Raw genomic sequence first — 216,779 nt, forward strand, 5'->3', positions numbered from 1 at the left:
GCGGTGATCTTCGTGGCCAACCTGCCGCTCCTGTTCGCCAGCACCGCCCTGGCCCCGATTTCCTTCATGCCCCCCTGGCTGGGCTGGCTGGCGGCCCTGAATCCCCTTACCTTCGCGATTGAACCGATCCGCGCCGCCTACGCGGGATCCTTCCACCTCACCGATGTGGTGCTGGTGGCCCCCTACGGATCCCTCTCGGCCCTCACCTGCCTGGCCATCCTGGCGGGGCTGGCCGCCGGTCTGTTCCTGCTGATCCGCCCGATGCTGGATCGCAAGCTCACCTGACGCCCCGCCCCGTGTCCCTGCCGTCCCCCCGTCCAGAGCTTTCCCAGCTGCTGCTCGAAGCCATCCGCCGCAGGGATGCCGCCACCGTCGCCCGCCTCACCGGCCAGTGGGCCCACCGCCATGGGGTGACCTCCCTGGAGAGCTTCCGCACCGGCAGCGTGGTGGCCGAGGCGGGCTGGGAGGCCGGCGACTGGCTGCTGCAGCACATGGACGCGGCCATGGCCCCAGCCAGCGTGACCATGGCCGAGGCTTTCGCCGCCCTGGAAGATTCCTTCGCCGGCCCGCCGCCGCCCACTCCGACCCCGCCCCTCCCCGCCGCGACCACTGCTGTCCCCACCACGATCACGCCCGTCCCCAGCCCGATGGTCCCCAGCCCGGTCACCCCCATCAGGGTCGTCGCCGTGGCGAAAGCCCCCCTCACGGACGCCATCGAGCCGCCCCTCCCCGCCCCCGTGGCCGAGGCCGAAGGGGCCGCCGGCCTGTCGGACGTCATCGCCCTGCACCCCCTCACCCCGAGCACCTCGCCGGCCCCGGCGCCCCCCACCCTGGCCGACCTGCGCTGCTGGCTCTCCGCGGCGCCGCAGCATCGACGCGCCAGCTGATCCCCGACACCCCTTCCCGCCCCGATGGCGTCTTCCCGTCCCCTGCCTGAACGGGCCGCCCTCGGCGGTCGACTGATCGTCTCGGTGCAGGCACCGGAGGGTTCCCCGATGCGCGATCCGGCCGTGATCGCGGCGATGGCGGAGGCCAGCCTGCTCCAGGGGGCCGCCGGCGTGCGGCTGGAAAGCCCCGAGCACATCGGCGCGGTGCGGCGCCGCTGCCCCGACGCCCTGATCGTCGGTCTCTGGAAGCGCACGTTTCCCGGTAGCCCTGTGTACATCACCCCCGGCTGGGAGGAGATCCGTGCCGTCTGGGCGGCCGGAGCCGATGTGGTGGCCATCGATGCCACCGAGCGCCCCAGGCCCGACGGCCAGGAGCTGGAGGCGCTGATCGTGCGGGCCAGCCAGGAGCTGGGGGCCCCGCTGATGGCGGATGTGGACAGCGTGGCGAACGGGCTGCGGGCGGCGACCCTGGGCTGCCAGTGGGTGGGTACCACCCTCTACGGCTACACCGAAGCCACCGCCGCGCAGCCGCCACCGGCCTGGGACCTGCTGGGCCCCCTGCGCCGCGAGCTGCCCGAAGCGGTGGCCCTGGTCTGCGAGGGGGGCATCGCCTCGAAGCAGGAGGCGACCCGCGCCCTCGCCTGTGGGGCCGATGCCGTGGTGGTGGGGACGGCGATCACGGGTGTGGACCTGCAGGTGGCCGCCTACGTAAAGGCCATGGCCGGCTGAGCCTCAGCCCAACCGGCCCGTGCGAGCCCCCCGGGGCTCACATCATGCCGGGCATGCCCATGCCGCCCATGCCACCCATCCCTCCCATGCCGCCCATTCCACCCATGCCGCCGTCACCGGCGGGGGGAGCGGGGGGTTCCGGCTTGTCGGCGATCACGGCCTCGGTGGTGATCAGCAGCGAGGCGATCGAGACCGCATCCTGCAGGGCCAGCCGCACCACCTTGGCCGCATCCAGGATGCCGACGGCGAGCAGGTCGTCGTAGCTGTCGGTGAGGGCGTTGTAGCCCTTGCCCTGGCTCAGCATCTGCTGCACCACCACGTCGCCGTTGGCGCCGGCGTTGATGGCGATCTGGCGGGCCGGGGCCGCCAGAGCCCGCTGCACGATCTCGACCCCGGTGCGGACGTCGCCCTCGCAGCGGCTGGCCAGGGCTCCGAGTTCCTCGGTGAGCTGCACCAGGGTGCTGCCGCCCCCGCCGACGATGCCCTCATCGATGGCGGCCCGGGTGGCGTTGAGGGCGTCTTCGATGCGCAGCTTGCGGTTGCGCAGTTCGGTCTCGGTGGGGGCCCCCACCTTGATCACCGCCACCCCGCCGGCCAGCTTGGCGATGCGCTCGTTGAGCTTCTCGCGGTCGTACTCGGAGTCGGTGGCCTCCAGCTCCCGCTTGATGGCGGCCACCCGGTCGGCCACGGCGGCGCGCTGGTCGTCGGCGGCCACGATCGTGGTCGTGTCCTTGGTGATGGTGATGCGGTGGGCATGGCCCAGGTCGGCCAGGGTGGCCTTGTCCAGGGTCATGGCCCGGTCCTCGCTGATCACCGTGGCGCCCGTGAGGATGGCGATGTCCTCGAGCATGGCCTTGCGGCGGTCGCCGAAGCCCGGCGCCCGCACGGCGGCCACCTGGAGCACGCCCCGGGTCTTGTTGACCACCAGGGTGGCCAGGGCCTCACCCTCCACCTCCTCGGCCAGGATCACCAGGGGCCGGCCGCTCTTGGAGACGGCCTCCAGCACCGGCACCAGGTCGACCACGGTGCTGATCTTGCGATCGGTGATCAGCAGCAGGGGATTGTCGAAGGCGCACTCGCGCCGGTCCTGGTCGGTGACGAAGTAGGGGGAGGAATAGCCGCGATCGAAGGCCATGCCCTCGGTCACCTCCAGCTCGGTGGCCAGGGACTTGGATTCCTCCACGGTGATCACGCCATCGGCGCTCACCTTCTCGACCGCTTCGGCGATCATGCGGCCGATCTCCTCGTCGTTGCCGGCGCTCACCGTGGCCACCTGGCGGATGGCGTCGCCCGCCACGGCGCGGGAACGGGCTGCGATGCCTGACACCACCACGGCCGTGGCCTGCTCCATGCCGCGCCGCAGGGCCACCGGGCTGGCGCCGGCGGCCACGTTGCGCAGGCCCTCATGCACCAGCGACTGGGCCAGGACGGCCGCGGTGGTGGTGCCATCGCCGGCGGTGTCCTTGGTTTTCGAGGCCACCTGCTGCATCAGCTTGGCGCCCAGGTTCTCGAAGGGATCCTCGAGTTCGATCTCCTTGGCGATGGTGACGCCGTCATTGATGATGTCGGGGGCGCCGTACTTCTTCTCCAGCACCACGTTGCGACCCTTCGGTCCGATGGTGACCTTCACCGCATCGACCAGGGCATTGACGCCCCGCTCGAGGGAATCGCGGGAGGCATCGGCGAACTGGATCAGTTTGGCCATCGACGGAGTCACATCAGGAGCATCCGTCGCAGCGTCCCACAGCGACCCCGCCACAGGCATCCGGCCCTCGGTGGGGAAAGCCGAATCGCCCGTTCCCAGGAGGCGGCAGGCCCCCGCCGCAGGAGGTACCTTCAAACCATGGAAGACCTGCTGCAGCAGACCCTCGACAGCGCCGCCACCGAATCGGCCCTCGTGCCGAGCAGCTCCGCCGATGGCATGGTGTTCCTGCTGATCGCCGCCCTGGGCCTGCTGATGGCCCTGGTCTATGTGCCGATCCGCCTGTTCCTCACCCTCACGGCCCGCAGTCGCCGGCTGCGGCTGCTGCAGCGGATCCGCAAGCTGCGCGAGGACCTCGCCCAGCCCCTGGCTCCCGAACCCTGAGCAGCGCTCAGCGCATCACCATGCCGCCATCCACCTGCAGCACCTGGCCGGTGATGTAGGCCGCCGCCGGATCGGCCGCCAGGAAGCGCACCGCCCCGGCCACCTCGCCGGGCTGGCCCATTCGGCCGAGGGGGATGGCGGCGAGGATCGGCTCCTTGTCGAGGTCCCGGGTCATGTCGCTGTCGATGAAGCCGGGGGCCACCGCGTTCACCGTGATGCCGCGGCTGGCGAATTCGGCGGCGGTGCTGCGGGTCAGGCCGATGACGCCGGCCTTGGCGGCGCTGTAGTTGGCCTGCCCGGGGTTGCCCATCAGGGCCACCACCGAGGTGATGTTGATGATGCGGCCGCGGCGGGCCTTGAGCATGCTGCGGCTGACGGCGCGGGTGCACAGGAACACCCCGGTCAGGTTGAGGTCGATCACGCTCTGCCAGTCGGCGGTCTTCATCCGCATCAGCAGGCCGTCGCGGGTGATGCCGGCGTTGTTGACCAGCACATCGAGGCGCCCCTCCGTGTCCAGCACCGCCTTCACCATCGCCTCGACGGCCGCTTCATCGGCCACATCCGCCTGGTGGCTCCAGGCCCGGCCGCCGGCCGCGGTGATCGCCGTCACCACCGCCTTGGCCGCCTCGGGCGAGCGGGCGTAGTTCACCACCACCGTGGCGCCCGCCTGAGCCAGTGACTCGGCGATGGCCCGGCCGATCCCACGGCTGGCGCCGGTCACCAGGGCGACCTGGCCGGAGAGGGGAGCGGCGCTGGACATGGCGGCGGGAGCAGGGTGAGGCGATCGTATGCCGTGCGCCGGCCCAGCCCGATCGGCACCCAGCTCCCGCTCAGTCGGCCATCTGGTCGGCACTCTCGAGGGCAGGGCCGAGCACATCGGCGAAGCGCTGCAGCTGCTCCTTGCTGCCCATCACCACCAGCAGCTGGCCCGCCTCCAGGCGGATGTCGCCGCCGGGGTTGGTGACCAGCGTGGCCTCCGGCGTGCCGTAGGTGGTGCCCCGGTAGGAGTACGGGTTGACCACCGCCGGCGCCGGGGTGCGGATGGCCAGCACCTGGGCGCCGCTGCGGCGGCCGAACTGCATCTCCGCCAGGCTGCGGCCCTGGAGCTCCCCCAGCCGGGACGGGTCGTCGCTGAGCTGGAATTCCTCCACCTCGCAGTCGGAGCCTGCCAGGAGCTCCATGAAGTCGACGGCGAGGGGCCGCAAGGCGGTGGCGGCCATCACCCGGCCCCCCGCCACGTAGGGGCTCACCACCTGGTCGGCGCCGGCCAGGCGCAGCTTGCGACCCGCCTCGGCGCTGTCGGAGCGGGCGATCAGCCGGCAGCGGGGGGCCAGCCCCCGGGCGCTGAGCACCACGTAGAGGTTGGCGGCATTGTTGGAGAGGGCCGCCACCAGGCTGCGGCACTGGTGGATGCCCGCCTCCACCAGGGTTTCGTCGAGGGTGGCGTCGGCGAACAGCACCGGCAGCCCCCGCTCCTCCGCCGCATCCCGGCAGCCTGGATCCATCTCCACCACCAGCAGGGGCACCTTCTCCCGGATCAGCTGGTCGGCGATCTCCTGACCGATGCGGCCGTAGCCGCAGAGAATCACGTGGTTGTTCATGCTTTGGACCCAGTTGCGGAAACGGCGCTGCCGCAGGCGCCGGAAGTAGCCGGTTTCGGAGAGCCCCACCAGGTTCTGGATCGTCAGCTGCACCACCACCAGCCCGCCGGCGAGGGAGAACACGGTGACGAGCCGGCCAGCGGTGGACAGGGGCTCCACCTCGCCGTAGCCGATGGTGGGGATGGTGATCGCCACCATCCAGTAGCAATCACCCCAGTCCCAGCCCTCGGTGATCCGATAGCCGATGGCGCTGGCGTTGACCACCACGATCAGGGCGATCAGGGGGGTGAGCCAGGGGCGGCGCACCCGGGCGGAGGGGGGACGCTTCCTGCGGGCGAACCACAGGCGACTCATCGGCGTGGCTCAGCCCAGGCCCAGGGCCCTGAGCACGTCGTTGCAGGGGAGGTCACGCAGGTGGCCATCGGAACCCAGTCCTTGTACTCCGTCGCGCACCGGAAGGCTGTCGCTGCTGCGACCCAGGGCCACCACCGGCGTGCCGCTGAGCAGGGCCAGTTCGATCGTCACCGGATCGCTGGCCAGCACCACGTCACTGGCGGCCACCAGGGCGGCCCGGCCGGGGATCTCGGCCGCCGTCGCCGGCGGCAACTGCTGGCTGCGCAGGCCGGGGAGGCTGGCGGCGATGCGGCCGGGGAGCTCCTGCCAGGCCGCCTCGGGCCAGTCGCCGGGGCGGCCGGAGGGGGCCAGCAGCAGCATGGGCCCGTCGCCAGCCGGCAGCGCGGCCATGGCTTCGTCGAGGGCGGTTCGGGGGAGGGCCAGGCGGAAAGCGGCGGCCTCCAGCCGCACCCCGATCGGCCGCAGGTAGGCCTCAAGGGCCTGGGCCGGCCAGAGACCCTGGGGCACCTGCACCTTCTCGGTGGCGGAGAAGCCCCCGGCCGCCATCCGGTTGGGGATGTGGCTCATCGAGAGCATCAGGTCGACCTGACGGCCGGCCGCCAGATTGATGCAGGCCTGGAAATCGGGCTCTCGCACCGACCCCAGCAGGTTGGCCCAGTCGGCCAGGGTGGCCTCGCCGAAGTTGAAGGGGATCACCTTCTCCACCGCCGGCAGCAGCTTCCAGAGAGCGGCCAGCGTCGGGTGGCAGACCACCTGCATCTGGAACCGGAGCTGTTCGGCGGTGGCCGCCACGGCCGGAAGCGCCTGCAGCTGGCTGGCGCCGTCGCCCGGGATCAGAAACAGTGCGCGCATCGGGCGTTCGGTCGGGCGGGCCTCGCGGCCTGATTGTATGGAGAGGACTCCAGTGTTCCGCCCGGGCGGCCCATCGCTTGTGCATTTGCTGATCGCCGCCGCCGGCAGCGGGCGCCGCATGGGTGCCGCCACCAACAAGCTGCTGCTGCCCCTGGCCGGACGCCCCGTTCTGGCCTGGACGCTGGACGCCGCCCTGGCCTGCGGGGCCATCCGCTGGATCGGGGTGATGGGCCGGCCGGAGGACGAGGCGGCGATCGGCGCCATCCTGGCCGCGGCGGAGCCCCGGCGGTCCCTGGCCCAGCCGGTGGCCTGGATCGTCGGCGGCGACACCCGCCAGGAGTCGGTGCGGCGGGGCCTGGCAGCCCTGCCGGCGGATGCCGAGGCGGTGCTGATCCATGACGGCGCCCGTTGCCTGGCGGAACCGGACCTGCTGGAGCGCTGCGCCACGGCCCTGAAGGAGGCGATGGCCGAGGGGGCCGGCATCATCGCCGCCACCCCCGTCACCGACACCATCAAGCAGGTGGATGGCCGCGGCGTGATCACCGCCACCCCCGAACGCAGCGGCCTGTGGGCGGCCCAGACCCCCCAGGGGTTCGGGGTGGCCCAGCTGCGGGAGGCCCACGGGCGGGCCGAGCGCGAGGGCTGGAGCGTCACCGATGACGCGGCGCTATATGAACGCCTGGGGCTGCCGGTGCGGGTGCTGGAGGCGCCCCCCTCCAACATTAAGCTCACCACCCGTTTCGATCTCACCATCGCCAGCGCCGTGCTGGCGGCCCGTGCTGCCTGAGGCCGCCGATGGACAACGCCGCCCAGCTCGAAACGCTCGCCACCCGCTGGCAGGGGTCCTTCCACAACCGACGCCAGGTGGCCGCGAACGTGGCCAGGGGCGGTCCGGCGGCGCCCGAGCTCACCCGGGAACTGCGCACCCTGGAGGTGGAGCGGCTGCAGGCGCCCCAACTGGGGGTGGTGGTGCTCTATTTCCAGGAATTCCGGGCCAGGGCCCCCCAGCTGGCCCACCGCCAGCGGGTGGTGGTGCTGCGTCAGGATCCGGACCGCGGCGCTGTCCGGGCCGAGCAGCTGTTCTTCCGCGGCGGACCCACCTACGACCGCCCGCCCCTGGCGGCCTCCCTGGTGCAGGAGCTGGGCCCGGAGGCCTTCGACCGCCATCCGGGCTGCGACCTCTTTTTCGAGGCGGAGCCGGCCCTCGACCGCTTCCGCGCCCGCATGGATCCGGGCGCCTGCCGCTATCGGCATCCCGAGGACGGGGAGGTCTGCGCCGAGTTCGAGATGCTGCTCCATCCCGACCAGCTCTGGTACCGGGACCGCAGCCTGCGGCTGGCCGACGGGTCGGTGCGGGGCGAGGTCGACGGCTTCAGCTGGCTGCTGTTCGACCGGGCGGCGGGAGCGGCCGAGCTGCCGGCCCTGGTGGGGCAGCAGGGGGTGTGGCGCGGCAGCTTCCGCCGCTACGACGCCGGCGGCGGCCTGCTCGACACCTTCCCCAGCCTGGTCACCATCCGGGTGTTCCAGGAGGCGGGCCACTGGCATTATCACCAGACCAACCTGCTGGGCCCCGAGAACGCTCCGCTGCGGCGCATCGAGGCCCGGGGCGAGATCCACTCCGGCCGGGTGTGGTTCGCCAGCGAGCGCTACCGGGGCTGGGCCATGGATCTGCCGGGGGAGCAGCCCGCCGCCGGCAGCCTGCTGGTGATGCACCCCCACGACCCCGCCGACCCCGAGGTGCACGAGATCATCAGCTGCAGCCCCGATGGCCGCCGCCGCTGGCGGGTGGCCCAGATGCTGAAGGAGGGCTGCCTGGTGGGGCGCACCGCCATCGACGAGGAGAGGCTCACGGGCGACTGACGCTCCCCCCGGCACCATCGATGAGGCTCAGCCGGCCGCGGTCGGCGTCGAGGCGGGCGCGCACCCCCAGGGGCAGGGCGGCATTGACGTCGCCGTGGCCCACCGGCAGGCCGGCCAGCACCGGGATCCCCAGATCGGCCGTGCGCTCCCGGAGCACCTGCTCCAGGCTGAAGCGGGTGCCGTCGCCTTCGGGGTCGGTGGGATCGTCACAGCCCTCGAAGCTGCCGAAGCCAAGGCCCCCCAGGCGCTGCAGGGCACCGCAGAGGCGCCAGTGGGTGAGCATCCGCTCGATCCGGTAGGGGGCCTCCCCCACGTCCTCGAGGATCAGGATCGCCCCGTCCAGGTCCGGCAGGTGCGGGGTGCCCAGCAGGTGGGTCGCCACCGTGAGGTTGGCGGCCAGCAGGGGTCCTTCGGCCTGGCCGCCCACCCAGCTCTCCCCCGCCAGATTGGCCAGGGGCTCGCCGAACAGCAGGGCCCGCAGCCGCTCCCGGCTCCAGGCCGGTTCGGCGGCCAGGGTGGTGAGCAGGGGCCCGTGGATGGCGCCCCCCTGGCCCGTCGCCAGCCGGTGCCACAGCAGGGACGTGACATCGGAGAAGCCCAGCAGCCAGCCCCCGGCCGTCTCCAGGGGGCGCTCCAGCAGCCGTGCCGATCCCCAGCCCCCCCGCACGCAGGCCAGCAGGGCCGCCGGCTGCCCCGGAGCGGCCTCCGGCTGCAGATCGCCGGCCCGTTCGGCGTCCCGACCCGCCAGGTAGCCCCAGCGGCGCGCGGGCAGCCGGGCGGGATCGTCATCCAGCGCCAGGCCCCAGCCGGCCAGCACCGCCAGGCCCGCCTGCAGCCGCTCCAGATCGGCCAGGGCGGAGCTGGCGGCCACCAGCCGCACCCGGTCGCCCGGACGCAGGGCCGGCGGCTGGTGGGGCGGTGGCGGCTGGGGCGCTGCGGCGGCCATGGCGGTCAGGCGGCGGTGGAGAGCACCACCGCCAGCAGCAGCAGGGCACCAAGCCACACCTGCACCGCGAAATGCCTGCCGTAGGCGCTGCGGGGCAGGTCGGGGCGGCGCAGCCGGGCCGCCTGCTGCTGCATGGCCAGGGCCGCGACGGCCCAGGGCAGCCAGAACGGCAGCCCCGCCCGCCCCTGCAGCAGCACCGCCAGGGCAAGGGCGGCGCAGGTGAGCCCGTAGCAGAGCGCCACCGCCAGGGGCGCCCTGGCCCCCAGGCTCAGGGCGCTGCTGCGCACCCCCAGGCGCCGGTCGTCCTCCCGGTCGCTCATCGCATACACGGTGTCGAAGCCGAAGGTCCAGCTCACCGCCGCCAGCCAGGTGAGCACCAGGGGCCACCCCCCCAGGTTGCCCTGCAGGCCCCCCTGGGCGGCCGCCCAGGGCAGCAGCACGGCGAAGCCCCAGCAGAGGGCCAGCACCAGCTGGGGATAGGCGAACCAGCGCTTGGCGGAGGGGTAGAGGAGCACCAGCGGCAGCGTCGCCAGGGCCAGGCCCACACACAGCACCCGGCTGGCGGCGGGCAGGGCCAGCAGGGCCGCCAGCGCCACCACCAGGCAGAGCAGCAGCAGCACCGTCGCCGTGCCCACCCCGAGGCGGCCATCGGCCAGGGGGCGGTGGCGGGTGCGCTCCACCAGGGGATCGATGCGCCGGTCCCAGAGGTCGTTGGCCACGCAGCCGGCGCCGCTCACCGCCAGGCCCCCCAGCACGATCCAGGCCACCAGCAGGGCCGGTGGCGGCACGGCCGGCCCCAGCCAGAGGGCCCAGCCGGCGGGGATCAGCAGGATCAGCCGGCCGCTGGGCTTGTGCCAGCGCAGCAGCTCGAGCCAGGCCGGAGCGCGGCCGGGGGCCATCGGGACGTTCACCGCGGGCAACGGTCGGGTGGCGGCACCCTATCCAACTCCTGACGGCGACGTTCCAGCGGCCGATCCGGAGCGTCGCCCGGTGGCAAAGTGGCGCCGCCGCCGCCCGGGCCGACCCCCATGCCCCCGATCCCCGATCCGGCGTCCGCCGCGTTGGCTTCGGTTCCCGCCACCACCCCCGGAGGGGAACGGCGGGTGGCGGCCATCGACATCGGCACCAATTCCATCCACCTGCTGGTGGCGGCGATCGATCCGGCCCTCGGCAGCTTCTCGGTGGTGGTGGCGGAGAAGTCCACCACCCGGCTGGGGGAGAGGGATCCGGAAACCGGGGACCTCACCCCGGAGGCGATCGAGCGCGCCTTCCTCACCCTGCGCCACTGCCGGGACCTGGCCACCAGCCACGGGGTGGAGCAGATCGTCACCGCCGCCACCAGCGCGGTGCGGGAGGCCCCGAACGGCCGTTCCTTCCTGCAGGGCCTCCAGGACCAGCTGGGACTGGCCGTGGATCTGGTCAGCGGGCCCGAAGAGGCCCGGCTGATCTACCTGGGGGTGCTCTCGGGCCTCTCCTTCGGCGACCAGCCCTATTTCATCCTCGACATCGGCGGCGGCTCCACCGAGCTGGTGCTCGCCGACGGCCGCGATGCCCGGGCCCTGACCAGCACCCGCATCGGCGCGGTGCGCCTGCAGCGGGAGTTCTGCCGGGAGGATCCCCTGACGCCGGCCCGACGGGGCTTCCTCGAGGCCTACATCCAGGGGGCGATGGATCCGGCCGTCGCCGAGGTGAAGCGGGAGCTGCGGCCGGGGGAGAAGCCCGTCCTGGTGGCCACCAGCGGCACCGCCATGGCGATGGCGGCCCTGGCCTCAGCCCAGGACCCCAATCCACCCCTGAAGCTTGACGGCTACCGCCTCGGCCGGGCCCGGCTGGACGAGATCGTCGAGCGGCTGGTGGCCATGACCCCGGACCAGCGCCGGGCCCTCACCGCCATCAACGAGCGCCGGGCCGAGATCATCGTCCCGGGCGCCCTGATCCTCCAGACCACCATGGAGATCCTCCAGGTCCGGGAGCTGGTGGTCTGCGAGCGGGCCCTGCGGGAGGGCCTGATCGTCGACTGGATGCTGCGCAACGGCCTACTGGTCGACCGGTTCACCTTCCAGAGCACGATCCGCCGCCGCACCGTGCTGCACCTGGCCCGCACCTACGGGGTGGACACGGACCGGGCCGCCCGGGTGGCCAGCCACGCCCTGAGCCTCTACGACCAGACCCGGGGGCTGCTGCACGACGACGACGGCGAGGGCCGCGCCCTGCTCTGGGCGGCGGCCCAGCTGCACGCCTGCGGCAAGCACGTCAACATCGCCGCTTACCACAAGCACACCTGGTACCTGATCCGCCATGGGGAGCTGCTGGGGTACTCCGAGACCGAGCACCTGATGGTGGCGGCGATCGCCCGCTACCACCGGCGCAGCCTCCCCAAGAAGCGTCATGAGTCGTGGCAGCTGATCGAAGCCGGCCAGCACCGCCACACCGTGTTCACGATGGCCCTGCTGCTGCGGCTGGCCGCCGCCCTCGATCGCCGGCCTGCCCCCGGCATCGCAGCGATCACCGTGTCTGCGGACACCGACCGGGCCCTTCAGCCCCGTGGCTTCACCATCGGTCTGCAGGCCGGGCCGCCGGCCGTCGGCGAGCCTCCCCTGGATCTCAGCCTGGAGGAGTGGAGCCTGCGCTCGTGCGCGGATCTGGTGCTGGAGGCCACGGGCCTGCGGCTCACGGTGCGGCAGGCGTCGCCCTGAAGGTTCGCCACACCACCTGATCGATCCTGCCGAGGGTCTGGGGGGGCAGGGTGCCGGCGCTGGCCGTCACCAGGTCGGGCCGGCCGGCCAGGACCCGCAGGCCGCTGTCCAGGGGGAAGCGCTTCGCGCCGGTGAAGGTGCCGCGGAAGAGGGTCTCGCCGGCGGCGGTGCGCACCTCCAACCAGCTGGGCTGGCGGCTCTCCAGCAGCAGCTGATCCGGGGCCGGCCGGGGTGTTGCTGGGGCAGGGGCCGGTGCAGCGGGCTGGCCGGAGGCGGTGGCCTGGCCGGGGGATGGCGCCGCTGTCGGGACTCCGGCGGCCATCGGGACAGGGAGCCGGCCCTGCAGGGCCGCCACCGCGACGGCACCGCCGCCCAGGAGGACCAGGACCGCCCACAGCCAGCCCGGGGGGCCGCTGCGGCGGGCGGGGGCGGGCGGGGTCCGGAGCTTTCGCTGCAGGGGGGGCCTGGCGGCAGGGCTGCGCCCCAGGCGCATCAGCCGGCTCTGCTGCAGGTCGCTGATCTGCTGGCTCACGTCGATGCCCAGGGTGCCCGCCACCCTCTTGGCCTGGGCCACCACGAACACCGCTTCCGGCAGGTGCCGGTGGTCGCCGGTCTCGAGGGCCGCCAGCTGTTCGGTTCCAAGCCGCAGGCGGTCGGCCAGGTCTTCCAGGCTCAGGCCCTGCTCACGTCGGGCGGCGGCGAGCCGTTCACCGAGCTGCACGAGTTCCGGGATCGGAGTGCTCCAGTCCTCTGCGGCCATGGTCGCGGCAGGAGATTCGGGCAAGGGCAGGGTCTCCTGAAGCGCTGCGTAGCCAGCAGTATGACGAGCGGGCCCGATGGCGACCAGCACCCGCTGGCGGGGACCTTACCGGTGGAGAAACCGGAAGAAAGACATGGGCGATACTGGATTCGAACCAGTGACCCCTTCCGTGTGAAGGAAGTGCGCTACCGCTGTGCTAATCGCCCGTCGTTGCGGCCGACACCCTTGCGACGCTGAAAGTGGTTCTTTCGGCGGCTGAGGGTTCCGACCCGGCTCTGTGGCCAGAACCCTCCTACACGGTCGCCGAACTCACTGTCAAATGCCGGTCAGCCGCTGCAGCCGGCAGTCACCCGTCCGACCGCCACCGGGTCGAATTCGATGCTCGCCGGCCCGGTGAACAGATCCGGCTGCAGGTCCCTCAGGGCCATGGCCTCCCGGTTGAGGCGGTCCTGGGCGGCGTCGATGCGGGCCTCACGCCGCTGGCGCCAGCGGGCCCGCTCGGCGGCCACCTGCTGCTCCCAGGCGCCGAGGGCCTCCTCGTAGCGTTCGCGGTCGAGCCGCTGGTCCTCGGGGCGGTAGCGGGATTCGCGGCCGGCATCCAGGGGCTGGGGGGGCGCCACGCTGGGGCGGAAGGGGCTGTTGCGGGCCGCCGCCAGCTCCTGTTCGGTGCGGCGCAGGGACTCCATCAGGGTGGTGACGGTTCGCTGGCGCCGGCGGCAGGCCTCGAGGGCCGCGCGCCGGGAGGCGGCCGCCTTCTCCGTCGCCGCCCGCTCCTTCGCCAGGCTGCGATCGCTGTCGGGCAGGCAGCGGACGTAGATCAGGGCCGCGCTGACCGGATTGCCCGCGGCGGCGCTGAGCCGGCGGCAGCGCTCCCGGCCGGCCTCACTCACCCCGGCCCCCTGACAGCCGCCGGCCAGCAGGGTCAGGCCCAGCAGCACCGGCAGCAGCGGCCGGCATCGGCTTCCATGGGAACTGGCCATCGCCCTCGAAACGCCCCTCGCGGACACCAACCCCCATTGTCGCCACCGCCCCGGCGCTCCGATGCCCGAGCCAGCCGCCCCCTACGGCGGCACCCGCATCGCCCGGAAGGTGAGGTTGACCCGTGGGGCGTCCACCTTCAGCCGCCGCGGCAGCTGGTGCTGCCAGTGCCGCTGGGTGGGCGGGTCCATCAGCAGCAGGTCCCCGTGGCCCAGGTCCACCGCCAGGGTCGGGGCCGTACCCCGTTGGCGGGGGCGGAAGCGGAGGGTGCGGCTGGCCCCCAGGCTGAGGGAAGCGATCGGGGCCTCCGGATCGAGCTCAGCCTCGTCATCGGCGTGCCAGCCCATGGCATCGCGGCCGTCGCGGTAGAGATTCAGCAGCAGGGAATGGAACGGCCGGTCCGCGGCCGCCGCCACACGGCGGCGGATGGCGGCGGTCAGGGGGGTCCAGGGCTCGATGGTGTTCTCCAGGCCCGCGTAGCGGTAGCCGCAGCCCGGATCCGCCATCCAGCAGGTGAGGCGGGGCATGGGGTGGCGGCGGCCGAAGACGGTGACGGACTCCTGCTTCCAGGGCACCTCCTGCAGCAGGGTCCGCAGCCAGCCATCGGCCTCGGCGGCGCCCACCCAGCCCCGCCAGTGGCGCAGGCAGGGGGCCGCTGGCGTCACTCCGCTCCGCCGCGGAACAGGTGGTTGTGGCTGGCGGAATAGAGCAGGGAGCGGGCCCCGCCGGCGTCCCGCAGGGCTGGACTGACCACGTAGAGGGTGGTGCGGATCAGGTTCCGCTCGCGGCTGACCCGGGCCATCGCCTCCAGGGGCACCACCGTGAGCCACTGGTCGGGCCAGCTGACCCGGTAGCCGATGGCCACGGGGGTGTCGGCCGGGTAGTGCTGCAGCAGTTCCCCCTGCACCTCCTCCACGTGGCGGGCGCTGAGATAGAGGCACAGGGAGGCCTGCAGGGCGGCGAGCCGGGCCAGGGATTCCCGCTCCGGCACGCCGGTGCGCCCGCCCGCCCGGCTCAGCACGATCGTCTGCACCCGGCCGGGAATGGTCAGCTCGGCCCCCAGGGCGGCGGCGGTGGCCTGGTAGGCGCTCAGGCCCGGCACCACCTCCACAGCGAGGCCGGCATCGGCCAGGCGGCAGATCTGCTCCTGCAGGGCGCCGTACAGGCAGGGATCACCGTCATGGAGGCGCACCACCCGCTGTCCCGCCCTGGCCCGCTCCAGCACCACGGCCATCACCTCCTCGAGGGTGAGGGTGCTGGTGCGGACGCTTTCGCAGTCCGGCGGCGCCAGGGCGGCGATCTGGGGATTCACCAGGGAATCGGTCCACACCAGCACCTGGGCCGCCTCGATCGCCCGGGCGGCCCGGAGGGTGAGCAGGTCCGGGGCGCCAGGGCCGGCTCCCACGATCTGGACAGTGGCGGTCATGCGGTCAGGCCGGAGGGGTCGGGGAGGGGACGCCGGAAGCGGTAGAGCCAGAGCAGTCCAGCCCCCCCCAGCAGGATCAGCAGCAGGCTCATCAGCTGGGCCATGCGCAGGCCGCCGCTGCAGAAGGGGGGCTGGGAGAACAGGCAGAGGGGATCGAGCCGCAGCCCCTCGATCCAGACGCGGCCGCTGCTGTAGGCCATCAGATAGATGCAGCTCAGGGCACCGGGCGGCAGCCGCAGGCGGCCGCTGCCGCCCAGGCGGAACAGGATCAGCAGCAGGGCGCAGACCCCCAGATTCCAGAGCGACTCGTACAGGAAGGTGGGGTGGAAGGAGGCCTGCTCCAGGAACTCAGGCGGCCGGTTGGCCATGGGAATGGTCAGGGCCCAGGGGAGGTTGGTGGGCAGGCCGAAGGCCTCGGAGTTGAAGAAATTGCCCCAGCGGCCGATCGCCTGGCCCAGGGCCACGGCGGGCACGAGCACATCCAGCAGGGGCCAGAACGCCTGCCGGCGCCAGCGGCAGAAGAGGACCGTCACCAGCGCTCCGCCGATCAGGGCGCCGTGGATGGCGATGCCGCCGCGCCAGATGGCGAAGGCATCGAGCCAGTCGTTGCGGTACTGGCGCCATTCCAGGGCAACGTAGTAAAGGCGGGCGCCGACGACGGCCCCCAGCACCATCAGGGGCAGCAGGTCGGCGATCAGGGCCGGGTCGATGCCCCGCTGGCGGCCCAGCCGGGTGGCCAGCAGCAGACCCAGCAGCACCGCCAGGGCGATGAGCAGGCCGTACCAGCGGACGGAAACGGGACCCAGCTGAAAGATCAGGGGTCCCGGGGACGTGAAGAGGCCGAGAGGAAGGCTCAGAAGCCCTCCGCCGCCTGGACCTTCTCCACCTGGCGCTTCTTGAGGACGAGCATGATCTGGGCCAGGGCCACGGCGGCGAAGAAGGCCAGCAGCCCGTAGATGCGCACGGGGTTCTGAAGCACCACTTCGGCGTCGATCTGGCCGAAGCCACCGACGTTGGGGTCGTTGGTGATCGGGGTGCCGGCCTCGACGGCGTCGCCGACGGCGACGGTGAGGGTGGGTCCGGCGGGAACCGTCTCGGTGACGGCGCCGCCGGCGCCGGTGATCTCCACCACGGTGGCACCGTTGGCATCGGTGCTGATGGCGCTCACCGTGCCGGCCGCCGGGGCGGTGTACACGGCGTTGTTGGTCTTCTCACCCTCGGGGGTCACCTGGCCGCGGCCCCGGTTGGCCCCCACGTGCACCTGGTACTTGCCGAAGTGGATGGCGCTGTCGGTGGCCGGGTCGGGGGAAAGGATCGGGAAGACGATCTCCTGGTGCTGGTCACCGGGGAGCGGGCCCACCAGGAGGATGTTGGGCTGGTCGTCGCTGTACTGGGTGTAGTAGACGCCGGCGGTCTCCTCCTTGAGCTCATCGCTGAGGCGGTCCTGCGGAGCCAGCGTGAACCCGTCGGGGAGCATCACCACCGCGCCGACGTTGAGACCGGTGGGGCTGCCGTTGCCCGAGACCTGCTGCACCGAAGTGTCGTAGGGGATCTCGACCACCGCCTTGAACACCGTGTCGGGGAACACCGCCTGGGGCACCTCCACCCGGGTGGGCTTCTTGGCCAGGTGGCAGTTGGCGCAGACGATCTTGCCCGTGGCCTCACGCGGATTGGCGTAGTTCTGCTGGGCCCAGAAGGGGTAGGCCCAGCTGGGGCTGGCCCCCAGGAGCACCACACCCAGCGAGAGGCTGAGGGTGAGCAGGGTGCCGAACAGGGGGGAGAGGAAGCGGCGCATGGGGGTGGAGGTGGCGGGCGTCGGGGGGGAAACGGGGAGAGAAATCAGGCGCCGATCAGGCCCACCAGGCCTTTTCGCCCGTGCGGAAGTCGGTCTCGGTCCACTGGCTGAGGAACACGTTGTCGTTCTCGACACTCACGTGGGCCAGGGCCAGGGAGAGGGGCGCCGGGCCGCGCACCACCTTGCCGGTGGCGTCGTATTGGCTGCCGTGGCAAGGGCAGATGAACTTGTTGGCGCCGCTGTTCCAGGGCACCACACAGCCCAGGTGGGTGCAGATGGCGTTGATGCCGTAGTCGCCGATGGCCTCGCCGCCCTCGACCAGCAGGTAGGTGGGGTCTCCCTTGAGGCCCTGCACCAGGCTGCGGTCACCCTCTTTATGGGTGGCCAGCCAGCCGGTGGCGGTGACGTTGTTGCCCAGCTCGTCCTTGGCGGTGACACCCCCGCCACTGCCCGCGGCCCTGGGGGGGATGAAGTAGTTGACGACCGGGTAGAGGGCACCCAGGGCCACCCCCGTGACGGAGCCGAAGGTCAGCAGGTTCATGAACTGGCGGCGGCCCATGCCGGGCACATCACCAGAGGCACCGCCGTTCGAGGAGGCCGCAGGGATCTGGGTCATAGGGAACGGCGCGGTGTGACCGATTGACGTGGCGCCCATTATGAACCTTGCCCTTCCCGCCCCGGGTCCGAGCCGCACCCGGCCGAGGCCGGCTGCAACATGCTGTTGTGGAGTGCCCCGCCCGCCATGACCTCACCGGAACCGCTGCGGCGGGAGGAGCTGCTGGAGCTGCTGCGCAGCCGCTGGCAGGCCTCCTATGACCTGCAGCTGGTCCAGCGCCGCGGCCGCCTCTATCTGCACGTGATGTGGGGCTACCTCGAGCAGCAGTCGTTTCCGCTCACCCCCGAGGCCTACGAGGAGCACCTGGAGGAGCTGGTGGGCTCCCTCAACGGCCTCGGGGTGGCGGCTCAGGTGCGCCAGTGGCTCCGCACCACCACCGACAAACCCCGGCTGGGCAAGGCCCTGTCCCTGCCCCTGGAGCTGCCGGCGGGGCGCGCCAGCGAGTTCATGCTCTGATCCCGGTGGGGCGCCGGCGGTTCAGGCGGAGGGGGACGGGGAGGGCCGCAGCCCCTCGGCCAGGGCCACCAGGGCCACCCCCAGCAGGTAGAGCGCCGTGATCGCGCCGGTGAGCAGCAGCATCGTGATCGGGTCGGTGGAGGGCGTCAGCACCGCCCCGGCCAGGGCCGCCACCAGCACCACCCAGCGCCAGGCGCCCAGCATGGTGCGCCAGTCGATCAGCCCCAGGGCGCCCAGCAGCAGCTGCAGCACCGGCAGCTGGAAGGCCAGGGCCGTGGCCACCATCAGCAGCAGCACGAAGTCGAGGTAGCGCTCGATCGACCAGATCGGCTCCACCACGTCGGCCCCGTAGGACACCAGGAAGCGCAGGGCCGCCGGCACCAGGGCCCACCAGGCGAAGGCCAGACCGGCGGCGAACAGCACGGTGGAGCCGGCGACGGCGGGAGCCACCAGCCGCCGCTCCCGCCGGGTCAGACCCGGCAGCACGAAGGCCAGGATCTCGAAGATCACGTAGGGCAGGGCCAGGGTGAGCCCCGCATAGCCGGCCACCTTCAGCGACACGAACAGGAATTCGCCCGGGGCCAGCTGCAGGAAGCGGATCCCCTCCGCCGGCACCTCCAGCAGCCGCACCAGGGGCCGCACCGCCAGCAGGCAGGCGGCGGCGCCGACCACCACCGCCAGCAGGCTGCGGAGCACGCGCCGGCGGAGCTCCTCAAGGTGCTCAACCAGGCTCATGTGCACCTCGCCGGGGAATGTGTCCTCGGGGATGGGGTCGCTCATGGCTGTTCCGTTCCCGGCAGCCTAGGGGGCGCGGTGAGGAGACCAGCGGCCCGCTCGGGCACCGCCCACAGCACCTCGCCCCCCCGATGGCGCACCGTGCCGGGGCCGGCGCCGGCGATGCGCTGCAGATCCGTGGTCGGCACCATCACCACCGGCACCCGGCCGTTGGCCCTCCCGCGGCTGAAGTGGGCCGCCAGGTCGGCCGCCTCCCGCAGGTCCGCCTCGCCAGGGGTGCCCTCCGAGCCCTTCAGCACCACGTGGCTGCCCGGACACTCCTGGGCATGGAACCAGAGGTCGCCGCGCCGGGCCTGCTGCAGGCTGATCCATTCGTTCTGGCGGTGGTTACGACCCACCTGCAGCCGCAGGCCGCCGCTGCTGCGCAGCTCCAGCGGGGCCGGCGCGGCGCCGGCCGCCCCCCGTCGCACCCGCCGGGACGGCCCCGGCCCCTGGCTGTCCCGGGCGGGCAGCAGGACGGGCAGGTCCTCCTCCACGGCGGCGAGCTGGGCCCCGTTCTCCGCCTGTTCCAGAAAGGTGAGGCTGGCTTCGATGGCGGCCAGCCGCTGCTGGTGCAGCTCCAGCCGCGGGGTGATCGCGGCGACGGAGCGGCGCAGCTTGCGTGCCCGGCGGTACAGCCGCTGGGCTTCGTCGATCTCCTCCCGCGACGGCGACGGCAGGCTGAGCAGGCCGTCCGCCCGGCGCTGCATCGCCTCGCTGCCGGGCACGGCCGCCAGCAGGCTCTGCTGCTGCTCGGCGTTGCGGCGCTCCCGGGCCGCGGCGTTCAGCAGCCGCTGCCGCAGGCTCGCCCGCCGCTGCTCCAGCTCCCGGTGCCCGAGGCGATCGGCGTAGTAGCCCGCCAGCCCCCGGTTGATCGTCCAGTCGTCGTCGGCCGGCGGACCTTCGGGGTCCCAGCAGCGGTAGTCGCTGGGGCCGCCCCAGCCCAGCTGGAAACGCTCCTCGGCCACCGTCTCCAGCCAGAGCCGCCAGCGTTGCCAGAGCCGCTGCCAGGCCTCCTCCTCCAGGCTCTGCACGGGCCGGGCCAGCGCGTCCTGCGCCAGCTGGCGGGCCAGGGCCGGGCCGATCCCCTGGTAGGCGCCCATCAGGGCCTCGCCGACCGTCTGGGGCAGCAGGCCCAGGCGCCGCCGCCAGGAGGCGACCTCCTCCTCCAGCCGGGGCGGTTCACCGGCCATGGGCGGTGGCGGCTGGTAGGGGTCGCCGGTGCCGATCGGCCGCAGCCGCGACCGGTCCTGGCGGACCTGGCGGGCCAGGGCGATCACCCGCTGTTCTTCGTCGATCAGGAACAGGTTGCTGTGGCGCCCCATCAGCTCCAGCACCAGCTGCCTCCGGATCGGTTCGCCGGGTCTGGGGGCGAAGCCCAGGGCCACCACCCGCTCCCAGCCCTGCTGCTCCAGGCTCACCAGGGCCAGACCGCGCAGGCCGTGCTGCAGCTGCTGGGCCAGGGTGCTGCCCTCGCCCTGCTTCAGGGGTGGTTCCACCACCAGCAGGCGCGGCGCCTCCGCCAGCCAGCTGAGCTCCAGCCAGAGGGTGCCCCGCAGGCTGCGCAGTCCCAGCTGCAGGCGGTGGGCGTCGGGCTGCTGGGCCTTCTCGAAACGGCTGGGCAGCAGGCTGCGGCGCATCTCGGCCAGTACAGCGCGCAGGCTGGTCACATCCATGGCCTGGATGGACGGGGTTGGGGCCATCGCCTCCTCTGTCGCTTCCCGATGCGGTCCACCCCTACTGTGCGCCCCAGCGCCAGCGATCCATGGACTCCCCCCCCTCCAGCGGCCGGCTCACGGTGATCACTGGCCCCAGCGGGGTGGGCAAGGGGACCCTGGTGGCCCTGCTGCTGCAGCGGCACCCCGCCCTGTGGCTGTCGGTGTCGGCCACCACCCGTTCGCCCCGGCCCGGGGAGAGCGACGGCCAGCACTACGTCTTCCTGACGCGTCCCGACTTCGAGGCCCAGGTGGCCGGCGGGGGCTTCCTGGAGTGGGCCGAGTTCGCCGGCCACCTCTACGGCACCCCCCGGGCCCCTGTGGAGGCCCAGCTGGTCCTGGGGCGGCCGGTGCTGCTGGAGATCGAGCTGGAGGGGGCCCGCCAGGTGCGTCGCACCTTCCCCGCGGCCTTCCAGGTGCTGATCAAGCCGCCCAGCTTCGAGGAGCTGGAGCGCCGCATCCGCGGCCGCGGCACCGACAGCGAGGAGGCCATCCAGCGGCGGCTGGCGCGGGCCCGCGAGGAACTCACCGCCGAAGCGGAATTCGATGCCGTGCTGGTGAACGCCGACCTCGACATGGCCCTGCAGGAGCTGGAGCGGCTGCTGGGGCTGGCCGACGCCGACTGACGACAGCCATGAAAAAAGCGGCCCGTTCAAGGGCCGCTGGCGGGGATGCATCCGACCGGATCCGGTCTTCAGGGGTGGATGATCAGATCCGGGAAGAAGCGGAAGATCTCAATCGTGATGCCGGCGGTCAGGGTGAACCAGACGGCGGCCACGACGGGAGCGGTGGAGAGGAATTTCTTCATGGCTCTTGCGTATCAGCGGGGGGAAACGGTGACTTTGGAGTCGGATTCCACCAGAGCTCCGCTGGTGAACTCCTTGAGGGCCGCCAGGGGCCAGACGGCCGCTGCCAGGGTGGTCTTGAAGGCCAGGGGCAGATCGATCTGGATTTCGCGCATGGTGGCGTCCTTGCTGCCGCGGACGGCGATCAGGTAGCCGCGACCGGCCCAGCCGATCGTGCCGGCGATGTACAGGAAGAGCAGGCCGGGGATGGTGAAGTCACCGGCGTGGCTCCAGCGGCCGTCGGTGATCAGGTGGGGCAGGCCATCGGTGCCGCAGAGGGCCTGGCCGTAGTAGGCGAAACGGGCCTTGGCCTGATCCGTGCTGGCAGCGGCGGCGCGCTGCTGGAAGCGGGGGGTCTCGCTGCAGGGGGTGAGTCCGCCGATGTCGGCCCGGGCCGAGGGGGCGAAGCCGAACAGCAGGAACACGGACGCCACCAGGGCGAAGGCCCGGATGGCGAAGGAACGACTGGAGAGAAGACGGCGCATGGAGAGGGGCCGCGGGGGAACTGCCGCGGGGCAGGATGGCTCGTGCGGACAGTAGGGGAGCTCTTCCGGGAGCATGCGCACGGTTCTGGCCCTCGAAACAAGTTGTGACGAGTCAGCGGCGGCGATCGTGGCCGGTCGGCGGGTCCTGGCGGGGGCCGTCGCCTCCCAGATGGAGGAGCACGCCCGCTGGGGCGGGGTGGTGCCGGAGATCGCCTCGCGCCGCCACGTGGAGGCGCTGCCGGCCCTGATCGCCCGGGTGCTGGAGGAAAGCGGCGTGGCCATGGCCGACCTCGACGCCGTCGCCGCCACGGTGGCCCCCGGCCTGGCCGGGGCCCTGCTGGTGGGGTCGGTCACGGCCCGCACCCTGGCCCGGTTGCATGGCAAGCCCTTCCTGGGGGTGCACCACCTGGAGGGGCACCTCTGCTCGGTGCACCTGGGCGATCCCCTGCCGGAGGGTCCGTACCTGGTGCTGCTGGTCAGCGGTGGCCACACCGAGCTGATCCGCGTCGATGGCCCCGGTGCCTACACCCGCCTGGGCCGCAGTCGCGACGATGCGGCCGGTGAATGCTTCGACAAGGTGGCCCGGCTGCTCGGGCTGGGCTACCCGGGCGGACCGGCGATCGAGGCGGCGGCGGCCGGCGGCGACCCCGGCCGTTTCCGCTTTCCCAAGGGGAGGGTCTCCCGTCCCGAGGGGGGCTTCCACCCCTACGACTTCAGCTTCAGCGGCCTCAAGACGGCGGTGCTGCGCCAGGTGCAGCGGCTTGCCGCCGCGGGCGCTCCCTTGCCTGTGGCCGACCTGGCGGCGAGCTTCGAGCAGGGGGTGGCGGAAGTGCTGGTGGAGCGCAGCTGCCGCTGCGCTGTCGACGCGGGCCTGGAGACGGTGGTGCTGGTGGGGGGCGTGGCCGCCAACCGACGCCTGCGCCGCCTGATGGCGGAGGCCACCGCCGCCCGCGGCCTGTGCTGGCGCGTCGCGCCCCTGGCTTACTGCACCGACAACGCCGCCATGGTGGGCCTGGCGGCGATCGAACGGCTCGAGGCCGGGGGGCACAGCGGGATCAGCCTGGGGGTGGCCCCCCGGCTCCCCCTGGAGCTGGCCGGAGGGCTCTATGCGCCACAGCCCCCCTTTTGATGCCCCTATGGTGAGAGGGTCGCCCTAGGTCTGGCCCGATGGCCCCCGCGAATCCCCTGCCCCTCGAGCAGGTCGAATCCTCCCTCAGCGACACGGAACCCGTGTCCCAGCAGGAGCTCAACGCCTGGCGGCGGGGGTTCACCCCCCAGGCCGAGATCTGGAATGGCCGTCTGGCCATGCTCGGGCTTTCCGTCGGGCTTGGTGTACTGCTGCTGGTGCGGCTGGTGGGAGGCTGAGGTCCTGCCCGGCCCCCGGCCAGGATTTGCCGGCTCAGGTTCGACCCCGCAGCGTCTGGGCCAGCTCGCCGGGTCTGAGGCTGGCGGCTAGGGCCTCCTCGGCATGAACCCTGCCGGAAGAGACCAGATTCGCCAGGTACTGGTTGGAGGTGATCATGCCGTCAAAGCCGCTGCGGGCCATGATCGCCTCGATCTCATCGAGATTGGCCCGCAAGATGTAGTCCTTGCAGGCATCGGTGTTGATGAAGACGTCGTGGTAGGAGGCCCTTTTGCCATCCACCGTCTTGATCAGGCCCTGGGAAATCACCCCCAGGAGCGAATCGGCCACCGAACGCCGGACGATCTCCTGTTCGTCGGGGGGGTACATGCCCAGCATCCGCTCGACGGAACGCACCGCCGAGTTGGTGTGCAGGGTTCCCAGCAGCAGGTGTCCGGTCTGGGAGGCTTCGATCGCGGTGGTGAGGGTGTCCTGGTCACGGATCTCCCCCACCAGGATCACGTCGGGATCTTCCCGCAGGGCGGCGCGGAGGGCGGTCTTGAAGTGGCGGGTGTGGCTGCCCAGTTCCCGCTGGCGGATCAGGGACTGGCGGCTCTGATGCACGAATTCCACCGGATCCTCGATGGTGAGGATGTGGCGCTTCATCGTGCGGTTGATGTGGTCGATCACCGCCGCCAGGGTGGTGCTCTTGCCTGACCCCGTCGGGCCGGTGACCAGCAGCATGCCCTTGGGACGCTGGGCCAGATCCTTGAGCACCGGCGGCAGATTGAGCTCGTCGATGGTGGGAATGGCCTGGGGAATCAACCGCAGGACCATCGCCGGGCCCTGAAGGGATTCGAGCAGGTTGATGCGCACCCGCACGAAGCCGAAGGCGAAGGAGCCGTCGTATTCCTTCTGCTGGAAGAAACGATCGATCTGGGCCGGCTCCAGGATCTCCCGCAGCCAGTCGCGGAAGGTGTTGCCATCGGTCACGCCCAGGCCGGCCAGGATCATGTCGCCGCGGCTGCGGAACCGGGGCTCCTCCCCGACGCCGAGGTGGATGTCGGAGAAGTTGCGCTCGAAGGCCACCCGAACGATCTGCTCCAGGGTCGGCGGGGATCCACCCTCCGCCGACATCGGCATCGCCTCGGCGAAAAGGGAGCCCCTGGGCTGAACGCCCACGGGGGGTGGTGGCGGTGGCGGGTGGGACTGGGACATCGAGGAACGCGGCTGGAGCGCGGGGCGATCCCGCTGGTGAAATCCGTTGAGCGAATCCGCGTCGGGCGGATCCGCTGAGACCTGGGCGAATGCGCCGAAGGCTGTGTCGCTCCGGGCCGGATCCTAGGGGCGGATTTCGATCTGTGGACACGGGGCCGAGCGGTGCCGCGCAGGGCGGGGGAAGCGCTGAACCCGGGCTGCCTAGGATCCTCCGACCCGCGTCGGCCCGTGTCCCCACAGCCTCTGGTCAGCATCGTTCTGGGCACACGCCCCGAGGCCATCAAGCTGGCTCCGGTGATCCTGGCCTTCCAGCGGTCGCCGGACTTCCGCACCCGCGTTGTCCTCACGGGACAGCACCGCGAGATGGTCACCCAGGTGATGCACCTGTTCGGCCTCGCCGCCGACCATGACCTGGCCCTGATGGCCCCGAAGCAGACCCTCACCCACGTCACCTGCGCGGCCCTGCAGGGACTGAAGCAGGAGTTCGAGTCGCACCGCCCCGATCTCGTGCTGGTGCAGGGCGACACCACCACCGCCTTCGCCAGCGCCCTGGCCGCCTTCTACGAGCAGATCCCGGTCGGCCATGTGGAGGCGGGCCTGCGCACCGACGACCTGCTCGACCCCTTCCCCGAGGAAGCCAACCGCCGCCTGATCTCCCAGCTGGCCCGCCTGCACTTCGCCCCCACGGCCCAGTCGGCGGCGAATCTGCGGGCCTCGGGGGTGGTGGGCGAGATCCTCACCACCGGCAACACGGTCATTGATGCCCTGCTGCTGATGGCCCGCTCTGCCCCCGACTGGGACCTGCCCGGCCTCGACTGGCAGAACCAGCGGGTGCTGCTGGCCACCGTGCACCGCCGCGAGAACTGGGGCGAGCGCCTCCAGGACATCGGCCGGGGCTTCCTGGCCCTGCTCGACCGCTTCCCCGACACCGCCCTGCTGCTGCCGCTGCACCGCAACCCCACGGTGCGGGAGCCCCTGCAGGCCCTGCTCGGCTCCCACCCCCGCGCCTTCCTGATCGAGCCGCTCGACTACGACCGGCTGGTGGCGGCGATGCGGGGCTGTACGCTGCTGCTCACCGATTCGGGCGGTCTGCAGGAGGAGGCCCCCGCCCTGGGCAAGCCCGTGCTGGTGCTGCGCCGCACCACCGAGCGACCCGAAGCGGTGGCGGCGGGCACGGCGAAACTGATCGGCACCGACAGCGACGCGATCCTCAGCGAGGCCAGCCGGCTCCTGGAGGACCCACAGGCCTACGGGGCCATGGCCCAGGCCCACAATCCCTTCGGTGACGGGGCGGCCAGCGGCCGGATCGTGGAGGCGGCCCGCCGCTTCCTGGGCCTGGCCCCCCTCAAGGCAAGCGGCTCCTAGGGGCGCTTCTTGGCCCAGGGGGGCAGATCGATGAACACCCGGGTGCCGCTCTCCAGGCCCGAGAGGATCTGGGTGTCCTTGCCGCTGCTGGCGCCGAGCTCCACGGGCTGGAAGGTGGGCTCCTGGCCCTTGCCCACCAGCAGCACCCCCGGCCGGCCGTCCTCCGTGACGATGGCGACGGTGGGCACCACGGTCCGGGCCTGAAGGGTGCCGGTCTGGAAGTCGATGTCGGCGGTCATGCCGATGCGCAGTTCCGGGGCCGGATCGGTCAGCTGCAGCTTCACTTCGAAGGAGGTGACGTTGTTGGTCTTCACCGCCCGCGGGGCGATCTGGCGCACGGTGGCCTGGAAGCGACGGTCGGGGAAGGCATCGACGCGCACGCTGGCGGGCAGTCCCACCCGCAGACGGCCGATGTCGCTCTCGGGCACCTTGGCGACCACCTCCAGCCCTTCCGAGAGCTCCACGATCGAGGAGCTGGTGGCGCCGGCGGTGGCCGACGCGGTGGTGGTGGGGGTGACGAAGGCGCCCGGTTCGGCGTAGCGCTGGCTGATCACCCCATCGAAGGGGGCCCGCACGATCAGTTCGTCCTTCTCCACCATGCGCTGCCTCAGCCGTTGCCGGGCGGCGGCGGTGGCCAGGCGCCGCACCTCCGCCTCCGAGCGGAAGCGGTTCATGGTGTCGAGGCTGATGGCCCCCTGGCGGAACAGGGGTTCGTTGCGGCGCAGCTCGCTGTCGCTGCGGCGCTGTTCCGACTCCGCCGACTGCACGTTGGCCTGCAGTTCCATCAGCCGGTCGCGCAGGTCGCCGTCATCCATCAGGGCCAGGGGCTGGCCCCGGCGCACCGTGTCGCCCTCGTCGACCATCAGCTCCAGCAGCACCCCCTGGCGCTTGGGGCTGACATTCACCCGCTTGACGGCATCGAGCTCGCCGCTGGCGGTGATCACCCCGGGCAGGGAGCCCTCGCGGGCCACCACGGTGAAGGGGGCCAGATCGCGGCCGGCCTGCTGGCGCTGGCGCTGCCAGAGGCCGGCCGTGGCGAGAAGGGCCAGGCCCACCGCCAGGCCGATCCAGAGGCGGCGGCGGCGGCCGCGGCGCCGGCCCTTCGGCGGCGCGGTCGGGGGCGGGGGCGCGTCCTGGGTGGGGGCGGGGGCCGGCGGCAGGGGGGTGATGGCGGGAATGGGCCGGCGAATCGCTGCCGTCAGTTTCGCCTGTCTGCGCGAGGGTTGTGGATGGCGGGTGACCGAAGGGCCCCGTCCGGGCGCCCCCTACATTTCCCCCATGCTCAAAGCCGGAATCGTCGGGCTGCCCAACGTGGGCAAGTCGACCCTCTTCAACGCCCTGGTGGCCAACGCCCAGGCCCAGGCGGCCAATTTCCCCTTCTGCACCATCGAGCCCAACGTGGGGGTGGTGGCGGTTCCCGACGAGCGCCTGCAGAAGCTCTCCGATCTCTCCAGTTCCAAGGAGATCGTGCCGACACGGGTGGAATTCGTGGACATCGCCGGGCTGGTGCAGGGGGCCAGCCAGGGAGAGGGACTCGGCAACAAGTTCCTGGCCAACATCCGCGAAGTCGATGCCATCGTCCACGTGGTGCGCTGCTTTGAGGACGATGACGTGATCCACGTCTCCGGCAGCGTCGACCCGGTGCGGGACGCCGAGATCATCAACCTGGAGCTGGGCCTGGCGGATCTGGCCCAGATCGAGAAGCGGCGCGAGCGGCTCAAGAAACAGATGCGCACCAGCAAGGAGGCCGCCGAGGAGGACGGTGCCCTGGCCCGGCTGCAGGCGGAGCTGGAGCAGGGCGGCGCCGTGCGGCGGGTGAGCCTGAGCGAGGAGGAGCAGGCCCTGGTGCGCAACCTGGGCCTGCTGACCGGCAAGCCGATCATCTACGCCACCAATGTGAGTGAGGACGACCTGGCGGACGGCAATGCCTGGGTGGCCGCCGTCGAGGCCCTGGCCGCCCGGGAGGGGGCTGAAGCGGTGCGCATCTCCGCCCAGGTGGAGGCCGAGCTGGTGGATCTGGCCGCCGAGGAGCGCGCCGACTACCTGGCCGGTCTGGGTGTCAGTGAGGGCGGGCTGCAGAGCCTGATTCGCGCCACCTATCGCCTGCTGGGCCTGCGCACCTACTTCACCACCGGCGAGAAGGAGACCCGGGCCTGGACGATCACCGCCGGCATGACCGCCCCCCAGGCGGCCGGTGTGATCCATACCGATTTCGAGCGCGGCTTCATCCGTGCCCAGACCATCGCCTACGCCCAGCTGCTCGAGGCCGGCACCCTGGCCGAGGCCCGCAACCGGGGCTGGCTGCGCAGCGAGGGCAAGGAGTATGTGGTGGCCGAGGGCGATGTGATGGAGTTCCTGTTCAACGTCTGACGACGCCCCGTGGCTACACCCGTCGGTTTCATCGGCCTCGGGGCCCTGGGCGCGCCGATGGCGGCCAACCTGCTGGCCCAGGGCTTCCCGCTCACGGTCCATAACCGCCATCGGGAGCGGGAGCTGCCCCTGGCCGTCGCCGGGGCCACACGGGCAGCCACGCCTGCGGCGGCGGCCCGGGGCGCCGCGGTGCTCGCCCTCTGCCTGAGCGACGACGCGGCGGTGGCGGCGGTGCTGCTGGGGGAGGGGGGCGACGCCGCCGCCGCCGCTGTGGAGGGCCTGGTCCCCGGCGCCCTGGTGGTCGATTTCTCCACCATCGCCCCCGCCACCTCCCGGGCCATGGCGGACGCCCTGGCCGCCCGCAGCGTGGCCTATCTGGATGCGCCGGTGACCGGCGGCACCGAGGGGGCCCGGGCCGGCACCCTCGCGGTGCTGGTGGGGGGAGCGGCCGCCGACCTGGAGCGGGCCCGGCCGGTGCTGGAGGCCGTGGGCCGGACGATCACGGCGATCGGTCCGGTGGGGGCGGGCCAGGCGGCGAAGGCCGTCAACCAGGTGCTGGTCGCGGGCAGCTACGCGGCGGTGGCCGAGGCCATGGCCCTCGGGCAGCGGCTCGGCCTGCCGATGGAGGAGGTGCGGCAGGCGCTGGTGGGTGGGGCCGCCGGCTCCTGGGCCCTGGAGCACCGCGCCGGCGCCATGCTCCGGGGTGAATTCCCGCTCGGGTTCCGGCTGCGGCTGCATCGCAAGGATCTGGCGATCGCCCTGGAGGCCGCCTCCGCCGGGGGCCTGGGGCTGCCGGTGGCCGAGCTGGTGGCGGCGATGGAGGACGACCTGATCGCGGCGGGCCATGGCGACGAGGACGTGTCGGCCCTGGCCCGCTGGTTCAGCGCCCGCTCCCGGTGAGCGACGCGGGCTCCCTACCTTGGTTCGGCTCCTGTGGTGGTGGCCGCCAGGCCGTTGACTGAATGCCTGATGCGCCCCTTGACGCGCCCCCGGCCTCCGCGATCGAACTGCGGGGGCTCAGCAAGCGGTTCCAGGAGGGGGAGAGCGAGCGGACGGTGCTGCAGGCCGTCGACCTGACCATCGCCCCCGGCCAGTTCGTCGTCCTGCTGGGCCAGAGCGGCAGCGGCAAGAGCACCCTTCTGCACCTGATCGGCGGCATCGACACCCCCTCCTCCGGCAGCGTGGGCATCGGCGGGGTGGACCTGACGGCCCTCGGCGAGCGCCACCGCACCCTGTTCCGCCGCGACCACATCGGCTTCATCTTCCAGTTCTTCAATCTCATCCCCACCCTCTCGGTGCTGGAGAACGTCACCCTGCCCGGTGAGCTGGCGGGTCGGCCCCGGCCGGCCCTGGAGACGGCCGCCCGCGATCTGCTCGCCCGGGTGGGCCTGGCCGACCGCGCTTCCACCAGGCCCGACAAGCTCTCCGGCGGCCAGCAGCAGCGGGTGGCCATCGCCCGCGCCCTGCTGCACCAGCCCCTGCTGATCCTGGCCGACGAGCCCACCGGCAACCTCGACGAACACACCGGCGAGCAGGTGCTGGAGCTGCTGATCGATCTCACCCGCCAGCAGGGCCGCACCCTGATCATGGCCACCCACAACGGGGCCATCGCCGGCCGGGCCGACCGGGTGCTGCGGGTGCAGGACGGCCACCTGCTCGAAGCGTCCGCCCCTGCGGCTGCGGTGGCGGCATGAGCCAGGGGGAGGCACCGCCCGTGGTCCGCAACGGGCCCCTGTGGCGTCTTGCGGCCCGGCGCTGGCGCCGCCGACCGCTCCAGTACCTGCTCTGCATCCTGGGCATCGCCCTGGGGGTGGCGATGCTGGTGTCGATCGATCTGGCCAGCGGCTCGGCCCAGCGGGCCTTCTCCCTCTCCACCGATGCCATCACCGGCCGCACCAGCCATCGGCTGGTGGCGATCGGTCCCGGTGGCGTCCCCGACGCCACCTTCGTGGCGCTGCGCCGCCGCTTTCCGGAGATCCCCGCCGCGCCGGTGATCGAGGCCTACGGCCGGGCCGAGGAGCTGGACGGGGAACTGCTGCGGCTGGTGGGGGTCGATCTGTTCAGCGAGGGTCCGTTCCGCGGCCTCCTGGGCGGCGACGGCGATGGCCAAGGCGGAGGCGGGAAACCCGGCGGCAGGGGCTTCGTTCCCTTCCTCACCGAGCCCGGCACGGCGGTGATCGCCGCCGAGACCGCCGAGCGCTACGGCCTCCACCCCGGCGCCGCCGACGCCTCCGGCACCCTGCATCTCGATCTGGGCGGGCGGACGTCGGCCCTGCGGCTGGTGGGCAGCGTCAGCAGTGATTCGGCCCTGGAGCGCCGTGGGCTGGAGACCCTGCTGCTGGTGGACATCGCCACCGCCCAGGACCTGCTCGCCCCCGCCGGCGCCGCTGCGGCCCCGGCCCTGGGCCACATCGATCTGATCCTGGAGGGTCCCGCCGAGGAGCAGGCCATCCGCACCTGGTTGCCCGCCGGGCTGAAGCTGGAGACGGCGGCGGCCCGTGGCAATGCCGTGCAGCAGATGACGGCCGCCTTCGAGCTCAACCTCACCGCCATGAGCCTGCTGGCCATGGTGGTGGGTATCTTTCTCATCTACAACACGGTGACCTTCAGCGTGGTGCAGCGCCGCAGCCTCTTCGGTGTGCTGCGCTGCCTGGGGGTGACCCGGGGCCAGCTGTTCACGCTGATCCTGGGGGAGGCGGCCCTGTTCAGCCTGGTGGGGTCCCTGCTGGGCCTGGTGCTGGGGGTGGTGCTGGGGCGCACTGTCGTCGGCCTGATCACCCAGACGATCAACGACTTCTACTTCGTGGTCTCGGTGCGGCAGATCAGCCTCTCGGGATTCACCCTGGCGAAGGGGCTGCTGGTGGGGGTGGCTTCGGCCCTGGTGGCCTCGGCCCTGCCCGCCTGGGAGGCGATGGCCACCCCGCCGCAGATGACCCTGCAGCGTTCCAGCCTCGAGGCCGGCTGGCAGCGGCTGCTGCCCTGGTTCCTGCCGGCCGCCGCCTTCAGCGGCGGCCTGGGGGTGCTGTTGCTGCGCTGGGACAGCCGCGGCCTGGTTCCCGCCTTCGCCGGCCTGTTCGCCCTGCTGATGGGGGCCGCCCTGCTGATGCCGCCCGTCCTGGCCGCCGTCATGGGGATTCTGGGCCGGGCGGGCGGGGGCTTCGGGGTGGTGGCCCGCCTCGCCCCCCGTGACATCCTGCGCTCCCTCAGCCGCACCGCGGTGGCCGTGGCGGCCCTGATGGTGGCGGTGTCGGTGATCGTGGGGCTCTCGATCATGATCGGCTCCTTCCGGGGCACGGTGGTCACCTGGCTCGACCAGACCCTCCAGGCCGACCTGTTCGTCTCTCCGCCCAGCACCACGGCCAACCGGGTGCTGGGCAAGGTGGATCCCGCCATCGTCCGGGCCGTCGCGGCGCGCCCCGACCTGCGGGCCCTGGTCACCTACAACAGCTTCGACGTGCACCTGGTCGACCAGGACCGGGACATCACCCTGATCGCCGCCGGTGGCGACGTCTCCGCCGGCCGGCGCCCCTACGCCTGGGTCCGCCCGGGCGTTGACGATCCCTTCGCCGCCCTGGCAGCCCGCGAGGGGGTGATTCTCTCCGAGGCCGTCTACCTGCGCGATGGCCAGGGCGCCATCCCCGAGCAGGTCAGGCTCGAAACCCCTGACGGCGAAAGGAGCTTCCCGGTGGTCGCCGTCTTCTACGACTATTCCTCCGACCGCGGCAGCTTGCTGATGGACCGCTCCCAGGTGGCGGAGCTCTGGCACGACGACAACGTCGCCTCTCTGGGGCTGTTCCTGGCCCCGGGCGTGGAGCCCGAGGCGGTGGCCGCCGACCTGCGGGAGGGTTTCCGCAGCCGCCAGAGCCTGCTGGTGCAGACCAACGGCGCCCTGCGGCAGGGATCGCTGGAGATCTTCGATCGCACCTTCGCCATCACCGGCGCCCTGCAGCTGCTGACGGTGCTGGTGGCCTTCATCGGCATCTTCAGCACCCTGATGAGCCTGCAGCTGGAGCGGGGCCGGGAGTTCGCCGTGCTGAGGGCCGGCGGCATGACGCCCCTCCAGCTGGGGCGCCTCACCCTGCTGGAGACCGGCCTGATGGGTCTGCTGGCCGGCACCTGCTCGATGCCCCTGGGCTACGGGCTGGCCTGGGTGCTGGTGCATGTGATCAACGTGCGCTCCTTCGGCTGGACCCTGCAGATCGCACTGGAGCCCCGCTTCTTCGTCCAGTCCCTGCTGGTGGCGGTGGGGGCGGCGCTGCTGGCGGGCCTCTACCCGGCCCTGCGCCTCGGCCGCATGAACATCAGCGAGGCGCTGCGGCAGGAATGAAGCACCCCCATCCCCTGCGCACCCTGCTGGCCCTGGTGGCCGTGCTGCTGCTGGGCCTGGCCGGAGCGGCACCGGCCGGGGCCAGCAGCGGCATCCGCTGGGGGGAGACGCCGGAACCCGTGGGGTTCGTCCGGGCCTTCAGCCCGCGTCGCTGGCAGTTCCCCGCCGACTTCGGCCCCCATCCCGAGTACCGGACCGAGTGGTGGTACTACACGGGCAATCTGGAGGGCGACGACGGTCGCCCGTTCGGCTACCAGCTGACGTTCTTCCGCCAGGCCCTGGCCCCCGACGGCCCAGCCGCACCCGACGGTTCAGCCACCTCTCAAGCCCCAGCTGCCCCCGCTGAGCCTGGGGCTACGGCCACGAGCGCCGGTTCCCCGTGGCGCACCCCCCAGGTCTTCTCTGCCCATTTCACCGTCAGCGACATCGCCGCCGGTTCCTTCCTCCAGGAGGAGCGCTTCGCCCGCGGCGCCCTGGGGCTGGCTGGGGCCAAGGCCGATCCCTATGCGGTCTGGCTCAACGACTGGCGCATCAGTACCGAGGGACCCGACCGGGTGCGCCTCCAGGCCGGCACCGACGCCATGGCCATCGACCTGAGCCTTCGCCAGAGCCGGCCCCCCGTGCTCCAGGGCCAGGACGGCCTCAGCCGCAAGGGGACCGAGCCGGGCAAAGCCTCCCACTACTACTCCCTGGTGCAGCAGCCCAGCGAGGGCACCATCACGGTGGCGGGCCGCACCTACGCCGTCCGCGGCGTCAGCTGGAAAGACCATGAGTTCTCCACCAGCGTTCTCAGCCCCGGCACCGTCGGCTGGGACTGGTTCTCCGCCCAGTTCGAGGACGGCTGCGCCCTGATGCTCTACGGCCTGCGCCGGGAGGACGGCGGCAAGGAGCCCTTCAGCGGCGGCCGCTGGATCGCCGGCGATGAGGCGGTGGAGCTCGGCGCCGACGACTATGTGCTCACGGTGAAGCGCACCTGGCGGAGCCCCCACAGCGGTGCCACCTACCCCGCCGCCTGGACGCTCACCATTCCACGGCTGGAGCTGGAGCTGGCGATCACGCCGCAGATGGCCGATCAGGAGCTGACCACGGCCTCGGCCACCTACTGGGAGGGTGCGCTCCGCTACGGGGGCCACCGCGGCGAGCGGCCGCTGCGGGGCCGCGGCTACGGCGAGCTCACCGGCTACGTCGACCGCCTCGATGGCCTGCGGGGTGGGTGATCGGCGAGGATGGGCCCAGCAGGAGCGAAGGGCCATGGCAGCAGCGGACCATCCCGGGACCCCATCCCCCCCCTCGGCGGAGTCCGGCGACGCCGCCGGCACGGCCGCCGAGCATCCCCATAACTTCGAGGTCCAGAAGGAGATCCACCGCCGCATCCGCAACGATCCCGATTACGACGACTGGGAGTACGGCACCGAGCCCCTGCCCCATGAGGCCTGGGTGGAGCGGCAGGCCGCCGCCTCAGGGGAGCGCCCGGCGGGGGCCTAGGCCCCGCACCAGCAGCAGTCCCCCCAGGCAGGCCACGGCCATCAGCAGCCAGAGTCCGGCCCCATGGCCCTGGCCATCCAGCAACCGGCCGGCGAGCAGGGGCGCGGTGAAGCCGCTGATGGCGAAGCACTGGGACAGCAGCGCCAGGGCCAGGCCCTGGTGCTCGATCGGGCTGCGTTCCACCACCGCTTCGGTGGCGGTGGGCAGGAAGCAGGCCATCCCGAGGGCCAGGGGCAGCTGGGCGAGCAGCAGCAGCCCCAGCCCCCGTTCGCTGTAGGCGGATCCCGCCAGCAGCAGGTTGCCGGCCGCGAAGCTGACCAGGCTGAGATTCAGGCCCGCCGCCACCGGCCGGCGGGCGAGGGCCTGCCCCACCGGCCACTGGAGCACCAGCAGCAGGGCCAGCTGCAGGCCGATGGTGAGGGCACCGAGGCTCACCGGCAGGGCGCGCCGCTGCAGGCTGCCCCGCACCAGCTCCAGGGGCAGGGCGCTCTGCATCAGGGCCGGCATCGCCGTGGCCAGCACGGCCACGGCCAGCAGCGGCAGCAGGCCGGGCAGCCAGGGTCCCCAGGGGCTGGGGTGGGCCAGCCGCTCCCTGGGCCTCGGATCCGGCAGCTGCCGGCGCGACAGCAGCAGCAGCAGCACCAGCATGCAGCCGATGTCCACGGCGTAGATGCCGCGCAGCCATCCCCGCCAGGCGAGCACCGCCCCCAGCAGGGCCCCGGCGGCGATGCCCAGGGCATCGGCGCTGCGCATCAGGGCGAAGGCCCGGCCCGAGGGCACCGGCGCGCAGCAGAGCGGCACCGCCAGCTCGATCGCGGGCCAGTAGAAGCCCACCGCCATGCCCAGCAGCACCTGCCCCTGCAGGTAGCCGCCGAAGGAGCCGGCGCCCATCAGCCGGGCGTCACCGGCGATGGCCATCAGGGCCGCCAGCAGCACCGGAACGGCGCAGTTCAGGCCCCGATCCAGCAGGAGACCGCTGAGGATCCGGCCCAGGGTGCCCGCCAGGGCGGCCAGGGCCAGCCCTTCGGTGACGCGGCCGGCGCTGAACTGGGCCTGGTGGAACACCATCGGCGTCAGATAGAGCACGCCGCCCGCCCCGAGCATCGCGATCAGGCGGATCAGGGCGACATGGCGCAGGGCTGCTGGAAACTGGGTGAACCAGGACCGCGCCCTGGCCCTCCCCTGTGCCTGTTCCACTCCGCCTTCGCCTGTTCAAGGGTCTGCTGGCCAGTCTGCTGATCGCCGGGCCGGCCCTGGCCGGGCCCGTTGCCGCGGCGGAGGTGCTGGAACTGCGCTTCGATGGCCTGGAGCTGCCGGTGAACCTCGAGCAGCTCGATGGCTGGACCCGCAGTCCGGCCGGCCGGTCCGGCGGCGGGGACCTGGCGGTCTGGCTGGATCTGCTCGACCCCCGCAGCCGCCAGGACCTGAAGATCCTGCTGCGCGCCCCCCTGCTGCGGGACACCAGCTTCGGCCAGCAGCTGCTCGACAGCTGGGCCGGCAGCCAGATGATGGCCCGCCTCGGGGACCTGCTGACCACGGCCGACGGCCGCAGCACCACGGCGGTGCTGCAGACGACGCTGCGCCGGCTGCTGGAGTCCCGCCAGGACGTCTCCACCATCGGCCTGCTGCGGGCCCTGCCGGTGCAACGGCTGAGCCTCCAGCTCGATGGGCTCTACGAGCTGGCCGTTCAGTGGCGCCAGCAGATCGACCTGCAGCGGCAGGCGCTGCGGCGCCTCCAGGCCCTGGCCCTGCCGGAGCGGCGCACCGTCCCCCTGGCCTTCGCCGATCGCACCCCCCTGAGGCCCCGGCGGCTGGGGCTGGCCGTGGGCCACCGCCAGCAGCCCCTGCCGCTGGAGGTGTGGCCGGCACCACCGGCGCCAGCGGCGGCCACCGGCCGGGGAAGCCCGACCCCGCAGCGGCCCTGGCTGCTGATGATGCCCGGCCTGGGGGGCAATGCCGACCAGTTCGGCTGGCTGGCCAGCGAGCTGGCCGAACGGGGCTGGCCGGTGGTGGTGGTGCAGCACCCCGGCAGTGACGGACCTGCCCTCAAGGCCGCCCTCGACGGCCAGCGGCCGCCGCCGGGCGCCGAGACCCTGGCCATCCGGCTGGCCGACGTCGAGGCGGTGCTGGCGGCCCAGCGCCGGGGCGAGCTGCCGGTGCGGGGCCACGGGGTGGTGCTGCTGGGCCATTCGATGGGGGCCCTCTCCGCCCTGCTGGCGGCGGGGGTGGTGCCGGAGGCGGGCCTCGCCGAGCGCTGTCGCAAGGCCCTCGACCGCCTGCCGATCGCCAACCCCTCCCGGCTGCTGCAGTGCCAGCTGCCCAGCACCGAGTTGCCCAAGCGCCCCTCCCCCCCCGCCGACCTGCGGGGGCTGGTGCTGCTCAACAGCTTCGGCAGCCTGCTCTGGCCCCGGCGGGGCCTGGCGTCCCTGGGGCTGCCGGTGCTGATGGTCGGCGGCAGCCTCGACCTGGTGACGCCGCCGCTGGAGGAGCAGCTGCGCCTGTTCCTCCAGGGCAGCGATCCCCGCAGCCGGCTGGTGATGGTGGAGGGGGGCAGCCACTTCTCCCCCGTGCGGCTGATGCCCACCGATGAGGTGCTCTTCCGCCTCGACGACGAGCTGGTGGGGGTGGACCCGGCCCGGGTGCAGTCGGCGCTGCTGCGCCTCACCACCGAATACCTCCAGACCCTGGAGCAGCCCCTGCTGCTGCCGGCCCAGCGGAGGGTGCAGCAGGGGGTGACCCTCGATGTGCTCGACGCCGCCGCCGCCCGGCGCTGGAAGGCCGGCCTGCAGCCCTGAGACTTCGGCACCGGCACCGGCCCGGCGCTCAGAAGCGGATGCGCGGATCCAGCAGGGCCACCAGCAGGTCCACCAGCACGGTCACCAACACCACCAGGGCCGCCACCACCACCACGATCCCCTGCACCACGGGATAGTCGCGCTGGGCGATCGCCTCCTGCAGCCGGAAGGCGATGCCCGGCCAGGAGTAGGTGACCTCGATCAGCAGGGCGCCGCCGATCAGGGAGGCCACCGTGATGCCCGTGATCGTCAGCACCGGCAGCAGGGCATTGGGCAGGGCGTGGTGCAGGACCACCCGCTGCTCGCTCAGGCCCCGGCTGCGGGCCGCCTCCACGTAGTCGGAGCCGAGGGCGCGGCGCAGGTTGAGCCGCAGGGCGTTGGTGAAGATGCCGCTGAGCAGCAGGCCCAGGGTGGCCGCCGGCAGCACCAGGTGGCGCAGGCTGCCGACCAGCTGGCTCCAGTCGCCTGCCCGGAGGCTGTCGAGCAGATAGAAGCCCGTGCCCTCCGGCGGCATCAGGGTGGCGGGAAAGCGTCCCCCCACCGGCAGCCAGCCGAGCCAGACGGAGAACACCAGCTGGACCACCATGGCGGCCCAGAAGGGGGGCAGGGCGTAGGTGCTGATGCCGTAGAGACGGCCGGCCAGATCGATCCGTCCCTCCGGACGGGCGATGCCGCTGAATCCCACCGCCAGCCCCGCCACGGCCGCCAGCAGCAGGGCCACCACGCCGAGTTCCAGGCTGGCGGGCAGGGAGGCCTGGATGATGCGGGTCACCGGCTCACCGTTGGTGAGCGACGTGCCCAGGTCGCCCCGCAGCAGATGGCCGAGGAAGCGGCCGTACTGGTCGGCCAGGGGCAGATCCAGGCCCAGCTGGGCCCGCAGGGCGGCGCGGGCCGCCTCCGGGGCGCGGGTGCCCAGCAGGGCGTCGATCGGATCCCCGGGGGCCACCCGCAGCAGCAGGAACACCAGGGTGGCGATCAGCCAGAGCATCACCGGAGCCAGGGCCAGGCGGGAGGCCAGGTAACGCGCCAGGTCGGAGCGGCGGCTCATGGCACCCGGGCCGCGGCAGCGGCGGGGAGACGGCGCAGCTCCCCCAGCACGACCCGGCCGGACCCGTCGAAGCGGGGCTGGCTGACCCCCGGCTGGCCCCAGGCCACCGGGGCGCTCAGCCACACCGGCAGGTAGGGGCTGGCGGCGGCGACCCGGCGCTGGATGGCCACCAGCAGGGCGGTCCGCTCGGGGCCGTCCAGCTGGCTGCTGCGCTGCAGCTCCTCCTCCAGCCCCGGGGCGGTCCAGAAGGTGCCGCCCAGGACGCTGTTGCCCTCCAGACAGCGGTTTCCCTCGGCCTTGCTGCAGGAGAGCAGCGGCATCAGGAAGTTCTCCGCATCGGGGTAATCGCCGATCCAGTCGTAGAAGAGCATCGTCAGGGCGCCTTTGTCGAGCTGGGAGTAGGCGGTGGTCGACTCCATGCCGCTCACCTCGAGCGTCACGCAGTCGCCCAGGTCCCGGCGCAGCTGGGCCTGCCAGGTGAGGGCGAAGAGGCGGTCGGTGGGGATGTCGGAGCGGTAGGTGAACGGCAGGGTGAGCACCTTGCCCCCGCAGTACCCGGCCTGGCGGTAGAGGGCGCGGGCCCCGGCGGGGTCGTAGGCCGGCCAGGCGGTGGGATCGGAGCCCGGCAGGTCGGGGGGCACCAGCTGCCGCTGGGGGGAGCGCAGCCCCAGGGTGACCCGCCGCACGATGGTGGCCCGATCGAGGCTTCGGGCCACGGCCTGCCGCAGGGCGGGCCGGTTCAGCGGTGGCTGGTCGGTCAGCAGGGACACCAGGCTGATCTCCTGGGAGGGGCCGACGGCCTGCCGCAGGCGGCCGGCCGCCGCGTCCCGCTTGAGGGCCTGCTGGTGGTCGATCTCCAGGCCGGTGCTGAGCAGCAGGTCCACCTCGCCGCTGCGCAGCGCCCCGAACAGGGCGGTGGAGTTGCTCAGGGTGACCAGGTCGATGCCCCCGTTGGCCGGCCGCCGGCCCCAGTAGCGGGACCAGGGCACCAGCCGCTGCTGCTGGCCGCCGAAGAAGGCCAGGGTGTAAGGGCCGGTGCCCACGAAGCGGTCGTTCAGGGGCCGGTCCCGGTGCTGCCGGTAGGCGGTGGGGGAGACCGGGGTCAGGAAGATGGCGCTGAGCAGCCGCGGCAGCGGGCTGAAGGGGCGCTTCAGCACCAGCTCGATCTCGTGGGGAGCGGTGACCCGCACGCTCGCGACCCGTTCGCTCAGCTGGTAGCCGAGGGTGCCGATCGCCATGAAGCGGCGCAGGGAGAAGGCCATGGCGGCGGCATCGAAGCGGGTGCCGTCGTGAAACAGCACCCCCCGCCGCAGGGGGATGCGGGCCCGCATCCCGTCCGGACTCAGCACCGGCAGGGCCGTGGCCAGCCGCGGCTCGATGCGGCCGCCGGCGTCGATGGCATAAAGGGGGTCCCCCAGGCCGCTGAGCACCTGCATCACGCCGATGCGGGAGGCCTGGACCGGATCAAGGGAATCGATGCGGCTCTTGGTCGCCACCACCAGGGAGCGGCGCGATCCCGATGGCTGACAGCCCGCCAGCGGCGGCAGGGCCAGCAGCAGGGTGGCAAGGGCCGTGGCCGCCGCGGCCGGCCCGCGTGCTGTTCTGCCCCTGGTCGTCGGCAAGACCCTGCGATCCGGTGGCGCCCATTCAAGCGGCCTGTCCAGCACGGTTCCGGCGGAGGCGCTCAGGGGGTCCGTCGCTGGCTCCTGGGCCGCCGCCCGCGCAGGATCTCCAGCTGCCGGACCAGCTGCTGGAGCAGGGTGAGGGACACCCCCGGCCGCTGGGCGCCGGCGGCGAAGGCGGCGGCGAACCCCACCGAGGCGATGCTCACCCGCGCCACCCCCTGGCCGAGGGCCCAGACGTCGGTGGGGGCTGGGCCGCTGATCCGGCCGGAGGCGCGGGTCTCCGTCTTCTGCAGCTCATCGAGCAGGCTGCGCTTCAGCTCGCTGAGGGGCAGGCTGAGGGCCGCCGGGGGCAGCTGGGGCCGGGGGGCCGGAAGCCGCGAGAAGCGGGCCTGCAGGTCCTCCGGGCTGGTGGCCGCTTCGATCGCCTGGCGGATTCCCGTCACCCGTGTGTCGAGCACGCTGCGCTGCATCGCCTGGGCGCCCTTCGCCTGGGAAAGGATCCGCCAGGTGGCGAAACCCTGCAGGGGCACCAGCAGCAGGAAGGCGAACACCACGACGATCGCCCACTGGCGGGCGATGGCCAGCTTCGCCCGCAGGAAGCCGTTGGTGGGTTCGATGTAGAGCGCGAGGTGCAGCAGCAGGAACCCCAGCAGGGCCAGCAGCGCGGTGTTGACCATGCGGTTGGTGAACCGCAGCTGCCAGGCGGGACTGAGGAGCGCGAGCGGCAGGGAGTCGACCAGGACGAACGCCAGGAACACCAGCAGCAGGCCGCCACCGCTCCAGGCGAGCAGGCGGCTGAAGCCGGCGATCGTCTCCTCGCGGCTGGCGGAGTGGTCAGGCATCCGAGGTCCGGGCTGGACAGGGTGGTGCGGACTGGCCAGCGGCCCAGACCTTAGGGGGCCCCACCCATGCCGTCAGGGGCGCGGCAGAGCGCCCCAGCCTGCCAACTGAAACGCAAACCAGGCAAGCCTGAAGGCTGGCTGATAAGATGGTGAAACATTCCTGGTTGTACATGGTGCGCTTCCCTGGGTTCGGTGCCCACGGCCTGAGGCGTTTCCGCCCGTCGGTCCATCTCTACCCTCCCCTGGTGCTGCTCAGCTGCCTGATTGCCAGCACCGCGGCCCCGGCCGTGGGCAGCTACGGGCATGACGCCCTGGCCGAGCTGGAGGACCTGCGGGAACTGCTGGTTCCCGGATTCGGGCGGGAGCCGGAGATCCGCATCGGCGTCGGTGGCATCGGCCTGGGCAACCCCGTCACGGGACTGGTCGTGCCCCCGTTCCTTCTCGGCTCCCCTTCAGTGTCCGGTTCCATCATCGATGGGTTCGTCGTTCCCTCGGGCTTCTTCCTGGCGCGCTCCGGCGACGTGCCCGGCCGCGGCGGCTTCCGCCTGACGAATCCCCTGGCCTTCCGCTGGACGGGGACGGCGACAAACGCGCCGCTGCAACTCACCTGGCAGGCCGGAACCCTCTTCGACAACGTCTTCGACGGCTCCACGGGCGCCTTCGTTCCCTTCCGGATCGTGCCGGCCGGCTCCCCCTCCATCGAGCCGGTGCTCGCCCTGGTGGCCGAGCCCGCCGACGGGACGGACGGTTCCGGGGATGGGGACGGCGTGTTCGAGACGGCTCTGCTTGCCCCGGCTCCGGAAAGCCCCGCCGGCGATCAGCCCGGCGGCGGCCCCGGCGAGCTGCCCGGTGATGGCGGCGACGGCCCCACCGGGCAGCCCGGTGGTGAGGGGGAGGCTCCTGACCCAGCTTCGGTGCCCGGACCCCTGCCCGTGGCCGGGGTGGCCCTGGCCTGGCGCTGCAGCCGCCGGTTGCGGCAGCGCCTGCGCCAGGGGCGCTGAATCAGGGGCGCCGTGATCGCCGTCGACGCCCACCGAACAGCGACTGGCTCCACACCGACATCCGGTCCAGGAGCGTCAGGGGGGAGCGGCCAAACTGGGCTCCGGCGGCGAAACCGAAGAAAAAACCAATCGAGGCCACGAGGGTCCGGGCTGCGCTCTGGAGAGCTGCCCAGATCTGGGTGGGTGCGGTGGTGCTGGCGATGCGGTCGGCGTAGAGATTCTGGGAGCGGACGAGATTGTCGATCAGAGATTTCTGCACCACCGCCAGAGGCCTGGAGAGATCCTCGGGTGCCAGCCGAAGTTGGACCCCCTGCAGCTGTGACAGTTTCTGCTGCAGGTCGGCGGTGCTTGTTGCGGATTCGATGACCCGCTTCAGGGGCGCCACCCGTCGGTTGGCCTGCTGGATGAGGGTCTGCTGGTTGGCCTTGGCCTCGGTGTAGGCCTTCCAGGTGGCAAAGCCCTGCAGGGGAATCAGCAACAGAAAGCCGATGGCGGCGGCCATCGCCCACTGGCGCGTCATCAGCAGCCGTTGGCGCATCCGGACGTTGGCCGGGTTGAGGATCGCCGCGAGGTGAACGCAGGCGAATCCCACCAGGGGAATCGACCCGAGGGACAGGATCCGCGTGACGAAGCGCAGTTGCCAGTTGGGATTGAGCAGCTGGAAGGGCAGGGAATCCACGATCGCGTAACCCAGGAAGACGAGAAAGAGTCCTGTCCCGACCGCCATGAGCAGGTCGCTCCCTGCGATCCGTGCCGCGGTTCTCTCGTCGATGGGTTCACCGTCCGGATCGGCGCCCGGGTCGATGGTCTGACCGGTCAGGGGATGAAGCATCGTTGGGTGGAATCCTTTCGGCAGATGGGGGGGATGGCGCAAAATTAGCCTCCCCGGGACGTCCGATCTTCTCCATCAGCTACAGGGTCCTCAGGCTGGCAGCCACCGCCTGCACCTCCGGTAGCGCTTCAATGGCGGTGAGGGCTTCGCGGAAACGGGATTCCAGCACCTCGTGGGTGATCGTTACGATTTCCGTAGCCCCCTCGTGGCCGGCGAACTGAACGATCGACTGGATCGAGACGCCCGCATCACCGAAACACATGCCGATCTTGCCGATCACGCCGGCCTCGTCGCGGGTGCGCAGGCGTACGTAGTTGCGGTGGCTGGTGTGGGAGCCGTCCACCAGGGTGCAGCGGCGCCAGCGGCTCGCGGCCAGCAGTGGATCCAGGCCTGCCTGAGGCCCACTCACCTTGCGGATGCCGGCGATGTTGAGGATGTCAGCCACCACCGCCGAGGCGGTGGGACCCTCGCCCGCCCCCGGTCCGTAGAACATCACCCTTCCCACCGGTTCACCTTCGACCAGGATGGCGTTGTTCACCCCGTGGACTCCGGCCAGGGGGTGGGACTTCGGCAGCAGAGTGGGATTCACCCGCACGTCCAGCAGCGCACCGCCGTCGGCGTCGTCCCCCATGTGTTCTGCCACCGCCAGCAGCTTCACCACAAAGCCCAACTGGGCGGCGTAGGCCACGTCACGGGCGTCCAGACGATCGATGCCCTCGGTGGCGATGCCGGCGCGGGACACGGTCCCTCCGTAAGCCAGCCCCGCCAGAATGGCGATCTTATCGGCCGCGTCGCCGCCCTCCACATCAGCCGCCGGGTCCGCTTCGGCGTAGCCGAGCGCCTGGGCTTCGGCCAGCACCTCCCCATAGCCGGCGCCATCGTCGGCCATTCGACTGAGGATGTAGTTGGTGGTGCCGTTGATGATCCCGCTCACGCGCCGGATGCGGTTCCCCCCAAGGGACTGCTTGAGGGGCTCGATGATCGGTATCCCCCCTCCCACGGCCGCCTCAATCAGCACGTAAACCCCACGCTCGGCGGCGGCGGCGGCGATCTCCTCGCCGTGTCGGGCGATCACCGCTTTGTTGGCGGTCACGACCGACTTGCCGGCGGCGATGGCCCTCAGGATCAGCGTGCGGGCCGGCTCCAGACCCCCCATCACTTCCACCACGATGTCCACCGACGGATCGTCCACCACCAGGAGGGGATCGGTGACGAGGCACCCTGGGGGCAGGATCACAGGCCGGGACCGCTGCGGATCGCGAACGGCCACCCGGCGCAGGGCGAGATCCGCCACCATCGGGTGGCGGCCCCCTGGACTGGTGAGGATGGAGGCCACACCGGCTCCCACCGTGCCCAATCCGAGCAGGCCAACGCCGATGGTCATGGGGTGAGATACGAACGACATCGATAGTAGAAAGGCCCCCCCACTGCCAGTCGCTGCAGGTCGGCGTCTCCGCCGCCAGCCCATTTCGTGGGAATCGGCCTGGCGGACCCGATGCAGGAGGACCCTTTCAGAACGCCCACGCGGAGCAATGCGCCCTTGTGTGCAGCCACCTCAGGGTCGACCGGCATCCAGGAGGGCCATCGTCGCCTTAGCTCCCTAAAACGGTAGCTAGGACTACGTTCTACCAGTTTGTTCTCGGAGAATTTCTAGCGGTTTTTTTCACTGGTTGATGAGATCCCCAGCGATAAATCTGGAAAGAGGCCTGAAGTCTTCTCTCTTTTTTGTCCGGGATTACCTCTAACACTGTGCATACCAGAAATCCTGCTGTTGGTGCCGGCAAGATGGGCCAAAATCCAGGTCTTTCTGTGGTGAACGTGAATCACCCCTGAGTGTGAAAGTGGCAGGAAAGTGAATCCGGAGAGAGCGTATGGGAGGATGAAGCTAAACGATTGCCCTCCCTGGGGCGCTGTCAATTTGTGCCAATGACAAAGCTGCACACTTGACGTTGCGTTCCATTGCAGGGACCATTGTTCGCATACTCCACGAGGATTGCTGATCAAATGATGCGCGGTAGCGGCATTTCCAAAAGACGAATTGGCTTCATCAATCAGCATTCCCCCTCCCACCCCATGACCTCCACGCTCTCGCGGCCGTCGGCTTCCTCCCCTTCTCGTTTCCCCTCTTCCCTGAGATTCCAGGCAACCAGGCAGCCGTCTTCAACCCGCTGCAGGATCGGGGACTTCCGGATTGTCGATCCTCCGTTCGCCATTCCCCAGGAGCAGCTGTTCACCTTTCTCGTGGGCATCTTCGCCCGGGCTGCCGTTGCCCAAGGGGAACACACTTCTTTTGAGTCCGCAAGGGCTCTCTACGCCAAGCTGTTCGATCGCTTCGGCTGCAGCCCCACGCAGCTGTCGAGCCGGTTCACCTACACAGAGGATTTCCTGCTTCCTCCCGAAGAATGGAAGGTGTTTGACCCTGAGGATCCTCTCAGCCTCGGGGGGTGGAGCCGCCGCCGTGAGGCGTTCAAGCGTTTCACTGAGAAGATCTTCAACGAGTTGTTCTCTGGTCAGCGGGTGAAACCTTCCAATCTCCTTCACGTCACCTGCACAGCCTACGAATCCCCCAGCGCTCCGCAGTTACTGGCCAGCTCCCAGGGCTGGAATTCCACCACGGTCACCCAGGTGTACCACCACGGTTGCCACGCATCGGTTCCTGCTCTGCGTGTCGCCTCCGGGCTGGTGGCCGGTGCCATGGCCCAGGGCCGACCGGAGGAAGCCATGGTGGATGTGGTGCACACGGAGTTGCACACCCTGCATGCTGATCCTGTCCGACGGACCCCTGACCAGATCGTTGGTCACAGCCTTTTCGGCGATGGGGTCGTTGCCTACAAAATGTGGTCACCCGAGGCTCCGAACAGAGGATCGCGCCGTTCTTTCGAACTGCTTGCCACCCATGAGTACATCATCCCCGAAACCAGCGATCTCATGCAGTGGAGCATTGTCAACAGTGGCATGCACATGATCCTGGATAAGGCCATCCCTGATCGGATCGCTGACCATGTCAACACCTTTGTCCACGACCTCTACGAACGGGCTGGACTGTTGAAGTCTCGTGACTTTCCTGATTCCCTGCTGGCCATTCATCCAGGCGGCCCCCGCATCCTGGATAAGGTCAGAGATGCCCTGAATGTTACCGAAGAGAGGATGGCCTGGTCGCGCAGGATCTTGTTCGATCGCGGGAATCTCTCCTCAGCGACCGCTCCCCACATGTGGGCTGACATCCTTTCGGATGACTCCATTCTCAGTGGAACCCTCGTTACGACGATCGTCTTCGGACCGGGATTGACGGCTGCGGGAGCCATCCTGCGCGTGATTTGACACTCGGTGTCACAAGGAAAAGTGGTTGGAGATTCTCCAACCACTTTTTTGGTGACCAAGTACCGGATCAGTTCCCCCTTTCTCCGATGAGTAGAACTTCATCACAGGGCAGGGGGATATCGCGGAAGGCTTTGAAGCCGCAGCCTGCAGCGATCTCCCGCAATTTCCTGGTGCTGTAGAAGCGCCCCTTCCCGCGGGCCAGGGCGAGAAAGTAGATGCCCATCAGGCTGTTGATCAGCGGTCCGCGGCCATGGTCGGCGGTGACGGGTGTGAACACCACCAGTTTTCCCTTCGGTGAGAGCGCTTTGCGCACCTTTCCAAGCAGGCCGCTGATTTCCTCAGGCGACAGGATATCGATGACGTGGGCACAGAGGATGATGTCGTAACCCCCGGGAAGGGGATCCTGCAGCAGATCCACTCCGACCGTCTGCAGTCGGGAGGCGTGCGGATGGGTGGAGAACGATTGGCTGGTCCGCTCAATCACCACAGGGAGATCCGCCACCGTCACCTGGGCTTCCGGATGGTGCGTGGCGATGGCCATGGCCAGGTCGCCGTCCCCACCACCGAGATCCAGGATCTTCACGTGGCCGGAGAAGACGCTGTGGCGGGCGACGGCCTCCCGGTTGATGTTGCTGTAGGCCCGCATGAACGTCGAGAAGATCGGACCGTTGACGGGATCGTTGGCCACGGCTGCATAGAAGTTCTGCCGATCATGGCCGTACAGCCTGCTGAGGCCTTCCGGCTTGCCATTCCGGACGCTGTCCTCCAAGGAAAGCAGGGCGGGGGCGATGACGGCGTCGGAGTAGTTAAGCCAGGAACGCAGGAAGGCCTCCTTTTTCAGCAGCGGTGTGTAGGCGCGCCGCACCCTCCAGCCGCGGCCGCAGCGGGATAGCAAGCCGGCCCCCGCTAGGGCTTGGAGCAGGATGTCCACCCCGTCAGGTGAGCAATGGCAGAGGCTGGCCAGTTCCTGGCTACCACTGCCAGGGTGATCGATCAGGGCATCGAGAATCCCGGTGTTGGCGGCTGCCACCAAGGATCGCTGGGCGAGTGTGCCGGAAATGGTTCGTTCCAGCGGCGCGGGATCCGCCACGAGGCGCTGCAGCAGTCGGCGAAGGCTGCCCGCCATCGTGCGAGCGGGTTGGGCGGTGGCTGGGGTGATCGGTAGGGAAATCATTGTTCTGAAGGGATCAGCAGCGGCTCCAGCCTTGTCGGTTCGGAAGACAGGCCGTAATGGACTGGAAAGCCCCTTGAATTGGATTCTTCCGAAGTTCTGTAAATTTCACGCTTTGTCAGATGCAATCTAGGCAAATCTTGTCCTTGGAGTATGAAAATTGTCGGGAAGGCTGCATCGACTTCTCCTGAATACGGATGAAATCAAGCAGTTGGCTGGCAGTTCGTTTCCCGGTTATCTCCCGGATCCGACCCCAAATCCGGGGGCGGGGGGCGGCAGCGGTGGCACTCACCCCGTGGATCCGGGGCGTGCCGTTGGCCCCTAGGAGGCTGCTGAAATAGCAGCCCAAGTGAGCGCCTCCCCGCTGCTTCCGCTTCCGTTGGCAAGGGTCCGCGCCATCTGGGATGTTCGCTCGGCAGATCGCACCATTCCTGCTGGTCTCCGCTCCCCTCGCTCAGGAGTGAATCGGCTCTGATCGCCCATCAACTCCCGTTTCATGCCAGCGCCTCCCGCGAGCTGAGCAGATCGGGCAGGCGGATCAGGTTGTAAGCCACCACATGCAGTCGGAACACTGCTCCCATCCTGGTTCGTCCTCTGGCCTTGAGTTGCCGCAGTCCGGCGGCCTGTTTGATCCAGCCAAACACCTGCTCAATCCGCTTCCTGGCATTGATTGACTTGCTGTAGCCCTGATGGCGGGCGGTGCGTCCGTCGATGGCGGAGCGACGGCGGGCCTGGATGTTCTGCGCCACATGGGGCGTGAGGCCTGCAAAGCGGATGTCGGCCACGAAATCTCTGGTGTCGTAGCCCTTGTCGGCGGCCAGTGTCTTCCGGTGAGCCCCGCGGAGCGTCCGGGCCATGCGCACCGCTGCGGCACGCTCCCCATAACCATCCGCTGGGGTGACCTCACTGGCCACCACCAGGCCGTGGCGGTTCTCCATAAGGCAATGGCCCAGGTAGCTGAGATAGGCCCCGGTGCTGTTCGACTTGCGGAACAGCCGCGCCTCGCCATCACTGTTGGAACGGTGGGACTGATTGGAGAGCAGCAAACCTCTGAAATCGCCTTTGGCTGGCTTCTTCCCCTTGGCGGGAGAGGAGCCAAAGCCATTGCCGCTACTGGGTGGTGGCGGATCGTCGTCGGTGCCATCGATCCGCTCCAGTGAGCTGTGGGAGGCCCAGGCCCGCAGCAGGGTGGCATCCACCGAGAAGTGCTCAGAACTCAGCAATGGCTTGACCTCCGCTGAGGCCAGCAGCAGCTCCAGGAACCAAGCCATGAGCTCCTCATTGAGCAACCGGTCACGGTTTTTTCGTGAAGGTGGTCGGATGCCAGATGGGGGCGTCAGGGTTCAGTCCAACGAACCAGCGGAACAAGAGGTTGTAGTCCAGCTGCTCCATCAACACCCGCTCCGAGCGGATTCCGTAGATCGCCTGCAGCAACAAGGCCAGCAGGAGTCGCTCCGGTGGGATTGATGGGCGCCCGCCCTCGGAGTAGAGCCTGCAGAAGGATGGCTTCAGCCGATCCAGCGCCTGATCCGCCAGCCGCCTCACCTGCCGCAGGGGATGGGCCCTGGGGATTCGCTCCTCGGTGGCGACGTAAGTGAATTAAGGACCGGTCCGCTCCTGCTGGCCGCGCATCCACTCAATGCCGTTGGGTAATCCTCGCGCGGCTGGATGGGTTTTTCAGCAGCCTCCTAGGACAGACGGGTGTCGTCATCCACGGCCATATGGACCCTCTCGTAGCGAGCGCCCAGGGAGCTGCTCTTGCGCGGATCGCCGGTGATCCGGTGGCCGATACGCTCAAACCTAGCCAGCTGCCGCTGCACCGGTGGTTTGGGATCATGTTTCCGCAGTCGGTTCAGCCCCAGGCGCCGCATCGCCCTGGCCAGGGCCCTGGTTCGGTACCAGCAGCAGCCAGGCGTTACTCCGGAGGGTGCAGGGCTGGTGCCTGAGGTCCACGGCCCGCTACAGGTGCTTCAAACTGAGCGTCCGTCGCTGGGCGCGGCGCACGCTGCGTTGATCCGCCAGAGCCGCTGGCCCGTCAGAACGAAAGTGCGCCAGCCACTTGCTAGGGGTGCGCTCACTTATCCCGTGGTCAGCGGCCAGCTGAGCGAGGCTCCTGCGCTCCTCCAGAAGCTGGCCGATCAGGCGTACCCCGATCGGTCTCAGCCGGGCATTGGGGTGTGTATGCATTTGTCGTGAGGCCGGGGGCTGTTGGGTCGCACCACAAGCCTGTCGACCTCACACCCCTTCGTCAGCCGGAACAACCTGGTGGCACTACACACCTAGCGGCCTGCCTACGGCCCCGGGGGGATTGCCGCTTCGTCCCTGGGGTGGCGCCGCAGCTCGCCCTAGGGGTTGTTGCGGTTTTCCAACAGGCTTCCACCGGATCGGTTAAGCTCCCATTCATGCCCTACTATTCGGTGGCCTAGTGCACCGTGACCTCCCCCCATGGCACCTACTCTCCAAGCTCTCCTTAAAGGAAGGGCTGTCCTGAACTTCATCCTGCCGGCGGCCGCCATTACCGGCGCCCTCACCATCGGCGCCCCTTCCGCCAAGGCCCTCACCGGTTCGGCGGCATTTTCGGGTATCACTGCCGACTTTGCCTCCCAAGTCAACGTCAATGACGGTACAGACACCTTCTCCGTTCTTTTCAATCCAGTTCCCTTTACCTCCACGGTTGTAGGTGCCACTGGCGTCTTTATCCCCCCATTCACAGGCGGAGCTGATTTCCTTGGGGTGACATCCCCTACTGTCCTGTTCACCTACGAAGCTCCTGTGGCGCCTGGTGCGGCTTTCTACACCATTGGCAGTAACGCTTCTTTCACATACTCCAACGGAGTTACCATCGGTCTCTTTGCCGGCGATCGTTTCTTGGTCAGCCAGGGAGCTCCAGTTGGCGGAATTTTCACGGTTAACGTCGATCTCCAGCAGAATCGTCCTCCGGCTGCCACTGCCTTCGTGAACGGGCTTTCGGTGCCAGTTGTTGTTACTGGCGGTGGTTTCACCTTCCAGGACACTTCTGCAAATACCACAGGTTCCTACTCCGGTCAGGTCGACGTTAGTACTGAGAATGTCCCCGGACCTCTCCCGATTCTCGGCGCCGGCATCGCCTTCGGCTACTCCCGTCGTCTGCGCAAGCGCGTCAAGTCGGCCGCCGTTTCCGCCTGATTCGGCACTCACCCTGGCCGGGATCCGCCCGGATTTCCCGACCCTGCTCGAAAGAGCAGGGTTTTTTTTTGCCCCCAGGGGCCTGGACGTCGTCCTGGGCAGGGGGGCTCCCTCTCCTCTGCCAGGCACTCTCCGTCGCGTTCAACTGGAGGGTTCGGCCGTCAGCGGGCCGGCCGCCAGCCGTGCCGCCTGGGCCTGCATGGTCCGGAAGATGTTCAGGAATCCATTGGCCCGGGACGGGGTGAGGCTGGCCTGCAGGCCCGTGGCGGCCAGGAACGAGGGATCAATCGCCGTCACCTGTTCCGGCGTCAGATTGTCCATCCCTTGGATCAGCAGGGCCAGCAGCCCCTTGGTGATCTGGGCATCGGAATCTCCCTGCCAGTGCAGGGTGCCGTTGGCCAGCTGCCCCACCACGTACACCTGGGAGACACAGCCCTTCACCTTGAAGGCGTCCTGCCGGAAGTCCTCGGGCAGGGGTGGGAGCTTTCTGGCCAGCCAGAGCACGAATTCATAGCGACGGCGTGGATCCTGGGTGCCGCTCAGGCGATCCACCAGATGATCAAGCGTCGGACTGCCGTAGCTCATGGCCCGATCTTATCGATTCAGGACCGCTTGCCATGACGTACGGCAAAGCCCAGCCCGCCGATCAGCGCGAGGCCGGTGAGGGCCCAGGGGAGCGGACCACTCCAGCGGTTCAGACGACGGACCGTCCCTGCTGCCTCACTGGTGAGGCCGGCGGGGGCTGGGAGTCGGCCAGCATCCTCTGGCGACAGATAGTCCCGGTGCCCCGGACCCGCATCCACCTGGATCTCCCAGTCGCTGCGGGCCCCCGGCGGAAGGGTGAAGGTGAGGCGCCCGTCGGGGCCTGTCCTGCCGATCGCGATGGCTTCACCCCCATCCGGCGGCAGCAGCTTGACGGTGGCATCACGGGCCGGATCCCCGCTGGAGAAGTGGCTCTCAAGCTCCAGTGTGCCGCCACCGGCGGAAGGGAAATACTCGAGGGTGCTCTGGATGCCGTGGGCCCGGACGACGGGGGTCATCAAGGCGGCGGCACCACCCAGGAGGGCCAGAAACACGAACCGACGCGCCATGGGAAACCTCAGGAGGCTTTCCAGCGACTATCCCGCATTTTCCCCGCCTGGACCATCCGGGCCATCGAGCTCACCATCATCGAGAGAGCATTGTTGTCGTCACTGCGGTTCTGAAGCTCGGCCGCCAGCACGCGTTCAGCGGCAGTGAGAGCCAGGCTGTTGTCGCTCCTGCCCGCGTGAGTCAGGGATCGGGAGCCTCTGGAGGTCAGGTCCAACAGCGCAATGAATGGCTAGGTGGATCTTGGCAAAGGGCGGCCGTGCCTGCTTCCACCGGTCCCGTTGGTTCATGGGTTGCAATGTTTCCTGCCGCCGGCTCGATCCAGTGCAGGCCCTCCTCATCCAGCCAGCCGGACAATGGAATGTCCCAGGGATCCGATGGCAGCGTGGCGGCGACGCAGGCCGCCGGCAGAACCGCCAGGGCCGGCACGGCCCGCCAGCGGGGATCGGCCCGCAGCCGGTCGTACCAGCCCCCGCCCGATCCGAGCCGCAGCCCTGCGGGTGACACCGCCAGCGCTGGCACCAGCAGGAGGCCGAGGGCCTCCGGCTCCAGCGGGGGGCCATCCAGCGGGGCGGCGATGCCACAGGCATCGGGGGCTAACGGATCCCCCGAGCTCCAGGGAAGATAGATCAGGCCCGCTCCGGGGCGGACGGCGGGCAGGGCCAGGGGCCCGGGCGCCCGCTCCGCCAGGATTCTCAGGTCGGGCTCCGCAGCCAGGGGCCAGTAGAGCCCCAGATGGTGGCCAGGCCGTACCCGGCCAGGCAGTTCCCTGCTGGCGACCGCCACGATGCCGGCGGCCGCCTCCGGAAGGCTCAGCCGGCGTGTCCGGCGAAATCGCCGCCGCAGCTGGGATTTCTCGGACCCCTCCATCCCAGGACGCATGACTGACGATCAGGATCGCCCATCGCCGGTCGTCAGCGCTGAAACCACCCCGTCAGCGCCACCGCCAGGGCATCGGCGGCGTCGTCGGGGCGGGGGGGATGTTCCAGATTCAGCTCCCGCATCACCGCCGCCAGCACCTCGTCCTTCTCAGCGTGGCCGGAGCCGGCCAGGGCCAGCTTGATCTGCATCGGCGGGAACTCCACCACCGGAACGGCGAAGCGGGCCAGGGTCATCATCACCACCCCCCGGGCCTGCACCACCGCGATGGTGGTGCTGGAGCGGTAGAAGAAGAATTTCTCCACCGCCGCCAGCTGGGGTCGCCAGCGGCGCACGATCACCCGCAGATCGCGGGCGATCTCCACCATCCGATCCCCGTCGCTGCGGCCGGGTTCGGTGCGGATCATGCCGCAGTCGAGCAGGCGCTGATGGCCGCCTCCCGCGGTGGAGCGACCTTCCACATCGATCACCCCGTAGCCGACGCGCGCCAGGCCGGGATCGATGCCCAGAATCCTCACCCCGCCAGGGCCAGCTGGAAGGCGGAGGGGTCGCCGGCGGGGCGGTCGAACACCTTGCAGAACGTCTTCACCACCCGCTCGCCGGAGTCGATCTGCTCGAGGGGGTCCTTGCGCAGTCGGTGGCGCAGGCAGCAGGCCACCACCCGGGCCACGTCGTCGTCGCTCACCTCGAGATGGCCCTCGAAGGCGGCCAGGGCCCGGGCGGCCCGGTTGGTGACGATGTCGCCCCGCAGGCCGTCCACGTCCAGCTCGCCGCAGACCGCCGAGATGCGGATGCGCAGCTCATCGTCGATGGCCACCTGGGGCAGCCGCTCCTGGGCCTCCACCACCCGGGCCTGCAGGGCCTCCTGGGTGCTCTGCAGCCGGTCGCTGAAGCTGTCGGGGTCGGCATCGAAGCTGGTGCGCTGATCCACCACCTGCACCCGCAGCTCCGGGTCGCGCACGGTGCGCACCTCCACGCTCATGCCGAAGCGATCCAGCAGCTGGGGCCTCAGCTCACCCTCCTCCGGGTTGCCGGAGCCGATCAGCACGAAGCGGGCCGGGTGCCGCACCGACACCCCCTCCCGTTCCACCGTGTTCCAGCCCGAGGCGGCCGAATCCAGCAGCACGTCCACCAGGTGGTCGTCGAGCAGGTTCACCTCGTCGACGTAGAGCAGGCCGCGGTTGGCCTTGGCCAGCAGCCCCGGCTCGAAGGCGCGCACGCCCTCGCTGAGGGCCTTCTCGATGTCGATGGTGCCGCAGAGGCGGTCTTCGGTGGCCCCCAGCGGCAGGTCGACCATCGGCACCTGGCGGGCCTCCACCGGCAGCTGTTCGCCCCGCTCGGCCCGCTGGCGCACCTCGCTGCTCTGCAGGTCGGGGTCGCTGGGCGAGCTGTTGTAGGGGTCGCCGGCCACCACGTCGATCGCCGGCAGCAGATCGGCCAGGGCCCGGATGGTGGTCGATTTGCCCGTGCCCCGGTCGCCCATGATCATCACCCCGCCGATGCGGGGATCGATCACGTTGAGCAGCAGCGCCAGCTTCATCTCCTCCTGGCCGACGATGGCGGTGAAGGGGAAGACCCTGCGCTTCCTGGTTGGCGTCACGGACGGCTTGCGGGCGGAGCCCCGGATTGTTTCACAGCCGCCCCTGGGGCCGCCACCGGAGCAGTCCCAGGGGCCACCGGCTTCACCACCGGAATCAGTGACAGCACCTGGGGCGGGGTGGCATCGGCCGGGTAGATGAGCCGCACCCGCAGCTGCCGTTCCTGGCCGGGGCGCAGGCTGACCGTGCCCAGGGGCGGGCCCTCCTGGCCGGCCCGCAGCACCAGGTGGAACCGCCGCCGTCCCCCCGGCCCGCCGGCGGCGTTGTCGAGGCCGCTGACCTCCACGGTGCCCCGGAACATCACCGCCCGCGCCGGGGTTGTGTTGAAGCGCAGGCCGCCCAGGGGCTGGTCGGTCTTGATGGGCGATTCCAGGGCCAGGGCCAGCTGCACCGGCCGGGGGGTGTCGTTGCGCAGCGGCAGGCTGAGGTCGTAGGTGACGCCGTAGTTGCCGTGGGCCGCCCAGGCGGTGCCCGGGTAGAAGGCGCGCAGGGGGGCCGTCTGCACCTGGCCGGTGCCCAGGGTGCCCCGCTCCAGGGACGCGATCGGCCAGGAGATCGGTGCCCGGCTCACCGACAGGGTCGGCCGGCCCGGATCGGTGATCCGCCCCACCCAGGCGCTGCCCTCCTGCACCCCGCTGACGCGGGAATAGATCATCGGACCGCTGGCCCCACGGGGGCTGGGGCTGTGCTCCTTCGGGCTGAGGCCGCCCTGCAGCAGGCGCTGCCAGACGGCCGGATCCGGCGGGCGATCCACGGGGCCGAAGGCGGCCAGGGTGGCCACATCCACCGGACCGTCGCTGTGGAGGCGCAGCTGCAGGTTGAGGCCGTTGAGCAGCGGATCGAGGCCGCGCACCGGCAGCGGCAGCACCATCAGGGTGCTGAGCTGCCCCGCTGGCAGCGTCCAGCCCTCCGGCACCAGGGGGCTGCGCTGCCGGGCCAGCAGCTCGGTGGCCACCCGGCTGCCGGGGCCGGCCCAGATCGGCGTGCTGCCCTGCTCCATCAGGGCCGGCAGGGGCAGGAAGGGGGCCGAGGGCTGGTCGGGGTCCACCGACTGGGACAGGGCGGTGGAGCCGGCCACGGTCCGCAGCTTCACCGGGCCGCTGCCCCGCGGGGCCGCCACCACCGCCAGCCAGAGGGTGGAGTCGAGGCTTTCGGGGGTGCCGGCGTAGATGTGATGGCTGAACAGCTCGAAGGGGCCGCTGACGGCCGCGTTCAGGTGCGCTGATGGCACGCCCAGGGGCCGCCCGGCGTAACCCCGCTGGCCATCGAAGGTGGACAGCAGGATGCCGGGACCCTTGATCACCTCGGGGTTGTTGTCGTTCACCATCGGCACGGCGTCCAGCCGGCCCGGCAGGGGGGCCACCGTCCCCGGGCGCAGCACCGGCGGCGTTGGGGCGGGTTGCGGCTGGGCCAGCAGCGGGCCGCCCAGGGCGGCCAGAGCGAGGGCGGGCAGCGCCAGGGCGCGGATGGGGGCGTTCATCAGCGTTTGACGAGGGTTTTGGTGACGGCCCCGGCCATCGACCGGATCAGCTCGGCGGAGCGGGGATCGTTGAACGGACCCTTCACCATCACGGCCAGGACGGCCCGCTGGCCGTTGGGCATCTGGATCAGGGCGGTGTCGGAGTAGGCGATGCCGATGTCGCCGGTCTTGTTGTAAACGGTGATGCCCTCCGGCAGCAGCTCGCTGTCGGGATCGGAGGAGTCCTTGCCCAGGCCCATCAGCAACCCGAGCGGGATCAGGGTGTTGGTGCGGGAGGTGCCCATGATCTCGCGGAACAGGTCACGGGCCCGGGGCGTGAGCTTGTCGCCGGTGTCCACCAGGGCGATGGATCGGGCCAGATCACGGGAGCTGGTGGTGTTGGTGCCGTCCAGGTCCGGGAGCCAGTTGTTGACCACCGTGGCCGTCAGGCCGAGGCTGCGGAAGCGGCTGTTGAGCTCGGTCTTGCCGCCGAGGCGGCGGATCAGCAGGTTGGTGGCGGTGTTGTCGCTCACCCGGATCATCTCGGTGGCCGCCTCGAAGAAGGGGAAGCGGGTTCCCAGGGGCTTGCTGGCCATCCAGCCGGCGCCGCCGCCCACCACCTCCTTGGTGAGCGGCATGGGCTCGTTCCAGCGCAGCTTGCCGCGGTCGAGATCCTCCAGGCCCGCCAGGAGGATCGGCACCTTGATCGAACTGGCCGCCGACAGGGGCAGATCCGGCTGCAGCTCGGCGTAGCGGCCGTCATCCAGCACCAGCAGGAAGGCACTGGCGGTCAGACCCTTCTGGGCCGCCGCCAGCCGGGCCCACTGCTGGCTGAGGCCGACGAGTTCCTGGCGCGGTTCGAACCGTCCCAGGGCCATGGGGCCGCTGCCGGGTTTCGTCGCCACCGGTGTCGCCGGTGCCGGCGTACCGAGCGCCCCCTGGACCAGGCGCGGCGCCATCAGCTTGAGGGCGGTGCCGACGATCACCCCCAGACCCACCCCGAGCACGATCAGTCGCAGCACCAGCCCCACCGGGCGGAGCCAGGGGTTGCTGCGGGGACGGGTTGGACGGCCAGCGCTCACGGAAGCAGGACGTTGGGGCGATGTCCGACGCTAGTTGTCCTGGGCAGAAGGGAAAGGGCGACGGCTCGCCCAGCGCAACTGGCACACCATGCCCCGCAGCAGGGCCACCTCCGGGCCACTGACCTGACCGCGCTGCAGCAGGGCCCGCAGCTTGGCCATCCGGGCGGCGGCCGTGTGGGGCAGCAGGAAGCCGACCTCCAGCAGCAGCTCCCGGGCGTCGTCGAGCATGGCCTCCAGCACCCCCCGGGGGCAGGGGCCTTCCCCGGCGGCAGCGGGCGGGGAAGGCGGGGGCACCCGCGCCGGGCCCCGGCGCCCGAGGCGGTGCAGGTCGTGCAGCACCACCGCCACGGCGTGGGAGAGGTTGAGGGAGCCGTGGGCGGTGGGGGTGGGAATCTGCAGCAGCCGGCCCGCCTGCAGTAACTCGTCGTTGCTCAGCCCCCGGTCCTCCCGGCCGAACACCAGGGCCGACGGCAGGGCCCGCTGCTCGCCCGCCAGCAGCCAGGCCAGGGCGTCCTCCGGGTCCTCCAGGGGCAGGGGCTCGCCCTCCGGTCGGCCGGAGGCGGCCACCACCCGCCCGCAGTCGGCCAGGGCGGCGGCCAGGGTGGGAAAGACGGTCGCCCGCTGCAGCAGGGGCAGCCCCTTGACGGCCATGAGTCGGGCCTCCTCGCCGAGGGGATCGCAGCGCGGAGCCACCAGGCGCAGATCCTCGATGCCGTAGTTGCGGCAGAGCCGGGCCACGCTGCCCACGTTCAGGGGGCCGGCCGGTTCCACCAGGACCAGCTTGGGGATCAAGGCAGGGAGTGCAGGAAGGCCAGCAGGTCGGCCATGGCCTGGGGTTCGGGCTGGAAGCTGGGCATCGGCGGGGTCCGGCCGCTGACCACCTGCTGGATCAGCTGGCGATCGTTCTTGCGCCGATCGACGCCGTGCAGATCGGGTCCCACCAGTCCCTGGGCGGCCAGCCCGTGGCAGCCGGCACAGTTCAGCCGGAACAGGCGGCCCCCGTCGGTGGCCGAGCCGGTGAGCTCCAGGGTCTGGCGGGTGTAGGGATCGCTGCGGGCCGCCGGCAGCACCACCACCGCCAGCAGCAGGATGCAGGCCACCGCCGCCAGCGTCGCCAGGGCCGCCACCAGGCTGCGGCGCTGGGCGGGAACCTGTTCACCTCCGATGGGGGCAGAGGGCGTCGCGGCGGCCGGGGTGGTGGAGGACGGACTGATCACAGTGCTGGAGTTGGGCTCGCGATGCCGGCGGTGGTCGTGGAAGAATTGTGCATCGCCAGAACTGACGGCCCCTCCATGATCGAACCCCTCCTCTGCGGCATCGTGCTTGGACTGATCCCCGTGACGCTCGTGGGTCTGTTCGTGGCGGCCTGGAATCAGTACCGCCGGGGAAGCGCCCTGGGGGGCTGAGCGTTCGTTTGAACACACCCTAGCCAGTCCGGCTGCCCCGGACAGGGCGGCGGGCTCCGGAACCCTCCTTCCGTTCGGGATGGCGGCCATCCCTCGAAGGGCACCCATCGACCCGCAACACCGCCCCACGGCAGGGCGGCCCGCTAGTCCCCACAGGCAGCGGTGAGCTCGGCCTTGCCGGCGGCGGCGGGCGCCTCCAGCAGCACCACCGTGGTTCCGCCGTAGCGGCGTTGATCGCGGCCCTGCCATCCCGGCGGCAGCTCCGGCACCGCGTCACTGGCGCACTCCCACACCAGAATGCCTCCGGGAACCAGCCAGCCGCCGCTGAGCACCGCCGCCGCGATCGGCCCGTACAGGCCGGCGGCGTAGGGCGGATCGGCGTAGATCAGATCGAAGGGGGCCTCGCCGCGGCGCGCCAGCCAGCGCAGCACCTCGTCGCCGTCCACGCGGCAGCGGGGGGAATCCTCCGGCGACGGTGGATGGTCGCGCCGCACCAGCTCCAGATTGGCCCGGGCCACGGCGGCGATGCGGCGATCCCGCTCCACGGCCACCACCTCGGAGGCGCCCCGCTGCAGGGCCTCGCAGGCCATCACGCCGCTGCCGCAGCAGAGATCCAGCCAGCGGCTGCCGGGGACCCGGGCGGCCAGCAGGTTCATCACCGCCAGCCGCACCCGCGAGGCGGTGGGTCGGGCCGTGCTGCCGGGGGGACTCTGCAGCCGGCGCCCGCCGCTCAGCCGCAGCGTCACAGGGAGCCGACCCAGTCGATCCAGCGCCGCAGCATCGCTTCGCCCACGGGGCCGGACTTCTCCGGGTGGAACTGGCAGGCGGCGATGGTCCCCTGCCAGACCGCCGCCGTCACCGGGGTGCCGCCGTAGTCGACAAGGGCCGTGCTGGCCGTGGCCTCGGCCGGCTCGGCGGCGAAGGAGTGCACGAAGTAGACCCAGGCCTCCGGGGTGGCGGCCGGCAGCAGCGGGCTGGCGGTGGCCGGAATCAGAGGGGCCCAGCCCATGTGGGGCAGGGGGTGGCCCGCCAGCCGCGGCAGGGAGCGGACGCGCCCGGCCAGCACACCCAGGCCATCCGTTTTGCCTTCCTCGCTGGCCTCGAACAGCAGCTGAAGGCCCAGGCAGATCCCCAGCAGCGGGCGGCCGCTGGCGCAGGAGCGACGCAGGGCCGGCTCCAGCCCGGCCGATCGCAGCCGCTCCATGGCGGGATCGAAGGCACCGACGCCCGGCAGCACCAGGGCCTCGCAGGCCTCCAGATCCGCCGGGCCGTGGACGCTCACCAGCTCGGCACCGAGCCGCCCGAAGGTGCGCTGCACCGAATGCAGGTTGCCCATGCCGTAGTCGATCAGGCCGATGCGGGTCATGGCTGGCTGACGCTCGGGACCCGCTCGGCCGGATGCTCCAGGGCCGGAGAGGCCGGCAGGTCGAGGCCGTTGAGGTGGTCGATGAACTGATAAAGCCGACCGACGCGGCGTTTGTCGAAGCGCAGCCACAGGCAGGGCCGCAGCAGACCGTTGTCGTCGACCCCCTCGCCGGTCTGGATGGCGCCCTCCTCCAGCAGATCGGCGAAGCGTCGGTTCAGCTCCGGCAGCAGGTCACGGGGCACCTCAGCGTTGAGCAGCAGCTCGATGCGGTCCTGCCCCAGCTGGGCGCTGTGGAACACCCGGTAGAACCGGCAGATGTGGGCCACCGCCGCCTCAGCGGTGGTGGCTTCCACCATCAGATCCACGTCCTCCGGGGAAATCAGGCCCCGGGTGGCGAGTTCCTGATGCACGTTGCGTTTCCAGACCTTCCAGAAATCGTCGCCCTCCGGGGAGAGCAGCACCAGGGGAATGGGGGAGGTGCGACCGGTCTGGATGAGGGTGAGGCACTCGAACAGTTCATCGAGGGTGCCGAATCCCCCGGGCATCACCACGAGCGCATCGCTCTCCATCAGGAAGAACAGCTTGCGGGTGAAGAAGTAGCGGAAGTAGAGGAGGCGCCCGTCGCAGGCACTCACGTAGGGATTGGGATGCTGCTCGAAGGGCAGATCCACGTTGAGACCGATGCTGTGATCGCACCCGGCGCCACTGTTGGCGCCCTCCATCACGCCCGCCCCGGCCCCCGTCATCACCTCGAAGCCGGCCTGCACCGCCTGGCGGGCGACCTCTTCGGCCAGCAGGTAGCAGGGATCGTCGCGGCGGGTGCGGGCGGAGCCGAAGACGCTGATCTTGCGGGCACTGCGCCTGGGGCGGAACACCTCGAGGGCCTCGCTGATGTCGGCCAGACAGCCGGCGATCAGACGCCACTCCTCCTCCTCCTTCTCCTGGCGCGCCACCTGCAGCAGGGACACCACGGCACGCTCGATCTGGCGGCGCTGGGGATGGCCGCGGAGGGCTTCGGCGAGGGCCTGAAGGGGGCTGATGCCCGCCGCCGGCGGGGGATTCGGGGAGAGGGGCGGCGTCAGCGGAGCTGGGTCAGAGGTACTTGGAGATGGTGCCAGAGAGGGTGTTCTTGGGAACGGCACCCACCACGGTGTCGACCTTCTGGCCACCCTTGAAGAGCATCAGGGTGGGAATGCTGCGGATGCCGTACTGGCTGGCGACGTTGGGATTCTCGTCGGTGTTCAGCTTGTAGACGCGGATCTTCCCCTCGTATTCCTTGGCGATCTCATCGACGATCGGCGCCACCATGCGGCAGGGGCCGCACCAGGGTGCCCAGAAATCAACCAGCACGGGCACATCACTCTTGAGCACGTCTTGCTCGAAGGAGGCGTCGGTGACGGCAGCGGCGCTGGACATTCCTTGCAGACTCGGGATGTAGTGAATCTAGCAACCGGGTTCGGCCGCCCTTCCCGGGAATGGGGCCAGCGTTGCAGGCCGTAGCGGAAGCCAGGGCCGCCGGCAGGCGGCGGCAGAAGACAAAAAGCCCGGACACGCCGGGCCGGGGGGTGTGAGGAGTGTGCGAGCCGGAGCCCCCACATCCAGAGGTTAGCCCCCATCTCGCCTTGAGGCCGTGGCGTCCAGACCTGGGACGACCTACTTGCCCATGCCCAGCTGCTGGGCCTTCTGGTACACCTTGCCCTCGGTGAGAAGGGACGGTGCCACCACCACCTCCACCTCACGCATCTCCTTGAGGGTGCGGGCTCCGAGGGTGCCCATGGAGGTGCGGATGCAGCCCAGCAGGTTCTGGGTGCCGTCGTCGAGGCCGGCCGGGCCGCGCAGGATCTTCTCGAGGCTGCCGGTGGTGCCCACCTTGATGCGGGTGCCCCGGGGCAGCACGGGGCTGGGGGTGGCCATCCCCCAGTGGAAACCGCGGCCGGGGGCTTCGGCGGCCCGGGCGATGGGGGAGCCGATCATCACCGCATCGGCCCCGCAGGCCAGGCACTTGCAGATGTCGCCGCCGGTGACGATGCCGCCGTCGGCCACCACCGGCACGTAGCGGCCACTCTCCCGCTCGTAGTCATCCCGGGCGGCGGCGCAGTCGGCCACGGCCGTGGCCTGGGGAATGCCGACGCCGAGCACCCCCCGGGAGGTGCAGGCGGCTCCGGGGCCGATGCCCACCATCACCCCGGCGGCCCCCGCCCGCATCAGCTGCAGGGTGACGTCGTAGGTGACGCAGTTGCCGATCACCACCGGGACCCCGAGGTCGCGGCAGAGGGCGGCCAGGTTGAGGGTCTGGCGGCCTTCGGGGCCGATGTGCTCGGTGGAGACCACCGTGGCCTGCACGAAGAACAGGTCGGCGCCCGATTCGGCCACCGCCGCCCCGAAGCGCAGGGCGGCCGCCGGGGTGGCGCTCACGGCGGCGATGCCGCCGCCGGCCTTGATCTCGCTGATCCGCTGCCGCACCAGGTCCTCGCGGACCGGCTGGCTGTAGAGCTCCTGCATCAGGCCCACGAACTCCTCACGGCCCACCGAGGCGATCTTTTCGAGCACCGGTTCGGGATCGTCGTAGCGGCACTGGACGCCTTCGAGGTTGAGCACCCCGAGTGCCCCCAGACGGGTGAGCTCGATGCACATGCCCACATCCACCACCCCGTCCATGGCGCTGGCGATGATCGGGATTTCCCGCTGGATCCCCCCCAGGCTCCAGCTGCTGTCGGTCACCTCGGGATCGACGGTGCGACCGCCCGGGACCAGAGCGATCTCATCGATGCCGTAGGCGCGGCGTACGGTCCGGGAGCGACCGAGCTGAATGTTCACCGTTGGACGGACACAGTGGGCACAAACTATCAACCGGTCCGCGACGGCCCCGGCCCGGGAGTGGGCGCAGGCTCACCCCTGGCCCCGGAAATCGTTCCAACGGCGGCTCCAGTCGGCGAAGACCTGATCCCGGTCGCTCTTGCGCACCAGCCGGGTGGCGGTGAACCGGACCGAGGCGATCAGGCCCACCAGCTCCAGCAGGCCACCCACCAGGGGCAGACTGTCGAGGGTGCCGATCAGGGAGGCGTAGACCCGCAGCAGCAGCACCACCCCGATCAGGATCGCCAGCCCCTTGAGGGGGCCGCGGAACCGTTGCCACTGGGCCTGCAGTTCGCCACTGCCGAGCCATTCCCTGATCTTCTGCAGCAGGAGATCAAACTCGCCGCCACCTTCGCCGCCTGGCTCGGCGGAGCCCTCCAGGGGCGGCACCTCCAGGGTGGCGGTGATGCCGGGTTCCGGCTCGCTGACCGGTGCCGGCACCGGCTCCGGGGCGGGCGACGGGATCTCGCTGTCGGCCTCGGCCAGCGGCTCGAAACCGGCCAGGATGGGTTCCTGGGCCGGTTCCGGTTCCGCTTCGGGCTCGGGGGCCGCATGCTCCGCCTCGTGGGCCAGGGGCTCCGGCTGATGGATCGCGACGTCCGGTGTGGTCACGGCCGGCTCCATCGCCCACGGCTGCGCCGAAGGTCCGTTCTCCTGAGGCTCGGGGCTGAAGGGGGTCTCGGCCATGGCAGGCGCCGGAAGCACACGGCGGAGCTTACGGCCGTTTTCCCCCGCCGCCCCGGAGCTGTGAAGGGAGTTCAGCTGTCGATGGGGATCAGCCCAGGGCGGCCGGAAAGGGGCCGGACCGGCAGGCGCAGCGGAAAGCGGTCCTCCAGCAGCCAGGTGACCAGCTCGGCGCCGATCGCCTCCGCCAGCCGCGGGCTGTGGGCCGGAGCGGCGGTGACGCGGCGCCCCTCCACCTGGATCCGGCCGGACCTGAGCCGGGCGTAGCTGACCGATCCAAGCCGTGGCCGCAGACGGCGCGGAATGGAGACATCCAGCACCGGCGCCTCCAGGTCCTCGTCACCGCAGGCGGCCTGGCGGGCCACCGCTTCGTTGATCAGGGGGATCGGAGCCGCCAGGCCCACCAGCAGGGCGGCGCCGTGGCCCTCGAAGAAGCAGGGCCGCAGCCATTCGGGCCGCAGGCCGTGCAGTTCCACGCTCACCGCCGCCACCGCCCCGGGGCTGAGGGCCTGGCCGCCGGCGGAGCGGGGCACGCCGGGCTGGTGGCCGCTGCCGCTGCCCACCACCCAGCCGATGGCCCCCGCCACCAGCACCGGCGAGCCCGGTCCCAGCAGGGCCAGCCCCGGCATGGTCAGGCCGATGCTGCCGGCGCCGCCGCAGCTGTGCAGGGCATTGCCGAACGGCCCCAGCACGGGCCCCCAGGGAGTGCGCAGCACCCCTTCGGTGCTGCTCACGGCCACCAGGCCGTTCTCGGTGATCCCCCGGTGCAGCAGCAGCCGGCCGGAGCCGATCCGCTCCAGATCCAGCTGGGTCTGCAGGTCCCGGCGGGGGTGCAGGGCGGTGACCTCCCCGCTGGCGGTGAGGGTCACGCTGCCGCCGCGGAGGAGCCGGTCGAGCAGGTGGGCTCCCCCCTGCCGCCGGGCTTCCCCGAGCCCGCCCCCGATGGGCAGCACCAGGTCACCGCCGCCGCCGCCGCTCTGGGCGCCGAGGGCCTCCAGCTGGGCGTCCCGGAAGCGGATCGGGGGATCGCTGGGGCCGATGTTGAGGTGCAGGCTGCCCTGGTCGGTGAATTCGGCATTGGCAGCCACCACCACGTCGGTGGCGTCGTAGGCCTCCGCCAGCCCCGCCTCGGCCACCAGCCGGCGGAAGTCGGCGGCCACCCTCACCCGCAGCACGCCCTTGCGCTGGCGCTGGCGCAGGGCCGATTCACTCCGGGCCGGCAGGGTCATCGATAGAGTGGGTTGTGCCCCATACGGTCTTGCATGGCGGATCCAACCGGACCCGGTGAATCCACCCCCGGCGACTCCGACGGACGGATCATCCAGACCGACCTGCGCAATGAGATGTCGCGCTCCTACCTGGAGTATGCGATGAGCGTGATCGTGGGCCGGGCCCTGCCCGACGCCCGCGACGGCCTCAAGCCGGTGCACCGGCGCATCCTCTACGCGATGTACGAGCTCGGCCTCACGAGCGATCGGCCCTACCGGAAATGTGCCCGTGTGGTGGGGGAGGTGCTCGGCAAGTACCACCCCCACGGCGACACGGCCGTGTACGACGCCCTGGTGCGCATGGCCCAGGACTTCTCGATGCGGATGCCCCTGATCGACGGGCACGGCAACTTCGGCTCGGTCGACAACGATCCGCCGGCCGCCATGCGGTACACGGAATCGCGCCTGCAGGCCCTGACCACCGACAGCCTGCTCGAGGACATCGAAGCCGAGACCGTCGACTACATCGACAACTTCGACGGCTCCCAGCAGGAACCCACCGTGATGCCGGCCCGGGTGCCGCACCTGCTGCTCAACGGCTCCTCCGGCATCGCCGTGGGGATGGCGACCAACATCCCCCCCCACAACCTCACCGAGCTGATCGACGGTCTGCTGGCCCTGATCGACGATCCGGAGATCGAGGACCGGGCCCTGATGGCCATCATCCCCGGGCCCGATTTCCCCACCGGCGGCCAGATCCTCGGCCGCCGCGGCATCCGCGAGACCTACACCACCGGCCGCGGTTCCATCACCATGCGCGGCGTGGCCTCGATCGAGACGGTGGAGGCCAAGGGCCGCCCCGATCGGGACGCGGTGATCATCACCGAACTCCCCTACCAGACCAACAAGGCCTCCCTGATCGAGCGGATCGCCGAGCTGGTCAACGACAAGAAGCTCGAGGGCATCGCCGACATCCGCGACGAAAGCGATCGCGACGGCATGCGCATCGTGATCGAGCTGCGCCGTGACGCCTACCCCCAGGTGGTGCTGAACAACCTGTTCAAGCTGACGCCGCTGCAGAACAACTTCAGCGCCTACATGCTGGCGCTGGTGAAGGGGGAACCGGTGCTGCTGACCCTCAGCAAGATGCTGCGGGTGTTCCTCGAGTTCCGCATCGAGACGATCGAGCGGCGCACCCGCTATTTCCTGCGCAAGGCCGAGGAGCGCGACCACATCCTCCAGGGTCTGCTGCTGGCCCTCGACCAGCTCGATCCGATCATCGCCCTGATCCGGGCCGCCCCCGACACCGCCACCGCCCGGGCCCAGCTGCAGGAGCGCCACGGCCTCAGCGAGATCCAGGCGGACGCCATCCTGCAGATGCAACTGCGGCGTCTCACGGCCCTGGAGGCCGACAAGATCCGCCTCGAGCACGACGACCTCGTCGCCAAGATCGCCGACTACAAGGACATCCTCGGCCGCAAGGAGCGGGTGCTCGGGCTGATCCGGGAGGAGCTCCAGGTGCTCCGCACCCGTTACGACTCCCCCCGCCGCACCGAGATCCTGGATCTCGAGGGTGGCCTGGAAGACATCGACCTGATCGCCAATGAGCGCTCGGTGGTGCTGCTCACCGAGAACGGCTACCTCAAGCGGATGCCGGTGAGCGAGTTCGAGGCCACCAGCCGCGGCACCCGCGGCAAGGCCGGCACCCGCAGCCAGGGGGAGGAGGCGGTGAAGCTGTTCATCAGCTGCAACGACCACGACGCCCTGCTGCTGTTCAGTGACAGGGGGGTGGTGTACTCCATTCCCGCCTACCGGGTGCCGATCTCCAGCCGTTCCGCCAAGGGCACGCCGATCGTGCAGCTGCTGCCGATTCCGCGGGAAGAGGCCATCACCTCCCTGCTGGCGGTGAGCGCCTTCGACGACGACGTCCAGCTGGTGATGCTCACCAGCGGCGGCTACATCAAGCGCACCCGTCTGTCGGCCTTCAGCAACATCCGCTCCAACGGACTGATCGCCATCTCCCTTGAGGACGGCGACGCCCTGCGCTGGGTGCGGCTGGCCCTGCCCGGCGACAGCGTGCTGATCGGCTCCCTCAAGGGGATGACGATCCACTTCCGCCTCAGCGACGAGGAACTGCGCCCCCTGGGCCGCAGTGCCCGCGGCGTGCGGGCCATGAACCTGCGACCCGGCGATGAGCTGGTGAGCATGGATGTGCTCACGGCGGAACTGGCCGACCGTGTCGCCAGCACGGCTGACGCCGGCGCCGACGAGGAGGAGGGGGACGAGGTCGCCCCCAGTGAGGGCCCCTGGGTGCTGGTGGCCAGCGCCAGCGGCCTGGGTAAACGGGTACCGGTGGATCAGTTCCGACTGCAGCGCCGCGCCGGCATGGGACTGCGGGCGATCAAGTTCCGCCGTGACGGCGATGTGCTGGTGGGCCTCAAGGTGCTCGGGGCCGGCGAGGAGCTGCTGCTGGTGAGCGAGCGGGGGGTGATCGTGCGCATGAAGGCCGACGCCATTCCCCAGCAGTCGCGGGCGGCCACCGGCGTGCGGCTGCAGAAGCTGGATGCCGGTGATCGCCTCACCGAGGTGGTCCTGGTGCCGCCGGCCGCCGAGGAGGAGGAGCCGGCCGATGCGGTGGAGGCCACGCCGGTGGCCAGCGAAGCCACCCCGGACAGGGGTCCTGAAGCCACGGCGGATGCGGTGGCCGGCGAGGAGCCCACCGAGGAGCCCACCGACGACTGAATGCCTGACGACTGAATGCCTCAGGCCGTCTCAGCGCTGGCCCAGGGCCCAGAGCAGCTGCATCCCGTAGCCGGCCAGGCTGGCCAGCTGCAGCCCCAGCTCCAGCCGTTCGATCCGGCGCTCGAGCCGTGGGTGCAGCGGGCCAGCGCCCTCGCTGGTGAGGCGATCGAGCCGGTTGGCGCACCAGATGAACTCGCAGAAGAACACCAGGGTCACCAGGTAGGAGAAGGCGTAGAGCCCATCCAGCACGGTGAGATAGGGCAGGGAGGGCAGGGAGTCGCGGTAGGCCTGCTGCATGAACACCAGCGTCAGCAGGATCACCGGTGGGATCGCCAGCCGCTCGGAGCTGAAGCCGGCCCGCAGGTTGGGGGTGAGCAGCATCACCACCATGGTGATCGTCAGGGGCAGCAGCCACTTGACCAGCGCCGCCCAGCCGATCGGGTCGTAGAGCAGCTCCATCTCCACGCCGCCCTGGCTGGGGAACAGGCGCCAGCTGCGCAGCCGGTAGCCGTTCATGTTGCTGCGACGGCTGACCCCGGAGCCGGCGCGGTCGGGCTCCAGCCGGATCCTGGGCGGTTCGGCGACTGTGGCGGGGAAGCTGGGGTCGGCCACCAGGCGGATCTGCAGGGGCAGGGTGCCGAACGGGTAACCCCGGTAGTCAATCTCGTCGGAATAGAAGTTGCCGTTGAAGCGGTAGTCGCGGCCCAGGTACGCCCCCAGCCGCAGCGGGCCGCTGCTGGCCTCCAGCAGGGAGTCCCAGGGCTCCACCAGGTTCTGGAAGCGCACCAGGGTGATGGGATCCACCCCCGCCGCCAGCCACGGCCCCAGCACCGCCGCCGGTGCCGACAGCCGCAGCGTCCCCTCGACGCTGAAGGTCTTCTCCCGCGAGGAGAAGCGGTAGACGTTGTCCACCGCCATGGCGACGCGGATGGTGACCTCGCGGGGTGTCACCCCGGGGGGCGTCGCCCCGGGGAGCGGCGCAGGCCCCCCTGCCCCAGTTGCCGCGGCAGAACCGCGGCCCGCCAGCAGGGCCAGAACCAGGAGCAGGCCCAGGCAGGCCAGCGTCGCCAGCCGCCGGCGGGCGAAGCCGCGCATGGCTGTGGTGCAGGATGAGCCCTCACCGTACCGGCGAGATGGCGAGGGACGTGCTGGTGCTCGGTGGCGGCCCCGCCGCCCTCTGCATCGCGGCGGCCCTGGCGGAGGAGGGGCTCTCCGTGACGCTGCTGGCGCCCCACGATCCGCGCGCCCCCTGGCCCAACACCTACGGGATCTGGGGGGACGAGGTGGACGCCCTGGGCCTGGGCCACCTGCTGGAGCACCGCTGGAGCGACACGGTCAGCTACTTCGGCGCCGGTGATCCGGACCCGGGATCGGCGGCCAACCGTCCCACGGCCCACGGCCGCGATTACGGCCTGTTCGACCGTGAGGCCCTGCAGCGGCACTGGCTGGAGGCCTGCGGGCGCGGCGGTGTGGAGCTGCTCCAGGGGCTGGCCAGCGGCTGCGGGGCCTCCGGCCCGCTGAGTGCGGTGGAGCTTGCCGATGGGCGCCGGCTGCAGGTGCGGCTGGTGGTGGATGCCACCGGCCATCAGCCGGTGCTGGTGCGGCGGCCTGACCGGGGTCCGGTGGCCGGCCAGTCGGCCTACGGCGTCATCGGCCGCTTCTCGGCGCCGCCGGTGCAGGCCGATCAGTTCGTGCTCATGGATTACCGCGCCGACCACCTCTCGGAGGCGGAGCGGGCCGGCCCCCCCACGTTTCTCTATGCGATGGATCTGGGCGGGGGCCGCTTCTTCGTCGAGGAGACCTCCCTGGCCCTGGCCCCCCCGGTCCCCTTCGAGGTGCTCAGGGAGCGCCTGCACCGGCGCCTGGCCCACCGCGGCGTGCAGGTGCTGGCGGTGGAGCACGAGGAGTTCTGCCTGTTCCCGATGAACCTGCCCCTGCCGGATCTGCAGCAGCCGGTGCTGGGCTTCGGGGGGGCGGCGTCGATGGTGCACCCGGCCTCGGGCTACATGGTGGGCGCCCTGCTGCGCCGGGCCCCGGCGGTGGCGGCGGCGGTGGCGGCGGCGATGGCCGACCCCGCGGCCCCCTCGGCTCTGCTGGCCCGGGAGGGCTGGCAGGCCCTGTGGCCCCCGGCGCTGCGCAGCAAGCACGCCCTCTACCAGTTCGGGCTGGGCAAGCTGATGGGCTTCTCCGAAGCCGAGCTGCGCCAGTTCTTCGCCAGCTTCTTCTCCCTGGGCGGCCCCCAGTGGTATGGCTTCCTGACCAACACCCTGACGGTGCCGCAACTCCTGGCGGCCATGCTGCGCCTGTTCGCCCTCTCCCCGTGGTCCGTGCGGGCCGGCCTGCTGCTGCCGCCGCGCCGGCCCTGACGGTTTCGTGTCTCCAGGCCGCCCAGCGGCGGATTGGGTCGGCGGTCTTGGGTCGGGCGTTCACCACCCGTCCCAAGACCCCATCCGCCGTCCATGGCCAGTCCCTCCACCCAAGGGTGGCTGCCCCTCTGGTGGACACGAGAAGGACCCGGTGACGTGTCCTGATGCCTGACGGGGCCAGGACGTTCCACGGGCGGTCAGGTGGGAGTTTGATGCCGTTGCGTCTGGAAACGACACCGCAAATTCAAGGAGATCAGTCAGCAGTACGTGTGCAGATGTGCATCGCTTTTGGAGGCCAACGACTGTGCCGGCACACAAGACTGAAGACAGGAGTTAATCGGCTTCTGCCTCCTGATTGCGAAGCCATTGGGTCATCGATAGATGCAAAGACATCGGGATGCGGTCTGGATCGCGCTGGCTTGGTTATTGGCTGTTTGCAGCACGCCCGCGAAGGCCCAGTTCGCCGGCCCTTACGCCCCATCCCAATGGACGCTGACGAACTCCACCTACTTTGACCCTGTACTGGGTCAGATGGTGCCGGCGAATGGTTTCGTTGACCCCTCGCAGGCACCTGGCTCCATTCAACTGACAGGGCCGTTCTGGGTCTATTACGGCCCTGATACTCCGAGCTACCAGAATGTAAAGTATACGATCCAAGCGAACCAGGCAGGTACCTATAGCTTCGCGTGGAGCTACACGTCGACAGATACCTTTGGACCCCTGTTCTCCGCTCCGGGCTTCATTAATCAAGGGGTTCTCGAGGCTTTCGCCGGTTTCGATTCCTTTGGCCCGATGAGCCAGTCTGGATCAGGTTCCTACAGTTTTCTCGCCAATGACATTTTCGGCTTTCAGGTCGACTGCATCGACTGCGTGTCAGGACTGTCATCCATCACGATATCCGATTTCCTGTTCACACCACCCTTCATTCCGCCGATTCCACCTCCTTTCATCATTCCCGGTAAACCGGCCACAGCCAGCAATCCCTACAGCACCACCTTTGCCGGCGGCACCATGGTGGTCGACATGCCGGGCATCTTTACCAGTTCGTTCAACACAGGGATCGGCGGCACCATCGACATCAATGGCATGCCGTCACTGTTCACCGGCGTCTTCAGTGGGCCGGGTTATCTTGTTTTTTCCAATTCATCCCAGGGGGGCTTCGTTTCTCTTGGGGGAAGCAGCACCTATACAGGACCAACAACAGTCGAATCCGGCGTCAACCTCTATGTCAACGGCTCGATCGCCTCATCCTCGGCTCTGAACATCCAATCCGGTGGTCTGGTGGGCGGCAATGGCTTTCTGCCCCAGACCAACCTCATTCCCGGTGCCATCCTTTCGCCCGGCAACTCCATCGGCACACTCACGGCCAGCGGTCTGAGCCTCAACGGCGGCGCCATCGTGGCCGAACTTCAAGGCCCCCAGAGCGACCGCATCAATGTCACCGGCCAGGTCACCCATTTCACGGGAACGGCCTATCTCGTGCCCCATGGCGGTGGCATGCCCTGGCCATCGCTGGATTACACGATCCTCTCGGCACCAGCGAGCACGAACTTCGCCACGTTCAACAGCCTGACTCTGAACACCTTTGGCATCACCAGCGCCCTGCTGCGCTACGGCACCACCCTGATCCAGGAGGCCGATGGCAACCCCCGCACCTTTGATGTCCAGTGGCGACCGCGCAACGGGATCGGCGCCACGGCCTCGGCTCTGCAGCTTCTTGGCCAGGGCCGGACCAACCAACTGGCCGCCGCAGGGGTCTTCGACCGCGTCTTCCAGTCGCTGGCCATCAGCAGCGCCAGCAACGCCAACAACACCGGACTTCCGATCGGCACCAGCGGCTTCAGCACCGGCCAGGCCGCCGCTGCGGGCCTCTCCCCCGATCTCCTGCTGGCCACCAGCCAACTGCTGACGCTCCCCACCGGCAACCAGCTCACCGCGGCCGTGGCGTCCCTCTCCCCGGAGCCCTATGCCGCCTTCCAGAGCGTGGGCCTCAACACGCTCAAGCGTCAGCGCGAGCTGCTGCTGGCCCAGGCCGGCCATTGCCGCACCACGGGCTGGGTGGTGAACACCTCCGGCAGCAGCGCGAACAGGCGGGGCCGACACCCCTTCTGCATCTTTGCCCTGGGGGCCAACGCCACCAGCTCCGTCCGGGGCCAGGACGGACTCGACTCCTATGACGCCGGAATCTTCTCCAGCGCCTACGGCATCGAGTACCAGCCGAACGACCGCTTCACCCTGGGGGCCGCCTACGGCTACGGCACCTCCAACCTCAGCGCCATGGCCCGGTCCAACGGGTCGGTGTCATCGAAGGTCAACAGCGGCAGCCTTTATGGCGTGTACAGGCCATCACCGGCCTGGACGCTGCGCGGCCTGTTCGGCTACAGCGGTTTCCAACTCGACGGCAGCCGCCGTCTCTCCTTCATCGGCTCCGGATCACCCATCGCCGCCAACCCCAGCGCCAATGGCCTCACCCTGGCCCTGAACGCCGATGTGCTGATTCCGCTCACCGGGCCCAAGGCAAGGACGGCCATCGTCCTCAAGCCCCTGCTCGGTGTGGCCTGGGGCCGTTATCAGCAGGGCGGCTTCCAGGAATCGGACCGTGGTGTCCTGACCATGAACGTCCAGGGTCATACCTCCGACAGCCTGTTGGGAACCATCGGGGCGGAGTTGACCACGGCTCCGATGTCCCTGAACAGGGCGGACACGGTGGCCCTCACCCCACGGTTGGCCGTGGCTTACCAGGTGGATGTCCTGGCGGCCAACAGGAGCAACACGTCAGTGACGGCCTCCTTCACGGGGGCACCGGCGGCTGGCTCCTTTCCGACGCAAGGGGAGAACCGCGGCACCAACACCGTCACGGTCGATGCGGGGGTTGATCTGAAGGTGGCAAAGAACGCCTCGCTCTACGCCAGCGTGGGCTATGAAATCTTCTCCACCGGCTCCCAGCTCAGCTACGGCGGGGGCCTGAAGCTCAGTTTCTGAACCCCCTCAGGCCAAGCCCGGCTCCCAGCCTGGATGGCCGCACCGCCCAACAGCGGCCCACCGAGCTGCAGGCCTGTACAACCTGGGGGCACGGCTCAGCTGGCCGGCGCCGCCAGCCCCAGCACCTCGGCGCTCTCGCTGCGGATCCGCCGGCAGAGGTCGGCATCGTCGCGGATCGAGGCGCCGTAGGAGGGCAGCATCCGCTTCAGGGTGGCCTGCCAGCCGTCGGGCAGCGTCTCGCGGAAGCAGGAGTGGAGGATCTCGAGGCAGATCGCCACCGCGGCCGAAGCGCCGGGGGAGGCCCCCAGCACGGCCACCAGGGAGGTGTCGGCGGCATGCACCACCTCGGTGCCGAACTGAAGCACCCCGCCGCGTCTGGCATCGGCCTTGATGATCTGCACCCGCTGGCCGGCCACCGCCAGGGTCCAGTCGGAGGGGCGGGCGTCGGGATAGAAGTCGCGCAGGGCGGCGAAGCGCTCCTCGGCGCTGGCGAACACCTGGCCGATCAGGTATTCGGTCAGGGGCAGGTTGTCCCGCGCCACCGCCAGCAGCGGCAGGAGATTGCCGGCCCGCAGGGAGCGGGGCCAGTCGCAGAGGGAGCCGCTCTTGAGGAACTTGCTGGAGAAGCCCGCGTAGGGCCCGAACAGGATCCACTGACGGCCGTCGACAAGACGCGTGTCGAGGTGGGGCACCGACATCGGCGGTGAGCCGGCGGCGGCCATCCCGTAGACCTTGGCGTGGTGGCGGCTGGCCAGGGCGGGGTCGCCGCAGCGCAGCCACAGGCCGCTGACGGGAAAGCCGCCGTAGCCGCGCACTTCCGGGATCCCCGATTTCTGCAGCAGGGTGAGGGCGCCGCCGCCGGCCCCCAGAAACACGGTGCCCGTATCGATCAGCCGGGTCTCCCCGGTGGTCCGGTCGCGGGTCTCCAGGCGCCAGCCACCCTCCGGCCGCCGCCGCAGCGACTGCACCGCCGTGGAGAACCGCGCCTCAAAGGCCCCGCTGGCCCGCAGGTGATCCAGCAGCTGGCTGGTGAGGGCTCCGAAGTTCACGTCGGTGCCGGCGGCGATGTGGGTGGCGCCGATCGCCTGGGCCGGATCCCGTCCTTCGATCAGCAGCGGTGCCCACTCCGCCACCTGGGCATGGTCTTCGCTGTAGGCCATCCCCGCGTAGCAGTGGTGGGCCGCCATCCGCCGGTGGCGCTCCCGCAGGTAGGCCCGCCGCTCCTCCCCCAGCACGAAGCTCATGTGGGGGACACCCTGGATGAAGGCCCCGGGGGAGCCCAGGGCCCCGTCCCGCACCAGATGGGTCCAGAACTGGCGCGAGAGATCGAAGGCTTCGTTGATGTCGAGCGCCTTGGCCAGGCTGATCGAGCCGTCCGCCGCCATCGGCGTGTAGTTGAGCTCGCAGTTCCCGGCGTGGCCGGTGCCGGCGTTGTTCCAGGCGCTGGAACTCTCCTGGGCCTCCCGGGGGAGGCCCTCGACGAGCAGCAGGCGCAGGTCTGGCTGCAGCTGCCGTAGCAGGGTGCCGAGGGTGGCGCCCATGATCCCCGCCCCGACCAGGGTCACATCGACGGTGGTCAGCGTCACGGGGTCAGCGGTGGGGTCGGTTCGGCGAGCGGGCCGGGCGACACGGTATCCGATGGCCGTCGACGCCTGGCAGCATGAATCCTGATGCGCCCCGTGCCGCGGGTGAGAGCAGTGACCCAGGCTCCCCCTGCCACCCCCGATGGCCCGACCGCTGCCGCCGGCGAGGCCCCGGCCTGCCGCCAGGAACTGCTGGGGTTGCTGCGGGCCGGATCCCCCGGCGCTGCCCCCAGCGCCGCCCGGCGCATCGAGGCCCTGATCGGGCGGCTGGAGCTCCTGCAGCCCGCCGATCTCAGGTCCCAGGCCGCCCAGCTGGCGGGCGTCTGGGAGCTGCGCTGGAGCAGCAGTTCCCAGCCCTATCTGGCGGTCAGGCCCTGGCTGGAGAATCTCCAGCTGCTCGATCCGGCCGGCGGCCGTGCCCTCAACCTGCTGCGGCCGGCCGGGCCCCTGGGGCCCCTGGCGGGGATCGCCGTGCAGGCCAGCATTGCCGTGGCCTCCGAGGTCCCCCACCAGCGGGTGTCGGTGCGCTTCGAGCGCGGCGGCTGGAGGGGGCCCCGGTTCGGCGATCAGCGGCTGGAGCTGTTCCGGCAGGTGCGGCAGAGTTTTGCCGCCTGGCTCGATGTCACCGTGCTGGATGACGAGCTGCGGGTGAGCCGCGGCCAGAACGGCACCCTGTTCGCCCTGGTGCGGCGCCCGGACCTGGAGCTGGCGGCGTTTCTGGACTGAGGGCCAGAGCCCCCCCACCAGCTCCCTTCACCACCCCCCGGCGTCGTCCCCCTCGCCGTCCCCGTCCTCCGCCGGGTCGGGCGGCCAGGCCAGGCGCACCGTCACCGGCGCGTGGTCGCTGGGCTGCTCGTTGCCCCGCTGGTCCCGGTGGATCACGCAGGCCGTGGCGCAGGCCAGCAGCTCCTCGGATAGATAGATGTGGTCGATGCGCCAGCCCGTGTCCCGGTCCCAGGCGCCGGTGCGGTAGTCCCACCAGCTCCAGTGCCCGGCATCCGGTTCGAAGACACGGAACACGTCCTCCAGCCGGTCCCCCAGGGCGTCCCTCAGGGCCTGGCGCTCCGGATCGCTGGCCATGATCCCGCCGCTGAGGCGCTCCGGGTCGTGGATGTCACGGGCCTCCAGGGCGATGTTGAAGTCCCCCACCATGGCCAGGGGTTCCCCCTGAGCGTCCTGGGCCTCCAGGTAGCGCCGCAGGCAGGCCAGCCATTCCAACTTGTAGGGGTACTTCTGAGAGGTCAGGGCCGAGCCGTTGGGCACGTAGAGGTTCAGCACCCGCACCCCCTCGATCCAGGCGCTGATCACCCGTTTCTGCTCACCGAGCTCCACGGCCGCCGGATCGTCCGGGAGGAGCGCGGCGAAGCCCACCCGCACATCCTCGATCGGCTGCCGACTGAGGATCGCCACACCGTTGTAGGCCTTCTGACCGCTGATCACCGCCCGGTAGCCCAGGGCCTCGAAGGCGGTGTGGGGAAACAGGTCATCGGCCACCTTGGTCTCCTGCAGGCAGAGCACGTCGGGGGCCTCGGCCTGGAGCCAGGCGCAGACCTGATCGAGCCGGGTGCGCACCGAGTTGACGTTCCAGGTGGCGATCCGCAGGGCCATGGCGACGGGACGGGGAACCGGTTGGGGCCCTTATCATGGAGGCCTCGGTGCTTTGACCCTCCGCCGGCAGGAGCCATGATCCCTTCGTTCTCCCAACGTGTGTGTGCCGTCGGCGCCGGGGCCCTCGCCCTGCTGATGGTCGGAGAGGCCCGAGCCCAGCAGGCCGGCTACGGCCAGACCCTGGGCACCAGCATCCAGGAGCGCCAGCTCTACGACTACGGGCCGAGCAAGTCGGGGTCCGGCAGCGGATCGATCCTCGACAGCACCAATCCCCTCGACCTGATGAACAAGCTGAAGCGCAGCACCGCCCTCGAGGACGCCACCCCCCCCAGCTCCGCCATCGATCAGGCCCTCAGGGAGTTCGACGCCCAGGCGCCGAAGCCGGCACCGGCGGGGTCGGCCGGGCAGCTGAAGGGGATCTGAGCGGCTCCAGGCCCCAGCTGGCCGCCAGTTTGTCCAGCCTCGGATCCGGCTTGTCGGGATCCGGGCTTCGCAGCCGTGCCTGGGCCAGGGCTTCCTGGGCCCCCTTGGTATCCCCCTGTTCGTGGCGCAGCATCGCCAGACCCAGCAGGGGGCGCTGGTCCTGGGGGAACAGGTTGGCCAGCTGCAGATAGGTGGCCGCCGCCGTTGCCGCCTGATTGCGCTTGAGCTGCAGTTCCGCCAGCAGCAGGCCGATGCCGAGGGCCTCCGGCCTCACGTCGGGTCTGATCGCCATCCCGTAGGCCGCCTTGACGCGGGCCTCGGCGGCGGCGCCGCGACCCTGTTCCAGGTTCAGCAGGCTGAGCAGCTGCAGGGCCTCCACCTGGGTGGGGCGCAGGTTGAGGATCTGGCGCAGCTCCCGTTCGGCGCCGCTGCGGTCGCCCTGGTCCCGACGCAGCTCGGCCAGCATCAGCCGCAGGGACCAGCGCTCGGGCTCCCGGTCGGCCATGGGCTCCAGCAGGCCGATGGCCTCCCCCTTGCGGTCCAGGGCGACCAGCAGTTCCAGCAGCCGCTGACGGTCGGCCGGGGTGGCCTCATCGGCATCGAGCCGCAGCCGCAGGCGGGTGGCCTCCTTGGTCAGCAGGGTCCGCTTCGGGTCGGCGCTGGCCTGCGTCGCCGACTGGCGATGCCCCAGCCACCAGCCCCCCCCGAGGGCCAGGATCCCGACCAGGCTGACGGCCAGCAGCGACCAGAGGCCGCTCAGGCTTCGGTTCGGGGAGGGCATCCGTTGACGGTGTGGGCTCGGGGTCGCGACCGAGTCTGGCCTGGGCATCGCGCTTCCGCTGCTGCTTACATTGACCCGGGCCAGTCCAGGTACCGCCACGGGGTTTTTCCTTCCACCATGCGCCAGCATCCCATTTCCCCGGTCACCGAGCCGCTCCAGTACCGGGCCATCGGAGTGGTGCGCGGGTCCTACGTGCCGGCCGATCCGGCCCAGCTCACCCGGGGGGTGATCCGCACGGCCGAAGGCACCGAGATCGAAGCGGTGGTGCTCGGCCGCCTGCTCACCCTGATGCGCCGCCACCTCGACCTGGAGACCCCCCATCTGTGGGTCGTCTACCCCCGCTCCCGGGAGGAGAACCAGCTCCACCTGCAGATGGTGGGGGTGTGGGAACCCAGCACCCTCTCGGCGCCAGGGCCTGACGCCGCGGCGAGCGCCGCCGCCGCGAGTGACGTCGATGCGCCCCAGGCCGATGGGCCCGAAGCCGAGGCGACCCCTGCCACCGCCGAGGGGCCTTCTGACGCCGACCAGCTCCCCGAGGGCGACGACTATTTCTCCATCCGTGGCGAGCTGATCTTCACCCGCCCCGAGACCGGGGATCTGGTGATCAAGGTGCGCCAGCAGCCCCGCCCCGACGGCAACCGTCCGGTGCCGTTCAAGCTCCAGCTGCGGGGGGAGATTCCCCTGGAGCACCTGCGCCATTTCGTCGCCCTCGATCTGCGCCGCCAGGGCCAGCAGCTCGCCGTCGAGCGCTTCGAGGTGATCGGCCCGGTAGCCCAGCGGGGCAACCGCGGCGGCCGCGCCCGCCGCCCCGGGGCGGACAAGGGCGGCCCGGCCAAACCGAAGGGCCATGGGCGGGCCGTGACCCGACAGGGCCGCTGAGATGACCAGCGGTGCCTTCACGGCCGGGGTCGTGGTGCTGCTGGTGAGTCTGGCCGCCGTGGCCGGCCCCCTCGTCGGACTCTCCCCCTGGTGGATCAGCCTGCTGGTGGTCCTGGGCCTGGGCTCCCTCACCGTGGACGCGGCCCGCTTCGGTGGACGGGGCGGCCATCTGCTGGCCGAAGCCCTGCCGGGAGGCCAGGGGCGCCTGCGCCGCATCGCCGTGCATGAGGCCGGCCACGCCCTGGCGGCGGACAGCGACGGCCTGGCGGTGCGGCGGGTGCTGGTGGGCAGCCTGGCCTGTCTGCGGGCCGGCGTCGACAGCGGCGGCTGCACCGAATTCGCCCTGCCCGAGAGCGTGAAGCTCTCCGCCGAGGACCTGCGCCGCTGGAGCCGGGTGCTGCAGGCCGGCATGGTGGCCGAGACCCTGGTCTACGGCGACAGCGTCGGCGGCGACGACGACCGGGCCCTGCTGGGCCGGCTCTGGGGCCTCTCCGGCTTCGACGCCGAGATGGCCCGGTTGGAGCAGCGCCGGGCCCGGCGCGAGGTGGAGCAGGCCCTGCGTGCGCGCCGCGCCGAGATCGAAGCCGAGGCCGAGCGGCTGCTGGCGGCGGCCCCCCGGTTCGGACGCCGGTCCCCTTCATGACCCTGGCCCTGCTGGATTGCCCCACCGGCCTGGCCGGCAACATGCTGCTGGCGGCCCTGCTGGACCTCGGGGTGCCCGAGGAGATCATCACGGCTCCCCTGGCCGCCCTGGGGTTGGAGGGCCGCTACCGGCTGCGGATCGAGGAGCGCCGCAGCGCCGGGCTGCGGGGACTGCATCTGGAGGTGGAGGCCACCGAGCCCCAGCCGCACCATCGCCCCTGGGGGGCGTTGCGTGGCCAGCTCCAGGCCGCCCCCCTGGAACCGGCGCTGCAGCAGAAGGTGCTGGCGGTGTTCGGCCTGCTGGCGGAGGCGGAGGCGGCGGTCCACGGCCATGCCGCCGAGGCCGTGGCGTTCCATGAGGTGGGGGCGATCGATGCCTTGGTGGACATCGTCGGTGTCTGCGCTGGCCTGCTCCATCTGGAGGTGGACCATCTCGTCTGCGGCGTGCCGCCGGCGGGCCATGGCCGCGTCGTCACCGCCCACGGGGCCCTGCCCCTGCCCGCCCCGGCGGTGCTGGAGATCGCCCGCTCCCGGGGGCTGCCGCTGGCCTCCAGCGAGGACTTCCCCGCCGGCGAGCTCACCACCCCCACCGGGATGGCCCTGGCGGCCTGCTGGGCCGACCGTTTCGGCCCCTCCCCCGCGGCCCTGCCGTTGCGGGTGGGGGTGGGTCTGGGCAGCCGCCAGCTGGATCGGGCCAACCTGCTCCGCCTCACGCTGGCCCGGCCCGTGGGGGAGGCGGGTGCGGAGGGGGCCATCCAGGGGGGCAGCGAGGGGGGCGAGGTGCGCGAAGCCCTGCTGCAGCAGCAGGCCCAGATCGACGACGCCACGGCCGAGGACCTGGCCTACCTGGCCGAGGCCCTGCGCCTCGAGGGGGCCTTGGAGGTGTTCAGCCAGCCGGTGGCGATGAAGAAGGGCCGCACCGGCACCCTGATGACGGCCCTGATGCCTCCGGAGCTGGGGCCCCGGCTGCGCCGGGTGTGGTGGCGCCACGGCACGACCCTGGGGGTGCGGGAGCAGCGGCAGGACCGCTGGATCCTGCCGCGGCAGAGCGAGACGCTGGCCACCCGGCTGGGGCCGGTGCGGATCAAGTGGGCCACCCTCCCGGACGGCCGCCGGCGGGCCAAGGCGGAGCACGCCGACCTCGTGGCGCTGGCCGCACACCTGGGACGCTCGATCGAGGAGGTGCGCGACGAGGTGCGCCGCGCCCTGGCCGCCGACGGGGGAGCCCCATGAGCGCCTGGTCCCGCCACCTGCTGGCCCTGCGCCAACGCCTGGGGACCGGCCTCGGGGTCCTGCGGCGCCGGCTGCCCTCGCCCGCCAACTGGCCGGCCTTGCCCGGCGGCCTGCGCCCCTGGATCACCCTGGGCAGCATCGGTTTCGTGATGGCCGCCCTGCTCAGCCACGGTCGCCAGCTGGTGCAGCTGCGGCTCGATGGCCAGGGCTGGCTATGGCTGCTGCTGGGGGTCGGCGTGAGCCTGCTGAGCCTGGTGGTCAACGGTGTGGCCTGGGGCGTGGTGCTGCGCTGGCTGGGGCTGCGGCCCGACTGGGCCGCGGTGGTGGAACTGCACGTGGCCACCAACCTGCGCAAGTTCCTGCCCGGTGGGATCTGGCATCTGGCTTCGCGGGTGCAGCGGCTGCGCAGCGAGGGCGCCCCCTTGGCCGCCCCGCTCAGCACCACCATGGCCCTGGTGGCGGTGCTGCTCGATCCCCTGGTGGCGGCGGTGGCGGCGCTGGCACTGGTGCCCCTCGGCGGCTTTCAGGGCGGGCTGGGCCTGGTGTGCCTGCTGCCCCTGGCCCTGCTGCTGCCCCGCTGGCTCGATCCCCTCCTGGTGCGGCTGGAGCGGCGCCGGGCCCGGGACCTGGGCCTGGAGGAGGAACTCAGGCAGGAGTCGCCGCCGGAGCGGTCCACCTGGCTGCGGGGCTATCCCTGGCCGCCGCTGCTGGCGGAGATGGCCTTCGTGCTGCTGCGCTTTGCCGGCTTCTGCTGCTGCATCCAGGCCTTCGACCTGCCGCTGGCCAGCGATGCCGGCGTCTGGCTGGCGGGATTCGCCCTGGCCTGGACCGCCGGCCTGGTGGTGCCGGGGGCGCCGGGGGGCTTGGGGGTGTTCGAGGCGGTGCTGCTGCTGCGGATGGGGGTGGCCCTGCCGGAGGCGCCGCTGCTGGCGGTGGCCCTCAGCTACCGCCTGATCGTCACGCTCACCGATCTGCTGGGGGCTGCCCTGGTCAGCCTGGACGGCAGCCTGGCCCGGGGGGCCTCGGCCAGGGGGGCGACGTCGGCCTGCACACCGACGCCAGACAGCCCTTCTCAATAGGCCCTAGTGTTGCGAGGGTCTGGGATCGCGTGGTGAACACTCCCCCCACCGGTCTGGCCCAGCCCCGCAGCCTGCGCACCACCCTGAACGACCGGGGCCAGCGGCTCACGCCCCAGCGTCAGCGGGTGCTGGATCTGTTCGAGCGGATCGGCGAGGGCAGCCACCTGAGCGCTGAGGAGGTGCATCTGCGCCTGGTGCGCAGCCAGGAGCGGGTGTCGCTGGCCACCGTCTACCGCACCCTGCGGCTGCTGAGTTCGATGGGGCTGCTGCAGGAGCTGGAGCTGCCGGAGGGGGGGCGCCGCTTCGAGCTGGCCGGCGACGCCCACCGCGACCATCACCATCTGGTCTGTGTCCGCTGCGGCCGCACCGAGGAGTTCGAGAGCGGAGCCGTGCTGGCCGCCGGCGAGGCGGCGGCCGGGGCCTTTGGCTTCCGGCTGCTGGAGTGCGTCCTCAACGTGCGGGCCCTCTGTCCGGCCTGCGCGGCTGAGGAGCAGGGCTGAGGGGGGCGCCGGAGCCGAGCAGCGGCAGTTGCAGCTGCTGATCGGCCCAGTGGGCCGCCAGGGCCGCCAGCAGGCTGGAGCGGTCGCCACGGATGCGGAGCATGGGGGCTGAAGCGAAGGGATCCCTCCAGGCTGCAGACCCTCGGCGCGGCAGCCGCCGTTTCGGGCACTGCCCCGGGCATCGATGGCGACGGGCGGGGGTGCCTGGAACCCGCCCCGCTTCGCAATCACCAGCTGCTATTGAGAATCGCTTGCAAAAGTGACGGTGGGGCGTCTAGGTTGAGAGCCATTCGCAATAAGGCCCCTCGCTTCGCCCGATGCGCTACCGCTTCCTCCCCGACGATCCCGCCAGTGCCGTGCGCATGCCCGCCGGTCAGACGGTCCTGCTTGACCCCACCCCCCGTCCCGGCGGTTCCTGCCTTGAGGTCCTCGACGGCATCGCCCGCGTCTACTGCCCCTGTGAGGAGACCGAGGGCATGACCCTGGCCTTCCTCCAGTCCGGTGACCAGCTCCGCACCGACCGCCTCTGCAGCGAGGGCGTCTGCGTCGAGGCCCTCACCCCCCTCTGCTTCCGCAGCGATGCCGAGCCCCTCGAAGGCCACGGCTTCGATCCGGTCAACGAGTGGACCCTGCAGCTGCTGCGCATCCGCCACCTCGGCAGCGCCGAGCAGCGGCTCCATGCCCTGCTCTCCCTGCTGGTGCGCCGGCTGGGGCGCCGCTGCGGCCCCTGGTGCGATCTCCCCTTCCGCCTCACCCATGAGCGCATCGGCGAGCTGATCGGCACCACCCGCGTCACCACCACCCGGCTGATCTCCCGCATCCGGGCCGCCGACCTGCTCGAGGCCCCCAGCGGCGAGACCGGTCTGCGCCTGGCACCGGCCCTGGTGGACGGCGCTCCCCTGGCGGCCTGACGCCCCCCCTTTCTCTTTCTCCTCCCTTTCCCTTCCCTTCGCCCCCATGGCCCCCTCCCTCGGCAGCCTCCCCGACGTCCCCGCTCCGATCGCCACCCGCGGTCCCCAGCCCCAGTCCAAGAAGAAGGGCTGCCGCCAGAAGAAATGCTCCAAATGGAAGGGCGGCAAGTGCTGCTGCGGCCGCGACTGAGATCCCTCTGGGAGCAACGACGGGCTCCGGTTCTGCCGGGGCCCTTTGGATGGGCGCCAGCTCCGCCGCCCCGCTGCAGTCGCCTTGCTTCAGTCGCCGCGCTTCAGTCGCCCCGCCCCTGGCGCTCGAGGCTTGGCATCAAGGCGATCGAGGCAGCCAGTCCCAGCGCCAGGATCAGCAGCGCCGGAATCAGGGCCGCCCCCACCCGTTCGTCGCTGGCGTACTGGTAGACACGCACCGAGAGGGTGTCGAAGTCGAAGGGGCGCAGGGAGAAGGTGAGGGGCAGCTCCTTCACCACATCGACGAAGACCAGCAGTGCCCCCACCAGCAGCGGACCCCGCAGCAGCGGCAGGTGGATGCGCCGTAGCACCGCCAGCCAGCCGCAGCCCAGGCTCGTGGCGGATTCGTCCAGGCTGGGGGGGATGTGCTCGAAGGCGGCGTCGAGTCCCTGCTTGGAGACGGCCAGAAAGCGGTCGGCGTAGCCCCAGAGCAGCAGGAGGAGGGGGCTGAGCTGCAGGGGCCCGCCGATCAGCATCAGGGCCAGGGCGAGCACGGTGCCGGGCACGGCGTAGCCCATGCCGGAGAAGAAGGTGAGCCGGCCCAGCAGCCGGTCGGCCAGCCAGCGGCGGCTGATGGCCAGCACCAGGGCCCCCGCGACGGTGACCAGGGCGGCGACCAGGGCCAGCCCCAGGCTGCGCAGGGTCAGGGCCAGCAGGTCCTCGAGTGGATCGCTCTGCAGGTGATCGCGGCTCGCCACCAGCCAGGTGAGGGGAAGCCCCAGGCTCACCAGGGGGGGCAGCAGGGTGAGCAGCTGGGCCAGCAGGCGGCGCCAGCCCCGCAGCGGCCACTGCAGCGTGCCGGCGTCCCCCTGCCCCAGGTTCCAGCGGCGGCTGCGCTGGCGCATCCAGCGTTCGGCCCCCACCAGCAGGCTGACCAGCACCAGGGCGATCAGGGCCAGCCCCACGGCCCCCGGCAGGTCACCCTCCGCCTGCCAGCGCTGCAGGATCCCCCGCGACAGGGTGGGCACCCCCAGCAGCTCCACGGCGCCGAGCTCATTGACCACCTCCATGCCGCTGAGGGCCACACCGGCGCCGATCGACGGCAGCGCCAGGGGCAGGGCGACCCGCCGGAAGCTGCCCCAGGGGCCCACCCCCAGGCTGCGGCAGGCCTCCAGCTGGCGCTGGCCACTGCCGGAGAAGCTCTCGGTGGAGAGCAGGAAGACATAGCTGTAGGTGGTGAGGCTGAGCAGCAGCAGGGCCCAGCCGATGCCATGGACGCGAAAACCCCAGCGGCTGCCGAGGTCGACCAGCACGGCGGCGAGCACGAAGGCCGGAGCCGCCAGGGGCAGCACCTGGGCCAGCCGCAGCCAGCGGCGACCGGGGAACTGGCAGCAGGCGGTGAGCCAGCCGTTGGCGGTGCCGAGCAGGGCGCCGGTCAGGCCGACGCCCACCACGAGCACCAGGGTGTTGCTCAGCTGCTCCAGACCTTCGGCCCCCAGCCAGAGGCCGCCGGAGCCGGCATCGCGCACCGCGAAGCCGGCCAGGGCCAGGAACGGCAGCAGCGCCAGGGCGCAGACCAGCAGCACGGCCGCCGCGAGGGAGGCCCGCCGCATCGGCGGAGCTGTCCGGGGGGCCGGTGCCCGCTCCGCCGTTGCCGCGCTCGCCATCCGGTGTCCTACTTCCAGCCGTTCGATTCCATCATCTGGGTGGCCGCCCTGCTCCTGGAGCCGATCTGCTCCACCGAGACCCCATCGGCCCGGAAGGTGCCGAAGCGCTTCAGGATCGGGTTGTCACCGAAGCCCTTGAGGGGGTATTCGTTGTTGGCTTCGGCGTAGCCGCGGCCGCCGGTGGGGGAGGCCAGGAACTCGATCAGCCGGATCGCCGCCTGGGGATTCCTGGCGTGGCGGGTGACGCCGGCGCCGGTGATGTTGACGTGGGAGGGATTGAGGTAGACCACCTTCAACCGTTCGGCCAGCTGCTTGTCCTGGGCGCCGCCTTCCCCGGAGAGCATGCGGGCGATGTAGTAGGTGTTCACCACCCCGACGCCGCACTCACCACGGGCAACGGCCCGGGCCAGGGGGGTGTCGGAGGTGAAGAAGGGCTGGCTGACGTTGGCCACCATGCCGCGGATCCAGGTGCGGGTGGCGGCATCACCGTTGAGGATCATGCGGCTGGCCACCAGGGACTGGTTGTAGGGGCTCTTGCGATCCCGCAGGCAGAGCTTGCCCTTGAGGGCCGGCCTGGCCAGATCGGCGTAGGTGCGGATCGTCGCCGGATTCACCAGCTTCGGGTTGACCACCACGGCCCGCACCCGGCGGGTGAGGCCATACCAGCGACCCTGGGAATCCCGCAGGTTGGCGGGCACATCCCGCTGCAGGGCGGCCGAACGGGTGGGGCGGAACAGGCCCTGGTCGGTGGCGGCGTCGAGGCGGGCGGCATCGACCAGAACGAGCACATCGGCGGGGCTGTTCTTGCCCTCGCTCTTGAGGCGTTCCAGCAGGGCGTCGTCCTTGGCTTCCAGCACGTTCACCCTGATGCCGGTGCGGGCGGTGAACTGGCGGTAGAGCTCCTTGTCGGTGTTGTAGTGGCGGCCGGAGTAGACCCCGATGGTGGTGCCGGCCTGGGCGACGGCGGGAGCCTTGGGCTGCGACTGACCGATGGCCGGCAGCGATCCACCGCCGAAGACGGCGAGCAGGGCTGCGGCCAGGGCCGCGGATCCGCCGACAGGCAGCAGGAGGCGACGGCGGAGGAACCTGGACGTGGGCATCTGGGCAAACGGATGTCTGCCCGGACCCTATGAGGGCTCACCAGGGGTGGTCGGAACAAACGACGCGACGCCGCGTAACAATGCTTACCTCTGAAGCGCCCTTGCGGCGCTCAGCCCCTTTTCGCGGTGAGCGCTCAGTAGGTGTTGGAGCGGCGCACCGGGATCAGGGCGGGCTGCATCAGGCCGCCGCCGCCGTTGTCGTCGTCGGAATCCATCGCCATCCACAGCACCAGACCGAGAAGGGCGAGCACGCCCGTCATCAGGAGGAACTCGGTCATGGGAGTGCTACGTAGACCGTCACCCTAGCGGCGCCGGCCGGTGGTTCCGTAGTGGATGCAGCACAACGGGCCGGGGGCGGCCGATCAGCCGAAGCCCTTGCCCGCCTCGCCGGCCACGCAGGCCTGGAGCTGTTGCCGCAGGCGCTTGTGGTCGAGGTCCTTGCCGATCAGCACCAGCTGGTTCTTGCGTTCCCCCGGCCAGTCGCTGTCGTCGATGGAGAAGCGTTTGCCCGCCAGGTGGAACACGTGGCGGCGCTCGCTTTCGTTGAACCAGAGGATCCCCTTGGCCCGGAAGACCCCCGCCGGCATCTGGTTGTCGAGGAAGTTCTGGAACTTGCGCAGGGAAAGGGGGCCGTCGCTGCTGAAGGACAGGGAGGTGAACCCCTCGATGGCCTGATGGTCGGCATGGCCGCCATGGTCATGGGCGTGATCGTGGCCGTGGTGATGGCCGTGGTCGTGGTGATGGCCCGCCGCCGCCGGCTCGTGCTCGCAGTGGCCGTGGTCGTGGTCGCAGTCGCTGTGGTCTTCGGCCCCATGGTCATGGCCGTGATGGCCCCCATGGTCGTGCCCATGGTCGTGGTGGTCGGCGGCGGCCGGAGCCTGCTGCTGGGCCACCACCCTGTCGCTCTCGAACAGGCCCACGCTCAGCAGCAGGGGCAGGGGCACCTCGCCCTTCACCGAGCGCAGGATGCGGGCCTCGCTCTTGATCGCCCGCAGTTCGGCCTCCAGCTGCTCCAGCCGCTCCTCGCTGACGAGGTCGCACTTGTTGAGCAGGATCATGTCGCCGTAGACGATCTGGGAGCGGCCCACCTCCCCCTGCAGCGTCTCGGGACCGAAGTTCTCCGCGTCCACCAGGGTGATGATCGAATCGAGCCGGGTGAGGTCGCGCAGGTCGCTGCCGAGGAAGGTCATGGCCACGGGCAGCGGATCGGCCAGGCCGGTGGTCTCCACCACCAGGTAGTCGACGGGTTCGGGGCGCTCCAGCACCCGGTAGACGGCCTCCAGCAGCTCGCCGTTGATCGAACAGCAGATGCAGCCGTTGCTCAGCTCCACCATGTCGTCGCCGGTGGCCACGATCAGCTCGTTGTCGATGCCGATCTCCCCGAACTCATTGACCAGCACGGCGGTCTTGAGACCCTCCTGGTTGCTGAGGATGTGGTTGAGCAGGGTGGTCTTGCCCGCCCCGAGGAAGCCCGTGAGGATCGTCACCGGCACGGCGATCGGCCGGGCCTCCTTCGCCGCCTCGGTCGCCGCCTCCTGGGTCGGGGCGTCCAGTTTCGTGCTGGTCATGGCCGGAAGGGGAACCGCTGTGGTGATTCTGCCGGCGCGCTCCCCCCAGCCACGCCGCCGCGGCTGCTGGAATGGCGGTCTCCGAACCTGGCCCATGAACCCCAGCGAAGCCTTCGCCGCCATCGCCCTGGCCGCGGTGGCCTGCGATGGTGCCCTTGATGGCGACGAGGCCGCCATGCTGCGCCAGCTCCTGGAGGTGCGCTCGCCCTACGCCAACCTCGGCGAGGCGGCCATGGGGGCGATGTTCGAGGGGCTGCTGGGGCGCCTGAGCAGTGGCGGCTGGGAACAGCTGCTGGCGGAGGCCGCGCCGGTGCTGACCGCCCCTCAGCAGGAGACGGCCTATGCGATGGCGGCCCTGCTGGTGCACACCAACCGCAGCTTCAAGCCGGTGGAGCAGGCGATGCTGCAGCGGCTGGGGGAACTGATCAGCGTGCCGCCTGAGCGCTGCAGCCAGATCCTCGAGGTGATGGCGGTGCTGCACCGCGACAGCCTCAGATCCTGAGGGCCAGGCCTCAGGACCTGGTGCCCCGGCAGCGGCCGCACAGCCCGAAGAATTCCAGGGTGTGATAGGGAGGCAGGAAGTCGCCCAGGTCCTCCTCCGGCAGGTGCAGGCCGTGCACCGGGCAGTGGGGCAGCACCATCGTGGTGCCGCAGTCGACGCAGGTGAGGTGGTGCTCGTCCCGCTCCGTCGGGGCGTAGAGGGCTTCGCCGCTGGGCAGGTGGCGGCAGCGCACCAGCCCCCGCTGCTGCAGCTGGCGCAGGTGGCGGTAGACGGTGGCCAGCCCCATGGCGGAGGGGCCGCCCCGCAGCCGGGCATGGAGGTCCTGGCCGCTCAGTTCGCCGTCGGCATCGCGCAGTTCCGCCAGCAGGGAGGCCTGGCGCGGCGGGAGCTCGGGGACGGAGGGGGCCTGCATGGTTCCGTTTCTACCCTGCCGGCAGCCAGATGGCCTGGAGGGCCTCCTGCGGCAGGGGCTGGAGGGTGAGGCTGGAGGCCTCGATCAGCACCGCCCGGGGGGGCGCCGGGGGTCCCCCGCGCAGCTCCCCCAGGGGCCGGAGCACCAGCGCCAGCCGGTCGCTGGTGGGGTCGTAGCTGAGGCCGGTGCCCGGTTCGAGCTCCCAGCCGACCAGGCGCCGCGAGGCCAGCACGGTGCCGCGCCGGTCGAGGGTCACCAGGGTGAGGGCGGGGCGGCCCACCCCTTCGATCAGCAGGGCCCAGATCCGCTCGCCGCCGCGGCTGCAGGCCGTGGCTGCCAGGGCCTGGGGGCCGATCCAGAGCTGGCGCGGGGCCACGCCCGGCTCCACCAGCTCCAGGGAGCGGCGGAAATCGGGCCAGTGGCGCACCAGCAGGGCCCGCCCCGCCCGGGGACAGAAGCTGCTCAGGTCGCGGCTGCCGGGCAGGGTCTGGCGGCGCTCCGGCCGGGGGGGCAGGTCCCGCAGGCTGAGGCCATCGATCTCGGGCACCACCAGGGCGCCCCCCTCGGGCAGCAGGCGCACGGCGCCACTGGCCTCCAGCGGCAGCACCCGCGGGCCGCCCCGGGCGGGCCAGAGGCTGATGCTCACCTGGTCGGGCTGCTCACCGCCGGCCTGCACCAGCAGATCGCCGCGGCGGTTGCCGCTGATATGGGCGAAGACCATCTCGCCGGCGCCGATGGGTTCGGGGGCACCGGCCTGGACGGGGGCCGGCGCCGCCGGGCGCCCGCGGCCCAGGGGGCGCAGGGGCTGCTGGCGCAGCGGCAGCCGCCAGACCCGGAAGCGGCCGGACTCGGAGCGCGACACCACGGCCACGGCCTCGCCACCGCCGAGCGGTTCGACCATGGTGATGCGCGGCCAGACCGGCGAGATCGGCCGCCAGCGGCCGTCGTGCTCCCGCACCTGCAACTGCTCGCCGCTGGCCACCGGCACCACCGCCAGCAGCCGGGGGCGCGGATCCCACTGCCAGCGCTGGGGGGGCAGGGCCAGGCCGCGGCGATCGCGGCCGGCCAGCTCCAGCTGCAGGGGGGAGCGGATCCGCTGGTCGGGGGAGAGGTTGAGCAGCAGGGTGTCGCCGTCACCGAGCCAGCGGTGGGCCAGGGGCGGGTTGAGGGTGCTGGCGGCCTGGAGGCTGGCCGGGTCCATGGGCCGGCTGAAGCGGGCCTGCAGGGCGGCCGGCCCGGAGCTGGCGGCCACCGGCGTGAGCCGCTCGAGCCGGGGCGGCTGGCGCAGCAGCAACTGCTGCTGGACGAGGGCCAGCAGAGCGGCCAGGGCCAGGGTGAGCGGCAGGGGGCCGGCCCTGGGGAGGCGGGAGAGCGGGCTCATGGTTCCAGGGGCCGGGCGGGCCGGGGGATCGGCCGGATGCGGCTGGGAACCACCTCCAGCCGCTCGCCGCCGCCGGGGGCGGGCCTGAGGCCCATCACCCCGTCGATGGCCAGCCACTGGTCGGCGGGGAAGGGGGCCTGGCCGGCGGGCCAGTGGACGGGCAGACCCACCGGGGAGGCATCGGCCAGGCAGCAGCGCACCAGCAACCGGGCCAGCTGGGGCGGCTCGCCCTCCATCGGCAGCACGAAGCCGCTGATGCGCACCGGATCGCCGGCGAACAGCCTGGGATCGGGCTGGCTGCGCAGCAGCCGCACCCAGTCGGTGAGGCTGCGCTGGGCGGGCGGCAGCACGAAGCTGAGCTCGCTTTCGGCGGTCTCGTCGCGGGGGCGCTGGCCGGCCAGGTCGGCGAAGGAGGGGGCCGGCGGCAGCAGCAGCACCAGCAGGGCGATGGCGGCGGTGAGCAGCAGGGTGCGGGCCTGGCGCCGGTCGCCCCGCTCCTGCCGGCCGGGCCCGAAGGCGAGGCGCAGCTGCAGCAGGGCGACGAGCAGCAGCAGCAGGCCGGCCAGGGCCACCAGGGGGTGGAAGACGGCCCGCAGGAGGAGGTCGAGGCGGCCGTCGACGCTGCTGACGAGCAGCACCAGGGCCCAGAGGCCGAGGCTGGCGGCGCGCCAGAGGGCGGCCCGCTGCAGGAGGGGGGGAGTCACAGGCGCCACAGGTTCACCCACTGGCCGATCAGGAGCACCATCAGGGCGGCCCCGGCGGTGGTGAGCACCAGGCCGCGGGGGCGGAACAGCAGCCCGAGCAGGCTCACCAGCTTGAGGTCGATCACCGGGCCCAGGAGCAGGAAGGCGAGCAGGGCCCCGGGGGTGACCTGGGCGGCGAAGCTGAGGGCCAGGAACGCATCCACGCTCGAGCACACCGACACCACCAGGGCCAGCAGCATCAGGGCCAGGATCGAGAGGGTGGGGGCGCCGCCCACCGCCAGCAGCCAGCTGCGGGGCACGAAGGACTGCACCAGGGCGGCGATGACGCTGCCCATCACCAGCAGCAGGGCCAGGTAGAGGAACTCCTGGCTGGCGTGCTTCATCAGCTCGGCCAGGGGCGGCCGGACTGGGGCGGTCTCGGCGCTGAGGGCCGAGGGTGGTGGGGCCCCCACCAGGCCGCTGGAGCGCTCCAGCAGCCCCACCGCCGCCAGGGGCTGGTGCAGGCGCCGTTCGGCCAGCAGGTCGGCATGGAGCAGCTGGGGCTCGCCCACCAGCCCCAGCAGCAGGGCCAGGCCCACGGCCACGACAACGGCGCCGAGGGGCCGGGCCAGCAGCAGCCAGGGCTGGTCGGGGAAGGCGGCCCAGGTGCTGGCGATCACGATCGGGTTGAGCACGGGGGCGGCGAACAGGAAGCCGAGGCCGGCGCCGAGGGGCGCGCCACCGCTGAGCATGCGGCGGGCCACCGGCACGTTGCCGCATTCGCAGGCGGGCAGGGCGAAACCGAGGGCGGCGCCGGTGAGGGGCCCCAGCAGGGGGTGGGAGGGCAGCCGCCGCAGCCAGCGCCCCCCCGGGGCGAACCAGCGGGCGCCGGCGGAGATCAGCACGCCGATCAGCAGGAAGGGCAGCGCCTCGATCAGCAGCCCCTGGAACAGGGCCCAGGCGGTGGCCAGACGGGTGAGGATCACGGCGCCGGCCAGGGCTCCGGGGTGGCAGGGGCCTTGGCGGTGCCCGCCTCGAACCACTCGGGGATGGCGGTGAAGCGGGCGGCGTTGGCCTCGTTCTCGCGGGCCTCGACGCGCCAGCAGCAGCTGCGGCCGCCGTCGCGGGGGTGGAGCAGTTCGTTGGCCCAGCCCCAGGCCAGCTCGGCGCTGGCCTCCATGCCCACGTTGGCCATCACCCGCAGGTCGAGGGCGCCCTGGTCATGCAGGTCCTGCCACTGGGCCAGCAGGGGGTCGTCGTGGTTGACCAGGAAGGTGTGGTCGAACTGCTGCTCGAGGCGGGACCGCAGGGGCTGGAGGCTGGAGAAATCGACCACGAAGCCGTGGACGTCGAGGTGGTGGGCGGCGAACCAGAAGGTGAAGCTGCGGCTGTAGCCGTGCACGAAACGGCAATGGCCCGGGTGGCGCCACTGGCGATGGCAGCAGGGGAAGCCGCCGTAGCTCTTGCTGCAGGTGTTGGCGGCCGTCATGGAGGGGAGGATGGGCCTCCAGGCTGCCATCAGACGGAGGCACCAATCGGGAACACCCGGTTGCGCCCCAGTTTCTTGGCCTCGTACATGGCCCCGTCGGCGCGGGCCATCAGGGCCTCGCTGCTCTCCCCCGGCAGCGCCAGGGTGACACCGATGCTGAGGCTGGTCTTCAGCTGCCCGAATGGCGTGGCCACCGGGTCCTCCACCACCCTGCGGATCTTTTCCCCGACTGCCGCGGCGCACTCCAGATCCTTCACCCCCTTGAGCACCACCAGCAGCTCGTCGCCCCCCAGCCGTGCCGCCAGATCCTCATGGCGCAGGCAGCCCCGGATGCGTTCGGCCACGGCCCGCAGCAGGTGATCACCGGCGGCGTGGCCGTAGTTGTCGTTGATCGACTTGAACTGGTCAAGGTCGCAGAAGAGGACGGCCGTCTGGCGGCCCGCACGCCGCATCGGCAGCTGGCGAGCATCGATCCGCTGCAGCACCTCCCGGCGGTTGAGCAGGCCGGTGAGCTCGTCGAAGTGGGCATGGTGCTCCAGCCTTTGCAGGGCCACCACCTCCCGGTCGATGACCCGGAACGACGCCACCAGGCCATCGATCCGATCCTGGTCATCCCGGTAGGGGCCGGCGTGCACCTCCACCCAGTGCCAGAGGCCGTCCTGGGCGCGGAGCCTGAGGCGGCTCACGGCACCGCTTTCTCCGTTATTGATCGCCCGCACACGGTCCATGAAGGCGGCGAAATCCTCGGGGTGGACGACCTCCCGGATGGGTCGGGAGATCCACTCCTCGGGGGTCCAGCCCAGGGCCGCTGTGAGCGAGGGAGACACCCACGCGAAGGCGTTGTCGCGGATGCGCACCATCACATCGGAGGAGTTCCTCGCCAGCAACCGGAACTCCTCCTCCGAAGACTCCAGCAGGCGGAAGCGCTCCCAGCGCTCGGTGATATCCCGCCAGGTGATGCTGAGTTCATCACCGAACGGCACGGCGCGGATGTCGTAGGAACGCGTCTCGCCGCGGATGTCATGGGGATAGGTGAAATCATCGAGCACCAGTGGCTCCCCAGACACCACCGCGTGGCAGTACTTCTCCCACAGTCCTGTGGATCGGTGGGCCGGCATCAGCTCCAGCATGCTCCTGCCGATCAGCTCGTCGGCGTTCAGGAAGTTGTACTTTCCGGCTGCCGCATTAGCCAGCGTGTAGACGAAGTCGACGATGGTGCCGGAGTCGTCCCGGCGGGCCTGGAGCACCACGTGGGGATCGAGAAGGGAATCGAGGGTGGCCGCCAGGCGGGACAGCGCCCTGGCCGTTTCCTGCTCGGCCACCACTTCCGCCTGGATGTCGTTCCAGCTGCCCAGGATCCCAACGACTCGACCTACGTCATCGCGGACTCCACGGGCGTTCACGCCCACCCAGCGGTGGCCCCCCTGTCGGTGGCGCACCCGCAGGCGGAAATGCCGGCGTTCACCACGGCGGAAGGCATCGTCGACCTGCTGCAACAGCGCCAGGTCTTCGGGGTGGACAAAGTGCCGGAAGGGTTGGCCGATCAGGTCCTCGGGTTGCCAGCCGAGCAGCTTGGTGACCGCGTTCGAAATCCACTCCGTCACGCCCTCGCATGTCGCGCGGAACACCACATCGGAGGCGTTCTCCGCCAGCAGCTGATAGTGGTGCATCGCCCATAGGCGCTGGTGCTCGCGGCGATGCCGCAGCATCGAGAGGATGATGCTCACCAGGGCCACCAGGGCGATGGCCGCCAACCGCAGCCAAACGTCAAGGCTGCCGGGCGACGACCAGCGCAGCCCTGAGAGAACCGCCAGGGCCAGGGTTGCCGCCACCATGGCGCCCTGCTGGCGGGGGGTGGTGAAGCTCGTGGCCAGCACGAGGGGAAACAGGTAAAAGGGCAGCAGCACGACGTGCAGCGCCACATCCAGCAGGAACACGGCCAGCAGGGCGGCCAGGACCAGCACAAATGGGAGCCCCTCCCATTCCGGCCATCCATCCCGAAGATCTGCATGCCGCCCTGGCACAGGGACCTCTGACCGCCAGTCACGGGTCAGGGCCACGGTCGAACCGACGGGATGGTTCTTGCCAGGTCGACCAGCACCAGGGGTAAACGGTTGGAGGTCGCCGGCGCTCATGCCCTAACGCTCAAAGGATCTTGGCTTCAACACCTCAGCACCATATGCGCCAAGCTGTCCGGAGCCATCGACGCTATTCTCGATCCAACCATCGTCCCTGGTGGGACCTTGGGTGCGGCCAAAGGCGATGGGTGGCCCCTCCGTCAGCAGGCAAGATTGGGGACTTCGCCCTGCTGCCGCCGCTGTGACTGATGCCGTGGACGCCGCCGGCTCCCTTCCCGATGGGCTGCGCTTCGACGGGGCGGGGCTGATCCCGGCGGTGGCCCAGGACTGGCTGGACGGGGCGGTGCTGATGGTGGCCTGGATGAACCGGGAGGCGATCGAGCGCAGCCTGGCCACGGGCGAGGTGCACTACTGGAGCCGCTCGCGGCAGGAGCTGTGGCACAAGGGGGCCACCAGCGGCCATTTTCAGAAGCTCAGGGGGCTCCGCTACGACTGCGATGCCGACGTGCTGCTGCTGACGATCGAGCAGGTGGGCCAGGTGGCCTGCCACACCGGCGCCCGCAGCTGCTTCTACGAGGAGGGCGCGGAGGCCACCCCCGGCGGGCCGGACGCCCTGCCGCCGCCGGCGGATGTGTGCACCGAACTGGCGCGGGTGATCAACGGGCGCCGCGAGCGCCCGGAGCCCGGCAGCTACACGAACAAGCTGCTGGAGGGGGGCGACAACCGGATCCTCAAGAAGATCGGCGAGGAGAGCGCCGAATTCGTGATGGCCTGCAAGGACGACGACCCGGAGGCGATCGCCGGTGAGGCGGCCGATCTGATTTTTCATGTGCAGGTGGCCCTGGCCCACCACGGCGTCGACTGGCGCCGGGTGCAGGAGGTGCTGGCCGAGCGGCGCGGGGCGCCCAGGCGGGAATGAGCCGGCTGCAGCGCGAACTGGCCTGCCGGCGGCGGCTGGGCGATGGATCGGGCGAACGCTGGCTGTGGGCCCTGGGCTCGAGCCTGCCCTGGGTGGGGCTGGCGGTGCTGCTGCTGCACGCCCTGACGCGACGGACGGTGACGCCGTTTCTCTATGGCCTGACGGCCCTGGGGGCGGTGGGCTTCCTGGTGCTGACGCTGGGGGGCCTGCCGGACGACCTGGCCAACCGCAACCGGCTGACATCGGGCACGGTGCCGGCGGCGATCACGCTGATCTGCGTGGCGGCGTTTGCCTTCGGGCACCGGCAGGGGCAGGAGAAGGCGGCGGTGGAGGCGCGGAAGTGGTTGGAGTTGGATCGGTGAGGGGGAGAGCATCAGTCCGAGCACGTCCCGTCGGCGGTGCCGAGCCGACTGTCGCCGCAGGAGACACCCACCTACTCCTCCTTGACCACCTTCCAGCCCCGTACGGCATTGAGGTAATGGAACATGCCGTGGTCCTCGATGTGATCGATCCCTTTCTGTTCCAAGCTTTCCATGGCTCCGGTGGTGGTGTCGAGAAACTGCACCCAACGGCCGGGATCCTGATGGATTTCCTTCTCCTTGGTGATGTAGAGAAAGGTGCCCACATGGCTGTAGCCCATCATCCGCGCAGGAGCTCGGGTGACGATGTCGTTGTTGTTCTGGAAGCGGAAGGACTTGCTCTGGGCCTCGATGTTGTAGACCCTGGCACTGTCGCGGGTGACGACCCGTGGCTGGCCAAAGGTGTATGTGGAGGTGAAGGCCTCATCCTGGTGGATCAGAATCGAACTGGCCAAGGTGGCCATGGCGCCGCCCAAGCTGTGGCCGGTGAGGAAAAGGCCTCGGGGTTTCTGGGCTTTCAAGTCGGAGTACGCACTGAACAGGTCGCCCTAGAGGTCCAGCGCGGAACGGAGAAAGCCCCGATGAAACGCCCCGAACAGCGCTTGCTCGGAAAAGGCGTTGAAGTTGTCGAGCCAGTCCCACCCTTCGTCTGTGCCTCGAAAGACCAGGGTCAGAAAGGATTCGTGTTCTACCAGTGCGGCCTGGGCGGAGTTCTTGGAGACCCCATGGACAGAGAGGAAGCCAGGATCTTCCGCCTTCAGGTTGGCGAGAATGCCTTGCTCATAGGGATGGCGCCCACCTGGCTGGCATTGATAGATCTGATCGGCGAGTCGCGCCATCCAGTAGGCGTTGCCTTGATCCAGTGATGTGCGGTAGGGCTTGACCGGGGCCATGGCAATCCGTTGTTGACAACGAGGAACTCCACGCTCCTGTGTTACTTGACTCATCCGGAGATGGCACCCTGCTCAAAGCCGGTGGCTCATCGACTGTCACAAGCGACGCAGCACAGCTGCACACGCCAAGGATTCAGCCATGGGGGGCCAAGGGATCCGGGTTCCATCTCAGCACTCAGAAGCTGAGCTTCACCCACCGCCGTAGGCGAACTGACGCCTCGTCGAGAAAGCTTCGTAGGAGGCCGAGACATACAGGGACGCCTTGTAAGCGAGCACATACTCCAGGCTGCCGCTCAGGGTCAGCTCGTTGGGGCCGCGGTCCAGGCCGGTGCTGCTGAAGCATGCGCCCGCCCCCGTTAGGGAGGCGTTGAGCGAACTGTTGCCGTTTTCTAGCTACGCAGCCCAGGTGTCGAGCCATGGACCGATTCTTTTGTTCTGTTAAATTGGTTTTGGTATTGAAGAGGGGATCAGCCGGGCTGCCCCCCTTTTTTTGACAACTAGCCGAGTCAGCCGTCGTACAGGGGATTCTCCAGAACGTCGAGCATTTCGACAGAGTAGCCGAGGTACTCGGCGTGCCGGATCAACAATGAGCGTTGCCGCGTGCGCAGAGCCTCCTGCAGGCTGAACAGCGCGGCCAGAGTGTGCTGCCATGGGCTCAGCTCGTCGTCTTTCATCGCCAGGGCGCGTTGGCCCTGAGGTGAGGCCAGTGCCCAGTTCACGCCCTCCAATAGGTCATTGGTGACGTACCAGTCGGGGCCCGTGTCCTCGTCCTCGATCCAGCCGCTGAAGTCACAGCCGGCATCGATCCAGTCGCGGTCGTAGGGCTGGGGGCCAGTGCCGGCGGCGGCGGCAGCGTGGGCTGCTTGCAACTGTTTCTGTCGCTCCTTCCAGTTGCTGTTGATGTCCCGCAATATCGCCTCGAATTCGGTCTGGTCGAGGAATGACTTGTCGTTGGATTCGTACTTCATGGGCGTAAACGATTAAGAGGATGTCATTACAAGGTCCCGCCAGGGCCTTTAGCCCTGGCGGGACCTCTGGGGTCAGCCGAGTCCGAGGCGATCGCGCTTGCGGATGACGGACTCGATGCGACGCTGGTGCTGCCAGCTCTTGCTGCTCCTGTTGCCGTCGTAGAACGACAGGCCAGTGACGGGATCGACGTAGGACGTCCCTCTGCGGTGCTTCTTGACGACGAAGCCAGCCCGGCGGGCGAGGCGCTCGGTGGTGTTGGACATGACAATGGGGTATAGAAGACGGGGCCTGGTTGGCCACTCAACCAGTACACCCCATACGCGAGCAGGTAACAAGAAACCCGATTTTATAAGGGGGCTTATCCAAAGCTTTTCGGCTGGTAGTTCCTAAACTTTTCGGTTTGTAGTTCCCAAACTTTTCGGGTTGTAGTTCCCAAGCCTTTCGGTTTGTAGTTCCCAAACTTTTCGGCTGGTAGTTCCCAAACTCTTCGGCTTGCGATTTTCTTGGCTCGCTGAGCAGTTGAAGCAGCATCTCCCGTCCGCATGCCGGGAATCAGCGCATGGGCGCAACTGGGCCAGCAGCAACCGGTCTCCGCTTAGGTGTTCTGTCTCAGCAGGTTGTTCAGTGACAAGGGGGTGTGAGGCCGCTACTGGTTGAGGCGCGACCCACCAACCCCGAGCTCACGCACCCATGCATAGCCACCCCAATGCCCGCCTGACCCAGCGGGGCCGGCTCCGGCTTGTCATCCAGCATCTGGAGCACGGCCGCCGCCTTGCCGAGCTCGCTGCCGAGAACGGGATCAGCCTCCGCTGCGCCTACCCTGGCTGGCCCGGTACAGCTCAGGCGGTGCAGGTACACTGACGGATTGACGCAGCGTGCGACGCACCCAGCGGCGGGCGCTCGACGCGCAGCAGCTCCAGCAGGCCGTGGTTCTGCGCCATCAGCGGCTGCACCTGCGGCACATCGCCCGACTCCTCCACCGTGGCTCGGGCCCTCAGCCGTCTGGGCTTGGGGCGTCGCCCGCACAAGCTGCTCCTTCGGGCCGCCATCGAGGGAGAAGCACTTGAACGGCAAGCTCAGGTAACGGCTCTCTAGGGTCACCAGCGCCTGGTTCATAGGGGTCCAAGGGGCCGTGCCGCCGATCACCATGGTGAACTCTTGGTGGGTGTCGCCCACGTTGGCAACCCTTACGGCAACAGCAGCTCCTTATTGAAGGCCACCAGCACGAGCCCGATGATCAGCACGAATAAGCCCTTGGAGGGGGGCGACAACTGCATCCTCAAGAAGATCGGCGAGGAGAGCGCCGAGTTCGTGATGGCCTGCAAGGACGACGACCCGGACGCGATCGCCGGTGAGGCGGCCGATCTGATCTTTCATGTGCAGGTGGACCTGGCCCACCACGGCGTCGACTGGCGCCGGGTGCAGGAGGTGCTGGCCGAGCGGCGCGGGGCGCCCAGGAGCGAATGAGCCGGCTGAAGCGGGAATTGGCCTGCCGTCGGCGGCTGGGCGATGGATCGGGCGAACGCTGGCTGTGGGCCCTGGGCTCGAGCCTGCCCTGGGTGGGGCTGGCGGTTCTCCTGCTGCATGCCCTGACGCGCCGCACGATCACGCCGTTTCTCTATGGCCTGACGGCTCTGGGGGCGGTGGGCTTCCTGGTGCTGACGCTGGGGGGCCTGCCGGACGACCTGGCCCAACGCAACCGGCTGCCCTCGGGCACGGTGCCGGCGGCGATCACGCTGATCTGTGTGGCGGCGTTTGCCTTCGGGCACCGGCAGGGGCAGGAGAAGGCGGCGGTGGAGGCGAAGAAGTGGTTGGAGCTGGATGGGTGGGGTGGGTGGCAGGGGATCATGAAGAGGGCCAGGTGATGTCCAATCCGATACTCCTTCGCGACCCACTTACCGGCTGGAGCGCAGTCGTCATCACGTTGCGAAGCGCACAGGTTGGACCCGGGCTCGTTAAACATGGACAATTCCGTTGAACTCTAGTTAGCTTCTATGGGCATGAAAGCTTCTTGCCTAGTGCTGAGCTGGCTTCGGTCGTAGTTTTTGGGAATGAGCGTGGCCGACAGCGGCACACTGAAACACCTGGTTAAGGAGCTGGATGATCCGATCGAATCCACATTTAGCAGGTCTAAATATTCTGGCAGAATCGAAGAGCTTCGTGCGCGAACCGAGCTCTTACAACGTCAAGTCTCCACTTTGAGTGGTGGGCATTTTGAGTGCACTGCAACATTGCCAAATGGTAACTTGCAGGTCTATCATTATCATGGGATTAAAGATCCCGGAGGCTTTAGGGATCAAGTGGTCTCACTTGTGATTTCTGTGTGGAGTTTTAAGGACCACTTCATTAAGGCTCTTGCCAAGAGGGGGATTAGCAGGACACGTTGTAGAAATCTTGTCTTTAGGGTGATTCGAAAATCAAGAGCGCTGATAATTTGTCTTGATCTTGCAAACGCCGAGAAGCACTCGGGATTGGACAATGATGGTTGGTCTCGCATGCTTCCTGAGCTAGGTGAGGTTTCATTCACAATTCCAAACCAAAGCATTGATAAGCTTGTGTTTGGCGCAGATAGATCTGTTGTTACATCTGTAGCAATACCTGAAGAAGTACATTATTCGATTCCGGTGGTAGATCATACTGGATCCTTGGTTGGCGACGCTATTGACTTGGTTATGAATGGTTTATCAGCTTGGGAGTCTTTCGAAGACACGCTGCGTAAATCTGGCATCCCGCTCAATCTTGCCACAAAACATGACCGTTGAGCGGGCAGGCAGCCACCAATTCCTCTTCCGCCGCTTACACTTCATGCTTTCAGCTCAGGGGCAGCGTTAGGCATACCCTGAGATCTATTGAGGATTGGCATGCGACTTCGTGAATTGCAGATCGAGAACTTTGGTTGCATTGGGAGCCCGGGCTACACCGTCGAGATCGACAACATCGTTGTCTTGATCGGCGCTAACAACGTAGGAAAGTCGACGGTTTTTGACGCCTACGAAGCGTTTGCTTCAATCGGCGCACCACTGAGTATCGAGCAGTTTCATAACTTAGATCCTGAGGTCGCCGTCGAGGTCCGTGCGAAGTTCACAGATTTGACTGAGGAAGATAAATCTGTTCTAGGTGGTGAAAAATGGGTCTTCGAGGACCAGGTCCTTGGCCCTGCGATCCACGTAAAGTTCCGATGGAGCGTCCCTGAAGAGCGCGGCAAGAAGTACTCATGGGACCCAGCATCAGAAGACTGGATTCTTGGAGGCGTCGGTGGCTGGGACACCCTAATCAAAAGCCGAATCCCTGTCCCAATGCGGGTACGCCCCAGCGACGACGCCTCTGATACCGAAGATAAAATCGTTGAGATCCTCACATCTGCCGTAAAGGAGTCCTTCAAGGCTCGGGAAAAGACCAATGATATCGAAGCGAAACTCAGAGATCTCAGCGAAGAGCTCTGTCAGGCATTTCTACCTGAAGTCGACCGGGTAACCGGGTTAGTCTCAGAGAAACTCGCCTCTGTATTTGCAGGCCATAAGGTGGAGTTTCAAGCAGACTTGGGCGAGGTAAAGCCAGAGAAGATCTTTGGCGCTGGATCCAAAGTCATTGTGACACCCCCAGCTGGCCAGTCAATCGCTCTCGGAAGGCAGGGTGCTGGTATGCAACGTACCTTCTTTTGGACTGCTTTAGGAACGCTTGCCGAAGTCGGCCACTATAAGTCAGGCAAGGCGCGGATAGATCCAGAGCGTCCACGAATCCTGCTTATGGAGGAACCAGAGGCGTTTCTTCATCCACCAATGATACGCTCGGCGCGGGAAAGCCTGTACGCGCTCGCGGAGACGGAGACATGGCAAGTCATCGCTTCGACACACTCGCCCATCTTCATCGATGTAGCCAAGCCACACACGACAATCGTCCGAGTAGATCGTGACGAAGGTGGTTCGAGCCGGGTGTTGTCGACTGAGCGTATTTCTTTCACCGAAGATGAACGAAAGAACCTCACTATGGTCCGGCTCTGTAATCCACTGGTATGCGAGTTCTTCTTTGCGGATCGAGCGGTCCTTGTAGAGGGTGAGACAGAGTCAATCGCACTGGCCTTCCTTCTGAATCGATCCGGAGATGCGCGATCCCAGGGTCTTGCGGTTGTAAATTGCATTGGAAAGGGCAATCTTCCGACCTTTGCGAGGATATTGAACCAGTTCGGCATGTCCTACTGCCTAATCCACGATTCAGATGCTCCACGTAGCCGTAGAAAGGGCTCGCTCATCCGCAACGGAATGTGGACAATTAACCAGCGAATCGCTGACGCGATAGCGGAATGTGCCGCAAATGGAGGTGATGCACACAGCATCTGCCACGTGCCAGATTTCGAGGGGTATTATTTTGGGACTTCATTGTCTGGAGATAAGCCGACTGCGTGCCAAGAACAACTTGCTCGCGACGACTTTGATACGGCCGATGAGCTTTCAAAACTCAGAGCGCTTGCTGAAACTGTACTCGACCCGAGGGCTTCGCCAATGCGTTGGGATACCCTCGACCAGCTAAAATCACGTGTCGAAGCGTGGGCTATTGAAGCGCAGCCTGATGATCCCGAGCTGTGGCAGCTCTCAGACGATGCCTAAAAGGTTCCACCGCTAGTATGCTTCCACTGCTCGAGATGTCCACAGCGTCCAGCTGGTTGGCAGGGATACAAGCTTCGCGAGATACGTACGAATGTTACCGCCTGCACAGCTTCTCTCTGTTAGGTTTGCGGTGATGAGCTACTTGTCAAGACAAAAATTCTTGACATCGTGATTCACGAAAACTTACTATATTGTATGAAATGGCTCTTGCCATTATCAATATTTCTATCCCTCTTGGCCCAGTTGATCAGCCCCTTGGAGGGCTTACCCATGTTTAGGGATAGTTGTTTTTTCCAAGAAAATGAGAAAATAGCCGCGGCCTGTACTGTATTCCAAATCCCAGCATTTATGAACCTGTCACCTGCTTTGAGATTCCCCAGCGCCCGTCGTCCACATCCCTTGCCTACTTGGCGACCGTCTTGGCTTTCTGTTTTTCAATTGAGAGTTTTGACTCCAGCGGGCAGTCATTTCCTTCTAGATCAGAGGTTTTATGATTACCATTTCCTTGAAGAACAGCTTTTTGGGGACGCGACACTTCGATTGCCAATCTTGACTCGAGATACATTTTGACATCAATACCGCCTATCTCGAGAGTCTTGTCTTGGGATGAGATCAAAAAGAACGCAGCTGAATTCGTCGCAGATTGGAAAAATGAGACTTCCGAGATGGCTGAAGCTCAGACTTTCTGGAACGAGTTTTTTCACATATTTGGACGAAAGCGTAGAGAGGTGGCTAGTTTCGAGAAGCGAGCCCAAATCATCTCCTCTGGCAAAAGTGGGCGACTTGATCTCTTCTGGCGTGGCGTCGTGGCAGCTGAGCACAAGTCGGCAGGAGAGGACATAGACCTCGCTGAAGCGCAGCTCTTTAATTATTCCATAGCGCTGGAAGACCTGCCACAGATCTATGTGATTTCTGATTTTCGAAATTTTAGAGTTATTGATGGAGAGTCGAACGCGACAGTGGACTTTCCACTAGCCAAGCTACTTGACCATATAACGCTTTTCGCGCCCATTGCAGGTTATCAAACACGAAGATTCAATCAACAAGAGCAGGCAAGCCACGAAGCCTCTGAGCTTCTTGGCTTACTTCACGACAGGCTTGAGGACAGCGGATACAAAGGCCATCCATTGCGTGTTCTGATCGTCAGATTGCTCTTTTGCGTCTTTGCAGACGATACCAATGTTTGGCGAAAGGGTCTCTTCCAAGACTTTCTCGAATACAGAACGGCAGAAGATGGTAGAGATTTGGGATCACAGCTCAATTTTCTCTTTCAAATTCTAAATCAGCCAGAGGAAGACAGGCAGTCAAATCTTGATGAAGACCTAGCTCTCTTCCCTTATATCAATGGTGGCCTTTTCGGTGAGACGATACCGATCGCCAACTTTTCTAGAGATGCTAAACTCCTTCTGCTGAAAGCATCGGAGTTTAATTGGTCATCCGTCTCGCCTGTCATCTTCGGATCTCTTTTCCAAAGCGTTAAAGATGATCGGGAGAGGAGGCAGTTCGGAGAGCATTACACATCTGAGGCTGATATTCTGAAGGTGGTTGATGCTCTGTTCATGAACAAGCTCAGAGAGAGATTGCGAAAAGCCGGGTCTGAGCCCGTAAAACTCAAGGCACTGCATACCCACATTGCATCCCTTCGGTTTCTAGATCCTGCCGCTGGTTGCGGCAACTTTCTGGCAGTGGCTTATCGGGGGCTTCGAGCCTTGGAGCGTGAGATTCTTGTCGCCCTCCACTCAAATCGAGGGAAGATCCAACGCGTAATTGATATTAAGCTTCTTGCATTGGTCAAGGTCGACCAGTTTTACGGGATTGAGCAAGATGAATTCCCTGCACGCATCGCCGAAACTGCGATGTATTTGGTAGACCATTTGGAAAACTTAGAGCTAGCCACGACATTTGGCCAATACTTTGCTCGTTTTCCGATCAAGGAGGAAGTAACCATTCGAGTTGGTAATGCTCTGAGAATCGACTGGAATGAAATCTTGCCATCTGAGGATAGTGACTTCGTCCTCGGGAACCCGCCGTTCGGCGGTCATAGGTATCGAACAAAGATACAATCACAAGAGCTTAAGGATTTATGGGGCCGTGATTACAACAAGCTTCTCGACTATGTAACCGGCTGGTATCGGAAAGCGGCCGACTACGCAGCAAATCAGAACGTTCGTATTGCATTCGTCTCTACAAACTCTATCTGCCAAGGTGAGCAAACCGCTTTGCTCTGGGGGCCACTCCTTTCAGCCGGCTATCGGATGGACTTTGCCTACCAAACGTTTGAATGGTCTTCTGAGGCCCGAGGTAAAGCCAATGTACATGTTGTAATCGTATCCTTTTCACATAAGGCCTGTGAAACTCGCCCCTCCGTGAAACTCTTGTATATCTATGATCCTGCAACTAGGATGACACACCCAGAGAAGGTGGAAAGTCTCAGCCCTTATCTAATCCCCGGGCCAGAAATCGTTGTTCCAAAGCTCAGTTCGCCTTTGTGTGAGGTAATGACTCCGATTCGATACGGGAGCCTTCCATCAGACGGAGGAGGGCTTGTCGTGAAGATGGAATCGCATTCAGAGGTCGACCAGCACGCAATGAAGTACCTGCGAAGATACGTCGGATCTAGTGAGTTGGTGAAAGGGTTGCCGCGATGGTGCCTCTGGATGCCTAACGGCCCTGATGCACAGGATGTGAAGAAGTCTGATTTTCTAAGGAAGCGTCTCGAGCTTGTTAGAAGAAATCGATCCGAGAGTGAGAATCCGGATACTCGCGAGTTGGCAAATGTGCCTTATCGCTTCTTTCATATCTCTGCACCAACTGGTAGATACATGGCATTGCCCGCTCAGGTGGGTGATTCGCGCCGCTGGTATACACCAGCCTATCTCGATGAAGATACGATTCCATCAAATACACTTTATTGGACGCCCGATCCGCATGGTCATCTTTTTGCAATTCTATCTTCAGAGATGTTCATGAGTTGGCTCCGTGGTATAGGAGGTAAAATAAAGTCTGATCCTCGTATCGGAAAGTCTGTCTATAACTCTTTCCCGCTTGGAGATCCTGGCTCGCTGGTCTTGAGTAGGCTTGCAGTGGCTGGGAAGGAGCTCTCTGTGACTCGAGAGAGATACTACGGCAAGTCGCTCGCAGATCTGTATGAAGCCGATTGCGTCCCTGCAGACGTTGTCGCGGCACATAAGCGGATCGACAGCATACTTGATAGGTATATGAAGTTCCTGAAGCGTGCGCCAACGCATGTCGATAGGCTTCAATTTCTACTTAAGCGGTACTCTGAAATTGCCACTTAGTCACCTCCAGCTTGTCACAGGCTATGGATTTGTAGCCCAACACACACCAGCTGGCGCTTACCCCAGCCGCTGTGTTGGTCAACCGGCCCCTGCTGAACCTCCTTGACTTGGCCGCACCCCTTGTTGACCATCCCTGGGAACCCTGTAGGCAGTTGCGCCTTTTCCATGCCTCTGACGACCGCCGACATCGGCATCCAGCTGCTGATGGACAGCACGGTGAGCCTGCAGGAGATCGAGGCCCGCATCACCGCACGGGTTTTTGCGGCGGTGCATCTCCCGGAGCGCGGGCCTGCGGTTCGAGCAGTACTGGAGCAGCTGCTGGAGGTGCTTGATGCGACGAGTCCGGATGGGGTCATCTGAAGAATTGGGTTGGTTCCAGCTCTGGTCTTTTCCTTGCTGGGTGTTTTCAAGTAGATGGGTCATGGACGGAATCTGGCGGTGATGACGGCCCTGCAATCAACTTCCTAGGCCATGCCGCTATTGAGGCGGGCCTCATTCGCCAGGCTTGACAGCACCCCCCACCCCTGGATTCGGCCTCGGCCGCCAAATCGCCACTCCGATCACATCCGGCACCCGGGCTGCGTATTTCTCGAAGTTCTCGCTGCGGATCACCCCCGCCCCCTCCGCCGCGTGGATCGCATCCACCACCCCGTCGCGCTTCTCCAGGAAGCCCACGTGAGTCACATCCAGCCCCGGCACCTTCGTCACCAGCGCGAAGATGTCGCCGTTGCGCAGCGACGGCAGCACCCCCGGCAGCGCCGCCAGCGGGATGTAGGGCTGCTGCAGCACCAGGTCCTTCTCCAGCTCGGTGATGCACTGTTTGTTGCGGGCCAGCTGCATCGGCTTGTAGCTGCTGATGTGGTTGCTCATGAAATTGAGCGCCACGGTGCGCTTGCTGGCCCCCGGCAGGAACGGGGTGAGGTTCACCACGTAGCCGTTGCGTTCGGCCGCTTCGGCCCAGCGGCTGAAGTAATGCTGCCGCCGGCAGTAGTCCACCTCGCCGTTCACGTAGCGCAGCCGCCGCACGTGCTGGCTGAAGCGCTCCATCCCTTCGTCCAGGGTGTCCACCTTGCGGCTGTTGCTCAGTGCCAGCAGCTGCTCCACGAACAGGAAGCAGTCGAAGGTGGTGAGATCCAGCACCAGCTGCTCCCTCGGGCCGCCATCGAGGGAGAACCCCTTGAAGGGGTAGTCGAGGAAGCGCCGCGCTAGCTGCACCAGCGCCTGGTTCATCGGTGCCCAGGCGGTGGCGTCGATCGCCTCCATCGCCAGCACCCGCGTCTCCCCCACGAATTTCGGCGTGGCATCCCCCAGGGCCACCCCCCCCGGCAGGGGAGGCAAGGCGGCCACCCCGGGGGTGGCGGGGGTGGCGTGGCGCAGCAGCAGGTTGGCCGCCGCAAAGCTCGCCCCGGCGGTGATCAGCACCGTCAACACCAGCAGGAGAGTGGGTTTGCGCATCCAGCCGCCACCGCCCCGGCGACCCTACAGCCGCCCTCAGGCGGCGCTGCTCGCAAGCCACTCCGCCAGCGGCACGGCCGGTTGCTCGGGGCTGCTGGTGATCTCGATGATGCGGCCGATCGCCGCCGGGCTCTCCACCGCATCCAGGCACACCCGCGCCACCAGCCGCCGCGGAATGCTGTCGCTCTCCTGCTGGTCGGGCCCGCTGAAGCGGATGCCTTCGGCCTCGATCCCTTCTTCTGTTTCCTTCAGTCCACCGGGGCGCACCACCGTCCACTCCAGGCCGCTGGCCGCCAGCCAGCGTTCCCCCACCCCCTTCCACACCAGGATCAGCCCGAACAGGTTGAGCGGGTGCAGCCAGCGGCCGCTGCACAGGGAGCTCACCAGCACCACCCGCGTCACGCCGGCGGCCTTGCAGGCAGCGATCTGGGGCCGCATCGCCAGGGCATCCACCTTCAGCGGCCCGGCCAGATCCACCGACGGCCTTGCTCCGGTGGCGATCACCAGCGCGTCGCAGCCCTCCAGGGCCGCCCCGAGGGCCTCCGTATCCCCCAGCTCCAGCCGCACCAGCTCCGCCCCCTCCAGCCCCGGCGGCACCTCGGAGCTCGGCCGCAGGATTGCCTTCACCCGCCAGCCCCGGCCCAGGGCCTCTGCCACCACCCGCCAGCCCGTCTTGCCTGAAGCTCCGGTCACGGCGAGGCAGGTCATGGCAGGGGGAGGGGCGCAGCGTTGAGGCCCCATTCTCGGCGGCGGCGGCCGGCCGTGGGGCTTCTGGGTAGGCTGCTGGGATGGCCGAAATGGTTCTCGAAGTCAGCCACCTGAGCGTGCGGCGCGAGGGTGTCACGGCCGTCGATGACGTCAGCTTCCAGCTGCAGGCCGAGTCCGACACGGCCCTGGTGGGCCCCAACGGCGCCGGCAAAAGCACCCTGGTGCAGGCCATCCTCGGCATCCTGCCCCGCCAGGCCGGTGAGGTGCGCTTCCTCGGCTGCAGCCTCGGCAGCCGCGGCCAGCTGCCGCGCGAGCTGCGGGCCCGGCTCGCCTACCTGCCCCAGACCCTGATCCCCCGCGGCCGCTTCCCGCTCACCGTGGCCGAGTTCGTCGGCCTGGGCTGGGATCCGCCGGGCCTGGCCCTCCCCTGGCTGGGCCGCGAGGCCCGTCGCAGCGCCGTCCGCGCCGCCCTGCGCAAGACCCTCTGCGCCGACCTGGCCGATCGTCTGCTGTCGGAGCTCTCCGGCGGCCAGCTCAAGCGTGTCCTGCTGGCCTCCTGCGTGGTGCGTCCCCGCCGCCTGCTGGTGCTTGATGAGGCCCAGGCCGGCCTCGACGCCCGCGCCGCCGAACAGTTCCACACCCTCCTCTATCAGCTCCGCCGCAGCGAGGGCTGGACGATCCTGCAGGTCTCCCACGATCTGGAGATGGTGCGCCGCACCTGCGACGGCGTGCTCTGCCTCAACCGCAGCCTCCGCTGCCACGGCACCCCCGACCACGCCCTCAGCCCCTCCCGGCTCGAGCAGATCTACGGCCTCGGTTTCGTTCCCTACCACCACCGGCATCCTGCTCAGCGGCCCTCACCCCCCGAGGAGGCCCCGCCAGGCTGAGTGGGCACCGCCGCCGTCGGCAGTGGCCGGCCAAAGTCGGTGGGCTGCTGGTAGAGCCACCGAACGGTGGCCCGATCCCGCGGGCTGAGCGCCAGCACCGGTCGGGGGCCCGGCACCGCCGCCATCGCATCGGCCGGATCGTCGCTGTGGCCCCACAGTCCGAAGGCATGGCCCAGCTCGTGCAGCGCCGTGGCTTCGGTGGCCTCCGGCCGCTGCCCCGGGCTGATCAGCACCCGCACCTGGGGCTCCAGGATCCAGCCCGCGCCCCGATCCACCGCCAGCACCGCCAGCTCGGCCCGGCCATGGCTGGCCCGGGTGCGGCCGGAGGCTTCCCTGAGCAGGGGCGGCCGGCGCCTCAGGATCCGTACCTGGGCCGCCGCCGGATCCGCCACCCGGGTGATCGCCAGCTCCTGCCCCCAGGTCCCCAGGGCCCGCTCCACCGCGCCGAGCCAGCGCTCGTCCCACATCCGGGCGGGCCCGTCGCTGGCCGCCGGCTCCACCCAGACGCACCAGTGATCGAGGCGGGCCCAGCCCAGGGGCGTCGGCCGCAGCCACTGGCGGTAGTCCGTGGCGCCCGCCTGGGCAGCAGCCGGGGCGGCTGCGGTGGCGATCGGCGTTGCGGCCCCAGGGCGGCTGGGTTCCATCGGCCGGATGGCCCGGCCGGGGGCACAGGTGGGGCCGGTGGCGGCTGTTGGGGCGTTGGGGGCCGCCACTGCCGCCAGGCGCAGCGACGGCAGCAGCAGGGCCGCCGCGGCGCCTCCCAGCACCAGCCGGAGCCGCCAGCGCCGGCCCATCAGCCCGCCAGTCCGACGCCGCGGGCCATCAGGGCCGCCATCAGCGGAATGGCGGCGAAGCCCGCCAGCTCGATGTTCAGCACCCAGCGCAGCCGGTTGGCCAGGGCCTCGCTCACCTTCGGCAGCTCCCCCTTGCGCAGGGGGATGGCCCAGAGGATGTAGGTGATGGTGGGGTACAGCGACAGGGCGCCCACCGCCAGATAGGTGCCCACCTTCCACCAGAACAGGGGGTTCTCGGTGTAGAAGGTCGAACCCTGGCCGAAGTACAGCACCCGCAGGATGCCGCTGAGCAGCACCCCCAGGGCGGCCAGGCCGTAGGTCACGTCCGTGATCACCATCAGGATCGCGTCCTTGCGGTCAGGGTCGGGCCGGATCAGGCGCCGCTCCAGCACCAGGGCCCCGAAGCAGACCATGAAGCTCAGGTAGTGGACGTAGGCCACTCCGGCGCTGGAGAGCACCTCGGAGGGGATGGAGAGAAGCCCGGCCATCGGCTGGAGTCAGGTGATCGCCCCGGACGGTAGCGGCTGGCTTCCGCTCACCGGGAACCCTGGGCAGCCCTGGAAAGAGGAAATCAGCACAAATTATGGAAACAACGGACGCTGGAGGGCGTCGTATGTGGAAGCCGCAACGGAACACTGAAGGCTTTCTGTTCGTTTCAGGAACATCCAGAAACAACCCTAGGTTCGACACAGCGATTCGGATGCTCCATGGCGAGTTCCCTCAGTGCCTTTCTCGGCGAGATCGGCCGTCACCAGCTGCTTACCCCTGAGCAGGAGCTCACCCTCGGGCGAAAAGTGCAGGCGATGGTGAGCCTCAACGAGCGTTGCGCCCAGGCCGGCGGCAGCGGCCCGGCCTGCGAATTCGATGATCTTGAGAAGCGCACCCTGCGCAACGGGGAGCGTGCAAAACAGCAAATGGTGACAGCCAACCTGCGGCTCGTCGTCAACCTCGCCAAGCGTTATCAAGGCAAGGGGCTGGATCTGCTTGACCTCATCCAGGAAGGCACGATCGGTCTGACCCGCGCGGTCGAGAAGTTCGACCCCACCCGCGGTCACCGTTTCAGCACCTATGCCTACTGGTGGATCCGCCAGGGCCTCAACCGTGCCCTCTCCACCCAGAGCCGCACGATCCGCATTCCGGTCAACGTCAACGAGAAACTCACCCGGCTGCGGGCCGCCAAGGCCCGCCACCTCCAGTCCCACGGCTCCTCCCCCAACGCCGCCGAGCTGGCCACCGCCATGGGGCTGCCCGTGGCCGAGGTGGAGGATCTGCTGGGCTGCGAGCTTCGCAGCGTCACCGTGAGCCTGCAGGGGGCCGTGCGCTCCAAGGCCGATCCCTCCGAGCTGGTCGACGTGCTGCCCAGCAACGAGCCGGCGCCGATGGAGCGGGCCGAGCAGGCCGAGCGCACCGAGTCGGTCTGGACGCTCCTGGAGAAGTCCAACCTCACCCCCAAGGAACGCACGGTGGTGATGCTGCGCTTCGGGCTCGACGGCAGCCACGAGTGGCGCACCCTGGCCGAGGTGGCCCGTCAGCTGGAGTGCAGCCGCGAGTACTGCCGCCAGGTGGTGCAGCGTGCCCTGCGCAAGCTCCGCAAGACCGGCATCGAGAGCGGCCTGGTCGAGGAGTGAAGGGTGGGGGATCCGCCCCTCGTCCACCCACCTCCAGCGCCCGCAGAATGACCTCACGCCCGTCCTGTGGCGTGTCCCTCCTCCCGAGCAGATTGCCATGGCTGGTGCCCCTTCGGCCACTGCCTTTTCTGACCAGGCCGCCGCTCATCAGAGCGGCGCCGGCCACGACCCCGTAGATGCCGAGGTGCTCGAGAGTTCGGTGGTCGACGAGGCCCTGCTGGTGCGGCTGCTGCGCCGCGCCGGCCGCACCATCGCCCGTCCGGCCTTCGAGTGCCTGGAGCTGCTGCTTGATGGCGGCACGCCGCCCCAGGTGCGCCTGACCGTCCTGGCGGCCCTCACCTACCTGCTGCTGCCCCTCGATGTGATCCCCGATTTCATCCCGGCGGCCGGCTTCAGCGACGACATGGTGGCCCTCACCGCCCTGCTGGGGCTGTGCGGCACCCATCGCACCCCGGCGATCCGCGCCCGGGCCCAGAGCCGGCTCGACCGCTGGTTTCCCCTGTCCCGCCGGCAGGGGTAGGGTCCGGCGATGCCCGCCTCCGCCCCCACCCTCAGCCCGGAGCAGCTCGATGAGCTGCAGAGCCTCCTCAAGGACTGGCTGCGCCTCAGTGGCCGCACCCAGTCCGACCTGCGGCGGGCCCTGCGGGCCGGTTCGATCCGCATGCCGGTGCTGATCGACGAACTGCATCGCACCTACTGCCGCGAGGGGGCGGCCGGTCTGGCGGAACGGCTCTGTGCCATCGAGGCCGGTTGGCTCTGCGAGGAGCCCGGCGGCGCTGCGGATTCCGCTGGAGACGATGGCCTGCTCCAGGATTCGATGGGACAGCTCGACCTGCTGCTGCAGGAGATCCGGGCGGACGGCGGGGCCTGAACGGCCTGGCCATCCGTGCTGGCGGGCCAGGCGACCAGCCTCCAGAGTGGGGGCTGAACGATCCTGCGGCCCCTGCCGACGCCCACCGCCATGAACGCCTCCGCCGTCTCCCGCCGCGTCCTTCCCTGGTCCATGGGGGCCGCCGCCGCCCTGGTCAGTGGTCTCTGCTTTTCCCCCGCGGCCCAGGCCCAGGTGGAGTCCTTCATGCTCAAGCGCGGTGGCAATGTGGGCCCGGAAACCCAGATCAAGCCCACCAACTGCGTCACAGGGCCGGACGGCTCCGTCACCTGCGACACGGTGATCGAGAATCCCCCCAGTGACACACCGGCCCAGCCGAACTTCCAGCCCTTCAAGAACTGATGCGACGTCTGCAGCGGATTTTCCAGGACAAGCCCTTCCTCCACCTGATTGACCGGGGTGAGCGCCTGGTGGCCAAGCTCCTGGCCGTGATGCTGTTCCTGGTCCTGGTGGTGGCCGCCCTCAAGTTCTCCGTTGAACTGCTCTTCCAGCTGGTCGATCCCGCCGTGCGCTGGGAGGGGGAGGGGCTCATCGCCGTGCTGGGCGATCTGCTCAACCTGCTGATCGCCATCGAGGTGCTGCAGAACATCACCTCCTACCTGCGCCGCCACGTGGTGCAGATCGAGCTGGTGCTGCTCACGGCGATCACCGCCGTGGCCCGGAAGGTGATCGTGCTGCCTCCGAATGCCGAGAACAAGCCGATGCTGGTGGTGGGCCTGGGGGTGGCCGTGCTGTGCCTGGCGGCCGCCTTCTGGATGGTGCGCCAGGTCAATGAGCGGGAGGCGATTGAGCGGGAGGTCAGGGAACGGGAAGAGCTGGCCAGAAGAGGGCCAGCCAGATCGTTCCAGGCGGCGGGTCACTCGCCAGCAGTCGGTGCCGACGGCCCGCACTGATCAGCAGGGCATCACCGCAGGCGAGGGCATGGGGTTCGGCCTCATCGGCAAACTGCAATGTGGCGCTCCCCTGAAGCAGCACCACCCACTCATCGTCCGCCTGGTCGTACCAGAAGCCCTCGGGGCTGCGGGCGTTGCACGAGTGAATCCGCTCCAGCCGCAGCTGGGGGGTCTGCAGCAGCACGGTGGTGACCTCCTCCCCGTCGGCGGGGCAGGGGCTCCGCACCAGGGAGGCCCCGCCATCCGCCGCGTCGGCCGCGGGCCCCTCTTCCGGCGGCGTCTCCCCCCAGCGGCGGCCGATCTCGAAGCCGCGGGAGCGGGCCAGGGCCACCACCTGATGGTGGTCACCGCAGTCCCGCAGGGCCTGGCGCAGGGCGGGGTCGGCCTCGCTCAGGGCCACGAAGGCCTGGAGCTGGCGCACCTTCTCCAGGAACTGCTGCAGCTGGGCTTCGGCCATCGGGCGCAGGACGGGCGTCAGAGCAGATCCTTGCCCATCCGCCAGCGCAGGAACGCCACGCCGCCGAGCGTCACCGTCTCCTCGGCGTCCACCACCCAGCCCCGCCGCTCCAGCAGGGGCCTGGAGAGCTGGCTGGCCTCGGTGCGCAGGCGAGCCACCCCCCGCGAGCGGGCGTGCCCTTCCAGGGCCTCCAGCAGGGCGCTGGCCCGCCCCTGGCGACTCGAGCGGCCCCGGCAGTAGAGCAGGGCGAGCCGGTCGACGGGATCGAGAAGGGCAAATGCCTCGATGATCGTGTCGTCATGGTGGGTGGTGCTCACCAACCCATGGCCGCGTAGCAATGACGACCGGAAGTCATCATTGCGACCGGCCTGTTGTGACCAGGCCTCGATCTGCGACGGGCTGTAGAGGTTCCCGGCCTGGCTGATGACCGCTTCGTGATAAACGGCGATCAGCTGCTGGCAATCATCGGGACGCAGAGGACGGATCGGCAGCATCGAGGCGGTCGTTGTGCATTGATGGTGGCCGCTATCGGCGGAAGGCTGATCGCGCTGGTGTATGTTTTACACCTAACCTCACACCTGCCTCCACCTACATACCATGCTGACTGGATCGGAATTGCTGGCCAAGGTCAAGGAGCTCGGCGATGTCGGCAAGTCCGAGATCGTTCGGGCCTGTGGCTATGTTTCCACCAAGAAGGATGGCGCCGAGCGCCTGAACTTCACCGCCTTCTACGAGGCCCTGCTCGAAGCCAAAGGCGTCGAGTTCGGTGCGGCCGGCAAGGTGGGCAAGGGCGGGCGCAAGCTCAGCTACGTGGCCACGGTGCAGGGCAACGGCAATCTCCTCATCGGCAAGGCCTACACCGCCATGCTGGATCTCAAGCCCGGCGATGAGTTCGAGATCAAGCTGGGCCGCAAGCAGATCCGCCTGATCCCCGCCGGCAGCGCCGACGACGAGGATTGATCATCTGGCGTCGGCTGGTGTCGTTTCTGGTGGCCCTGCTGCTGCTGCTGGCCCTGGTCCTGCCTCCGGCCGCCCTCGGCTTTCCCGGGGCGGCCTTTGCCGTTTCACCACCCTTGTCACCGCCCGTCTCATCGCCCTCGTCCGGGTCCCCCGGTCCTGAAGCGGAGGTCCCTCAGGCGGAGGTCCCTCAGGCGGAGGTCCCTGAGGCGGAGGTCCCTCAGGCGGAGGTCATCGACGGCGGCGTGCTCCAGGTGAGCGTTCTCGATGTGGGCAGCTCCCTGTTCGGGGCCCACTGCGCGGGCTGTCACCTCCAGGGGGGCAACATCATCCGCCGTGGCAAGACCCTCAAGCTGGCGGCCCTGGAGCGCAACGGCGTCGCCTCCCCGGACGCCATCGCCGCGATCGCCGCCGGTGGTATCGGCCAGATGGGTGGCTATGCCCAGTCCCTTGGCGAGGGCGGGCCGGAGGCGGTGGCGGCCTGGGTGTGGCAGCAGGCCCTGGACGGCTGGCCCCGGGCCTGATCCCCTGCGGGCTCAGAAGGCCTGGATCCAGGGGTGGACCTCCACGGCGGTCCAGATGCCCTGGCGCCAGTAGATGTCCCCCTTGACCAGGCCTTCCACCGTCTCCTTGTCGTCGGCCTCGTAGAGGCCGAACACGAAGCGGGTGTCGGCCGTGGGGCCCAGGGTGAGCAGCACGCCCTCCTCTTTCTGGCGCTTCAGTCCGGCCAGGTGCTCCTCCCGGAACGGGGTGCGGCGCTCGAGCACATCGGCGCAATAGGTGCCCCAGAGGACGAATTTCATGGGCGAACGGCGGCGGCCGCCGGGTCGGGGTGAACGCCCCTCAGCCTTTCATCCCCCGCGCCCTTCGGCCTGCTTCTGAAACACCAGCAGCCGGTTGTTGGCGGGCATCGCCGCATCGGTCTGCAGGTGCAGCCCCAGGCCGTCGGCCTCGCGCTGGATCGCCTCGGCGTCGCGCACCCCCATGGCCGGATCCAGCTGGCGCAGGTGGGCATCGAAGGCTTCGTTGCTGGCGGCGGTGTGGCGCTCGCCATAGCGGAACGGCCCATAGATCAGCAGCAGGCCGTCAGCGGCCAGCACCCGGGCGCCACCCGCCAGCAGCTGGGGCACCGCCGCGGCCGGCATGATGTGCAGCGTGTTGGCCGTGAACACGGCCTCGAAGTGGCCCGCGGGCCACTGGGGCTGGGTCACATCCAGCAGCAGCGGCGCCGCCACCTGCGCCCCCGGGGCCAGTGCTTCCCCGCCCTCCAGGCTGATGCGTGCGGCCAGGCCGGCCAGGGCCTCCTGCCGCTCGCTCGGCTGCCAGCGGACCCCCGGCAGATGGCGGGCCATGTGGATGGCGTGCTGGCCACTGCCCGAGCCCACCTCCAGCACCCGCGCGCCGGGGGCCAGCCAGCGGCGCATCAGCGACAGGATCGGCCCCTGGTTGCGCAGGCAGGCGGGCGAGAACGGCAGGGCATCGACGTCCATCGGCCCATCATGGGGGGCAGCTGCCCCATGGCCATGCGTGTTCCTGCCCTGCTCGCCGCCCTTCTGCTGGCCCTGGCCCTGGGCGCCTGCGCCCCTGCCCTCTGAGGCTGGCTCAGAGCGGCTGGTCGAGGGCCGTGCGCAGCTCGGCGACGAAGGCGCCGGCATCGGCAGCCACATCGGCGCCGCTCTGGTGGGCCGCGGCCATACGCCGGACCAGGGCGCTGCCCACGATGGCGCCATCGGCGCCCCAGCGGCGCACCTGGAAGGCCTGCTCACCGGTGGCGATGCCGAAGCCCACCGCCACCGGCGTGGGGCCCAGCTCCCGCAGCCGCCCCACCAGGGGGCCCACCCGGTCTTCCAGGCTGGTGCGCACCCCCGTCACCCCGGTGACGCTCACCAGGTAGGTGAAGCCGCGGCTGGCGGCATGGATGCGGGCCATGCGTTCGGCCGGGGTGTTGGGGGCCACCAGCAGCACCAGATCCAGGCCGTGGCCGGCGGCGATGGCGGAGAGCTTCTGGGCCTCCTCCAGCGGCAGGTCGGGCACCACCAGCCCGGCGGCCCCGGCGGCGGCTGCCTCACGGCAGAAGCTGTCCATTCCCCGGTTGAGCAGGGGGTTGCTGTAGGTGAACAGCACCACCGGCACGTTCAGCCGGCCCCGCAGGGAGGCCAGCATCTCCAGCACCCGGCCGGGCGTGGTGCCGGCGGCCAGGGCGCGACTGGCGGCGGCCTGGATCACCGGGCCGTCGGCGAGGGGATCGCTGTAGGGGATGCCCAGCTCGATCAGGTCGGCGCCGGCGGCCTGCAGGGCCAGCAGGCTGGCGGCGGTGACGGAGAGATCGGGATCGCCCGCCATCAGGAAGGGCATCAGGGCGCAGCGCCCCTGGGCCCGCAGGGCGGTGAAGCGTTCCTGGATCAGGGTGGGGGCGGTGCTGGGGCCGGCGGTGGCGGCGACGCTCATCGGGCCGGAGGGCGGGACGGTGTTCCTGAGCCTATGGGGTCGTCCGTGGGCCGCCGGGGGCGCTCACATCTCGGCATCGGCCTGCAGCTGCCCCACCTCGGCCAGCAGCTTCTCCTGCTCCTCGGGGCTGAGGGCCTCGAACTTGCGCTGCAGCTCCTCGTCGGTGACGGCGTCGTAGGCGGCCCGGTAGCGGCGCCGCTGCTCCATGTAGGTCATCTTGCCGCCCACCACCCGCAGCAGGTAGCTGGCGGTCCAGCCGAGCACCACCAGCATCAGCAGCGCCGAGGCGGCGATGCCGGGGGAGAAGCCCTCCAGGCCGCTGGAGCGGAACACCCAGTAGCCACCACCCCCGATGGCGAAGACCACCAGGCCCAGCAGGATCGCCTGTGCGCGGGTCACGGCTCAGGCCTCGCCCTGGCCCGCCATGCGCAGGTTGAGGAAGGGGGCGAACAGGATCAGCCCCGGGAAGAACAGGAACACCATTCCGTAGATGGCGGTGCGCTCGATCTTGCCCATCACGTACCAGCGCTTGTGCATCCACCAGTAGAGGGCCAGGGGCACCACCAGCAGGTAGGCGCCGGCCAGGGCCAGGTAGGCGCCGATCACCAGCAGGGTGTCGAGCGGCAGGCTGCTCAGGGCCACCGGGGATGTCGCGAAGTGGGGTGAATCTAGGATCTCCGCGCGGGGGCGTGGCGAAACTGGTAGACGCAGCGGATTTAAAATCCGCAGGCCGAAAGGCTGTGGGGGTTCAAGTCCCCCTGCCCCCATGCCGTTGCTTTGGGTCCTGCTGGAGCTGGTGGGAGGGCCTTTGCTGCATGCCGCCGTCGTGCCCGAGCCCCGTGCTCCCCTGGTGCGGCTGCCCCAGCCACCGGCGGGGCGCCACACTGTGCTGGTGGTGGACTGGGGCCACCACACCGCGATCGTGGTGCAGCAGCCACCCGGCTGGAGGCTCGGTCCACCGGGGGCCGAAGCGGCGCCGTTCCTGGAGTTCGCCTGGGGCGATCGGCGCTACTTCCACGGGGGAGAGCGCGGCCCCCAGGCCCTGGTGGCCGCCCTGTTCCTGCCCACCGACTCGGTGCTCTTCCTCGCCGGCCATCCCGATCCGCCGCGGCTCGCAGGCACGGTCGCCGTCTGGGAGCGGCAGGTGGAGGCCCCCACCCTGCGGGCCCTCCTCACCGCCCTGGAGCGCAGCGCCCGGCGCGACCGCGACGGCGAGCGCCTCCCCGCCCTGCCACGGCGGCCCGGCCAGGGGGGGCGTTTTGTCCCGGCCCATGGCACCTATATCTGGACCCGCAACTGCAACGGGTGGACCGTGGGGCGGCTCCAGGAGGCCGGCCTCGCCACCGGAGCAACCGGGGTGGTGGTCGCCGCCCAGGTGCCGGGGCGTCTGCTCGGCTTCCGGGCTGTCGCCGACCGGGACAAAAGTTCATCTCCAACTGTGTCTGTGGCTCTCCACACCCGCCGGTTGGTCGGGCTTTCCCGGTGAGCTCACCCGGCCTAGACCGGAGACATCGTGGGATCCCGAAGTTGGTACATGTCGCACCTCTGCTGGCCGCCACCTGCCTGGCGGGTTTTGCCCTGCTGCAGCTGCTGTTCAGCCTTGCGTCTTGATGAGGGGCCTGGGCGGCCTCTGACGCGGGCCCGCGGGTGGAGGTGACGATGGATTCAGCCCTATCTTCCGGTGCCACTCTCGGTGCCACCGCCGGCCGTTTCGGGATCGTGCTGTTCCCCGGGGTGGAGGAACTCGATGCCGTCGGCCCCTGGGAGATGGCCACGATCTGGGCGCGCCAGCCCGGCGGCCCCAGCCAGTGCCTGCTGATCGGCCAGGAGGAGGCCCCGATCACCTGTGCCAAGGGGATGCTGCTGCTGCCCCACGCCAGCTTCGCCACGGCCCCACCGCTGGATGTGCTGCTGGTGCCGGGGGGCCAGGGCACCCGCACCGAGGTGGCCAACCCTGAGCTGATCGCCTTCATCCGGCGCCAGGCGGCCGGCTGCCGGGCTGTGCTCTCCGTCTGCACCGGCTCCTTCCTGCTGCACGCCGCCGGCCTGCTCAGCGGCCGGCGGGCCACCACCCACTGGGCCTCCCTCGATCGCCTGCGGGCCCTCGGCGACGTGGAGGTGGTGGAGGAACGCTTCTGCCGAGACGGGGCCATCTGGACGGCGGCGGGCATCTCCTCCGGCATCGATCTCACGCTGCATTTCATCGCGGAAACTGCCGGGGAAGATGTGGCGGCAACAGTGCAATTGGAGTCGGAATACTTCCCGGCGACGAGAATTTATGGCGATGCCGCCAGTCGTGGGAAGGGATCATCCTATTTCAGATCATCTTGTTCGGCATCATGAAGCGATGGGATGGGTGTTTCCACTTATCTCGCTGACGATTCCGATCCATTAGGGTCAGGAAAAGAGGAGAGGAAATCCCATGTCCACCTGCGAATTCACCAGCAAATCCACCTACGAATCCACCCTCGAAACGCCTCCCATCGAGGTTGCTGTTCTGCCCCATGCCAACGCCACCGAAGCCCTCCATCTGGTGAAGGAACTGGCGCGTCGCGATCCGCAGTTTGCCGCTGCCCTGAGTGCATCCGATTCGCCACAGGCTGCTGCCGATCTGGCGCAGCATCACGGCATCGAGGTGAGTGCGGCGGCCCTCTGGCGCCACCGCGGCACCCTGGTCCACGGCGGGCTGCCCACCTGGCGCGGTTGAACCCACCCGGAGCCGTGAGGGCTCCGGCCATCAGTGTTCGGGCGGTCCCTTGATCTCGACACTGTTCCCTTCCGGATCCTCCAGGTAGATGGCCGGCCCCATTCCTTCGGCCCCGTAGGTGTGATGCAGGGGGCCGGCCTCGATGCCCTGACGGCTCAGATGGGCCCGCAGGGCGGCTTCGTCAAAGGGTTCGACCCTCAGACAGATGTGGTCGAGGTTGTGCCCCTCCGCCCCCGGCGCCGCCCCTCCCCGGCGACCGAGCTCCCCATCGACCGCCGCCAGATCGATCAGGCCGCTGCCGGCCTTCAGGTGGATCAGGCCCAGGGGTTCATTGCGTCGGACCACGGTGCAGCCGAGCACATCGATGTAGAAGCGCTCCATCCGCTCCAGATCCCTGCAGCGCAGCACCACATGGTCGATGCCGACGATCCTGATGCTGCCCATGGCGTTCTCGATTCTCTGCGCGCAGAAATCGGTCTACGTCATGCCTGCAGGAGCAGCAACTCAGAGCACGGGCTGCCAGGTGACGCTGCGGCCATCGGCGCTGTCCATGTGTTCGCTGAAGGGCAGCACCTGGTTGCGGCCGGTCTGCTTGGCCCGGTACATGGCATGGTCGGCCCTGGAGATGATCTCGTCGGGGTTTTCGCCCGGCTGCACCATGGTCACCCCGATGCTCAGGGTGATCGAGAGGCTGCCGGCACTGGTGACGATCGGCTCGGCCACGGCCCGGCGGAGCTTTTCGGCGATGGTCACCGCATCGCCCAGCCCCCGCACCCCCTGCAGCACCACCACCATCTCGTCCCCGCCGATGCGGGCGGCCATGTCGCCGCTGCGCAGACCGGTGCGGATCCGGGAGGCCACCGTCCGGAGCAGTTCGTCGCCGGGCACGTGGCCGAAGGTGTCATTGATCTCCTTGAAGTTGTCGAGATCGCAGAACAACACGGCGGTGGCGTCCCCTTTGCGCAGCACCCGGCCGGCAATGGCGGTGATGCGCTCAAGGGCCTCATGGCGGTTCACCAGGCCGGTCAGTTCATCGGTGCAGGCCCGGCGGGCCAGTTCCCGCTCGGCGGCCACCTCCTGGTCCACCGTGCGGAAGGAGCCGACGATGCCGTCGAGCCGGCCCTGGGAATCCCGGTGGGGACTGGCATGCAGCTCCACCCAGCGATGGCTGCGGTCGTGGGACAGGGCCTGCAGCCGGCGCACCACCGTGCCGCCGGCGGCCAGGGTCCGCAGGTCCCGCTCCAGCACCGGATGCTCGTTGGCGGGGATGAAGCGGCTGAGCTGATGGCCGATCCAGTCCTCCGGCAGCCAGCCCAGCATCGAAGTGAGCGAAGGGGAGATCCAGCTGACCAGCCCCTCCTTGATCAGCAGCACCACGTCGCTGGAGTTCTCCGCCAGCAGTCGGTAACGCTGCTCTGAAGTGGCCAGGGCGGCTTCCGCCTGCACCATGTCGGTCACGTCGTTGAACTGGGCGATCACGAAGGCCAGGCTGCCGTCGGGCCGGCGGCAGCAGGACACGCTGCAGTCGACCCACAGGGGAGGCCGCTCCCCCTGCAGGATGCGCTTGCGCAGCCGGTAGCAGCGGCGCCGGCCCTCCAGCAGTTCCGCCATCAGCGGGGCTTCGCTGTCCCGGTCCTGCGGCGGTGAGAACGACGGCCAGGTGAGCCCCTCCAGGTCGGCCGGACTCCGATCGAGCAGCCCCCCGCCGGCGGGGTTGATGGACAGCACATGGCCCTCGGCGTCGAGCAGGGCGATGCCGGTGGAGGTGTTCTCCATCGTGAGCCGCAGCCGTTCCTCCGAGGCGGCCAGGGCCGCCTTGGTGCGCTCCTCCGCCAGACGGGCGTCCACTTCGCCCTGGATGTCACGCCAGCTGCCCACCATGCCGGTCACCGCGCCATCGGGCCCCTGCACCGGCCGCAGGGCCATGGAGATCCAGCGGCCGTCGCCCTCGGCGGCACGGAAGCGCAGATCGCAGCCGCTGTTCTGCCCCTGCAGAACCTGGCCGATGGCCCGGTCCAGGCGGGCGCGGTCCGGCTCCAGCACCAGCTCGGCGATGCTCCGCTCCCTGAGGTCGCGGGCGTCGTGGCCCAGCAGCTGCAGCACGGAGGGGGACACCCAGGAAATCCGTCCCAGCCGATCACTGCTGAGAACCACGTCGGGGGCGTTCTCGGCCAGCAGCTGGTAGTGATCCTTCAGCTCCCGGTTGCTGCGTTCCTTCTCCCGCAGTTCCCGGGACAGGTGCATCGCGACCCAGGCCATCCCGATCAGGCCGGCCAGCCGCAGCAGCAGCTTCACGGTGGTGGCCTGGGGAGAGAAGAGGGACCAGACGATGGTCAGGATGATCGCCAGGCTCGTGAACCAGCCCACCTGGCGGGGCGTGGCGAACAGGGCCGCGAGAACGACGGGGACCCAGTAGTACGGATACAGGCTGATTCCCAGGCGCCTCGACAGAAGCAGATCCACCAGAAAAAGGCCGATCAAGGCCGCAGCCAGGACGACCAACCGTGATCGATAGCGACGTTGGAGGGGAACCAAATTGTGGTGACTGACGAATGAAGCTGACAATCACGGAGCCGCCAATCCCACCGGTCTGTCGGTGGTTGCAGGCCTCAGCGGCTGAGGCCTTCCGCCTGGGTCTCGGCGCTGTTCTGGTGCCCCTTGAGGTGCTTCTCACAGGCCAGGGTTGCCGATGCGAACAGCAGGGCCATGCCCAACATCGCCGCCTGAAGCTGGACCTGTCGCAGGAGGGGGGTCATAGCCCGGGCGTCCACATCAAGAATGATTATAGGTAAGCCTCCCGAGCCTGCCGCACTCCTGGCGGCGGCCGTGCAGCGAACGCGCAGCTGACCAACCCTGCAGCGGTGGCTAGCAAGAGGACGTGGGAGACCCAAGGCATGACCCGCTCCGCCGCCACAGCCGCCCCGACCGCCGCCGCCGCGGGCGACGACGATCCGCGCATCGCCCAGGTGGTCCGTCGCCACGGGGCCCGTGCCGATGCCCTGATCGAGGTGCTGCACCAGGTGCAGGAGATCCACGGCTATCTCTCGCCGGAGTCCCTGCGGGTGGTGGCCGTCGCCATGCGGCTGCCCCTGAGCCGCGTCCACGGCGTGGCCAGCTTCTACCACCTGTTCCGTCTGGAGCCGCCCACCGCCCACCGGTGCGCCATCTGCCTGGGCACCGCCTGCTACGTGAAGGGTGGCGGGCAGGTGGCGGCCCGCATCGAGCAGCGTCTCGGGGTGCGCCTCGATGACCCGGCCGAGGACGGCGTCTGGGCCCTGCAGCACGTGAGCTGCCTGGGGGCCTGCGGCCAGGCGCCGGTGCTGGTGGTGGACGGGGAGCTGGTGACCCGGCTGCCGGTGGACCAGCCCGAGGAACTGGACGCCCGGCTGGAGGCCGCCGGCGTGCCTCAGCGCACCACCACCTGATTGGCCCCCAGATCCCTGGATTGGTTCAGGGCCAGCTCCACCCGCGAGAGCATGGCCTGACCGCTGGTGTCGGTGGCCGCCAGCAGGCTGACCCCCGCGTTCATGGCCAGCCCGGGGGAGGGCCCGTGTCCCACCGGCAGGGCCGTTTCGTTCACGACCCTGCGGATCTGTTCCGCCGTGGTCCGGGCCGTTTCCAGCGGCTGATCCCACAGCAGCACCAGGAATTCACTGCCTCCGATGCGGAACAGTTCGTCGTTGGCGTGCAGCAGGTGCCTGACGCTGGCGATCAGCCGCTGCAGGACCTCATCACCGGTCTTTCGGCCAAGCACAGTGTTGATCGGCCGCAGACCCTGCACCGCGAAGGCCAGGCAGGAGAGGGGCACAGTGCAGTCGGCGGCCCGTTGGCTGATCAGCTTCAGGCTGCGTTCCAGCTCGGAGCGGTTTCTGGCCCCGGTGAGCAGATCGGTGCTTGAGAGCCGTCGCAGTTGCTCGCTGCTCTGCCGGAAGCGCTCGCCCATGGCAGCAAGATCCTGGCTCAGCCGCGCTTCCCTGCGCAGGTGCTCGTGGAGACGGCCCATCAGGCCCTGCACTTCGGCGATGACGCTGCCGTCACCGCCACCCCCCACAGTCCCGGCAGCGCCGGCGAGGCCGGGGGGCTCGTGGCTGACTTCCGGCACCGAGGCGCGCAGCCGCCCCATCTGCCCCTCCACCAGGCCGGCCATCAACTCGCTGAGCAGGACCCCCAGCAGCATCAGCCACAACGAGGTGGTGAGCAGGGTGGTGCTCTGGGCCTGCAGCTTCAGCACCACCGGTCCGGCGGGCTGCACCACCTGCACCAGATGGCGGCCGGAGGTCAGGGTGGTGCTCCAGTAGTCCTGGATCCACAGCTTGAGGGCGGGGCGCGGGCCACTGGGCACCAGGATCTGCAGCCCATCGGGCTGAATCCACCGCTGCGGTGCCGGCACGAAGTGGTTCTCCAGGCGGAGGAACAGTCCCGGGTTGGAGCTGATCCGTTGCCCCTCGGCGTCGATGAGCAGGAACGCCGTCGCACCGGGGCTGGCGGGCAGTCCCCGGGTGGGCTCCCCGAGCTGGCTGGGGGTGATCCGGGCCGCGGCGTCAGCGACGGTCCGCAGGTTGTCGAGCACCCCCTCCTGGGCCGACCCCTGCAGCAGGTTGCCCGAGAGGAAGGTGAGGGCCAGGGACGGCAACGTGAAGGCCGCCAGCACGACGGAGAAGACGAGGCCCCGCAGGGGCAGCAGTCCCTGGCCCCTGCGGTTGTGCCACACCTTCAGCAGCACGAACAGGAGAAAGGCCACCACCGTGTTGGCCAGGCCGTTCACGGCCTGCTTGGCGGCCGTCACGGCCACGTTCGCCGGATCGATCTGCAGCACGACGCCGTAGAAGAAGAACACCATCGGCGCGCCGACCAGGAGCCAGAAGGCGATCTCGGCCAGGATGATTCGACCCTTGAGGTCGTTCTCCGGCGGACCGTTGAGACGATTGAGGAACACCGCCTGCCACAGGGCTTCGGCGCTGAAGATCACGATGGCCCAGGGATGGCCCCAGAGCTTCCAGGTGTAGACGCTCGCCAGCAGGGCGACCGCCACGTTCCACCAGCCGCGCCGCCACAGCAGGATCAGGGTGGGAACGGTGGATCCCAGCAGGATCTGAATGCCGAAGAACAGCGGCAGCGCACACACATTGCCGAGCACCGCCAGCCCGGCCAGCAGGGCCAGCAGACCCCCCTGGCGCACGGTCTTCGTGGGGCGGGGGGGCTCTCATGGTCGGGGGACCGTCGCCGGCTCGGCGCCCGCCACCGGGCCGACGGCCGCGCCCCGGCGGAGCAGGTTCTCGAAGTCAGCGGCGGCCAGGGGGCGGCTGAACAGGTAGCCCTGGAAGGCCGGGCAGCCGCAGCGGACCAGGAACTCCAGCTCCTCGGGACGTTCCACCCCCTCCGCCAGGACGTCCACCCCCAGACCCTTCGCCATGGCCAGGGTGGCGCGCACGATCGACTGGGAGGTGGGGTTGGTGTCGACCCCATCCACAAAGGATCGGTCGATCTTGAGCTTGTGGATCGGGAATCGGTGGATGGTGCTCAGGGAGGAGAAACCGGTGCCGAAATCGTCGATCGCCAGTTCCACCCCCATGGTGTTCAAGCCGAGCAGTTGCTCCCGGGTGCCGAGGGCCGGCATCAGGCAGCTTTCGGTGATCTCCAGCTCCAGCCGGGCCACCTCCAGCCCCGTGCGGCTCAGGCAGGCCTGCACCAGTTGCGGCACGGTCTGGTGGGAATCCTGGAACTGGCGGGTGGAGAGGTTCACGGCCAGCCGGCCGGGGTCCAGACCAGCCTGCACCCACAGCTGCCACTGACGGCAGGCCTCCTCCAGCACCCACTCGCCGATCCGGTGAATGAGGTCGCTGGCTTCGGCGATGGGCAGGAACTCCAGGGGGGAGACCGAACCGAACTTCGGGCTGCGCCAGCGCAGCAGGGCTTCGGCCCCCAGCAACGCCCCCTGGCCATCCACCTGGGGCTGGTAGTGAAGCTGCAGCTGGTCCGCGTCCACCGCCCGCTGCAGGTGGGCTTCGATCGCCAGACGGTGGCGGCTCTGGACCGTCATCTCGGCCGCGTACCGCAGCACCGCCTGGGGCCCCTGGCGTCTGGCCTGGGCGAGGGCCGTGGCGGCGAACTGCAGCAGGGTTTCCGGCTCCCTGGCGTCCTGGGGGAAGCAGCTCACCCCCGCCCAGGCTGACAAGGCCAGATCCACCCCCTCGGAAGCCGTCGGATCCGTCAAGGCGGCCATGAGGGCGCTGGCCGTCTGCAGGGCCGTGGCGTCGGCCGGCTCCAGCGCGTGCACGATCAGGAACTCGCTCCGGCCGACCTGGGCCAGGACGTCCGCAGGTCCCACGAAGTGGCCCAGCCGATCGACGGCGATCTGTACGAACCGGTCCCCCTTGGCCGGGCCGAAGCTTTCCTCGATGCGCTTGATGCCGTCCAGTTCGATCCAGATCACCAGCAGCGGCTGGTCCTGCTGGCACAGCTGACCGAGCCGCAGTTCGGCCATCTGCAGGTTGGGCAGGCGGGTGAGGGGGTCATGGAACCCGAGATACTCCAGCTGCCGGTCCTTCTCCCGCAGGACGGTCAGATCGGCCAGGGCGGCGATGTAGTGGCTGGGTGCCCCGGAGCCGTCCCGCACCACGCCCATCCGAATCCAGGCCGGATAGACCTCACCGGTCCGGCGGCGGTTCCAGATCTCCCCCTCCCAGTGGCCGCTGGCGAGCAGCTGCTCCCACAGCGCGGCATAGAACCCCTTCGACTGATAGCCGGAGCCCATGATGCGCGGGTTGCGACCGACCAGCTCCTCCTCCGGGTAGCCGGTGATCCTGACGTAGGCCTCGTTGCAGCAGAGGATCGCCCCGTCGCCGCCGGTGACCACGATCCCCTCCTGGATCAGGGAGCAGGCCCGGCGATGCAGGCCAAGCCAGTGGAGGCTCTCCACCAGCTGGCTGCGCAGCTCCCCCAGGCGGCGGCCCTCCTGTTCGGCCCGTCGGTGCCGGCGCTGCAGCTCCCGGGTCAGCAGGGCGGCCAGCACGCTGGTCGTCAGACCCAGCAGCAGCCCGGCCCACCAGGTGGGCAGCCGGGACGTGGGGCCATGGACGGGGTGCACCAGCAGCAGCCAGCGCTGGCCTCCGATGTCGAGGCTGTGGGCGTGGGCGTGGGGCAGGATGCCGGCCGCAGGCAGGTTGCGGGAGTCGTAGAGGAGCTGGGCCGGTTCGGCGCGATCGCCGAGGTACAGCTGCAGGTCCACGGGCTGGTCGAGCCGGATCAGCGGGTGGTTCAGGGCCGACCGCATCACATCCCGAAGCGGCAGGGTGGCGAAGGCCCAGCGCGTCGCCGGTGGCGACCCCGCGATGGCCGTGCCGGGGTTGCCGCCGAAGGGCAGGATCTGCACCAGGAAGGCTGGCTCCCCCGGCCGGGAACGGCCTGGCCGGAGCCATCCCTCGGGGGGGGCGGGGGCCTGCCCGGGCTCCTTGCCGGCGCCGCGCACCCACGACCAGAGATCCGTCCCCAGCAGGGTGCGGCTGCCGGGGTCCATCGGTGCGATCAGCCCGATCGGTGCCCGCCCGGAGGCGGCCGTCGCAAAGCCCAGGGTGCTGATGCCCTCCAGGGTGCGGCCATCGCTCTCCAGGGATGCGACAAATCGCTGCAGCTCCCCGAGGGTCACCTCCTGGGACGCCATCTGCAGGCCGACGAGACCCCGCAGCACCGATTCGGTGCCCGCCAGTTTCCGATGCAGGGCGGCAACGACGAGATCGGCGGCGGGTTGCTCCCAGCGGCCGTGTCAATGGCTGCTCTGCTGGATGCTGCTCCAGGTGAGCAGGCCGGTGGCGAAGACCCCGACGGCAAGCACGGCAGCCACCGGCGAGCTCCACTCCCGGGGTTGGCGCTCATCTGGCGGCGGAGAGGGCAGCAGGGGGGGAAGTCGGCGGCGGGGCCGGGCGGGGTGGAAACCGTTCGCTCTGACCTCCATAATACTTTTTTCATATTTCTGGCCCACCCATGGGGGCTGTCGCTGGCTTCGCCGACCCTCCGGGGAGGCGCCGGACGGGCTGGCGTCACCGCAACGGCGCGCTGACGGGTCTGGTCGTCCTGCTGCTGGCGCTGCTGATCGGCTGCTGGCGCCAGCCGCCCCGGCTCGTGCTGGCGATGAACCCCTGGCCGGGCTACGCCTATTTCGCCCTGGCCCAGGGCCGGCAGCTCTACGACCCGCGACGACTCAGCCTGGACGTCCGCAACTTCGTGGACAATGACCGCGCCGTCCAGGCCTACATCGCGGGGACGGCCCAGGTGATCGCCACCACCGCGATCGATGTGGTCACCATCTGCGGGTTGGCACCGGAGCGCTGTCCGGTGATCGTCTTCGTCGTCGATGAATCCCGCGGTGGCGATCAGGTGCTGGCTCGCCAGGACGTCCGGGATCTCAAGGGCCTGGTCGGCCGGCCGATCGCCCTTGATCGCAGCAGCCTTTCCCGCTACCTGCTGGCCCGGGCCTTCGCCTCCCAGGGGTTGCCCCCACCGGTGCCGTCCCAGCTCAGGTTCCTGCCCGCCGCTGTGTGGGAGTCGGCCCTCCGGCAAGGGACGGTGGCGGCGGTGGTGAGCTACCCGCCCCGCAGCGAAACGCTGCGGAGTGCCCTGGCCCTGAACACGCTGTTCACCAGCCGGCAACTTCCCAACGAGATCCTGGATGTGCTCGCGGTCGAACCCGAGCTCCTGAGCCTGCACCCTGATGCCGTGCTGGCCCTCCTGCAGGGCTGGCGGGCGGCGCGGGAGGAGGAAAGGGAACGGCAGGTCGGCGCCCGCCAGGGCATGGCCGACTACCTCGGCCTCGGGCCCGGTGCCGGAACCGCTGTGCTGAAGGGGATCCGCTTTCCCGGGCCCCAGGAGCAGTACGAGCTGCTCGACCCCCGCCAGAACAACCTGACCCCGCTGCTGGAGCAGATCCGCCAGGTGCTCGACGCCAATGGCGTCATCCCGGCCAACACCCCCCTGCCCACCACGGTGGATACCATCGCCCGGAGCCTCGCCAAGGGCCGGTGAGCGGCGCTCCGGCCATTTCCTGGCTACCAGAAGGAGAGGCGTTACCGGTTTGCCATGCCTTCCCCTGTGCAGGTGCGCTGCTGCGATGCCAGCGGCTGCCGCTCCGCCGGCAGCCAGGGCCTGCGCACCGCCCTGGAGGGGGCCCGTGAGGCGGCCGGCCTCGATCCCTCCCAGCTGACGATCAAGCCGGTGGGGTGCCTGCGCCAGTGCGGCAGCGGTCCCCTGGTGGCCTGCGACAGGCCTGGCCGCACCCGGCTGTTCGGCGGGCTGTCGCCCGAGCTGGCCGGGGCCCTCATCACCGACGCCCTCGCCGCCGATGGTGAGGGGGACGCCGCTCCCACAACCGCGTCGGACCCCCTGGCGGCCCATCGGATTGATCTGGACGGTCCCTTCTTCGCCCTGCAGCGGCCCGTGGTGCTGGAGGGCTGCGGGCAGGTGAATCCCGAATCCATCGACGACGCGATCGCGTTCGGCACCTACGCCCAGCTGCAGCGTGTGCTGCAGGAGCTCACCCCGGAGCAGGTGCGGGACGAGGTGCGCCGCAGTGGCCTGCGCGGCCGGGGCGGTGCCGGCTATCCGACGGGCCTGAAGTGGGACACGGTGGCCCTCCAGCCCCCCGGCCCCCGCTATGTGGTCTGCAACGCCGACGAGGGGGACCCCGGCGCCTTCATGGACCGCAGCGTGCTGGAGAGCGATCCCCACCGGCTGATCGAGGGCATGGCGATCGCCGCCTACGCCGTCGGCGCCGAGCGGGGCTTCGTCTACGTGCGGGCGGAATACCCCCTGGCGATCGAGCGCCTGCGGCTGGCCCTGCAGCAGGCCCGCAGCCGTCACCTGCTGGGCAACCACATCCACGGCACCACCTTCAACCTGCGCCTGGAGGTGCGCGTGGGGGCCGGCGCCTACGTCTGCGGTGAGGAGACGGCCCTGCTGCTCTCGATCCAGGGCCAGCGGGGCATGCCCCAGCCCCGGCCCCCCTTCCCGGCCCAGTCGGGTCTCTGGGGGGCGCCCACCCTGATCAACAACGTCGAGACCTTCACCGCCGTGCCGGCGATCCTGCGGCAGGGGGGCGAATGGTATGCGGCGATGGGCACCGAGCACAGCAAGGGCACCAAGGTGTTCGCCCTCTCCGGGGCGGTGGTCAACACCGGCCTGGTGGAGGTGCCGATGGGCACCCCCCTGCGCACCGTGGTGGAGGTGATCGGCGGCGGGGTGCCCGACGGCTCGCCGATCAAGGCGGTGCAGACGGGGGGGCCCTCGGGCGGCTGCATCCCGGCGGAGCGGCTCGACACCCCCGTCGACTACGAGAGCCTGGTGGCGCTCGGTTCGATGATGGGCTCCGGCGGCATGGTGGTGATGGGGGAGAGCACCTCCATGCCCGAGGTGGCGCGCCATTTCATGGGCTTCAGCGTCAACGAGAGCTGCGGCAAGTGCATCCCCTGCCGCGCCGGCACCGTGCAGCTGGCCCAGCTGCTGGATCGCTTCGTGGAGCGCCGCGCCACCCCCGAGGACATGGAACGCCTCGATGCCCTCTGCCAGATGGTCAAGGTCACCAGCCTCTGCGGCCTGGGCCAGTCGGCCCCCAATCCGGTGCTCAGCACCCTGCGCTGGTTCCGCCACGAATACGAGGCGGCCTGCCGGGAGCCCGCGCTCTGCGGCGCCCCGGGGGAGGTGCGCTGATGGCCGTCGTCACCCTCAACGTCAATGGCCAGGACGTGGCGGTGCCGGCGGGGGCCAGCCTGCTGGAAGCCACCCGGGCGGCCGCGGCCGACGTGCCCACCCTGTGCCACCTCGACGGTCTCAGCCCGGTCTCCTCCTGCCGGCTCTGCCTGGTGGAGGTGGAGGGATCGAACAAGCTGCTGCCCGCCTGCAGCACCGCCGCCGCCGAGGGGATGGTGGTCCACACCCATACGCCCCAGCTGCGGGAGTATCGGCGCATGGCGGTGGAGCTGTTCTTCGCCGAGGGCAACCACGTCTGTGCCGTCTGTGTGGCCAACACCCACTGCGAGCTGCAGGACATGGCCGTCACCGTGGGCATGGACCATTCCCGCTTCCCCTACCAGTACCCCCAGCGGTCGGTGGATGCCTCCCACCCCCAGTTCACCCTCGACCACAACCGCTGCATCCTCTGCACCCGCTGCGTGCGCGTCTGTGACGAGATCGAAGGCGCCCATGTGTGGGACATCGGCAGCCGTGGCGGCCACTGCCACATCGTCGCCGGCCTCGATGAACCCTGGGGCCAGGTGCAGGCCTGCACCTCCTGCGGCAAGTGCGTGGAGGTGTGCCCCACCGGCGCCCTGTTCCGCAACACCGACACCACCGCCGAGAAGCAGCCCGACGCCGGCTTGCCCGCCCTGCTGCGCGCCGCCCGCGACCAGCACCGCTGGCACAACCAGTGACCGACCCCACCATGACCCCCTCCCCCCCCGCCGCCAAGCTGCGTCTCGCCACCGTCTGGCTGGCGGGCTGCTCCGGCTGCCACATGTCGTTCCTGGATCTCGATGAATTCCTCTTCGATCTGGCCGAGAAGGTGGATGTGGTGTTCTCTCCGGTCGGCACCGACGCCAAGATCTACCCCGAGGCCGTCGACATCGCCCTGGTGGAGGGGGCGGTGGCGAACGTCGACAACCTGGAGCTGGCCCTGCAGGTGCGGCAGCGCACGGGCCTGGTGATCTCCTTCGGCGACTGCGCCGTGACGGCCAATGTGCCCGGCCTGCGCAACCTGCTCGACGCCGGCCACGACAGCGCCAAAGCGGTGCTGGAGCGCGGCTACCTGGAGCTGGCCGACGCCACCGGCCAGCTGCCCTTCGCCCCCGGCATCGTTCCCGAGCTCCTGCCCCGGGTGCTGCCCCTGCACGAGGTGATTCCGGTGGATCTCTACCTGCCGGGCTGTCCCCCCTCGGCTGAGCGCATCCGCGAGGCGATCACCCCCTTGCTGGCCGGGGAGCGGCCGGCGATGGAAGGGGCCGCCATGCTGCGCTTCGGATGAGGACCTCCCCATGACCCGCACCGTTCTCATCGATCCGGTGACCCGCATCGAGGGCCACGCCAAGATCACCCTCCACCTCGACGAGGCCGGCCACCTCACCGACACCCGCTTCCACGTGGTGGAGTACCGGGGTTTCGAGAAGTTCTGCGAGGGCCGGCCCTTCACCGAGATGGCCGGCATCACGGCCCGCATCTGCGGCATCTGCCCGGTGAGCCACCTGCTGGCGGCCGCCAAGACCGGCGACAAGCTGCTGGCCCTCTCGATCCCCCCGGCGGCCGACAAGCTGCGGCGGCTGCTCAACCTGGCCCAGCTCACCCAGTCCCACGCCCTCTCCTTCTTTCACCTCAGCAGCCCCGATTTCCTGCTGGGCTGGGAGAGCGATCCGGCCAAGCGCAATGTCTTCGGCCTGATGGCCGCCGACCCTGACCTGGCCCGGGCCGGCATCCGTCTGCGCCAGTTCGGCCAGCAGATCCTGGAGCTGCTGGGCGGCCGCAAGATCCACTCCGCCTGGGCGGTCCCCGGGGGTGTGCGCACCCCCCTGAGCCAGGAGGCCAGGGACTGGATCCTGGATCGCCTGCCGGAGGCCCGCGCCACGGTGACCCTGGCCCTGGAGCTCTACAAGAGGCTGCTGGATGGCCCCCTTCAGAAGGAGCAGCGGGTCTTCGGCGACTTCCCCAGCCTGTTCATGGGCCTGGTGACCCCCCAGGGGCTCTGGGAGCACATCGAGGGGCGCATCCGCTTCCGCGACGCCAATGGGGCGATCGTCGCTGACCAGCTCAGCGAGGACGACTACGCCGAGTACCTCGGCGAGGCGGTGGAACCCTGGAGCTACCTCAAGTTCCCCTACTACAAACCCCTGGGTTACCCGGACGGGATCTACCGGGTGGGTCCCCTGGCGCGGCTCAACGTCTGCGACAGCGTCGGCACCCCCTGGGCCGACCGGGAGCTGGCGGAACTGCGCCAGCGCAGCGGCCAGCCCGTCACCTCGAGCTTCGCTTACCACCACGCCCGCCTGGTGGAGATCGTGGCCTGCCTGGAGGCGATCGAGGCGCTGGTGCAGGACCCCGAGCTGATGCACGGCCGCATCCGGCTGCGGGCCTCCCTCAACCGCAACGAGGCGGTGGGGGTGAGCGAAGCGCCCCGGGGCACCCTCTTCCACCACTACAAGGTGGATGACGACGGCCTGCTCACCAGCGTCAACCTGATCATCGCCACCGGCCAGAACAACCTGGCGATGAACCGCACCGTGCATCAGATCGCCCGGGAGTACATCCCCGATCCGGTGCCCGCCGGCACCGAGATCCCCGAGGCGATGCTCAACCGGGTGGAGGCGGGCATCCGCTGCTTCGACCCCTGCCTCTCCTGCTCCACCCATGCCGCCGGCCAGATGCCCCTGCGCCTGCAGCTGCTGGCCGCCGACGGCACGGTGCTGGCTGAGCGCCTGCGGGGATGAGCGACGCCGGCACCGGCACCGGAGGCGCGCTGCTGATCGGCATCGGCAACCCCCTGCGGGGCGATGACGGGGTGGGCTGGCACCTGGTGGAGGGACTGGGTCTGCAGCGCCACCAGCTCACCCCCGAACTGGCCGAGGCGGTGGCGGCCGCCGACCGGCTGCTGATCGTCGATGCCTGGCTGGCGCCGCCGCTGAGCCGCTGCCTGCTGCGGCCCCTGCTGGCCTCAGACGGCTGGGAGCGGGACACGCACCGGGTGGCGCCCGCCCGGCTGCTGGCCCTGGCCGAGCAGCTGTTCGACCGTTGCGTGCCGGCCCACGAGCTGCTGGTGCCCGCCTTCGACTTCTCCTGGGGCGAGTGCTTCTCCCCGCAGCTGCGGTGCCAGCTGCCCCGGGCCCGCCGGCTGCTGCGGGGCTGGCTGCGGGGGATGCCACCGTCCCATGCATGAACTCAGCCTGATGGATGCGGTGCGGCAGCAGGTCCTGGAGCAGGCCGCCCTCCATGGGGCCGGCCGCATCACCGCCATCACCCTGCGGGTGGGCAGCCTGGCGGGGGTGGAGATCGAGGCCCTGCGCCTGGCCCACACGGTGGTGATGGCGGACACCCTCGCCGCCGGCTCCCGGCTGGAGATCGAGGCGGTGGAGGCTGTGTGTTTCTGCGCGGCCTGCGAGCAGCCCTTCGCGGCGCACGATGGCTGCTGCGAGTGCCCACGCTGCGGCCGCATCAGCCGGGAACTGCTGCGGGGCCGGGAGCTGCAGCTGGCCTCGATGGAGATCGCCTGACGCGGCTGCAGGGTCTGGGGGGAGTCCTGCCTGTCCGCCCGAACCGATCGCCGTCTGGGAATGAAATGCAATTTTGCGCAAGATTTCGTTTTTTCAGCACTCTGTGCCAGGCCTTTTGCTGTCCATGAATGACGATTTCCGGTTTCCGCTGGCGTTGAGTGTCATAGGAAAGAGAGGCGTAACCACCATGACATTGATCACCAGAATCGTTCAGCGCAGTGTGGGCGTCGCCGCCACCGGCGGTCTGCTGTTCGGCGGCGCCGCAATGGCGGAAGTCCGTCCCGCCGATGGTCGCTCGGAGGCGGTGCCGGAGTCCATCTCCGAGCCGATTCCCGCGGAGGCTCCCGCCGCTGAAATCCCTGTCCAGGATGCGAGCCTGATGGGCGCGGTCCCGGCGAGCCAGGACGTCCCTGCTCCTGCTGTCGCCGCTCCCCAGGCCGCCACGGCTGAGGACGCCCTGATGGCCCAGACCTATCCCCAGCCGGTGGTGAAGGAGGTCTATTCCGCCAAGGGCTGGTACCTCACCATCGGCGCCGGATACCAGCAGCCGAGCGACCAGACGGTCAACAGCACCGGAACGTTTGTTTCCCCCTTCTTCTCGCCCCTGCTGTTCAACTTCGGAAACAACAATTCCACCAAGCTCGATCTCGGCGGAGGCTTCTCCGGTGATGTGGGCGTCGGTTACGACTTCGGCGCCCTGCGCGCCGAGCTCACCTACGGCTACAGCCGTTCAAGCCTCAATGCGGTTGGTGCCGCCAATCCCATCGGCTTCGGTGCCTTCGGCATCGTCCCCTTCACCGACAATGTCTCCGGCGTCATCAACAAAAATGATCTGCTGGTGAGTCTTTACTACGACATCGAAACCAACAGCCGCTGGACGCCCTACATCGGTGGCGGTGTGGGTTACACCAACCTCAGCACCCCGAGCTTCAGCCTCAACGGCATTCCCACCAACAGCGTCAACAAGGGGCTGTTCGGCTGGCAGGCCAAGGTGGGCGTCAGCTACGCCATGAACTACAACTCCGATCTGTACCTGGAGGGCGTCTACCAGGGAGCCGGCGGCTATTCCACTGAGAACGTGTCCTTCGACGCCTTCAACAGCTTCGGCGGCAAGATCGGCTTCCGTTACCGCTTCGGTGCCCGCCCGGTGGCGGCCGCGCCAGCTCCCACCCCGGAGCCGGAGCCCATCATGCAGCCCGCACCGGCTCCTGCGCCGATCTTCCAGCCCGAACCGGCCCCCGCGCCCATCCGCGGTCTCTGGTGATCACGTGACGGCCGTTGCCGCGGCCCCGTCGGAGCGTCGTGCCTAGCCTTGCGGGGTGAGGCCGGGCCCCGACGGGGCTTTTCCGTGCCCACTCCTGACGGGGGCCGATCCGGCGATGTGTGTCGACTGCAGTTGCGGCCAACCGGTCGCCCCCGCCATCGAGGCCCCCCGGCACCTGGAGCTGGGCCAGCGTCTGCTGGTCCACAACGATGCCCAGGCGGCGGCCAACCGGGAGCACTTCGCCGCGGCCGGTGTCACGGTGATCAACCTGCTCTCCTCGCCGGGTTCCGGCAAGACCGCCCTGCTGGAGCGGCTGGCCCGGCACCTGGCTCCCGCCTCCCCGGCGGAGCGCCATCCGATGGCGGTGATCGTGGGCGATCTGGCCACCGACAACGACGCCCTCCGTCTGCGGGCCGCCGGGGTGCCCGCCCTGCAGATCACCACCGGCCAGGCCTGCCATCTGGAGGCGGCGATGGTGCACCGGGCTCTCCATGAGCTGGCCCACCTCGGCCAGCCCCTCGACGGCCTGGAGTTGCTGGTGATCGAGAACGTCGGCAACCTGGTCTGCCCGGCCGCCTTCGATCTCGGTGAGAGCCAGCGGGTCGTCCTGCTCTCGGTCACCGAAGGGGAGGACAAGCCCCTGAAGTACCCGGCCATCTTCCATTCCGCCGACGTGGTGGTGATCAGCAAGGGCGACCTGGCGGAGGCCTGCGGCTTCGACGGACCCCAGGCCCGTCGCCACATCGCCCGGGTGGCCCCCCGGGCCCGGATTGTGGAGGTCTCCGCCCGCACCGGGAAGGGCATTCCTGAGCTGCTGGCGGCCCTGGGCCTGGAGCGGGTGGCCGTGGCCGGCTGACCATGCCACCGCTGGCGGGGCAGGCCCAGCTGCGCCTGGAGTGCCGTGGGGTGGTGCAGGGGGTGGGCTTCCGGCCCCTGGTGCACCGCCTCGCCCGGGACCTTGATCTGCGTGGCGAGGTGGAGAACGGACCGGGGACGGTGCGCCTGCGGCTGGAGGGGGACCGCCGCTCCCTGGAGACGTTTCTGCGGCGCCTGCCGCAGCAGCTGCCCCCCGGGGCCCGCCTTGAGCCCCTCGATCCGGTCTGGTCGGCGGCCGCCGGCCCGGCGGCGGGTCCGTTCCAGGCGGGGGTGCGGATCCTGGTCGGCCAGGCCAGGCCGCTCAGCATCGATCTGATCGCGTCGTCGCTGGTGGCCGACCGGGCCCCCTGCCGCGCCTGCCTGGCGGAACTGGCCGATCCCGCCGATCGCCGCTTCGGCTACCCCTTCATCAGCTGCTGCGACTGCGGTCCCCGCTTCAGCATCGCCACGGCCGAGCCCTGGGCCCGGGCCCAGACGACCCTGGCGCCGTTTGCCCTGTGCCCGGCCTGCCGCCGGGAGTTCGAGGATCCTTCCGACCGCCGCTTCCACGCCGAGACCATCGCCTGCCCGGTGTGCGGGCCGCGGCTGGCGCTTCTGGATGCCTCCGGGGTGCCGCTGACCGGCTCCCGTACCGGCGACGACGCCAGTCCCCGGGCCCTGATCCGGGCCTGCTGCGATCTCCTGGCGGGCGGGAAGGTGCTGGCCCTGCAGGGGGTGGGCGGGTTCCAGCTGCTGGTGGATGCCACCGATGCCACCGCGGTGGCCCGGCTGCGACGGCGCAAGCGGCGGCCCGCAAAGCCCTTCGCCCTGCTGGTGGCCGAGGGCGGGGCCCTCGCCCCCTTCTGCGTCATTGACGCTGCCGAGCGTCGGGCCCTGGAGGATCCCGCCGCCCCGATCGTGCTGCTGCGGCGCCGCCCAGGGGCGCCCGACGCCCTGCCGGGCGTGGCCCCGGGCAGCCCGTGCCTGGGGGCGATGCTGCCGGCGTCGCCGCTGCACCACCTGCTGGCGCGCGCCTTCGGCCGGCCCCTGGTGGCCACCAGCGGCAACCCCAGCGGGGAGCCGCTCTGCATCGATCCCGCCGAAGCGGTGCGGCGGCTGGGGGCCGGGGCCGGAGCCGGCGAGCCGATCGCCGAGGCCTTCCTCGTGCACGACCGTGCCATCGCCCGGCCCCTGGACGATTCGGTGCTGCAGGTGATCGACGGCCGCCCCGCCCTGCTGCGCCGGGCCCGCGGCTACGCCCCCGAGCCCCTGGCCCTCGGACCGATGGCCGACGCGGCGGCTGCAGGGGTGCCCGGCGGCCGCGTGGCCCTGGGCGGTGATCTCAAGAGCGCCCCGGCCCTGGCCCTGGGGGGACGGGTGTGGCTGTCCCCCCACCTGGGGGACCTGGCGGAGGGGCGCCTGCTCTCCCGCCTGGCCGCCGGCCTGGAGGCGATCGACCGCCGCTGGGGCAACGGGGTGGGGGCGATCGCCTGCGATGCCCATCCCGGCTATCTCAGCCACCAGCTCGCCGAAGCCCAGCCGTGGCCGCGGCGCACCGTGCAGCACCACCGGGCCCATGGCCTGGCGGTGCTGGCCGAGCATGGTCTGGCGCCGCCGCTGCTGGCCTTCACCTGGGATGGCCTGGGCTATGCCCCGGTGGCTGGCGGCGGTGCCCGGCTCTGGGGCGGGGAGCTGCTGCTGCTGGGCGGACCCGGGGGCCTCCCCTGCGAGCGACGGGTGGCCCTGCGGCCCTTCCCCCTGCCGGGTGGTGAGCGGGCCATGGCGGAACCCCGCCGGGCGGCACTGGGGCTGCTGGCCGCCGCCGGGCCCTGGGCCCTGGGGCACCCCGGCGCCCGCCACACCCTGGCCGCCTTCGCGACCGAGGAACGCCGCCTGTTGCTGCAGGCCATCGCCGGCGGCTGCAACAGCCCCCTGACCACCAGCGTGGGCCGCCTCTTCGATGCGGTCGCCTCCCTGCTGGGCCTTCTGCAGGTGCAGAGCCACGAGGGCGAGGGGGGATTGCGGCTGCAGGGGGCCGCCAGCACCGCTCCGGCCGGCCGCGGTCCCGGCGCCCCCGGCCCCGCTCCCGGCGACTGGAGCCTGCCCCTGGTGCCACCCGGGGCCGTCACGGCGGCAGGCGCCGATGGGCCCAGCCTGGGCTGGCTCGACTGGGAACCGCTGCTGCTGGCGCTGCTGGCGGCGATCGCGGCCGGCACGCCGGCGAGCGTCTGCGCCGCCCGCTTCCACCATGCCCTGGTGGCGGCCCTGGCCGGGACCGCCGCCATCGCCGCGGCGGCCCTGCCGACCAGCGCACCGACCCCCGCCGAGGGGGTGCCCGTGGCCCTGGCCGGGGGGTGCTTCCAGAACCGGCTGCTGCTGGAGGGGGTGATCGGCGCCCTGCGGGCCCGGGGGTTGCGGCCGTTCTGGCCGGAGCTCGTGCCCTGCAATGACGGCGGGCTGGCCCTCGGCCAGCTCTGGGCGGCGGCGGGGCCGTGGGCAGATCCGGCCGGCGGGCCTACAACCAGGGGGAGAGACCACGCGCCGTGATCCGCCCATGTGCCTGGCCGTGCCCGCTCGCATCCTCTCGATCCGGATCCAGCCGCCGGGGGGCGATTCCGGAGCGGCGGGGCCCAAAGCCGTCGCCGCCGCAGACGATGACGGCCTCTGGCGCATGGCCGAGGTGGATTTCGGAGGCGTGCGCCAGCAGGTGAGCCTGGCCTGCCTGCCTGAGGCGGCCGTGGGCGATCGGGTGCTGGTGCACGTGGGCCTGGCCCTCAGCCTCGTCGAGGACGACCCCGCATGACCATCACCGTCGATGGCAACGAGGCCGTGGCTCTGGTGGCCTACCGCCTCAACGAGGCCATCGCCATCTATCCGATCACCCCCGCCTCGCCGATGGGCGAGTGGGCCGACGCCTGGAACACCGAAGGCCGCCCCAACCTCTGGGGCACGGTGCCGGCGGTGGTGGAGCTGCAGAGCGAGGCCGGCGCCGCCGGCACCGTCCACGGGGCCCTGCAGGCGGGGGTGCTGACCACCACCTTCACGGCCTCCCAGGGGCTGCTGCTGATGGTGCCCAACCTCTACAAGCTGGCCGGCGAGCTCACCCCGGCCGTGCTGCACGTGGCGGCCCGTTCCCTGGCGGCCCAGGGGCTCTCGATCTTCGGCGACCACAGCGATGTGATGGCCTGCCGCGGCACGGGCTGCGTCATCCTCTGCTCGGCGTCGGTGCAGGAGGCCGGCGACTTCGCCGCCATCGCCACCCGGGCCAGCCTGCTGGGGCGGCTGCCGTTCCTGCACATGTTCGACGGCTTCCGCACCTCCCACGAGATCCAGAAGATCGAGCCGATCGCCGACGACGTGCTCCATGCCCTGATGCCGATGGAGGCGGTGGCGGCCCACCGCCACCGGGCCCTCTCCCCCGACCACCCGGTGCTGCGGGGCACGGCCCAGAACCCGGACGTCTACTTCCAGGCGCGCGAGTCGGTGAACCGCTTCTACGACGCCCTCCCCGGCCACCTGGTGGAGGCGATGGACCGGTTCGCCCGCCTCACCGGCCGCCAGTACGGCCCCTACGAGTACGTGGGCGCCGCCGATGCCGAGCGGGTGGTGGTGCTGATGGGCTCCGGCTGTGAGACCGCCGAGGAGACCGCCTTGGCCCTGATCGCCGCCGGCGAACGGGTGGGGGTGCTCAAGGTGCGCCTGTTCCGGCCCTTCGTGGCGGAGCTGTTTGCCGCCGCCCTGCCGCCCACGGTGCGATCCCTGGCCGTGCTCGATCGCTGCAAGGAGCCGGGGGCCGGCGGCGAACCCCTCTACCTCGATGCGGTGGCCGCCCTCAGCGAGGCGTGGCGCCCCTGCCACGGCGATGGCCCCCTGCCGCAGGTGGTGGGCGGCCGCTACGGCCTCTCCTCCAAGGAGTTCACCCCGGCGATGGTCAAGGCGGTGTTCGACAACCTCCTGCTGCCGCAGCCCCGCAACCACTTCACGGTCGGCATCGACGACGACGTCACCCACCGCTCCCTGCCCGTCGCCGCGGACTTCCATGTCGATGGGCCCGAGCAGGTGCGGGCCGTGTTCTATGGGCTGGGCTCGGACGGCACCGTGGGGGGCAACAAGGCCACGATCAAGATCATCGGGGAGCAGACCGATCTGTTTGCCCAGGCCTATTTCGTCTACGACTCCAAGAAATCGGGGTCGGTCACGGTGTCGCACCTGCGCTTCGGCCCTCGGCCGATCCGCGCCCCTTACCTGATCGAGCGGCCCACCCTGGTGGCCTGCCACCAGTGGGATTTCGTCGACCGCTTCGACCTGCTGGCGGGCCTGGACGCCGGTGGGGTGCTGCTGCTCAACAGCCCCTTCCCGATCGGGGAGAGCTGGCGGCGGATGCCGGCCTCGCTGCGCTGCGGTATCCGCGAGCGGGGGCTGACGGTGTGGCTGATCAACGCCTACCGGGTGGCCCGGGAGGCGGGCATGGGGAACCACATCAACACGGTGATGCAGGCCTGCTTCTTCGCCGTCAGCGGCGTGTTGCCCAGGGAGGACGCCATCGAGCAGATCCGCGACTCCCTGCGCAAGACCTACGGCCGCAAGGGGGAGGCGGTGGTGGCCATGAACCTGCGTGCCCTCGACGCCAGCCTCGAGCATCTGCAGCTCCTCGACTGGCGCCGCCTGCCGGCGGAGGACGACCTGCCGGCCGCGGCCCCTTTGGCCGACCGGCTCGCCGAGGCGCCGCTGTTCGTGCGGGAGGTGATCGGGCCCCTGCTGGAGCGGCGCGGCGATGCCCTGCCCGTCAGCGCCCTGCCCTGCGACGGCACCTGGCCCACGGGCACGGCCCAGTGGGAGAAGCGCAACATCGCTGAGACCGTGCCCGTGTGGGAGAGCGACCTCTGCGTGCAGTGCGGCAAGTGCGTCATGGTGTGCCCCCATGCGGTGATCCGGGCCAAGGCGGTGGCGCCGGACGCCCTGGCGGGAGCCCCGGAGGGATTCCGCCAGGCTCCGGCCCGTGATCCCGACCTGGCGGGCCGCAGCTTCACGATCCAGGTGGCCGTGGAGGACTGCACCGGCTGCGCCCTGTGTGTGGAGGTCTGCCCGGCCCGGGACCGCACCGAGCCGAAGCGCAAGGCGATCAACATGGCCCCCCAGCGGCCCCTGCGGGAGCAGGCCCGCGGCCACTGGGACTACTTCCTGGGGCTGCCCGAGATGGCCCGCGGCGACCTCAACCTGCACAGGATCGGCCAGCAGCAGCTGCAGGAACCCCTGTTCGAGTTCTCCGGCGCCTGCGGCGGCTGCGGCGAGACGCCCTACCTCAAGCTGGCCAGCCAGCTGTTCGGCGACCGCATGCTGGTGGCCAACGCCACGGGCTGCTCCTCCATCTATGGCGGCAACCTGCCCACCACCCCCTGGAGCACCAACGCCGAGGGGCGCGGCCCGGCCTGGAGCAATTCCCTGTTCGAGGACAACGCCGAGTTCGGCCTGGGCATGCGCGTGGCGATCGACCAGCAGCGCCAGATGGCCCTCGAGCTGATGGAGCGCCTGGGGCCGGCGCCGGAGCGGGCCGACCCCCCGCTCCCCGGGGCCCTGGTGGCGGCGATCCGCGACGCCGACCAGCACGACGAGGCCGGCATCGTCGCCCAGCGGCAGCGGGTGGAGGAGCTCAAGCGCCTGCTGCACGCCATGGCACCGGAGGCCGCCGAGGCCGCCCGCCTGCTGGATCTGGCCGATGCTCTGGTGAAGAAGAGCGTCTGGCTGGTGGGGGGCGACGGCTGGGCCTACGACATCGGCTTCGGCGGCCTCGACCACGTGCTCGCCAGCGGCCGGGACGTCAACGCCCTGGTGCTCGACACCGAGGTGTACTCCAACACCGGCGGCCAGATGTCGAAGGCCACCCCCCGGGCGGCGGTGGCCAAGTACGCCGCCGGCGGCAAGGCCGCCCCCAAGAAGGATCTGGGGCTGATGATGATGAGCTACGGCACGGTCTACGTGGCCAGCGTGGCCATGGGGGCCCGCGACGAGCACACGGTGCGGGCGTTCCTCGAGGCGGAGAGCTATCCGGGGCCCTCGCTGATCCTGGCCTACTCCCACTGCATCGCCCACGGCATCGACATGGCCCGGGGCATGGAGCAGCAGAAGGCGGCGGTGGATTCCGGCCGCTGGCTGCTCTACCGCTACGACCCGCGCCGCACCGAACGGGGGGAACACCCGCTGCAGATCGACAGCCGGGGCCAGAAGCGACCCCTGGCCGAGGCGATGGCCACCGAGAACCGCTTCCGGATGCTCTCCTTCAGCCAGCCGGAGCGGGCCCGGGCCCTGGCGCGCCAGGCCGAGCTGGAGGTGGGCCGGCGCCTGGCCATCTACCGGGCCCTCGCCGGCACCCCGGCCCCATCCCCGAGCGAGGCACCGGCATGACCTGCCCCGATCTGTCCGTCACCTACCTGGGCCTGGAGCTGCGCAGTCCCCTGGTGGTGGGTGCCGCGGCCCCCCTCAGCGAGGACATCGACCAGCTGCTGCGGCTGGAGGAGGCCGGCGCCGCCGCCGTGGTGCTGCATTCGCTGTTCGAGGAGCAGATCGAGCGCGACCAGCTGGAGCTGCACCGGGTGACCCTGCAGGGGGCCGACAGCTACGGGGAGGCGCTCAGCTACTTCCCCGAGCCCTCGATCTTCCACGTGGGCCACGACCTCTACCTGCGCCACCTGGAGCAGGCCCGTTCCCGCCTGTCGGTGCCGGTGATCGCCAGCCTCAACGGCGCCCACCCCGGCCAGTGGGTGCAGGTGGCGCGGCGCATGGAGGCGGCCGGCGCCAGCGCCCTGGAGCTGAACATCTATTCGGTCCCCACCGATCCGGATCTCTCCAGCGCGGCGATCGAGAACCAGGTGCTGGAGATCGTCGCCGAGGTGCGCGCCGAGGTGACCCTGCCCCTGGCGGTGAAGCTCAGCCCCTTCTTCACCAACTTCGGGGCCATGGCCAAGCGGCTGGCCGCCGCCGGTGCCGATGGCCTGGTGTTGTTCAACCGCTTCTACCAGCCCGACATCGACATCGAGGAACTGGAGGTGCGGCCCAACCTGCTGCTGTCCACCCCCCACGACCTGCGGCTGCCCCTGCGCTGGATCGCCCTGCTGCACGGCCGCCACCCCGTGGATCTGGCGGCCACCGGTGGTGTGCACCGCGGCACCGACGTGGTGCGGCTGCTGATGGCCGGCGCCGCCATCACCCAGGTGGTGGCCGCCCTGCTGCGCCATGGCCCCGGCCGGCTGGCGGGGCTGGAGGAGGAGCTGGGCCAGTGGCTGCTGGAGCACGAGCACGCCACGGCCCGGGAGCTGATCGGCTGCATGAGCCAGCAGCGCTGCCCCGATCCGAGCGAGTACGAGCGCTCCCAGTACATGCGCGCCGTCCAGACCTTCCTGCCCGCCGATGCCGCGGCGGCACCGGGTCCCTGGTGAGTGCGCCGCTGGCGGTGACGGCGGAGGTGGCCGCCGTGCGGGAGCTGGCGGCCGAGCTGGCCGCGATCACCACCCGCCCCTGGACCCTGATGGAGGTGTGCGGCGGCCAGACCCACGCCATCGTGCGCTGGGGGCTCGACCAGTTGCTGCCGCCCGGGTTGCGGCTGATCCACGGCCCCGGTTGCCCGGTCTGTGTGACGCCGGCCGCCACGATCGATGCCGCCCGGGCCCTGGCCCGCCGGCCCGAGGTGATCCTGTGCTCCTACGGCGACATGCTGCGGGTGCCGGGCAGCGCCGCCGACGGCGGGCCGGGGGATCTGCTGGGGGTGCGGGCCGAAGGGGGCGACGTGCGCCTGCTCACCTCCCCGTTGGAGGCCCTGGCCCTGGCCCGGCGCCATCCGGATCGCCAGGTGGTGTTCCTCGCGGTGGGGTTCGAGACCACGGCCCCGGCCACGGCCCTGCTGGTGCGCCAGGCGACGGCCGCCGGGGCGGCCAACCTTTCCCTGCTGGCGGCCCACGTGCGGGTGCCCCCCGCCATGGCGGCGATCCTCACGGCCGAGGGCAACCAGGTGCAGGGCTTCCTGGCAGCGGGGCACGTCTGCGCCGTGATGGGCACCGCGGAACTGGAGGACCTGGCGGATCGGCACCGGGTGCCGGTGGTGGTGAGCGGCTTCGAGCCCCTGGATCTGATGCGGGGGCTGGTGGCCTGCGTGCGCCAGCTGGAGCGCGGCGAGGCCCGGGTGGCCAATGCCTACGGCCGGGTGGTGCGCCAGCAGGGCAATCCGGCCGCCCGGGCCCTGCTGGAATCGGTGTTTGAGCCGGTGGACCGGATCTGGCGGGGCTTCGGCGTGATCCCGGGAGGCGGCCTGGGGCTGAGGGCGCCCTTCCGCGGCCTGGAGGCCGGGGCCCGCTTCGCCGATCTGCCCGGTGGGCCCGAGGCCGGCGTGGAGCCGGGGGCCGCGGTGGGGGCCGAGGGGGTCTGCATCAGCGGCCGCATCCTGCAGGGGCGCGCCCGGCCCATGGACTGCCCGGCCTTCGGGACCACCTGCACGCCGGAACATCCCCTGGGGGCACCGATGGTGTCCTCGGAGGGGGCCTGCGCGGCCTACCACCGCTACGGCCGCCGTGGCTGAGCCGGCCCCGCCCGCCACCCCCCGCATCCAGCTGGCCCACGGCGGCGGCGGCACCCTGATGCAGCAGCTGATCGACGCCGAACTGCGCCGCCTCTACGCCGACCCCGACCAGGTGCTGCACGATGCCGCCCGCCTGTCCCTGCCCCACGGCCGGCTCGCCTTCACCACCGACAGCTACGTGGTGCAGCCCCTGGAGTTCGAGGGGGGCGACATCGGCAGCCTGGCGGTGACGGGCACCGCCAACGACCTGGCGATGGCAGGCGCGAAGCCTTTGGTGCTGAGCCTGGGCCTGATCCTGGAGGAGGGGCTGGAGCTGGCCGTCCTGCGCCGCATCGTGGCGTCGCTGGGGGAGTCCGCCCGGCGTTGCGGGGTGACCATCGTCACCGGCGACACCAAGGTGGTGGAGCGGGGCAAGGGGGATGGGGCCTTCCTCAACACCAGCGGCATCGGCCTGCTGCAGGTGGACGCGCCGATCGATCCGCTGGCGATCGCCCCCGGCGACCAGCTGCTGGTGAGCGGGGATCTGGGCCGCCACGGGGTGGCGATCCTGGCCGCCCGCCATGGCCTGGACCTGCAGCCCCCCCTGGCCACGGACTGCATGCCCCTGTGGCCCGCGGTGGAGGCCCTGCTGGGAGCGGGGGTGCGGCTCCACTGCCTGCGGGACCTCACCCGCGGCGGCCTGGCCAGCGCCCTGCAGGAACTGGCGGCCCCCAACGGCCTGGAGCTGCAGATCGAGGAGGAGCGCATCCCAGTGGCGGAGCCGGTGCGGCGCACCTGTGAGCTGCTGGGCTTCGACCCGCTGCACCTGGCCAACGAGGGCCGCTTCCTGGCGGTGGTGCCCGAGGCCGATCGGCAGCGGGCCCTGGAGGTGCTGGCGCCGGCCGGCGGGGCCTGGATCGGCCGGGTGGCGGCGGCAGGACCCGGAGCCGGCGGCCGCCGGGGCCGGGTGCTGCTGCGGACCCCCTACGGCAGCGAGCGGGTGCTGGTGCCCCTCAGCGGGGAACTGCTGCCACGGATCTGCTGAAGCCTCGCGGCGCCTGCCCAGCCTGCCGCCAGCGTTTGTCGAGGGCATCCACCAGGATCACCAGCAGCGGAGCCAGGGCCATCGGCCCCAGCCAGGCCATCGGGAAGGGTCGCATCCCGAACACCGCCGCCACCGGAGCCAGCAGCACCAGGGCACTGGCCAGCAGCGGCTCGCTGATCAGCCCCAGCCAGAGCATCGGATTGGGGATGGCGAGCATGGCCCAGGCGGGACGACGTTCGCTGCGGCAGGCCAGCAGGGTGCCCATCTGGCCGGCCACGATCAGACAGAAGGTGACGGTGGTGGCCTGCTGCTGGATTGCCACCACGCCGGCGTCGGCCGTGTGGTGCAGCAGCTGGGGGGCCAGGAGCCGCAGCTGGCTCCAGCCCACGCCGTTGGCCTGCCAGGTCAGCAGATAGCCCGCCATGGCCACCAGGCCCTCCACCAGCCCCAGCACCAGATAGGCGCGCACCATCACGGCCCGGTTGAGCAGGGGCAGGCCCCTGGGGCGCGGGGGCAGGCGCATCACCCCCGCCTCGGGTGGATCGGCCCCCAGGCCCAGGGCCGGCAGCAGGTCGGTGCCCAGGTCGACGGCCAGGATCTGCAGCACCGTCAGGGCGGCGGGAATGCCGGCGATCACCATCGCCAGGAAGGGCAGCACCTCCGGCACGTTCGAGGCCAGCACGTAGGTGATGAAGCGGCCGATGTTGGTCACCACCGAGCGGCCGTAGCGGACAGCCTCCACGATCGTGGCGAAGTTGTCGTCGAGCAGGACGATGTCGGCGGCTTCACGGGCCACATCCGTGCCGCTGATCCCCATCGCCAGCCCCACATCGGCGGCGCGCAGGGCCGGCGCGTCGTTGACGCCATCGCCGGTGACGGCCACCACCTCGCCGAGGGCGCGGTAGGCCTGCACCAGCCGAAGTTTCTGCTCCGGTGCCATGCGGGCGAACACCAGCCGGCGGCGGTACTTGAGCAGCTGGCGCAGCTGCACGTCGCTGATCTGGGCCAGGGTGGAGCCCTCGATCACCCGCACCGGGTCGGCGCTCGCCTGCTGCTGCGCCGTCGACTGGCCCGGGGACCCGGGGGGATCGAGCAGACCGATCTGCTGGGCGATCGCCTGAGCCGTGAGGCCGTAGTCGCCGGTGACCATCGTCACCTTGATGCCGGCTTCGCGGCACCGGCGGATCGCCTCGGGCACCTCCGGCCGCGGTGGGTCGTAGAGACCCAGCAGGCCGAGGAACATCTGGCCGCTCTCCAGGGCCTCCGCCGGAGCGTCGCCGCAGGCCCCGTCGCCGCGGCGGAGCGCCACGGCGATGACGCGGAAGCCCCTGGCGGCCAGCCCATCGTTGGCGGCCACCACCTGCTGGCGCAGCTCGGCGGGCAAGGGGGCGTCGCCACTGGAGGACAGCCAGCTGGTGCAGTGCGCCAGCACTTCCAGGGGGGCCCCCTTGGTGATCAACAGGACCCCCCCCGTGACGATCGGCAGATCGTCGTCATGGTCGCTCCAGTCCACCAGCACGGTCATGCGGCGGCGCAGGGAATCGAAGGGAATCTCCCGGCGCCGTGGATGCCGGTCCGGCAGCGCCTCCGGCATCAGCCCGGCTTCCGCGGCGGCCACCAGCATCGCTGTTTCGGTGGGATCCCCCACCCCCAGCCGCGGCTGGGCGGCGCCACCAGCCCCAGCCACCGCCACCTCGAGGCGGGCGTTGGAGCACAGGGAGGCGGCGCGCAACAGCAGCCGCTCCAGCCCCCCGGCGGGCAACGGCAGCCAGGTGCTCTCCACCGCCATGCGGTTGCCGGTGAGCGTGCCCGTCTTGTCGGAGCAGATCACACTCACCGAGCCGAGGGCCTCCACCGCCGAGAGGCGTCGAACCAGGGCCTGGCGGCTCGCCATACGCTGCACCGCCATGGCCAGGGCCAGGGTGACGGTGGGCAGCAGCCCTTCGGGCACGTTGGCCACGATGATCCCCGTGGCGAACACCACGCTCTCCAGCGGGGCCATCCCGACCAGGAGGACGCTGAGGCCGAACGCGACCACCCCCATGGTCACGGCGATGGTGCAGATCGTCTGCACGATCCGGCTCACCTGCAGCTCCAGGGTGCTGGCGCCGCGCGTGGTGCCGGCCGCCAGCCGGGCCACCTGACCGAATTCCGTCTCAGCGCCCGTGGCATAGACGAACGCCTCCCCCCGTCCCGAGGCCACGGTGCTGCCGGCCATCACCAGGTTGGCCCGCTCACCGGTGCTGACCTTCGCCTGCCGCTGGCTGCCTTCGATGGCCCCGCTCCGGCGCGCCACCGGCAGGGATTCGCCGGTGAGCACCGACAGATCCAGATTGAGCCCATGGGCCTCGCTCAGCCGACAGTCGGCCGGTACCCGATCCCCCTCCTCGAGCCGGACACGGTCTCCCGCCACCAGCGCCTCCGCCGCCAGAAAGCCCAGCTGCCCGTCGCGCCACACCTGCACCTGGCTGGGCAGGGCGCGGGTGAGCGCCGCCAGGGTGCGCTCGGCCTGGAACTCCTGCCAGAAGGAGAAGACGCCGTTGATCAGCACCACCGCCCAGATGGCCCAGCCCAGCTGGGGGGTGCCGGCGGCGAAGGCCAGGCCTCCCGCGATCCAGAGCAGCAGGGCCATGAAGTGGACCATCTGGTCCAGGAAGCGCAGGGCCAGCGGCCGGCGCCTGGCGGGCGGGAGGCGGTTGGGGCCGAAATGGGCCAGGCGCCGTTCGGCCTCTGCGCTGCCGAGGCCCTCCGGTGTGGTCTGCAGGGCCTGGTGGACGCCTTCCAGCGGCAGGGACCAGATCGGCTGGGAGGCGGCGAGCAGCACGGACCGGCAGCGGGGGCCACCTTCAGCATGGCCAGCCCGGGGTCGGCCGAAGCGGCGTCGCTAGCGTCAAAGGCTCCGTGGATGCCGCCACCGATGCCGCCTCCCCTGCGCCCGTCGAGGCTCCGGTCGGTGCGGCGTCGTGCCCTGGCCCTGGCGGCCCTCATCCTGGCTGCCGTTCCCGGGTTGGCGGCCATGCCAGAGGGGGCGGCCATGCCAGAGGGGGCGGCGGAGGTCGGCACCCTCTGGAGGCTGCGGGACGGCGCCGGCACCGTGTTCATCGCCGGCTCCCTGCACCAGCTGCGCCGCGACCGGGCCGGGCTCCCCCCGTCCTATGGCCTGGCCTATGGGGAGGCGGAGCGGCTGGCCATGGAGCTCGACATGGATGCCATCAGCCCGGCGGCCCTGGCCGGTGAGCTGGTGGCGCGGGCCCTCGACGCCGACGGCCGCTCCCTGCGCGATGGCCTGCCGGCGCCCACCTGGCGCGCGCTTCAGCCGCGCCTGGCGGGCCTGGGGCTGCCCGAGGCGGCGATCGATCGCTTCGAGCCCTGGGCCGTGGCCCTGCTGCTCGCCTCCGCCGAGTTCCTGCAACGGGGCTATTCCCCCGACAGCGGGGTGGAGGGCCAGCTCCAGGCCAAGGCCGCCGCCGACCGTAAACCCATCGACGGCCTGGAGACCCCGGCCGAGCAGTTCGAGCTGTTCGACGGGCTGCCCCGGACCGACCAGGTGCAGCTGCTGGAGGTCACCCTGAAGGAACTGGATGGGGTCGGCCCCCGGCTGGACGCCCTCGAGGGGGCCTGGCGGGCCGGTGACCTGCCCCGTCTCGAGGCCCTGCTGCTCGACGACTACCGCCAGCGTCCCGATCTCCTCGAGCGGCTGGTGGTCCGGCGCAACATGGCCTGGGTGGCTCCGGTGCGGGGGTTCCTGCGGCGCCCCAACGACACCCTGGTGGTGGTGGGGCTGATGCACCTGCTGGGGGACCGGGGGCTGATCGCCCTGCTGAGGCGGCAGGGGCTGAAGCCGGAGCGCTTCGTGGATGGGGGGTGGCGACCGGAGCCCTAGGCCTGTTCGGCCTGGCGGCCATGGCCGCCGCCCAGACTGAGCTCCCATCCCTTGACGATCCGGTAGAGGGTGGGCACCAGGAACAGGGTGAGGACGGTCGCCACCAGCAGCCCGAAGAACACCACTGTGCCGATGCTGATGCGGCTGGCCGACCCGGCGCCGGTGGCGAACAGCAGGGGCAGGAAGCCCGCCAGGGAGGAGAAGGCGGTGAGCAGGATCGGCCGCAGACGGGCGACGGCGGCGCCGTGGACGGCCTCATCGAGGGGCATCCCCTCCGCCAGCCGCTGGTTGGCGAATTCGACGATCAGGATGGCGTTCTTCGCCGCCAGGGCCACCAGCACCAGGAGGCCCATCTGGCCGTAGACGTCCAGGGGCAGGCCCCGCAGGGCCAGACCCAGCACCCCGCCGAGCACCCCCATCGGCACCGTCGCCAGGATGATGAAGGGATCGGCGAAGTTCTCGTAGAGGCCGGCCAGGACCAGGAGCATCACCAGCACCGCCAGGGCGAACACCTGCAGATTGCCGCCTCCGGCCCTGGCCTCCTCCCGGGCCAGACCCGCCCATTCCAGGTCGGTGGCCGTGCTGGCCCGGTCGCGCTGCAGCTGCTCCAGCAGGGCGATGGCCTGGCCGCTGCTCACCCCCGGGCCCGGCTGGGCCCGGATGCTGATCGAGCGCACCAGGCGGGTGTGGTTGATCGTCGTGGGGCCGGTGCCGGCTTCCACCTGCACGATCTGGGCCAGGGGGATCAGCTGGCCGGTGCGGTTGCGTACCTGCAGGGCCAGCACGTCATCGGCATCCCGCCGGGCCTCGCCCTCGAGCTGGACGATCACCTTGCGCACCTGGTCGCCTTCGAAGCTGTCGTTGACGTAGTCGCTGCCGAAGCTGGCCCCGAGCACGCTCACCAGTTCATCGAGATCGACCTGGAGCGAGGCCATGCGCAGCCGGTCGGGGATGAGCCGCAGCAGGGGGGCGTCGGCACTGAAGCGGGTGCCCACCTGCTCGAAGGCGCCCGTCTGCCGGGCCGCGGCGATGAAGGCCTCCGCCTCCTGCTGGAACTCGCCGAGGCTGAGGCGGCCGCCGCTGGTGTCGAGCAGGTCGAACTCCAGGCCGCTCTCACTGCTGAAGCCCCGCACGGTGGGGGATTCGCTGACGATCACCGTGGCATCGCTGATCCTCTGGCGCAGGCGCCGGTTCAGCCGTTCGGCCACCGCGGCGGCGCTCTGGTCGGCCCCGGGGCGCTCCTCGATCGGCTTGAGCCGCAGAAAGAAGATCCCCTTGTTGGGGGAACTGTCGCCGAAGGAGCGGCCGGCATAGAAGTTGGCGAAGCGGATCAGGGGCTCCTGGTCCATCACCTCCCGCACCTGCTCCATCACCTGCTGGGTGCGGGGCAGGGCGATGCCGTCCTGGAGCAGCACCACGCCCCGCAGCTGGCCGCTGTCCTCCTGGGGGATGAAGGCCTTGGGCCGCTGCTCGAACGCCAGGCCCGTCAGCAGCAGACCGACCAGCAGGCCGGCCACCACGCGACGCCGCCAGTGCAGAACGCGGCTGAGCAGTCGGTCGTAGGGGCGCTCCAGACGCTCGAGGGCCCGGCGGGGCGGATCGATCCAGCGCAGCAGCCAGGCCGGCTCCCGGCGATCGGCATGGAGCAGCCGGCTGGCGGCCACCGGGGTGAAGGTGAGGGCGTTGAAGGTGGAGAACACGATCGTGCCGCCGATCGTCAGGGCGATGGGGGCGTAGAGACGGCCCAGGCTGCCCCCCAGGGTGAGCACCGGCAGGAACACCACGATCAGCACCAGGGAGGTGGCGATCACGGCGCCCCCCAGTTCCGCCATGGCTTCGCGGGCGGCCTCCAGGGGCGGGCGACCGTTTTCCAGACGGCGGCCGATGTCCTCGCTGACCACGATGGCGTCGTCCACCACCAGCCCGCTGGCCAGCACCATGCCGAACAGGGTGAGGGTGTTGATCGAATCGCCGCTGAGCCGGAGCACGGCCAGCGATCCGATCAGGGCCACCGGCACCGCCGAGGCGCTGATCAGGGCCAGGCGGCTGTTCCCCAGCCCCAGCAGCAGCACCAGGAACACCAGCAGCACCGCTTCCCGCAGGCTCGCCGTGGTCCGGTCGATGCTGGTGCGGATCGAGGCCGCCTCGTCGACGATCACCTGGAGATCCACCCCAGGCGGAAAGCGGGGCCCCAGCTCCTTGAGGGCCTGGTCAACGCCCTGGCTCACCTCCAGGGCGTTGCTGCCGTCCCGCTGGAAGATCCCCACGGCCACCGCCGTCTTGCCGCCCAGGTCGGTGGCGATCGATTCGTAGTTCTCGCTGCCCAGGCTGACCCGGCCCACATCCTTCAGCAGGGTGACGCCCCCGTTGGCGCTGCGGTCGACCACCAGGGACTCGAACTCCTGGGCGGTGCGCAGCCGTCCCTCCATGCGCAGCGGCAGGGTGACGAGCTGGTCGTCGGGGGAGGGCGCCACCCCGGCCTGGCCGAGGGCGGCCAGCACGTTCTGCTCCTCGAGGGCATCGCGCACCTCGCTGATGGTCAGATTGCGCTCCTCCAGGCGCAGCGGATCCAGCCACAGCCGGAAGGCGAGCGAACTGCCCCCGAACAGCCGCACCTCGCCGACGCCGGGCACCCGCTGCAGCCGGTCGCGGATCACCTGGTCTACCCAGCCGCTAAGGAAAGTGGAGTCGTAACGGTCCCGGCTGGCACTGAAGCTGAGTGTCATCAGCAGGTCATCGGAGGTGCGCCGCACCTGCACCCCGAAGCGCGCCACCTGGGCGGGCAGCTGGCGGCTCACCACCGCCGCCTCGTTCTGGGTGTTGATCTGGTTGATCTCGGGGTTGCCGCCCTCGAAGCCGAGGGAGATGCTGCTGCCGTTGGCCGAGCTGGTGGAACGGATCGAATCCAGCCGCTCCAGGCCGTTGAACTGTTTCTCCAGCAGCGTGGTCACCCCCTGCTCGACCACCTCCGGACTGGCGCCCGGGTAGCTGGCGCTCACCGACACCCGGCCCGGGGCGATCGGAGGCAGGTTCTCGACCTTGAGGCCGGGCAGGCTGATCAGGCCGCCGAGGAGCACCAGCAGGCTCAGCACCAGCGTCAGCACGGGCCGGCGCAGGAAGGGGTCGGAGATCGACTTCACGGAAACGCCTGGGTGGGCACCGACCCTGATCGCCGACTGATCCTGGCAGGAGCGGGGGGCGCCCCGCGATCAGCGCAGGTCGCGCTTCAGAACGGCATAGAGGTAGTCCGGCGACTTGTAGCGGCTCGGCAGGCAGATGTGCAGTTGCTCCAGCCGGCTCCAGCAGACCGTGCGCTGGATCGCCTCCATCGTCCGGCCCTCCTTGAGCAGCAGCCGCATCGCCTTGCAGTACAGGGAGTATTTCGCCTCAAGCTCGCCGATCGTGGGGGGCTGACCCTGGACCTGGGGCATGGCGGAAGGGGGCACCCGGGTTTTGCAGGGGTGCCAGGCCACTCTACGAGCTGGCCAGTATCCCCTCGACGCCTGGGGTCCGGGCCGGAGGGCCATGGCCGAGGGTGGCGGCCTGGTCATCGCTGAGCCGCCCGGCCGCATGCAGCACGGCGGTGATGCGGGCGATGTCGAGCACGGCATGGCAGCGGTAGCCCGCCCGGGTGAGCCGCTGGCGGGCGCTGGTGTCGGCCCGGCCGCCGTGGTCGATGAACACCACCACGTCCTCCACCTCCAGGCCGGAGCTTTCCAGCTTGGCGATTCCCTCGAGCACGCTGGTGCCGGTGATCAGGATGTCGTCCACCACCACCACCCGGTCGCCCTCCTCGAAATCGCCTTCGATCAGGCGGCGGGCCCCGTGGGCCTTCACCTCCTTGCGGGGGTAGAGCAGGGGCTTGTGCAGCTGCAGCGACAGCCCGGTGGCGGTGGGCAGGGAGCCGTAGGGGATGCCGGCGATGCGGTCGAAGACCAGTTCGCCGAGCTGGCCGGCGTAGGCATGCAGCACCCGGTGGAAGAGGTTGGGATCGGAAATGATCTGCCGCAGGTCCACGTAGTAGTTGAAGACGGCGCCGGAGGCCTGCACGTAGTCGCCGAACAACAGGCAGCCGATGTCGAACAGATCGAGGATCAGGCTGGCCATGGGGTCGCCGGAGCCCTCGCCGTCCGCCCCGGCCCCGGCCCCGGTCCCGGCGCTGCCGTCCGGGCGACGCTCCGGCAGCCACAGGCTGCAGGTCTCGCCCTGGTCCGGTGCCCGCCCCTCCAGCCAGCGGTCCCGGCGCTCACTGATCCGCTGCTTGAGGGCGGCGGCGCGAACGGCGATGTCGTCCTCCACCAGCAGGTTCTGGGGCAGGGGCATCAGCAGCCCGTCGGCGGCCGGACTCAACCCGGCCTCCAGCAGAGCGTCGAGGCGATCCTCCTCGCCCCAGAGGCTGCGCAGGATCAGGAACCGTTCCGGGGCCTCCTGGCGCACCCGGGCCAGGATCGCCGGGTCACTGGTGCCCACCTCCAGCAGCAGCTGGTCGGGGGTGGCCCAGAGCTGGCATTCCCGCACGATGCGCAGGTAGAGGGGATCGCTCTCGTCGGGGTGGTGCTGCAGCACCCGGGCGGCGGCGTTGGAACTGTGGCAGGTGATCACCACCGCCTTGTCGGGATACAGCAGGAACGGCGCGGCGATGTCCTGGCCGGCCAGGGGGGAGAGGGTGACGCCATCGGCGCCGAGTTCACGGAACAGGTAGTGGGCCAGCGCCGAGGAGCTGTTCAGGTCCCCGTGCTTGGTGTCGATGATCAGGGGGATGTCGAGCGGCACCAGCTCCCGCACCTCCCGCAGCAGTTCCAGTCCCACCGGGCCGAGGGCCTGGTAGAAGCCCAGGCTGGGCTTGTAGGCGCAGACGTGGTCGGCGGTGGCCTCCACCACCGCCTTGATCCAGTGGCGGGCCTGGGAGAGAAACGAGCGGCCGCCCATGCCGCGGCGATGGGCCCAGGCCTGCAGCATCTCCGGGTTGGGATCGAGGCCGGTGACCAGCAGCGACTGACGGGCGGCGATGGCGTCGGTGAGCTGGACGAAGAAGCCCATCGCGCAGGGGGTTGGTGCCCAAGGTGCTAGGGCGAGGGCCGGCGCCTGCGCGAGGGGGTGACACAGGACTTATTGATCCCCCTGCCCCAGCAACGGCCTCAACCCTGCAGTTCGGCGTACGCGGGGCTCCAGCGGCAGGCGTCCAGGCGCGCGAGGGCGGCCTCGGGGGTGGCGGCCCGGCGGGCCAGTCCCTCCCGCACCGCCTGGATCGCCACCGCCTCGGCCACGGCCCGCGACACCGCCTGGACGGCCGCCAGGGGTGGCATCAGGGGGGCGTCGGGATCGGTCGCGGCCGGGATCACCCCAGCCAGCGCCTCGATGCTGGCGTCGATCATGGCGTCACTCACCTCCGCGGCGCCCACCGCCACGGCGCCGTAGCCCAGGCCCGGGAACACGAAGCAGTTGTTGCACTGGCCGATCACCCGTTGGATCGCCTGGCCGTCGCTGCCGGTGGTGTCCACCGGCGGGAAGGGGCTGCCGGTGGCCACCAGGGCCCGGCCCCGGCTCCAGCGCAGCAGGTCCTCCGGGGTGATCTCCGCCAGGGGCGTGGGATTGGAGAGGGGCAGGACGATCGGCCGCCCGCCGTCGGCGCAGAGGGCCTCCACCACCGCCTGATCGAAGGCCCCGGCGGCGGTGGAGGTGCCGATCAGGACCCCCGGCCGCACCGCCTCGATCACCGCCAGCAGGCCCGGTCCCGAGCCATCGGCAGGGGCCCCCTCCCCGAACCGTGCCGCCAGCGCCTCCGGTCCCTTGGCGAACGGCCGGGCGCCGCCGGAAAGGCCCGGGGTCCCGGTGTGGATCAGCCCGTCGCGGTCGATCAGCCAGAGGCGGTCGGCGGCTTCGGCGGCCGCGAGCCCCTGGCGCTGCAGCAGGCGCCAGAGCCGCTCGGCGATGCCGCAGCCGGCGCTGCCCGCCCCGAAGATGACGATCTGCTGGTCGGCCAGGCGCTGCCCCAGGCCCCGCAGGCCGGCCAGGATCGCCGCCGCGGCCACGCTGCTGGTGCCCTGGATGTCGTCGTTGAAGCTCGGCACCCGGTGCCGGTAGGCCTCCAGCACGGGGCGGGCATGGGCGGCGCCGAAGTCCTCCCAGTGCACCAGGGCGCCGGGGCAGACCGTCTGCACCGCGACGATGAAGCGGTCGAGGAAGGCGGTGTAGGCCTCCCCCTGCAGGCGGGGCCGGCGCAGGCCGGGGTAGCAGGGGTCGGCCAGCAGTTCGGGCCGGTCGGTGCCCACGTCGAGCATCACCGGCAGGCCCCGGGCCGGATCGAGACCGGCGCAGAGGGTGTAGACCGCCAGCTTCCCCTGGCAGATCTGGATGCCCCCCACCCCCTGGTCGCCGATGCCGAGGATCCCCTGGGCGTCGGTGACCAGGAGCAGGTCCGGCGTCTGGCCGGAGGTGCCCCCGCAGGCCTGGGCCAGCAGCTCCTCGAGCTGCTCCTGCTGCGGTGCAGCCAGGTAGATCCCCTGGCTGGGGCTGCGGTAGGTGTGGCTGAAGTGCTGGATCGCCTGCCCCACCGTGGGGGTGTAGACGATCGGCATGGCCAGCTCGATGTGGTCGGCGAGGAAGCGGTGGAAGAGGGTGACGTTCCGCTCCCTGAGGGTCTGGAGATAGGCGTAGCGCTCCAGGTCGCTGCCCATGGCGTGGAAGGCCAGGCGGCAGCGCTCCACCTGGGCCTCGATGGTCTCCACCTGCCAGGGGAGGAGGGCCTCCAGCCCCAGCTCCCGCCGCTCCGCCCGACTGAAGGCGGTGCCCTTGTTGAGCAGCGGATCATTGAGCAGCTCGGCGCCCCGGAGGGTGGTGCTCCGCTGGCGACGGGGTTCGGCGACCACGGCGTGCTCCTGGTTCCGCTGGTGCCCCCATCATCCACAGCTGGCGGGCCAGAGTGGGCACAGCGGGAGCCGCGAGGCCCTCAGGCGCCCTCGGCAGATCCTCCAGGCAGCCCCCCTGCAGCTCCCCTGCAGCTCCCAGTGACGCCGCCATGAAGCCCCTATGAAGATCGTGCGCTACGAGGATCCGGCCGGCGCCATCCAGCTCGCCTGTCGCCATCCCGACGGCCGCCTGGAGCGCCTGGCGGGCGACCTGTTCGGCGCTCTGGAGCCCACGGGCGAGCCGGCCGCGGCGGGCAGGATCCTGGCCCCTCTGGAGCCGCGCGCCATCCTCTGCATCGGCCTCAACTACCGCCGCCATGCCGCCGAGACCGGTGCCGCGATCCCCACCTGGCCGGTGCTGTTCATGAAGGTGCCGGGGGCGGTGCAGCATCCGGAGGCGCCCATCACCCTGCCCACCACCCTGGCCAGCCACCAGGTGGACTACGAGGGGGAGCTGGCGGTGGTGATCGGCCGCACCTGCCGCAACGTGCCCCGCTCCGAGGCCCTGGGGGTGGTGCTGGGCTACACCTGCGCCAATGACGTCAGCGCCCGCGACTGGCAGAAGCAGCCCCAGCTCGGCGGCGGCCAGTGGTGCCGCGGCAAGAGCTTCGACACCTTCGCACCCCTGGGCCCCTGCCTGGTGACCGCCGCGGCGATCCCCGATCCCCAGGCCCTCAGCCTCCAGACCCGCCTCAACGGCCAGACGGTGCAGGCGGCCAGCACCGCCGACATGATCTTCACCGTGGCGGAGATCATCGAATTCCTGAGCGCCAGCACCACCCTGCCCGCCGGCACCGTGATCCTCACCGGCACCCCCAGCGGCGTCGGCATGGCGGCCGATCCTCCCCGCTGGCTGCGCCGCGGCGATACGGTCAAGGTGGAGATCGAAGGCATCGGCGTGCTGCGCAATCCGGTGCTGGAGGAGTCCACCCCATAGCCGGTCCGCTGAGGGCCGCTGCCCTCCCCGCCCGATGAAGCTCTCTGCCGCCTGGACCTGCCAGCCCGCCAGGGCAGCCGGCTGCGGCGGCTATCGCCACTTCGCCCTGCTGGGCCAGCGGGGCCGGGGCCGGGAGCGCACCGTGGAGCTCCAGGCCGTGCTGGACCCGGGCTACCGGCTGCTGGTGCCCCAGCGGGAGCTGCGCGACCGCGCCGCCTGGCTGCCGGGCTGGCAGCGCCTGCCCCGCCAGGAGGAACCGTCCGTAAACTTCGGCATCTCCACCGTCGACCTGTGACCTTCAACGGAACCCTGGAGGAACTCCAGTCGCTGCTCGAGGGACTGGGCTGTTCCGGTCATTGGGTGCACGAGGGGGCCTTTGAGATGCTCGTCATCGAGGACGGTGAATCGAACCTGCGCCTCAACTGGTGGCCCGGCACCGGCACCCTGATGCTGGTGGGGGATCCGGCCCAGCGCGGCGAGCTGGAGGGGCGGTTGAAGGAGGCCCTGGCCGCACGCGCCTGAGCGCCTTCCCCCACCGGCTCAGTCCTTGACCACCAGCTCCGTGGTGCCGCTGCGGCGCAGCAGGTCGCCCAGCACCAGCAGGTCGTTGCCGTGGATCAGGCCGATGCAGCCGTCGGTGCCGCTGCTCCTCCCTCGGCCGGCGCTGGGGTCGTGGTGGATCCCCAGGCCGCGGCGGTCGGTGGGGAAAGCGGGCTCCAGGCCGATCCAGAGGAACCGGCCGAGCTCCACATCATCGGTGGGTGCGACGGGGGTGATCTCGGTGACGGCGTAGCGGCCCCGCGGCAACGGGGCCTTGCTGCCAAGGCGATGGCGGTCGCCCTCCTGGCGCCGCATCCGGCCCACCAGGGCCTCGTAGGCCCGCGGCGGCTGGCCCGGGAGCAGCAGCCGCAGTTCCCAGATCGGATCGCCGGTGACGGGCAGCTGGCGGTCGGTGCGGACCAGCACCATCCGGCCGCCACCGGCCGCCACCGTCTGGGCGGCCTGGGTCGCCTGGGCCGAGGGGGCGGGGGCGGCCAGCACCAGGCCCAGGGCCCAGGCGAGCACCAGCGGGACCTGGCCGAAGGAGCGCTTCATGGACAGCACGGGACCAGCGCCTGTGTTACCGCCCAGGCACGGGTGCCACAAGGGTGGGGGTGCCGGTCGCCGCAGGATCAGGCCCGTTCGTCCCCGTCCCGGCTGATCGTCACCAGCGCCGGTGCGAACAGAAACACCGTGTCCCCCAGCCGCTCCGACTGACCGTCCAGGGCGAAGACACCGCCGGAGACGAAATCGATGGTGCGCTGGGCCTCCTCCGGTGCCATGGCACTGAGGTGCAGCACAACGGTCTTGAACTGCTGCACCGCCAGCACCGCCTCCACGGCCTCCTCGAAGCGGCCCGGTGTCATCACCACCACCTCGTGAAACCAGGTGCCGAACGGGGTCTCCATCGTTCCAGGTTGCCGCAGTCCGTCCCCCCCAGCCAGCGGAACGGCGTGAGCCTCCGGTGAGAACCGGCTCAGGGGACGAGGGCGATGGCGTCGATCTCCACCCGGGCGCCCCTGGGCAGGGCCGCCACCTGCACACAGGCGCGGGCCGGAGCGACGCCCTCGCTGAACAGACCGGCGTAGAGGGCGTTCACCCGGGCGAAATCGCCGAGGTCGGCCAGATACACCGTGGTGCGCACCACATGGTCAGGGCGGCAGCCGGCGGCCGCCAGCACCGCCTGGAGGTTGCTCAGCACCTGGCGGGTCTCGGCCTCCACGTCGCCCTCTCCCACCAGCACCCCGCTCACCGGGTCGAGGGCGATCTGGCCGGAGCAGTACAGGACCCCGCCGGCGAGCACGGCCTGGTTGTAGGGGCCGACCGGGGCGGGGGCGGCCGTGGTGTTGACCGGATGAGACAGGGGGCTGTGCCTTTGGTCACCTCCGCCGGCGCTGGAACTCATGACGGGTAAAAATGCGGGACTGGGATCTTATGGCCTACTCCAACACCATCACCACGCCGTCCACCGCAACCGCCACGGCCTGCACCCCCGGGGACGTGGCCGGGCCCGGCGCCCATGTGCGCATCGAGGACCTCTGGTACCGCTACCCGGGCCGGGACGTCGCCTCCTGGACCCTCCAGGGGATCGACCTCGTCCTCGGGGCCGGCGAGCTGGTGGGTCTGCTGGGCCCCTCCGGTTGCGGCAAGACCACCCTGCTGCGGCTCATCGCCGGCTTCGAGCGTCCCGGCCGCGGCCGCATCAGCATCGGTGGCCAGCCGGTGGCGGGTCCCGATCGCCTGTTGCCCCCCGAGCGGCGGGGCGTCGGCATGGTCTTCCAGGACGATGCCCTCTTTCCCCATCTCGATGCCTGGCGCAACGCCTGTTTCGGCCTGCGTCGCGGCCAGGACACCGCCCGGGTGGCCTGGCTGCTCGACCTGCTGGGTCTGGGCGGGCTGGAGCGCCGATACCCCCACGAGCTCTCCGGCGGCCAGCGTCAGCGCCTGGCGATGGCCCGTGCCCTGGCGCCGTCGCCCTCGGTGGTGCTGCTCGATGAACCCTTCTCCAATCTGGATGTGGAGGTGCGGCTGCGGCTGCGCAGCGAGTTGCCCGCCGTGCTGGCCCGCTGCGGCGCCAGTGGCCTGATGGTGACCCATGACCCGGAGGAGGCCCTGGCGATCTGCGACCGGGTGGGGGTGCTTCGCGACGGTGTGCTGCACCAGTGCGCTCCGCCGCGGCAGCTGGTCGACCAGCCCGCCACCGCCTTCGTCGGCCAGTTCGTGCTCCAGTCCAACCTGTTGCCGGCCCGCTGGCGGGGCCGGCGGCTGCAGACCGCCCTCGGCGAGCTCGAGCCCCTCTCCGGCGGCGACGCGGGCTCCGGGGGATCGGAGGCCGTTGAGGTGATGGTCCGCCCCCAGGCCCTGGAATTCCTGCCTGATGAGGAAGGAGCCGCCTGGATCACCGGCCGGGAGTTCCTCGGCCGCGAATGGCTCTATCAGGTGCAGCTCGGGGAGCAGCGGCTGCGCTGGCGGGCCCCCCTCGAGGCCGACCATCCCCATGGCCGCCGCGGCCGGCTGCGGTTCCGCTCCGGCGAGTCGGCGCTGCTGTTTCCCGGGGGCCGGCCCCTGGTGACCCTGCCGCCGGGGCGTCACGGGGAAGGCTTCAGCTCCCCGGACTGACCCCGGGATCGGCCGTCCCTGTCCTGCCACTGCTGCAGGGCCGGCCCGTGGCCGCCCACGCCGTCGTGCTCATCCCGTCCAGTCATTTTTGCTGCGGCGCAGGGCCGCCAGTTGTTCCGGATCCGCCGCCCGCACGAACAGGTTGGTGCGGCGTTCCTCGCCGATGCTGCTGGGGATCGTGGGCCCGGCCTGGGCGCGGGTGAGCCGCACCGCGGCCAGCCGTTCGGCGATGGCTCCGTCCCCCGGCCGCTGGGCGGCCGCCCAGCGCAGGTTCCCCTCGGTGTACTCATGGGCGCACCACACCCTGGTCGTCTCCGGCAGGGCCGCCAGCCGCTGCAGGGAGCGGTGCATCTGCTCGGGGGTTCCTTCGAACAGCCGGCCGCAGCCGGCGGCGAACAGGGTGTCGCCGCAGAACAGCTCCCCCTGCAGGGGCAGGTGGAAGGCGATGTGGGCACGGGTGTGGCCCGGCACCGCCAGCACCTCCACCGGCTGGCCCAGCAGGGTGAAGCGATCCCCGTCCGCCACCCCCCGGGTCTGGAACGGGATCCGCTCCCGGTCGTCGCGGGCCGCCACCACCGCGGCCCCGGGCCATTCCCGCAGCAGGGCGGGGGTGCCGCCGATGTGATCGCTGTGGTGGTGGGTGTGCAGCACGGCCACCAGCTCCAGCTGCCGCTGCCGCAGCCAGGCGACCGCCGGGTCCGCCACCGCCGGATCCACCAGCGCCGCCCGCCGGCCGTCGTGGAGCACGAACAGGTAGTTGTCCCGCAGCACGGGCAGCAGCGCCACCTGCAGGGGCTCCGGTCGTGACACCGGGGCTCCGGCTTCGGCGGTGGCTTCGGCGGGATCCGGCATCGTTACAGTCCAGGTTGCTGCTGGCTTCCATGATCACCGCCAACCAGCGGACCCCGATCACCGTCGCCCTGGCCAAGGGCGCCCTGCTGAAGGATTCGGTGCGCCGCTTCCAGGAGGCCGGCCTGGACTTCTCCGCCCTGCTGGAGGAGGACAACCGTCTGCTGATGGTGCCCAGCCGCTGCGGCACGGCCCGGGCCCTGCTCGTGCGCAACGCCGACGTGCCGGTCTATGTGGCCTACGGCCAGGCCCAGCTCGGGGTGGTGGGCTACGACGTGCTGCGGGAGCACCAGCTGCCGGTGGCCCAGCTGGTGGATCTGGGCTTCGGCGGCTGCCGCATGGCGGTGGCGGTGAAGGCGAGCAGCGGCTATCGCCGGGCTGCCGACCTGCCGGCCCACTGCCGGGTGGCGAGCAAGTTCACCCGCTGTGCCGAAGCCTTCTTCGAGCAGCTGGATCTGCCGGTGGAGCTGATCCATCTCACCGGGTCGGTGGAGCTCGGGCCGATCACGGGCATGTCCGAGGCGATCGTCGATCTGGTGGCCACTGGCCGCACCCTGCGGGACAACGGGCTGGTGGCGATCGAGGATCTGTTCAGCAGCACCGCCCGCCTGATCGGCCATCCCCTGGCCCTGCGGCTCGATGACGGCGCTCTCCAGGGTCTGGTGGAGCGGGTCGCCACCGCCCACCGGCTCGCCCCGGTGCCGTCCCCATGAGCAGTCTCGACGGCCAGCGGCTGCGGCGCCTGCTGCCCTACCTCGGCCGGGACCGCAAGCGTCTGCTGCTGTCCCTGCTGCTGCTCATCCCCCTGGCCCTGGCGGCCTCGGTGCAGCCGCTGCTGGTAGGCCAGGTGATCTCCAAGCTCCGGGGCGAGGAGGTGCTGCCGTGGCTGGCCCCCTTGCCGGTGCCGACGGCCCTGCGGGTGCTGGTGGCGATGCTGCTGGCGGCGGTGCTGCTGCGCCTCTCCCTCCAGGGCACCCAGACCTACAACGTGCAGGTGGTGGGCCAGCGCCTCACCGCGCGCATCCGCGACGACCTGTTCCGCCATGCGATGGCCCTGTCGCTGCGCTTCCATGACCGCACGCCCGTGGGCAAGCTGCTCACCCGCCTCACCAGCGACGTCGACGCCCTGGCCGAGGTGTTCGGCAGCGGCGCGGTGGGGGTGCTCTCCGATCTGGTCACCCTGCTGGTGATCGGCCTCACCATGCTTTCCATAGAGTGGCGCCTGGGGCTGCTGCTGCTCGTCAGCCAGGTGCCCGTCACCCTCGGGGTGCTCTGGCTGCAGGGCCGCTACCGCAAGGCCAACTACCGGGTGCGCGAGGAGCTCGGCCAGCTCAACGCCGACCTGCAGGAGAACCTTCAGGGCCTGGAGGTGGTGCAGATGTTCCGCCGCGAGGCCGTCAACGGCCAGCGCTTCTCCCAGACCACCGACGCCTACCGCCGGGCGGTGACCGGCACGATCTTCTACGACAGCGCCATCTCCGCCTTCATCGAGTGGGTGGCCCTGGCGGCCGTCGCGCTGGTGCTGGCCCTCGGCGGCGCCATGGTCACGGGTGGGGCCATGGGCCTGGGCACCCTGACCACCTTCATCCTGTTCTCCCAGCGGGTGTTCGATCCCCTGCGCCAGCTGGCGGAGCGCTTCACCCAGATCCAGGGGGGCCTGACAGCGGTGGAGCGCATCGGTGAGCTGCTGGAGCAGCCGATCGAGATCGCCGACCTGCCCACCAGCCAGCGCAGCGCCGCCGCCATGGTGTCGGGTGCGGAACGCTTCAGCCCCGGCGAGGTGGAGTTCGAGAACGTCTCCTTCGCCTACCGCCCCGACGACCCGATCCTCACCGATCTCTCCTTCCGCATCGCCCCCGGCGAGCACGTGGCGATCGTGGGTCCCACCGGATCCGGCAAGACCACCGTGATCCGTCTCCTCTGCCGGCTGTACGAACCCCAGCAGGGAACCATCCGCCTCGACGGGGTCGACATCCGCGAGCTGCCGATCGCCACCCTGCGCCGGCGCCTGGGGGTGGTGCTGCAGGACACGTTCCTGTTCAGCGGCAACGTGGCGGACAACCTCCGCCTTGATGCCGCCATCAGCGATGCCGATCTGGAGCGCCTCTGCGGCGACCTCGGCCTCGGCCCCCTGCTGGCCCGGCTGGGGGATGGGCTGGCCTCCGAACTGCGGGAGCGGGGTGGCAACCTCTCCTCCGGCGAACGCCAGCTGCTGGCGGTGGCGCGGGTGGCGATCCGCGACCCGTCGGTGCTGGTGATGGACGAGGCCACGGCCTTCATGGATCCCTCCACTGAAGCCACCCTGCAGCGGGACCTGGACACCCTGCTCAGCGGTCGCACCGCCATCGTCATCGCCCACCGCCTGGCCACCGTGGAGGCGGCCGACCGCATCCTGGTGCTGCGCCGCGGCCGCCTGATCGAGGAGGGCAACCACCGGGAGCTCCGGGCCGTCGGCGGGCTCTACGCGCAGCTGGCGGAACTGCAGGAGAAGGGACTGGCCACGCTCTGAGGGCCGGTCGGCTGGGCCGGCAAGGCCAGGTCGTCCGCCAGCCAGGCGTCGATCAGGGCCGCCAGCTCGCGGGGCGTCTCGACCATCGGCAGGTGGCCCACCCCGGAGAGGATCACCAGCTGGTGGTCGGGGCTGTAGCCGGCCAGATGGCGCACGTAGCGGGGCTCCATCACCTGGTCACGGCTGCCGGCAATCCAGAGGCTGGGCACCGAGAGGGCCGCAGCCAGCCTCGGCAGTTGCCGAACGGCCCCCCGGTTGGTGCTGCAGGCCAGCAGTCCCCGGGCGGCGCGGTCGTCGGCCAGCAGCGGGCTGCGGATCGCCCCCGTGCCGGGCAACCGGGCCAGCCAGGCCGGCCGCCAGCGCAGAAAGGCGGCCCCGCCCCGACGCACCCGGGCGAAGGGGCGGGGCTGGAACACACCGCCCCCCGCCGCGATCTGCACCAGACCCCGCAGCTGTCCCCCCAGCAGGGGCGCCGCATGCAGCGCCACGCTGCCCCCCAGGGAGTGGCCCAGCAGCACCACCGGTCGCCCGGCGGCCTCCCGCTGGACGGCCTCCGCCAGCCAGCGTCCGTAGCTGGCCAGGCTGGCCTGCAACCCCCGGGGCCGGTCGCTGGCGCCGAACCCGGGCAGATCGGGGCACCACAGCGTCCAGCGGGGTGCCAGTTCCTGCCGCAGCGGGTGCCACAGACGCCCCGCCAGCAACCAGCCGTGCACGCCCACCAGCAGGGGGGACACGGGCGTCACCGATGCCGGGGCCGCCTGGGTCCGATCGGAGTCGGTGGAAGGGACGCCCAGGAGGGTTGCCGCGTCAATCCCCCACCCTGCCGCAGTCCGGCCGGCATCCGCCAGGATCTTCAGAACGCGTAGCCCTCTCGCCGTGCCCGGGACCCTTCCGCTGATGACCGACCTCTACGGGCCCGGGCACCGCCTCTGCGCCTGCCCCAACCCCAGCCTGGAGCTGGTGCTCAGCCAGGCCCGGCCGATCGACCTGATCGAGCTGGAAGCGCTCTGTGATGCCGTGGGCTGGAGCCGCCGTCCGTTGCGGCGCGTGCGCAAGGCCCTCCAGCACAGCCTGCTCCAGGTGGGGCTCTGGCGCCATGACGCCCGCCTGCCGCGGCTGGTGGGCTTCGCACGCTGCACCGGTGACGGGGTGGTGGAGGCCACCGTCTGGGATGTGGCGGTCCATCCCCGCTACCAGGGGGCCGGCCTGGGCAAGGAGCTGATGGACTACGTGCTCGAGCAGCTGCGGGCCATGGGCATCGACCGGGTGAGCCTGTTCGCCGACCCCGACGTGGTGGGCTTCTATGCCGCTCAGGGCTGGGAGCTGGAGCCGCTGCAGCGCCGCTGCGCCTTCTGGTACGCCCCCTGAGGGGCGGGCCCGTAATAGCGGGCGGCCAGCTGCTCCTCCGGGGTGCCGCGGCGCCAGTCGCGGCGCAGGCGGGCATTGGCCAGCATCGTCTGCCACACCCCCAGCCGGCGCCAGCGGCGGCCGTTGACCCGCAGGGCCGGCGCCAGGAGGGCGATCCTGGCCAGGGGCCGCAGCCGCTGCAGGAACTCCAGGTCCTCCATCAGGGGCAGTGGGGCGATGCCACCGGCGGCATCGTGCAGGTGCCGGGCCAGCAGCAGCCCCTGGTCGCCGTAGGGCAGCTGGCGCCAGCGGCTGCGCAGCGCCACCGCCAGCTCCACCAGGCGCAGGGCCGGATCGTCGCCGGCGATGCGCAGCCGGAAGGCCCAGGCGGTGGACGCCCCGCCGTCGATGGCGGCGGCCAGGGCCTCGGCCCATCCCGGCGGCAGGCGCACGTCCGCGTGCAGCAGCAGCAGCCACGGGGCCGTGCTGCCGGCCACCCCAGCGGCCAGCTGGCCGCCGCGGCCACCGCCCTGGTGCAGCACCACGGCGCCGGCCAGGGCGGCCAGCCGCGGGGTGGCATCGGTGCTGCCGCCATCCACCACCAGCACCTCCCGGACCAGCGACGGCGCCGTGGCCAGATCGGCCAGCAGCATCGGCAGGCCCCGGGCCTCGTTGAGGGCGGCGATCACCACGCTCAGGGGGGGGCTCATCGCCAGCGGTCCAGGTCGGCGGGGCGGTCGAGATCGTGGCGCTCCGCCAGCAGGGTCGTGCCCAGGCCGGCCCGATGGGCCTGCTGGAGGGTCTGCTCCAGCACCCGGTCGCTGCCCCAGTCGATCCCGCTGAACACCTGGGGCGTTGCCCGGCGCCGGCCGATCAGCCAGTAGCCCCCGTCGCCGGCGGGGCCCAGCACCAGGTCGCTGTGCGCGAGCGCCCGGAACGCGGCCAGCAGGTCGTCGGCCGTCAGCTCCGGCAGGTCGCTGCCGATCAGCACCACCGCGGCGGCCCCCTCCCGCCAGCCGCGCCGCATCTGGCGCTGCATCCGCAGCCCCAGGCTGCCCGTACCCTGGTCGACCACCCGGTCGACACCGAGCCGGCGTCCCCAGCGGGCCGCCGCCCCGGCACCCAGGCCGCTGCTGGCCAGCACCAGCCGCAGGCCAGCCATCGCCCGGCGGGCCTCGGCCGAGGCGGCCAGCCCGTGCTGGGTGAGACGGGCCTGGATCGCGGCCGCCCGCCCCGTCCCCACGCCGGGAACGAGGCGGCTCTTGCAGCGACCCGGCGCCGGCCAGCGGGCCAGCATCACCAGCTGGGGCGGCCCGGTTCCCCGGTCCCTCGGCGGTCTCAACCCTCGCGCGGCAGTTCGGCGGGACGCACGGTGAGGTTCTGACGGGAGCCGTTGCGCTGCACGGTGATCGTCAGCGGCTCGCCCACCTTGCCCCGGTCGACGGCCAGCTGCACCTCCGAGGCGTTCTTCACCGCCTTGTCGCCGACCTTCTCGATCAGGTCGCAGGGCTTCAGACCACCCCGGGCCGCCGGGCTGTTGTCCATCACCTCGACCACCACCACCCCGTTCACCTCGGGCAGGCGGCACTCGTTGGTGGTGGCGTTGATCTCCTTGGCCAGCTGGGGGGTGAGGGCCTGCAGGCGCACGCCGATGTAGGGGTGGCTGGCGTAGCCGCGCTCGAGGATCTGGGCGGCGATCTGGCGGGCCGTGTTGATCGGGATCGCGAAGCTCAGGCCCGCCCCCGGCGCCTGGCGAATGGCGGTGTTGATGCCGATCACCTGGCCCCGGTCGTTGATCAGGGGCCCGCCGCTGTTGCCGGGGTTCACGGCCGCGTCGGTCTGGATGTAGGGCACCCGCTGGCCCTCACCCACGGCGTTGGTGCGCTGGATGGCGCTGATGATCCCCGCCGTGACCGTGTTGTCGAGGCCGAGGGGGTTGCCGATGGCGATCGCCCATTCCCCTGGCCGCACCTTGTTGGAGTCGCCCAGGGTGGCGACCGGCAGCTTGGAGGCCACCACCTTCACCACCGCCACGTCGGTGAGGGGGTCGGCCCCCAGCACCTTGCCGGTGAAGCTGCGGCCGTCGGGCAGGGTGACGCTCACCTCGCTGGCGCCCTCCACCACGTGGGCGTTGGTGAGCAGCACCCCGTCGGAGCGGGTGATGAAGCCCGACCCCTGGCCCTGCTGCTGCTGAATGGCCGGACCGCGGCCGAAGATGCCCCCCAGGGGGTTCACGGTGCGCTTGACCGTGTCGATGCGCACCACCGCCGGACCGGCCTTCTCGACGGCATCGACGATCACCGAGCTGCTGGGTTGCAGGGAGGGGCCGGGCGCCGCATCGCTGATGGGGGGCTGCTCGGGCTGGCGCACCCCCGGCAGGGCCAGGCGGGTGCCCGTGCAGGAGGTCAGCAGGCCTGCCGCGGCCGCCAGCAGGGTGAGGCGTGACAGGAGACGGGGCTGGACCATCGGAGGTGGGCGGTCGGCGCTGAGGGAGTCATTAAAGACGAACCTCCGGGCCTGGGATGCCTATATTCGGCCATCGCGTCGTGGGCTCCTGGTGCAGCAGGGTGATCAGCTGTGGCACCGGGTGAGCCAGGATCTTCAGGGCAGGCTCAGCAAGCCCACCTACGAGACCTGGATCCGCCAGGCCCGCTGCCGCCACTACGCCGACGGCCTGCTGCGCCTCGAGGCCCCCAACAGCTTCGCCTGCGGCTGGCTGCGCAAGAACTATCTGGTCATGATCGCCGCGGTGGCCAGCGAGCACGCCGGCCGGCAGGTGCGGGTGGAGGTGGAGGTGGCCCCCGATGCCGAACCCCTGGGCGGGCCCCCGGAGCTGGTGGGCGAGAACGGTGCCGGCGCGCCGCCGCCGGCCGCCGCGGCGCCCGAGCGGCCGCATCCCTCCCCAGCGGGCGGCGCGGCCACCCCTGCCCGGCCCCTGCCCGTCCAGCAACGCCCCGGGGCGGGCCTCAACACCCGCTACGTGTTCAACCGCTTCGTGGTGGGGGCCAACAGCCGCATGGCCCACGCCGCCTCCCTGGCGGTGGCCGAGGCGCCGGGCCGGGAGTTCAACCCCCTGTTCATCTGCGGCGGGGTGGGGCTGGGCAAGACCCACCTGATGCAGGCCATCGGCCACTACCGGCTGGAGATCGACCCGGAGGCGCGGGTGTTCTATGTGAGCACCGAGACCTTCACCAATGACCTGATCCAGGCCATCCGCAAGGACGGCATGCAGGCCTTCCGGGATCGCTACCGGGCCGCCGACCTGATCCTGGTGGATGACATCCAGTTCATCGAGGGCAAGGAGTACACCCAGGAGGAGTTCTTCCACACCTTCAACGCCCTGCACGAGGCCGGCCGCCAGATCGTGATCGCCAGCGACCGGCCCCCCAGCCAGATCCCCCGGCTGCAGGAGCGGCTGATCTCCCGCTTTTCGATGGGGCTGATCGCCGACATCCAGATCCCCGATCTCGAGACCCGGATGGCGATCCTGCACAAGAAGGCGGAGGCGGAGCAGGTGGCCCTGCCCCGGGAGCTGATCCAGTACATCGCCGGGCGCTTCACCTCCAACATCCGCGAACTCGAAGGCGCCCTCACCCGGGCGGTGGCCTTCGCCTCGATCACCGGCCTGCCGATGACCGTGGAATCGCTCGCGCCGATGCTCGATCCGGTCGGCAATGAGGTGGCGGTCACCCCCCAGCAGGTGCTGGAGAAGGTGGCCGAGGTGTTCGAAGTGCGCATCGAGGAGATGCTCAGCCCCAGCCGCAAGCGGGCCGTGAGCCAGTCGCGCCAGGTGGGGATGTACCTGATGCGCCAGAACACCAATCTGTCGCTGCCGCGCATCGGTGAAGCCTTCGGCGGCAAGGATCACTCCACCGTGATGTACGCGGTGGAGCAGGTGGAGAAGAAGCTCAGCAGCGATCCCGCCCTGGCCCGCCGGGTGCAGCAGGTGCGCGACCTGCTGCAGATCGCCTGCCGCCAGCGCCGCTGAGGCTCAGCCCGCGCCGGTGAGGGGCCGGGCCGGATCGAGCCCCTCCACCTCCCCGTGGAACACCCGGCTGGCGGTGATGTCCTCGGCCTCGATCGTCATCAGGTCGGTCTTGGAGAGGGCCCGCCCCATGCCGCTGAACAGACGGTTGGCCTGGCGCATGCGGGCCCGGTCGATGGCGTTGCGGATCGAGCGGGCATTGGCGAAGAAGGGCAGCTGCATGCGGCGCTGGATGTATTCCGCGAAGGCGGCGGCCGCCTCGGGGCTGAAGCGGTAGTTCTCCGCCGCCAGGATCAGCTGGGCGATCGCCAGCAGCTCGCTGGCGGAGTAGTCGGGGAAGTCGATGTGGTTCGCCACCCGCGAGGAGAGGCCCGGATTGCTCTGGTAGAAGACGTCCATCCGCTCCTTGTAGCCGGCGAAGATCACCACCAGGTCGTTGCGGTTGTTCTCCATCACCTGCAGCAGGATCTCGATCGCTTCGGCGCCGTAGTCCCGCTCGTTCTCGGGCCGGTAGAGGTAGTAGGCCTCGTCGATGAACAGCACGCCGCCCATCGCCTTCTTGAGCATCTCCCGGGTCTTGGGGGCCGTGTGGCCGATGTACTGGCCCACCAGATCGTCGCGGGTGGCCGTCACCACATGGCCCTTGCGGACATAGCCGAGCCCGTGCAGGATCTTCGACATCCGCTCCGCCACCGTCGTCTTGCCGGTGCCGGGCCGGCCGGTGAACGACATGTGCAGGCTGGGGGGCGCCGTGTCGAGGCCCACCTGGGTGCGGGCCCGGTTGATCACCAGCAGGGCGGCGATCTCGCGGATGCGGGCCTTCACCGGCCGCAGGCCGATCAGCTCCCGGTCGAGCTGGTCGAGCACCTCCTTGATGCCGGCGGCGTCGTAGGCCGCCCGCAGATCCACCAGCCGCGACTCCTGCGGCGTGTCCCCGTCGTCTCCGTCGGCAGCGGCGCCCTCAGAGGAGACCATCGATCGCCCGCGCGAAGGTTTCCTCCGGCTCGCCGATGGGGTCCTCGTCGGCTTCGGCCCGCACGGTGAGGTTCACGTAGGTGCGGCCGAAGCTGATGTCCGGGAAGCGGCCCTCCTGCTCCGAGAGGCCGTTCAGGCGCTCCAGGAACACGCGGGTGCGTTCGTAGTCGTCGAACTCGATGCGGCGCTCGAGCCGATCGGGGCGGGGCCGTCGGGTCCAGGGCTGATCCATGGGTCCGACCCTAGATCAGCCCGGATCGTCGAGGCAGTCGGTGCGGGCCACGCACAGGCGGGCGGCCCAGGCGGCGGCATGGGCGCGGTTGGCCGCCTGCTCCGCCGGCGCCTCGGTGCTGAGCGGATGGGGGAAGGTGCCGGCGATGGCCGCGTTGGTGACGCAGAACATCGCCTTCTGGAAACTCATGCAGATCTTCACCCGCATGTCCCCGCCGCCGCGGATGCCGGCGAGGTAGCGGTCGCGCAGCCGCTCGGGGAGGTGGCGGTACATGTCCTGCATCAGCAGGCTGGGCGGGATGCCCGACCCCATGGTGGGCAGCGGGTCGGCGTAGAGGGCGCCGTACATGAACTGGGCCTGGTCGGGGGAGATCTGCTGGGCCTGGGCGTTGAAGGACACCGTGCCCAGGAACGGGGTGCCGCGCAGGAACACCGCCTCCACGTAGGGCACGGCCACATCCCCGAGGAAGGTGAGACCGGCCTCGGGGGGCAGCACCCAGAAGGAGCTGCCGGCCACCTCCACCGCATAGGTGATCGGCGCCCCCGCCGCCGCCACCAGGCCCTCCTTGATGAACGTGACCACGGAGGCGATCGAATCCACGCGCCCGTCCCGCTCGGCCCGCGCCAGATCCAGGAAGAGATCGCTCATCACCCGCCAGAACTGGCCGAGGGCATGGGTGGTGGCGGCCGAGCGGATCAGTTCCGTGAGGAACTGGGGGAAGAGCGGGTTGAGCACCGCCAGCAGGGGATCGCGCCGGGTCTTGCGGGCGACGATGGCGGCGCAGCTGGCGGCGAAGGCCTCGCTGTCGAGATAGGCATCGAGGCCGCCGGTGCCGTGCCAGAGCATCGCCTTCTGGCAGTACTCCGCGTATTCGAAGTTGATCCGGTCGTGCAGCAGGTGGCGCCAGATCTTCGCCGGGCTGAGGTCGCCGTCGAGGAAGCGGAAGACCGGGAAGGGATTGAGGAACTGCTTCTCGGCCTGGTGGATGAGATTGATGCTGTAGGCATCCAGCACCTCGCCGTAGCTTTCCAGCACGTCCACCACCTGGACCAGGTGATCGGGGGATTCGGCCAGCAGGGTGTGACCGGCGAGCAGCGTTTCCACCAGATCGCCGCTGGTGGGGCGGCCCCCGGCGAAGGTGAGGGGCGGTTTGGGGGAGCGGGGAATCGGTCTCATGTCAGCAGCCCTCCGCCCTGGAGGGCCGCCACCAGCGCCGGCAGCTGGGCCATGGCGGTGGTGGCCTGTTCGCTGAGGCGGCCCAGGCCGAAGGGCAGCACCCCCAGGGCCACCACGCCGCTGGCCAGGGCCAGGGCGGGCAGGGTTTCCCGCAGGGCCACCGCCGGCAGTCGCACCTCCAGGCGGGAGTCCGCCACCGGATCGCCGCTCGGGGGGGTCACCGCCAGGCGGCCGAAGAAGGCCCGGTTCACCAGCAGCAGGAAGTACACCGCCGTCAGACCCGAGCCCACCATGCACAGCAGGGTGGCCACCGGGAAGGCGCCCAGGCTGCCGCGGAACACCAGGAATTCGGAGATGAAGCCCGCCATGCCGGGCATGCCGGCGCTGGCCATCACCCCCAGGATCATCAGGGTGCCGGTGAACGGCAGGCCCCGCTCGGGGTTGAGCAGGCCCCGCAGCACCTCCAGGTCCCGGGTGCGGGTCTTGCGGTAGACGATGCCCACCAGCAGGAACAGCAGGGCGGAGATCAGCCCGTGGCTGACCATCTGGAAGACGGCCCCCAGCAGGCTGACCGGGGTGGCGGCCGCCGCCGCCAGCAGGATGTAGCCCATGTGGCCCACCGAGCTGTAGGCCACCATCCGCTTCATGTCCCGCTGGGCGATGGCCGCCAGGGAGCCGTACAGCACCGACACCGCCGCCCAGCCCGCCAGCCAGGGGGCCAGCAGGGCCCAGGCCTCGGGGAACATCCCCAGGCAGAAGCGCAGCAGGCCGTAGGTGCCCAGCTTCAGCAGCACCCCCGCCAGCAGCACCGACACGGGGGTGGAGGCCTCGGTGTGGGCGTCGGGCAGCCAGGTGTGGAACGGCACCAGGGGGATCTTGATGGCGAAGCCGATCAGCAGCGCCCCCAGCAGCGCCAGCTGGGTGCCCATGCCCAGCTGGGCGGTGGTGACCGGGTTGATGCTGAAATCCGCCTGGCCGGTGAACAGGGAGAGGCCGAGGAAGGCGCCCAGGATCAGCACCCCGGAGACGGCGGTGAAGATCAGGAACTTGGTGGCGGCGTAGCTGCGGTTGGCGCCGCCCCAGATGGAGATCAGCAGCCAGAGGGGAATCAGCTCCAGCTCGTAGAAGAGAAAGAACAGCAGCAGGTTTTCGGAAAGGAACGCCCCGTTCACCGCCCCGCTGATGGTCAGCAGCAGGGCGAAGTACAGCCGGGGGCGCTGGCTGAGGTCGCGGGTGCAGATCCCCGACACCAGGGTGAGGCCGGCGTTCACCAGCACCAGGGGCATGGCCAGGCCATCGACGCCCAGGCGGTAGTCGAGGCCGATGCTGTCGACCCAGGCGAAGGACTCCTGCAGCTGCAGACCCGCCTGGCCGGGGTCGAAGGCCAGCAGCACCCGCAGGCTCCAGAGCAGCTGCAGACCCAGCAGGGCCAGGGCGGCACGGCGGATGCGCTCGGTGGCCAGTTCGCCCGGCCAGCAGAGCAGGCCGAGGGCGCCGGCGAAGGGAATCAGGAGCAGGGCGCTCAGCATCGTGCGATCAGCTCCCCAGCCAGGAAAGGCTGCCGACCAGCAGCACGATCGCGGCCACCACCGTGAAGACGTAGGTCTGCAGCCGGCCGCTCACCCCCAGCTTGAGGCTCTCGGCCGAGCCCATCGAGACGGCGGCGATGCGGTTGACCATGCCGTTGACCACCAGCTGGTCGAAGCCGTTGGTGATCCGGGCCAGGCCGGCCACGAAGGCCACGATCGTGGCCCGGTAGATGCGGTCGGTGTAGAAGTCGAAGGCCAGCAGGTCCTGCAGCACCCGCAGGGGCCGCAGCACCGAGCGGGACCAGAAGGTGTCCAGCGGCACCAGGCTGCCCACCAGCAGGCCGCCCAGGCCGCTGCCCACCAGGACCAGGGCCGTGCCGCCCGAGAAGGCGCCGATGCCGGGAACCCGGTCGATGCGGGCCATGACCAGCGGTGTCACCAGCACCAGCACGGCGACCGTGACCATGGGCAGGGCCATCAGCCAGTTCACCTCCGGGGTCCGCCGGGTCTTGGGGTGCGGCGCACCCAGGAACACCTGGCGGTAGACCCGGGTGAGGTTGAGGGCGGTCAGGGCGTTGGTGAGCAGCACCACGGCGGCGAAGAACGGGGCCCGCGAGCCCAGGCCCTCGAGCATCAGGCCGAAGCTCCAGAAGCAGCCCAGGGGCAGCAGGCCGGTGAGCCCCGCGGCCCCCACCAGGAAGCCGGTGGTGGTGGCGGGCATGCGGGTGCCGAGGCCGCCCAGTTCGGTGAGGTCCTGGCAGTTGGTGGTGGCGATGACGCTGCCGACGCTCATGAACAGCACCGCCTTGGCCAGGGCATGGGAGAAGAGCAGCAGCAGGGCGATGAAGGGCTGCTGCAGGGCGATGGCGATGAACACCAGCCCCAGGTAGGAGGTGGTGGAGTAGGAGCAGGCCCGCTTGAGGTCGACCTGGGAGATCGCCACCAGGGCGCCGCCCAGGGCACTGATGGTGCCCACCGCCAGCAGCACGTCGATGGCCACCGGCGAGATCAGCAGCAGCGGCATCACCTTGAGGAGCACCACGGCGCCGCAGGTCACCACCACGGAATTGCGCAGGATCGAGGCCGGATTCGGCCCCTCCATCGCCTCATCCAGCCAGAGGTGCATCGGGAACTGGGCGCACTTGCCCATCGGCCCGGCGATGAGGGCCAGGCCCAGCAGGGTGGCCCCCAGGGCCGGCAGGGTCTCGTTGGCCGACCAGGCGTAGAGGTCGTTGAACTCCAGCGATCCGGCCCAGGCCGACAGCGTCACCACCCCCATCAGCAGCAGCACATCCCCCACCCGCTTGGTGAGGAAGGCGTCGCGGGCGGCGGTCACCACCAGCGGCTGGGCGTACCAGAAGCCCACCAGCAGGTAGGTGGAGAGGGTGAGCATCTCCAGCAGGAAATAGCTCATGAACAGGTTGCTGCTCAGCACCACCCCGGCCATGGCCCCCTCGAAGAAGCCCACCAGGGCATAGAAGCGGGCCAGGGACCATTCCTTGTCGAGGTAGCCGAGGGCGAAGACCTGCCCCACCAGGCTCAGGCCGGTCACCAGCTCCAGGGCCGCCAGGTTGGTGAGGGACAGATCGAAGCCGATGCGCAGATCCAGATCGGCGGCCGAGAACCAGGCGATGTCGAGGTGCTGGGGCCCGAGGGCCAGCACGGCCCGCAGCACCAGGCTGCCGTGCAGCACCGCCAGCAGGGTGACGAGCAGGTTGAGGTAGGCCGCCGGACGGGGACCGTTGCGCTTCACCCAGCCCGCCGCCCAGGGCAGCGACAGCAGCATGCCGCTGAACCCGTAAAGGGGAATCAGCCAGCTGAGCTGGATCGACAGGGGAAGGGTGTCCGGCAAAGGGGGAGAGACGTCAGAAGGTGGCCCGTTGCAGGGCCCTGGACGGGACGGCGGCAAGGCTGCCGATCCAGGCCGCCAGATCCTCCCCATGCTGCTGTTCTTCGTCCCGCAGGGCACGGAAGAAGGACGCATTGTTGCCATCGCCGATCAGCAGGCAGAAGCGCATCGCTTCGCCGTAGTGCTGGATCAGGTCCTCCTCGAGGACGGCATTGAGGCGCAGCAGACCCTCCAGGTCGGCGGCGTGGCCGACCGGACGCAGCTGGGAGGCGGCGGGGGCCACTCCCAGCTGCAGCATGCGCTGCACCAGCCGTTCGGCGTGCCGCATCTCCTCGACGGTCTCCTGGCGGAACCGTTCGGCGGCACTGGTGTCGCCCCAGAGCTCCACAAGGGAGGCCTGGGTCATGTACTGCTGCACGGCCGACAGCTCCAGACTCAACGCGCGGCCCAGGTAGCCGAGGACGCGCGGATGGGCGGCGTCCATGGGGATCAGCCCCTGCGGCCGACGCCGGAGGCCGCCAGGGCCGGCTCCACCTCGCTGTGGGGACGGGCAATGATGTGGGCCGCCACCAGGCCGTCGCCGACCCGCTCGCAGGCATCGGCGCCGGCCCGCACGGCGGCGTTCACGGCGCCGGTCTCACCGCGGACCATCACGGTGACGTAGCCGCCACCGACGAACTCCCGGGCGATCAGGGTGACTTCCGCGGCCTTGGTCATGGCGTCCGCCGCCTCGATCGCCGGCACCAGGCCCCGGGTTTCGATCAGACCGAGGGCGATGCCGTGGATGGTGGGGGCCATGGAGGGGGTACGGGGAGTGGGGGTCTTGGGGGGGGTGCCGGCACCGCCGCTGTCGCGGCGGCTGGGGCTCGAGGCGCTGGAGCGCTGGCTGGTCGCCGTGGCGGCCTTGGCGGTGGTCCGGCGCGGCTGCCGGGTCGCCGGGCTGGAGCGGGCCGCCCGTGGGGCCCGGGTGGTGGCCGCCGGTTTGGGGTCCGCCGGCTTGGCCACGGCCGCCGGTGGCAGGGCCGGCGGGCTGCCGCCTCCGGCCGCCCCCCCGGCCGCCGCTGCAGGAGCGGAGGCCGGCGCCGCCGCCGGGGGGGCCGGGGCCGGTGTGACGGTGGCGTCGGGACCGGAGCGGGGGGTGCGGCTGGCCATGGAACGGGCGGGGGGAGGAGGAACGGGCGGGGCGGCGATGGGAGGGGCGCTTACCCGTCCGGTTCCCAGAAGTCGATGATGCCGCCGATGGTGAGATCGGTGTGCGTTTCGGGGTTGCCGCAGGCGAAGCGGGCGGCCGAGCCGCTGGCGGTGAAGACCCAGTTGCCTGGGGAGGCCCCGACCGGATCCACGGCGACGCTGAGCTTGCCTTTGGTGTTGCGCAGCACCCGCAGGTTCCAGTGCTCGAGGCCGGGCACCCGCTGGGTGCAGACCAGAGATCCGGTGACCTGCATGATCTCCATCAGGCCTTGCCTCCCTGGGGCGCCGGCGCAGCGCTGGGGGTGCCGCTCGCTGGCGGGGTGGCCTTGCCGGCGTCGGGGTCCCAGTGGTCGATGATCCCCACGATCGTGAGGTCGCTCGGGTACGACTTGCTGCCCGCCGCCTCGCGGGCGGCGGAACTGCCGACGCAGATCACCCAGTCGCCCGGGATGCAGCCCACCGCGTCGACGGCCACCTTCTGGGTGCTTCCGTCCTGGACCACCTGCAGGTGCTTGTGCTCGAAATCGGGGATGCGGTTGGTGGAGACCAGGGGTTTGACCACCTTGCAGATCAACATGGTCAGTGCCCTCCTGCGGTGGTGAGGCTGATGGTGGAACCTACCGCCTCGGCGGGCGCGTGGCGCTCCTGATCGCGGACTGTGAGCAGGGCATGGAGCAGGCCCTGGGCGAAGAGGTCGGAATAGCGGTTCTCGATCGCCTCCTGAACCCGGCGGGCGTGGCGCACGGCCCGCTCGCGGGCGCCGGGCACGTTGCCGTTGTAGTCGAAGCGGACCACCACGGGCACCGGCAGGCCCCGGGAGACGTTGAGGCCCTTGAAGATCTTCACGCCCACGTCCATGTCCGGGGCGCCCTCCTCCACCGTGTCCATGTAGGCGAAGTAGGTGAGATTGCGCAGGTGGATCTCCTTGAAGCCGATGCCCACGCCGATGAAGCGCTCCGCATGGCCTGCATCGGCGTAGTGGCCGTCGTGGTACTGGCGGACGTAGTCGATCTGGGAGATGTTGTGCTCCAGCAGCCGGGCGATCAGCCGCACCATGCCGGGATCGGGGGCGGAGGCCGCCGCGGCTTCCGCCAGTTCGGCGATCCGGCGCCGGGCCTCCTCGGGAGCCAGGTGGCGGGTGGCCTCATACACCGTGGCGGCATCGAGCCACTGATCCAGGCGGGTGCTGCCGTCCATGCCCGGCACGTGCACCCGGATGGCGTCGGTGTCGGTGTCGATCCCCAGCAGCAGCAGGTCGACGGAGGCGCCGCAGCAGAAGCTGTTCTCCACGGCCTGCTGAAACTCCATCAGCCGCTGGCGGCCGCAGCTGGCCGCCAGGGCGTCGTCACTGCCGTGGGCGGCGCAGCCCTCGTGGCTCGGGTCAAGGGAACTGAAGTGGTAGAGCACCACCTTCAGGTAGCGGGTGTCCTCGTGGGCAGGATTGGGGACGCCCTCCCGGTAACGGCGGTGTTCGGTCTTGACCCAGCGGTTGACCGTGTTCTCCACATCGAACAGGGCCCCGGCATGGGGACGGCGCCGCACCGAACTGAAGGGCAGCCGCAGGGCGAAGGCGATGGCATGGGCCAGGCGGCCATCGGCGCAGGGGGTCACATCCAGCAGGTGGAAACCGCAGGAGAGCAGGAAGGCGTTGAAGTCCTCGGCGGCGGCGCTGCCGGGCTGGCCATGGAGCGGATCGTCGCGGAAGAAGCCGTCACTGGTCTGTTCGTAGGTCTCGAAGACGCACCAGGCGAACAGGCTGCGCATGTCGAGCTGGCTGACCCAGGCCTTCTCCAGGATCGGCAGGGGCAGGCTGAAGCCCAGTTCCGCCTGGGCCAGGGCCTGGGCCCGCTCGACGAAGTCATCCTCGTGCTGGAGGGCGGAGAGCCGCTTGAGCACGGGCACGATCCGATCGAAGGCGTCCTTGACGCCACGGTCGTAGTTCTCGAGGGCGGCATTGGCCGCATGGTCGGTGAGCGGATGGGGGCTGCCGGTGGCTCCCTGGCCCAGCCGCACCGCCGCCAGGCGCCGGGAGAGGTCGGCGCCGGAGGGGGCATCGGGACGGCGCCGGGGGGCTCTCGGAGCGAGGGGACGGATCGTGGGGGCCGGGCGGCGGGGCATCAGGGGTTCAGCCGCGGGCTCCGCCGGAGACCGTGATCAGGGAGCCGGCGCTGGTGCTGCCGCTGGATCCGGTGATCTTGTTGGTGGGCTCGGGCACGGCCTCGTTGCGCTTGTTCTGGAAGCCGGGCATCGCCGACATCGGGCCGACGCGGCTGGGGTTGCGGCGACGGGCCGAGGCCCCTTCGGTGCCGGTGACATGCTTGCCCCGGTCCCAGTCGTCGCCGGTGATGTTGAGGCCGGCGGAGATGCCCTCGCCGGTGACCCGGGAGGTGGGACGGGCGTCCTCATCGACGGTCACCGGAGCTGCCGCGGCCGGCGGCCGCAGCCGCACCCGCTCCTGGCTGGGGCGGTCGAAGCGGAACTGCTCGGTGCCGGTCACCTTGTCGGCGGCCATGTCGAAGGGGCCGGTGATGCGGTTCCCCTGCTCGTAGCTGTTGCCGGTCACCCCACCGGGGCGCTGACGGGCGCTCTGGGCGGCCCGGGCCGGGGACTGGACGCTGAACTGTTGCCAGGGCTGGGCGCTGAGGGGCTGGGGAAAATCGGCGTCCTCCCGGGTGGCGGCCCCGCAGGCCTCGGCCATCTGGTCGCCGCCGATGTAGGGGGTGCCGGTGATGTCCTCGCAGGCGCCGCGCTCGGCACCGGTCATGGCGCCACCGATGCCGGGCTGGATGCCAGTCATCACGGTGCCCATGCGCACCGGGGTGCGCTGGCGGATCTCGGCCACCTTGGTGGAGGGGCACCAGGTGCCGGCCTCCTCGAGGCCGGCATAGGGGGTGCCGGTGACGGCCTTGCAGGTGCCGGGCTCATCGCCGGTGACCTTCTCGGAGCGGCCGGTGCGGGTGCCGCTCACCACCAGGGCCTTGTTGGTGACACTGAAGCCCACCTTGGGGGCTTCAGGAGTCGGTTTGGTGCCGCAGAAATGTTCGTACTGCTGGGTGCCGATGTATTCGTCGCCGGTGACCAGGCGGCAGGAGCCCGGTTCGTCGCCGGTGACGTGCTCGCTGCGGCCCACATGGGTGCCGGTGATGCCGGTGCCCCGCAGCGTGTGCAGGCTGCTGACCTTGGCCGGGGCGCGGCCGGGGACCTGGGACTGGTCGCCCACGTACTGGGTGCCGGTGAGCTGGCGATGGGCGCCGGGCTCATTGCCGGTGACCCGTTCGGACCGTTCCACGATCACCCCGGAGACCGGGCGGCCGGCGGTGGTGCGGGTCAGACCCACCTTGCGGGGGGAGGGGCTGGTGGTGCCGCACCAGGCGGCGCTCTGGTTGGCGGAGATGTACTCGGTGCCGGTGACGTTCTTGCAGGTGCCGGGTTCGTCGCCGGTGACCTTTTCGGAGCGGCCCACTTCGTTGCCGGTCACCCGGTTGCCGTGGCTGGTGGCGCTGACCCGCACCTTGGCGGGCTGCAGGGGCGTGGGATCGCTCTGGCAGAAGGTGCGGAAGATCTCGGCCCCCAGGTACTCGGTGCCGGTGACGGGCCGGCAGGTGCTGGCCTCGTTGCCGGTGGTCTTGAGGGAGCGGTTGGCCTGGGTGCCGGTGACCACCTGGCCGCGGACCGTCTCGCTCACCCCCACCTTCCAGTGGGCATCGGCGGCGGCATCGATCTTGGCCTGGCCACGCCGGGGGCCGGTGGGGCGGGAGCCGCCGCTGCGGGAGCTGCCGGCGGAGCCCACCTTGCACTTGAGTTCCCGAACCTTCTGGGCCAGCTCGCGGCTGCTCATGTCGGGGTTCGACTGGCGGGCCACCGAGGCGGCGACGGAGCTGGTGGGGGCGCTGGCGGACTTGCCCCGTTTGGAGAGGGCTTCGCGGCGGGCCATGACGATGGCCCGGCTGGGGTTGTGCTGGGCGGTGCGCTTGGGGGTGCCGTTGCGGCGCTCCCCGTTGCGGGCGCCGCGGTTGGCCAGCGATGCCCCCAGACCGGAGGACGCGGGGGCGGGGGCAGCGGCGGCGGGCGGGCTGGCGACCACGGAGGGGGTGGCGGGGGCGCTGGACCTGGTGGCGCGCATCACCTCCTGGCGGGTGCGGTCGCTGGAGGTGTCGGCCCGCTTGCCGCGGCGGGAGAGGGCTTCACGGCGCTGCAGCACCAGGTTCCGGCTGGGGTTCGCCAACGGCTTGGCGTTGCTGCGATGGCCGGAAGCCGAGGAGGAGGTCAGGGAGGCCGAACCGCCCCGGCGCGGGGCGGCGGCGCCACGGGAGGGGGCAGCGGTCGGGGCCGGGGCCGGCGTGGCCGGGGAGGCACTCACGGCCTCGGTGCGGCTGCGCTGGGCGTCGGCGGCCGTGCGCACCCGTCCCGGGGAGGACATGAACTGGGCGGAGGCTTTCTTGCCGCCGTTGGTGAGGGCCTTGCGGCGCTCCAGAGCTGCTTCCCGACTGGTGGTTCTGGCCATGTCCGCCCCGTGAATGGATGATCAAAAGTGATGGATCCCGACCGCCGGCCGGGATCCGCTGTGGTCGCTGGATCAGCGGCCTTCGAACACGACGAAGCAGGCGCCCTGGCTCTGGGTGTAGGCGTCGTAACCGACGAGGCGCACGTGGTGATCGGGGTAGGCCCGGTGGCACGACTCGAGCTCGTTCACGATCACACCGAGATCCTTCTCACCGAAGAAGGGCAGCTTCCAGTACGACCAGTAGGTGGCCATGGAGCGGCTGGGGTGGACGTGCTCGACCAGGGGGCTCCAGCCCTGGGCAATGATGTAGGCGATCTGGTCGTAGATCTCGTCCTGGGTCATCGGCGGGAGGAAGCCGAAGGTCTCCAGGGTGGCGACTGTTTGGTAGTCACCCACGGTGCTCTTGAAGGGCATGGGGATCCTTGTGGGAAATGGGTTGGGGAACCCGGCCCCGCCGACCTTGGGTGGGAGCACCCTCGGTCAGCGGCGGCAGGGCATGGGGCCGTGGTGTCGGATCAGCCGACGTCGAGCTTGTCGACGGTGTCGAACTCGAACTTGATTTCCTTCCAGGTCTCGAGGGCGATGGCCAGCTCGGGGCTGTGCTTGGCGGCTTCCGTGAGGATGTCGCGGCCTTCCTTCTCGATCTCGCGGCCGGCGTTGCGGGCCTTGACGCAGGCTTCGAGGGCCACCCGGTTGGCGGCGGCGCCGGCGGCCGAACCCCAGGGGTGACCGTGGGTGCCACCACCGAACTGGAGCACGGAGTCGTCACCGAAGATGGCGACCAGGGCGGGCATGTGCCACACGTGGATGCCGCCGGAGGCCACGGCGAAGACACCGGGCATCGAACCCCAGTCCTGATCGAAGAAGTTGCCGCGGGTGCGGTCTTCGGGGATGAAGGATTCGCGCAGCTGGTCGATGAAGCCCAGGGTGGTCTGACGGTCACCCTCGAGCTTGCCCACAACGGTGCCGGTGTGGAGCTGGTCGCCACCGGAGAGGCGCAGGCACTTGGCCAGCACCCGGAAGTGGATGCCGTGCTTGGGATGGCGGTCGATCACCGCGTGCATGGCGCGGTGGATGTGGAGCAGCATGCCGTTCTTGCGGCACCACTTCGACAGACCGGTGTTGGCGGTGAAGCCACCGGTGATGTAGTCGTGCATGATGATCGGCTGCCCGAGTTCCTTGGCGAACTCGGCCCGCTCGTACATCTCCTCAGGAGTGGCGGCGGTGCAGTTGAGGTAGTGCCCCTTCTTCTCGCCGGTTTCTTCCTGGGCGAGCTGAACGGCTTCGGCCACGAACTCGAAACGGTTCTGCCAGCGCTGGAAGGGCTGGGAGTTGATGTTTTCGTCGTCCTTGGTGAAGTCAAGACCGCCGCGGAGGCATTCGTAGACCACCCGGCCGTAGTTCTTGCCGGACAGGCCGAGCTTCGGCTTGATGGTGCAGCCCAGCAGGGGACGGCCGTACTTGTTCATCCGGTCGCGTTCGACGTGGATGCCGTTCGGCGGGCCGGGGCAGGTCTTGATGAAGGCCATCGGGAAGCGGATGTCTTCCAGGCGCAGGTGGCGCAGGGCCTTGAAGCCGAACACGTTGCCCACCAGGGAGGTGAGCACGTTGGTCACGGAGCCTTCCTCGAACAGGTCGAGGGGGTAGGCGATGAACGCGTAGAAGGACTCCTTGTCACCAGGGACGTCTTCGATGCGGTAGCAGCGGCCCTTGTAGAAGTCGAGATCGGTGAGGAGCTCGGACCACACGGTGGACCAGGTGCCGGTGGAGGACTCGGCGGCCACGGCGGCAGCCACCTCTTCCTTGGGCACACCTTCCTGGCCGGTGCACTTGAAGCAGGCCAGCAGGTCGGTGTCGAGGGGGACGTAATCGGGAGTCCAGTAAGTGTCGCGGTACTCCTTGACCCCGGCGTCGTACTTCTTGCTCATGGGATTGTTCGGATGGGTTCGGATGGAAAACTCAGAGGGTCAGCCGACCGCTCAGTCCTTCGATCCCAGGCCGAAGCTGCTGTTCAGCGCCGGCTCCACCTCGCGGTGGGGACGGGCGATGATGTGGGCGGCCACCAGGCCGTCGCCCACCCGCTCGCAGGCATCGGCGCCGGCACGGACGGCGGCGTTCACGGCACCGGTTTCACCCCGCACCAGGACGGTCACGTAGCCGCCACCGACGAATTCGCGACCGATGAGGCGCACCTCGGCGGCTTTGGTCATGGCGTCCGCCGCTTCGATGGCGGGCACCAGACCGCGTGTCTCGATCATGCCGAGGGCGATGCCCATGGTTTCGTTTGCCATTACCTGCTCCTGGAGGAGGGGGGTGGAATGTTCGTTGGCAACCTTGCTCCTCCGTCAAACCCTCCGTCAAGCGATTGGGAGCCGGGCAGCCATCAAGGTTTTCGGATCGGCTGATAAGGGCAGCTGATCAGTGCAACACAAAAAGCAAGCTTTGCTTGATCGCCGCCGCGCCGCGCGGCCTCGCCGGCGGCCCGCCGCCCGCCCCGGGGGCTCAGAGCGGCTCGGCGCTGGAGACGAAGCCGACCCCGCCGTAGCGCTTCAGCAGCGGGCGCAGGGCGGTTCCCACGGCCCCGAGCAGCTCGTCCTCCACGAACACGATCACGTGGGCGTTGGCCCCCAGCCCGCTGAAGTCCATCGCTTCGGAGATCTCACCCGAAGGGCCCATGCCGGTCACGTGCCGCATCACTGAATAGCCCTTCGCCCCGGCCGCGGTGATGGTGCGGCAGACACGGTTCAGTTCCCGCTCGCTGAGAAAGAGATCAATGCGCTTCATGGGAATGGGGCGACGGGTCGGCAAGGGGGGCAACGGTTCGGCGAGGTTCGGCCTGGCAGGGCCGGGTTCAGCCGAGCGGAATGAACTGGCGGGTCAGCGCCATGTAGAGCGGAATCCCGATCACCACATTGAAGGGGAAGGTGAGACCCAGGGCGGTGGAGATGTAGAGGCTGGGGTTCGCCTGGGGGACGGTCATGCGCATCGCCGCCGGCACGGCGATGTAGGAGGCACTGGCGCAGAGCACCATGAACAGCAGGGTGTTGCCCTGGCTCAGGCCCAGAAGGGCGCTCACCAGCAGCCCCAGCAGGGCATGCAGGGGAGGGGCCAGCAGGGAGAAGCCGATCAGGAACGCCCCAGCCTGCCGAAGGTCCCGCAAGCGCTGGGCCGCCACGATGCCCATGTCGAGCAGGAAGAAACAGAGGGCTCCGTAGAAGAGTTTTTCCGTGAAGGGATCCATCTTCGCCAGACCCGCCGGACTGAAGGCCGCCACCACATAACCGATCACCAGGCTGCCGATCAGCAGGTACACCGAGCCATTCAGAAAGGCCTCCTGGAGAATCTCCTTCCAGCGCAGACTGCCGCCGCCGTTCTGCTGATCGGCGGGGATCTCCGCATCCTCCGCGGGGGCCGAAAGCCTGGCCAGGATCACCCCCACCACGATCGCCGGCGATTCCATCAGGGCCAGCGCTGCCACCATGAAGCCGTCGAAGTTCACCTCCACGACATTGAGGAAGCTCTCGGCGGTGATGAAGGTGACGGCGCTGATCGAGCCGTAGGAGGCGGCGATGGCGGCGGCGTTGTAGCCGTCGAGGCGCAAGCGCAGGAACAGGAAGCTGGTCAGCGGCACCAGCAGCGACATCGCCACCGCCGCCCCGATCGTCAGCAGCACCTGGGGGCCCAGGCCGCTGTGGGCCAGCTCCATGCCCCCCTTGAAGCCGATCGCCAGCAGCAGATAGAGGGAAAAGAGCTTGGGCAGCGGCGAGGGGATCTCCAGGTCGGAGCCCACCAGCACCCCCAGGATGCCCAGGAAGAAAAAGAGAACCGGCGCGGAGAGAAGGTTCTGTAGGACCAGGCTCGACTGCATCGCCCTCCGGCGCCCAAAGGGTGGAGGCAACTTAGGGGCGAATCCGGCCATGGGCCGTCACCGGTCGCGCAACGTTGTCCGGTCCGTCCGTCCGATCGGCGGCGAATTCCCTATCGTCCGCCCGGGGGCAGGAACCCTGGAGTTTTCCGGGGGTGGAATGTTCAACCCGTCCTGCCCCACCCCTTCCCCACCGCGCTGCACCACAATGGGGCCCCCCGTGGGCCCGGCTTGACCCTTTCCCCTTCCCCCTCGGTGCTGGTGATCGCCAGCGGCAACCCCCACAAGGTGGCCGAGATCACGGCCATGCTCGAGGGGGTGGGTCCGGAGGTGGGGCTGGAGGTGCGCCAGCAGCCCAGGGATCTTGAGATCGAGGAGACGGGCCTCACCTACGCGGAGAATGCCCGCCTCAAGGCCTCCACCGTGGCTGCCCTCACCGGCTGCTGGTCGCTGGCCGACGATTCCGGGCTGGAGGTGGATGCCCTCGATGGCCGCCCCGGTCTGCACTCGGCCCGCTATGCCCCCACCGACCACGAGCGGATCCACCGGCTGCTGCACGAGCTCGGCGACTCCCTCTACCGGGGCGGCAGCTTCGTCAGCGCCATGGCCCTGGCCGACCCCACCGGCGCGGTGGTGCTGGAGTCGGAGGGGGTCTGCCGGGGCCTGATCCTGCGGGAGCCCTCCGGCCACGGCGGCGGCTACGACCCGATCTTCCATGTGCGGGAGGCGGGCTGCAGCTATGCCGAGATGGGCGAGCACCTCCGCAGCCGGCTGGGCAGCCGCGGCAAGGCGGCCCGGGCGATGGCCCCGGGACTCAGGCGGCTGCTGGGGCTGGCCTGAGCCGCCCGGGTGGCGAGGCGGCCGCGCTCAGCCGCGGGCCCCGGCGTTGATCTGGGCCACGGCCCGCATGGCAGCGGCGGCGGCCTCCTCCACATCCCCCTCCTTACCCGCCAGGGTGAGGCGGCCGAAGGCCCCCACCGCCTTGACGTCCACCACGGTGATGTTGGAGCTCTTCTCGGCTTCGTTGGCGGCGATCAGCACGTAGCCCGCCGGTTCGGTCTCGAGGATGAACATGCTCATCCCGGCCTGGATCATCGAGCCGCGGCGGTTCTGGCGGTTGATCAGCACGGCGTGGTCGGGGGTGATCGCCCGGATGATCTCGGTCCACGTGACTTCGCAGCGGCTGCGCAGCTCCACCCGGCTGGCGATGGCCTCCAGCACCACGTCGCCGGAGTGGAGCACGTTGCTCTGGTCGCGGTGGTAGAGGGCCAGGGAGCCGAAGGCCCGCTCCACCACCATCTGGCCGAGCCGCACCGTGCTGGCCTTGAGGGCGATGTCGGTGACCCGGTGCACCGCCATCCCAGGGGAAACCTCCAGCCAGAGGCAGGCATCACCGGGGATCGGCAGGAAGCCATGGGACACCGTGCCCATGTACGACGCCAGCTGGGGCTGGAGGGAATCCAGGAAGACGTAGGTGCGCAGCTCGATCGACTGCACATGGCTCGACTGGCGCGCCAGACGCCGGCCTTCGCTGTCGGTGGTGATCACGCAGCTGGCCCCGGAGGCCTCGCCGCTCACATCGGTGCCGGTGATGCGCAGGCTCGCCGCCTTCCTGCGGGCGTCCGACCGGTCGTCGCGAAGGAAGGAACGGGCACTCTGCGAATCCATCACGGCGCGAGGCGCCAACCCCCGGAACAAATGGTCATGGCGATCCTCGGGGTGGTTGAAGCGCCGGGATCCCTGGCCGCCGCCAGGGGCAGTCCAGAAGGGGAGGGTACTCCCGGGAGGGCCTCCGGCGGCCGGCTCCGCCCTAGCGGCTGCTGAGGGAGAGGCCGTCGGCGACCCGGACCCGGTCACGACCGGCGGCCTTGGCGGCATAGAGGGCCCGGTCGGCCAGCGCCATCATCCGCGGGAAGTCGGCCGTCGGCTCGGCCGCCGTCGTGCTCACCCCCAGGCTGACGGTGAGGCGTCCGCCGGGGGCCTCCCCCCGGAGGTCGAGACCGTGCATCGACAGCCGGATCCGCTCCGCCACCCGCAGGGCCGTGGCCCGGTCGGCCTCCGGCAGCAGCACCAGGAACTCCTCGCCGCCGAGGCGGAAGGTCCGGTCGTTCTCCCGCACCGAATCCATCAGGACCCGCGCCACCTGCCGGAGCACCCGGTCGCCGGCGTCGTGGCCGAAGCTGTCGTTGATCTGCTTGAAATGGTCGAGGTCCAGCTCGATCAGGGCGTAGCTGGCGGGCAGGGGCGCCGCCTCCAGGGCGCGGCGGTTGGCCAGACCGGTGAGCGGATCGCAGTGGGCGGCGGTGTTGAGGGCCGCCACCTCATGGGCATGGCGCTGATCCTCCAGGAGATGCTCCACCCAGGGGCGCATCGACTCGGCGAAGTCCCGCACCATCCGCTCCATGTCGGGGTCGAATGGTGTGGCCGCGGCCCCATCCCGGATCGCCAGCACCATGGCGGGCTCGCCGGTCAGGCAGATGTGGTGCCAGCCGGGTGTCGGCTCCCGCCGTTCGGGGTGGTCGGCCTGCGTCGACCAGGTGGTCCAGCCGTCGCCGGGCATCCGCACGGCCAGTTCGCAGGCGTTGGTCTGGCCGGTGGCGTCGAGGATGTGGCCGATGGCGCGCACCATCCCCAGGGGAGAGCTCTGGTGGATCAGGGCCTCCTGCAGACGCCGCCGGGCCTCGGCGATGCGCAGCAGGCGCTTGAGGTCGAGGTCGGCGTCGGCGAGGCAGTAGACGCCGCACTCCATGGCACCCAGGGCATGGAACACCTGGTCGACGATGGCGGCAGGGACGATATGGCCGTGCTGCGGGGCGATCCGCTCGATGCGGCTCCAGCGGGAGCGGATGCGGGCCAGGCCGGCACTGAGCAGCTCACGGCTGGGCATGTAGTGCTGGTGGAAGGGCCGGGCGTTCTCGATGATGTAGGCGGCATCGTCCGACTCCAGCACGTTGCTGTCGGGGACGAAACCGCCGAACAGGTCGGAGGAGAACAGGGTGCCGGTCCCGCTGTCATGGGACACCATCGCCCCGGGGAAGTGGAGGTAGGGCGTCAGCTGGAACTCCAGCCGCCGGTCCCCCGCCAGGGGCAGACACCAGCCGTGCTGCTCCACCAGGTAGGTGGAGAACCCATGGCCGTAGTGGCGGATCAGGGCATTGGCGCGCCACTCGGTGACCACCTGGACATCAGGGCGCGTCAGCACCTGGCCCAGCCGGGGCAGGGCGGCGCAGATGTCGGGGTCGGAATGGTGACAGACGAGCCAGCGGATGGCGTCCAGATCGGTGATGGCGCGCAGCTTGGCCAGGGTGCCCTCGATCGTGAGCGGCGAGCCCGGATCGATCAGAACACTGTCCGAACCATTGGCAATGAAATAGGTGTGGCACTGGAAGTGGTCGTGGGCCAGCCGCACCCCCACCCACCACACACCAGGGGCAATCTCGACGGGATCCTCCCGGAGGGCCGCCGTGTCGGCCGGGTGGGTGGAGGCCTGGTCGCAGGGCCGATGGAACGAACGGTCCATGGGGACGGAAGGGAAGCACTGCGCCGCGCCCGGACCGAGACACGGAGGGATGCTTGTTTCCATAGTGATCGCTTACATCCGAACCCTTGCGACTCCGAAGGCAACCGATACCTTCCAGTTCAACCTTTCCAGGCGCGACCATGGCCACCCGGCGCACCGCTTCCGTCACTGCTGACGCCCCGTCCCACGGCTCCCCCCCCCCCGGGGTGGCCAGCGAGACCCAGCCCCTGCGCCATGCCCTCGACCAGGACACGGTGTCCGAATGGATCACCCGGGCCCTCGATGAGGGGGTGCGGCCGGAGCAGGCCCTCGCCCTCATCGGCCTCGGCCTGATGCGGCGCATGGGCGGCGGCATCGGCGACAGCTTCGCTGACTGGAAGGATGCCCCCGAGGCGGATCACCCGGTCGACCTGGCGGCCCTGCGCCAGCGGCTGGAGATCACCGACCTGGCCATCCGCACCGGCGCTCCCCTCAGCACCGCCGAGGTGAGCCAGCTGATGGGGGCCCGGCCGGGGTCCGCGCTGGTGGAGCGGGGCGGACTGACGGCCCGCCGCCTGGGGCGCAACGTGTGGAAACTGAGCCGCAGCGCCGATGGCGAGCGGGAGGAGCGCAGCATCGGCTTCAGCGAGGGTTTCCGCCGCCGCCTGTGAGCGCGGGAATCCGCACACGATCCCGAAAAGATGTAACGCACCCGGGCGCGGACCCCGCCGTCCCCGCTAACCCATGGAGGCTCCATACCTGGCGATCCCCTCCATGGGTGTATCCGCTCCACCGGTTCAGCCTCCCACCGGCGCCATCCCCGGGACCCTCCCCAGCGACATCCTCAAGGAGAGCGGCCAGCGGGAGGTGTTCTGCGGTCTCACCTCCATCGTCTGGCTGCACCGCCGCATGCCCGACGCCTTCTTTCTGGTGGTGGGTTCGCGCACCTGCGCCCACCTGATCCAGTCGGCGGCCGGTGTGATGATCTTCGCCGAACCCCGCTTCGGCACGGCGATCCTGGGGGAACGGGACCTGGCGGGTCTGGCGGATGCCAACGAGGAACTCGACCGCCTGGTGAAGGATCTGCTGGAGCGCCGGCCCGAGATCCGCACCTTGTTCCTGGTGGGCTCCTGCCCCAGCGAGGTGATCAAGCTCGACCTGGCCAAGGCGGCCGAACGCCTCAACACCCAGCTGCTGGGGCGGGTGCGGGTGCTGAATTACTCCGGCAGCGGCATCGAGACCACCTTCACCCAGGGGGAGGACAACGCCCTGCTGGCCATGCTGCCCCTGCTGCCCTCCTCCGATGAGGAGCAGCTGCTGATCGTGGGCACCCTGGCCGATGCGGTGGAGGATCGCTTCCGGCTGATCTTCGAGCGGCTGGGCATCACCACGGTGCGCAGCCTGCCGCCGCGGCGCTCCACCGATCTGCCCCCCGTGGGCAAGGGAACGCGGGTGCTGCTCGCCCAGCCCTTCCTGAGTGCCACCGCCCGGGCCCTGCAGCACCGGGGCGCGACGCTGCTGAGCGCCCCCTATCCCTTCGGCGTGGAGGGCAGCAGCGACTGGATGGCCGCCGCCGCCAACGCCTTCGCCGTGCCCGCCGAGCGCTTCAAGGCGGTGCTCGACCCTCTGGTGGAGCGGGGGCGCCGCGCCCTGGAGCCCCACCGGGAGGTGCTCGCCGGCAAGCGGCTGTTCCTGCTGCCGGACTCCCAGATGGAGATCCCCCTGGCCCGCTTCCTGTCCCGGGAATGCGGCATGGAGCTGGTGGAGGTGGGCACCCCCTACCTCGACCGCCAGCTGATGGCCGCCGACCTGGCCCTGCTGCCCCCCGCCACCCAGCTCAGCGAGGGCCAGGACGTGGACCTGCAGCTGGAGAGGGTGCGGGCCGCCCGCCCCGACCTGGTGCTCTGCGGCCTGGGGCTGGCCAATCCCCTCGAGGCCGAGGGCATCGCCACCAAGTGGTCGATCGAGCTGGTGTTCAGCCCGATCCACGGCTGCGACCAGGCCGGTGAACTGGCCGAACTCTTCGCCCGCCCGCTGCGGCGCCGGGCCGTGCTGCAGCTCTCCTGAGACCCCCATGGAACTGACCCTCTGGACCTACGAAGGCCCCCCCCACGTGGGCGCCATGCGCATCGCCACCTCCATGGAAGGGGTGCATTACGTGCTCCACGCCCCCCAGGGCGACACCTACGCCGACCTGCTGTTCACGATGATCGAGCGGCGGGGCCTGCGGCCCCCCGTCACTTACACCACCTTCCAGGCCAGGGATCTGGGTGGTGACACCGCCGAGCTGGTGCAGCGCTCGATCCGCCAGGCCGTCGACCGCTTCCTGCCCGAGGCGCTGCTGGTGGGCGAGAGCTGCACCGCCGAGCTGATCCAGGACCAGCCCGGCGCCCTGGCCGCCGGCATGAACCTGGGGGTGCCGATGGTCAACCTGGAGCTGCCGGCCTACTCCAAGAAGGAGAACTGGGGCGCCGCCGAGACCTTCTACCAGCTGGTGCGCACCCTGCTCAAGGGCCAGCTGCCGGCGCCCGGCACCCCCAAGCCGTCCCCGTCCCGCTGGCGCGACGAGGGCCGCCGGCCCAGGGTCAACCTGCTGGGCCCCAGCCTGCTGGGTTTCCGCTGCCGCGACGACGTGCTGGAGATCACCCGGCTGCTGGCGCAGCACGGCATCGATGTGGCGGTGGTGGCCCCCCTGGGGGCCCGGCCCGCCGACCTGGAGCGCATCCCCACGGCCGACGCCAACGTCTGCCTCTACCCCGAGGTGGCCGGCCCGGTGTGCAGCTGGCTGGAGCGCAGCTTCGGCACCCCGGTGGTGCGCACGGTGCCGATCGGCATCGGCGCCACTGCCGCCTTCCTGCGGGAACTGCACGGCGTGCTTGATCTGCCGCTGCCGGCCGAGCTGGAGGAGGTGGAGGGTCAGCCGAGCGAGGCCGAGCGCCGCTCCCGGCTGCCCTGGTACTCCAGGTCGGTGGATTCCACCTACCTCACCGGCAAGCGGGTGTTCATCTTCGCCGATGCCACCCATGCCATCGCCGCCGCCCGGATCGCCTCCCGCGAGCTGGGCTTCCAGGTGGTGGGCCTGGGCAGCTACAGCCGCGAGCAGGCCCGGGAGGTGCGGGCCGCCGCCGCCGAGCTGGGCCTGGAGGCCCTGATCACCGACGACTACCTGGTGGTGGAGAAGGCCATGGCCGAGGCGGCCGCGGAGCTGGTGCTCGGCACCCAGATGGAGCGCCACAGCGCCAAGCGGCTGGGGCTGCCCTGTGCCGTGATCAGCGCCCCCCTGCACGTCCAGGACGTGCCGGCCCGCTACTCCCCCCAGATGGGCTGGGAGGGGGCCAACGTGATCTTCGATTCCTGGGTGCACCCGCTGATGATGGGCCTGGAGGAGCATCTGATCGGCATGTTCCGCCACGACTTCGAGTTCGTCGACGGCCACCGCAGCCACCTCGGCGACGGCGCCGCGGCGGCGGCCACGGGCGCCGACCCCGAGGTCCCCACGGCTCCGACCCCGGTGCCGGCCCCGGCTGCCGCCGCTGCCGCCCCGGCACCCGGCACCACCACCGCCGGTGCCGCCGTCCGCGAGGCCCTCGAAAGCCTCTGGACCGCCGATGGGGAGGCCGAGCTCGCCAAGATTCCCTTCTTCGTGCGGGGCAAGGTGCGCAAGAACACCGAAGCCTTCGCCCGCGAACGGGGCCTGGAGAGGATCGATGCCGAGGCCCTCTACGACGCCAAGGCCCACTTCAGCCGCTGAAGGCTCTCTTCTGCGCTTGAGGGCCTCTCTGGTGATGTTTCGGTTTGCGTGATCCCCTGACAGCCGGGATCCGATCTGAGCAGGCTGTTTCTGACGCGTGATCCGCCGGTTGTCCGGTTTCCCCTTGTTTTTCCTATGACCACCACACTCACGTCTCCCCCGAGCACCAACCCCCGCGAAGATGGCGAGGGCAGTCTGCAGGTGCATCAGGACGCGTCGATGAACATCGAGGAGGGGGCCCTGGTGATCGCCGTCTACGGCAAGGGCGGTATCGGCAAATCCACCACCTCGTCCAATCTCTCGGCCGCCTTCTCCAAGCTGGGCAAACGGGTGCTGCAGATCGGTTGTGACCCGAAGCACGACTCCACCTTCACCCTCACCAAGAAGATGGTGCCGACGGTGATCGACATCCTCGAGACCGTCGATTTCCACACCGAGGAGCTGCGGCCCGAGGACTTCGTCTTCGAGGGCTACAACGGCGTGATGTGCGTCGAATCCGGTGGCCCTCCGGCCGGCACTGGCTGCGGCGGCTACGTCACCGGGCAGACGGTCAAGCTGCTCAAGGAGCACCACCTGCTGGAAGACACCGATGTGGTGATCTTCGATGTGCTCGGTGATGTGGTCTGTGGCGGCTTCGCGGCCCCCCTCCAGCACGCCCACTATTGCCTGATCGTCACCGCCAACGATTTCGATTCGATCTTCGCCATGAATCGGATCATGCAGGCGATCAATGCCAAGGCCAAGAACTACAAGGTGCGCCTCGGCGGGGTGATCGCCAACCGCTCCGAGCAGACCGACGAGATCGACAAATTCAACGAGCGCACCGGCCTGCGCACCATGGCCCATTTCCGCACCGTTGACGCCATCCGCAAGTCACGGCTGAAGAAATGCACCATCTTCGAGATGGAGCCCACTCCGGAAGTGGAGGCCGTTCAGGAGGAGTACCTCAATCTGGCCCGCAAGATGCTCAGTGATGTGGAGCCGCTGGAGGCCGAATCCCTCAAGGATCGGGAGATCTTCGACCTGCTGGGCTTCGACTGATCGCCCGCTGACGGACCCCGGCGGGCCCGTCAGATCTCCGCGGCGGCCCGCTCCACCAGCCGGCGGGCCACCGCCTGCACCCCCGTGTGCTGGTAGGTGTCGGTGAAGGCATCGAGGAAGGTGGCCATCTGCTCGAAGCCCCCCTGCCAGGGGCCCAGGGTTCCCTCCAGGGCCTGTACCGCCCTCTGCCCGGTGAGACCCAGCTGGCTGGTGAAGCCGCCGGCCCAGCCCAGCCACGGTTCGAGGCTCCGACGCAGGAAGGTGAGATGGGCCCCATCCCCACGCCCCGGCAGCAGTCGGGCCATGCCGGCGTAGGCGGGCAGCTGGTGCAGGTCCCGCCTGTCGAGGCCTCCCAGCAGGCCATCCAGCCGCTGCAGCGCCTGGTCGCCCAGGGGCAGCAGGGCATCGAAGCAGATCAGGGCGGCCATTCTCACCCGGGCCTCGCCGGCGTAGTCGCCCAGGGCGGCGGCGAAGTCGCCGAAGCTGTCACCGGGCAGGCCGTTCACCTGGGTGAAGGCCAGCATCTCGGCGGCCACCTTGAGGCTCAGATCCGCCGCCTGCAGGCTGTCGCTCGTGGGGGTGAGATCGGCGACCCGCTTCACCAGCGGCAGGGCGCCGCCGATGTTGGCCAGCAGCCGCAGGCCACCGGCGGCCTTCTGGGAGCGGTTGACGGCGTCATACAGGCTCAGGGCACGGCCGTAGCCCTCGTGGCGGGCCCGGCTCAGCACGTCGGCCCGGGCTCGCACCTGGCGGATCAGCTCCGGATCGTTGCTGCCCAGCACATCGGCGATCAGGGCGTCGGCGCTGGTGATGTTGTGCCAGCCGCCGGGCACCAGGGTGCTGAGGCCCTTGATGGCCAGCACGGTGAGGTTGCGGCGGGGCAGTCGATCGAGGCGCTCGAGAACGGAGCTCATGCCGCCCCCTGCAGGGCAGCCAGGCCCCTGAGGTTGAACCGCCCGAGCAGGTCCTGACGCTGGTCCGGATCCAGTCCCTCACCCTGGCCGATCACCTTGACCTGGAAGCGGTCGGCCACCAGCAGGGCGGTGGCCTGCGGACCCTGCTCCACCAGCGGCCAGCCCTGTAGGCGGCTCTGGCTGGCTTCGAACTTGAGGCGGGCCTCCGGGGCGGTGGTGACATCGGAGATGGCCAGCAGGGCCTTCACCTGGCCGCCATGCTTGAGCCGGGCTTCGCTGAAGCCCCGCTTCTCCTGGGTGAACACCAGCTGGTCGCCGTCCTCCGGCTCGGGAAACAGCCGGTTGAAGGCGGAACCGTTCACCACCTGGCTCAGCGGCACATCGGCCACCGTCCCGCCCGGCAGCCAGGGGCGGAAGGGCAGGAACAGGAAGGCGCCGATGGAGAGGCTGACGACCAGCAGCAGTCCCACTCCCCAGCGCAGCGTGCGGGTCATCGGCTCCAGAGGGTGGTACTGGAAGACTCCTAGCGGCTTCTTCCGGCCGTGCGCCTGAATCGGCAGATTCCGATGCAATGGCGCCGGCCCGGCGATGGCCTCAGGCCAGCCCCACCAGCTGCATCGAGTAGTCCCACATCCGCTGGGCGGTGACGGGGTTGCTGGCCTTCTCCGAGAGCTCCTGGCTGAACTGCTTGCCCCCCTTGGTCTGCCGGTTGCCCCAGCTCCAGTGCACCCCGGAGACGGCGAAGTCCGGATCCGCCGTCACCTGGGCCACCCGTTCGCCCGCCAGGGCCTGGCTCACGTAGCCGCCGGTGATGTTCTTCTGGAACCAGGGGAAGATCGTCTGGAAGGCCCGCGGGGTGTGGCGGAACAGGGGGGTGTCGGCCACACAGCCCGGATAGAGGGAGGTGAACACGATGCCGGTGCTGTCGTGCAGCCGGCGGTGCAGCTCCTGGGTGGTGATCATGTTGCAGAGCTTGCTGTCCTTGTAGGCCTTGCCGGGCTTGAAGCTCTTGCCGCTGGCCATGGCGATCGGGGCCTTGAAGCCGGCGGCGAAGCCCGAGAGGTCGCCGAGATCGGCGGGCGCCGGGATGGGGATCTTGCCCCCCAGCTCCTTGGAGTTGGCGGTGACGGTGCCCAGGATGACCAGGCGCCGCGACGGGTGGGAGGAGCGCTTGAGGTCCTCCAGCAGCAGGTGGATCAGCAGGAAATGGCCGAAGTGGTTGGTGGCCATCGAGATCTCGTAGCCCTGGGGCGAGCGCTCCGGATGCTTCAGCCGCGGCAGGTAGACCGCCGCATTGCAGACCAGGGCATCCAGGGGGCGCCCGGTGGCATGGAAGGCGTCGACCAGGGCGCGCACGCTGTCGAGATCCGCCAGATCCACCTTCAGGTGGGTCACCGCGCCATCGGCCATGCCCAGGGCCGCCTGGGCCCGCCGGGCCTTGTCGGTGTCCCGGCAGGCCATCACCACGTGCCAGCCCCGGTCCACCAGGGCCTTGGCGGCGAACAGGCCGACACCGGAGGAGGCGCCGGTGATCAGGGCCGTGCCGGGAACGCCTGGGCCGGCAGCCGTGCCCCGGGACGCGGCGGGGGAGAGGGCGGTGTCACCGGATGGGGTCACCATGGCGTTGCTGATCCGCGGGCGAAGGGGGCCCCAACCTACGGACGGGTGCCCTGGTTTCCGGATCCGGACGCGGCGGATTCAACAGTTGGAAACGGACGGTTCGACTGCCAGATCACCCGCAGACGGTTCGGGGCGATCCACTGGCTCTGCTCCCGGATCAGGCGCTGCTCCCCCTCCACCATGAACAGGGCGTCGAAGCGCTCCCGGGCCTTGACCAGCTTGGCGTTCTCGAGCTCGAGCACGGCGGCGATCTCTCCCTGGCTCTCCATGCGCTGCTGGTAGGCGCCGGCGAGGCGGAACAGGCTCACGCCGGTGAGGGCGACCAGCCCCAGCTTGACGGCCAGGCCGATCAGGCTGCAGACCAGCTCCTGGCGCTCGGCGGACAGGGACAGCAGCTGGCTTTCGCGGCCGCAGCCGCCGGCCTCGCCGCCGGCATGGAGGGGCTCAAGGCTGGAGCCGGCGAGCGCCGGCTGGCCATGGAGGCTGGGAATCGGGCGCAGCGAAAAAGGACCGCCAGCGCCATCCCCGGCCGTCTGGAGGGACCGGGAACGCCGTGGACGGCCCGTGGAGCTTCGTGCAGCGGGGGGCTGACGCCGGGAAGGCTGGGGCTGGGTCTGGCGCACCTGAGGGAAGGCTGCGAGCCCTCCGCTTGTAGCAGCCTGCCCGGGCCTTGCCAAGGGAGCGGCGCAGCAGCTTCAGGCTTTGTAGAGGCTGAAGCAGAGGCGGACGGCCAGCACACCGGCATGGGCCGCCACGATGAGGGCGATCAGCACTTCGGCCTGATTGATCGGAGTGACCATGTCCTTGACGGTGGATGGAGTTTGACCGACCCATTCTTCGGCCATCGCGAGCTACGGTCCAGCCTCCGGCCCTGCCCTGTCACAGCTCTTGATGGCGCCCCCACCCTGTCCCGAGCCCCCGCCCGAGCCCCTGAAGGTGTCCGCCGATCAGGTGCGCAGCCTCGACCTCTCCGCCGTGGCGGCCCTGGCGTCGCTGGCGCCGGCGGCGCTGCTGAGCGCAGCCAGCGGTCTGGCCCTCGATTTCGACTGGCCCCGGCAGGCGGAGGATCCGCGCGAACTCTCGGAGATCCCGGAACTGCGGCTCTGGAGCCTGCGGGCCGATGCACTCCATCCCTGGCTGCCCCTGGTGCTGGAGCGCAGCGGCGGCCAGCTCACCCGCCATGTGGCCATGCTGCTTCCCCATGGCTTCAGTCCCACCGAGGGGATCCGTTTCGCCCCCGAGAGCCTGGAACTCTGGATCACCCAGCGGCTGTTCCTGCTCGACCACTGGGCCGCCAGCGGCGGGATCGAGTGCCGCGCCAACCTGGGCCAGATGGCCGCCGTGCTCGGCTACGAGCTCGACCCCGGCTTCTGGAGCGTGTTGCCCTGAGCGTCGAACCCCGGACCGAGGGCGCGGCGGCCGCCGCCCCGTCCCTGCCGCCGGAGGCGCCGGTGCGCTGGATCAGGACGACAAGCCTGGGCGGGGACTGGCAGATGGCGATCGACGCCTGGCTGCTGGATGGCCCGCCGGCGCCGGCCTTCCGGCTCTACCGCTGGTTGCGGCCCACCCTCTCCCTGGGCAGGCACCAGCGGCGGCTGGAGCCCCACTGGTGGGACCTGCAGCGCCAGGGTCGCCTCGACCTGGTGCGTCGCCCCAGCGGCGGCCGGGCCGTGCTCCATGGCGCCGATCTCACCTATGCCCTGGTGTGGCCCCGGCCCCAGGGCACCCGATCCGAGGTCTATGGCCTGGCCCTCACCTGGCTGGTGGAGGCCTTCGCTGCCATGGGCCTGCCGCTGCAAGGCGGCCGCCAGGAGGCCAGCCTGCAGCGCAGCAGCTGCTTCGCCACCAGCACCGTCGCCGACCTGGTCCACGCCAATGGAGCCAAGCGGGTGGGCAGCGCCCAGCTCTGGCGCGGCGGCCATTTGCTGCAGCACGGTTCGATCCAGCTCGCCCCCTGCCCTGCCCTGTGGCGGGAGGTGTTCAGCGGCGATCCCCCGGACCTCGATCCCCTGCCGCTGGCCGGGATCGCGCTGGAGGAGCATCTGCTCCGCTCGGCCGCCCGCTGGCTGCCCTGGCTCTCCGTTCCCGATCCAGGCGGTGCAGGCGGGTCGTCACCGGTGCCGCCCCTGGCCCCCCTGGCGCCGCAGGAGCTGGCCGCGATCGCCCCGCGGCTCGGCCACTATCGGCTGACCGAATCCGTCAGCGGTGAAACCTCTCCCGAGCTGACCATCCCGCGGGCCACCTGACCGAGGGCCATGCCGAGGGGATAGCCGTTCTCCCGGCGGGCGACGCTGAGCAGGTTGGCGGGGAGACGCAGTCCCAGCTTCTTGAGCACGGCGTCCCCCAGCTCGGGGCGCTCGACGGTGCCGCAGGGCAGCCCCGCCGGACTGAGCACCAGCAGCCGCTGGTGGTTGCCGTCGTCCAGCTGGAGGGCGGCCTGCCAGAGCGGGGCCGATTCGGGGATCGCGGGCAGGCTGGAGAGGGGCTGGAGGTGGTGTCCCACCGTTTCCCGGTCCCAGCACTGGACCGGCAGGGACTGGAGGGGCCCGTCATCGATGACCCCCTGCCAGCGACCCCGGTCGCAGACCAGCAGCCACTCCGGCGGGCCGCCGGACGCCTGCTCGGCGGGGGGGGCGCCGTCGCCGGCGTCGGCGATGGGCGGCGCCGCGGTGCCCAGGCGCATCCGGCTCAGCTCCCGCAGGGTGGTGTCGGCCTCCAGCACCCGGAAGCGGCGCTGGGCCACATCCCGGACCTTCAGATCCTTGAGGGCCTGCTGGACGACCAGCATCTGCGTCTGGTTGCGGGCCGCCCCGAGGCCGAACCAGCCGAGCAGGATCAGCCAGGCGCCGCCGATGCCGCCGCCCCGCAGCAGCAGCACGGTGCCCATGCCGACGGCGAACAGGGACAGGAACCGGCCGCAGGCATTGGCCACCTCCACGCCCCGACGCTGGCTGCCGGAGAACTGCCAGACCAGGGCCTTGACGATCAGCCCCCCATCCAGGGGCAGGCCGGGCAGCAGGTTGAACAGGCCCAGGATCAGGTTGAGGGCCGCGAGCCGTTCCACCATCTGACCCAGCACCGGGGCCACGTGGCTGGCGGCATGGGTGGAGGCCAGCAGGCCGAACCCCAGCACCAGGCTCACCGCCGGTCCCGCCGCCGCCACCATCAGGGCGCCACGGGCGGTGGAGCATTCCCGCTCCACACTGGCGACGCCACCCAGCAGGAACAGGGTGATGCTCTTGACCTTGACCCCCTGGCGCAGGGCCACCAGGGAATGGCCCAGCTCGTGCAGCAGCACGGAGACGAACAGGGCCAGGGCGGTGACCAGGGCCACGGCCCAGAGGGCCGCCGGGGCGAGCTGGCTGCCCAGGCTGAGGGCGTACTGCTGCTGGAAGGCCAGGGTGGCCAGCAGCAGGATGACGAACCAGCTCGGGTGGATGCGCAGGGGGATGCCGCGGATCGTCAGCAGTTGCCAGCCTTCACCCACGGGCACCGTCCGCTCGGAGATCCGGCCGTGGCCGGAATTGTTGCTCCCATCCTAGAAAGACAGGCCAGCCGCCCCGATTCCGGTCGCCACTCCGCTGCTCAAGATCTGCGGGCTCCGGGAGCCGGCCCAGGCCACCGCCATCGCGGCCCTGGGGGCCGATGCCATCGGAGTCATCGCCGTTCCCGGCTCGCCCCGCTACGTGCCGCCGCCGCAGCGGCCCGGATTGTTCGCCGCCATGGCCGCCGGCCGCCCCTCCGTGGCTACCGGCCGCCCCCCCTTGGCTACCGGCCGTCCCGAGTGCTTCGGCGTGCTGGTGGTGGCCGATCCCAGCGACGACCAGCTGGAGGAACTGGCGGCGGGGCGGGGCCATGCGGTGCTGCAGCTGCATGGGGAGGAGAGCGTCGAGCGCTGCCGTGAGCTGGGCGGCAGGCTGGGGGTGCGCCTCTGGAAGGCCCTGCGGGTGCGCACCCCCGCGGACCTGGAGCGGGCTGCCGCCTATGCCGGCGTGGTGGAGGCCCTGCTGCTCGATGCCTGGTGCCCCGGCCAGCTGGGGGGGACGGGGCACCGGATCCCGATCGAATGGCTGGAGGACTTCCGCCCGCCCCTCCCCTGGTGGCTGGCCGGTGGTGTGGGCCCCGGGACGGTGGCCGAGCTGCTGGCGCGGTTGCAGCCCGATGGCCTCGATGCTTCCAGCGCCCTGGAGGAGAGCCCCGGCGTCAAGGATCTGGCGCGGGTCGCGGCCCTGGTGGCGGCGGTGCGTGGATCCACCCCCGCCTGATTGGCGTTTGGCCCCGCCGGGTGCAGGATCGGTGCAGCCCATCCCAGAGCCCCCTTGGCCTTCCTCCGTCGTTCATCCCGAGCCCGTGTCATCCTTCCCCTGGCCCTGGTCCTGGCGGCACTGCCGGGGGATCCCGGTCTCCGGGCCCAGGATCTGGTGGGTTGCCAGCTGGTGGACGGCACGCTCCAGTGCGTCCCCGGGGTGACGGCCGATCCCCAGCAGCAGATCCAGCTGCTGCGCCAGCAGATCGCCGGCGACCAGCGGCTTGAGGGAGCGGTGGAGCAGCGCATCGCCGGGCTCGGCCAGCTGCTGCTCCAGGGGGAGGCCATGCAGGGGACCCTGCTGCAGGCCACGGCAGCCGCTGAAGGGCTGGCTGCCCTGCCGCCAGCGGCCTTCCACTGGTACCGGCTGGCCCCCGGACAGGTCCAGTGGCAGCTGATCGAGGGGGCCAGCGGCCCCACCTACGCCCTCACCCCTGCCGATGTGGCCTCCCAGGTGATGGTGGTGGTGGCGGTGCCCACCCCGGGCGGCAGTCAGCGCAGCGTCTCGCAGGTGGTGGGCCCGGTCCAGCCGCGCCCTGCCAACTGAGCGGGTTCAGGTGCTGAGCAGGGCCTCCTGCTGACGCACGAGCTCGAAGAACTCCTGCTTGAGGCTCGGGTCGTGGCGGAAATCACCGCGCACGACCGAGTTCACCATGCTGGTCTGGGGCTCCTTCACCCCGCGCCATTTCATGCAGTAGTGCTGGGCCTTGACCAGGATCGCCAGGCCGAGGGGCTGGCAGAGCCGCTCGATCTCGTTGGCCAGGATGATCACGGCTTCCTCCTGGATGTGGGGCCGGGAGAAGACCCAGTCGGCGACGCGGGAGAACTTCGACAGGCCGATCACCCGCTCGCCGGGTTTGATGCCAATCCAGCAGTTGCCGAGGATCGGCACCAGGTGGTGGGAACAGGCGGAGCGGATGGAGATGGGCCCCACGGTGTAGATCTCATCGAGCTGCTTCACGTTGGGGAAGCTGGCGATCTTCGGTTGCTCGTGGTAGCGGCCCTTGAACACCTCGTGGAGGTACATCTTGGCCACCCGCTCGGCCGTCTCCTCGGTGTTGTGGTCGTTCTCGATATCGATCACCAGGCTGCGCAGCAGGTCGCGCACCTTGCCGGCCACCTCGATCTCCAGCTGGTCGAGCTCACCCTCGCGCAGGTGGTCGGAGATGTTGTCGTTGGCCAGAAACGGGATGCCTTCCTTCTGCAGCCGTTCGCGGATCCGCAGGCTGACGGGAATGGGGGTCGTGACGGGAGCGGCCTGACGGGCGCTTAGGCCGGTGGGGAGGGTGGATGTCATAAGGGGGTTCAGAAGGCTCCGGCGGCCGGCATCAGGGTGAGGTCCTCAACCGTCTGGCTGTGGGGTTGCCGCGCAAGGTAGAGCAGAGATTCGGCCACCTGCTCGGCTGAAAGCATGGCACGTCGGTCGAAGGAACTGTGGACGGTTTCACTGTCCCAGAGGGGTGTATTCACCGCCCCCAGGGTGAGGGTGCTCACGGCGATGCCGGCGGAGCGCTCCTCCGCCTCGAGGCAGCGGCTGAAGGAGGCCAGGGCCGCCTTGCTGACGCAGTAGGCCCCCCACTCGGGAAAGGCGTTGCGGGCGGCGTGGCTGCTGACGTTGATGATCCTTCCGCCCCCCGCCTGGCGCAGGGCCGGCAGCACCGCCAGGCAGACCTGGAAGACGCTGGTGAGGTTGAGCTGCAGGAGCCATTGCCAGCGCTCGATCGGCATGTCGGCCAGGGGGCCGGTCCAGGCGGCACCGGCGTTGTTGATCACCACCGAAGGAACCAGCCCGCGCCCGAGCAGTTCGGCCAGGGCGGGGCCGATGGCCTCAGCCCGGCTCAGGTCGAGGGCCAGGGTCTCGACCCGGCGGCCCAGCGCCCGCAGCTCGGTGGCGAGCGCATCGAGGTCGGCCAGGCTGCGGGCCACCAACAGCAGGTCGTAGCCCTCGGCGGCGAAACGACGGGCGCTGGCGGCGCCGATGCCGCGGGAGGCACCGGTGATCAGGGCGACGGGCAAAGGGCGGTGAGGCGTGGAGGCAAACCCTACGGTGCGTGGGCAGGATCCGGCGCCACCCCCTCCAGGACCTGGCCCATGCGCCGGTACTTGGCGTAGCGGGCCTCCAGCAGGTCGGATGTGCTGCAGGTCTGCAGCTCGGCCAGGTGGCTGAGCAGCGCCCGGCGCAGGGTGTCGGCGGCCTGGATCGGCGCCCAGTGGTTGCCCCCGGAGGGTTCCTTCAGCAGGGCGTCCACCAGCCCGAGCTGCAGCAGATCGGCGCCGGTGATGCGCAGGGCCTCGGCGGCGGCGGGGGCCTTCGCCGCATCGCGCCAGAGGATCGAGGCGCAGGCCTCGGGGCTGGCCACGGTGTAGACGCTGTGCTCGAACATCAGCAGCCGGTCGGCCACACCGATGCCGAGGGCACCGCCGGAGCCCCCTTCGCCGATCACCACGGCGATGATCGGCACCCGCAGCCGGAACATCTCGCGCAGGTTGACGGCGATCGCCTCCCCCTGGCCCTCCTCCTCGGCCTTGACGCCGGCGTAGGCCCCGGGGGTGTCGATGAAGCTGAGGATCGGCAGGCGGAAGCGATCGGCATGCTCCATCAGCCGCAGCGCCTTGCGGTAGCCGCCCGGGGAGGCCATGCCGAAGTTGCGGGCCACGTTCTCCTTCATGTCGCGGCCCTTCTGGTGGCCGAGCAGCACCACGGGCTGGTCGCCGATGCGCCCGACACCACCCACCAGGGCGCGGTCGTCGTTGCCGCGGCGATCGCCGTGCAGCTCGATCCACTCGTCGGTGATGACCTGGATGTAATCGAGGGTGCTGGGCCGCTGGGGATGGCGGGCCACCTGGATCTTCTGGGCCGGCGAGAGGGAGCTGAAGATCTCCTCCCGCCGCCGGGTGGCGAGGGTTTCCAGCTGCAGCAGCTGCTGGCTCACGTCCACCTCGGAATCACGGGCCAGCTGGCGGATCTGCTCGATCTGCTCTTCGAGCTCCACCAGCGGTTTCTCGAAATCCAGCAGGACGCGGCGGGCCATGGGCGCTCAGGCGGAGGGGATCAGGTGATGGAGAGGCTGGGGATCGCGGCCAGGACCTCCAGGCCCAGGGCCTGGAAACCGTGGCGCAGGGAGGCGGCGCCGATCAGGTCCATCTTCTCGAGGCTGATGTTGTTGCGGCCCCAGCTGAAGTTGGTGTGGATTCCTTCGAACTCCAGCAGCATCGCTTCGGCGAAGCAGGCGAACATCTGGCGCTGGGGTCTGGCCATCTCGGCCGCCTCCATCATCTGCCAGCCGATGTCGGAGCCGAATTCGACGATGCCGCCCTTGAGCACGTGGATGCCGTCGCCGGCGGCCCTGGTGTCCAGGTTCTTGGGGTAGCCGCCGTCGACCATCAGGCAGGGACGGGGCAGCTGGCTGGGGTCGATGCTGCTGGCCTGGGCCAGGCTGGCGACCCAGACCACCACGTCGGCCTCGGCCAGGGCCTCCTCGAGGGGCAGGATGCGGCCACCGCCGAGCTCCTGCTGGAGATCCGCCAGCGGCTGGGGCCGGCGGGCCACCAGCAGCAGCTCCTGCACGCCGGTGCGCTGGGAGAGCCAGCGGCAGACGGCGCTGCCGATGTCACCGGTGGCACCGACCACCGCCACCTTCGCCCGCCGCAGGTCGATGCCCAGCTTGGGGGCGTTCTCCTCCACCTGCCGGCACAGGACCCAGGCGGTGTGGGTGTTGCCGGTGGTGAACCGTGTCCAGTCGAGGGTGGTGGCCCGCACCTGCTGCTCCCGCAGCAGCTTGAAGTCCTCGAAGATGATCGAGGTGAAGCCCCCCAGGGCGGTGATGTCGATGCCGGTCTTCTGGGCCAGCTCCATGGCGTTGAGCACCTTGCGCTTGGCCGTCTTGAAACGGCCCAGCATCTCGGGCACGAACACCGAATCGATGTAGGCACCTTCAATGCGCCTGCCCGTGGGGCTGGTGACACTGATCCGCTCCACCAGCTGGGGCGGAGCGCTGCACCACATGTCCAGATCTCCCTCGGCGTACTCCTCGAAACCGAGGCTCCGCGCCAGGTTGCGGGCCGACTCGAAGCTGGTGGAATGACCGATCAGGCCGAACATGCAGGAAGGAGAAAGCGGCGGCAGGGGCGGGGCCGGATGTCGCCGACGCTACATCCTCCCCAGGGGTGGGGAAGGGGGGCGGCTCAGCCCACCAGGGCCGCGGCGGCCATCCGGGCGATCTCCCTGGGGGTGAAGCCGATGTCGGTGAGGGCGTCCTGGTAGGCGATCAGGAAATCCTCGATCAGATCCTCCTTTTCCATGTGGAGGACGGCGGCATCGGCGGCCACGCGGTCGAGCATCCGGCGCACGTGGGGGAGGTTGTCGCGGTTGGCCTGCTCCAGCTCGGCGCGGGACTCCTCCAGATGGGCCTTAAGCCACTCCTGGCCGTAATTGAGGTGGGTGTACTCGTCCTTGACGACCCCTTCGGTGATCTTGCGGGCGAACGGATCGGCGACGGGAATATAGATGTGGTAGGCCGAGATGGCGAAGGCTTCGATCAGCAGGGCCTGGATCAGCAGGCAGGTGACCACCTTGCCCTCCTGGAGGGCCGCCTGGAAGTTGTTGCGCAGGGGGGAGAAGAATTCCTGGGCGAAGGGCATGTCGGCGGTGACGCCCAGATTGTTGCCGCAGGCGGTGAAGCCCTTCATGTGCTTGAGCTCCATGCGGGCCAGCCGGGCCAGTTCCTCGGCCTGGTCGGGCAGCAGGGTGCCGAGGGACATGTAGTTGTCGTGGGCTTCCTGCTCACCTTCGATGACGATCGCGTTGATGCGGCTGTAGGCGTCCTTGTAGGCGGCGGTGCTGAAGTCGGGCAGGTCGCTCCCCTCGATCGGGCCCGCCGGATCCAGGGAGGAATCGACGGACGTGGTGGTTGCGAGGGTGGGCATGGGAACCACGGGGATAAGCAATCCCACGACTTTAGTCACGCTGCGCCGGAGGTCGGCGGCCAGTTGCTGTGCAGCAGGGCCTCCAGCCGCCGCTCCCAGCTCTCCACCAGGCAGTCGAACAGCTGGCGTCCCAGCTCCTCGCTGGCGCCGGACGGATCCCCGATCACGCCGCTTGCACTGATCTCCTCGGTGCGCCAGGCGCTGGGGCAGGCCCCTTCCAGGCTCCAGCCGGCGGGTGGGGCCTGGCCTTCGCCGGGCCCGTCGGCGGCGGGGAGGGAACCGGCGGTGCCCGGTTCGAGAAAGAGCATCAGGCTGGTCTCGGCCAGGCCGGCGTGGAGGCCGTCGCTGCGTTCCGGCTCGGGAATCAGCGGCGCGAGCCCATCGACGCCGCGCCACAGGAAGCAGGGCAGCACCGCCAGGGCGGGTTCCAGCACCCGCAACTCCCTGGCCGCCGCCTCCAGCAGGCCGATCTGGCCGCCATGGGCGTTGAAGAGCACCAGCCGCCGGAAGCCCGCCGCCGCCACCCCACGGCCGACGGCACGGACCAGGTCGATCAGCAGCCCGGCCGGCAGGCTGAGGGTTCCCGGGAAGCCCAGGTGCTCCGGCGAGAAGCCCAGGCTCTGCAGCGGCAGGCGCCAGATGGGCAGCTCGGGAGCGAGCCGCTCCAGCACCGCTGCGGCCACCCGTTCGGCGAACAGGGCATCGGTGCCCAGGGGCAGCAGCGGACCGTGCTGCTCGACGGCACCCAGGGGCCAGAGCAGCGTGCTGCCCGGACGGGCCGCCTGCTCACGCACCGTCGTCCAGCTGAGGCTGGCGAGGCGTCGCTCCGGGCTGGGGGGCATCGGCGGGGGGAGGACCGGCCTCTGAAGGGTGATTCGTACAGTGTGGGACCCCGTGCTTCGCTGAGGACCTCCATGGCAGGAACCGGCAACCCCGCGCCGCGTCAGCCCCGGAACCCCGCCCAGCGCCCCACGCCGCCGGCGAGGCCTTCCGGGTCGGCCCCGGCGCCGCTGCGCAAGCCGCCCCAGGTGTTGATGATCAAGAAGGAGGACGAGGCGGCGCCTGAGCCCCCCCTCGCCCCGACCGCCCCCGGTCCGTCCGGCGCCCCGTCGGCGGCCACCGGCCCTGTGGCCGCGCCGGTGCGGCCCCCCGCGCCTGCCGCCGAGGACGACGACCGCTTTGGTCTGCAGGGCCTCGAGGGCCTGACCATGGCCGATCTGCTCGGGCCGGCCCCCGATCGGCGCGGCGGTTCGGCGCGCGCGGCGGGCCGGGGTCCGGCCGCCGCCGAGGCAACCCCCGGCGAATCCCCCCGCCAGGCCCGCACCGTCGACGATTTCGACTTCGACGAGGAGGCCTTCCTCGCCGCCCTCGACGAGAACGCCCCGGTCGGCACCACCGGTGAAGTGGTCCAGGGGGTGGTGATCGGCATGGAGAGCGACGGTGTCTATGTGGACATCGGCGGCAAGGCTCCCGGCTTCATGCCCAAGAGCGAGTGCGGCCTGGGGGTGATCACCAACCTCAAGGAGCGCTTCCCTAAGGGGCTGCCGATCGAGGTGCTCGTCACCCGGGAGCAGAACGCCGACGGCATGGTGACGATCAGTGCCCGCGCCCTGGCCCTGCGCCAGAGCTGGGAGAAGGTGCGCCAGCTGGAGAAGGAGGGCAAGGTGGTGCAGGTGAGGGTCAACGGCTTCAACCGAGGCGGCGTCACCTGTGACCTGGAGGGCCTGCGCGGCTTCATCCCCCGCTCCCAGCTCAACGAGGGCGAGAACCACGAAGCCCTGGTCGGCCAGACCCTGGGCGTTGCGTTTCTGGAGGTCAACGCCGAGACCCGCAAGCTGGTGCTTTCCGAGAAGCGCGCCGCCACCGCCGCCCGTTTCGCCACCCTGGAGGTGGGGCAGCTGGTGGAAGGCCAGGTGGTGTCGATCAAGCCCTATGGCTTCTTCGTCGACCTGGGCGGCGTCAGCGGCCTGCTGCACCAGTCCTCGATCACCGGCGGGGCCCTGCGGGATCTGCGCGAGGCGTTCCAGCAGGGTGAGCACCTCAAGGCCCTGATCACCGCCGTCGACCCCGCCCGGGGCCGCATCGCCCTCAACACCGCCCTGCTCGAAGGTCCCCCCGGCGAGCTGCTGATCGCCAAGGACACCGTGATGGCCGAGGCCGAGGACCGGGCCCACCGGGCCCGCTCGCTGCTGCGCCAGCAGGAACAGGACGCAGGATGAGCGCAGCGGTAGCGGTGCAGGCCCCCGGCCCCGACTGGGAGCTCGATTACTACTCCAGGCCGATCCTGGAGGCCGATGGCAAGAAGCGCTGGGAGCTGCTGATCTGCTCGACGCAGGGCCTGCAGCCGGCGCCGGACCCCTTCCGCTGGTCGATGGACTGCCCGGCCGCCAGCGTCAATTCCCAGTGGCTGCGCGGGGCGATCGAAGCCGCCCTGGCGGCGGCCGCCGAGCAGGGCTACGGACCGCCGCGGCGGCTGCGCTGCTGGCGCGGCTCGATGCGGGCCATGGTGCAGCGGGCGGCCGAAGGCCTCGGCCTGGAGCTGGTGCCCAGCCGGCGCTGCTACGGCCTGGTGGAGTGGCTGCGGGAGCGGCAGGCCAGCGTCTACCCCCAGGAGCCGGGCTACATGGCCGGCCCCCTCGCCCCGCCACCGCAGCCGATTCCCGCCGTGGCCCTGCCCCTGCCGGAGGCGGCCCGGGGCGACAGCTGGAGCTGGGCCACCCTGCCGGCCGCCACCCTGGCCGAGGCCGGCGGCTGGGAGATCGCCTTCCCCGGCCTGGTGGCCCTGCCCTCCGAGGTGGATCCCGCCACACCGGTCCCCGGGATCCGGCTGTTCAGCCGCCGGCGGGCCCTGGCCATCGCCGGCTGGCTGTCCGGCCTGGAGCCGACCCGGCTGGAGGTCAGTTCTGGCCAGCTGGTGCTGGAGGCCGGTCTCGAGGATCGCTGGATCCTGGCCCGACTGCCGGAGGAGGAGGCGCGGCTGGCCCAGCAGGCCCTGGCGGAGGCCAGGGAGCGGGCCGGAGGCCTGCAGTTCATCGCCATCCAGGCCAGCGAGGAGGCCCCCAGCCTCGAGGGGTTCTGGCTGCTGCGCGACCTGCCCGATGGCTGAGGCGGATGGCTGAGGCGCTTGAGCCCCCCTTCGATCGGCCCGACGCCGGCTTCAACGACCTTCCCGGCTGGACCTGGGTGGGTACCTATGGCGGCCACTACCTCCAGTGCGACCTGCTGGCGGCGTTCGAGCACGGCTTCTTCACCCGCCAGTGGCAGGGACGGCCGCCGGAGGAGCTGGCCGGCGCCCTCAGTGCCGGCGTCAGCGTGCACCGCACCCGCCAGGTGCACGGCGGTGCGGTGCTGGCCGCCTCCGCCGCCGACCGGGACCCCTGGCCGGAGGCCGATGGACTGCGCAGCGACCGCGGCGGCCAGAGCCTCTGGGTGTGCGGGGCCGACTGCACCCCCGTGCTGATCGCCGACCCCGCCAGCGGCCGGGTGGCGGCCTGCCACGCGGGCTGGCGCGGGGTCGCGGCCAGGATCGTGCCGGCGGCGATCGAAGGGCTGGTGGCGGACGGCGCCAGCCGGGACCGGCTTGTGGTGGCGCTGGGTCCGGCCGTGGCCGGCTTCCGCTATCAGGTGGAGCGCTCCGTGACCCTGCAGGTGGCTGCCGCCATGGCGCCCGAGGGCAGTGGGCCGCCGCCGGAGGAGCGGGCCCTGGCCGATCTGGAGCGCTGCGGCGCCCTGCTGCCGGATCCCGCCCCCGGCCGGGACCGGCTCGACATCCGACGGGCCACGGCCCTGCAGCTGGAAGGCCAGGGGATCGGGCCGGAGCGGATCGGCCTCTGCCCGCTCTGCACCGTGGCCGAAACGGCCCTGTTCCATTCCTGGCGCCGCGACGGGGTCAGGGCGGTGCAGTGGAGCGGTGTGGTGTCCCAAGGCTGAGCGCCACCGCCTCGGCCACCTTGATGCCGTCGATCGCCGCCGAGAGGATGCCGCCGGCATGGCCGGCCCCCTCCCCGGCCGGAAAGAGCCCCGGGGTGCTGAGGCTCTCCAGCCCGGTGGGGTGGCGCAGCAGCCGCAGGGGTGAGGAGGTGCGGGTCTCGACGCCGGTCAGCAGCGCCCCCGCCATGGCGTAGCCCGGGATGCGCCGGGCGAAGGCCGGCAGGGCCTCCCGGATCGCGTCGAGCACGTAGGCCGGAAGGCAACCGTCCAGGCTGCCGAAGCGCAGGCCGGGCTGGTAAGAGCCCACCACCGCCTCCGGGGGGGGCTCCCGGCTGGGCCTGTGCTCCAGGAAATCCTCCAGCCACTGGGCCGGTGCCCGGTAGTCGCCGCCGCCGGCGTCGAAGGCCTGCCGCTCCCAGTGGCGCTGGAAGGCGATCCCGGCCAGGGCCTCCGCCCCCTCCTGGGCGTAGGGCGCCAGATCCTCCTGGCTGATCGGCACCACCAGGCCGCTGTTGGCATTGCGCTCCCGGCGGGAGTGCTGGCTCATGCCGTTGGTGACGACGCAGCCCTCCTCCGAGGTGGCCCCCACCACCAGGCCGCCGGGACACATGCAGAAGCTGTAGACGCTGCGGCCGGCGCCGGCCCCCCCTTCGCCGTTGCCATGGTGGACCAGCTTGTATTCCGCCGGCCCGAGCCGCGGATGGCCCGCCGCCTCCCCCCAGCGGGCCCGGTCGACCAGGGCCTGGGGGTGCTCGATCCGCACCCCGACCGCAAAGGGTTTGGGCTCCATGGCCACACCGAGGCGATGCAGCATCGCGAAGGTGTCCCGGGCGCTGTGGCCCGGCGCCAGCACCAGATGGTCGCAGGCGATGGCCGTGCCGTCGGCCAGCCGCACACCCGCCAGGCGCCGCTGGGGGCCGTCCCCCAGCAGCAGCTCCACCACGTGCTGACCGAAGCGGACCTCGCCCCCCAGGGCCTCGATCCGGGCCCGCAGCCCGCGCACCACCGTGGCCAGCTTGAAGGTGCCGATGTGGGGGTGGTGCAGGGTGAGGATCTCCGGATCGGCCCCGGCCGCCACCAGCTCCTCCAGCACCTTGCGGATGTAGGCGGGGTTCTCGCTCACCTGGCTGTAGAGCTTGCCGTCGGAGAACGTGCCGGCCCCACCCTCGCCGAACTGGGCATTGGAGCCGGGATCGAAGCGGCGGCGGCCCTGCCAGAAGCCGAAGGTGTCCGCGGTGCGTTCCTTCACCGCCTTGCCGCGCTCCAGCAGCAGCGGTCGCCAGCCCATCTGGGCCAGCAGCAGGGCGGCGAAGTAGCCGCAGGGGCCGGCACCCACCACCACCGGGCGCAGCTCCGCGACGGCTCCCTCCGCCCTGGCCACGGGCCGGTAGCGGCTGTCCGGGGTCGGACGCAGGTGGGGGTCGCCGGCGAAGCGGCGCAGCAGGCGGCGCCTGGCGCCGGCCTCGAGCTCCAGGTCGAGGCAGTACACCAGGGCGATGGCACCGCGCTTTCGGGCATCGACGCTGCGCTTCACCAGGTGATGGCTGCGCAGTTCCCCCGGGGCTAGCCGCAGCCGGCGGGTGATGGCCGCCTCCAGGTCGTCGGCGCTGTGGTCGAGCGGCAGTTTCAGCTCGCTGAGGCGCAGCACGGCCGTGGCAGGTGGAGGGCTGCTGGCGTTCTAGGGCACGGCGGGGCGGGCGCCAACGGCACGGCAGGGGCGCCAACGCTCGTGGCGAACCCTGCCGATCCGGCGCCGAAGGTGCCATGGTGGAACCTGATCGCGCCTGGGGCCGGATTTCGGATGGGCCTGGCTCACTGTCCCCTCTGCATGGGTCTGGCGGCGCTCTGCGTGGTGCGTTGCGGCGCCCATGCCGTGCTGCTCTGGCGCCTCTGGTTCGGGGGTGTTGGGACGCCGGCGGACCCAGAGCCGGTGCGGCTCCGCCAGGCCGCCTGCTGAGGCGAACCGGAGACCGCCCCCTCAGGCCCTCCCCGCCGGGCTGGCCGCGTTCAGCTCGGCCTCCAGGGCGGCGATGGCGATGCGGGTGGGCACCACCGCGTCGGGGTTGAGGCTGATCGAGTCGATCCCCTCCTCCACCAGGAAGCGGGCGAAGTCGGGATAGTCGCTGGGGGCCTGGCCGCAGATGCCGATCTTGCGGCCGCAGCGGCGGGCCGTGTGGATCGCCAGCCGGATCATGTCCTTGACCGCGGGATGCCGCTCGTCGAACAGGTCCGCCACCAGGGCCGAGTCCCGGTCGAGCCCCAGGGTGAGCTGGGTGAGGTCGTTGGAGCCGATCGAGAAGCCGTCGAAGCGTTCGGCGAAGGCCTCCGCACCGATGACGTTGCTGGGCAGCTCGCACATCACGTACACCTCCAGGCCGTCTTTCCCCCGCTCCAGGCCCTCGCCGGCCATCACCGCCAGCACCCGGTCCCCCTCCTCGGGGGTGCGGCAGAAGGGGACCATCGGGATGACGTTGGCCAGCCCCATCGACTCCCGCACCCGACGCAGGGCCCGGCACTCCAGGGCGAAGGCGGCGCGGAAGGCGGGGGCGTAGTAGCGCGATGCCCCTCGCCAGCCGATCATCGGGTTCTCCTCCGCCGGCTCGAAGGCCGCTCCGCCCAGCAGGCGGGCGTACTCGTTGCTCTTGAAGTCGGAGAAACGCAGGATCACCGGCCGGGGATGGAAGGCGGCGGCGATCCGGGCCATGCCCTGGCTGAGCAGGTCCACGTAGTAGTCGGCCGGCGCGTCGTACCCCGCCACCAGCTCCGCGATGGCGCCCCGCTCGGCGGCGTCCGTCACCCGCTCGGGCTCCAGCAGGGCCATGGGGTGCACCCGGATGTGGTTGGCGATGATGAACTCCAGCCGGGCCAGGCCCACGCCGTCGCAGGGGATCGAAGCCAGGTGGAAGGCTTCCTCGGGGTTGCCCACGTTCATCAGGATCCGGGTGCGGGTGGCCGGCAGGTCGCCGATGGCCTGCTCCTCCACCCGGAACGGCACCGCCCCCCGGTAGACGTGGCCCACGTCCCCTTCGCAGCAGCTCAGGGTGATGGTGTCGCCGTCGGCGATCCGGCCGGTACCGTCGCCCGTGCCGACGATCGCCGTCAGGCCCATCTCCCGGGCGATGATCGCCGCGTGGCAGGTGCGGCCCCCCTGGTCGGTGACCACGCCGCTGGCCTTGCGCAGGATCGGCTCCCAGTCGGGGTCGGTGCGGCGGGTCACCAGCAGGTCGCCGTCCATGAACCGGGCGATCTCGCCGGGATCGCTGATCACCCGGGCCGGGCCGCTGCTCACCGAGGCGCCGATGGCCCGGCCGCTGGTGATCTCCTCCGCCGGGTGCGACTCCAGGTGCCAGCTGCGCAGCACGGCCCCGCCCCGGCGGGACTCCACCGTTTCCGGTCGGGCCTGGAGGATGAACAGCTCGCCGCTGAGGCCATCCTTGGCCCATTCGATGTCCATCGGCGTGGGCACCCCGCGGCGCTCGCCGTAGTGGCGTTCGATCACGCAGGCCCAGCGCGCCAGGGTCAGGGCTTCGGCGTCGCTGAGGGCGAAGCGCCGGCGGTCCTGGGGGGACACGGCCTCGTTGCGCACCGCCCGGCCATCACCGCCGCCGGGGTCGGCATAGACCATGCGCAGGGCCTTGCTGCCCAGCCGCCGGCTCAGGATCGGGGCGAACCCCTTCTCCAGGGTGGGCTTGAAGATCAGCCACTCATCGGGGTTCACGGCGCCCTGCACCACGTTCTCCCCCAGCCCGTAGGCGGCGGTCAGCAGCACGGCGTCGCGGAAGCCGGTTTCGGTGTCGATGCTGAACATCACCCCGGAACTGGCCCGATCGGAGCGGACCATGCGCTGCACCCCGATCGAGAGGGCCACCTCCAGGTGATCGAAGCCGTGCTGCTGCCGGTAGACGATGGCCCGATCGGTGAACAGCGACCCGTAGCAGCGCCGGCAGGCCTCCAGCAGCGCCGCCTCCCCCTCGACGTGCAGGAAGGTCTCCTGCTGCCCGGCGAAGCTGGCCTCCGGTAGATCCTCGGCCGTGGCGCTGGAGCGCACCGCCACCACGGCCGGGCTGCCGGCGGAGGCCCGTTCGTTGCTGAGCTCCCGGTAGGCGGCCACGATCGCCTGGGCCAGCGGCGGCGGCAGTTCCGCCTGGCCGATCCGCTCCCGGGCCCCCTGGCCGGCCGCCTGCAGGGCCGCCAGATCGTCGGCATCCAGCCCGTCGAGCAGTTCGGCCAGGACCGGCCGGAGCCCGTTGGCGGCGATGAACAGCCGGTAGGCGGCGGCCGTGGTGGCGAAGCCCCCCGGCACCCGGACGCCGGCGGGCTCCAGCCGCTGGATCATCTCGCCCAGGGAGGCGTTCTTGCCGCCCACCTCGGCAATGGCGTCGAGGCCGACCTCGGCGAGGGGCACGACGAGCCGATCGGAGTCCCGCATCCCCTTCGCCCTGACTGAGCCAACTCTGGGCCCGCCCACCCGTGCCGGCGCCGGGCTGTGATCTTTGGTCGTCGCGCTGGTGCCTGGGCCGGCGCTCAGGGGTCGGCGTCGGGGTCGGTGGGGGGCGGGCCGGATTCGGGCAGCAGCTGGGCCAGCAGGCCGGCTCCCATCAGGACGGCGCCGAGGGTGAGGGCCAGGCCCCGGTTGGCGGCGGCGGGGCCGTCCACCCAGGTGCCGGCGGCCAGGAAGGCCCCGCCCAGCAGCAGGGTGGGAACCAGCACGATGCCCTTGGCGGTGCGATTGAGGCTCATGGGCAGGCCTCCGGCCGGGCCAGGCCGGCACCGATCAGCCCGTCGGCGATGTCCTCGCCGCCGGCCAGCAGGCTCACCCGGGCCAGCAGGGTGCCGTCCCGCTGTCCCATGGGGCGCAGGTTCACCCTGGTGCGGCGAGGCAGGGCCTGCCGCAGCCAGCTGACCGCCTCGGCTTCCTGCCCGGGAGCCAGCTCCATGCAGGCCAGTTCCACGAGGTAGCTGCGGTTGCCATCCCCCACCTGCAGCAGGGTGCCGCTGCGCACCTGGTAGACCTCCGCCGCGGCGGCCGCGCCGGGCCAGGCGATCACCAGGGCCAGCAGGACCGCCAGCAGGGTCAGAGCTTGGCGCCGCAACTGGGGCAGAACAGGTGGGCGCTGGCCGTGGTGCTGCCGCAGGCGTTGCATTGGCGGATGGTGTCGATGGCCAGTTCGGGATGGCTGGGCAGGCCGACCATCTGGGCGTTGCTGGCGCCCGGGGGCACCATCGGGTAGCAGTTCTCGTTGCGGCGCACGCGCACATCCACGAACACCGGGCCCGGATGGGCCAGGGCCTCGGCGAGGCCGGAGCGCAGCTGGGCACGGTCGGTGATGCCGATGCCCTTGACGCCGAAGGCTTCGGCGAGGGCGGGAAAATCGGGCATGCCGCCGGTCATCTCGGAACTGGAGTAGCGCTCCTCGTAGAAACTCTCCTGCCACTGGCGCACCATCCCCTGCCAGCCGTTGTTGAGCACCACCACCTTCACCGGCAGCTGGTACTGGCTGAGGGTGCCCAGCTCCTGGATGTTCATCAGGATGCTGGCGTCCCCGGCCACGCAGATCACCGTCTCGTCGGGGAAGGCGGTCTGGACGCCCATGGCGGCGGGCATGCCGAAGCCCATGGTGCCGAGGCCGGCACTGCTGATCCAGCGGCGGGGTCCGTTGCGCAGGAACTGGGCCGCCCACATCTGGTGCTGACCCACATCGGTGGTGTAGAAGGCCTCGGGGGCCAGTTCCCGCAGGGCGATGACCACCTCCTGGGGGGCGATCTCGCCGGTGGGCTGGGGGATCACCAGCGGGTAGTGGTGTTTCCAGGTGTCGATGCGCTCCAGCCAGGCGTCGGTCCGGCGGTTGGAGCCCTCGCCGACCGAGGCCTGCAGCAGGGCCTCCAGGGCCTGCTTGACGTCGGAGACGACGGGCACCTCGGGCACCCGGTTCTTGCCCACCTCGGCCGCATCGATGTCGATGTGGATCACCTGGGCCCGGGGGGCGAAGCTGTCGAGGCGGCCGGTGACCCGGTCATCGAAGCGGGCCCCGACGGCGATCAGCAGGTCGCACTCGGTGACGGCGAAGTTCGCATAGGCGGTGCCGTGCATGCCGAGCATGCCGACGGAAAGGGGGTGGTTCTCGTCGAAGGCCCCCTTGCCCATCAGGGTGGTGGTGACCGGCAGCCGGAACCGTTCGGCCAGCTGGTGCACCTCGGCGTGGGCGTCGGAGGCGATGGCGCCGCCACCCACATAGAGCAGGGGGCGCCGGGCCTGGCGGATCAGGCCCAGGGCGGCGGCGATGGCCTCCGGTCGGGGGGCCGGCGAGCGCTTGAAGCCGGAGGGGATCGCCGATCCCGGGGCCACGGGGGTGTAGTCGAACTCCTCGGCCCCCACGTCCTTGGGCACGTCGATCAGCACCGGCCCGGGCCGGCCGCTGGCGGCGATCAGGAAGGCCTCCGCCACGATGCGGCCGATGTCGGCGGGGTCGCGCACCACCCAGGAGTGCTTCACGATCGGCAGGGTGATGCCGAAGATGTCGGTTTCCTGGAAGGCGTCGGTGCCGATGGCGGCCCGGGGCACCTGGCCGGTGATGACCACCATCGGCACCGAATCCATCTGGGCGGTGGCGATCCCCGTGACCAGGTTGGTGGCGCCGGGGCCGGAGGTGCCGAAGCAGACGCCCACCCGGCCGGTGGCGCGGGCGTAGGCGTCGGCGGCGTGGGTGCCGCCCTGCTCGTGGCGCACCAGGATGTGCTGCAGCCAGCCCCGGGCTTCCGCCTTATGGAGCTCGTCGTAGATGGGCAGGATGGCGCCGCCCGGGTAGCCGAAGATGTGGCGGACGCCGTGGCGGTGCAGGGCATCCATCAGGGCGTAGGCCCCGCTCACGCGCATCGGCTCTGAGGAAGGCTGCGGCGCCTCAGGGGTGGAAACACTGGGGCTGCTGGTCCCGGCGGCGGCGATGGCGGAGGGAAGGGGCGTGAGCGTCACGGCGGCGGCTGGGGTCGGGCGAAGGGGAGGGAGTCGTCAGGATGGGAGAGCGGTCGGCCCGGGAGCCAGGTGTCCGGGCAGGGGTCTCGGAACCATCAGCGGAAGACACCAAGGTTAGGTCGCTGGAGGGGGTTTGGGTTGCGCTGACGGCGGCTCTCCGCCATCGCCCGCAACACTCGGGCCGGATCCATCCAGGCGCCCCGGTAACGCATGCCCCAGTGGAGGTGGGGTCCGGTGGTGCTGCCCGTGAGGCCCACATGGCCGATCACCTGGCCGGTGGCCACCCGCTGCCCCTCCCGCAGCAGGATGCCGCCGCTGCGGTAGACGCCGTTGCCGGCCTGGCCCCCGAGGTGGCAGTAGATGTGCTCGTAGCTGCCGGAGCGGATCACCAGCCCGTTGCCGCAGCCGCCGTCGACGATCACCTCGCTCACCGTTCCGGCCCACCAGCTGCGGATCGGCGATCCCATGGGCGCCGCGATGTCGATGCCGTAGTGGGGTCGGACATCGCCGCTGAGGGGGTGGGAGCGCATGCCGAAGCCGCTGGTGTAGCCCGCGAAGCTCGCCACCGGAAACACCCCCCTGGCCCACAGGCTGGCGTTGCGGGCCTCGGCGGGCAGGGCCTGGCTGCTCAGCCCCAGGGTGGCGGCGATCACCAGCGACCGACTGCGCAGGCCGGGACGCCTGGGGCGGTCAGAGCAGTCCAAGGGCATGCAGCGGGCCGTGACCGGTGAGCAATTCCAGCAGAAAAGCGGAGAATCCGACCATCGCCAGCCGGCCGTTCCAGACCTCGGAGCTGTTGTTCCAGCCCCAGGCCCACTTGTCCTGGGGATAGAGCTTGACCTTCTTGGGCAGCTGGGCCGCCATGTCGAGATTTACCTCCGGGCCCGCCATGGCTTCCTGCACCAGGTCGGCGAGGCCCTGGATGAAGGTGGGGTCGGTGTCGAGGGCCGGCACCCGGCGGAAGTGGCTGATGCCGGCTTCGGTGGCGATCTCCCGGTATTCGATGTCGATCTCCTCGAGGGTCTCGATGTGCTCGCTGACGAAGCTGATCGGCACCACCACCAGCTCCTGGACACCCTGCTCACCGAGCTCCCGCAGGGCGTCCTCGGTGTAGGGCTTGAGCCATTCCACCGGCCCCACCCGGCTCTGGTAAGCGAGGGTGGAGGGGTTGGGATGGCCCAGCAGCTGGGCGAGCCGTTCCATCACCAGCGCGGCGCAGGCCTCGATCTCCTTCTGATACGGGTCGCCGGCCTCCTCCACGTAGCTCTTGGGCACCCCGTGGGCACTGAAGAAGATGTGGGCCGACTCCGGTGCCTCGCAGTTGCGGATCTCGCGGGCGATCAGCCCGGCCATGGCATTGATGTAGCCGGGGTGGTCGTACCAGCTGCGGATGCAGCGGATCGGCAGCCGGCGGAAGGCGGGGTCGGCCTGGCGGAGGCGCTGCAGCTCCCGGAAGCTGGAGCCGCTGGTGCTGATCGAGAAGTGGGGATAGAGCGGCAGCACCACCACCTCCTCCACCCCATCGGCCTTGATATCGCCCACCGCCGATTCGGTGAAGGGGTGCCAGTAGCGCATCGCCACGTAGCTGGTGGCATCCACCCCCTCCTGGCGCAGGCGGCTCTGCAGCTCCCGGGCCTGCTGCTCGGTGATGCGGCGCAGGGGGGAACCGCCGCCGATGGAGCGGTAGGCCTCCTTCGACTTGCCGCTGCGCAGGGTGCTGATCAGCCAGGCCAGGGGTTTCTGCAGCGCCGGCGTGGGCAGGCGGATGATCTCCGGATCGGAGAACAGGTTGTAGAGGAATGGCCCGACGTCCTCGATCCGCTCAGGACCGCCGAGGTTCAGCAGCAGCACGCCGACCCTGGCCATGCCTTCGATCAGAAAGGCAGAGCGTAACCCCGCCTCCCCACCGGCGGCTGCCTGGTGGGTCACCGCCCCCTGCCCTGGCGGCCCCGGGACGGCAGGGGTAGCTTCCGGCTCAGCTCCCCGATCGCCCCGCCATCCCCCCGGCCGCCCCGCCACCCCCCGCCGCGCCTGCAGCAGCCGGGCCCGATCCGGCGCCAGCTGATCTGACCGAACTGGTGCGGCACCAGAACCGGCAACTGGCGGCCTCGGGCACCGCCCTGCGGCTGGAGATCCGCCAGCAGCGGCTGGGGCTGCGGGGGCCCCTGCCCTGTGCCAAGGGCACGGCGGCGCGGCCCGTGCAGCGGATCAGCCTGGGGCTGCCGGCCACGGCAGAGGGGGTGGCCGCCGCCCTCGAGCAGCTGGCCCGGGTGCGGGAGGCGGTCGAGCGGGGCCGCTTCTCCTGGGAGCACTGGCGCCGCCGGCCGGCCGCGCCAGCGCCCTCCCCAGCCGCCGTCCCCCTGGGGCCCCCATCCCCGGCTCCGTCGCCCCCGGCGGTGGGCTTCCCCGCCGAGGCCGCCGGGCTCACGCCGCTGCTGGCCGGTTTCGAGGCCGCCTTCTTCGCCGATCCCCGCCGCCGGCGCCGGCCCGCCGGCAGCCGCAGCACCTGGAGCGGCGCCTACCGGCCCTACCTGCGGCGCCTGGCGGCGGTGGCCGCCGCCTCCGGTGCCAGGCCGGCGTCCGTCGATGTGCCCCTGCTGGAGCGGGTGCTGGAGACCTACCCCCTGGCCAGCCGCAGCCGCCAGCAGTGCGGCCTTGCCCTGGGGGCCCTGGCCCGCCACCTGGAGCTGCCCCTGCCGGCCGACTGGAGCGAGCGCAGCGGTGGCTACGGCCTGCATGTGGCCCGGTTCCGGGGCCTGCCCAGTGATGCGCGCATCCTGGAGCTGGTGGCGGCCATCCCCAACCCCCGCTGGCGCCTGGCCTACGGCCTGATGGCCACCTACGGCCTGCGCAACCACGAGGTGTTCTTCTGCGACCTCTCCGCCCTGGCGCCGGGGGGCGACCGGGTGCTGCGGGTGCTGCCCACCAGCAAGACCGGGGAGCACCAGGTGTGGCCGTTCCAGCCCGACTGGGTGGAGCACTTCGGCCTCGAGGGCCTGGGGGAGGGCGGCGCCGAACTGCCCCGGGTCTGCACTGACCTGCGCCGCACCACCCTGCAGCAGGTGGGGCGGCGGGTGGCGGAGCAGTTCCGCCGCTATGGGCTGCCGATCACCCCCTACGACCTGCGCCACGCCTGGGCCGTGCGCACGATCCACATCGGCCTGCCCGACACGGTGGCGGCCCGGATGATGGGCCACTCGGTGGCGATCCACACCCGCACGTACCACCACTGGATCACCCGGCGGGACCAGCAGCAGGCGGTCGACACGGCCCTGGCACGGCTCCGCCAGAGTGCCCCAAACGGACACCGCTCCCCATGACGGCGAACGCCTCCACCCCCTCTCCCGCCGCCGCGGACGACACCCTGGCCCTGGATCGCCAGGCCGAGGAACTGGGCCCTGGGGGCGACCTGGCCCCCGAGGTGGACCAGGAGGCCTACCGCCGCCGCATGCAGCGCCGCCGCGAGGTGCAGCAGCAGCGGGTGGGGGAGCGGAACCTGGAGAAGGGTCTGGTGCTCGTGTTCACCGGCGAGGGCAAGGGCAAGACCACGGCGGCCCTGGGCCTGGTGCTGCGCACCCTGGGCCATGGCGGCAAGGTGGCGGTGGTGCAGTTCATCAAGGGCGGCTGGCAGCCGGGGGAGGCCCGGGCCCTGGAGCGCTTCGGCGACGACCTCCATTGGCACGCCCTGGGGGAGGGTTTCACCTGGGAGACCCAGGACCGGGAGCGCGACCGCCAGCTGGTACAGAGCGCCTGGGAGCGCTCCTGCGCCTACCTCGCCGACGGCGAGCGCAAGCTGGTGGTGCTCGATGAGATCAACGTGGCCCTCAAGCTGGGCTATCTCGACCCGGAGCAGGTGCTGGAGGGTCTGGCCCTGCGTCCGGCCCTCACCCATGTGGCCCTCACCGGCCGCGGCGCC

General features: G+C 70.3%; 225 protein-coding genes, 2 tRNA genes and 1 pseudogene (2 of these 228 running past the window's edge). 97 read left to right on the top strand and 131 right to left on the bottom strand.

Annotated elements, in window-relative coordinates:
* The 3 genes in view from KBZ08_RS00245 to KBZ08_RS00255 are tightly spaced (at most 24 nt apart) and all read left to right on the top strand, a layout consistent with a single transcriptional unit that may run on beyond the window.
* Positions 1-285: the end of an ABC transporter permease gene (locus KBZ08_RS00245; protein ID WP_106220417.1), read on the top strand. It extends 579 nt beyond the left edge of the window; the window shows 285 of its 864 coding nt (coding positions 580-864); the start codon falls outside the window, past its left edge; its stop codon occupies positions 283-285.
* An 11-nt stretch (positions 286-296) separates the two neighbouring features.
* Positions 297-887 (top strand): hypothetical protein, encoded by a 591-nt coding sequence (locus KBZ08_RS00250; protein ID WP_254970456.1) that lies wholly within the window; start codon positions 297-299, stop codon positions 885-887.
* 24 nt (positions 888-911) lie between these two features.
* Entirely contained in the window at positions 912-1,616 is a 705-nt protein-coding gene (locus tag KBZ08_RS00255) for an N-acetylmannosamine-6-phosphate 2-epimerase (RefSeq protein ID WP_106220419.1), read from the top strand.
* A gap of 37 nt (positions 1,617-1,653) precedes the next feature.
* Here the strand turns inward: KBZ08_RS00255 and groL are convergent, their stop codons facing one another.
* Positions 1,654-3,321: a chaperonin GroEL gene (groL, locus tag KBZ08_RS00260; protein WP_254970458.1), complete on the bottom strand. Its 1,668-nt coding sequence runs from the start codon at positions 3,319-3,321 to the stop codon at positions 1,654-1,656.
* A 138-nt stretch (positions 3,322-3,459) separates the two neighbouring features.
* On the opposite strand from groL, the gene KBZ08_RS00265 reads away from it, so the two are divergent.
* Positions 3,460-3,702: a hypothetical protein gene (locus KBZ08_RS00265; RefSeq protein WP_106220421.1), complete on the top strand. Its 243-nt coding sequence runs from the start codon at positions 3,460-3,462 to the stop codon at positions 3,700-3,702.
* Positions 3,703-3,709: 7 nt separating this feature from the next.
* Here KBZ08_RS00265 and fabG read toward each other — a convergent pair whose 3' ends face one another.
* From fabG to KBZ08_RS00280, 3 genes are all read right to left on the bottom strand, one after another.
* A complete protein-coding gene (fabG, locus tag KBZ08_RS00270) occupies positions 3,710-4,462 on the bottom strand; it encodes a 3-oxoacyl-[acyl-carrier-protein] reductase (protein WP_254970460.1) in 753 nt (250 codons plus the stop codon).
* A gap of 70 nt (positions 4,463-4,532) precedes the next feature.
* Complete coding sequence (locus KBZ08_RS00275; RefSeq protein WP_106220423.1) at positions 4,533-5,657, bottom strand: TrkA family potassium uptake protein; 1,125 nt, start codon at positions 5,655-5,657, stop codon at positions 4,533-4,535.
* 9 nt (positions 5,658-5,666) lie between these two features.
* Positions 5,667-6,509, bottom strand: a complete 843-nt coding sequence (locus KBZ08_RS00280) for a glycosyltransferase family 9 protein (RefSeq protein WP_254970463.1) — start codon at positions 6,507-6,509, stop codon at positions 5,667-5,669.
* Positions 6,510-6,588: 79 nt separating this feature from the next.
* On the opposite strand from KBZ08_RS00280, the gene ispD reads away from it, so the two are divergent.
* Positions 6,589-7,296, top strand: coding sequence for a 2-C-methyl-D-erythritol 4-phosphate cytidylyltransferase (gene ispD, locus KBZ08_RS00285; protein ID WP_254970465.1), 708 nt, complete (start codon positions 6,589-6,591; stop codon positions 7,294-7,296).
* Between the two features lie 8 nt (positions 7,297-7,304).
* Positions 7,305-8,369, top strand: coding sequence for a CpcT/CpeT family chromophore lyase (locus KBZ08_RS00290; RefSeq protein WP_254970466.1), 1,065 nt, complete (start codon positions 7,305-7,307; stop codon positions 8,367-8,369).
* On the opposite strand, the gene KBZ08_RS00295 is transcribed toward KBZ08_RS00290, so the two are convergent.
* Together KBZ08_RS00295 and KBZ08_RS00300 are read right to left on the bottom strand one after the other, a co-directional pair.
* Positions 8,356-9,315 (bottom strand): LD-carboxypeptidase, encoded by a 960-nt coding sequence (locus KBZ08_RS00295; RefSeq protein ID WP_254970467.1) that lies wholly within the window; start codon positions 9,313-9,315, stop codon positions 8,356-8,358. The two genes, KBZ08_RS00290 and KBZ08_RS00295, sit on opposite strands and share 14 nt — an antisense overlap.
* Positions 9,316-9,320: 5 nt before the next feature.
* On the bottom strand, positions 9,321-10,214 hold the full coding sequence (locus KBZ08_RS00300; protein ID WP_254970468.1) for a 4-hydroxybenzoate polyprenyltransferase: 894 nt from the start codon (positions 10,212-10,214) through the stop codon (positions 9,321-9,323).
* Positions 10,215-10,343: 129 nt separating this feature from the next.
* On the opposite strand from KBZ08_RS00300, the gene KBZ08_RS00305 reads away from it, so the two are divergent.
* Entirely contained in the window at positions 10,344-12,011 is a 1,668-nt protein-coding gene (locus KBZ08_RS00305; RefSeq protein ID WP_106220429.1) for a Ppx/GppA phosphatase family protein, read from the top strand.
* Here the strand turns inward: KBZ08_RS00305 and KBZ08_RS00310 are convergent.
* The 8 genes from KBZ08_RS00310 to petC all read right to left on the bottom strand — a co-directional run bounded on the left by KBZ08_RS00310 (position 11,986) and on the right by petC (position 17,586).
* Positions 11,986-12,795, bottom strand: coding sequence for a helix-turn-helix domain-containing protein (locus KBZ08_RS00310; protein WP_254970469.1), 810 nt, complete (start codon positions 12,793-12,795; stop codon positions 11,986-11,988). The two genes, KBZ08_RS00305 and KBZ08_RS00310, sit on opposite strands and share 26 nt — an antisense overlap.
* Positions 12,796-12,905: 110 nt before the next feature.
* Positions 12,906-12,977 (bottom strand) — tRNA-Val (locus tag KBZ08_RS00315).
* 120 nt (positions 12,978-13,097) lie between these two features.
* On the bottom strand, positions 13,098-13,751 hold the full coding sequence (locus KBZ08_RS00320; RefSeq protein WP_254970470.1) for a hypothetical protein: 654 nt from the start codon (positions 13,749-13,751) through the stop codon (positions 13,098-13,100).
* An 81-nt stretch (positions 13,752-13,832) separates the two neighbouring features.
* A complete protein-coding gene (locus tag KBZ08_RS00325) occupies positions 13,833-14,414 on the bottom strand; it encodes an alpha-ketoglutarate-dependent dioxygenase AlkB (protein WP_106220432.1) in 582 nt (193 codons plus the stop codon).
* Positions 14,411-15,175, bottom strand: coding sequence for a precorrin-4 C(11)-methyltransferase (gene cobM, locus KBZ08_RS00330; protein WP_106220433.1), 765 nt, complete (start codon positions 15,173-15,175; stop codon positions 14,411-14,413). The genes KBZ08_RS00325 and cobM overlap by 4 nt, the downstream gene beginning before the upstream one ends.
* Positions 15,172-16,032: a prolipoprotein diacylglyceryl transferase gene (lgt, locus tag KBZ08_RS00335; protein WP_106220434.1), complete on the bottom strand. Its 861-nt coding sequence runs from the start codon at positions 16,030-16,032 to the stop codon at positions 15,172-15,174. The genes cobM and lgt overlap by 4 nt, the downstream gene beginning before the upstream one ends.
* Positions 16,029-16,970, bottom strand: coding sequence for a cytochrome f (gene petA / locus KBZ08_RS00340; protein ID WP_106220435.1), 942 nt, complete (start codon positions 16,968-16,970; stop codon positions 16,029-16,031). The genes lgt and petA overlap by 4 nt, the downstream gene beginning before the upstream one ends.
* 55 nt (positions 16,971-17,025) lie before the next feature.
* On the bottom strand, positions 17,026-17,586 hold the full coding sequence (gene petC, locus KBZ08_RS00345; RefSeq protein WP_106220436.1) for a cytochrome b6-f complex iron-sulfur subunit: 561 nt from the start codon (positions 17,584-17,586) through the stop codon (positions 17,026-17,028).
* Between the two features lie 126 nt (positions 17,587-17,712).
* Between petC and KBZ08_RS00350 the strand changes: the two genes are divergently transcribed.
* On the top strand, positions 17,713-18,042 hold the full coding sequence (locus tag KBZ08_RS00350; protein ID WP_219904057.1) for a DUF3067 family protein: 330 nt from the start codon (positions 17,713-17,715) through the stop codon (positions 18,040-18,042).
* 21 nt (positions 18,043-18,063) lie between these two features.
* Here the strand turns inward: KBZ08_RS00350 and tatC are convergent, their stop codons facing one another.
* Together tatC and KBZ08_RS00360 are read right to left on the bottom strand one after the other, a co-directional pair.
* Positions 18,064-18,822, bottom strand: coding sequence for a twin-arginine translocase subunit TatC (gene tatC, locus KBZ08_RS00355; protein WP_106220438.1), 759 nt, complete (start codon positions 18,820-18,822; stop codon positions 18,064-18,066).
* Positions 18,819-20,519 carry an NFACT family protein gene (locus KBZ08_RS00360; RefSeq protein WP_254970476.1) on the bottom strand — a complete coding sequence of 567 codons (1,701 nt, stop codon included), beginning with the start codon at positions 20,517-20,519 and terminating at the stop codon, positions 18,819-18,821. Before KBZ08_RS00360 ends, tatC begins: the two co-directional genes overlap by 4 nt.
* A 62-nt stretch (positions 20,520-20,581) precedes the next feature.
* Between KBZ08_RS00360 and gmk the strand changes: the two genes are divergently transcribed.
* Positions 20,582-21,157 carry a guanylate kinase gene (gene gmk, locus KBZ08_RS00365; protein ID WP_254970478.1) on the top strand — a complete coding sequence of 192 codons (576 nt, stop codon included), beginning with the start codon at positions 20,582-20,584 and terminating at the stop codon, positions 21,155-21,157.
* Between the two features lie 68 nt (positions 21,158-21,225).
* Here the strand turns inward: gmk and KBZ08_RS00370 are convergent, their stop codons facing one another.
* On the bottom strand, positions 21,226-21,339 hold the full coding sequence (locus KBZ08_RS00370) for a Photosystem I reaction center subunit IX (RefSeq protein WP_106220441.1): 114 nt from the start codon (positions 21,337-21,339) through the stop codon (positions 21,226-21,228).
* A gap of 12 nt (positions 21,340-21,351) precedes the next feature.
* Positions 21,352-21,861: a Photosystem I reaction center subunit III gene (locus KBZ08_RS00375; protein WP_106220442.1), complete on the bottom strand. Its 510-nt coding sequence runs from the start codon at positions 21,859-21,861 to the stop codon at positions 21,352-21,354.
* Between the two features lie 73 nt (positions 21,862-21,934).
* On the opposite strand from KBZ08_RS00375, the gene tsaD reads away from it, so the two are divergent.
* On the top strand, positions 21,935-22,990 hold the full coding sequence (gene tsaD, locus KBZ08_RS00380; RefSeq protein ID WP_254970479.1) for a tRNA (adenosine(37)-N6)-threonylcarbamoyltransferase complex transferase subunit TsaD: 1,056 nt from the start codon (positions 21,935-21,937) through the stop codon (positions 22,988-22,990).
* A gap of 38 nt (positions 22,991-23,028) precedes the next feature.
* Positions 23,029-23,226 (top strand): high light inducible protein, encoded by a 198-nt coding sequence (locus KBZ08_RS00385; protein WP_106220444.1) that lies wholly within the window; start codon positions 23,029-23,031, stop codon positions 23,224-23,226.
* A gap of 34 nt (positions 23,227-23,260) precedes the next feature.
* Here the strand turns inward: KBZ08_RS00385 and KBZ08_RS00390 are convergent, their stop codons facing one another.
* A complete protein-coding gene (locus KBZ08_RS00390) occupies positions 23,261-24,421 on the bottom strand; it encodes a type IV pilus twitching motility protein PilT (RefSeq protein WP_254970480.1) in 1,161 nt (386 codons plus the stop codon).
* 228 nt (positions 24,422-24,649) lie between these two features.
* Here KBZ08_RS00390 and wecB point away from each other — a divergent pair, with 228 nt between their 5' ends.
* A complete protein-coding gene (gene wecB / locus KBZ08_RS00395) occupies positions 24,650-25,786 on the top strand; it encodes a non-hydrolyzing UDP-N-acetylglucosamine 2-epimerase (protein WP_254970481.1) in 1,137 nt (378 codons plus the stop codon).
* On the opposite strand, the gene KBZ08_RS00400 is transcribed toward wecB, so the two are convergent.
* Positions 25,783-26,841 carry an efflux RND transporter periplasmic adaptor subunit gene (locus KBZ08_RS00400; RefSeq protein WP_106220447.1) on the bottom strand — a complete coding sequence of 353 codons (1,059 nt, stop codon included), beginning with the start codon at positions 26,839-26,841 and terminating at the stop codon, positions 25,783-25,785. The two genes, wecB and KBZ08_RS00400, sit on opposite strands and share 4 nt — an antisense overlap.
* 223 nt (positions 26,842-27,064) lie before the next feature.
* Here KBZ08_RS00400 and ychF point away from each other — a divergent pair, with 223 nt between their 5' ends.
* The 6 genes from ychF (at position 27,065) to KBZ08_RS00430 (ending at position 33,968) form a co-directional block, all read left to right on the top strand.
* Positions 27,065-28,156: a redox-regulated ATPase YchF gene (gene ychF / locus KBZ08_RS00405; RefSeq protein WP_106220448.1), complete on the top strand. Its 1,092-nt coding sequence runs from the start codon at positions 27,065-27,067 to the stop codon at positions 28,154-28,156.
* Positions 28,157-28,165: 9 nt separating this feature from the next.
* A complete protein-coding gene (locus KBZ08_RS00410) occupies positions 28,166-29,056 on the top strand; it encodes an NAD(P)-dependent oxidoreductase (protein ID WP_254970484.1) in 891 nt (296 codons plus the stop codon).
* Positions 29,057-29,118: 62 nt separating this feature from the next.
* The gene (locus KBZ08_RS00415; protein ID WP_254970486.1) at positions 29,119-29,850 is read left to right on the top strand and encodes an ABC transporter ATP-binding protein; all 732 of its coding nucleotides are present in this window, start codon (positions 29,119-29,121) and stop codon (positions 29,848-29,850) included.
* 20 nt (positions 29,851-29,870) lie between these two features.
* On the top strand, positions 29,871-32,483 hold the full coding sequence (locus tag KBZ08_RS00420) for an ABC transporter permease (protein WP_254970488.1): 2,613 nt from the start codon (positions 29,871-29,873) through the stop codon (positions 32,481-32,483).
* Positions 32,480-33,700 carry a lipocalin-like domain-containing protein gene (locus KBZ08_RS00425; protein ID WP_254970490.1) on the top strand — a complete coding sequence of 407 codons (1,221 nt, stop codon included), beginning with the start codon at positions 32,480-32,482 and terminating at the stop codon, positions 33,698-33,700. Before KBZ08_RS00420 ends, KBZ08_RS00425 begins: the two co-directional genes overlap by 4 nt.
* A 34-nt stretch (positions 33,701-33,734) precedes the next feature.
* The gene (locus KBZ08_RS00430; protein ID WP_015110772.1) at positions 33,735-33,968 is read left to right on the top strand and encodes a hypothetical protein; all 234 of its coding nucleotides are present in this window, start codon (positions 33,735-33,737) and stop codon (positions 33,966-33,968) included.
* Here the strand turns inward: KBZ08_RS00430 and KBZ08_RS00435 are convergent.
* Positions 33,942-35,165, bottom strand: coding sequence for an MFS transporter (locus tag KBZ08_RS00435; protein ID WP_396122348.1), 1,224 nt, complete (start codon positions 35,163-35,165; stop codon positions 33,942-33,944). The genes KBZ08_RS00430 and KBZ08_RS00435 overlap by 27 nt on opposite strands.
* On the opposite strand from KBZ08_RS00435, the gene KBZ08_RS00440 reads away from it, so the two are divergent.
* A complete protein-coding gene (locus tag KBZ08_RS00440) occupies positions 35,153-36,763 on the top strand; it encodes an alpha/beta hydrolase (protein ID WP_254970495.1) in 1,611 nt (536 codons plus the stop codon). The two genes, KBZ08_RS00435 and KBZ08_RS00440, sit on opposite strands and share 13 nt — an antisense overlap.
* 28 nt (positions 36,764-36,791) lie before the next feature.
* Here KBZ08_RS00440 and KBZ08_RS00445 read toward each other — a convergent pair whose 3' ends face one another.
* The 3 genes from KBZ08_RS00445 to KBZ08_RS00455 form a co-directional block, all read right to left on the bottom strand.
* Entirely contained in the window at positions 36,792-37,811 is a 1,020-nt protein-coding gene (locus KBZ08_RS00445; protein ID WP_254970497.1) for an ABC transporter permease, read from the bottom strand.
* Positions 37,808-39,433 (bottom strand): ABC transporter substrate-binding protein, encoded by a 1,626-nt coding sequence (locus KBZ08_RS00450; protein ID WP_254970500.1) that lies wholly within the window; start codon positions 39,431-39,433, stop codon positions 37,808-37,810. The genes KBZ08_RS00445 and KBZ08_RS00450 overlap by 4 nt, the downstream gene beginning before the upstream one ends.
* Before the next feature lie 62 nt (positions 39,434-39,495).
* Complete coding sequence (locus KBZ08_RS00455) at positions 39,496-40,278, bottom strand: hypothetical protein (protein WP_106220458.1); 783 nt, start codon at positions 40,276-40,278, stop codon at positions 39,496-39,498.
* A 170-nt stretch (positions 40,279-40,448) separates the two neighbouring features.
* Here KBZ08_RS00455 and KBZ08_RS00460 point away from each other — a divergent pair, with 170 nt between their 5' ends.
* A complete protein-coding gene (locus tag KBZ08_RS00460) occupies positions 40,449-41,279 on the top strand; it encodes a hypothetical protein (protein ID WP_254970502.1) in 831 nt (276 codons plus the stop codon).
* A 1-nt stretch (position 41,280) separates the two neighbouring features.
* On the opposite strand, the gene KBZ08_RS00465 is transcribed toward KBZ08_RS00460, so the two are convergent.
* Together KBZ08_RS00465 and KBZ08_RS00470 are read right to left on the bottom strand one after the other, a co-directional pair.
* The gene (locus KBZ08_RS00465; protein ID WP_254970503.1) at positions 41,281-42,111 is read right to left on the bottom strand and encodes a hypothetical protein; all 831 of its coding nucleotides are present in this window, start codon (positions 42,109-42,111) and stop codon (positions 41,281-41,283) included.
* A gap of 79 nt (positions 42,112-42,190) precedes the next feature.
* On the bottom strand, positions 42,191-43,495 hold the full coding sequence (locus KBZ08_RS00470; protein WP_254970504.1) for a homoserine dehydrogenase: 1,305 nt from the start codon (positions 43,493-43,495) through the stop codon (positions 42,191-42,193).
* 689 nt (positions 43,496-44,184) lie between these two features.
* On the opposite strand from KBZ08_RS00470, the gene KBZ08_RS00475 reads away from it, so the two are divergent.
* Positions 44,185-45,432: a 3-oxoacyl-[acyl-carrier-protein] synthase III C-terminal domain-containing protein gene (locus tag KBZ08_RS00475; RefSeq protein ID WP_254970505.1), complete on the top strand. Its 1,248-nt coding sequence runs from the start codon at positions 44,185-44,187 to the stop codon at positions 45,430-45,432.
* Between the two features lie 67 nt (positions 45,433-45,499).
* Here KBZ08_RS00475 and KBZ08_RS00480 read toward each other — a convergent pair whose 3' ends face one another.
* The 3 genes and pseudogenes from KBZ08_RS00480 to KBZ08_RS00490 all read right to left on the bottom strand — a co-directional run bounded on the left by KBZ08_RS00480 (position 45,500) and on the right by KBZ08_RS00490 (position 48,790).
* Positions 45,500-46,558: an acetylserotonin O-methyltransferase gene (locus KBZ08_RS00480; RefSeq protein WP_254970506.1), complete on the bottom strand. Its 1,059-nt coding sequence runs from the start codon at positions 46,556-46,558 to the stop codon at positions 45,500-45,502.
* A gap of 539 nt (positions 46,559-47,097) precedes the next feature.
* Positions 47,098-48,175 (bottom strand): annotated as a pseudogene (locus KBZ08_RS00485) (IS5 family transposase).
* Positions 48,176-48,562: 387 nt separating this feature from the next.
* A complete protein-coding gene (locus tag KBZ08_RS00490) occupies positions 48,563-48,790 on the bottom strand; it encodes a helix-turn-helix domain-containing protein (RefSeq protein WP_254970507.1) in 228 nt (75 codons plus the stop codon).
* Positions 48,791-49,048: 258 nt separating this feature from the next.
* Here KBZ08_RS00490 and KBZ08_RS00495 point away from each other — a divergent pair, with 258 nt between their 5' ends.
* On the top strand, positions 49,049-49,768 hold the full coding sequence (locus KBZ08_RS00495) for a hypothetical protein (protein WP_254970508.1): 720 nt from the start codon (positions 49,049-49,051) through the stop codon (positions 49,766-49,768).
* A 141-nt stretch (positions 49,769-49,909) separates the two neighbouring features.
* Here KBZ08_RS00495 and KBZ08_RS00500 read toward each other — a convergent pair whose 3' ends face one another.
* The 9 genes from KBZ08_RS00500 to KBZ08_RS00540 form a co-directional block, all read right to left on the bottom strand.
* Positions 49,910-50,353 (bottom strand): SufE family protein, encoded by a 444-nt coding sequence (locus KBZ08_RS00500; RefSeq protein ID WP_254970510.1) that lies wholly within the window; start codon positions 50,351-50,353, stop codon positions 49,910-49,912.
* A 17-nt stretch (positions 50,354-50,370) separates the two neighbouring features.
* Positions 50,371-50,859 (bottom strand): hypothetical protein, encoded by a 489-nt coding sequence (locus KBZ08_RS00505; protein WP_254970512.1) that lies wholly within the window; start codon positions 50,857-50,859, stop codon positions 50,371-50,373.
* 205 nt (positions 50,860-51,064) lie between these two features.
* Positions 51,065-51,727 carry a 5-formyltetrahydrofolate cyclo-ligase gene (locus KBZ08_RS00510; protein WP_254970514.1) on the bottom strand — a complete coding sequence of 221 codons (663 nt, stop codon included), beginning with the start codon at positions 51,725-51,727 and terminating at the stop codon, positions 51,065-51,067.
* Positions 51,728-51,771: 44 nt separating this feature from the next.
* Positions 51,772-52,254, bottom strand: coding sequence for a crossover junction endodeoxyribonuclease RuvC (gene ruvC / locus KBZ08_RS00515; RefSeq protein WP_254970515.1), 483 nt, complete (start codon positions 52,252-52,254; stop codon positions 51,772-51,774).
* On the bottom strand, positions 52,251-53,336 hold the full coding sequence (gene bchI / locus KBZ08_RS00520; RefSeq protein WP_106220465.1) for a magnesium chelatase ATPase subunit I: 1,086 nt from the start codon (positions 53,334-53,336) through the stop codon (positions 52,251-52,253). Before bchI ends, ruvC begins: the two co-directional genes overlap by 4 nt.
* Entirely contained in the window at positions 53,333-54,814 is a 1,482-nt protein-coding gene (locus KBZ08_RS00525) for a DUF3370 domain-containing protein (protein ID WP_254970518.1), read from the bottom strand. Before KBZ08_RS00525 ends, bchI begins: the two co-directional genes overlap by 4 nt.
* Entirely contained in the window at positions 54,814-55,875 is a 1,062-nt protein-coding gene (locus KBZ08_RS00530) for a serine hydrolase (RefSeq protein WP_254970519.1), read from the bottom strand. Before KBZ08_RS00530 ends, KBZ08_RS00525 begins: the two co-directional genes overlap by 1 nt.
* A gap of 30 nt (positions 55,876-55,905) precedes the next feature.
* Complete coding sequence (locus tag KBZ08_RS00535) at positions 55,906-56,667, bottom strand: RNA methyltransferase (protein WP_254970521.1); 762 nt, start codon at positions 56,665-56,667, stop codon at positions 55,906-55,908.
* Positions 56,664-57,092, bottom strand: a complete 429-nt coding sequence (locus KBZ08_RS00540; RefSeq protein ID WP_254970523.1) for a cytochrome c — start codon at positions 57,090-57,092, stop codon at positions 56,664-56,666. The genes KBZ08_RS00535 and KBZ08_RS00540 overlap by 4 nt, the downstream gene beginning before the upstream one ends.
* A 75-nt stretch (positions 57,093-57,167) precedes the next feature.
* On the opposite strand from KBZ08_RS00540, the gene petG reads away from it, so the two are divergent.
* Positions 57,168-57,281 carry a cytochrome b6-f complex subunit V gene (petG, locus tag KBZ08_RS00545; protein WP_015110794.1) on the top strand — a complete coding sequence of 38 codons (114 nt, stop codon included), beginning with the start codon at positions 57,168-57,170 and terminating at the stop codon, positions 57,279-57,281.
* A gap of 143 nt (positions 57,282-57,424) precedes the next feature.
* Here petG and rsmD read toward each other — a convergent pair whose 3' ends face one another.
* The 7 genes from rsmD to KBZ08_RS00580 form a co-directional block, all read right to left on the bottom strand.
* Positions 57,425-58,027 (bottom strand): 16S rRNA (guanine(966)-N(2))-methyltransferase RsmD, encoded by a 603-nt coding sequence (rsmD, locus tag KBZ08_RS00550; protein ID WP_254970525.1) that lies wholly within the window; start codon positions 58,025-58,027, stop codon positions 57,425-57,427.
* A complete protein-coding gene (gene hisH, locus KBZ08_RS00555) occupies positions 58,024-58,647 on the bottom strand; it encodes an imidazole glycerol phosphate synthase subunit HisH (RefSeq protein WP_106220470.1) in 624 nt (207 codons plus the stop codon). Before hisH ends, rsmD begins: the two co-directional genes overlap by 4 nt.
* Positions 58,644-59,618 carry an LOG family protein gene (locus tag KBZ08_RS00560; protein ID WP_254970536.1) on the bottom strand — a complete coding sequence of 325 codons (975 nt, stop codon included), beginning with the start codon at positions 59,616-59,618 and terminating at the stop codon, positions 58,644-58,646. Before KBZ08_RS00560 ends, hisH begins: the two co-directional genes overlap by 4 nt.
* A gap of 121 nt (positions 59,619-59,739) precedes the next feature.
* Complete coding sequence (gene trxA / locus KBZ08_RS00565) at positions 59,740-60,063, bottom strand: thioredoxin (protein WP_015110798.1); 324 nt, start codon at positions 60,061-60,063, stop codon at positions 59,740-59,742.
* Between the two features lie 237 nt (positions 60,064-60,300).
* Complete coding sequence (locus tag KBZ08_RS00570; RefSeq protein WP_254970538.1) at positions 60,301-61,464, bottom strand: GuaB3 family IMP dehydrogenase-related protein; 1,164 nt, start codon at positions 61,462-61,464, stop codon at positions 60,301-60,303.
* A gap of 72 nt (positions 61,465-61,536) precedes the next feature.
* Positions 61,537-62,190: a CAAD domain-containing protein gene (locus KBZ08_RS00575; protein ID WP_254970540.1), complete on the bottom strand. Its 654-nt coding sequence runs from the start codon at positions 62,188-62,190 to the stop codon at positions 61,537-61,539.
* Between the two features lie 71 nt (positions 62,191-62,261).
* Complete coding sequence (locus tag KBZ08_RS00580; RefSeq protein WP_254970542.1) at positions 62,262-63,416, bottom strand: homocysteine biosynthesis protein; 1,155 nt, start codon at positions 63,414-63,416, stop codon at positions 62,262-62,264.
* 33 nt (positions 63,417-63,449) lie between these two features.
* Here KBZ08_RS00580 and gyrA point away from each other — a divergent pair, with 33 nt between their 5' ends.
* On the top strand, positions 63,450-66,137 hold the full coding sequence (gene gyrA, locus KBZ08_RS00585) for a DNA gyrase subunit A (protein ID WP_106220474.1): 2,688 nt from the start codon (positions 63,450-63,452) through the stop codon (positions 66,135-66,137).
* Positions 66,138-66,167: 30 nt separating this feature from the next.
* On the opposite strand, the gene KBZ08_RS00590 is transcribed toward gyrA, so the two are convergent.
* Positions 66,168-67,232: a hypothetical protein gene (locus KBZ08_RS00590; RefSeq protein ID WP_254970545.1), complete on the bottom strand. Its 1,065-nt coding sequence runs from the start codon at positions 67,230-67,232 to the stop codon at positions 66,168-66,170.
* Between the two features lie 14 nt (positions 67,233-67,246).
* On the opposite strand from KBZ08_RS00590, the gene crtL reads away from it, so the two are divergent.
* Positions 67,247-68,503 (top strand): lycopene beta cyclase, encoded by a 1,257-nt coding sequence (gene crtL / locus KBZ08_RS00595; RefSeq protein ID WP_254970547.1) that lies wholly within the window; start codon positions 67,247-67,249, stop codon positions 68,501-68,503.
* 1,023 nt (positions 68,504-69,526) lie between these two features.
* The gene (locus tag KBZ08_RS00600) at positions 69,527-71,485 is read left to right on the top strand and encodes an autotransporter outer membrane beta-barrel domain-containing protein (RefSeq protein ID WP_254970549.1); all 1,959 of its coding nucleotides are present in this window, start codon (positions 69,527-69,529) and stop codon (positions 71,483-71,485) included.
* A 95-nt stretch (positions 71,486-71,580) separates the two neighbouring features.
* Here KBZ08_RS00600 and mqo read toward each other — a convergent pair whose 3' ends face one another.
* Positions 71,581-73,071 carry a malate dehydrogenase (quinone) gene (gene mqo, locus KBZ08_RS00605; RefSeq protein WP_254970555.1) on the bottom strand — a complete coding sequence of 497 codons (1,491 nt, stop codon included), beginning with the start codon at positions 73,069-73,071 and terminating at the stop codon, positions 71,581-71,583.
* A 111-nt stretch (positions 73,072-73,182) separates the two neighbouring features.
* Here mqo and KBZ08_RS00610 point away from each other — a divergent pair, with 111 nt between their 5' ends.
* A complete protein-coding gene (locus KBZ08_RS00610; protein ID WP_315861231.1) occupies positions 73,183-73,794 on the top strand; it encodes a PAP/fibrillin family protein in 612 nt (203 codons plus the stop codon).
* 27 nt (positions 73,795-73,821) lie between these two features.
* On the opposite strand, the gene xth is transcribed toward KBZ08_RS00610, so the two are convergent.
* The gene (xth, locus tag KBZ08_RS00615; protein WP_254971655.1) at positions 73,822-74,670 is read right to left on the bottom strand and encodes an exodeoxyribonuclease III; all 849 of its coding nucleotides are present in this window, start codon (positions 74,668-74,670) and stop codon (positions 73,822-73,824) included.
* A gap of 81 nt (positions 74,671-74,751) precedes the next feature.
* Here xth and KBZ08_RS00620 point away from each other — a divergent pair, with 81 nt between their 5' ends.
* Complete coding sequence (locus KBZ08_RS00620; RefSeq protein WP_146134563.1) at positions 74,752-75,099, top strand: hypothetical protein; 348 nt, start codon at positions 74,752-74,754, stop codon at positions 75,097-75,099.
* Here KBZ08_RS00620 and KBZ08_RS00625 read toward each other — a convergent pair.
* Entirely contained in the window at positions 75,029-75,880 is an 852-nt protein-coding gene (locus tag KBZ08_RS00625) for a lipopolysaccharide assembly protein LapB (RefSeq protein WP_159817523.1), read from the bottom strand. The two genes, KBZ08_RS00620 and KBZ08_RS00625, sit on opposite strands and share 71 nt — an antisense overlap.
* A gap of 117 nt (positions 75,881-75,997) precedes the next feature.
* Between KBZ08_RS00625 and KBZ08_RS00630 the strand changes: the two genes are divergently transcribed.
* The 7 genes from KBZ08_RS00630 (at position 75,998) to KBZ08_RS00660 (ending at position 81,314) form a co-directional block, all read left to right on the top strand.
* Positions 75,998-76,759 (top strand): hypothetical protein, encoded by a 762-nt coding sequence (locus tag KBZ08_RS00630; RefSeq protein ID WP_254970561.1) that lies wholly within the window; start codon positions 75,998-76,000, stop codon positions 76,757-76,759.
* A 1-nt stretch (position 76,760) separates the two neighbouring features.
* Positions 76,761-77,402, top strand: a complete 642-nt coding sequence (locus KBZ08_RS00635; RefSeq protein WP_254970563.1) for a hypothetical protein — start codon at positions 76,761-76,763, stop codon at positions 77,400-77,402.
* Positions 77,399-78,634 carry a LarC family nickel insertion protein gene (locus KBZ08_RS00640; protein ID WP_254970564.1) on the top strand — a complete coding sequence of 412 codons (1,236 nt, stop codon included), beginning with the start codon at positions 77,399-77,401 and terminating at the stop codon, positions 78,632-78,634. The genes KBZ08_RS00635 and KBZ08_RS00640 overlap by 4 nt, the downstream gene beginning before the upstream one ends.
* On the top strand, positions 78,631-79,713 hold the full coding sequence (locus KBZ08_RS00645; protein WP_254970566.1) for a lysylphosphatidylglycerol synthase domain-containing protein: 1,083 nt from the start codon (positions 78,631-78,633) through the stop codon (positions 79,711-79,713). The genes KBZ08_RS00640 and KBZ08_RS00645 overlap by 4 nt, the downstream gene beginning before the upstream one ends.
* Before the next feature lie 32 nt (positions 79,714-79,745).
* Positions 79,746-80,213, top strand: coding sequence for a Fur family transcriptional regulator (locus KBZ08_RS00650; RefSeq protein ID WP_106220513.1), 468 nt, complete (start codon positions 79,746-79,748; stop codon positions 80,211-80,213).
* A 317-nt stretch (positions 80,214-80,530) separates the two neighbouring features.
* A complete protein-coding gene (locus KBZ08_RS00655) occupies positions 80,531-81,124 on the top strand; it encodes a Crp/Fnr family transcriptional regulator (RefSeq protein ID WP_159819071.1) in 594 nt (197 codons plus the stop codon).
* Positions 81,125-81,170: 46 nt separating this feature from the next.
* On the top strand, positions 81,171-81,314 hold the full coding sequence (locus KBZ08_RS00660; RefSeq protein ID WP_254970569.1) for a hypothetical protein: 144 nt from the start codon (positions 81,171-81,173) through the stop codon (positions 81,312-81,314).
* A 103-nt stretch (positions 81,315-81,417) separates the two neighbouring features.
* Here the strand turns inward: KBZ08_RS00660 and KBZ08_RS00665 are convergent, their stop codons facing one another.
* The 4 genes from KBZ08_RS00665 to KBZ08_RS00680 form a co-directional block, all read right to left on the bottom strand.
* Complete coding sequence (locus tag KBZ08_RS00665; protein ID WP_106221547.1) at positions 81,418-82,926, bottom strand: iron ABC transporter permease; 1,509 nt, start codon at positions 82,924-82,926, stop codon at positions 81,418-81,420.
* Positions 82,927-82,988: 62 nt separating this feature from the next.
* Positions 82,989-84,080 (bottom strand): extracellular solute-binding protein, encoded by a 1,092-nt coding sequence (locus tag KBZ08_RS00670; protein WP_254970572.1) that lies wholly within the window; start codon positions 84,078-84,080, stop codon positions 82,989-82,991.
* Positions 84,081-84,214: 134 nt separating this feature from the next.
* Entirely contained in the window at positions 84,215-84,358 is a 144-nt protein-coding gene (locus KBZ08_RS00675; RefSeq protein ID WP_181280134.1) for a hypothetical protein, read from the bottom strand.
* Between the two features lie 84 nt (positions 84,359-84,442).
* Positions 84,443-85,648 carry a GTP-binding protein gene (locus KBZ08_RS00680; RefSeq protein ID WP_254970574.1) on the bottom strand — a complete coding sequence of 402 codons (1,206 nt, stop codon included), beginning with the start codon at positions 85,646-85,648 and terminating at the stop codon, positions 84,443-84,445.
* 94 nt (positions 85,649-85,742) lie between these two features.
* Here KBZ08_RS00680 and KBZ08_RS00685 point away from each other — a divergent pair, with 94 nt between their 5' ends.
* Positions 85,743-86,150, top strand: coding sequence for a tellurite resistance TerB family protein (locus KBZ08_RS00685; RefSeq protein ID WP_106221543.1), 408 nt, complete (start codon positions 85,743-85,745; stop codon positions 86,148-86,150).
* Positions 86,151-86,160: 10 nt separating this feature from the next.
* Here KBZ08_RS00685 and KBZ08_RS00690 read toward each other — a convergent pair whose 3' ends face one another.
* Genes KBZ08_RS00690 through KBZ08_RS00715 form a run of 6 tightly spaced genes read right to left on the bottom strand, consistent with a single transcriptional unit; the run spans position 86,161 to position 92,079 of the window.
* Positions 86,161-86,562 (bottom strand): Fur family transcriptional regulator, encoded by a 402-nt coding sequence (locus tag KBZ08_RS00690; protein WP_254970576.1) that lies wholly within the window; start codon positions 86,560-86,562, stop codon positions 86,161-86,163.
* A 10-nt stretch (positions 86,563-86,572) separates the two neighbouring features.
* The gene (locus tag KBZ08_RS00695) at positions 86,573-87,943 is read right to left on the bottom strand and encodes a hypothetical protein (RefSeq protein WP_254970578.1); all 1,371 of its coding nucleotides are present in this window, start codon (positions 87,941-87,943) and stop codon (positions 86,573-86,575) included.
* Positions 87,940-88,647 carry a TIGR03943 family putative permease subunit gene (locus KBZ08_RS00700; protein ID WP_254970579.1) on the bottom strand — a complete coding sequence of 236 codons (708 nt, stop codon included), beginning with the start codon at positions 88,645-88,647 and terminating at the stop codon, positions 87,940-87,942. Before KBZ08_RS00700 ends, KBZ08_RS00695 begins: the two co-directional genes overlap by 4 nt.
* Positions 88,644-89,612, bottom strand: a complete 969-nt coding sequence (locus tag KBZ08_RS00705; protein WP_254970580.1) for a permease — start codon at positions 89,610-89,612, stop codon at positions 88,644-88,646. The genes KBZ08_RS00700 and KBZ08_RS00705 overlap by 4 nt, the downstream gene beginning before the upstream one ends.
* The gene (locus tag KBZ08_RS00710; protein ID WP_254970581.1) at positions 89,609-90,115 is read right to left on the bottom strand and encodes a 6-carboxytetrahydropterin synthase; all 507 of its coding nucleotides are present in this window, start codon (positions 90,113-90,115) and stop codon (positions 89,609-89,611) included. The genes KBZ08_RS00705 and KBZ08_RS00710 overlap by 4 nt, the downstream gene beginning before the upstream one ends.
* Positions 90,116-90,144: 29 nt before the next feature.
* Positions 90,145-92,079, bottom strand: coding sequence for a bifunctional diguanylate cyclase/phosphodiesterase (locus KBZ08_RS00715; RefSeq protein ID WP_254970585.1), 1,935 nt, complete (start codon positions 92,077-92,079; stop codon positions 90,145-90,147).
* A 355-nt stretch (positions 92,080-92,434) separates the two neighbouring features.
* Between KBZ08_RS00715 and hisIE the strand changes: the two genes are divergently transcribed.
* Together hisIE and KBZ08_RS00725 are read left to right on the top strand one after the other, a co-directional pair.
* On the top strand, positions 92,435-93,112 hold the full coding sequence (gene hisIE / locus KBZ08_RS00720; protein WP_396122349.1) for a bifunctional phosphoribosyl-AMP cyclohydrolase/phosphoribosyl-ATP diphosphatase HisIE: 678 nt from the start codon (positions 92,435-92,437) through the stop codon (positions 93,110-93,112).
* On the top strand, positions 93,109-93,474 hold the full coding sequence (locus KBZ08_RS00725) for a hypothetical protein (RefSeq protein WP_254970586.1): 366 nt from the start codon (positions 93,109-93,111) through the stop codon (positions 93,472-93,474). Before hisIE ends, KBZ08_RS00725 begins: the two co-directional genes overlap by 4 nt.
* A 71-nt stretch (positions 93,475-93,545) precedes the next feature.
* Here the strand turns inward: KBZ08_RS00725 and KBZ08_RS00730 are convergent, their stop codons facing one another.
* The 5 genes from KBZ08_RS00730 to KBZ08_RS00755 form a co-directional block, all read right to left on the bottom strand.
* Positions 93,546-93,992, bottom strand: a complete 447-nt coding sequence (locus KBZ08_RS00730) for a lipase family protein (RefSeq protein ID WP_254970587.1) — start codon at positions 93,990-93,992, stop codon at positions 93,546-93,548.
* A gap of 27 nt (positions 93,993-94,019) precedes the next feature.
* A complete protein-coding gene (locus KBZ08_RS00735) occupies positions 94,020-94,364 on the bottom strand; it encodes a hypothetical protein (RefSeq protein ID WP_254970588.1) in 345 nt (114 codons plus the stop codon).
* Positions 94,365-94,870: 506 nt separating this feature from the next.
* A complete protein-coding gene (locus KBZ08_RS00740; protein ID WP_254970589.1) occupies positions 94,871-95,332 on the bottom strand; it encodes a hypothetical protein in 462 nt (153 codons plus the stop codon).
* A 72-nt stretch (positions 95,333-95,404) separates the two neighbouring features.
* On the bottom strand, positions 95,405-95,596 hold the full coding sequence (locus tag KBZ08_RS00745; RefSeq protein ID WP_254970592.1) for a hypothetical protein: 192 nt from the start codon (positions 95,594-95,596) through the stop codon (positions 95,405-95,407).
* 576 nt (positions 95,597-96,172) lie between these two features.
* Positions 96,173-96,313 (bottom strand): hypothetical protein, encoded by a 141-nt coding sequence (locus KBZ08_RS00755; protein WP_254971708.1) that lies wholly within the window; start codon positions 96,311-96,313, stop codon positions 96,173-96,175.
* 229 nt (positions 96,314-96,542) lie between these two features.
* Here KBZ08_RS00755 and hisE point away from each other — a divergent pair, with 229 nt between their 5' ends.
* The 6 genes from hisE to KBZ08_RS00785 all read left to right on the top strand — a co-directional run bounded on the left by hisE (position 96,543) and on the right by KBZ08_RS00785 (position 103,596).
* Entirely contained in the window at positions 96,543-96,800 is a 258-nt protein-coding gene (gene hisE, locus KBZ08_RS00760; protein WP_396122350.1) for a phosphoribosyl-ATP diphosphatase, read from the top strand.
* Entirely contained in the window at positions 96,797-97,198 is a 402-nt protein-coding gene (locus tag KBZ08_RS00765) for a hypothetical protein (RefSeq protein ID WP_254970595.1), read from the top strand. The genes hisE and KBZ08_RS00765 overlap by 4 nt, the downstream gene beginning before the upstream one ends.
* A 186-nt stretch (positions 97,199-97,384) precedes the next feature.
* Complete coding sequence (locus tag KBZ08_RS00770) at positions 97,385-98,095, top strand: hypothetical protein (protein ID WP_254970597.1); 711 nt, start codon at positions 97,385-97,387, stop codon at positions 98,093-98,095.
* 99 nt (positions 98,096-98,194) lie between these two features.
* The gene (locus KBZ08_RS00775; protein ID WP_254970599.1) at positions 98,195-99,937 is read left to right on the top strand and encodes an ATP-dependent endonuclease; all 1,743 of its coding nucleotides are present in this window, start codon (positions 98,195-98,197) and stop codon (positions 99,935-99,937) included.
* Positions 99,938-100,533: 596 nt separating this feature from the next.
* Positions 100,534-103,236 carry a DNA methyltransferase gene (locus tag KBZ08_RS00780; protein ID WP_254970601.1) on the top strand — a complete coding sequence of 901 codons (2,703 nt, stop codon included), beginning with the start codon at positions 100,534-100,536 and terminating at the stop codon, positions 103,234-103,236.
* A gap of 165 nt (positions 103,237-103,401) precedes the next feature.
* Positions 103,402-103,596 (top strand): hypothetical protein, encoded by a 195-nt coding sequence (locus KBZ08_RS00785; protein WP_254970603.1) that lies wholly within the window; start codon positions 103,402-103,404, stop codon positions 103,594-103,596.
* Between the two features lie 132 nt (positions 103,597-103,728).
* On the opposite strand, the gene KBZ08_RS00790 is transcribed toward KBZ08_RS00785, so the two are convergent.
* Together KBZ08_RS00790 and KBZ08_RS00795 are read right to left on the bottom strand one after the other, a co-directional pair.
* Positions 103,729-104,691, bottom strand: a complete 963-nt coding sequence (locus tag KBZ08_RS00790) for an N-acetylmuramoyl-L-alanine amidase-like domain-containing protein (RefSeq protein ID WP_254970605.1) — start codon at positions 104,689-104,691, stop codon at positions 103,729-103,731.
* A 36-nt stretch (positions 104,692-104,727) separates the two neighbouring features.
* Complete coding sequence (locus KBZ08_RS00795; RefSeq protein ID WP_254970608.1) at positions 104,728-105,399, bottom strand: SDR family oxidoreductase; 672 nt, start codon at positions 105,397-105,399, stop codon at positions 104,728-104,730.
* 80 nt (positions 105,400-105,479) lie between these two features.
* Here KBZ08_RS00795 and KBZ08_RS00800 point away from each other — a divergent pair, with 80 nt between their 5' ends.
* The gene (locus tag KBZ08_RS00800; RefSeq protein WP_254970610.1) at positions 105,480-106,286 is read left to right on the top strand and encodes a metal ABC transporter ATP-binding protein; all 807 of its coding nucleotides are present in this window, start codon (positions 105,480-105,482) and stop codon (positions 106,284-106,286) included.
* Here KBZ08_RS00800 and KBZ08_RS00805 read toward each other — a convergent pair.
* Both KBZ08_RS00805 and KBZ08_RS00810 read right to left on the bottom strand, forming a co-directional pair.
* Complete coding sequence (locus KBZ08_RS00805; RefSeq protein WP_254970612.1) at positions 106,247-107,080, bottom strand: peptidase; 834 nt, start codon at positions 107,078-107,080, stop codon at positions 106,247-106,249. The genes KBZ08_RS00800 and KBZ08_RS00805 overlap by 40 nt on opposite strands.
* Positions 107,080-107,568 (bottom strand): DUF2214 family protein, encoded by a 489-nt coding sequence (locus tag KBZ08_RS00810; RefSeq protein ID WP_106221517.1) that lies wholly within the window; start codon positions 107,566-107,568, stop codon positions 107,080-107,082. Before KBZ08_RS00810 ends, KBZ08_RS00805 begins: the two co-directional genes overlap by 1 nt.
* Positions 107,569-107,787: 219 nt before the next feature.
* Between KBZ08_RS00810 and KBZ08_RS00815 the strand changes: the two genes are divergently transcribed.
* The 5 genes from KBZ08_RS00815 to KBZ08_RS00835 all read left to right on the top strand — a co-directional run bounded on the left by KBZ08_RS00815 (position 107,788) and on the right by KBZ08_RS00835 (position 110,490).
* Positions 107,788-108,708, top strand: a complete 921-nt coding sequence (locus tag KBZ08_RS00815; protein WP_106221515.1) for a sigma-70 family RNA polymerase sigma factor — start codon at positions 107,788-107,790, stop codon at positions 108,706-108,708.
* A 97-nt stretch (positions 108,709-108,805) separates the two neighbouring features.
* Positions 108,806-109,228 carry a YkvA family protein gene (locus KBZ08_RS00820; RefSeq protein ID WP_254970615.1) on the top strand — a complete coding sequence of 141 codons (423 nt, stop codon included), beginning with the start codon at positions 108,806-108,808 and terminating at the stop codon, positions 109,226-109,228.
* Positions 109,229-109,237: 9 nt separating this feature from the next.
* Positions 109,238-109,579: a hypothetical protein gene (locus KBZ08_RS00825; RefSeq protein WP_106221510.1), complete on the top strand. Its 342-nt coding sequence runs from the start codon at positions 109,238-109,240 to the stop codon at positions 109,577-109,579.
* A gap of 90 nt (positions 109,580-109,669) precedes the next feature.
* Positions 109,670-109,939, top strand: coding sequence for a hypothetical protein (locus KBZ08_RS00830; RefSeq protein WP_254970617.1), 270 nt, complete (start codon positions 109,670-109,672; stop codon positions 109,937-109,939).
* Positions 109,939-110,490 (top strand): phosphate-starvation-inducible PsiE family protein, encoded by a 552-nt coding sequence (locus KBZ08_RS00835; protein WP_254970619.1) that lies wholly within the window; start codon positions 109,939-109,941, stop codon positions 110,488-110,490. The genes KBZ08_RS00830 and KBZ08_RS00835 overlap by 1 nt, the downstream gene beginning before the upstream one ends.
* Here KBZ08_RS00835 and KBZ08_RS00840 read toward each other — a convergent pair.
* The gene (locus KBZ08_RS00840) at positions 110,396-110,947 is read right to left on the bottom strand and encodes a Nif11 domain/cupin domain-containing protein (RefSeq protein WP_254970620.1); all 552 of its coding nucleotides are present in this window, start codon (positions 110,945-110,947) and stop codon (positions 110,396-110,398) included. The genes KBZ08_RS00835 and KBZ08_RS00840 overlap by 95 nt on opposite strands.
* A gap of 17 nt (positions 110,948-110,964) precedes the next feature.
* On the bottom strand, positions 110,965-111,441 hold the full coding sequence (locus tag KBZ08_RS00845; RefSeq protein ID WP_106221502.1) for a GNAT family N-acetyltransferase: 477 nt from the start codon (positions 111,439-111,441) through the stop codon (positions 110,965-110,967).
* A gap of 103 nt (positions 111,442-111,544) precedes the next feature.
* Here KBZ08_RS00845 and KBZ08_RS00850 point away from each other — a divergent pair, with 103 nt between their 5' ends.
* Positions 111,545-111,907, top strand: a complete 363-nt coding sequence (locus KBZ08_RS00850; RefSeq protein WP_015110844.1) for an AbrB family transcriptional regulator — start codon at positions 111,545-111,547, stop codon at positions 111,905-111,907.
* The gene (locus KBZ08_RS16440) at positions 111,904-112,428 is read left to right on the top strand and encodes a c-type cytochrome (protein ID WP_315861232.1); all 525 of its coding nucleotides are present in this window, start codon (positions 111,904-111,906) and stop codon (positions 112,426-112,428) included. Before KBZ08_RS00850 ends, KBZ08_RS16440 begins: the two co-directional genes overlap by 4 nt.
* Positions 112,429-112,440: 12 nt before the next feature.
* Here the strand turns inward: KBZ08_RS16440 and KBZ08_RS00860 are convergent, their stop codons facing one another.
* From KBZ08_RS00860 to KBZ08_RS00880, 5 genes are all read right to left on the bottom strand, one after another.
* A complete protein-coding gene (locus KBZ08_RS00860; protein ID WP_254970623.1) occupies positions 112,441-112,707 on the bottom strand; it encodes a YciI family protein in 267 nt (88 codons plus the stop codon).
* A 48-nt stretch (positions 112,708-112,755) separates the two neighbouring features.
* Positions 112,756-113,394 (bottom strand): DUF938 domain-containing protein, encoded by a 639-nt coding sequence (locus tag KBZ08_RS00865; protein WP_254970625.1) that lies wholly within the window; start codon positions 113,392-113,394, stop codon positions 112,756-112,758.
* A 112-nt stretch (positions 113,395-113,506) separates the two neighbouring features.
* Positions 113,507-114,352: a tryptophan synthase subunit alpha gene (gene trpA / locus KBZ08_RS00870; protein ID WP_254970627.1), complete on the bottom strand. Its 846-nt coding sequence runs from the start codon at positions 114,350-114,352 to the stop codon at positions 113,507-113,509.
* 63 nt (positions 114,353-114,415) lie between these two features.
* Positions 114,416-114,751, bottom strand: coding sequence for a DUF3007 family protein (locus tag KBZ08_RS00875; RefSeq protein WP_216922652.1), 336 nt, complete (start codon positions 114,749-114,751; stop codon positions 114,416-114,418).
* A 3-nt stretch (positions 114,752-114,754) separates the two neighbouring features.
* The gene (locus KBZ08_RS00880; protein WP_216915774.1) at positions 114,755-114,994 is read right to left on the bottom strand and encodes an NAD(P)H-quinone oxidoreductase subunit L; all 240 of its coding nucleotides are present in this window, start codon (positions 114,992-114,994) and stop codon (positions 114,755-114,757) included.
* 41 nt (positions 114,995-115,035) lie between these two features.
* Here KBZ08_RS00880 and KBZ08_RS00885 point away from each other — a divergent pair.
* From KBZ08_RS00885 to KBZ08_RS00900, 4 genes are all read left to right on the top strand, one after another.
* A tRNA-Leu gene (locus tag KBZ08_RS00885) sits at positions 115,036-115,119 on the top strand.
* Positions 115,119-115,838, top strand: a complete 720-nt coding sequence (locus KBZ08_RS00890) for a DUF2459 domain-containing protein (protein ID WP_254970631.1) — start codon at positions 115,119-115,121, stop codon at positions 115,836-115,838. The genes KBZ08_RS00885 and KBZ08_RS00890 overlap by 1 nt, the downstream gene beginning before the upstream one ends.
* Positions 115,839-116,011: 173 nt before the next feature.
* Positions 116,012-116,695, top strand: coding sequence for a DJ-1/PfpI family protein (locus tag KBZ08_RS00895; protein ID WP_254970632.1), 684 nt, complete (start codon positions 116,012-116,014; stop codon positions 116,693-116,695).
* 79 nt (positions 116,696-116,774) lie between these two features.
* Positions 116,775-117,059 (top strand): hypothetical protein, encoded by a 285-nt coding sequence (locus tag KBZ08_RS00900; RefSeq protein ID WP_254970634.1) that lies wholly within the window; start codon positions 116,775-116,777, stop codon positions 117,057-117,059.
* Between the two features lie 30 nt (positions 117,060-117,089).
* Here the strand turns inward: KBZ08_RS00900 and KBZ08_RS00905 are convergent, their stop codons facing one another.
* The 3 genes from KBZ08_RS00905 to KBZ08_RS00915 form a co-directional block, all read right to left on the bottom strand.
* Complete coding sequence (locus KBZ08_RS00905; protein ID WP_254970639.1) at positions 117,090-117,503, bottom strand: VOC family protein; 414 nt, start codon at positions 117,501-117,503, stop codon at positions 117,090-117,092.
* 60 nt (positions 117,504-117,563) lie between these two features.
* Positions 117,564-119,540 (bottom strand): bifunctional diguanylate cyclase/phosphodiesterase, encoded by a 1,977-nt coding sequence (locus tag KBZ08_RS00910; RefSeq protein WP_254970640.1) that lies wholly within the window; start codon positions 119,538-119,540, stop codon positions 117,564-117,566.
* 128 nt (positions 119,541-119,668) lie between these two features.
* Positions 119,669-119,815 (bottom strand): hypothetical protein, encoded by a 147-nt coding sequence (locus KBZ08_RS00915; RefSeq protein ID WP_181280128.1) that lies wholly within the window; start codon positions 119,813-119,815, stop codon positions 119,669-119,671.
* Positions 119,816-119,953: 138 nt separating this feature from the next.
* Here KBZ08_RS00915 and KBZ08_RS00920 point away from each other — a divergent pair, with 138 nt between their 5' ends.
* Positions 119,954-120,484 carry an NAD(P)H-dependent oxidoreductase subunit E gene (locus KBZ08_RS00920; protein WP_254970641.1) on the top strand — a complete coding sequence of 177 codons (531 nt, stop codon included), beginning with the start codon at positions 119,954-119,956 and terminating at the stop codon, positions 120,482-120,484.
* Here the strand turns inward: KBZ08_RS00920 and KBZ08_RS16445 are convergent.
* From KBZ08_RS16445 to KBZ08_RS00935, 3 genes are all read right to left on the bottom strand, one after another.
* Entirely contained in the window at positions 120,466-122,238 is a 1,773-nt protein-coding gene (locus KBZ08_RS16445) for a GGDEF domain-containing protein (RefSeq protein WP_254970643.1), read from the bottom strand. The genes KBZ08_RS00920 and KBZ08_RS16445 overlap by 19 nt on opposite strands.
* A 24-nt stretch (positions 122,239-122,262) precedes the next feature.
* The gene (locus KBZ08_RS00930) at positions 122,263-124,746 is read right to left on the bottom strand and encodes a bifunctional diguanylate cyclase/phosphodiesterase (protein ID WP_254970645.1); all 2,484 of its coding nucleotides are present in this window, start codon (positions 124,744-124,746) and stop codon (positions 122,263-122,265) included.
* 75 nt (positions 124,747-124,821) lie between these two features.
* Positions 124,822-125,010: a hypothetical protein gene (locus tag KBZ08_RS00935; RefSeq protein ID WP_254970646.1), complete on the bottom strand. Its 189-nt coding sequence runs from the start codon at positions 125,008-125,010 to the stop codon at positions 124,822-124,824.
* 29 nt (positions 125,011-125,039) lie between these two features.
* Here KBZ08_RS00935 and KBZ08_RS00940 point away from each other — a divergent pair, with 29 nt between their 5' ends.
* The 15 genes from KBZ08_RS00940 to hypE all read left to right on the top strand — a co-directional run bounded on the left by KBZ08_RS00940 (position 125,040) and on the right by hypE (position 143,008).
* On the top strand, positions 125,040-126,077 hold the full coding sequence (locus KBZ08_RS00940; RefSeq protein WP_254970648.1) for a hypothetical protein: 1,038 nt from the start codon (positions 125,040-125,042) through the stop codon (positions 126,075-126,077).
* Positions 126,078-126,131: 54 nt separating this feature from the next.
* Positions 126,132-127,757, top strand: coding sequence for a NuoF family protein (locus KBZ08_RS00945; protein ID WP_254970650.1), 1,626 nt, complete (start codon positions 126,132-126,134; stop codon positions 127,755-127,757).
* Entirely contained in the window at positions 127,757-128,476 is a 720-nt protein-coding gene (gene hoxU / locus KBZ08_RS00950; protein ID WP_106221473.1) for a bidirectional hydrogenase complex protein HoxU, read from the top strand. Before KBZ08_RS00945 ends, hoxU begins: the two co-directional genes overlap by 1 nt.
* Before the next feature lie 11 nt (positions 128,477-128,487).
* Positions 128,488-129,066 carry an oxidoreductase gene (locus KBZ08_RS00955; protein WP_254970653.1) on the top strand — a complete coding sequence of 193 codons (579 nt, stop codon included), beginning with the start codon at positions 128,488-128,490 and terminating at the stop codon, positions 129,064-129,066.
* 10 nt (positions 129,067-129,076) lie between these two features.
* The gene (locus tag KBZ08_RS00960) at positions 129,077-130,519 is read left to right on the top strand and encodes a Ni/Fe hydrogenase subunit alpha (protein WP_254970654.1); all 1,443 of its coding nucleotides are present in this window, start codon (positions 129,077-129,079) and stop codon (positions 130,517-130,519) included.
* Positions 130,516-130,965, top strand: coding sequence for a hypothetical protein (locus tag KBZ08_RS00965; RefSeq protein ID WP_254970655.1), 450 nt, complete (start codon positions 130,516-130,518; stop codon positions 130,963-130,965). The genes KBZ08_RS00960 and KBZ08_RS00965 overlap by 4 nt, the downstream gene beginning before the upstream one ends.
* Positions 130,958-131,299 carry a hydrogenase maturation nickel metallochaperone HypA gene (gene hypA, locus KBZ08_RS00970; protein WP_254970657.1) on the top strand — a complete coding sequence of 114 codons (342 nt, stop codon included), beginning with the start codon at positions 130,958-130,960 and terminating at the stop codon, positions 131,297-131,299. The genes KBZ08_RS00965 and hypA overlap by 8 nt, the downstream gene beginning before the upstream one ends.
* 187 nt (positions 131,300-131,486) lie before the next feature.
* Positions 131,487-132,563, top strand: coding sequence for an outer membrane protein (locus KBZ08_RS00975; RefSeq protein WP_254970659.1), 1,077 nt, complete (start codon positions 131,487-131,489; stop codon positions 132,561-132,563).
* 115 nt (positions 132,564-132,678) lie between these two features.
* The gene (gene hypB, locus KBZ08_RS00980; RefSeq protein WP_106221462.1) at positions 132,679-133,419 is read left to right on the top strand and encodes a hydrogenase nickel incorporation protein HypB; all 741 of its coding nucleotides are present in this window, start codon (positions 132,679-132,681) and stop codon (positions 133,417-133,419) included.
* A 2-nt stretch (positions 133,420-133,421) separates the two neighbouring features.
* Complete coding sequence (gene hypF, locus KBZ08_RS00985) at positions 133,422-135,965, top strand: carbamoyltransferase HypF (protein WP_254970661.1); 2,544 nt, start codon at positions 133,422-133,424, stop codon at positions 135,963-135,965.
* Positions 135,966-135,984: 19 nt separating this feature from the next.
* Positions 135,985-136,221, top strand: coding sequence for a HypC/HybG/HupF family hydrogenase formation chaperone (locus KBZ08_RS00990; protein WP_254970663.1), 237 nt, complete (start codon positions 135,985-135,987; stop codon positions 136,219-136,221).
* Positions 136,218-139,820 (top strand): pyruvate:ferredoxin (flavodoxin) oxidoreductase, encoded by a 3,603-nt coding sequence (gene nifJ, locus KBZ08_RS00995; RefSeq protein WP_254970665.1) that lies wholly within the window; start codon positions 136,218-136,220, stop codon positions 139,818-139,820. The genes KBZ08_RS00990 and nifJ overlap by 4 nt, the downstream gene beginning before the upstream one ends.
* Positions 139,817-140,851: a dihydroorotate dehydrogenase-like protein gene (locus KBZ08_RS01000; protein WP_254970667.1), complete on the top strand. Its 1,035-nt coding sequence runs from the start codon at positions 139,817-139,819 to the stop codon at positions 140,849-140,851. The genes nifJ and KBZ08_RS01000 overlap by 4 nt, the downstream gene beginning before the upstream one ends.
* Positions 140,848-141,984: a hydrogenase formation protein HypD gene (gene hypD, locus KBZ08_RS01005; protein ID WP_396122351.1), complete on the top strand. Its 1,137-nt coding sequence runs from the start codon at positions 140,848-140,850 to the stop codon at positions 141,982-141,984. Before KBZ08_RS01000 ends, hypD begins: the two co-directional genes overlap by 4 nt.
* Complete coding sequence (gene hypE, locus KBZ08_RS01010) at positions 141,977-143,008, top strand: hydrogenase expression/formation protein HypE (RefSeq protein WP_254970669.1); 1,032 nt, start codon at positions 141,977-141,979, stop codon at positions 143,006-143,008. The genes hypD and hypE overlap by 8 nt, the downstream gene beginning before the upstream one ends.
* Here hypE and KBZ08_RS01015 read toward each other — a convergent pair.
* Positions 142,977-145,832: a cation-transporting P-type ATPase gene (locus tag KBZ08_RS01015; RefSeq protein ID WP_254970671.1), complete on the bottom strand. Its 2,856-nt coding sequence runs from the start codon at positions 145,830-145,832 to the stop codon at positions 142,977-142,979. The genes hypE and KBZ08_RS01015 overlap by 32 nt on opposite strands.
* A 93-nt stretch (positions 145,833-145,925) precedes the next feature.
* Here KBZ08_RS01015 and KBZ08_RS01020 point away from each other — a divergent pair, with 93 nt between their 5' ends.
* Positions 145,926-146,891: a TraB/GumN family protein gene (locus KBZ08_RS01020; RefSeq protein ID WP_254970672.1), complete on the top strand. Its 966-nt coding sequence runs from the start codon at positions 145,926-145,928 to the stop codon at positions 146,889-146,891.
* Here the strand turns inward: KBZ08_RS01020 and KBZ08_RS01025 are convergent.
* The 4 genes from KBZ08_RS01025 to KBZ08_RS01040 all read right to left on the bottom strand — a co-directional run bounded on the left by KBZ08_RS01025 (position 146,888) and on the right by KBZ08_RS01040 (position 153,760).
* Positions 146,888-150,031, bottom strand: coding sequence for an efflux RND transporter permease subunit (locus tag KBZ08_RS01025; RefSeq protein WP_254970674.1), 3,144 nt, complete (start codon positions 150,029-150,031; stop codon positions 146,888-146,890). The genes KBZ08_RS01020 and KBZ08_RS01025 overlap by 4 nt on opposite strands.
* A 69-nt stretch (positions 150,032-150,100) precedes the next feature.
* Complete coding sequence (locus tag KBZ08_RS01030; protein WP_015110915.1) at positions 150,101-150,322, bottom strand: DUF3136 domain-containing protein; 222 nt, start codon at positions 150,320-150,322, stop codon at positions 150,101-150,103.
* A gap of 43 nt (positions 150,323-150,365) precedes the next feature.
* Entirely contained in the window at positions 150,366-151,931 is a 1,566-nt protein-coding gene (locus KBZ08_RS01035) for a bifunctional orotidine-5'-phosphate decarboxylase/orotate phosphoribosyltransferase (RefSeq protein ID WP_106221443.1), read from the bottom strand.
* Between the two features lie 98 nt (positions 151,932-152,029).
* Positions 152,030-153,760 (bottom strand): NAD-dependent malic enzyme, encoded by a 1,731-nt coding sequence (locus KBZ08_RS01040; RefSeq protein WP_254970676.1) that lies wholly within the window; start codon positions 153,758-153,760, stop codon positions 152,030-152,032.
* Positions 153,761-153,920: 160 nt separating this feature from the next.
* Between KBZ08_RS01040 and KBZ08_RS01045 the strand changes: the two genes are divergently transcribed.
* From KBZ08_RS01045 to KBZ08_RS01055, 3 genes are read left to right on the top strand one after another with little or no spacing between them, the layout of a single operon-like run.
* Positions 153,921-154,736 (top strand): fumarylacetoacetate hydrolase family protein, encoded by an 816-nt coding sequence (locus KBZ08_RS01045; protein WP_254970678.1) that lies wholly within the window; start codon positions 153,921-153,923, stop codon positions 154,734-154,736.
* A 34-nt stretch (positions 154,737-154,770) separates the two neighbouring features.
* Complete coding sequence (locus KBZ08_RS01050) at positions 154,771-155,031, top strand: TIGR02450 family Trp-rich protein (protein ID WP_254970680.1); 261 nt, start codon at positions 154,771-154,773, stop codon at positions 155,029-155,031.
* Complete coding sequence (locus tag KBZ08_RS01055; protein ID WP_159819587.1) at positions 155,028-155,258, top strand: hypothetical protein; 231 nt, start codon at positions 155,028-155,030, stop codon at positions 155,256-155,258. Before KBZ08_RS01050 ends, KBZ08_RS01055 begins: the two co-directional genes overlap by 4 nt.
* Positions 155,259-155,276: 18 nt before the next feature.
* Here KBZ08_RS01055 and KBZ08_RS01060 read toward each other — a convergent pair whose 3' ends face one another.
* From KBZ08_RS01060 to KBZ08_RS01070, 3 genes are all read right to left on the bottom strand, one after another.
* Positions 155,277-155,831 (bottom strand): L,D-transpeptidase, encoded by a 555-nt coding sequence (locus KBZ08_RS01060; protein ID WP_106221582.1) that lies wholly within the window; start codon positions 155,829-155,831, stop codon positions 155,277-155,279.
* A 77-nt stretch (positions 155,832-155,908) separates the two neighbouring features.
* Positions 155,909-156,184, bottom strand: coding sequence for a cell division protein SepF (locus KBZ08_RS01065; RefSeq protein WP_106221433.1), 276 nt, complete (start codon positions 156,182-156,184; stop codon positions 155,909-155,911).
* A 68-nt stretch (positions 156,185-156,252) separates the two neighbouring features.
* Positions 156,253-156,681 (bottom strand): RidA family protein, encoded by a 429-nt coding sequence (locus tag KBZ08_RS01070; protein WP_254970684.1) that lies wholly within the window; start codon positions 156,679-156,681, stop codon positions 156,253-156,255.
* A 29-nt stretch (positions 156,682-156,710) separates the two neighbouring features.
* Here KBZ08_RS01070 and KBZ08_RS01075 point away from each other — a divergent pair, with 29 nt between their 5' ends.
* Positions 156,711-157,895: an ABC transporter ATP-binding protein gene (locus KBZ08_RS01075; protein ID WP_219904244.1), complete on the top strand. Its 1,185-nt coding sequence runs from the start codon at positions 156,711-156,713 to the stop codon at positions 157,893-157,895.
* A gap of 69 nt (positions 157,896-157,964) precedes the next feature.
* Here the strand turns inward: KBZ08_RS01075 and gloB are convergent, their stop codons facing one another.
* On the bottom strand, positions 157,965-158,747 hold the full coding sequence (gene gloB, locus KBZ08_RS01080; RefSeq protein ID WP_254970693.1) for a hydroxyacylglutathione hydrolase: 783 nt from the start codon (positions 158,745-158,747) through the stop codon (positions 157,965-157,967).
* Between the two features lie 29 nt (positions 158,748-158,776).
* Between gloB and hisG the strand changes: the two genes are divergently transcribed.
* On the top strand, positions 158,777-159,457 hold the full coding sequence (gene hisG, locus KBZ08_RS01085) for an ATP phosphoribosyltransferase (RefSeq protein WP_254970695.1): 681 nt from the start codon (positions 158,777-158,779) through the stop codon (positions 159,455-159,457).
* Positions 159,454-161,253 (top strand): ABC transporter ATP-binding protein, encoded by a 1,800-nt coding sequence (locus KBZ08_RS01090; protein WP_106221428.1) that lies wholly within the window; start codon positions 159,454-159,456, stop codon positions 161,251-161,253. The genes hisG and KBZ08_RS01090 overlap by 4 nt, the downstream gene beginning before the upstream one ends.
* Here the strand turns inward: KBZ08_RS01090 and KBZ08_RS01095 are convergent.
* On the bottom strand, positions 161,205-161,996 hold the full coding sequence (locus KBZ08_RS01095) for an alpha/beta fold hydrolase (RefSeq protein WP_254970698.1): 792 nt from the start codon (positions 161,994-161,996) through the stop codon (positions 161,205-161,207). The genes KBZ08_RS01090 and KBZ08_RS01095 overlap by 49 nt on opposite strands.
* Before the next feature lie 154 nt (positions 161,997-162,150).
* Between KBZ08_RS01095 and KBZ08_RS01100 the strand changes: the two genes are divergently transcribed.
* Positions 162,151-162,621: a GNAT family N-acetyltransferase gene (locus KBZ08_RS01100; protein ID WP_094584889.1), complete on the top strand. Its 471-nt coding sequence runs from the start codon at positions 162,151-162,153 to the stop codon at positions 162,619-162,621.
* Here KBZ08_RS01100 and KBZ08_RS01105 read toward each other — a convergent pair.
* From KBZ08_RS01105 to KBZ08_RS01115, 3 genes are read right to left on the bottom strand one after another with little or no spacing between them, the layout of a single operon-like run.
* Positions 162,564-163,310, bottom strand: coding sequence for a TIGR04283 family arsenosugar biosynthesis glycosyltransferase (locus tag KBZ08_RS01105; RefSeq protein ID WP_254970699.1), 747 nt, complete (start codon positions 163,308-163,310; stop codon positions 162,564-162,566). The genes KBZ08_RS01100 and KBZ08_RS01105 overlap by 58 nt on opposite strands.
* Positions 163,307-163,942: a TIGR04282 family arsenosugar biosynthesis glycosyltransferase gene (locus KBZ08_RS01110; RefSeq protein WP_254970708.1), complete on the bottom strand. Its 636-nt coding sequence runs from the start codon at positions 163,940-163,942 to the stop codon at positions 163,307-163,309. Before KBZ08_RS01110 ends, KBZ08_RS01105 begins: the two co-directional genes overlap by 4 nt.
* Positions 163,939-165,066 carry a trypsin-like peptidase domain-containing protein gene (locus KBZ08_RS01115; RefSeq protein ID WP_106221420.1) on the bottom strand — a complete coding sequence of 376 codons (1,128 nt, stop codon included), beginning with the start codon at positions 165,064-165,066 and terminating at the stop codon, positions 163,939-163,941. The genes KBZ08_RS01110 and KBZ08_RS01115 overlap by 4 nt, the downstream gene beginning before the upstream one ends.
* A gap of 91 nt (positions 165,067-165,157) precedes the next feature.
* Here KBZ08_RS01115 and dnaA point away from each other — a divergent pair, with 91 nt between their 5' ends.
* The gene (gene dnaA, locus KBZ08_RS01120) at positions 165,158-166,588 is read left to right on the top strand and encodes a chromosomal replication initiator protein DnaA (protein ID WP_396122352.1); all 1,431 of its coding nucleotides are present in this window, start codon (positions 165,158-165,160) and stop codon (positions 166,586-166,588) included.
* A 3-nt stretch (positions 166,589-166,591) separates the two neighbouring features.
* Here the strand turns inward: dnaA and cbbX are convergent, their stop codons facing one another.
* From cbbX to KBZ08_RS01200, 16 genes are all read right to left on the bottom strand, one after another.
* On the bottom strand, positions 166,592-167,560 hold the full coding sequence (cbbX, locus tag KBZ08_RS01125) for a CbbX protein (RefSeq protein WP_219904239.1): 969 nt from the start codon (positions 167,558-167,560) through the stop codon (positions 166,592-166,594).
* Positions 167,547-167,792: a 4a-hydroxytetrahydrobiopterin dehydratase gene (locus KBZ08_RS01130; protein ID WP_015107683.1), complete on the bottom strand. Its 246-nt coding sequence runs from the start codon at positions 167,790-167,792 to the stop codon at positions 167,547-167,549. The genes cbbX and KBZ08_RS01130 overlap by 14 nt, the downstream gene beginning before the upstream one ends.
* A gap of 15 nt (positions 167,793-167,807) precedes the next feature.
* Positions 167,808-168,968 carry a CO2 hydration protein gene (locus tag KBZ08_RS01135; protein ID WP_254970710.1) on the bottom strand — a complete coding sequence of 387 codons (1,161 nt, stop codon included), beginning with the start codon at positions 168,966-168,968 and terminating at the stop codon, positions 167,808-167,810.
* Positions 168,965-170,497 carry an NADH-quinone oxidoreductase subunit M gene (locus tag KBZ08_RS01140; protein ID WP_254970712.1) on the bottom strand — a complete coding sequence of 511 codons (1,533 nt, stop codon included), beginning with the start codon at positions 170,495-170,497 and terminating at the stop codon, positions 168,965-168,967. The genes KBZ08_RS01135 and KBZ08_RS01140 overlap by 4 nt, the downstream gene beginning before the upstream one ends.
* A 7-nt stretch (positions 170,498-170,504) precedes the next feature.
* Positions 170,505-172,349, bottom strand: coding sequence for an NAD(P)H-quinone oxidoreductase subunit F (locus KBZ08_RS01145; protein ID WP_106221416.1), 1,845 nt, complete (start codon positions 172,347-172,349; stop codon positions 170,505-170,507).
* 13 nt (positions 172,350-172,362) lie between these two features.
* Entirely contained in the window at positions 172,363-172,830 is a 468-nt protein-coding gene (locus tag KBZ08_RS01150) for a ferritin-like domain-containing protein (RefSeq protein ID WP_106221414.1), read from the bottom strand.
* A gap of 5 nt (positions 172,831-172,835) precedes the next feature.
* The gene (locus KBZ08_RS16450) at positions 172,836-173,498 is read right to left on the bottom strand and encodes a BMC domain-containing protein (protein ID WP_315861233.1); all 663 of its coding nucleotides are present in this window, start codon (positions 173,496-173,498) and stop codon (positions 172,836-172,838) included.
* 50 nt (positions 173,499-173,548) lie between these two features.
* Positions 173,549-173,800, bottom strand: a complete 252-nt coding sequence (locus KBZ08_RS01160; protein ID WP_106221412.1) for a carboxysome peptide B — start codon at positions 173,798-173,800, stop codon at positions 173,549-173,551.
* Positions 173,800-174,114, bottom strand: coding sequence for a carboxysome peptide A (locus KBZ08_RS01165; RefSeq protein WP_106221410.1), 315 nt, complete (start codon positions 174,112-174,114; stop codon positions 173,800-173,802). The genes KBZ08_RS01160 and KBZ08_RS01165 overlap by 1 nt, the downstream gene beginning before the upstream one ends.
* Positions 174,115-174,116: 2 nt before the next feature.
* Positions 174,117-175,655 (bottom strand): carboxysome shell carbonic anhydrase, encoded by a 1,539-nt coding sequence (locus KBZ08_RS01170; RefSeq protein WP_254970719.1) that lies wholly within the window; start codon positions 175,653-175,655, stop codon positions 174,117-174,119.
* 7 nt (positions 175,656-175,662) lie between these two features.
* Positions 175,663-178,041, bottom strand: a complete 2,379-nt coding sequence (locus KBZ08_RS01175) for a CsoS2 family carboxysome shell protein (RefSeq protein WP_254970721.1) — start codon at positions 178,039-178,041, stop codon at positions 175,663-175,665.
* A 72-nt stretch (positions 178,042-178,113) separates the two neighbouring features.
* Entirely contained in the window at positions 178,114-178,455 is a 342-nt protein-coding gene (locus KBZ08_RS01180; protein WP_015107693.1) for a ribulose bisphosphate carboxylase small subunit, read from the bottom strand.
* A 101-nt stretch (positions 178,456-178,556) separates the two neighbouring features.
* Positions 178,557-179,969 carry a form I ribulose bisphosphate carboxylase large subunit gene (locus KBZ08_RS01185; protein ID WP_015107694.1) on the bottom strand — a complete coding sequence of 471 codons (1,413 nt, stop codon included), beginning with the start codon at positions 179,967-179,969 and terminating at the stop codon, positions 178,557-178,559.
* Positions 179,970-180,020: 51 nt separating this feature from the next.
* Entirely contained in the window at positions 180,021-180,332 is a 312-nt protein-coding gene (locus KBZ08_RS01190; protein ID WP_015107695.1) for a BMC domain-containing protein, read from the bottom strand.
* Between the two features lie 211 nt (positions 180,333-180,543).
* Positions 180,544-180,825 (bottom strand): P-II family nitrogen regulator, encoded by a 282-nt coding sequence (locus KBZ08_RS01195; RefSeq protein ID WP_015107696.1) that lies wholly within the window; start codon positions 180,823-180,825, stop codon positions 180,544-180,546.
* Positions 180,826-180,892: 67 nt separating this feature from the next.
* Entirely contained in the window at positions 180,893-181,909 is a 1,017-nt protein-coding gene (locus KBZ08_RS01200; protein ID WP_106221404.1) for a sodium-dependent bicarbonate transport family permease, read from the bottom strand.
* Between the two features lie 228 nt (positions 181,910-182,137).
* On the opposite strand from KBZ08_RS01200, the gene KBZ08_RS01205 reads away from it, so the two are divergent.
* Complete coding sequence (locus KBZ08_RS01205; RefSeq protein ID WP_254970725.1) at positions 182,138-182,746, top strand: non-canonical purine NTP pyrophosphatase; 609 nt, start codon at positions 182,138-182,140, stop codon at positions 182,744-182,746.
* Positions 182,747-182,773: 27 nt separating this feature from the next.
* Here KBZ08_RS01205 and KBZ08_RS01210 read toward each other — a convergent pair whose 3' ends face one another.
* Positions 182,774-183,574 (bottom strand): BMC domain-containing protein, encoded by an 801-nt coding sequence (locus KBZ08_RS01210; RefSeq protein ID WP_181280124.1) that lies wholly within the window; start codon positions 183,572-183,574, stop codon positions 182,774-182,776.
* Positions 183,575-183,716: 142 nt separating this feature from the next.
* Positions 183,717-185,426 carry a diguanylate cyclase gene (locus KBZ08_RS01215; RefSeq protein ID WP_254970729.1) on the bottom strand — a complete coding sequence of 570 codons (1,710 nt, stop codon included), beginning with the start codon at positions 185,424-185,426 and terminating at the stop codon, positions 183,717-183,719.
* A 140-nt stretch (positions 185,427-185,566) separates the two neighbouring features.
* Between KBZ08_RS01215 and KBZ08_RS01220 the strand changes: the two genes are divergently transcribed.
* The 4 genes from KBZ08_RS01220 to bchL all read left to right on the top strand — a co-directional run bounded on the left by KBZ08_RS01220 (position 185,567) and on the right by bchL (position 190,197).
* Positions 185,567-186,076 carry a hypothetical protein gene (locus KBZ08_RS01220; RefSeq protein ID WP_254970731.1) on the top strand — a complete coding sequence of 170 codons (510 nt, stop codon included), beginning with the start codon at positions 185,567-185,569 and terminating at the stop codon, positions 186,074-186,076.
* Between the two features lie 73 nt (positions 186,077-186,149).
* Positions 186,150-187,472: a ferredoxin:protochlorophyllide reductase (ATP-dependent) subunit N gene (locus KBZ08_RS01225; protein WP_396122353.1), complete on the top strand. Its 1,323-nt coding sequence runs from the start codon at positions 186,150-186,152 to the stop codon at positions 187,470-187,472.
* A 7-nt stretch (positions 187,473-187,479) separates the two neighbouring features.
* Entirely contained in the window at positions 187,480-189,156 is a 1,677-nt protein-coding gene (locus KBZ08_RS01230; RefSeq protein WP_254970733.1) for a ferredoxin:protochlorophyllide reductase (ATP-dependent) subunit B, read from the top strand.
* A 135-nt stretch (positions 189,157-189,291) separates the two neighbouring features.
* Positions 189,292-190,197, top strand: coding sequence for a ferredoxin:protochlorophyllide reductase (ATP-dependent) iron-sulfur ATP-binding protein (gene bchL / locus KBZ08_RS01235; protein ID WP_254970735.1), 906 nt, complete (start codon positions 189,292-189,294; stop codon positions 190,195-190,197).
* Positions 190,198-190,226: 29 nt separating this feature from the next.
* Here bchL and KBZ08_RS01240 read toward each other — a convergent pair whose 3' ends face one another.
* From KBZ08_RS01240 to psaM, 5 genes are all read right to left on the bottom strand, one after another.
* Complete coding sequence (locus KBZ08_RS01240; protein WP_254970737.1) at positions 190,227-191,111, bottom strand: hypothetical protein; 885 nt, start codon at positions 191,109-191,111, stop codon at positions 190,227-190,229.
* Entirely contained in the window at positions 191,108-191,605 is a 498-nt protein-coding gene (locus KBZ08_RS01245) for a hypothetical protein (RefSeq protein ID WP_254970739.1), read from the bottom strand. Before KBZ08_RS01245 ends, KBZ08_RS01240 begins: the two co-directional genes overlap by 4 nt.
* Positions 191,606-191,705: 100 nt before the next feature.
* Positions 191,706-192,731 carry a protochlorophyllide reductase gene (locus KBZ08_RS01250; RefSeq protein ID WP_219904236.1) on the bottom strand — a complete coding sequence of 342 codons (1,026 nt, stop codon included), beginning with the start codon at positions 192,729-192,731 and terminating at the stop codon, positions 191,706-191,708.
* A gap of 35 nt (positions 192,732-192,766) precedes the next feature.
* The gene (locus tag KBZ08_RS01255) at positions 192,767-193,354 is read right to left on the bottom strand and encodes a hypothetical protein (protein WP_254970740.1); all 588 of its coding nucleotides are present in this window, start codon (positions 193,352-193,354) and stop codon (positions 192,767-192,769) included.
* Between the two features lie 72 nt (positions 193,355-193,426).
* On the bottom strand, positions 193,427-193,531 hold the full coding sequence (psaM, locus tag KBZ08_RS01260; RefSeq protein WP_043325215.1) for a photosystem I reaction center subunit XII: 105 nt from the start codon (positions 193,529-193,531) through the stop codon (positions 193,427-193,429).
* A 91-nt stretch (positions 193,532-193,622) separates the two neighbouring features.
* On the opposite strand from psaM, the gene KBZ08_RS01265 reads away from it, so the two are divergent.
* On the top strand, positions 193,623-194,120 hold the full coding sequence (locus tag KBZ08_RS01265) for a CRR6 family NdhI maturation factor (RefSeq protein WP_254970741.1): 498 nt from the start codon (positions 193,623-193,625) through the stop codon (positions 194,118-194,120).
* Positions 194,121-194,182: 62 nt separating this feature from the next.
* A complete protein-coding gene (locus tag KBZ08_RS01270; RefSeq protein ID WP_254970742.1) occupies positions 194,183-194,977 on the top strand; it encodes a lipoyl protein ligase domain-containing protein in 795 nt (264 codons plus the stop codon).
* Here the strand turns inward: KBZ08_RS01270 and KBZ08_RS01275 are convergent.
* Positions 194,911-196,218 carry a site-2 protease family protein gene (locus tag KBZ08_RS01275; RefSeq protein ID WP_106221385.1) on the bottom strand — a complete coding sequence of 436 codons (1,308 nt, stop codon included), beginning with the start codon at positions 196,216-196,218 and terminating at the stop codon, positions 194,911-194,913. The two genes, KBZ08_RS01270 and KBZ08_RS01275, sit on opposite strands and share 67 nt — an antisense overlap.
* A gap of 199 nt (positions 196,219-196,417) precedes the next feature.
* Between KBZ08_RS01275 and KBZ08_RS01280 the strand changes: the two genes are divergently transcribed.
* Positions 196,418-196,996, top strand: coding sequence for a phosphoribosylanthranilate isomerase (locus KBZ08_RS01280; protein ID WP_254970745.1), 579 nt, complete (start codon positions 196,418-196,420; stop codon positions 196,994-196,996).
* Between the two features lie 54 nt (positions 196,997-197,050).
* A complete protein-coding gene (locus KBZ08_RS01285; protein WP_254970747.1) occupies positions 197,051-197,584 on the top strand; it encodes a hypothetical protein in 534 nt (177 codons plus the stop codon).
* Positions 197,585-197,590: 6 nt separating this feature from the next.
* On the opposite strand, the gene folE is transcribed toward KBZ08_RS01285, so the two are convergent.
* The 6 genes from folE to KBZ08_RS01315 form a co-directional block, all read right to left on the bottom strand.
* Entirely contained in the window at positions 197,591-198,334 is a 744-nt protein-coding gene (gene folE / locus KBZ08_RS01290) for a GTP cyclohydrolase I (protein ID WP_015107714.1), read from the bottom strand.
* An 8-nt stretch (positions 198,335-198,342) separates the two neighbouring features.
* Positions 198,343-199,053, bottom strand: coding sequence for an SDR family oxidoreductase (locus KBZ08_RS01295; RefSeq protein ID WP_254970750.1), 711 nt, complete (start codon positions 199,051-199,053; stop codon positions 198,343-198,345).
* A 26-nt stretch (positions 199,054-199,079) separates the two neighbouring features.
* Complete coding sequence (locus KBZ08_RS01300; RefSeq protein ID WP_254970751.1) at positions 199,080-200,069, bottom strand: acetyl-CoA carboxylase carboxyltransferase subunit alpha; 990 nt, start codon at positions 200,067-200,069, stop codon at positions 199,080-199,082.
* A 20-nt stretch (positions 200,070-200,089) separates the two neighbouring features.
* Entirely contained in the window at positions 200,090-201,139 is a 1,050-nt protein-coding gene (locus KBZ08_RS01305) for a long-chain acyl-[acyl-carrier-protein] reductase (RefSeq protein ID WP_254970753.1), read from the bottom strand.
* A gap of 83 nt (positions 201,140-201,222) precedes the next feature.
* Entirely contained in the window at positions 201,223-201,963 is a 741-nt protein-coding gene (locus tag KBZ08_RS01310) for an aldehyde oxygenase (deformylating) (protein WP_106221373.1), read from the bottom strand.
* 35 nt (positions 201,964-201,998) lie between these two features.
* Entirely contained in the window at positions 201,999-202,805 is an 807-nt protein-coding gene (locus tag KBZ08_RS01315; protein WP_106221371.1) for a creatininase family protein, read from the bottom strand.
* Positions 202,806-202,877: 72 nt separating this feature from the next.
* Here KBZ08_RS01315 and KBZ08_RS01320 point away from each other — a divergent pair, with 72 nt between their 5' ends.
* From KBZ08_RS01320 to KBZ08_RS01330, 3 genes are read left to right on the top strand one after another with little or no spacing between them, the layout of a single operon-like run.
* A complete protein-coding gene (locus KBZ08_RS01320; RefSeq protein WP_106221369.1) occupies positions 202,878-204,182 on the top strand; it encodes a S1 RNA-binding domain-containing protein in 1,305 nt (434 codons plus the stop codon).
* Positions 204,179-205,069, top strand: a complete 891-nt coding sequence (locus KBZ08_RS01325; RefSeq protein ID WP_254970759.1) for a Tab2/Atab2 family RNA-binding protein — start codon at positions 204,179-204,181, stop codon at positions 205,067-205,069. Before KBZ08_RS01320 ends, KBZ08_RS01325 begins: the two co-directional genes overlap by 4 nt.
* A gap of 5 nt (positions 205,070-205,074) precedes the next feature.
* Positions 205,075-205,893: a polyphenol oxidase family protein gene (locus KBZ08_RS01330; RefSeq protein ID WP_254970761.1), complete on the top strand. Its 819-nt coding sequence runs from the start codon at positions 205,075-205,077 to the stop codon at positions 205,891-205,893.
* On the opposite strand, the gene KBZ08_RS01335 is transcribed toward KBZ08_RS01330, so the two are convergent.
* Positions 205,853-207,541, bottom strand: a complete 1,689-nt coding sequence (locus tag KBZ08_RS01335) for an NAD(P)/FAD-dependent oxidoreductase (RefSeq protein WP_254970764.1) — start codon at positions 207,539-207,541, stop codon at positions 205,853-205,855. The genes KBZ08_RS01330 and KBZ08_RS01335 overlap by 41 nt on opposite strands.
* Positions 207,542-207,694: 153 nt before the next feature.
* Between KBZ08_RS01335 and KBZ08_RS01340 the strand changes: the two genes are divergently transcribed.
* Positions 207,695-207,850 (top strand): hypothetical protein, encoded by a 156-nt coding sequence (locus tag KBZ08_RS01340; RefSeq protein ID WP_181280140.1) that lies wholly within the window; start codon positions 207,695-207,697, stop codon positions 207,848-207,850.
* Positions 207,851-207,871: 21 nt separating this feature from the next.
* Here the strand turns inward: KBZ08_RS01340 and ppsA are convergent, their stop codons facing one another.
* The 6 genes from ppsA to hemH form a co-directional block, all read right to left on the bottom strand.
* The gene (ppsA, locus tag KBZ08_RS01345) at positions 207,872-210,322 is read right to left on the bottom strand and encodes a phosphoenolpyruvate synthase (RefSeq protein WP_254970767.1); all 2,451 of its coding nucleotides are present in this window, start codon (positions 210,320-210,322) and stop codon (positions 207,872-207,874) included.
* 95 nt (positions 210,323-210,417) lie between these two features.
* A complete protein-coding gene (locus KBZ08_RS01350; RefSeq protein WP_106221359.1) occupies positions 210,418-210,633 on the bottom strand; it encodes a GIVxVP protein in 216 nt (71 codons plus the stop codon).
* Positions 210,630-210,986: a hypothetical protein gene (locus KBZ08_RS01355; RefSeq protein WP_254970770.1), complete on the bottom strand. Its 357-nt coding sequence runs from the start codon at positions 210,984-210,986 to the stop codon at positions 210,630-210,632. Before KBZ08_RS01355 ends, KBZ08_RS01350 begins: the two co-directional genes overlap by 4 nt.
* Positions 210,968-212,767, bottom strand: coding sequence for a biosynthetic-type acetolactate synthase large subunit (gene ilvB, locus KBZ08_RS01360; RefSeq protein WP_219904268.1), 1,800 nt, complete (start codon positions 212,765-212,767; stop codon positions 210,968-210,970). The genes KBZ08_RS01355 and ilvB overlap by 19 nt, the downstream gene beginning before the upstream one ends.
* 191 nt (positions 212,768-212,958) lie before the next feature.
* Positions 212,959-213,573, bottom strand: coding sequence for a M23 family metallopeptidase (locus KBZ08_RS01365; protein WP_254970771.1), 615 nt, complete (start codon positions 213,571-213,573; stop codon positions 212,959-212,961).
* The gene (hemH, locus tag KBZ08_RS01370) at positions 213,554-214,729 is read right to left on the bottom strand and encodes a ferrochelatase (RefSeq protein WP_254970773.1); all 1,176 of its coding nucleotides are present in this window, start codon (positions 214,727-214,729) and stop codon (positions 213,554-213,556) included. The genes KBZ08_RS01365 and hemH overlap by 20 nt, the downstream gene beginning before the upstream one ends.
* Positions 214,730-214,783: 54 nt before the next feature.
* Here hemH and KBZ08_RS01375 point away from each other — a divergent pair, with 54 nt between their 5' ends.
* The 3 genes in view from KBZ08_RS01375 to cobO are tightly spaced (at most 8 nt apart) and all read left to right on the top strand, a layout consistent with a single transcriptional unit that may run on beyond the window.
* Entirely contained in the window at positions 214,784-214,933 is a 150-nt protein-coding gene (locus KBZ08_RS01375) for a hypothetical protein (protein WP_219904234.1), read from the top strand.
* An 8-nt stretch (positions 214,934-214,941) separates the two neighbouring features.
* Entirely contained in the window at positions 214,942-216,183 is a 1,242-nt protein-coding gene (locus KBZ08_RS01380; protein ID WP_254970776.1) for a site-specific integrase, read from the top strand.
* Positions 216,180-216,779, top strand: partial view of a cob(I)yrinic acid a,c-diamide adenosyltransferase gene (gene cobO / locus KBZ08_RS01385; protein WP_254970778.1) — the 5' portion only. Its footprint extends 105 nt past the window's final position; only the first 600 of its 705 coding nucleotides appear in the window; it begins with the start codon at positions 216,180-216,182; the stop codon falls past the right edge of the window. Before KBZ08_RS01380 ends, cobO begins: the two co-directional genes overlap by 4 nt.

This window comes from Cyanobium sp. Candia 9D4 (assembly GCF_024346155.1).
Lineage (GTDB): Bacteria > Cyanobacteriota > Cyanobacteriia > PCC-6307 > Cyanobiaceae > Cyanobium > Cyanobium minutissimum.

Excerpts from the sequence above, each read along its gene's own strand:
- KBZ08_RS00255 (WP_106220419.1), top strand. The coding sequence starts at position 912 with ATGGCGTCTTCCCGTCCCCTGCCTGAACGGGCCGCCCTCGGCGGTCGA.
- groL (WP_254970458.1), bottom strand. The coding sequence starts at position 3,321 with ATGGCCAAACTGATCCAGTTCGCCGATGCCTCCCGCGATTCCCTCGAG.
- KBZ08_RS00265 (WP_106220421.1), top strand. The coding sequence starts at position 3,460 with ATGGAAGACCTGCTGCAGCAGACCCTCGACAGCGCCGCCACCGAATCG.
- fabG (WP_254970460.1), bottom strand. The coding sequence starts at position 4,462 with ATGTCCAGCGCCGCTCCCCTCTCCGGCCAGGTCGCCCTGGTGACCGGC.
- KBZ08_RS00275 (WP_106220423.1), bottom strand. The coding sequence starts at position 5,657 with ATGAGTCGCCTGTGGTTCGCCCGCAGGAAGCGTCCCCCCTCCGCCCGG.
- KBZ08_RS00280 (WP_254970463.1), bottom strand. The coding sequence starts at position 6,509 with ATGCGCGCACTGTTTCTGATCCCGGGCGACGGCGCCAGCCAGCTGCAG.
- KBZ08_RS00290 (WP_254970466.1), top strand. The coding sequence starts at position 7,305 with ATGGACAACGCCGCCCAGCTCGAAACGCTCGCCACCCGCTGGCAGGGG.
- KBZ08_RS00295 (WP_254970467.1), bottom strand. The coding sequence starts at position 9,315 with ATGGCCGCCGCAGCGCCCCAGCCGCCACCGCCCCACCAGCCGCCGGCC.
- KBZ08_RS00300 (WP_254970468.1), bottom strand. The coding sequence starts at position 10,214 with ATGGCCCCCGGCCGCGCTCCGGCCTGGCTCGAGCTGCTGCGCTGGCAC.
- KBZ08_RS00305 (WP_106220429.1), top strand. The coding sequence starts at position 10,344 with ATGCCCCCGATCCCCGATCCGGCGTCCGCCGCGTTGGCTTCGGTTCCC.
- KBZ08_RS00320 (WP_254970470.1), bottom strand. The coding sequence starts at position 13,751 with ATGGCCAGTTCCCATGGAAGCCGATGCCGGCCGCTGCTGCCGGTGCTG.
- cobM (WP_106220433.1), bottom strand. The coding sequence starts at position 15,175 with ATGACCGCCACTGTCCAGATCGTGGGAGCCGGCCCTGGCGCCCCGGAC.
- petA (WP_106220435.1), bottom strand. The coding sequence starts at position 16,970 with ATGCGCCGCTTCCTCTCCCCCCTGTTCGGCACCCTGCTCACCCTCAGC.
- petC (WP_106220436.1), bottom strand. The coding sequence starts at position 17,586 with ATGACCCAGATCCCTGCGGCCTCCTCGAACGGCGGTGCCTCTGGTGAT.
- KBZ08_RS00350 (WP_219904057.1), top strand. The coding sequence starts at position 17,713 with ATGACCTCACCGGAACCGCTGCGGCGGGAGGAGCTGCTGGAGCTGCTG.
- tatC (WP_106220438.1), bottom strand. The coding sequence starts at position 18,822 with ATGAGCGACCCCATCCCCGAGGACACATTCCCCGGCGAGGTGCACATG.
- KBZ08_RS00360 (WP_254970476.1), bottom strand. The coding sequence starts at position 20,519 with ATGGCCCCAACCCCGTCCATCCAGGCCATGGATGTGACCAGCCTGCGC.
- gmk (WP_254970478.1), top strand. The coding sequence starts at position 20,582 with ATGGACTCCCCCCCCTCCAGCGGCCGGCTCACGGTGATCACTGGCCCC.
- KBZ08_RS00370 (WP_106220441.1), bottom strand. The coding sequence starts at position 21,339 with ATGAAGAAATTCCTCTCCACCGCTCCCGTCGTGGCCGCCGTCTGGTTC.
- KBZ08_RS00375 (WP_106220442.1), bottom strand. The coding sequence starts at position 21,861 with ATGCGCCGTCTTCTCTCCAGTCGTTCCTTCGCCATCCGGGCCTTCGCC.
- tsaD (WP_254970479.1), top strand. The coding sequence starts at position 21,935 with ATGCGCACGGTTCTGGCCCTCGAAACAAGTTGTGACGAGTCAGCGGCG.
- KBZ08_RS00385 (WP_106220444.1), top strand. The coding sequence starts at position 23,029 with ATGGCCCCCGCGAATCCCCTGCCCCTCGAGCAGGTCGAATCCTCCCTC.
- KBZ08_RS00390 (WP_254970480.1), bottom strand. The coding sequence starts at position 24,421 with ATGTCCCAGTCCCACCCGCCACCGCCACCACCCCCCGTGGGCGTTCAG.
- ychF (WP_106220448.1), top strand. The coding sequence starts at position 27,065 with ATGCTCAAAGCCGGAATCGTCGGGCTGCCCAACGTGGGCAAGTCGACC.
- KBZ08_RS00415 (WP_254970486.1), top strand. The coding sequence starts at position 29,119 with ATGCCTGATGCGCCCCTTGACGCGCCCCCGGCCTCCGCGATCGAACTG.
- KBZ08_RS00425 (WP_254970490.1), top strand. The coding sequence starts at position 32,480 with ATGAAGCACCCCCATCCCCTGCGCACCCTGCTGGCCCTGGTGGCCGTG.
- KBZ08_RS00430 (WP_015110772.1), top strand. The coding sequence starts at position 33,735 with ATGGCAGCAGCGGACCATCCCGGGACCCCATCCCCCCCCTCGGCGGAG.
- KBZ08_RS00445 (WP_254970497.1), bottom strand. The coding sequence starts at position 37,811 with ATGAGCCGCCGCTCCGACCTGGCGCGTTACCTGGCCTCCCGCCTGGCC.
- KBZ08_RS00455 (WP_106220458.1), bottom strand. The coding sequence starts at position 40,278 with ATGCCTGACCACTCCGCCAGCCGCGAGGAGACGATCGCCGGCTTCAGC.
- KBZ08_RS00460 (WP_254970502.1), top strand. The coding sequence starts at position 40,449 with ATGGTGCGCTTCCCTGGGTTCGGTGCCCACGGCCTGAGGCGTTTCCGC.
- KBZ08_RS00465 (WP_254970503.1), bottom strand. The coding sequence starts at position 42,111 with ATGCTTCATCCCCTGACCGGTCAGACCATCGACCCGGGCGCCGATCCG.
- KBZ08_RS00470 (WP_254970504.1), bottom strand. The coding sequence starts at position 43,495 with ATGACCATCGGCGTTGGCCTGCTCGGATTGGGCACGGTGGGAGCCGGT.
- KBZ08_RS00475 (WP_254970505.1), top strand. The coding sequence starts at position 44,185 with ATGACCTCCACGCTCTCGCGGCCGTCGGCTTCCTCCCCTTCTCGTTTC.
- KBZ08_RS00480 (WP_254970506.1), bottom strand. The coding sequence starts at position 46,558 with ATGGCGGGCAGCCTTCGCCGACTGCTGCAGCGCCTCGTGGCGGATCCC.
- KBZ08_RS00490 (WP_254970507.1), bottom strand. The coding sequence starts at position 48,790 with ATGCATACACACCCCAATGCCCGGCTGAGACCGATCGGGGTACGCCTG.
- KBZ08_RS00495 (WP_254970508.1), top strand. The coding sequence starts at position 49,049 with ATGGCACCTACTCTCCAAGCTCTCCTTAAAGGAAGGGCTGTCCTGAAC.
- KBZ08_RS00500 (WP_254970510.1), bottom strand. The coding sequence starts at position 50,353 with ATGAGCTACGGCAGTCCGACGCTTGATCATCTGGTGGATCGCCTGAGC.
- KBZ08_RS00505 (WP_254970512.1), bottom strand. The coding sequence starts at position 50,859 with ATGGCGCGTCGGTTCGTGTTTCTGGCCCTCCTGGGTGGTGCCGCCGCC.
- KBZ08_RS00510 (WP_254970514.1), bottom strand. The coding sequence starts at position 51,727 with ATGGAGGGGTCCGAGAAATCCCAGCTGCGGCGGCGATTTCGCCGGACA.
- KBZ08_RS00525 (WP_254970518.1), bottom strand. The coding sequence starts at position 54,814 with ATGAACGCCCCCATCCGCGCCCTGGCGCTGCCCGCCCTCGCTCTGGCC.
- petG (WP_015110794.1), top strand. The coding sequence starts at position 57,168 with ATGATCGAACCCCTCCTCTGCGGCATCGTGCTTGGACTGATCCCCGTG.
- hisH (WP_106220470.1), bottom strand. The coding sequence starts at position 58,647 with ATGACCCGCATCGGCCTGATCGACTACGGCATGGGCAACCTGCATTCG.
- trxA (WP_015110798.1), bottom strand. The coding sequence starts at position 60,063 with ATGTCCAGCGCCGCTGCCGTCACCGACGCCTCCTTCGAGCAAGACGTG.
- KBZ08_RS00575 (WP_254970540.1), bottom strand. The coding sequence starts at position 62,190 with ATGGCCGAGACCCCCTTCAGCCCCGAGCCTCAGGAGAACGGACCTTCG.
- KBZ08_RS00580 (WP_254970542.1), bottom strand. The coding sequence starts at position 63,416 with ATGACCCTGCCGGCCCGGAGTGAATCGGCCCTGCGCCAGCGCCAGCGC.
- gyrA (WP_106220474.1), top strand. The coding sequence starts at position 63,450 with ATGGCGGATCCAACCGGACCCGGTGAATCCACCCCCGGCGACTCCGAC.
- KBZ08_RS00590 (WP_254970545.1), bottom strand. The coding sequence starts at position 67,232 with ATGCGCGGCTTCGCCCGCCGGCGGCTGGCGACGCTGGCCTGCCTGGGC.
- crtL (WP_254970547.1), top strand. The coding sequence starts at position 67,247 with ATGAGCCCTCACCGTACCGGCGAGATGGCGAGGGACGTGCTGGTGCTC.
- KBZ08_RS00600 (WP_254970549.1), top strand. The coding sequence starts at position 69,527 with ATGCCGGGCATCTTTACCAGTTCGTTCAACACAGGGATCGGCGGCACC.
- KBZ08_RS00620 (WP_146134563.1), top strand. The coding sequence starts at position 74,752 with ATGATCCCTTCGTTCTCCCAACGTGTGTGTGCCGTCGGCGCCGGGGCC.
- KBZ08_RS00625 (WP_159817523.1), bottom strand. The coding sequence starts at position 75,880 with ATGCCCTCCCCGAACCGAAGCCTGAGCGGCCTCTGGTCGCTGCTGGCC.
- KBZ08_RS00630 (WP_254970561.1), top strand. The coding sequence starts at position 75,998 with ATGCGCCAGCATCCCATTTCCCCGGTCACCGAGCCGCTCCAGTACCGG.
- KBZ08_RS00635 (WP_254970563.1), top strand. The coding sequence starts at position 76,761 with ATGACCAGCGGTGCCTTCACGGCCGGGGTCGTGGTGCTGCTGGTGAGT.
- KBZ08_RS00640 (WP_254970564.1), top strand. The coding sequence starts at position 77,399 with ATGACCCTGGCCCTGCTGGATTGCCCCACCGGCCTGGCCGGCAACATG.
- KBZ08_RS00645 (WP_254970566.1), top strand. The coding sequence starts at position 78,631 with ATGAGCGCCTGGTCCCGCCACCTGCTGGCCCTGCGCCAACGCCTGGGG.
- KBZ08_RS00655 (WP_159819071.1), top strand. The coding sequence starts at position 80,531 with ATGCGCTACCGCTTCCTCCCCGACGATCCCGCCAGTGCCGTGCGCATG.
- KBZ08_RS00660 (WP_254970569.1), top strand. The coding sequence starts at position 81,171 with ATGGCCCCCTCCCTCGGCAGCCTCCCCGACGTCCCCGCTCCGATCGCC.
- KBZ08_RS00665 (WP_106221547.1), bottom strand. The coding sequence starts at position 82,926 with ATGCGGCGGGCCTCCCTCGCGGCGGCCGTGCTGCTGGTCTGCGCCCTG.
- KBZ08_RS00670 (WP_254970572.1), bottom strand. The coding sequence starts at position 84,080 with ATGCCCACGTCCAGGTTCCTCCGCCGTCGCCTCCTGCTGCCTGTCGGC.
- KBZ08_RS00675 (WP_181280134.1), bottom strand. The coding sequence starts at position 84,358 with ATGACCGAGTTCCTCCTGATGACGGGCGTGCTCGCCCTTCTCGGTCTG.
- KBZ08_RS00680 (WP_254970574.1), bottom strand. The coding sequence starts at position 85,648 with ATGACCAGCACGAAACTGGACGCCCCGACCCAGGAGGCGGCGACCGAG.
- KBZ08_RS00685 (WP_106221543.1), top strand. The coding sequence starts at position 85,743 with ATGAACCCCAGCGAAGCCTTCGCCGCCATCGCCCTGGCCGCGGTGGCC.
- KBZ08_RS00690 (WP_254970576.1), bottom strand. The coding sequence starts at position 86,562 with ATGCAGGCCCCCTCCGTCCCCGAGCTCCCGCCGCGCCAGGCCTCCCTG.
- KBZ08_RS00695 (WP_254970578.1), bottom strand. The coding sequence starts at position 87,943 with ATGAGCCCGCTCTCCCGCCTCCCCAGGGCCGGCCCCCTGCCGCTCACC.
- KBZ08_RS00710 (WP_254970581.1), bottom strand. The coding sequence starts at position 90,115 with ATGACGGCCGCCAACACCTGCAGCAAGAGCTACGGCGGCTTCCCCTGC.
- KBZ08_RS00725 (WP_254970586.1), top strand. The coding sequence starts at position 93,109 with ATGAGCCGGCTGCAGCGCGAACTGGCCTGCCGGCGGCGGCTGGGCGAT.
- KBZ08_RS00735 (WP_254970588.1), bottom strand. The coding sequence starts at position 94,364 with ATGGCCCCGGTCAAGCCCTACCGCACATCACTGGATCAAGGCAACGCC.
- KBZ08_RS00740 (WP_254970589.1), bottom strand. The coding sequence starts at position 95,332 with ATGAAGTACGAATCCAACGACAAGTCATTCCTCGACCAGACCGAATTC.
- KBZ08_RS00745 (WP_254970592.1), bottom strand. The coding sequence starts at position 95,596 with ATGTCCAACACCACCGAGCGCCTCGCCCGCCGGGCTGGCTTCGTCGTC.
- KBZ08_RS00765 (WP_254970595.1), top strand. The coding sequence starts at position 96,797 with ATGAGCCGGCTGAAGCGGGAATTGGCCTGCCGTCGGCGGCTGGGCGAT.
- KBZ08_RS00770 (WP_254970597.1), top strand. The coding sequence starts at position 97,385 with ATGAGCGTGGCCGACAGCGGCACACTGAAACACCTGGTTAAGGAGCTG.
- KBZ08_RS00775 (WP_254970599.1), top strand. The coding sequence starts at position 98,195 with ATGCGACTTCGTGAATTGCAGATCGAGAACTTTGGTTGCATTGGGAGC.
- KBZ08_RS00785 (WP_254970603.1), top strand. The coding sequence starts at position 103,402 with ATGCCTCTGACGACCGCCGACATCGGCATCCAGCTGCTGATGGACAGC.
- KBZ08_RS00790 (WP_254970605.1), bottom strand. The coding sequence starts at position 104,691 with ATGCGCAAACCCACTCTCCTGCTGGTGTTGACGGTGCTGATCACCGCC.
- KBZ08_RS00795 (WP_254970608.1), bottom strand. The coding sequence starts at position 105,399 with ATGACCTGCCTCGCCGTGACCGGAGCTTCAGGCAAGACGGGCTGGCGG.
- KBZ08_RS00800 (WP_254970610.1), top strand. The coding sequence starts at position 105,480 with ATGGCCGAAATGGTTCTCGAAGTCAGCCACCTGAGCGTGCGGCGCGAG.
- KBZ08_RS00805 (WP_254970612.1), bottom strand. The coding sequence starts at position 107,080 with ATGGGCCGGCGCTGGCGGCTCCGGCTGGTGCTGGGAGGCGCCGCGGCG.
- KBZ08_RS00810 (WP_106221517.1), bottom strand. The coding sequence starts at position 107,568 with ATGGCCGGGCTTCTCTCCATCCCCTCCGAGGTGCTCTCCAGCGCCGGA.
- KBZ08_RS00815 (WP_106221515.1), top strand. The coding sequence starts at position 107,788 with ATGGCGAGTTCCCTCAGTGCCTTTCTCGGCGAGATCGGCCGTCACCAG.
- KBZ08_RS00820 (WP_254970615.1), top strand. The coding sequence starts at position 108,806 with ATGGCTGGTGCCCCTTCGGCCACTGCCTTTTCTGACCAGGCCGCCGCT.
- KBZ08_RS00825 (WP_106221510.1), top strand. The coding sequence starts at position 109,238 with ATGCCCGCCTCCGCCCCCACCCTCAGCCCGGAGCAGCTCGATGAGCTG.
- KBZ08_RS00830 (WP_254970617.1), top strand. The coding sequence starts at position 109,670 with ATGAACGCCTCCGCCGTCTCCCGCCGCGTCCTTCCCTGGTCCATGGGG.
- KBZ08_RS00835 (WP_254970619.1), top strand. The coding sequence starts at position 109,939 with ATGCGACGTCTGCAGCGGATTTTCCAGGACAAGCCCTTCCTCCACCTG.
- KBZ08_RS00840 (WP_254970620.1), bottom strand. The coding sequence starts at position 110,947 with ATGGCCGAAGCCCAGCTGCAGCAGTTCCTGGAGAAGGTGCGCCAGCTC.
- KBZ08_RS00845 (WP_106221502.1), bottom strand. The coding sequence starts at position 111,441 with ATGCTGCCGATCCGTCCTCTGCGTCCCGATGATTGCCAGCAGCTGATC.
- KBZ08_RS00850 (WP_015110844.1), top strand. The coding sequence starts at position 111,545 with ATGCTGACTGGATCGGAATTGCTGGCCAAGGTCAAGGAGCTCGGCGAT.
- KBZ08_RS00860 (WP_254970623.1), bottom strand. The coding sequence starts at position 112,707 with ATGAAATTCGTCCTCTGGGGCACCTATTGCGCCGATGTGCTCGAGCGC.
- KBZ08_RS00865 (WP_254970625.1), bottom strand. The coding sequence starts at position 113,394 with ATGGACGTCGATGCCCTGCCGTTCTCGCCCGCCTGCCTGCGCAACCAG.
- trpA (WP_254970627.1), bottom strand. The coding sequence starts at position 114,352 with ATGAGCGTCGCCGCCACCGCCGGCCCCAGCACCGCCCCCACCCTGATC.
- KBZ08_RS00890 (WP_254970631.1), top strand. The coding sequence starts at position 115,119 with ATGCCGTTGCTTTGGGTCCTGCTGGAGCTGGTGGGAGGGCCTTTGCTG.
- KBZ08_RS00895 (WP_254970632.1), top strand. The coding sequence starts at position 116,012 with ATGGATTCAGCCCTATCTTCCGGTGCCACTCTCGGTGCCACCGCCGGC.
- KBZ08_RS00900 (WP_254970634.1), top strand. The coding sequence starts at position 116,775 with ATGTCCACCTGCGAATTCACCAGCAAATCCACCTACGAATCCACCCTC.
- KBZ08_RS00905 (WP_254970639.1), bottom strand. The coding sequence starts at position 117,503 with ATGGGCAGCATCAGGATCGTCGGCATCGACCATGTGGTGCTGCGCTGC.
- KBZ08_RS00915 (WP_181280128.1), bottom strand. The coding sequence starts at position 119,815 with ATGACCCCCCTCCTGCGACAGGTCCAGCTTCAGGCGGCGATGTTGGGC.
- KBZ08_RS00920 (WP_254970641.1), top strand. The coding sequence starts at position 119,954 with ATGACCCGCTCCGCCGCCACAGCCGCCCCGACCGCCGCCGCCGCGGGC.
- KBZ08_RS00935 (WP_254970646.1), bottom strand. The coding sequence starts at position 125,010 with ATGGAGGTCAGAGCGAACGGTTTCCACCCCGCCCGGCCCCGCCGCCGA.
- KBZ08_RS00940 (WP_254970648.1), top strand. The coding sequence starts at position 125,040 with ATGGGGGCTGTCGCTGGCTTCGCCGACCCTCCGGGGAGGCGCCGGACG.
- KBZ08_RS00945 (WP_254970650.1), top strand. The coding sequence starts at position 126,132 with ATGCCTTCCCCTGTGCAGGTGCGCTGCTGCGATGCCAGCGGCTGCCGC.
- hoxU (WP_106221473.1), top strand. The coding sequence starts at position 127,757 with ATGGCCGTCGTCACCCTCAACGTCAATGGCCAGGACGTGGCGGTGCCG.
- KBZ08_RS00955 (WP_254970653.1), top strand. The coding sequence starts at position 128,488 with ATGACCCCCTCCCCCCCCGCCGCCAAGCTGCGTCTCGCCACCGTCTGG.
- KBZ08_RS00960 (WP_254970654.1), top strand. The coding sequence starts at position 129,077 with ATGACCCGCACCGTTCTCATCGATCCGGTGACCCGCATCGAGGGCCAC.
- KBZ08_RS00965 (WP_254970655.1), top strand. The coding sequence starts at position 130,516 with ATGAGCGACGCCGGCACCGGCACCGGAGGCGCGCTGCTGATCGGCATC.
- hypA (WP_254970657.1), top strand. The coding sequence starts at position 130,958 with ATGCATGAACTCAGCCTGATGGATGCGGTGCGGCAGCAGGTCCTGGAG.
- KBZ08_RS00975 (WP_254970659.1), top strand. The coding sequence starts at position 131,487 with ATGACATTGATCACCAGAATCGTTCAGCGCAGTGTGGGCGTCGCCGCC.
- hypB (WP_106221462.1), top strand. The coding sequence starts at position 132,679 with ATGTGTGTCGACTGCAGTTGCGGCCAACCGGTCGCCCCCGCCATCGAG.
- hypF (WP_254970661.1), top strand. The coding sequence starts at position 133,422 with ATGCCACCGCTGGCGGGGCAGGCCCAGCTGCGCCTGGAGTGCCGTGGG.
- nifJ (WP_254970665.1), top strand. The coding sequence starts at position 136,218 with ATGACCATCACCGTCGATGGCAACGAGGCCGTGGCTCTGGTGGCCTAC.
- KBZ08_RS01000 (WP_254970667.1), top strand. The coding sequence starts at position 139,817 with ATGACCTGCCCCGATCTGTCCGTCACCTACCTGGGCCTGGAGCTGCGC.
- KBZ08_RS01020 (WP_254970672.1), top strand. The coding sequence starts at position 145,926 with ATGCCGCCTCCCCTGCGCCCGTCGAGGCTCCGGTCGGTGCGGCGTCGT.
- KBZ08_RS01030 (WP_015110915.1), bottom strand. The coding sequence starts at position 150,322 with ATGCCCCAGGTCCAGGGTCAGCCCCCCACGATCGGCGAGCTTGAGGCG.
- KBZ08_RS01035 (WP_106221443.1), bottom strand. The coding sequence starts at position 151,931 with ATGGGCTTCTTCGTCCAGCTCACCGACGCCATCGCCGCCCGTCAGTCG.
- KBZ08_RS01045 (WP_254970678.1), top strand. The coding sequence starts at position 153,921 with ATGAAGATCGTGCGCTACGAGGATCCGGCCGGCGCCATCCAGCTCGCC.
- KBZ08_RS01050 (WP_254970680.1), top strand. The coding sequence starts at position 154,771 with ATGAAGCTCTCTGCCGCCTGGACCTGCCAGCCCGCCAGGGCAGCCGGC.
- KBZ08_RS01060 (WP_106221582.1), bottom strand. The coding sequence starts at position 155,831 with ATGAAGCGCTCCTTCGGCCAGGTCCCGCTGGTGCTCGCCTGGGCCCTG.
- KBZ08_RS01065 (WP_106221433.1), bottom strand. The coding sequence starts at position 156,184 with ATGGAGACCCCGTTCGGCACCTGGTTTCACGAGGTGGTGGTGATGACA.
- KBZ08_RS01070 (WP_254970684.1), bottom strand. The coding sequence starts at position 156,681 with ATGAGTTCCAGCGCCGGCGGAGGTGACCAAAGGCACAGCCCCCTGTCT.
- KBZ08_RS01075 (WP_219904244.1), top strand. The coding sequence starts at position 156,711 with ATGGCCTACTCCAACACCATCACCACGCCGTCCACCGCAACCGCCACG.
- gloB (WP_254970693.1), bottom strand. The coding sequence starts at position 158,747 with ATGCCGGATCCCGCCGAAGCCACCGCCGAAGCCGGAGCCCCGGTGTCA.
- hisG (WP_254970695.1), top strand. The coding sequence starts at position 158,777 with ATGATCACCGCCAACCAGCGGACCCCGATCACCGTCGCCCTGGCCAAG.
- KBZ08_RS01090 (WP_106221428.1), top strand. The coding sequence starts at position 159,454 with ATGAGCAGTCTCGACGGCCAGCGGCTGCGGCGCCTGCTGCCCTACCTC.
- KBZ08_RS01100 (WP_094584889.1), top strand. The coding sequence starts at position 162,151 with ATGACCGACCTCTACGGGCCCGGGCACCGCCTCTGCGCCTGCCCCAAC.
- KBZ08_RS01105 (WP_254970699.1), bottom strand. The coding sequence starts at position 163,310 with ATGAGCCCCCCCCTGAGCGTGGTGATCGCCGCCCTCAACGAGGCCCGG.
- KBZ08_RS01115 (WP_106221420.1), bottom strand. The coding sequence starts at position 165,066 with ATGGTCCAGCCCCGTCTCCTGTCACGCCTCACCCTGCTGGCGGCCGCG.
- cbbX (WP_219904239.1), bottom strand. The coding sequence starts at position 167,560 with ATGGTCTCCTCTGAGGGCGCCGCTGCCGACGGAGACGACGGGGACACG.
- KBZ08_RS01130 (WP_015107683.1), bottom strand. The coding sequence starts at position 167,792 with ATGGATCAGCCCTGGACCCGACGGCCCCGCCCCGATCGGCTCGAGCGC.
- KBZ08_RS01135 (WP_254970710.1), bottom strand. The coding sequence starts at position 168,968 with ATGAGACCGATTCCCCGCTCCCCCAAACCGCCCCTCACCTTCGCCGGG.
- KBZ08_RS01140 (WP_254970712.1), bottom strand. The coding sequence starts at position 170,497 with ATGCTGAGCGCCCTGCTCCTGATTCCCTTCGCCGGCGCCCTCGGCCTG.
- KBZ08_RS01150 (WP_106221414.1), bottom strand. The coding sequence starts at position 172,830 with ATGGACGCCGCCCATCCGCGCGTCCTCGGCTACCTGGGCCGCGCGTTG.
- KBZ08_RS16450 (WP_315861233.1), bottom strand. The coding sequence starts at position 173,498 with ATGGCCAGCCGCACCCCCCGCTCCGGTCCCGACGCCACCGTCACACCG.
- KBZ08_RS01160 (WP_106221412.1), bottom strand. The coding sequence starts at position 173,800 with ATGGAGATCATGCAGGTCACCGGATCTCTGGTCTGCACCCAGCGGGTG.
- KBZ08_RS01165 (WP_106221410.1), bottom strand. The coding sequence starts at position 174,114 with ATGTTGATCTGCAAGGTGGTCAAACCCCTGGTCTCCACCAACCGCATC.
- KBZ08_RS01170 (WP_254970719.1), bottom strand. The coding sequence starts at position 175,655 with ATGCCCCGCCGCCCGGCCCCCACGATCCGTCCCCTCGCTCCGAGAGCC.
- KBZ08_RS01175 (WP_254970721.1), bottom strand. The coding sequence starts at position 178,041 with ATGGCCAGAACCACCAGTCGGGAAGCAGCTCTGGAGCGCCGCAAGGCC.
- KBZ08_RS01180 (WP_015107693.1), bottom strand. The coding sequence starts at position 178,455 with ATGCCCTTCAAGAGCACCGTGGGTGACTACCAAACAGTCGCCACCCTG.
- KBZ08_RS01185 (WP_015107694.1), bottom strand. The coding sequence starts at position 179,969 with ATGAGCAAGAAGTACGACGCCGGGGTCAAGGAGTACCGCGACACTTAC.
- KBZ08_RS01190 (WP_015107695.1), bottom strand. The coding sequence starts at position 180,332 with ATGGCAAACGAAACCATGGGCATCGCCCTCGGCATGATCGAGACACGC.
- KBZ08_RS01195 (WP_015107696.1), bottom strand. The coding sequence starts at position 180,825 with ATGAAGCGCATTGATCTCTTTCTCAGCGAGCGGGAACTGAACCGTGTC.
- KBZ08_RS01200 (WP_106221404.1), bottom strand. The coding sequence starts at position 181,909 with ATGCAGTCGAGCCTGGTCCTACAGAACCTTCTCTCCGCGCCGGTTCTC.
- KBZ08_RS01210 (WP_181280124.1), bottom strand. The coding sequence starts at position 183,574 with ATGGATTCGCAGAGTGCCCGTTCCTTCCTTCGCGACGACCGGTCGGAC.
- KBZ08_RS01215 (WP_254970729.1), bottom strand. The coding sequence starts at position 185,426 with ATGGACCGTTCGTTCCATCGGCCCTGCGACCAGGCCTCCACCCACCCG.
- KBZ08_RS01220 (WP_254970731.1), top strand. The coding sequence starts at position 185,567 with ATGGCCACCCGGCGCACCGCTTCCGTCACTGCTGACGCCCCGTCCCAC.
- KBZ08_RS01225 (WP_396122353.1), top strand. The coding sequence starts at position 186,150 with ATGGAGGCTCCATACCTGGCGATCCCCTCCATGGGTGTATCCGCTCCA.
- KBZ08_RS01230 (WP_254970733.1), top strand. The coding sequence starts at position 187,480 with ATGGAACTGACCCTCTGGACCTACGAAGGCCCCCCCCACGTGGGCGCC.
- bchL (WP_254970735.1), top strand. The coding sequence starts at position 189,292 with ATGACCACCACACTCACGTCTCCCCCGAGCACCAACCCCCGCGAAGAT.
- KBZ08_RS01240 (WP_254970737.1), bottom strand. The coding sequence starts at position 191,111 with ATGAGCTCCGTTCTCGAGCGCCTCGATCGACTGCCCCGCCGCAACCTC.
- KBZ08_RS01245 (WP_254970739.1), bottom strand. The coding sequence starts at position 191,605 with ATGACCCGCACGCTGCGCTGGGGAGTGGGACTGCTGCTGGTCGTCAGC.
- KBZ08_RS01250 (WP_219904236.1), bottom strand. The coding sequence starts at position 192,731 with ATGGTGACCCCATCCGGTGACACCGCCCTCTCCCCCGCCGCGTCCCGG.
- psaM (WP_043325215.1), bottom strand. The coding sequence starts at position 193,531 with ATGGTCACTCCGATCAATCAGGCCGAAGTGCTGATCGCCCTCATCGTG.
- KBZ08_RS01265 (WP_254970741.1), top strand. The coding sequence starts at position 193,623 with ATGGCGCCCCCACCCTGTCCCGAGCCCCCGCCCGAGCCCCTGAAGGTG.
- folE (WP_015107714.1), bottom strand. The coding sequence starts at position 198,334 with ATGACATCCACCCTCCCCACCGGCCTAAGCGCCCGTCAGGCCGCTCCC.
- KBZ08_RS01300 (WP_254970751.1), bottom strand. The coding sequence starts at position 200,069 with ATGGCCCGCCGCGTCCTGCTGGATTTCGAGAAACCGCTGGTGGAGCTC.
- KBZ08_RS01305 (WP_254970753.1), bottom strand. The coding sequence starts at position 201,139 with ATGTTCGGCCTGATCGGTCATTCCACCAGCTTCGAGTCGGCCCGCAAC.
- KBZ08_RS01310 (WP_106221373.1), bottom strand. The coding sequence starts at position 201,963 with ATGCCCACCCTCGCAACCACCACGTCCGTCGATTCCTCCCTGGATCCG.
- KBZ08_RS01315 (WP_106221371.1), bottom strand. The coding sequence starts at position 202,805 with ATGCCCCCCAGCCCGGAGCGACGCCTCGCCAGCCTCAGCTGGACGACG.
- KBZ08_RS01320 (WP_106221369.1), top strand. The coding sequence starts at position 202,878 with ATGGCAGGAACCGGCAACCCCGCGCCGCGTCAGCCCCGGAACCCCGCC.
- KBZ08_RS01325 (WP_254970759.1), top strand. The coding sequence starts at position 204,179 with ATGAGCGCAGCGGTAGCGGTGCAGGCCCCCGGCCCCGACTGGGAGCTC.
- KBZ08_RS01330 (WP_254970761.1), top strand. The coding sequence starts at position 205,075 with ATGGCTGAGGCGCTTGAGCCCCCCTTCGATCGGCCCGACGCCGGCTTC.
- KBZ08_RS01340 (WP_181280140.1), top strand. The coding sequence starts at position 207,695 with ATGGGCCTGGCTCACTGTCCCCTCTGCATGGGTCTGGCGGCGCTCTGC.
- ppsA (WP_254970767.1), bottom strand. The coding sequence starts at position 210,322 with ATGCGGGACTCCGATCGGCTCGTCGTGCCCCTCGCCGAGGTCGGCCTC.
- KBZ08_RS01350 (WP_106221359.1), bottom strand. The coding sequence starts at position 210,633 with ATGAGCCTCAATCGCACCGCCAAGGGCATCGTGCTGGTTCCCACCCTG.
- ilvB (WP_219904268.1), bottom strand. The coding sequence starts at position 212,767 with ATGCGCGTGAGCGGGGCCTACGCCCTGATGGATGCCCTGCACCGCCAC.
- KBZ08_RS01365 (WP_254970771.1), bottom strand. The coding sequence starts at position 213,573 with ATGCCCTTGGACTGCTCTGACCGCCCCAGGCGTCCCGGCCTGCGCAGT.
- hemH (WP_254970773.1), bottom strand. The coding sequence starts at position 214,729 with ATGGCCAGGGTCGGCGTGCTGCTGCTGAACCTCGGCGGTCCTGAGCGG.